Source organism: Salegentibacter sp. BLCTC, from assembly GCF_015143665.1.
Classification (GTDB): Bacteria; Bacteroidota; Bacteroidia; order Flavobacteriales; family Flavobacteriaceae; genus Salegentibacter; species Salegentibacter maritimus.
In genome coordinates this window covers 115,343-346,028 of record NZ_WYEW01000003.1, presented here as the reverse complement: position 1 = coordinate 346,028, position 230,686 = coordinate 115,343, and the positions used below count along the sequence as shown (strand labels likewise).

193 protein-coding genes and 4 tRNA genes (2 of these 197 cut by a window edge) are annotated in these 230,686 nt (G+C 37.0%); 96 read left to right on the top strand and 101 right to left on the bottom strand.

The window, feature by feature from the left end; genetic code table 11:
- Together GUB10_RS04785 and rlmB are read left to right on the top strand one after the other, a co-directional pair.
- On the top strand, window positions 1–585 hold the 3' portion of the coding sequence (locus GUB10_RS04785; RefSeq protein ID WP_193710305.1) for a hypothetical protein. It extends 564 nt beyond the left edge of the window; only the last 585 of its 1,149 coding nucleotides appear in the window; the start codon falls outside the window, past its left edge; its stop codon occupies window positions 583–585.
- A gap of 99 nt (window positions 586–684) precedes the next feature.
- Entirely contained in the window at window positions 685–1,425 is a 741-nt protein-coding gene (gene rlmB / locus GUB10_RS04780; RefSeq protein WP_193710304.1) for a 23S rRNA (guanosine(2251)-2'-O)-methyltransferase RlmB, read from the top strand.
- Window positions 1,426–1,427: 2 nt separating this feature from the next.
- Here the strand turns inward: rlmB and GUB10_RS04775 are convergent, their stop codons facing one another.
- Window positions 1,428–2,189, bottom strand: a complete 762-nt coding sequence (locus GUB10_RS04775; RefSeq protein WP_193710303.1) for a rhomboid family intramembrane serine protease — start codon at window positions 2,187–2,189, stop codon at window positions 1,428–1,430.
- 86 nt (window positions 2,190–2,275) lie between these two features.
- Here GUB10_RS04775 and GUB10_RS04770 point away from each other — a divergent pair, with 86 nt between their 5' ends.
- On the top strand, window positions 2,276–3,550 hold the full coding sequence (locus GUB10_RS04770) for a replication-associated recombination protein A (protein ID WP_193710302.1): 1,275 nt from the start codon (window positions 2,276–2,278) through the stop codon (window positions 3,548–3,550).
- Here the strand turns inward: GUB10_RS04770 and GUB10_RS04765 are convergent.
- The 8 genes from GUB10_RS04765 to GUB10_RS04730 all read right to left on the bottom strand — a co-directional run bounded on the left by GUB10_RS04765 (window position 3,547) and on the right by GUB10_RS04730 (window position 11,486).
- The gene (locus GUB10_RS04765; RefSeq protein WP_193710301.1) at window positions 3,547–4,407 is read right to left on the bottom strand and encodes a hypothetical protein; all 861 of its coding nucleotides are present in this window, start codon (window positions 4,405–4,407) and stop codon (window positions 3,547–3,549) included. The genes GUB10_RS04770 and GUB10_RS04765 overlap by 4 nt on opposite strands.
- Window positions 4,408–4,416: 9 nt before the next feature.
- Entirely contained in the window at window positions 4,417–5,775 is a 1,359-nt protein-coding gene (locus GUB10_RS04760; RefSeq protein WP_227740303.1) for a DUF5723 family protein, read from the bottom strand.
- 47 nt (window positions 5,776–5,822) lie between these two features.
- Window positions 5,823–6,377, bottom strand: a complete 555-nt coding sequence (locus GUB10_RS04755) for a hypothetical protein (protein WP_193710299.1) — start codon at window positions 6,375–6,377, stop codon at window positions 5,823–5,825.
- A gap of 46 nt (window positions 6,378–6,423) precedes the next feature.
- On the bottom strand, window positions 6,424–7,113 hold the full coding sequence (locus GUB10_RS04750) for a YjjG family noncanonical pyrimidine nucleotidase (RefSeq protein ID WP_193710298.1): 690 nt from the start codon (window positions 7,111–7,113) through the stop codon (window positions 6,424–6,426).
- Entirely contained in the window at window positions 7,100–8,389 is a 1,290-nt protein-coding gene (locus GUB10_RS04745) for a polysaccharide deacetylase family protein (protein ID WP_193710297.1), read from the bottom strand. Before GUB10_RS04745 ends, GUB10_RS04750 begins: the two co-directional genes overlap by 14 nt.
- A gap of 9 nt (window positions 8,390–8,398) precedes the next feature.
- On the bottom strand, window positions 8,399–9,100 hold the full coding sequence (radC, locus tag GUB10_RS04740; RefSeq protein ID WP_193710296.1) for a DNA repair protein RadC: 702 nt from the start codon (window positions 9,098–9,100) through the stop codon (window positions 8,399–8,401).
- A gap of 65 nt (window positions 9,101–9,165) precedes the next feature.
- Complete coding sequence (murC, locus tag GUB10_RS04735; RefSeq protein WP_193710295.1) at window positions 9,166–10,518, bottom strand: UDP-N-acetylmuramate--L-alanine ligase; 1,353 nt, start codon at window positions 10,516–10,518, stop codon at window positions 9,166–9,168.
- Between the two features lie 89 nt (window positions 10,519–10,607).
- Window positions 10,608–11,486 carry a lipopolysaccharide assembly protein LapB gene (locus tag GUB10_RS04730; RefSeq protein WP_193710294.1) on the bottom strand — a complete coding sequence of 293 codons (879 nt, stop codon included), beginning with the start codon at window positions 11,484–11,486 and terminating at the stop codon, window positions 10,608–10,610.
- A gap of 204 nt (window positions 11,487–11,690) precedes the next feature.
- On the opposite strand from GUB10_RS04730, the gene GUB10_RS04725 reads away from it, so the two are divergent.
- The 3 genes from GUB10_RS04725 to GUB10_RS04715 are packed head-to-tail and all read left to right on the top strand — an operon-like array spanning window position 11,691 to window position 18,841.
- On the top strand, window positions 11,691–16,241 hold the full coding sequence (locus GUB10_RS04725) for a gliding motility-associated C-terminal domain-containing protein (protein WP_193710293.1): 4,551 nt from the start codon (window positions 11,691–11,693) through the stop codon (window positions 16,239–16,241).
- 26 nt (window positions 16,242–16,267) lie between these two features.
- A complete protein-coding gene (locus GUB10_RS04720; RefSeq protein WP_193710292.1) occupies window positions 16,268–17,209 on the top strand; it encodes a type IX secretion system membrane protein PorP/SprF in 942 nt (313 codons plus the stop codon).
- Between the two features lie 12 nt (window positions 17,210–17,221).
- The gene (locus GUB10_RS04715; RefSeq protein WP_193710291.1) at window positions 17,222–18,841 is read left to right on the top strand and encodes an OmpA family protein; all 1,620 of its coding nucleotides are present in this window, start codon (window positions 17,222–17,224) and stop codon (window positions 18,839–18,841) included.
- A 146-nt stretch (window positions 18,842–18,987) separates the two neighbouring features.
- Here the strand turns inward: GUB10_RS04715 and GUB10_RS04710 are convergent, their stop codons facing one another.
- The 3 genes from GUB10_RS04710 to GUB10_RS04700 all read right to left on the bottom strand — a co-directional run bounded on the left by GUB10_RS04710 (window position 18,988) and on the right by GUB10_RS04700 (window position 21,822).
- Window positions 18,988–19,509 (bottom strand): DUF4136 domain-containing protein, encoded by a 522-nt coding sequence (locus tag GUB10_RS04710; RefSeq protein WP_193710290.1) that lies wholly within the window; start codon window positions 19,507–19,509, stop codon window positions 18,988–18,990.
- 88 nt (window positions 19,510–19,597) lie between these two features.
- The gene (gene obgE / locus GUB10_RS04705; protein WP_193710289.1) at window positions 19,598–20,605 is read right to left on the bottom strand and encodes a GTPase ObgE; all 1,008 of its coding nucleotides are present in this window, start codon (window positions 20,603–20,605) and stop codon (window positions 19,598–19,600) included.
- A 104-nt stretch (window positions 20,606–20,709) separates the two neighbouring features.
- Window positions 20,710–21,822, bottom strand: a complete 1,113-nt coding sequence (locus GUB10_RS04700) for an adenylate kinase (protein WP_193710288.1) — start codon at window positions 21,820–21,822, stop codon at window positions 20,710–20,712.
- Window positions 21,823–21,940: 118 nt separating this feature from the next.
- Here GUB10_RS04700 and GUB10_RS04695 point away from each other — a divergent pair, with 118 nt between their 5' ends.
- The 4 genes from GUB10_RS04695 (at window position 21,941) to GUB10_RS04680 (ending at window position 26,755) form a co-directional block, all read left to right on the top strand.
- Entirely contained in the window at window positions 21,941–23,101 is a 1,161-nt protein-coding gene (locus tag GUB10_RS04695; protein WP_193710287.1) for a 5-(carboxyamino)imidazole ribonucleotide synthase, read from the top strand.
- Window positions 23,102–23,153: 52 nt separating this feature from the next.
- Window positions 23,154–23,639 carry a 5-(carboxyamino)imidazole ribonucleotide mutase gene (gene purE / locus GUB10_RS04690; protein WP_193710286.1) on the top strand — a complete coding sequence of 162 codons (486 nt, stop codon included), beginning with the start codon at window positions 23,154–23,156 and terminating at the stop codon, window positions 23,637–23,639.
- Window positions 23,640–23,909: 270 nt separating this feature from the next.
- The gene (locus GUB10_RS04685) at window positions 23,910–25,943 is read left to right on the top strand and encodes a M3 family metallopeptidase (RefSeq protein WP_193710285.1); all 2,034 of its coding nucleotides are present in this window, start codon (window positions 23,910–23,912) and stop codon (window positions 25,941–25,943) included.
- 260 nt (window positions 25,944–26,203) lie between these two features.
- Complete coding sequence (locus GUB10_RS04680) at window positions 26,204–26,755, top strand: sigma-70 family RNA polymerase sigma factor (protein WP_193710284.1); 552 nt, start codon at window positions 26,204–26,206, stop codon at window positions 26,753–26,755.
- A gap of 250 nt (window positions 26,756–27,005) precedes the next feature.
- Here GUB10_RS04680 and GUB10_RS04675 read toward each other — a convergent pair whose 3' ends face one another.
- Complete coding sequence (locus GUB10_RS04675; protein WP_193710283.1) at window positions 27,006–27,824, bottom strand: hypothetical protein; 819 nt, start codon at window positions 27,822–27,824, stop codon at window positions 27,006–27,008.
- Window positions 27,825–27,955: 131 nt separating this feature from the next.
- Between GUB10_RS04675 and gcvP the strand changes: the two genes are divergently transcribed.
- From gcvP to GUB10_RS04655, 4 genes are all read left to right on the top strand, one after another.
- Window positions 27,956–30,802, top strand: a complete 2,847-nt coding sequence (gcvP, locus tag GUB10_RS04670) for an aminomethyl-transferring glycine dehydrogenase (protein ID WP_193710282.1) — start codon at window positions 27,956–27,958, stop codon at window positions 30,800–30,802.
- A 166-nt stretch (window positions 30,803–30,968) separates the two neighbouring features.
- Window positions 30,969–32,027: a 3-oxoacyl-ACP synthase III family protein gene (locus tag GUB10_RS04665; RefSeq protein WP_193710281.1), complete on the top strand. Its 1,059-nt coding sequence runs from the start codon at window positions 30,969–30,971 to the stop codon at window positions 32,025–32,027.
- On the top strand, window positions 32,028–32,549 hold the full coding sequence (locus tag GUB10_RS04660) for a methyltransferase (RefSeq protein ID WP_193710280.1): 522 nt from the start codon (window positions 32,028–32,030) through the stop codon (window positions 32,547–32,549).
- Between the two features lie 38 nt (window positions 32,550–32,587).
- Entirely contained in the window at window positions 32,588–33,436 is an 849-nt protein-coding gene (locus GUB10_RS04655; protein WP_193710279.1) for a glycosyltransferase family A protein, read from the top strand.
- Here the strand turns inward: GUB10_RS04655 and pafA are convergent.
- Window positions 33,428–35,086: an alkaline phosphatase PafA gene (pafA, locus tag GUB10_RS04650; protein ID WP_193710278.1), complete on the bottom strand. Its 1,659-nt coding sequence runs from the start codon at window positions 35,084–35,086 to the stop codon at window positions 33,428–33,430. The genes GUB10_RS04655 and pafA overlap by 9 nt on opposite strands.
- A 118-nt stretch (window positions 35,087–35,204) precedes the next feature.
- Between pafA and GUB10_RS04645 the strand changes: the two genes are divergently transcribed.
- Both GUB10_RS04645 and GUB10_RS04640 read left to right on the top strand, forming a co-directional pair.
- Window positions 35,205–35,942 (top strand): ABC transporter permease, encoded by a 738-nt coding sequence (locus tag GUB10_RS04645; protein WP_193710277.1) that lies wholly within the window; start codon window positions 35,205–35,207, stop codon window positions 35,940–35,942.
- Window positions 35,943–36,707 carry an ABC transporter ATP-binding protein gene (locus tag GUB10_RS04640; RefSeq protein WP_193710276.1) on the top strand — a complete coding sequence of 255 codons (765 nt, stop codon included), beginning with the start codon at window positions 35,943–35,945 and terminating at the stop codon, window positions 36,705–36,707.
- Here GUB10_RS04640 and GUB10_RS04635 read toward each other — a convergent pair.
- The 9 genes from GUB10_RS04635 to porV form a co-directional block, all read right to left on the bottom strand.
- Window positions 36,704–38,146 carry a DUF389 domain-containing protein gene (locus GUB10_RS04635; RefSeq protein ID WP_193710275.1) on the bottom strand — a complete coding sequence of 481 codons (1,443 nt, stop codon included), beginning with the start codon at window positions 38,144–38,146 and terminating at the stop codon, window positions 36,704–36,706. The two genes, GUB10_RS04640 and GUB10_RS04635, sit on opposite strands and share 4 nt — an antisense overlap.
- Window positions 38,147–38,243: 97 nt before the next feature.
- Window positions 38,244–39,326: a mannose-1-phosphate guanylyltransferase gene (locus tag GUB10_RS04630; protein ID WP_193710274.1), complete on the bottom strand. Its 1,083-nt coding sequence runs from the start codon at window positions 39,324–39,326 to the stop codon at window positions 38,244–38,246.
- Window positions 39,327–39,336: 10 nt separating this feature from the next.
- Window positions 39,337–39,936 (bottom strand): SprT-like domain-containing protein, encoded by a 600-nt coding sequence (locus tag GUB10_RS04625; RefSeq protein WP_193710273.1) that lies wholly within the window; start codon window positions 39,934–39,936, stop codon window positions 39,337–39,339.
- A gap of 3 nt (window positions 39,937–39,939) precedes the next feature.
- Window positions 39,940–40,620 carry an SDR family oxidoreductase gene (locus GUB10_RS04620; RefSeq protein WP_193710272.1) on the bottom strand — a complete coding sequence of 227 codons (681 nt, stop codon included), beginning with the start codon at window positions 40,618–40,620 and terminating at the stop codon, window positions 39,940–39,942.
- Window positions 40,621–40,690: 70 nt separating this feature from the next.
- Window positions 40,691–41,671 carry a M20/M25/M40 family metallo-hydrolase gene (locus tag GUB10_RS04615; RefSeq protein ID WP_193710271.1) on the bottom strand — a complete coding sequence of 327 codons (981 nt, stop codon included), beginning with the start codon at window positions 41,669–41,671 and terminating at the stop codon, window positions 40,691–40,693.
- A gap of 69 nt (window positions 41,672–41,740) precedes the next feature.
- A complete protein-coding gene (locus GUB10_RS04610) occupies window positions 41,741–43,381 on the bottom strand; it encodes a pyruvate dehydrogenase complex dihydrolipoamide acetyltransferase (protein WP_193710270.1) in 1,641 nt (546 codons plus the stop codon).
- A 3-nt stretch (window positions 43,382–43,384) separates the two neighbouring features.
- Complete coding sequence (gene pdhA / locus GUB10_RS04605; protein WP_193710269.1) at window positions 43,385–44,386, bottom strand: pyruvate dehydrogenase (acetyl-transferring) E1 component subunit alpha; 1,002 nt, start codon at window positions 44,384–44,386, stop codon at window positions 43,385–43,387.
- Window positions 44,387–44,494: 108 nt separating this feature from the next.
- The gene (gene cdd, locus GUB10_RS04600) at window positions 44,495–44,977 is read right to left on the bottom strand and encodes a cytidine deaminase (RefSeq protein ID WP_193710268.1); all 483 of its coding nucleotides are present in this window, start codon (window positions 44,975–44,977) and stop codon (window positions 44,495–44,497) included.
- 192 nt (window positions 44,978–45,169) lie between these two features.
- Entirely contained in the window at window positions 45,170–46,324 is a 1,155-nt protein-coding gene (porV, locus tag GUB10_RS04595; protein WP_193710614.1) for a type IX secretion system outer membrane channel protein PorV, read from the bottom strand.
- A 432-nt stretch (window positions 46,325–46,756) separates the two neighbouring features.
- On the opposite strand from porV, the gene gldJ reads away from it, so the two are divergent.
- Together gldJ and murF are read left to right on the top strand one after the other, a co-directional pair.
- A complete protein-coding gene (gene gldJ / locus GUB10_RS04590; RefSeq protein WP_193710267.1) occupies window positions 46,757–48,445 on the top strand; it encodes a gliding motility lipoprotein GldJ in 1,689 nt (562 codons plus the stop codon).
- Window positions 48,446–48,553: 108 nt separating this feature from the next.
- The gene (murF, locus tag GUB10_RS04585) at window positions 48,554–49,852 is read left to right on the top strand and encodes a UDP-N-acetylmuramoyl-tripeptide--D-alanyl-D-alanine ligase (RefSeq protein WP_193710266.1); all 1,299 of its coding nucleotides are present in this window, start codon (window positions 48,554–48,556) and stop codon (window positions 49,850–49,852) included.
- Here the strand turns inward: murF and GUB10_RS04580 are convergent.
- From GUB10_RS04580 to GUB10_RS04570, 3 genes are all read right to left on the bottom strand, one after another.
- Window positions 49,842–50,462: a DUF4403 family protein gene (locus GUB10_RS04580; RefSeq protein ID WP_193710265.1), complete on the bottom strand. Its 621-nt coding sequence runs from the start codon at window positions 50,460–50,462 to the stop codon at window positions 49,842–49,844. The genes murF and GUB10_RS04580 overlap by 11 nt on opposite strands.
- 243 nt (window positions 50,463–50,705) lie before the next feature.
- The gene (locus GUB10_RS04575; RefSeq protein ID WP_193710264.1) at window positions 50,706–51,233 is read right to left on the bottom strand and encodes a hypothetical protein; all 528 of its coding nucleotides are present in this window, start codon (window positions 51,231–51,233) and stop codon (window positions 50,706–50,708) included.
- A 439-nt stretch (window positions 51,234–51,672) separates the two neighbouring features.
- A complete protein-coding gene (locus GUB10_RS04570) occupies window positions 51,673–52,563 on the bottom strand; it encodes a bile acid:sodium symporter family protein (protein ID WP_193710263.1) in 891 nt (296 codons plus the stop codon).
- A gap of 255 nt (window positions 52,564–52,818) precedes the next feature.
- Here GUB10_RS04570 and galK point away from each other — a divergent pair, with 255 nt between their 5' ends.
- Window positions 52,819–53,979, top strand: coding sequence for a galactokinase (gene galK / locus GUB10_RS04565; protein WP_193710262.1), 1,161 nt, complete (start codon window positions 52,819–52,821; stop codon window positions 53,977–53,979).
- A 10-nt stretch (window positions 53,980–53,989) separates the two neighbouring features.
- Window positions 53,990–55,030 (top strand): UDP-glucose--hexose-1-phosphate uridylyltransferase, encoded by a 1,041-nt coding sequence (locus GUB10_RS04560; RefSeq protein ID WP_193710261.1) that lies wholly within the window; start codon window positions 53,990–53,992, stop codon window positions 55,028–55,030.
- Between the two features lie 395 nt (window positions 55,031–55,425).
- On the opposite strand, the gene GUB10_RS04555 is transcribed toward GUB10_RS04560, so the two are convergent.
- From GUB10_RS04555 to GUB10_RS04520, 8 genes are all read right to left on the bottom strand, one after another.
- On the bottom strand, window positions 55,426–56,004 hold the full coding sequence (locus tag GUB10_RS04555; RefSeq protein WP_193710260.1) for a hypothetical protein: 579 nt from the start codon (window positions 56,002–56,004) through the stop codon (window positions 55,426–55,428).
- 2 nt (window positions 56,005–56,006) lie between these two features.
- A complete protein-coding gene (locus GUB10_RS04550) occupies window positions 56,007–56,714 on the bottom strand; it encodes a hypothetical protein (protein WP_193710259.1) in 708 nt (235 codons plus the stop codon).
- Window positions 56,715–56,985: 271 nt separating this feature from the next.
- Window positions 56,986–57,058: transfer RNA gene (locus tag GUB10_RS04545), tRNA-Met, on the bottom strand.
- A 151-nt stretch (window positions 57,059–57,209) separates the two neighbouring features.
- Window positions 57,210–57,392, bottom strand: coding sequence for a CPXCG motif-containing cysteine-rich protein (locus GUB10_RS04540; protein WP_193710258.1), 183 nt, complete (start codon window positions 57,390–57,392; stop codon window positions 57,210–57,212).
- A 3-nt stretch (window positions 57,393–57,395) separates the two neighbouring features.
- The gene (locus tag GUB10_RS04535; RefSeq protein ID WP_193710257.1) at window positions 57,396–58,730 is read right to left on the bottom strand and encodes a TolC family protein; all 1,335 of its coding nucleotides are present in this window, start codon (window positions 58,728–58,730) and stop codon (window positions 57,396–57,398) included.
- Window positions 58,714–61,920, bottom strand: coding sequence for an efflux RND transporter permease subunit (locus GUB10_RS04530; RefSeq protein ID WP_193710256.1), 3,207 nt, complete (start codon window positions 61,918–61,920; stop codon window positions 58,714–58,716). Before GUB10_RS04530 ends, GUB10_RS04535 begins: the two co-directional genes overlap by 17 nt.
- Window positions 61,917–63,059: an efflux RND transporter periplasmic adaptor subunit gene (locus GUB10_RS04525; RefSeq protein WP_193710255.1), complete on the bottom strand. Its 1,143-nt coding sequence runs from the start codon at window positions 63,057–63,059 to the stop codon at window positions 61,917–61,919. Before GUB10_RS04525 ends, GUB10_RS04530 begins: the two co-directional genes overlap by 4 nt.
- Before the next feature lie 60 nt (window positions 63,060–63,119).
- Window positions 63,120–65,039, bottom strand: coding sequence for an ABC-F family ATP-binding cassette domain-containing protein (locus GUB10_RS04520; protein WP_193710254.1), 1,920 nt, complete (start codon window positions 65,037–65,039; stop codon window positions 63,120–63,122).
- A 107-nt stretch (window positions 65,040–65,146) separates the two neighbouring features.
- Here GUB10_RS04520 and GUB10_RS04515 point away from each other — a divergent pair, with 107 nt between their 5' ends.
- Window positions 65,147–65,533: a DUF983 domain-containing protein gene (locus tag GUB10_RS04515; protein WP_193710253.1), complete on the top strand. Its 387-nt coding sequence runs from the start codon at window positions 65,147–65,149 to the stop codon at window positions 65,531–65,533.
- On the opposite strand, the gene GUB10_RS04510 is transcribed toward GUB10_RS04515, so the two are convergent.
- The 8 genes from GUB10_RS04510 to GUB10_RS04475 all read right to left on the bottom strand — a co-directional run bounded on the left by GUB10_RS04510 (window position 65,530) and on the right by GUB10_RS04475 (window position 76,652).
- Window positions 65,530–66,585, bottom strand: a complete 1,056-nt coding sequence (locus tag GUB10_RS04510) for an FAD-binding oxidoreductase (RefSeq protein ID WP_193710252.1) — start codon at window positions 66,583–66,585, stop codon at window positions 65,530–65,532. The two genes, GUB10_RS04515 and GUB10_RS04510, sit on opposite strands and share 4 nt — an antisense overlap.
- A gap of 210 nt (window positions 66,586–66,795) precedes the next feature.
- The gene (gldN, locus tag GUB10_RS04505; RefSeq protein ID WP_193710251.1) at window positions 66,796–67,689 is read right to left on the bottom strand and encodes a gliding motility protein GldN; all 894 of its coding nucleotides are present in this window, start codon (window positions 67,687–67,689) and stop codon (window positions 66,796–66,798) included.
- Window positions 67,690–67,702: 13 nt separating this feature from the next.
- Entirely contained in the window at window positions 67,703–69,265 is a 1,563-nt protein-coding gene (gene gldM, locus GUB10_RS04500; protein ID WP_193710250.1) for a gliding motility protein GldM, read from the bottom strand.
- A 56-nt stretch (window positions 69,266–69,321) separates the two neighbouring features.
- Window positions 69,322–69,978 carry a gliding motility protein GldL gene (gldL, locus tag GUB10_RS04495; RefSeq protein ID WP_193710249.1) on the bottom strand — a complete coding sequence of 219 codons (657 nt, stop codon included), beginning with the start codon at window positions 69,976–69,978 and terminating at the stop codon, window positions 69,322–69,324.
- A 42-nt stretch (window positions 69,979–70,020) separates the two neighbouring features.
- The gene (gldK, locus tag GUB10_RS04490) at window positions 70,021–71,388 is read right to left on the bottom strand and encodes a gliding motility lipoprotein GldK (protein WP_193710248.1); all 1,368 of its coding nucleotides are present in this window, start codon (window positions 71,386–71,388) and stop codon (window positions 70,021–70,023) included.
- Window positions 71,389–71,503: 115 nt separating this feature from the next.
- Window positions 71,504–72,664, bottom strand: coding sequence for a formimidoylglutamase (locus tag GUB10_RS04485; protein WP_193710247.1), 1,161 nt, complete (start codon window positions 72,662–72,664; stop codon window positions 71,504–71,506).
- A gap of 3 nt (window positions 72,665–72,667) precedes the next feature.
- Window positions 72,668–75,208, bottom strand: a complete 2,541-nt coding sequence (gene topA / locus GUB10_RS04480) for a type I DNA topoisomerase (RefSeq protein ID WP_193710246.1) — start codon at window positions 75,206–75,208, stop codon at window positions 72,668–72,670.
- 190 nt (window positions 75,209–75,398) lie between these two features.
- Window positions 75,399–76,652, bottom strand: coding sequence for an LVIVD repeat-containing protein (locus GUB10_RS04475; RefSeq protein ID WP_193710245.1), 1,254 nt, complete (start codon window positions 76,650–76,652; stop codon window positions 75,399–75,401).
- Between the two features lie 142 nt (window positions 76,653–76,794).
- On the opposite strand from GUB10_RS04475, the gene miaB reads away from it, so the two are divergent.
- The 18 genes from miaB to GUB10_RS04385 all read left to right on the top strand — a co-directional run bounded on the left by miaB (window position 76,795) and on the right by GUB10_RS04385 (window position 98,829).
- Window positions 76,795–78,240 (top strand): tRNA (N6-isopentenyl adenosine(37)-C2)-methylthiotransferase MiaB, encoded by a 1,446-nt coding sequence (gene miaB, locus GUB10_RS04470; protein ID WP_193710244.1) that lies wholly within the window; start codon window positions 76,795–76,797, stop codon window positions 78,238–78,240.
- A 58-nt stretch (window positions 78,241–78,298) separates the two neighbouring features.
- Window positions 78,299–79,579: a sigma-54-dependent Fis family transcriptional regulator gene (locus tag GUB10_RS04465; RefSeq protein ID WP_193710243.1), complete on the top strand. Its 1,281-nt coding sequence runs from the start codon at window positions 78,299–78,301 to the stop codon at window positions 79,577–79,579.
- Window positions 79,580–79,595: 16 nt separating this feature from the next.
- Entirely contained in the window at window positions 79,596–80,099 is a 504-nt protein-coding gene (locus tag GUB10_RS04460) for an LptE family protein (RefSeq protein WP_193710242.1), read from the top strand.
- A gap of 2 nt (window positions 80,100–80,101) precedes the next feature.
- Entirely contained in the window at window positions 80,102–80,974 is an 873-nt protein-coding gene (locus GUB10_RS04455; protein ID WP_193710241.1) for a hypothetical protein, read from the top strand.
- Window positions 80,971–81,315, top strand: coding sequence for a preprotein translocase subunit SecG (gene secG / locus GUB10_RS04450; protein ID WP_193710240.1), 345 nt, complete (start codon window positions 80,971–80,973; stop codon window positions 81,313–81,315). The genes GUB10_RS04455 and secG overlap by 4 nt, the downstream gene beginning before the upstream one ends.
- Window positions 81,316–81,468: 153 nt before the next feature.
- Window positions 81,469–81,744, top strand: coding sequence for a co-chaperone GroES (gene groES, locus GUB10_RS04445; RefSeq protein ID WP_193710239.1), 276 nt, complete (start codon window positions 81,469–81,471; stop codon window positions 81,742–81,744).
- Between the two features lie 90 nt (window positions 81,745–81,834).
- Entirely contained in the window at window positions 81,835–83,475 is a 1,641-nt protein-coding gene (groL, locus tag GUB10_RS04440; protein ID WP_193710238.1) for a chaperonin GroEL, read from the top strand.
- 267 nt (window positions 83,476–83,742) lie between these two features.
- Window positions 83,743–83,880 (top strand): hypothetical protein, encoded by a 138-nt coding sequence (locus GUB10_RS04435; RefSeq protein ID WP_193710237.1) that lies wholly within the window; start codon window positions 83,743–83,745, stop codon window positions 83,878–83,880.
- A gap of 226 nt (window positions 83,881–84,106) precedes the next feature.
- Window positions 84,107–84,262, top strand: coding sequence for a hypothetical protein (locus GUB10_RS04430; protein ID WP_193710236.1), 156 nt, complete (start codon window positions 84,107–84,109; stop codon window positions 84,260–84,262).
- Window position 84,263: 1 nt separating this feature from the next.
- Window positions 84,264–84,752, top strand: coding sequence for a YqiA/YcfP family alpha/beta fold hydrolase (locus GUB10_RS04425; RefSeq protein WP_193710235.1), 489 nt, complete (start codon window positions 84,264–84,266; stop codon window positions 84,750–84,752).
- A 450-nt stretch (window positions 84,753–85,202) separates the two neighbouring features.
- A complete protein-coding gene (locus GUB10_RS04420; RefSeq protein WP_193710234.1) occupies window positions 85,203–86,099 on the top strand; it encodes a YafY family protein in 897 nt (298 codons plus the stop codon).
- Window positions 86,100–86,683: 584 nt separating this feature from the next.
- Window positions 86,684–87,118 carry a hypothetical protein gene (locus tag GUB10_RS04415; RefSeq protein ID WP_193710233.1) on the top strand — a complete coding sequence of 145 codons (435 nt, stop codon included), beginning with the start codon at window positions 86,684–86,686 and terminating at the stop codon, window positions 87,116–87,118.
- Window positions 87,119–87,199: 81 nt separating this feature from the next.
- Complete coding sequence (locus GUB10_RS04410) at window positions 87,200–87,613, top strand: hypothetical protein (protein ID WP_193710232.1); 414 nt, start codon at window positions 87,200–87,202, stop codon at window positions 87,611–87,613.
- A 191-nt stretch (window positions 87,614–87,804) separates the two neighbouring features.
- Entirely contained in the window at window positions 87,805–89,367 is a 1,563-nt protein-coding gene (locus GUB10_RS04405) for a type I restriction-modification system subunit M (protein ID WP_193710231.1), read from the top strand.
- Window positions 89,368–89,426: 59 nt separating this feature from the next.
- The gene (locus tag GUB10_RS04400) at window positions 89,427–90,671 is read left to right on the top strand and encodes a restriction endonuclease subunit S (RefSeq protein ID WP_193710230.1); all 1,245 of its coding nucleotides are present in this window, start codon (window positions 89,427–89,429) and stop codon (window positions 90,669–90,671) included.
- A gap of 61 nt (window positions 90,672–90,732) precedes the next feature.
- The gene (locus GUB10_RS04395; RefSeq protein WP_193710229.1) at window positions 90,733–91,935 is read left to right on the top strand and encodes a PD-(D/E)XK nuclease family protein; all 1,203 of its coding nucleotides are present in this window, start codon (window positions 90,733–90,735) and stop codon (window positions 91,933–91,935) included.
- A 10-nt stretch (window positions 91,936–91,945) separates the two neighbouring features.
- Window positions 91,946–94,822, top strand: a complete 2,877-nt coding sequence (locus GUB10_RS04390; protein ID WP_193710228.1) for a type I restriction endonuclease subunit R — start codon at window positions 91,946–91,948, stop codon at window positions 94,820–94,822.
- A gap of 305 nt (window positions 94,823–95,127) precedes the next feature.
- Window positions 95,128–98,829, top strand: a complete 3,702-nt coding sequence (locus GUB10_RS04385; RefSeq protein WP_193710227.1) for a T9SS type B sorting domain-containing protein — start codon at window positions 95,128–95,130, stop codon at window positions 98,827–98,829.
- Window positions 98,830–98,852: 23 nt separating this feature from the next.
- Here GUB10_RS04385 and GUB10_RS04380 read toward each other — a convergent pair whose 3' ends face one another.
- The 3 genes from GUB10_RS04380 to GUB10_RS04370 form a co-directional block, all read right to left on the bottom strand.
- Window positions 98,853–100,085: a serine hydrolase gene (locus GUB10_RS04380; RefSeq protein WP_193710226.1), complete on the bottom strand. Its 1,233-nt coding sequence runs from the start codon at window positions 100,083–100,085 to the stop codon at window positions 98,853–98,855.
- A gap of 90 nt (window positions 100,086–100,175) precedes the next feature.
- A complete protein-coding gene (locus GUB10_RS04375) occupies window positions 100,176–100,517 on the bottom strand; it encodes a cyclic-phosphate processing receiver domain-containing protein (protein WP_193710225.1) in 342 nt (113 codons plus the stop codon).
- Window positions 100,518–101,375: 858 nt separating this feature from the next.
- Window positions 101,376–103,667, bottom strand: coding sequence for a S41 family peptidase (locus tag GUB10_RS04370; RefSeq protein ID WP_193710224.1), 2,292 nt, complete (start codon window positions 103,665–103,667; stop codon window positions 101,376–101,378).
- A gap of 210 nt (window positions 103,668–103,877) precedes the next feature.
- On the opposite strand from GUB10_RS04370, the gene GUB10_RS16100 reads away from it, so the two are divergent.
- Complete coding sequence (locus GUB10_RS16100; protein ID WP_289022889.1) at window positions 103,878–104,018, top strand: transposase; 141 nt, start codon at window positions 103,878–103,880, stop codon at window positions 104,016–104,018.
- A 194-nt stretch (window positions 104,019–104,212) separates the two neighbouring features.
- Here GUB10_RS16100 and GUB10_RS04360 read toward each other — a convergent pair.
- From GUB10_RS04360 to dnaE, 4 genes are all read right to left on the bottom strand, one after another.
- A tRNA-Asp gene (locus GUB10_RS04360) sits at window positions 104,213–104,286 on the bottom strand.
- Between the two features lie 87 nt (window positions 104,287–104,373).
- Window positions 104,374–105,306: a DUF58 domain-containing protein gene (locus tag GUB10_RS04355; RefSeq protein ID WP_193710223.1), complete on the bottom strand. Its 933-nt coding sequence runs from the start codon at window positions 105,304–105,306 to the stop codon at window positions 104,374–104,376.
- 192 nt (window positions 105,307–105,498) lie between these two features.
- Complete coding sequence (gene trxA / locus GUB10_RS04350; protein WP_057482647.1) at window positions 105,499–105,816, bottom strand: thioredoxin; 318 nt, start codon at window positions 105,814–105,816, stop codon at window positions 105,499–105,501.
- A 356-nt stretch (window positions 105,817–106,172) separates the two neighbouring features.
- A complete protein-coding gene (gene dnaE, locus GUB10_RS04345) occupies window positions 106,173–110,564 on the bottom strand; it encodes a DNA polymerase III subunit alpha (RefSeq protein ID WP_193710222.1) in 4,392 nt (1,463 codons plus the stop codon).
- A gap of 226 nt (window positions 110,565–110,790) precedes the next feature.
- Here dnaE and GUB10_RS04340 point away from each other — a divergent pair, with 226 nt between their 5' ends.
- A complete protein-coding gene (locus tag GUB10_RS04340) occupies window positions 110,791–112,665 on the top strand; it encodes a sensor histidine kinase (protein ID WP_193710221.1) in 1,875 nt (624 codons plus the stop codon).
- Window positions 112,655–113,413: a LytTR family DNA-binding domain-containing protein gene (locus GUB10_RS04335; RefSeq protein ID WP_193710220.1), complete on the top strand. Its 759-nt coding sequence runs from the start codon at window positions 112,655–112,657 to the stop codon at window positions 113,411–113,413. The genes GUB10_RS04340 and GUB10_RS04335 overlap by 11 nt, the downstream gene beginning before the upstream one ends.
- A 104-nt stretch (window positions 113,414–113,517) precedes the next feature.
- On the opposite strand, the gene GUB10_RS04330 is transcribed toward GUB10_RS04335, so the two are convergent.
- Window positions 113,518–113,964, bottom strand: a complete 447-nt coding sequence (locus GUB10_RS04330; RefSeq protein ID WP_193710219.1) for a PA2169 family four-helix-bundle protein — start codon at window positions 113,962–113,964, stop codon at window positions 113,518–113,520.
- A 265-nt stretch (window positions 113,965–114,229) separates the two neighbouring features.
- Here GUB10_RS04330 and GUB10_RS04325 point away from each other — a divergent pair, with 265 nt between their 5' ends.
- From GUB10_RS04325 to GUB10_RS04300, 6 genes are all read left to right on the top strand, one after another.
- The gene (locus tag GUB10_RS04325; protein WP_193710218.1) at window positions 114,230–114,796 is read left to right on the top strand and encodes a 30S ribosomal protein S16; all 567 of its coding nucleotides are present in this window, start codon (window positions 114,230–114,232) and stop codon (window positions 114,794–114,796) included.
- A 14-nt stretch (window positions 114,797–114,810) separates the two neighbouring features.
- A complete protein-coding gene (gene rimM / locus GUB10_RS04320; RefSeq protein ID WP_193710217.1) occupies window positions 114,811–115,338 on the top strand; it encodes a ribosome maturation factor RimM in 528 nt (175 codons plus the stop codon).
- Window positions 115,339–115,945: 607 nt separating this feature from the next.
- Entirely contained in the window at window positions 115,946–117,178 is a 1,233-nt protein-coding gene (locus GUB10_RS04315; RefSeq protein ID WP_193710216.1) for a PAS domain-containing sensor histidine kinase, read from the top strand.
- A gap of 34 nt (window positions 117,179–117,212) precedes the next feature.
- Window positions 117,213–118,244, top strand: a complete 1,032-nt coding sequence (locus GUB10_RS04310; RefSeq protein WP_193710215.1) for a response regulator — start codon at window positions 117,213–117,215, stop codon at window positions 118,242–118,244.
- Between the two features lie 85 nt (window positions 118,245–118,329).
- Window positions 118,330–119,073: a universal stress protein gene (locus GUB10_RS04305; RefSeq protein ID WP_193710214.1), complete on the top strand. Its 744-nt coding sequence runs from the start codon at window positions 118,330–118,332 to the stop codon at window positions 119,071–119,073.
- A 164-nt stretch (window positions 119,074–119,237) separates the two neighbouring features.
- Window positions 119,238–119,804: a carbonic anhydrase gene (locus GUB10_RS04300; RefSeq protein ID WP_193710213.1), complete on the top strand. Its 567-nt coding sequence runs from the start codon at window positions 119,238–119,240 to the stop codon at window positions 119,802–119,804.
- Window positions 119,805–120,185: 381 nt separating this feature from the next.
- Here GUB10_RS04300 and GUB10_RS04295 read toward each other — a convergent pair whose 3' ends face one another.
- The 7 genes from GUB10_RS04295 to GUB10_RS04265 all read right to left on the bottom strand — a co-directional run bounded on the left by GUB10_RS04295 (window position 120,186) and on the right by GUB10_RS04265 (window position 125,996).
- Window positions 120,186–120,572 (bottom strand): group III truncated hemoglobin, encoded by a 387-nt coding sequence (locus GUB10_RS04295; RefSeq protein ID WP_193710212.1) that lies wholly within the window; start codon window positions 120,570–120,572, stop codon window positions 120,186–120,188.
- Between the two features lie 9 nt (window positions 120,573–120,581).
- On the bottom strand, window positions 120,582–120,863 hold the full coding sequence (locus GUB10_RS04290; RefSeq protein WP_193710211.1) for a hypothetical protein: 282 nt from the start codon (window positions 120,861–120,863) through the stop codon (window positions 120,582–120,584).
- A 127-nt stretch (window positions 120,864–120,990) separates the two neighbouring features.
- The gene (locus GUB10_RS04285) at window positions 120,991–122,265 is read right to left on the bottom strand and encodes an acetyl-CoA hydrolase/transferase family protein (protein WP_193710210.1); all 1,275 of its coding nucleotides are present in this window, start codon (window positions 122,263–122,265) and stop codon (window positions 120,991–120,993) included.
- A 4-nt stretch (window positions 122,266–122,269) separates the two neighbouring features.
- Window positions 122,270–122,848: a YceI family protein gene (locus tag GUB10_RS04280; RefSeq protein ID WP_193710209.1), complete on the bottom strand. Its 579-nt coding sequence runs from the start codon at window positions 122,846–122,848 to the stop codon at window positions 122,270–122,272.
- A gap of 126 nt (window positions 122,849–122,974) precedes the next feature.
- Window positions 122,975–124,261, bottom strand: coding sequence for a hypothetical protein (locus tag GUB10_RS04275; RefSeq protein ID WP_193710208.1), 1,287 nt, complete (start codon window positions 124,259–124,261; stop codon window positions 122,975–122,977).
- A 24-nt stretch (window positions 124,262–124,285) separates the two neighbouring features.
- Window positions 124,286–124,873, bottom strand: coding sequence for a YceI family protein (locus GUB10_RS04270; protein ID WP_193710207.1), 588 nt, complete (start codon window positions 124,871–124,873; stop codon window positions 124,286–124,288).
- 244 nt (window positions 124,874–125,117) lie between these two features.
- On the bottom strand, window positions 125,118–125,996 hold the full coding sequence (locus tag GUB10_RS04265; RefSeq protein WP_193710206.1) for an ABC transporter permease: 879 nt from the start codon (window positions 125,994–125,996) through the stop codon (window positions 125,118–125,120).
- 278 nt (window positions 125,997–126,274) lie between these two features.
- On the opposite strand from GUB10_RS04265, the gene GUB10_RS04260 reads away from it, so the two are divergent.
- The 3 genes from GUB10_RS04260 to GUB10_RS04250 all read left to right on the top strand — a co-directional run bounded on the left by GUB10_RS04260 (window position 126,275) and on the right by GUB10_RS04250 (window position 131,701).
- Window positions 126,275–127,201: a ketopantoate reductase family protein gene (locus GUB10_RS04260; RefSeq protein ID WP_193710205.1), complete on the top strand. Its 927-nt coding sequence runs from the start codon at window positions 126,275–126,277 to the stop codon at window positions 127,199–127,201.
- A 184-nt stretch (window positions 127,202–127,385) separates the two neighbouring features.
- A complete protein-coding gene (leuS, locus tag GUB10_RS04255; protein ID WP_193710204.1) occupies window positions 127,386–130,202 on the top strand; it encodes a leucine--tRNA ligase in 2,817 nt (938 codons plus the stop codon).
- A gap of 278 nt (window positions 130,203–130,480) precedes the next feature.
- Window positions 130,481–131,701 carry a Xaa-Pro peptidase family protein gene (locus GUB10_RS04250; protein ID WP_193710203.1) on the top strand — a complete coding sequence of 407 codons (1,221 nt, stop codon included), beginning with the start codon at window positions 130,481–130,483 and terminating at the stop codon, window positions 131,699–131,701.
- A gap of 188 nt (window positions 131,702–131,889) precedes the next feature.
- Here the strand turns inward: GUB10_RS04250 and GUB10_RS04245 are convergent, their stop codons facing one another.
- From GUB10_RS04245 to GUB10_RS04235, 3 genes are all read right to left on the bottom strand, one after another.
- On the bottom strand, window positions 131,890–133,896 hold the full coding sequence (locus tag GUB10_RS04245) for a TonB-dependent siderophore receptor (protein ID WP_193710202.1): 2,007 nt from the start codon (window positions 133,894–133,896) through the stop codon (window positions 131,890–131,892).
- 188 nt (window positions 133,897–134,084) lie between these two features.
- Complete coding sequence (locus tag GUB10_RS04240) at window positions 134,085–134,921, bottom strand: hypothetical protein (protein WP_193710201.1); 837 nt, start codon at window positions 134,919–134,921, stop codon at window positions 134,085–134,087.
- Between the two features lie 83 nt (window positions 134,922–135,004).
- Window positions 135,005–135,304, bottom strand: coding sequence for a hypothetical protein (locus GUB10_RS04235; protein WP_193710200.1), 300 nt, complete (start codon window positions 135,302–135,304; stop codon window positions 135,005–135,007).
- A gap of 605 nt (window positions 135,305–135,909) precedes the next feature.
- On the opposite strand from GUB10_RS04235, the gene GUB10_RS04230 reads away from it, so the two are divergent.
- Complete coding sequence (locus GUB10_RS04230; RefSeq protein WP_193710199.1) at window positions 135,910–136,086, top strand: histone H1; 177 nt, start codon at window positions 135,910–135,912, stop codon at window positions 136,084–136,086.
- A 197-nt stretch (window positions 136,087–136,283) separates the two neighbouring features.
- Here GUB10_RS04230 and GUB10_RS04225 read toward each other — a convergent pair whose 3' ends face one another.
- Window positions 136,284–136,661: a PH domain-containing protein gene (locus tag GUB10_RS04225; protein WP_193710198.1), complete on the bottom strand. Its 378-nt coding sequence runs from the start codon at window positions 136,659–136,661 to the stop codon at window positions 136,284–136,286.
- A gap of 178 nt (window positions 136,662–136,839) precedes the next feature.
- Here GUB10_RS04225 and GUB10_RS04220 point away from each other — a divergent pair, with 178 nt between their 5' ends.
- From GUB10_RS04220 to GUB10_RS04205, 4 genes are all read left to right on the top strand, one after another.
- Complete coding sequence (locus tag GUB10_RS04220) at window positions 136,840–137,418, top strand: Crp/Fnr family transcriptional regulator (protein ID WP_193710197.1); 579 nt, start codon at window positions 136,840–136,842, stop codon at window positions 137,416–137,418.
- Window positions 137,419–137,499: 81 nt separating this feature from the next.
- Complete coding sequence (locus GUB10_RS04215) at window positions 137,500–138,864, top strand: TolC family protein (protein ID WP_227740302.1); 1,365 nt, start codon at window positions 137,500–137,502, stop codon at window positions 138,862–138,864.
- A 19-nt stretch (window positions 138,865–138,883) separates the two neighbouring features.
- Window positions 138,884–139,846, top strand: a complete 963-nt coding sequence (locus GUB10_RS04210) for an HlyD family secretion protein (protein ID WP_193710195.1) — start codon at window positions 138,884–138,886, stop codon at window positions 139,844–139,846.
- A gap of 1 nt (window position 139,847) precedes the next feature.
- Window positions 139,848–141,011, top strand: a complete 1,164-nt coding sequence (locus GUB10_RS04205) for an ABC transporter permease (RefSeq protein ID WP_193710194.1) — start codon at window positions 139,848–139,850, stop codon at window positions 141,009–141,011.
- 999 nt (window positions 141,012–142,010) lie between these two features.
- On the opposite strand, the gene GUB10_RS04200 is transcribed toward GUB10_RS04205, so the two are convergent.
- The 6 genes from GUB10_RS04200 to GUB10_RS04175 all read right to left on the bottom strand — a co-directional run bounded on the left by GUB10_RS04200 (window position 142,011) and on the right by GUB10_RS04175 (window position 150,036).
- Entirely contained in the window at window positions 142,011–144,011 is a 2,001-nt protein-coding gene (locus GUB10_RS04200) for a DUF3857 domain-containing protein (RefSeq protein ID WP_193710193.1), read from the bottom strand.
- Complete coding sequence (locus tag GUB10_RS04195; protein ID WP_193710192.1) at window positions 144,008–145,855, bottom strand: DUF3857 domain-containing protein; 1,848 nt, start codon at window positions 145,853–145,855, stop codon at window positions 144,008–144,010. Before GUB10_RS04195 ends, GUB10_RS04200 begins: the two co-directional genes overlap by 4 nt.
- A gap of 352 nt (window positions 145,856–146,207) precedes the next feature.
- The gene (locus GUB10_RS04190) at window positions 146,208–147,719 is read right to left on the bottom strand and encodes a peptidase M19 (protein ID WP_193710191.1); all 1,512 of its coding nucleotides are present in this window, start codon (window positions 147,717–147,719) and stop codon (window positions 146,208–146,210) included.
- A 112-nt stretch (window positions 147,720–147,831) separates the two neighbouring features.
- Window positions 147,832–149,067 carry a patatin-like phospholipase family protein gene (locus tag GUB10_RS04185; RefSeq protein WP_193710190.1) on the bottom strand — a complete coding sequence of 412 codons (1,236 nt, stop codon included), beginning with the start codon at window positions 149,065–149,067 and terminating at the stop codon, window positions 147,832–147,834.
- A 1-nt stretch (window position 149,068) separates the two neighbouring features.
- Window positions 149,069–149,365, bottom strand: a complete 297-nt coding sequence (locus GUB10_RS04180) for a hypothetical protein (protein WP_193710189.1) — start codon at window positions 149,363–149,365, stop codon at window positions 149,069–149,071.
- Window positions 149,365–150,036 (bottom strand): hypothetical protein, encoded by a 672-nt coding sequence (locus GUB10_RS04175; protein WP_193710188.1) that lies wholly within the window; start codon window positions 150,034–150,036, stop codon window positions 149,365–149,367. Before GUB10_RS04175 ends, GUB10_RS04180 begins: the two co-directional genes overlap by 1 nt.
- 204 nt (window positions 150,037–150,240) lie before the next feature.
- Between GUB10_RS04175 and GUB10_RS04170 the strand changes: the two genes are divergently transcribed.
- The gene (locus tag GUB10_RS04170; protein ID WP_193710187.1) at window positions 150,241–150,993 is read left to right on the top strand and encodes a DUF5995 family protein; all 753 of its coding nucleotides are present in this window, start codon (window positions 150,241–150,243) and stop codon (window positions 150,991–150,993) included.
- Window positions 150,994–151,155: 162 nt separating this feature from the next.
- On the opposite strand, the gene GUB10_RS04165 is transcribed toward GUB10_RS04170, so the two are convergent.
- Window positions 151,156–151,228: transfer RNA gene (locus GUB10_RS04165), tRNA-Gln, on the bottom strand.
- A 321-nt stretch (window positions 151,229–151,549) separates the two neighbouring features.
- Between GUB10_RS04165 and GUB10_RS04160 the strand changes: the two genes are divergently transcribed.
- Both GUB10_RS04160 and GUB10_RS04155 read left to right on the top strand, forming a co-directional pair.
- Window positions 151,550–154,843, top strand: coding sequence for a DUF2723 domain-containing protein (locus tag GUB10_RS04160; RefSeq protein ID WP_193710186.1), 3,294 nt, complete (start codon window positions 151,550–151,552; stop codon window positions 154,841–154,843).
- 121 nt (window positions 154,844–154,964) lie between these two features.
- Window positions 154,965–155,756, top strand: coding sequence for a polysaccharide deacetylase family protein (locus GUB10_RS04155; RefSeq protein ID WP_227740301.1), 792 nt, complete (start codon window positions 154,965–154,967; stop codon window positions 155,754–155,756).
- On the opposite strand, the gene GUB10_RS04150 is transcribed toward GUB10_RS04155, so the two are convergent.
- Both GUB10_RS04150 and GUB10_RS04145 read right to left on the bottom strand, forming a co-directional pair.
- Complete coding sequence (locus tag GUB10_RS04150; protein WP_193710185.1) at window positions 155,753–156,049, bottom strand: co-chaperone YbbN; 297 nt, start codon at window positions 156,047–156,049, stop codon at window positions 155,753–155,755. The genes GUB10_RS04155 and GUB10_RS04150 overlap by 4 nt on opposite strands.
- Window positions 156,050–156,173: 124 nt before the next feature.
- Window positions 156,174–157,400 carry a metallophosphoesterase gene (locus GUB10_RS04145; protein WP_193710184.1) on the bottom strand — a complete coding sequence of 409 codons (1,227 nt, stop codon included), beginning with the start codon at window positions 157,398–157,400 and terminating at the stop codon, window positions 156,174–156,176.
- Between the two features lie 204 nt (window positions 157,401–157,604).
- Here GUB10_RS04145 and GUB10_RS04140 point away from each other — a divergent pair, with 204 nt between their 5' ends.
- The 3 genes from GUB10_RS04140 (at window position 157,605) to polA (ending at window position 162,825) form a co-directional block, all read left to right on the top strand.
- Window positions 157,605–158,576 carry a N(4)-(beta-N-acetylglucosaminyl)-L-asparaginase gene (locus tag GUB10_RS04140; RefSeq protein ID WP_193710183.1) on the top strand — a complete coding sequence of 324 codons (972 nt, stop codon included), beginning with the start codon at window positions 157,605–157,607 and terminating at the stop codon, window positions 158,574–158,576.
- Window positions 158,577–159,890 carry a sugar MFS transporter gene (locus GUB10_RS04135; protein ID WP_193710182.1) on the top strand — a complete coding sequence of 438 codons (1,314 nt, stop codon included), beginning with the start codon at window positions 158,577–158,579 and terminating at the stop codon, window positions 159,888–159,890.
- A gap of 103 nt (window positions 159,891–159,993) precedes the next feature.
- Window positions 159,994–162,825: a DNA polymerase I gene (polA, locus tag GUB10_RS04130; RefSeq protein ID WP_193710181.1), complete on the top strand. Its 2,832-nt coding sequence runs from the start codon at window positions 159,994–159,996 to the stop codon at window positions 162,823–162,825.
- Window positions 162,826–162,936: 111 nt separating this feature from the next.
- Here the strand turns inward: polA and GUB10_RS04125 are convergent, their stop codons facing one another.
- Complete coding sequence (locus GUB10_RS04125) at window positions 162,937–163,527, bottom strand: hypothetical protein (protein ID WP_193710180.1); 591 nt, start codon at window positions 163,525–163,527, stop codon at window positions 162,937–162,939.
- 343 nt (window positions 163,528–163,870) lie between these two features.
- Between GUB10_RS04125 and rplM the strand changes: the two genes are divergently transcribed.
- The 6 genes from rplM (at window position 163,871) to GUB10_RS04095 (ending at window position 168,723) form a co-directional block, all read left to right on the top strand.
- Window positions 163,871–164,326, top strand: coding sequence for a 50S ribosomal protein L13 (rplM, locus tag GUB10_RS04120; RefSeq protein WP_193710179.1), 456 nt, complete (start codon window positions 163,871–163,873; stop codon window positions 164,324–164,326).
- Complete coding sequence (gene rpsI / locus GUB10_RS04115) at window positions 164,326–164,712, top strand: 30S ribosomal protein S9 (RefSeq protein WP_193710178.1); 387 nt, start codon at window positions 164,326–164,328, stop codon at window positions 164,710–164,712. Before rplM ends, rpsI begins: the two co-directional genes overlap by 1 nt.
- A gap of 166 nt (window positions 164,713–164,878) precedes the next feature.
- Window positions 164,879–165,763 (top strand): 30S ribosomal protein S2, encoded by an 885-nt coding sequence (gene rpsB, locus GUB10_RS04110; protein ID WP_193710177.1) that lies wholly within the window; start codon window positions 164,879–164,881, stop codon window positions 165,761–165,763.
- 89 nt (window positions 165,764–165,852) lie between these two features.
- Window positions 165,853–166,680 carry a translation elongation factor Ts gene (tsf, locus tag GUB10_RS04105; protein WP_193710176.1) on the top strand — a complete coding sequence of 276 codons (828 nt, stop codon included), beginning with the start codon at window positions 165,853–165,855 and terminating at the stop codon, window positions 166,678–166,680.
- An 85-nt stretch (window positions 166,681–166,765) separates the two neighbouring features.
- Window positions 166,766–167,488, top strand: a complete 723-nt coding sequence (locus GUB10_RS04100; RefSeq protein ID WP_193710175.1) for a tRNA1(Val) (adenine(37)-N6)-methyltransferase — start codon at window positions 166,766–166,768, stop codon at window positions 167,486–167,488.
- A gap of 56 nt (window positions 167,489–167,544) precedes the next feature.
- The gene (locus GUB10_RS04095) at window positions 167,545–168,723 is read left to right on the top strand and encodes an acyl-CoA dehydrogenase family protein (RefSeq protein WP_193710174.1); all 1,179 of its coding nucleotides are present in this window, start codon (window positions 167,545–167,547) and stop codon (window positions 168,721–168,723) included.
- Window positions 168,724–168,777: 54 nt separating this feature from the next.
- On the opposite strand, the gene GUB10_RS04090 is transcribed toward GUB10_RS04095, so the two are convergent.
- Window positions 168,778–170,214 (bottom strand): hypothetical protein, encoded by a 1,437-nt coding sequence (locus GUB10_RS04090; RefSeq protein WP_193710173.1) that lies wholly within the window; start codon window positions 170,212–170,214, stop codon window positions 168,778–168,780.
- 348 nt (window positions 170,215–170,562) lie between these two features.
- Here GUB10_RS04090 and GUB10_RS04085 point away from each other — a divergent pair, with 348 nt between their 5' ends.
- Window positions 170,563–171,372 carry a DUF3050 domain-containing protein gene (locus GUB10_RS04085; RefSeq protein WP_193710172.1) on the top strand — a complete coding sequence of 270 codons (810 nt, stop codon included), beginning with the start codon at window positions 170,563–170,565 and terminating at the stop codon, window positions 171,370–171,372.
- A gap of 302 nt (window positions 171,373–171,674) precedes the next feature.
- On the opposite strand, the gene GUB10_RS04080 is transcribed toward GUB10_RS04085, so the two are convergent.
- The 7 genes from GUB10_RS04080 to trmB form a co-directional block, all read right to left on the bottom strand.
- Entirely contained in the window at window positions 171,675–172,010 is a 336-nt protein-coding gene (locus GUB10_RS04080; protein ID WP_193710171.1) for a 2Fe-2S iron-sulfur cluster-binding protein, read from the bottom strand.
- A gap of 50 nt (window positions 172,011–172,060) precedes the next feature.
- A complete protein-coding gene (locus tag GUB10_RS04075) occupies window positions 172,061–173,122 on the bottom strand; it encodes an NAD(P)/FAD-dependent oxidoreductase (RefSeq protein WP_193710170.1) in 1,062 nt (353 codons plus the stop codon).
- 30 nt (window positions 173,123–173,152) lie between these two features.
- Window positions 173,153–173,395 carry a NifU family protein gene (locus GUB10_RS04070; protein WP_193710169.1) on the bottom strand — a complete coding sequence of 81 codons (243 nt, stop codon included), beginning with the start codon at window positions 173,393–173,395 and terminating at the stop codon, window positions 173,153–173,155.
- Complete coding sequence (locus tag GUB10_RS04065; RefSeq protein WP_193710168.1) at window positions 173,396–174,529, bottom strand: Mrp/NBP35 family ATP-binding protein; 1,134 nt, start codon at window positions 174,527–174,529, stop codon at window positions 173,396–173,398. It lies immediately after the preceding gene.
- A 195-nt stretch (window positions 174,530–174,724) separates the two neighbouring features.
- Window positions 174,725–175,054: an MGMT family protein gene (locus GUB10_RS04060; RefSeq protein WP_193710167.1), complete on the bottom strand. Its 330-nt coding sequence runs from the start codon at window positions 175,052–175,054 to the stop codon at window positions 174,725–174,727.
- A gap of 2 nt (window positions 175,055–175,056) precedes the next feature.
- A complete protein-coding gene (locus GUB10_RS04055; RefSeq protein ID WP_193710166.1) occupies window positions 175,057–175,680 on the bottom strand; it encodes a LysE family translocator in 624 nt (207 codons plus the stop codon).
- 7 nt (window positions 175,681–175,687) lie between these two features.
- Window positions 175,688–176,362 carry a tRNA (guanosine(46)-N7)-methyltransferase TrmB gene (gene trmB / locus GUB10_RS04050; protein ID WP_193710165.1) on the bottom strand — a complete coding sequence of 225 codons (675 nt, stop codon included), beginning with the start codon at window positions 176,360–176,362 and terminating at the stop codon, window positions 175,688–175,690.
- Between the two features lie 68 nt (window positions 176,363–176,430).
- Here trmB and GUB10_RS04045 point away from each other — a divergent pair, with 68 nt between their 5' ends.
- A complete protein-coding gene (locus tag GUB10_RS04045; protein WP_193710164.1) occupies window positions 176,431–177,489 on the top strand; it encodes a glycosyltransferase in 1,059 nt (352 codons plus the stop codon).
- Here GUB10_RS04045 and GUB10_RS04040 read toward each other — a convergent pair.
- Window positions 177,421–178,506 carry a cell wall metabolism sensor histidine kinase WalK gene (locus GUB10_RS04040; RefSeq protein WP_193710163.1) on the bottom strand — a complete coding sequence of 362 codons (1,086 nt, stop codon included), beginning with the start codon at window positions 178,504–178,506 and terminating at the stop codon, window positions 177,421–177,423. The genes GUB10_RS04045 and GUB10_RS04040 overlap by 69 nt on opposite strands.
- Window positions 178,506–179,189 carry a response regulator transcription factor gene (locus GUB10_RS04035; protein WP_193710162.1) on the bottom strand — a complete coding sequence of 228 codons (684 nt, stop codon included), beginning with the start codon at window positions 179,187–179,189 and terminating at the stop codon, window positions 178,506–178,508. Before GUB10_RS04035 ends, GUB10_RS04040 begins: the two co-directional genes overlap by 1 nt.
- A gap of 175 nt (window positions 179,190–179,364) precedes the next feature.
- Here GUB10_RS04035 and GUB10_RS04030 point away from each other — a divergent pair, with 175 nt between their 5' ends.
- The 4 genes from GUB10_RS04030 (at window position 179,365) to GUB10_RS04015 (ending at window position 184,961) form a co-directional block, all read left to right on the top strand.
- Window positions 179,365–182,166 carry a TonB-dependent receptor gene (locus GUB10_RS04030; protein WP_193710161.1) on the top strand — a complete coding sequence of 934 codons (2,802 nt, stop codon included), beginning with the start codon at window positions 179,365–179,367 and terminating at the stop codon, window positions 182,164–182,166.
- A 58-nt stretch (window positions 182,167–182,224) separates the two neighbouring features.
- Window positions 182,225–183,265 (top strand): hypothetical protein, encoded by a 1,041-nt coding sequence (locus GUB10_RS04025; RefSeq protein ID WP_193710160.1) that lies wholly within the window; start codon window positions 182,225–182,227, stop codon window positions 183,263–183,265.
- Window positions 183,266–183,429: 164 nt separating this feature from the next.
- The gene (locus GUB10_RS04020; RefSeq protein WP_193710159.1) at window positions 183,430–183,774 is read left to right on the top strand and encodes a T9SS type A sorting domain-containing protein; all 345 of its coding nucleotides are present in this window, start codon (window positions 183,430–183,432) and stop codon (window positions 183,772–183,774) included.
- Between the two features lie 209 nt (window positions 183,775–183,983).
- A complete protein-coding gene (locus GUB10_RS04015) occupies window positions 183,984–184,961 on the top strand; it encodes an acyl transferase (protein ID WP_193710158.1) in 978 nt (325 codons plus the stop codon).
- A 226-nt stretch (window positions 184,962–185,187) separates the two neighbouring features.
- Here the strand turns inward: GUB10_RS04015 and tyrS are convergent, their stop codons facing one another.
- Window positions 185,188–186,483, bottom strand: coding sequence for a tyrosine--tRNA ligase (gene tyrS / locus GUB10_RS04010; RefSeq protein WP_193710157.1), 1,296 nt, complete (start codon window positions 186,481–186,483; stop codon window positions 185,188–185,190).
- A 175-nt stretch (window positions 186,484–186,658) separates the two neighbouring features.
- On the opposite strand from tyrS, the gene GUB10_RS04005 reads away from it, so the two are divergent.
- Window positions 186,659–187,678, top strand: a complete 1,020-nt coding sequence (locus GUB10_RS04005; RefSeq protein WP_193710156.1) for an NAD-dependent epimerase/dehydratase family protein — start codon at window positions 186,659–186,661, stop codon at window positions 187,676–187,678.
- On the opposite strand, the gene GUB10_RS04000 is transcribed toward GUB10_RS04005, so the two are convergent.
- The 3 genes from GUB10_RS04000 to GUB10_RS03990 are packed head-to-tail and all read right to left on the bottom strand — an operon-like array spanning window position 187,668 to window position 190,271.
- Entirely contained in the window at window positions 187,668–188,195 is a 528-nt protein-coding gene (locus GUB10_RS04000) for a DUF4296 domain-containing protein (RefSeq protein WP_193710155.1), read from the bottom strand. The genes GUB10_RS04005 and GUB10_RS04000 overlap by 11 nt on opposite strands.
- A 1-nt stretch (window position 188,196) precedes the next feature.
- Window positions 188,197–189,540 carry a dihydroorotase gene (locus tag GUB10_RS03995; RefSeq protein ID WP_193710154.1) on the bottom strand — a complete coding sequence of 448 codons (1,344 nt, stop codon included), beginning with the start codon at window positions 189,538–189,540 and terminating at the stop codon, window positions 188,197–188,199.
- Window positions 189,537–190,271 carry a polyprenol monophosphomannose synthase gene (locus GUB10_RS03990; RefSeq protein ID WP_193710153.1) on the bottom strand — a complete coding sequence of 245 codons (735 nt, stop codon included), beginning with the start codon at window positions 190,269–190,271 and terminating at the stop codon, window positions 189,537–189,539. The genes GUB10_RS03995 and GUB10_RS03990 overlap by 4 nt, the downstream gene beginning before the upstream one ends.
- Window positions 190,272–190,356: 85 nt before the next feature.
- Here GUB10_RS03990 and GUB10_RS03985 point away from each other — a divergent pair, with 85 nt between their 5' ends.
- Together GUB10_RS03985 and GUB10_RS03980 are read left to right on the top strand one after the other, a co-directional pair.
- Window positions 190,357–191,034 carry a DUF4271 domain-containing protein gene (locus GUB10_RS03985; protein ID WP_370591074.1) on the top strand — a complete coding sequence of 226 codons (678 nt, stop codon included), beginning with the start codon at window positions 190,357–190,359 and terminating at the stop codon, window positions 191,032–191,034.
- A gap of 28 nt (window positions 191,035–191,062) precedes the next feature.
- A complete protein-coding gene (locus tag GUB10_RS03980) occupies window positions 191,063–191,809 on the top strand; it encodes a uroporphyrinogen-III synthase (RefSeq protein WP_193710151.1) in 747 nt (248 codons plus the stop codon).
- Between the two features lie 132 nt (window positions 191,810–191,941).
- Here GUB10_RS03980 and pckA read toward each other — a convergent pair whose 3' ends face one another.
- Together pckA and GUB10_RS03970 are read right to left on the bottom strand one after the other, a co-directional pair.
- Window positions 191,942–193,543 carry a phosphoenolpyruvate carboxykinase (ATP) gene (pckA, locus tag GUB10_RS03975; protein WP_193710150.1) on the bottom strand — a complete coding sequence of 534 codons (1,602 nt, stop codon included), beginning with the start codon at window positions 193,541–193,543 and terminating at the stop codon, window positions 191,942–191,944.
- A 76-nt stretch (window positions 193,544–193,619) separates the two neighbouring features.
- Window positions 193,620–194,009 carry a DUF423 domain-containing protein gene (locus GUB10_RS03970; protein ID WP_193710149.1) on the bottom strand — a complete coding sequence of 130 codons (390 nt, stop codon included), beginning with the start codon at window positions 194,007–194,009 and terminating at the stop codon, window positions 193,620–193,622.
- Window positions 194,010–194,076: 67 nt separating this feature from the next.
- Here GUB10_RS03970 and GUB10_RS03965 point away from each other — a divergent pair, with 67 nt between their 5' ends.
- The 4 genes from GUB10_RS03965 to GUB10_RS03950 all read left to right on the top strand — a co-directional run bounded on the left by GUB10_RS03965 (window position 194,077) and on the right by GUB10_RS03950 (window position 196,945).
- Window positions 194,077–195,450 carry a saccharopine dehydrogenase family protein gene (locus GUB10_RS03965; protein WP_193710148.1) on the top strand — a complete coding sequence of 458 codons (1,374 nt, stop codon included), beginning with the start codon at window positions 194,077–194,079 and terminating at the stop codon, window positions 195,448–195,450.
- A 52-nt stretch (window positions 195,451–195,502) separates the two neighbouring features.
- A complete protein-coding gene (locus tag GUB10_RS03960; protein WP_193710147.1) occupies window positions 195,503–195,973 on the top strand; it encodes an Lrp/AsnC ligand binding domain-containing protein in 471 nt (156 codons plus the stop codon).
- Between the two features lie 43 nt (window positions 195,974–196,016).
- Window positions 196,017–196,331 carry a hypothetical protein gene (locus GUB10_RS03955; RefSeq protein WP_193710146.1) on the top strand — a complete coding sequence of 105 codons (315 nt, stop codon included), beginning with the start codon at window positions 196,017–196,019 and terminating at the stop codon, window positions 196,329–196,331.
- A gap of 83 nt (window positions 196,332–196,414) precedes the next feature.
- On the top strand, window positions 196,415–196,945 hold the full coding sequence (locus tag GUB10_RS03950) for a ferritin (RefSeq protein ID WP_193710145.1): 531 nt from the start codon (window positions 196,415–196,417) through the stop codon (window positions 196,943–196,945).
- Window positions 196,946–197,161: 216 nt separating this feature from the next.
- Here the strand turns inward: GUB10_RS03950 and GUB10_RS03945 are convergent, their stop codons facing one another.
- Complete coding sequence (locus tag GUB10_RS03945) at window positions 197,162–197,848, bottom strand: zinc metallopeptidase (RefSeq protein WP_193710144.1); 687 nt, start codon at window positions 197,846–197,848, stop codon at window positions 197,162–197,164.
- A gap of 217 nt (window positions 197,849–198,065) precedes the next feature.
- Here GUB10_RS03945 and pyrH point away from each other — a divergent pair, with 217 nt between their 5' ends.
- From pyrH to GUB10_RS03905, 8 genes are all read left to right on the top strand, one after another.
- On the top strand, window positions 198,066–198,773 hold the full coding sequence (gene pyrH / locus GUB10_RS03940; RefSeq protein ID WP_193710143.1) for a UMP kinase: 708 nt from the start codon (window positions 198,066–198,068) through the stop codon (window positions 198,771–198,773).
- A 28-nt stretch (window positions 198,774–198,801) separates the two neighbouring features.
- Window positions 198,802–199,356 (top strand): ribosome recycling factor, encoded by a 555-nt coding sequence (frr, locus tag GUB10_RS03935; RefSeq protein ID WP_193710142.1) that lies wholly within the window; start codon window positions 198,802–198,804, stop codon window positions 199,354–199,356.
- A 209-nt stretch (window positions 199,357–199,565) separates the two neighbouring features.
- Window positions 199,566–202,019, top strand: a complete 2,454-nt coding sequence (locus GUB10_RS03930; protein WP_193710141.1) for a DUF5686 family protein — start codon at window positions 199,566–199,568, stop codon at window positions 202,017–202,019.
- A gap of 78 nt (window positions 202,020–202,097) precedes the next feature.
- The gene (locus GUB10_RS03925) at window positions 202,098–204,521 is read left to right on the top strand and encodes an RND family transporter (RefSeq protein ID WP_193710140.1); all 2,424 of its coding nucleotides are present in this window, start codon (window positions 202,098–202,100) and stop codon (window positions 204,519–204,521) included.
- A 159-nt stretch (window positions 204,522–204,680) separates the two neighbouring features.
- On the top strand, window positions 204,681–206,123 hold the full coding sequence (gene asnS / locus GUB10_RS03920) for an asparagine--tRNA ligase (protein WP_193710139.1): 1,443 nt from the start codon (window positions 204,681–204,683) through the stop codon (window positions 206,121–206,123).
- A 121-nt stretch (window positions 206,124–206,244) separates the two neighbouring features.
- Window positions 206,245–207,165, top strand: coding sequence for an RluA family pseudouridine synthase (locus GUB10_RS03915; RefSeq protein WP_227740300.1), 921 nt, complete (start codon window positions 206,245–206,247; stop codon window positions 207,163–207,165).
- A gap of 308 nt (window positions 207,166–207,473) precedes the next feature.
- The gene (gene rpoN / locus GUB10_RS03910; RefSeq protein ID WP_193710138.1) at window positions 207,474–208,940 is read left to right on the top strand and encodes an RNA polymerase factor sigma-54; all 1,467 of its coding nucleotides are present in this window, start codon (window positions 207,474–207,476) and stop codon (window positions 208,938–208,940) included.
- On the top strand, window positions 208,940–209,545 hold the full coding sequence (locus GUB10_RS03905; RefSeq protein WP_193710137.1) for a hypothetical protein: 606 nt from the start codon (window positions 208,940–208,942) through the stop codon (window positions 209,543–209,545). Before rpoN ends, GUB10_RS03905 begins: the two co-directional genes overlap by 1 nt.
- Here GUB10_RS03905 and GUB10_RS03900 read toward each other — a convergent pair.
- The 9 genes from GUB10_RS03900 to GUB10_RS03860 form a co-directional block, all read right to left on the bottom strand.
- A complete protein-coding gene (locus GUB10_RS03900; protein ID WP_193710136.1) occupies window positions 209,540–210,268 on the bottom strand; it encodes a porin family protein in 729 nt (242 codons plus the stop codon). The genes GUB10_RS03905 and GUB10_RS03900 overlap by 6 nt on opposite strands.
- 109 nt (window positions 210,269–210,377) lie before the next feature.
- Window positions 210,378–210,860, bottom strand: coding sequence for a biopolymer transporter ExbD (locus GUB10_RS03895; protein ID WP_193710135.1), 483 nt, complete (start codon window positions 210,858–210,860; stop codon window positions 210,378–210,380).
- Window positions 210,861–210,894: 34 nt separating this feature from the next.
- Window positions 210,895–211,506, bottom strand: coding sequence for a biopolymer transporter ExbD (locus GUB10_RS03890; RefSeq protein ID WP_193710134.1), 612 nt, complete (start codon window positions 211,504–211,506; stop codon window positions 210,895–210,897).
- A gap of 4 nt (window positions 211,507–211,510) precedes the next feature.
- Window positions 211,511–211,948 carry a hypothetical protein gene (locus GUB10_RS03885; RefSeq protein ID WP_193710133.1) on the bottom strand — a complete coding sequence of 146 codons (438 nt, stop codon included), beginning with the start codon at window positions 211,946–211,948 and terminating at the stop codon, window positions 211,511–211,513.
- Window positions 211,949–211,962: 14 nt separating this feature from the next.
- Window positions 211,963–212,766, bottom strand: a complete 804-nt coding sequence (locus GUB10_RS03880; protein ID WP_193710132.1) for a MotA/TolQ/ExbB proton channel family protein — start codon at window positions 212,764–212,766, stop codon at window positions 211,963–211,965.
- A 78-nt stretch (window positions 212,767–212,844) separates the two neighbouring features.
- A tRNA-Ser gene (locus tag GUB10_RS03875) sits at window positions 212,845–212,932 on the bottom strand.
- Between the two features lie 74 nt (window positions 212,933–213,006).
- On the bottom strand, window positions 213,007–214,035 hold the full coding sequence (locus GUB10_RS03870) for an asparaginase (protein ID WP_193710131.1): 1,029 nt from the start codon (window positions 214,033–214,035) through the stop codon (window positions 213,007–213,009).
- Complete coding sequence (locus tag GUB10_RS03865) at window positions 214,028–215,161, bottom strand: 1-acyl-sn-glycerol-3-phosphate acyltransferase (protein WP_193710130.1); 1,134 nt, start codon at window positions 215,159–215,161, stop codon at window positions 214,028–214,030. The genes GUB10_RS03870 and GUB10_RS03865 overlap by 8 nt, the downstream gene beginning before the upstream one ends.
- Before the next feature lie 49 nt (window positions 215,162–215,210).
- Window positions 215,211–215,978 (bottom strand): TatD family hydrolase, encoded by a 768-nt coding sequence (locus tag GUB10_RS03860; RefSeq protein ID WP_193710129.1) that lies wholly within the window; start codon window positions 215,976–215,978, stop codon window positions 215,211–215,213.
- Between the two features lie 52 nt (window positions 215,979–216,030).
- Between GUB10_RS03860 and GUB10_RS03855 the strand changes: the two genes are divergently transcribed.
- Window positions 216,031–216,468: a retropepsin-like aspartic protease gene (locus tag GUB10_RS03855; protein ID WP_193710128.1), complete on the top strand. Its 438-nt coding sequence runs from the start codon at window positions 216,031–216,033 to the stop codon at window positions 216,466–216,468.
- Window positions 216,469–216,723: 255 nt separating this feature from the next.
- Here GUB10_RS03855 and odhB read toward each other — a convergent pair whose 3' ends face one another.
- The 3 genes from odhB to GUB10_RS03840 all read right to left on the bottom strand — a co-directional run bounded on the left by odhB (window position 216,724) and on the right by GUB10_RS03840 (window position 222,000).
- Window positions 216,724–217,977, bottom strand: coding sequence for a 2-oxoglutarate dehydrogenase complex dihydrolipoyllysine-residue succinyltransferase (gene odhB / locus GUB10_RS03850; RefSeq protein WP_193710127.1), 1,254 nt, complete (start codon window positions 217,975–217,977; stop codon window positions 216,724–216,726).
- 65 nt (window positions 217,978–218,042) lie between these two features.
- Window positions 218,043–220,811, bottom strand: coding sequence for a 2-oxoglutarate dehydrogenase E1 component (locus tag GUB10_RS03845; protein ID WP_193710126.1), 2,769 nt, complete (start codon window positions 220,809–220,811; stop codon window positions 218,043–218,045).
- A gap of 214 nt (window positions 220,812–221,025) precedes the next feature.
- The gene (locus GUB10_RS03840) at window positions 221,026–222,000 is read right to left on the bottom strand and encodes a polyprenyl synthetase family protein (protein WP_193710125.1); all 975 of its coding nucleotides are present in this window, start codon (window positions 221,998–222,000) and stop codon (window positions 221,026–221,028) included.
- A gap of 145 nt (window positions 222,001–222,145) precedes the next feature.
- Here GUB10_RS03840 and GUB10_RS03835 point away from each other — a divergent pair, with 145 nt between their 5' ends.
- From GUB10_RS03835 to GUB10_RS03815, 5 genes are all read left to right on the top strand, one after another.
- Window positions 222,146–222,763 carry a TetR/AcrR family transcriptional regulator gene (locus GUB10_RS03835; protein WP_193710124.1) on the top strand — a complete coding sequence of 206 codons (618 nt, stop codon included), beginning with the start codon at window positions 222,146–222,148 and terminating at the stop codon, window positions 222,761–222,763.
- Entirely contained in the window at window positions 222,753–224,108 is a 1,356-nt protein-coding gene (locus GUB10_RS03830; protein ID WP_193710123.1) for a TolC family protein, read from the top strand. Before GUB10_RS03835 ends, GUB10_RS03830 begins: the two co-directional genes overlap by 11 nt.
- Before the next feature lie 22 nt (window positions 224,109–224,130).
- Window positions 224,131–225,306, top strand: a complete 1,176-nt coding sequence (locus tag GUB10_RS03825; RefSeq protein WP_193710122.1) for an efflux RND transporter periplasmic adaptor subunit — start codon at window positions 224,131–224,133, stop codon at window positions 225,304–225,306.
- A gap of 6 nt (window positions 225,307–225,312) precedes the next feature.
- Window positions 225,313–228,786: an efflux RND transporter permease subunit gene (locus tag GUB10_RS03820; protein WP_193710121.1), complete on the top strand. Its 3,474-nt coding sequence runs from the start codon at window positions 225,313–225,315 to the stop codon at window positions 228,784–228,786.
- Between the two features lie 318 nt (window positions 228,787–229,104).
- Entirely contained in the window at window positions 229,105–229,524 is a 420-nt protein-coding gene (locus GUB10_RS03815; RefSeq protein WP_193710120.1) for a cupin domain-containing protein, read from the top strand.
- 97 nt (window positions 229,525–229,621) lie between these two features.
- Here GUB10_RS03815 and GUB10_RS03810 read toward each other — a convergent pair whose 3' ends face one another.
- On the bottom strand, window positions 229,622–229,981 hold the full coding sequence (locus GUB10_RS03810) for a toxin-antitoxin system YwqK family antitoxin (RefSeq protein WP_193710119.1): 360 nt from the start codon (window positions 229,979–229,981) through the stop codon (window positions 229,622–229,624).
- 280 nt (window positions 229,982–230,261) lie between these two features.
- Between GUB10_RS03810 and aspS the strand changes: the two genes are divergently transcribed.
- A protein-coding gene (gene aspS, locus GUB10_RS03805; protein ID WP_193710118.1) for an aspartate--tRNA ligase crosses the window boundary here: on the top strand, window positions 230,262–230,686 show its beginning. It continues 1,336 nt past the right edge of the window; the window shows 425 of its 1,761 coding nt (coding positions 1–425); it begins with the start codon at window positions 230,262–230,264; its stop codon lies off the right edge, out of view.

Genomic DNA, 230,686 nt, shown 5'->3' with positions numbered 1-230,686 from the left:
AGCGACATGGACCTTTCGACAGATGAAGGAACTGTAGAATTAAGCGAAACTAATTACGAAGATTTAGGTCTTGGTGTTAATGATACGCTTTACTACAGGTTTACAGCTACGAGTGGCGACCTCACAGATGTAGTTTCTTCTCACGTTGCTATTACTACAAAAGATTTCCAGAATTCAAATTCTGTAACGCTCTCTAAAGATCTTAATATGAATCAGCTAAACCTTCAAACGGGTGTTATCTCTGCCGATGGTACTGAAAATGCTGATATTAAATTTATGGAGCCAACCGGTTTTGAAGTAATTAGTGACTCTGAAGTTAGCTTTGTGAAAGCTGATAACGATTTCGACCTGGAAGAGGCTGATGTGCTTTCGGCTAGAGCCGCTTTTGAAAATGGCAATGAGATCACCTCTGCAACAAGTCTGGTAGACGGAGATCTATTTATATACAAGGATACCAGAGAGATTGAAGACGAAGATGGCAACATAGAAACCCAGGACTTCTATGGCGTGATGGAAATAGGAAATGTTAATTCGGTTAACGGCAACGTTGTAAGCTTTGACATTGAATATTCTGACGGATTCTAAACAGGAATTCTTATCATACTTAAAAAGCCACCCCTAAGCGGGTGGTTTTTTTATTTCCAGTAGTTCCATAATTCTAAAAACAAAACCTACCTTTGCTTTATGGAAGAAACTACACGTATTTTTGGAATTAGAGCCGTTATAGAAGCAATTCAGGGAGCAAAGAGTATTGATAAGATTTATATTCAAAAAGGCCTTTCCGGACCTTTATTTCAAGAACTCAACCGTCTAATTCAAAAAAACAACTATAATACCTCTTACGTTCCGGAAGAAAAACTATACAAACTTTCTAAAGGAAATCACCAGGGTGTGGTAGCAACTATCTCTCCAATAAAGTTTGGAAATCTTGAAGAAACCATCGAAAAAATTCTTGAAGAAAAAACCACTCCCCTTTTTCTATTGCTAGATCAAATTACCGATGTACGCAATTTTGGAGCTATTATTAGAACGGCAGAATGCACAGGAGTTGATGCCATTATTATTCCTGAGAAGGGAGGTGCACCTTTAAATGCCGATACCGTTAAAACTTCGGCCGGTGGAGTATTTAATCTTCCTATTGTAAAAGTAAGTCATATAAAAGATGCTGTTTTTTACCTTCAATCTTCAGGTGTGCAACTTGTAGCCGCTACCGAAAAGACAGAAGACAATATCTACGATGTAGATTTTAAACAGGCATCAGCTGTTATAATGGGCAACGAAGCCAAAGGTGTTTCTAATTCCATTTTAAAAGCCGTAGACAAAAAAGCAAAACTTCCTATGTTCGGTAAAATTGAATCTTTAAATGTTTCTGTGGCCTGTGGAGTATTTTTGTATGAAGCCATAAGGCAACGTCAAGTTTCTTAAGATTATTTAGCCTTATCTTTTCCCGAGTCCGCTTTCTTATAAAAATAGCGATAAGTTATTCCTGAGTCATCTTCAGGGTCTTCCTCTTCGTTCGTTTCAAAGCGTCTTTCAATAAAATTTCCATTTTCGTCAAAATGCTGCATAAATAAATCTTCTTTCTCGCTGTATTCTGGTTTTTCCCATTCATACTTAGGCTTCTTAATAGTATTTTTCCTATAAAAAACAGCCAATGCAAAACCTGAAATCAAACCAGAAAGATGCCCTTCCCATGAGATTTCCGGATCTATCGGAGTAACATACCAAAGCATACCACCATACAGAAAAACTACGATTAGAGAAAGTGCCACTAAGCGATAATATTTTGAAAAAATACCTTTAAAAAATAAAAAAGCAGCAAGCATATATATTATTCCACTAGCCCCAATATGATTCGCAGGCCGCCCAATGCTCCAGGTTAAAATACCGGTAAGTAACAGCCCCATAATTAGAACAGGCCAACTAATTTTTCTATAAAAATAGAAAAGGGACATAGAGAGCACAAAAAGGGGGATACTGTTATTAAATAAATGTTTTATATCGCTATGAATAAAAGGCGAAAATAAAATTCCGCGCAAACCTTTAAGTTCCCCGGGGCGCACCCCAAAATTATTAAAACTAACCCCAAAGCGAATCTCAAACCAAAAAACCAGCCAAATAAGCAGCACAAACAAGATGGGATAGCCCAGCACGCCAGTAGTAAAAACAAAAGGATTAGATTCTTTCACAAAAAATAGTTTCTATTTAATATTACAAAAAAGAATCCATTTGTTAATAGATGACAATGTGTTATTCAAATTACTAATTTTGTCAGATGAGTAAACCATTAGCAGAAAGATTACGTCCACAAACATTAGAAGATTATCTAAGTCAGCAGCACCTTATTGGCCCCAAAGGAGCCTTACGACAACAACTTACGCAGGGCATTATTCCTTCTATCATCTTCTGGGGACCACCCGGAGTGGGAAAAACAACCCTGGCAAACATTATTGCCAAAACTTCAGACAGACCTTTCTTTACACTTAGCGCAATTAATAGTGGAGTTAAAGATGTTCGGGAAGTTATAGAAAAAGCTAAAAAAGGCGATGGCTTATTCACTACCAAAAACCCCATACTATTTATAGATGAAATTCACCGTTTTAGCAAATCCCAACAGGATTCGCTTTTGGGAGCCGTAGAAAAAGGTTGGGTAACTTTAATTGGTGCTACCACCGAAAATCCAAGCTTTGAAGTGATTTCAGCTTTACTATCCAGATGCCAGGTTTATATATTAAAACCATTCAGTAAAGAAGACCTAATAGCACTTTTAGAAAGAGCGATGCGGGAAGATAAAATTATAGCTGAAAAAAAAATAAAGTTAAAAGAAACCGAAGCTTTGCTTAGGCTAAGTGGCGGGGATGCCAGAAAATTACTAAACATTTTTGAACTCCTGGTTACCTCTTCTGAAAAAAATCTTGAAATAACCAACGAACTGGTTTTAAACAGGGTTCAGCAAAATACGGTACTGTACGACAAAACCGGCGAGCAGCATTACGACATTATATCGGCATTTATTAAATCTATTCGTGGAAGTGATCCAAACGCGGCAGTTTACTGGTTAGCCAGAATGATTGAAGGTGGAGAGGATGTAAAATTTATTGCCCGAAGGTTGCTTATTTTGGCCAGTGAGGATATAGGGAATGCGAACCCTACAGCACTGGTTATTGCAAATAATACCTTTCAGGCGGTAACTACCATTGGGTTTCCCGAAGCCCGGATAGTACTAAGCCAATGTGTTACTTACCTGGCAACCTCGCCAAAAAGCAATGCTGCCTACATGGCGATTAACCACGCACAAAGTGCAGTTAAAAAAACGGGAAATTTATCGGTTCCGTTATCTATTAGAAATGCCCCAACCAAACTTATGAAAGATATTGGCTACGGAAAAGATTACAAATACGCACACAACCACGAAAACAATTTTGTGGAAGCTGAGTTTTTACCCGATGAATTAAAAAATACCAAATTTTATGAACCCGGAAATAATCCCCGGGAAAATGCACAAAGGGAATTCCTTAAAAAACGTTGGAAGAAAAAGTATAATTACTAGTTAGCTTTATATACAAGTTTAACCGATTTGTTTTCCTGGTCGAGATATTCTACTACCAAATTGCCCTCCGCATCAAAATAGGCTACACCCTGCCGGGTAAGGGATTTGTATATAAAACTATCTTCCCCTCCAGATTTGGCCAAAACAGCAAATGGTTCTTCTGAGTTTTCCTGGTAGAAAGCGTATCCGGAATCTGACTTTTTCAGGAAGTAAAACGCATCTCCCTTTACGAAATTCATTTTTCCAGCTGAAGAATTGTTTAGCATAGGGGTTTCAACCACCACCTCGGGAGGGGCTGTTGTTGTTTCTTTAACTTCTTCAGCGGTTTGAGTAGGCGCTACTTTTGGTTTGGCTTGTACCACTTCTGATTTTTCCACAACCTGTGATTGATTGTCATTTTCAGAAAGCCCGGCTTCTGAAATTACTGCATCATTATATTGATAGTTCATTTCTTCAATATCGCTAAAAGCGTCGCGTAAGGCTTCGTGATGTGCTTCTTTAAAATCTTTTATCCTACTAGTCCCCTCTTTGGTTTTATACACAATATCTCCTCTACAATCTTCCAACTGAACAACCAACCTGGTTACAAACAAGCCTGAATTCTCTTTTACATTGGCACTAAGCCCCAGGCAGTAATTTTCCTGAAGATCTTTTGGTTTTTCTTCACTTTTCATCAAAGTTTTAAAACCATATTTTTCAAATAAAAATTTGGTAAGCGCATTTAATTGATATTGATTTTCTTCCTTAGAAAACTCAAACTTTTCAGGGATAATAATATATTTATATTGATCGAGACTTTGTCCAATACCAGAGATAGTCCCTACAAAAAAAGCGAGTATAAAAATTATATGTTTCATTTTCTAGTGTTATTTGTTGAATATTAGCTGCATTCCCAATTGAATGGAAGCACTATGAGCTTTCGCCAAATTAGGAAAGGCCAGTAAATTATTGGCAGCCAGATAAACATTAAATTTATTAAAAGTTCTGGTATACATCAAGCCAATATTAGTTAAAGAATAATCGTCTAAAGAATAGGCAATTTTAAAACGCTGATTTTCATTGATTTTTCTATCCCAATAAGCGGTAAATGTATAAACAAAACCCTTTGGCCGCTTTACTCCACCAAGTTGCATACCCAGTAAATTCATATACCTTACTTTTTTAGCACTTAAATAATGACAGGGCAAAAATGCCGGTCCGAAACCATATTCCATAGCAAAATTAGCTTTTACCGGGCGCCAGGTAGTATACGACTCGTTGGTAGTTTGGTCTCTCAAATTTCTATCTACCTCATCTTCAAAAATATCCCAATAAGGAATGGCTTCATCATTTTCATTTAAATCGGGAAAAAGTGGTTCCAGCCCACTGGTTTCATAAGCTCCAAAATATCGGTAATTCTCCACATCCTGGCGTTGAAAAACAACTCCCAAATCTTGCACAGAACCCGACAGTATGAATTGCTCATCTAAAATATAAGAGAGCCCCAGGTCTAACCCAAAACCAACATTACCCCCAAAAAAAGATCTACTTAACAACTCGGCAGTGGCTTGTTCTACCGTCATTTCTTCCTCTTCCTTTAGTGGAGCAAAACCCGAGGTATTGATAAGTACATCCAAATCTACCACCTCGTGCCGGTAAACATTTCTTCCATTAGGCGTGGTATAAGTAGTAAATCTTCCCGTGTTTCCGGTACTTTCTGCATTAAATATCCCTGAATATAATTTTGCCCTGGCCCCCACTGTAAGCCGTTTATCAAATTTATGATTTACGCCCAGGTGATAAACCGTTAAGATCTCGCCTGCAAAAGAAACATCATCAAAATAAAAAGGCTCGTCGAGATAGTTATTATTTCCTTCGTTGGCCAATATGGCAGGATCTTTTGGAAAGTATGCAAAGGCATCAAGCTCCTGATATATCCCGGTAGAAAGGTAATTTCTACTATCCAGCTTCCACCCTAAAGAAAGAACTTCCCATTGCTGATTTACATTAAAATAATCCCGGGAATCCATATTTCGCATGGCCTCCCGAATTCGGGTATTAATATTAGTGCCGTCGTCGGCAAAAACATCATAAAGATCGGCTCCGGTAGAACCGGCTGAAACATGTATTTGAGAAAAAAATGGGATTCCTATATGGCCCGTAAAGTTTATTTGAGCCCCGGGATTGCTCATTAAAGTTTGCGGAAGATCGTCTACATTAAACAATAAGGGTTTGTTCTGGGCCAAGACCGCATTAGAAAAAATAAATAAAAAGGCAATAAGTCTCCACATCACTAAAATTCAAAAGAAAAGAAGCCTTTCGAAGCGAAGTTCAAGTCCCCCTCAAATGCCGCCGTACCCGGCTGCACTTCCAATTCTACCACCATTTTTATACTTCTGCGTACTAAATTTATTCGCGCCTCATCGATTAACTCACTTCTTTCTGTAGTTATCGGATTTCCGGAAGCCCCGGGCTTTATAACATAATTCACTGCAAACTGTTCGGTGTTAGCCTCCGATAAAAACCTAATTCTACTATCTATAGCACGTGGAAAGGTATTAATATGCCTAAAATAGAAATCTACCGAAGAAAGGTCTTTCTGAATATAATCATCATCTAAAAACTCCAGGCGCACCGTATCGCTTATACGTGTTTTTAAATTCCCGGTGGCGACATCTTCAAATTGAGATTGGTCAATATCATAGATCAGTAAATCTATCTGCAGGTCTGGACTAAGGGAAATATCTTCACGTTGGTCTAAATCCACATCCTTAACACAACCAAGCATAAGATAACTTATAACTATAAGTACCGTAAATTTGATATGATAAAATGAAACAAATTTCATTAAGCAATACATTAGGTTGCATAACGAAATTAACAAAACTTTATTATTACAAATAAGCCTTTAGTTCATTTAACGTTTTTATATGTATTATATCGATATTTTCTTTATTTCCATAGTAATCAAAGAAGATAGGTTTTATCCCACAGTTTTTAGCACCGGTACAGTCGGCTTCAAAATTATCGCCCACCATAATACTATTTTGGGGAGTTGCTGAAGACTTTTTAAGGGCAAATTCAAATATTTGTTTATTGGGTTTTTTAACCCCGGCTTCTTCAGAAGTAGTAACCGTAGTAAAGTATTCATGAATTCCGGAATTGATAAGTTTTTTATGCTGCACTTCTTCAAAACCATTAGTGATAATATGCAATTCGTAACTAGCTTGAAGGTAATCCAGCACTTCTTTTCCACCCTCCAAAAGATAATTGTTATCGGGTAGATATTCAATATAATCTATTGCAATACGATCTATCAACTCATTATCGGCCTCAAATTTTAAGCGGTCAAAGCTATCTTTCAACCTTCCGTACCGCAAAGCTTCTTTAGAAACATGATCGTTTCTATAAAGCTCCCAATACTTAAAATTTATAGGCATGTAGACTTCAAGAAAATTATTAATTTCTAAAGGAATATTCCTGTATTTGAAAACCCGCTCAAAGGCCAGAGCCGAATTTTTATCGAAATCCCATAGCGTATGATCAAGGTCAAAAAAAACGTGCTTAATATTATCTAACTTCATAAATTTGTTTTAATAAGATGTAATAATCCCTATGATTGGAATATTCTGAAAAGTCCTGATTTTTAAAAATCGCTTTAAAGCTTCCGTCTACCTTCTTAACCGCTAACAGGATTTTTCCAATTTCAGCAGTAAATTTTTCAAAATTGGCATGCTCTACAATATTCGAATTAAAGATATAAGGATGCACTTTAAGCGGAAGCGTAGTTTCGGTATTAATATCATAAAATAAAAAAGGGTTACAGGTCCCGGCCCTAAACCCTAAAGCCTCAGGATAACCCATAGAGTAATCTGATGGGATTTCCAACTCGGTTAGAAAAGTATAAAATTCAGGAATATTCAAATTATATTTTACATTAATAACCCGCTCCAAAGGAGTATGTAAAGTATTTTCCAAACGAAGCTTTTCTTTCCGAAGAATTTTGAAATTCTCGTAGGCAAAATATCCGGGAATTAAACCAACCTTTGCATAATCTCCTACATATTTTATGATAGAACGATACGGATTTCTATTATAATTAATATTGCGATCGTAAATTGAAAAGTCGCTTAGCTGAAACATAAAGTGTATAGGTACTTTATGCTCTTTTATAAAAGCAATAAGGTCTCCAAAGATATTTAATGGGTCTTTTTTTAGCCTTAATAACACCTGAATCCTATCTATAACTTTTTGAAACTGGAATTTTATAATATCCAGGTGCATTCCTGCCAAACTTCTTAAAAACCCTTTATTCTGAAAGCTAAAAACGTGTTCTACCGCAATAATGGCCCTGGTGTGGAATTTTCTTTTTTCAAAGCTAATTTCAGGAAACCTTTCCTGAAGCACTTCTTTAAATTTATACGCCCATATATCTACCACGGGCGATTGTAAGAATCCTTCCTGGTAGGCTACACTCTCTGACGCAGGAAACCTACCCATATCGTCTTTAACATGTGGCAGGTATTCTTCATATCTACTGAGCAAAAAAAACGAAGCAGCAAAAATATCAAATGGTAAAGCACTATTTTCTGAAACGGGAAAAAAGCAAAAGTCTTCTCCCCAGGGTTGTATTTTAATTTCAACCTCACTTAGGCCCTGCTCCATTAAAAGTGCAACTTTTTGCACAAAAAGTTCGTTTCCAAGGGCTTGTTTACCGTAAGAGAGTTTCATCCCCTCATGAGCAATAAACTCTTCTATTTTTACGGTGAATTTTATAGGAATGCCAAGAATATTTGTACAAATATGCTTAAACGTATAAACTATCCTGGGAGTAATTTTCTGGGTATAAATTAATAGCATCTAAACAATTTAAAGTACGCCTTCGTCTGCAAAGCTAAAGTATGATTTTTCGGTTACAATAAGATGATCCAACACTTTAATATCTAAACTTTGCGCAGCAGTTTTAAGCTTTTGGGTAAGTTGTTTATCGGCTTCACTGGGTTTTAAAGTCCCTGAAGGGTGGTTATGCGCCAAAATTATTGAGGTAGCCCCCACCTCAAGTGCCTTTTTTAAAGTAAGGCGCACATCTACCAGTGTACCTGTAATTCCGCCTTTACTAAGTTGTAACTGCTCTATAACTTTATTTGAATTATTAAGATAAATAATCCAAAATTCCTCATGATACAACTCTCCAATAACAGGCTGCATCAATTCAAAAACCGAGGCACTGGAAGTAATTTTTTTCTTTTCAAGGGCTTCTTCTGTTCTTCGGCGTCTACCAAGCTCCATGGCTGCCACAATGCTTACTGCTTTTGCGGGACCAATTCCTTTAAATGCGCAAAGCTTTTTTACCGAAAGTTTACCCAAATCACCCAGTTGATTTCCAGTGGAAGCTAAAATGCGTTTACTTAATTGTACCGCAGATTCGTTTTTACTTCCCGAACCGATTAATATAGCGATAAGTTCGGCATCACTGAGGCTCACCTTCCCTTTTTGCAAGAGCTTTTCTCGCGGCCTATCGTCTTCTGCCCAATATTTAATTCCAAAGCCGGTTCTATTTTCCTCACCCATAGTTAGATAAAGATAAAAAATGATTCTTTATCTTCATCAAAACCATTAAAAATGAAGCTCGTATCTTAAAATAGCTGCTTTACTTCCTCAAGATCTAAACCTCCAAAAGTACCGCTACTCATAAAAAGCAATACCGTATTTTTAAAGTCTTTTGCTCCCAAAACTTCCTGTAAAACCGATGTTGAAGCGATTACTTCCAAGCCAGGCTCATTAAAAGCATTTTTAATTCCTTTTACAGAAATAGATGACATCTGTTTTTGTGCCATTGCCTCGGGAGCATAAAATACAATCGTTTCATCGGCCTCTTTAAGTGTATTTTTATACTGCTCAATAAATTCAGCATTGAGACTACTAAACGTATGTAATTCTAAACAAGCAATTATTTTCTTATCGGGGTATTGTTCTTTTACTGCTTTGGTACTCGCTTTCACTTTGGATGGGCTATGTGCAAAATCTTTAAATATAACTGCGCTGTCACTTTCAAAAATCTTTTCTAATCTTCGGCTGGCACCTTCAAATTCCATTATAGCTTCATAGAAATCGTCTTCATCAATCCCCATATGCTGGCAAATCCATTTTGCTCCAGCCAAATTATTCATATTGTGTTTGCCGAAAATTTCAAGCGGCATATCCCCTTCTGTGGTCTCCAAAATGGTGCTCCCATCTTCTACGTGATATTCGGGGGTATGATAGGGGTGTTTCCGTATTTGATTTTCGGTATTTTCTACCAGGCTTTTTAAGGTTTCATCTTCTTCATTATACACCAGGATTCCACCCTTTACTATTTCACTTATAAATATTTGAAATTGCTCTACATAGTGTTCAAAAGTAGGAAAAACGTTAATATGATCCCATGCAATTCCACTAAGTAAAGCAATGTTTGGTTGATACAAATGAAATTTAGGTCGAAGATCTAAGGGGGAAGAAGGATATTCATCACCTTCAATAAGTATAAAATCGGCCTCATTACTTAGGCGAAGCGTTTTATCAATTCCTTTAACCGGTGCGCCAAGCATATAATCAATTTCTCTACCGTGGTAATGCATTACATGAAGAATCATGGCGGTAATAGTAGTCTTACCATGAGAACCACCAATTACTACCCGTGTTTTCTCTTTAGAAAGCTCAAAAAGGAATTCGGGGTATGAATAAATTTTAAGATTTAACTCCCTGGCCTTTTCCAATTCAGGATTGTCTTTTTTGGCATGCATTCCCAAAATAACTGCATCTAATTCTTCGGTTATTTTCTCTGGAAACCAACCATTACGATTGGGCAATAGGCCTTCATTTTCCAAAGCCGATTTGGAAGGCTCGTAAATAGCATCATCGCTTCCGGTAATACTGTGTTGCTTTTCATGAAGTGCCAGAGCCAGGCTATGCATAGCGCTACCTCCAATTGCTATAAAGTGAAGTTTCATTAAGATTTAATTTCGAGTGCCAGTAATTAGCAGTTACCAATTTTTAATTGCCTGCAAATATAGGCAAGAGATAGGAAAAGGCCTTGTGCTTACATCTCTAATATTTCCTGTTTCAGCTTTTCTGCCTCAGGAAAATTGAATTTTTCAGCCAGGGCCTTATTTACATGAATTAATGCTTTATCCTGGTTCTTTTGTAACGCTTGTAATTTGGCGATATGATAATGCGCCCAGGCAGGAGATTTTAAATCTTTATAATTATAATTTTCAGCATAATCTTTTAGAAAACCTATAGCAGCTTCCGGCATTATTTTTAAAGTAGCAGCTCGCTCCCCTAACTCGTAATTTAAATAATTTCGCTCTATTAATTTCGGGTTATTTTGAGCAAATTGCAAGGCCTTTTTTACTGCTTCCGTCATTTTTTCCCGATCATTTTCAATTTTATAGATATAGGCTTCACCCAAATAAGCATCTACCTTATTGATCGCTTTCAACTCTCGTACATATTGTTCCGCTACTTGCTTATCGCCTCCTACAATAGCCGGCAACTGCATATATAATTCTACCAGCGCCCGCCTAACTTCGCTATGATTTTTATCAAGCTCGGCAGCTTTATTCAAATAGGTTTTTATATCATTAATCATAAGGGCAGCCTTAAACTTAGAGGCTTCCAGGGCTTGCATACCCAGGGCTCCCCCAAGTTTAAAATTATATACGGCAGAATTAGGGTCTTTTTCAACTAAGTTTTTATAATACCTAATGGCCTCATCCCATTTTTTCTCAAAGCTGGCAATATCCCCAAGATATTCGGTAGCTTTTTCATTACCCGGATACTCCTTAAAAACATTTTTCGCCTTTTTAATTTGATGCTGATTGAGGAAATTTTCCCCAACTTCAAATTTGGTCTGTGCATCGGCCGGAGGTAAAAAACAAAGGACAAAAAGCAGAAAAGTAACGATATATCGGGTCATACTATTAATTTTTTCATAAATTTAAAGTGTTTTAGCGAGTAAAAACAAGCCGAAATTTTATCAATCAAACAAAAAGTTGGCCATGAATGGTTAAAATTGTTAAACTCCCTATTAAAATAACTGACAATGTTAAAAATTATTTTAATATTTGTGCTGCTAAATTTTTAAACCTAATACTAATAATTGAATTTTAACACCTAGCCTATGCAAAATTTTACTTTTGGGAGGAAGGGGACAAATTGGTTCCTTTTCGCCTTTGTATTGTTAATTGGAACCTTGCCTTCATTTGGGCAAAATGATTGTCCCGATCCGGTCAATTTTGGTTTCTCTCAGACCCAAACCTTTTGTTTTACACAAACTGTTGGCGATCTTGACACCGATGGTTATCCAGTTTATCAAACTGATGACAATGTTAACGACACTGAAGCTATTCCAGCAAGCGAGTTCCTCGCGGACGGAGAAACTTATTACGTCGGTGGAACATCAAGCGAATGTGATCGAATAGCAATTTCAGTAACTGTAGAGAGTGCTCAAATACCTGTTAACAGAATAAACGGAGAGAGATCAAATGGTTTTGTTTTCACCAATTGTACTCCTACCAATTTTGATGATCAGGATCTTGCAAATTTATTTATTGCTGATATTGACTACAGAATAGCCATTTATGATTCTGAAGAAGCTACTACAGAGTTTTCTGGAGAATTAGTAGCAGGTGACAGTTATTTTATTGCACAAGTTGCCACAAATGGAACTCAGCTTGGAAGTTGCCCATCACAAAGAGTAGCTTTTGGTTATGAGCCCAACCAAATAGAGGCTCCGAATGCTGCTACTACACAAATTTTATGTGAAGGCGCTACAGTTGCCGACCTTGAAGCCACAGGCACTTATAATAATACACAAGCTATTAGAGCATACCGATCACAAAATGCAACATCTCCTTTAACAGCCAGCACACAGTTAATAAGTGGCCAAACTTACTATTTGGGTCAGGTTGTTAATGATGCAAATCGTGTTACACCTCCTTGCGAGACTTCCTTTGGTGATAGAGCACCGGTAACAGTAACTATTCAGGAATTCGATGCTGGAGCAGACGTTTCAGAGATATTTTGTTTATCTGAGGTAGAACAAAGGTTAGCCGATGGTGAATCTCCAACCAATCTTTTTCTTAGTTTAGTTGAAGATCGCAACCTTCCTACTCAAGTTTCATTTAGCCCTTCAATTGGAAGTATTGCAAGTGATTTCAATAATAATCCTATTCAAACTTTTACCACTGATGCTACATTTACTACAGAAGAAGGATGTGAAGACACTGTAGAACTTAAAATCACGGTAGAAGAAAGTTTTGAAGCCGGTGATGATAATATTGACAACACCGTATGTAGAGCAGATATTGGAAGTACTGCAACTGCAGCTCTAGTTGAAGACTATTTAAAAAGTCTTCTTAGTAGTGATGCCGACCAAAATGGGCAATTCTACCCTACTCCTTCAGATATTGCCAACGATTTAAATAACACCACTGATGAAATAAATTTTGGGATTTTCTATGTAGTGGGAGAAGAAACTTTCTGTGAAGATTCTGCCTTATTAGAAGTAACTGTTTTAGAAGGAGCAGACTTCCAATTAGTTCCAACCCCAGCATTATGTAATGATGATATCCCTGCATTAGTAAACCAAATTCCAGAAGATGTTGAAGCTTTATTCCTTGAGAACTTCGGCAGCAATATTCCTAACGGTACATTTCAAAGTGGAGATATTCAGGCAGTAATCAACCAATATAATCAAAACAATATTGGAACTTTTACAGCCACTTATATTGCAGAAAACGGCAATGGCTGCTCTGAACCAATAGAGCTTGAGAGAACAGTTATTGATGGGCAAGTTGCCAACGCAGGAGGATTTGACAATATTCCAGCAGTTTGCTCTAACGCTGAATTGATTGATCTTACTTCACTAACTAATAACGACCCACAAGCTACATTAGGAGGAACTTTTTCAGGAGAAGGGGTAACCAACAATACTTTTGATCCTTCTGCGGTAACACCAGGTATTATTGACATAACATATACGGTAGATGAATCTATAAATTGTGTTGAGGGTAACGATGAAACTACTTTTACAATCGAAGTGACTCAGGGACCAAATGCTGGAAATGACGTTATAGACTCAATCTGTATCTCTGAACTTGAAGAAATTGTTGGCGATTACGACCCACAAAATCCAAACGCAACCTTAATACAACTTTTTGAGCGTTTTGATTGGAATGGTGATACTGACGGTGAGTTCACACCTAATATAAATATCTTAGGAGCCCAGTTACTGAATTACTACACAGATGAAAACAGAGGTCCTGAATTAACTCTCAGCGGAACTTATACCGTTGGCGATAGCCAAGACAATTGCGGCACCGACGAAGCTGCTTTTGCAATCACTATTGTAGATGGAATCCTGGTAGATGCAGGTGCAGACAATCTTGATAATGAATTATGTAATTCTCAAATCCCTGGTTTAGTAAATAGCACTCCAGGTGATGTAGAGGCATTGTATTTTGACCTATTGGAAGAAGGAGTTCCACAAAATGGAACATTTAATCCAACAATCCCTGAAATTATAGCTAGTTACAACTCAAATAACTTCCAAACATTTAGTACTACTTATACTGTAGGAACCGGTGCTTGTAGTGATTCAGTAGATCTTGCTATTACCGTTATTCCTGTTACTGATGCAAATGCAGGTAATATTGATGACCAGGTAGTTTGCTCTACCGATTCAATGGTTGATTTAATGGATTACCTAGAATCAGGAGCTCAAATAACTGGAACTTTTAGTGGAAACGGAGTTCAGGGCAACATGTTCGACCCTTCTGCCGGAACTAGTGAGATTACTTATACCGTAAATGGTGATGATGCATGTGTTACTGAAGGAACAGAAGATTCAACTTCATTTACAATTTCTGTTGTTGAACCTGGTGAAGCTATTGCAGAAGCAATAGACGACACTATTAGTGTTTGTACCAGCGAAACATCTTATGATCTATTCACAGCTTTATCAGACGATACTACACCAGGGGGTAGCTTTACGCTAAATGGAGCTGCTTTTGCAGGAAGCACTTTTGACGTAACAGCTGTTGACGCAGGAGAGTATTCTTTCAACTATACTGTTGGATCTGATGATGTTGATTGTATTGAAGGACAAGCTAGTGCTTCTTTTACAATAAACGTAACTCCTAACGCAGTGGATGCCGGGGCAGACCAAACAGCATCTATCTGTAACGAAAATATTACAAATGGAATGTTCCCTAACTCTACTAGTGTTAGAGACTATTATTTAAACTTGCTTGATGAAGGAGTTTCCAGAGATGGTACTTTTAGTCCAAGCATTCAGGAATTAGTTAATTGGTACAACAACGAAAGTGAGATAGGCGATTTCACTACAACTTATACAGTTAACCAGGGCGAGTGTTCTGATTCAGCTGTTTTAACAGTGACAGTATTTGACGCCATTGATGCCGAAGTTGGTGAAATAGTAGACCAAACTCTTTGTTCAAGCGACGACGATTTAAACCTTTATAGCCTAATTACCTCTGGAAATGAAGATGGTACTTTCGAAGGCTACGAAGACGGAGTATTTAGTCCTTCAATGATGGGAGCCGGAACTTACGAAATAACCTATACCGTAGGAGAAGATATTCCTTGTGTTGAAGGTGAAGCCAGCACTACTTTTAGCGTTGAAGTACTTCAAGGAGCAGACGCTGGTGAAAACCTGGCAGTTAACCTTTGTACTAACGATGAGACACAAGACCTTTATTCTCTACTTTCTGCAGGAGCAGATATGGATGGTGAGTTCACTTTAAATGGTGAAGTTATTACAAACGGAACTATGGATCCTTCAGCTTTTGATGCTGGAGTTTACGAAGTAATATATACTGTTGAGGCTCAGGGAGACGATTGTGGTGGAGACGATGTATCTACAATTACTATCACACTTGGCGATGCCCCAGAAGCACCAACTACTGGAGAAACACTGGCCTTCTGTGCAATTGATGCTCCAACTGCCGATTTATTAGTTGCAGATGGAACCAACTTAACCTGGTATTCTGACGCTGACCTAAGCATGATGGTAAGCGATGACGACTTATTGGTAAACGGAGATTATTACGTAACACAAACTGCCGATAATGGATGTGAATCTGAAGCTGCAGTACTTACTGTAAATATTGTAGACTCTCCAGCACCAACTATTAATTCAGATTACGAGTTGTGTACATTTGATGATCCTACACTTTCAGACCTTTCTGACGAGATCAATGAAGCTGGTACGATAACCTGGTACGATTCGGCCGATAGCATGACTGCATTAAGCAATAATGCCATGTTAACCGATGGTACTACTTATTATGCCACCTTAATATCAGACAACGGTTGCGAAAGTTCAGAAAGATTAGCTGTTACAGTTACTTTAGAAGACTGCGCATTACTATTCCCGGAAGCAATTACGCCAAATGGAGATGGTAAAAACGACAATCTGGTAATTGAAAATATTGCAAAAGAATATCCAAACTACAACATTACAATCTTTAACAGATGGGGTAATGCGGTGTACAAAGGCAACGCCTCTACCCCTGCCTGGGATGGAACTTCTAACCAATCGGGTAACCTGGGAGATGATGTACTACCTGTAGGTGTATATTTCTATGTGGTAGACTTTAACGACGGTAGCACAGAGCCACGTCAGGGTAAAGTATACTTGAACAGATAATATAAAAGGATAAACATTAGAAAGAAATGAAAAAAACAATCACAAAATATTTAATATTCGCTGGCATTATCCTTTTCTCGATTAAAGGTATGGCTCAGCAAGACCCATTATTCACTCAGTATATGTATAACATGAGTGTAATAAACCCGGCCTACGCTACCGATGATCCCGGTATGCTTAACCTGGGGGGGATATACAGATCTCAATGGCAAAATGTTGACGGTGCTCCAAGCACCGCCAACTTCTTTGCCCACACCCCAATTAGTGAAAGGGTAGAACTTGGTTTAACCGTTGTTCATGATGAAATAGGCGATATTGTAAAAGAGAACAATATTACTGCAGACTTCGCTTATGTAATTCCAACAAGCGGAGATAGTAAGATCTCTTTCGGTATAAAGGGTGGTCTTACCACTTTTGATGCAAACCTTGCCGGTTTACAGGTAAACGACCCTACAGATCCAGCTTTGGAAAATGTAAACGAAGTTTTCCCGGTATTTGGAGTAGGTGCTTTTTGGTTTGGAGACAATTACTATTTAGGTGCTTCTGCCCCTAACTTGTTTACTTCAAAATATATTGAGAACGAACAAGGTCTTGAAGCTTTAGGTGAAGAAGCCATCCACTATTATTTAACGGGTGGATATGTTTTTCAACTTAACCCAGATCTTAAATTGAAGCCTGCCTTTATGGCTAGAGGTGTTCAAGGTGCTCCATTAGCTGTTGATGTTACTGCTAATGTTTTGTTATATGATAGATTAGAAGCCGGTATTGGTTACAGGTTTAATGAAACCATTACAGGACTTGTAAACTTTAAAATTACCCCATCACTTCGTGTAGGGTATGCTTACGATCACTTTACTTCAGATTTCGCTACTTACGATTTAGGTGGAACTCACGAAGTAATGCTATTATTTGATCTTGATCTATTTGGCCTTACTAAAGGATATGACAAATCACCTCGATTCTTCTAAAACCTGAATAATATGAAAAATTTATATAGTACATTTTTTATTCTTTTTATAGGCGTAGCTGCTTTTGCACAAAATGCCGAAATAAAGAAAGCAGATAAAATGTTTGCTCAAAGAGCTTATATTGATGCTGCAGAAGCTTATGAACAAGTTGTAGATAAAAATCAGCAGGTTTTACAAAACCTTGGAGATGCTTATTTCTACACTAACCAAATGGAAAATGCTGCAGAATCTTACCGTACCCTTTTCCTAAGACACGAAGAGAATACTGCTCCCGAATATCAATTTCGCTTTGCACATTCTTTACGCGCTATAGGAAACCATGACGAGGCTAACGAGTATATGAGTGCCTATAAAGGTGAAGATGTAGACTTCGAGGAATTTGCACGTAATTTAGACACTGTTGCACCTCACGTTTATACTACTGAGCAAATTATGAATAACAGTGCTTCAGCCGATTTTGGTATTGCTTTTTATGGAGACCGAATTGCTTTTGCTTCTACCAGAAACCAGGCTCGCCCGGTTTACCCATGGAACAAAAAGCCAACCCTAGACCTTTACACCGCTGAAATGTCTGAAGACGGTGAACTAAGCGATATCGTATTATTTTCAGATAAAATTAATACCGATGAGCACGAAAGTTCTGCTACTTTTAGCCAGGATGGCCAGGTAATGTATTTTGATCGTAATAGCGAAAAAAGAGTAAAGAACGAAGAAGGAGTTAGAGTTGCCCATATTAAAATTTTCCGTGCAGAAATGGTAGATGGCGAGTGGAGCAATATTGAAGCACTTCCTTTTACCAGCGACGAGTATTCTACCGAGCACCCAAGTTTAAGTGCAGATGGAACTAAACTTTATTTTGCCAGCGATATGCCAGGCTCTGAAGGTTCTTTCGATATTTATGTGGTAGATGTAAATGAAGACGGAACTTATGGGGAACCAAAAAATCTAGGTACGGGAATTAACACCCCACATCGCGAGCAATTCCCTTACATTAGTGAAGAAGGCGTACTTTACTTTGCTTCCGATGGTCACCCTGGGTTTGGTAACTTAGATGTTTTTAGAGCTGAAGGAGACTTCTCTGAAGCACAAAACCTTGGTAGCACAGTAAACAGTGGTCACGACGACTTTGCCTTTGTTATAGATGAAGAAAACGAAAAGGGATATCTTGCTTCTAACCGAAGAGGTTCAGATAACCTTTATGTATTTACCAGAGAAGATTATGTTCCTCCGGTTGTTGATTTCGACGACAGAGAAACCAACCTTGAAACCGGTAGACAACAATTAAGAGACGTTGGAAACATTTACTTTGCCTTCGATAAAGCAATTATCAAAGAAGAGTCTAAACCAACACTTGATAAAGTTGTAAGCATTATGAACAAATACCCTGAACTTAAAATAGAAATTGGCTCTCACGCCGATGCTAGAGGTTCAGACAAATACAATATGGCTCTTTCTGAAAGACGTGCAGCTTCTACTCTAGAATATCTTGTTGAAAATGGTATAGACCGCGACAGGCTAACTTCTAAAGGTTACGGAGAAAGCATGCCTCTTAACGATTGTACTCAACCTACTGGTTGTACTTCAGAGCAATATGCAAAGAACAGACGTAGCGAATTCACTATTATAAATTAATGCTAAAAAAAATGAGAGATATCTTTTTATCTTTCATTAGGTTAGCTACTAACTAACCAACCAAAATGAGAAAAGCCCCGGAAATTTCCGGGGCTTTTTTTATTGAATACTTTAAAAACCTAAACCCAGCTGTACAGAATATCCCTTTATTTCTTTGGCGGATAGGCTTCAAGAGCCTTTTTAGCCATCTTATTGAATACTGCCCTACGTTCTTCCGGAGTAGCATTAGAATTAAATTTAGTCTCTACTATAGCCTGCCATATTAAAGAATCTTTATTTACAGCTATAAAATCGACAGTAAGCTCTAATATAACCGAATTATTCTCTAATGGAATTCCTCCCGAAACTCCTACTCCCAGGTTACCACCACCGCCACCAATACCTATACCAAGACTACTGCGATTTTGATCTATATATTCCCTGGAATAAACATTAACATAAATATCGGGGCTTTCAGATTTAGAAAAACCCTGTACGTTCATCTCGGCTTCCAAACTTGTAATAAGCCGGGTTTCGTCTAATTGCGATAAACCAGATTGAAAATCAGGAAAAAATTGATAGGTTTTAAATTGATTAAAATTAACGCTATCATCGTAATCGTAAATAGCCCTGGTAGAATTACAGGAACTAAATATAGCACAAACAAAAAGTAAATTTATTAGTTTCATGAGTTCTTGTTTTTAATTATCATAAAAAAAGCAGCGAAGAAAAGATCTACGCTGCTTAAATTTAAACAAAAACTGTACAGAAAACGATTTAAGAAGTTTCCTTATTTAGCATTTCCCATAACCTGTCTTTAAGCTCTGTTAAACCTTGCTGTGCCACCGATGAAATAAATAAATAAGGTGCTCCCAGGTTTTTATCCAACTCATGCTTCATTTCTAATTTTAATTCGGCATCTAACATATCACTTTTAGAAATAGCAACAAGCCTATCTTTATCCAACATTTCAGGATTATAACGTCTTAATTCATCCAGGAGAATTTCATATTGTTCAGAAATATTTGGCGCATCTGCCGGAATTAAAAATAAAAGCGTAGAGTTTCTTTCAATATGCCTAAGAAACCTATGGCCAATACCTCTTCCTTCTGCAGCACCCTCAATAATCCCAGGAATATCAGCAACCACAAAAGTTTTAAAATCACGATATTCTACAATTCCCAAATTAGGCTTAAGCGTAGTAAATTCATAATCGGCAATTTTAGGTTTTGCGGCAGTAATTACCGACAGCAAAGTAGACTTTCCCGCATTAGGAAAACCAACAAGTCCTACATCTGCCAAAACTTTTAGCTCTAATGTAATGTCTACCTGCTTCCCTTCAATTCCGGGTTGCGAATAGCGTGGGGTTTGATTGGTGGCGCTTTTAAAATGCCAGTTTCCACGGCCACCCATTCCTCCTTCGGCAACAAGATATTCTTTGCCATCCTCGGTGATTTCGTGAATAATTTTTTGGGTTTCGGTATCTCTAATAACCGTTCCAAGAGGCACCTCAATATACTCATCGGAGCCATCTGCGCCGCTACTTCGTTGTTTACTCCCGTTGCCCCCATGTTCAGCACGAATATGTCTTTTAAATTTTAGGTGAAAAAGTGTCCAAAGGTTTTTGTTTCCCTTCACAATAACATGACCACCACGGCCACCATCCCCTCCATCGGGGCCACCTTTCGCTATGTATTTTTCGCGGTGCAGGTGTGAAGAACCACTTCCTCCTTTCCCGGAGGCTACGTGTATCTTTACATAATCAACAAAATTCCCTTCAGTCATATTTTAAAAATTTAATAGAACTTATCGATAAACCTGAGCCGTTTAACCCTATGCTTTCCAATAATTCTGTAACAGGTCTTTTTGGTGTTCCCACCAATTAGTGTTTAGTCCTGTAGTTTATTAATTACGTCACTAAGCCGTTGGTTAATTTCTTCTATAGAACCTACGCCATTTACTCCGTAATATTTGTCTTGTTTTTTGTAATATTCTTTAAGAACTGCGGTTTCATCATAATACACCTTAATTCTATTTCTTATTACATTTTCATCGGCATCATCTTTTCTACCGGAAGTTTTTCCTCTTTCTAAAAGACGTTTTACCAAAACCTCATCTTCAACCTCTAAAGCAATCATTCCTGTAACTTCGGTATTCTTAGACTCCAACAATTCAGCTAATGCGTCTGCCTGTGCCTTGGTACGCGGAAATCCATCAAAAATAAATCCGTTAGCTCCTTCGTTTTTATCAACTTCGGCATTCAACATTTTTATGGTTACCTCATCGGGAACCAACTGGCCTTTATCCATATAAGACTTGGCGCTTAAGCCTAATTCAGTTTCATTTTTAATATTATACCTAAACACATCTCCTGTAGAGATATGAACAAGTTTATATTTTTCCTTTAAGATGTCTGCCTGAGTTCCTTTGCCGGCACCGGGAGGGCCAAACAAAACCAAATTTGTCATGATTTTTTCTTTACGTTTATAGATTTGTGTTAGGTTACGTCCCAGACCATCGTAGTCCAGACCATAACCTACAATAAATTTATTGGGTATCTCAAACCCTTTATATTTAATCTCAAAATTCTTTTTATAAGCTTCAGGCTTGTAAAAAAGGCTCGCCACCTCATAATTACGCACCTCCTCTTTTTCTAAAATTTCATTGATTTCTTCCAGGGTATTGCCGGTATCTACAATATCTTCAAGCAAAATTACCTCCTTACCTTTTAAAGACTGATTTAAACCAAGAAGCGTCTTTACATTACCGGTTGTTTGCGTTCCCTGGTAAGACCCAAGTTTTACAAAACTCACTTCACAATCTCCAGAAAATCTTTTTATCACCTCGCTGGCAAACATAAAAGAACCATTCAGCACTCCTAAAAAAACAGGGGTAACATCCCGATAATCCTTATTAAGTTCTTGTGCTAGTTTATCTATGGCCGCGTTGATTTCTTCCTCTGAAATGTATGGCTCAAATTCTAAATCATGTAGTTTAATCAAATCTGAAAAATTTTAAAAGGCAAAGATAAGGATTCTTAACAACCCAAACTGCCAGATTTCCATAAGAATAATAGCACACCTTAAGCTAAAAAATTATTTTTGCTGAAACTTATACGCTATGATCAACTATTTTTCTTCAAACTTTAAACTAGGAATACTTGGCGGCGGTCAGTTGGGTAAAATGATGCTCTACGAAACCCGCAAATACGACATTCAAACCTGTGTTTTGGAGCCAAACCCAGATGCACCCTGTAAAATTGCCTGCGATTATTTTGAAACCGGCGATCTTATGGATTTCGATACTGTAGTTAATTTTGGAAGAAAAGTAGACGTGCTCACCTTTGAAATTGAAAGTGTAAATATTGAAGCACTAAAACAATTAGCAAAGGAAGGGATTAAAACATACCCTTCGGCTGAAACTTTAGAGAAAATACAGAATAAAGGAGTTCAAAAAAACTTCTATAAAAAACATCAAATTCCAACGGCTGATTTTGAAATTTTCCCAACAAAGAAAGCATTACAAAGTGCCCTGAAAAGCAATAAAATTAGTTTCCCATTTGTTTGGAAAAGTACCACCGGCGGTTATGATGGTAAAGGAGTTTCAGTTATAAAAAACAGGGAGTCCCTAAACGAGCTCCCCGATGCCGAATGTATTGCTGAATCGCTTGTGCCTTTTAAAAATGAATTGGCAGTAATTGTTGCAAGGTCGGCTTCGGGAGAGGTTAAACCCTACCCTGTTGTAGAAATGGAGTTTCACCCTACGGCCAACCAGGTAGAATATGTAATTTGCCCGGCCAGAATTAAAGATGCTGTGGCCATAAAAGCCAGGAAACTTGCAGTTAAAGTCTCTGAAGCATTTGAACATGTTGGCCTACTGGCAGTAGAGATGTTTCAGACAGAAAATGATGAAATTCTCGTAAACGAAGTTGCTCCAAGACCTCATAACAGTGGCCACTATAGCATTGAAGCCAGCTATACAAACCAATTTGAGCAACATATTCGTGCTATTTTAGACCTTCCTCTGGGAATAACCGATAGTAAAGTAGGCGGAATTATGGTAAATTTAGTGGGCGACGCAGCTTACGAAGGGGAAGTGGTTTATAAAAATATTGAAGAAATAATGAAAATGCCCGGGGTTACACCACATATTTATGGCAAAAAAATAACCCGGCCTTTTAGAAAAATGGGCCATGTAAGCATTGTTAACAAAGACCTTACTGAAGCAAGAAAAATAGCCGAACAAGTTAAAAATTCAATTAAAGTTATTTCTAAAAAATAAATATACCCCACAGGTTTCGAAAATCTTTGAGGTATTCATAACCATAAAAATTATGAGTAAAGTAGCAGTAATTATGGGAAGCACCAGCGACCTACCGGTAATGCAGGATGCGATAGATATCCTGGAAGGTTTTGACCTGGAAGTAGAAGTAGACATCGTTTCTGCCCATCGCACCCCCGAAAAATTATTTGAATATGGCAAAACCGCCCATGAACGCGGAATTAAAGTAATTATTGCCGGTGCCGGTGGCGCAGCTCACCTACCGGGAATGATAGCTTCACTCTCCCCACTTCCGGTAATTGGGGTTCCGGTAAAATCCAGCAACTCCATAGATGGTTGGGATTCGGTTTTATCTATTTTACAAATGCCAGGTGGGGTTCCAGTTGCTACCGTAGCCCTGGATGGCGCAAAAAATGCAGGAATTCTTGCAGCTCAAATTATTGGCGCATCAGATAAATGTACTTTAGATAAAATTTTAGTCTATAAAGAAGGACTTAAAGAAAAGGTAATAGAAGGTGCAAAAACAGTAAAAAAATAACAAAAGCCACGTCTTACGACGTGGCTTTCTATGTAGTAGACTTACCTATATCTGTAAAAAATTATTTATTAACCATTCTAAATATTTAAACCAGAAAACTTAAAAACTACTACAATATTTTAAAGCCTGAATATACAGTTTTTCATAGAAAAACATCGTTTTGTGTTAAAAAAAATAATGAAAAACGTCAAATTTAGGTTAAGTACACCTTTCTACGCGCTTAGACCACTATTAATAAATAAATTAGCCCATTAAAATAAAGAAGATATAATGACTACTCATAATAATCCGCTTTTAGAGAAATTTGATCACGCTCCTTTTTCAAAAATATCCAACCAACATTTTAAACCTGCCATCTTAAAAGGTATAGAAATAGCACGGGAAGAAATTAATGCCATTAGCACAAATAATACCGAAGCCACATTTGCCAATACCATTGAAGTTTTAGAATATTCAGGAGAAAAATTAGATAGGGTAACCAGTATATTTTTCAATCTTAATTCTGCCGAAACAAACGAAGAAATTCAGCAAATTGCACAGGAGGTATCCCCTCTTTTGTCTGAATTTAGAAATGACATCATACTAAACAAAGCTCTTTTTGAGAGAGTAAAAGCTGTTTATAACAAAAAAGATCAACTTAAGTTAAATACTGAACAAAAAACGCTATTAGAAAGAAAATACAAAGCTTTTGCCAGAAACGGTGCCAACCTGCCTATTGAAAAGCAAAACAAACTTAGAGATATAGATAAAAAACTTTCAAAGTTAAGCCTGGATTTTGGACAAAATGTCCTTGCCGAGACCAATAAATTTGAATTACATATTACAAATGAAAACAAGCTAAAAGGTCTACCGGAAAGTTTTAAAGAAGAAGCTGCACAAGTAGCGGCCTCCAAAGAAAAAGAAGGTTGGGTATTTACTTTAGAATACCCAAGCTACCTTCCTTTTATGAAATATGCTGAAAACAGGGAGTTGCGTAAACAAATGGCGCTTGTCTTTGGTGCTAAAGGCTTCCATGGAGATGAGTTAGACAACCAGGAAAATATATTACAAATTGCTAAATTAAGATTTGAAAGGGCCCAACTTCTAGGCTATAAAACACATGCACATTTTGTCCTGGAGGAACGTATGGCCGAGACTCCTGAAAAAGTAAACAGCTTTTTAGAAGAGATTCTTGAAAAGGCAAAACCTGCCGCTAAACGTGAGTTTAACGAATTAGAAAATTTTGCAAAAGATCTTGACGGAATTGATCAATTACAAAAATGGGATGCCGCCTTTTACAGCGAGAAATTAAAGCAAAAACTGTTTAACCTGGACGATGAGAAACTAAAGCCTTACTTTAAACTTGAAAATGTAATTGATGGTGTTTTTACAATAGCTCATAAACTTTATGGCTTAAGCTTTCAGGAGGTTTTTGACGTAGACAAATATCATGAAGATGTAAAAATTTACCGGGTATTGGATGAAAACAATAAAGAAATGGCTTTATTTTATGCCGATTTCCACCCCCGCCCGGGAAAAAGAGATGGCGCCTGGATGACCGGTTACAAACCTCAATACAAAAAAGAAGGCAAAGAAGAACGGCCACATATTTCTATTGTATGCAACTTCACCAAACCTTCTAAAAAGCAGCCTTCTTTATTAACTTTTAATGAAGTTACCACACTTTTCCACGAATTTGGCCACGCGCTGCACGGTATTTTGGGAGACACCCAATATCCAAGCTTATCGGGTGCAAATGTTTATTGGGATTTTGTTGAACTTCCAAGTCAACTATTAGAAAATTGGTGTTATGAAAAAGAAGCGCTTCAGTTATTCGCCAAACACTATGAAACCGGCGAGGTAATCCCTATGGAGTTAATTCAGAAGATAAAAGAATCTGCTAATTTCCAGGAGGGAATGGCTACCTTAAGACAATTAAGCTTCGGCATGTTAGATTTAAGCTGGCATGGAATAGACCCTTCAGCTATTGAAGATGTAAAAACACATGAAGACAGTGCTTTTGAACGCACAAAATTATTCCCAAATGTTGCCGAAAACTGTATGAGCACTGCTTTCTCGCATATCTTTCAGGGTGGTTATTCTGCAGGATATTATTCCTATAAATGGGCCGAAGTATTAGATGCCGACACCTTTGAGTATTTTCAGCAAAATGGAATTTTCAGCAGGGAGATTGCCAATAAGTTTAAGACAAATATTCTTTCACAAGGAGGAACAGATCATCCTATGACGCTTTATAAAAAATTTAGGGGAAAAGAACCTAAACCCGACGCTTTGCTAAAACGCGCCGGATTAATTGAGAAATAATTAAACTAAAGAGGCTGTTTGAAGAGTTTTTAAAATCGTCATTCTAAATTTATTTCAGAATCTAAGACTTTGGTTAAGTAAAACGTGATAGAAGTAGTACGCCTTAACGGACGGGCAGGTTCAGCTTGACGAAATTAGACTTTTTTCAAACAACCTCTTTTCTTTATTGATCCAATTTCAACATTAAAGAACCTTATAGAATCTATAACTGATAAAATCAAATACTTTTGTTAATTTTAATTTGTTTTTGATATAAGCCTATGCCAACTCATAAACTAGACCCCACAAAATGGGTGGACAAGTATTCAGATTACCTCTTCAATTACGCTATTGTTAGAGTTAACGATCGCGAGGTGGCAAACGATTTAATTTCTGAAACATTTTTAGCCGGCCTTAATTCTAAAGAAAATTTTGAAGGAAGGGCCACAGAGCGAACCTGGCTTATATCTATACTAAAACGAAAAATAATAGATTATTATCGAAAAACGAATTCTATAAAAGGCCAGGCCGAAGTTCGTATAAATTATTCAGATTCTGAAAATGATGGAGATTGGCTAGAGGAACAGGTAGCCGATGCTTTTGATCGTACTGCCGAGGATGAGATGGAAAATACCGAATTAGGAATGGCTATCTTAGAATGTTTAGATCAAATAAACGAAAAGCACGCCGCCATCTTTAAAATGAAAACCATTGATGAGGCTGATACTGAAGCGGTCTGTAAAGAATTTAATATCAGTCCGTCTAACCTTTGGGTAATTATTCATAGGGCACGTACCGCATTGGCCGCTTGTCTTGAAAAAAACTGGTTCTAAAATATGCCGAAAACAAAATTTTTTATTTTCGATTGTTCGAAAGCAGAAAACTGCTGTGACAAAAGTCAATATAACGAGTCGAGTATTCGCGAAAAAATGTGTATGCTCATGCATCTAATTTTTTGTAAACCCTGTCGCAACTACACTTCTAAAAATTCTAAACTTACTCGTTTAATTAAAAAATCTAATCTTAGAACCTGTTCTGAGGAAGAAAAAAAAGCCTGGCAAAATAAGATTGAAAAAGAAATGGCTAAGAAAGAATCTTAGCTATCAACAACATCAGAAACCATAATACCGGAATTCCCTCTACCCAAAAAGACGAAAAATATACCCCCTGATTAACCTGGGCAGTTTTAATAAAATATACCGATGTTAGTAGCGTAAGACTTAGCGCAATTACATTTATTACTGAAAAATGGAACTTAAAAAACTCCAAAAAAAACACAATTACTACAAGAACATACCCCAATTTTTTGGTATTTCCTACCCCTATCTGCTGAGGAATGGTATGTAAGCTTCCAGAATCAAACTTTAAATCCCTTATCTCAAAAGGTAAAGTTATTGCTATCACAAAGCAAAATCGCTGAAAAAAAGTAATTCCCAATTCGCCGGGAGAAATTCGATTCATCAATGGTAAAATTGCAGTCACTCCAGCCCAAACTAAAGCGATTATAAAAATTTTCACCCCACCAATGTTTCTAAGATTTTGCTTGTTTTTCCACAGGGGAATGGCATACAATAGCGTAAAAACACCAAAAATAGCCGCTGCTATAAGTATTTCTATATTCTGCCTGAATGCAAAATATAGTAAGGCAAGAAAGCAAAAAAAGGAGAAAACCTGTATCAGTTTTAGGTTTTGGGCAAGACTGGCGTGATGTAGTTTTGCAATACGGGCATACTTCACAAAATTATAGCCGGTAATGCTTCCGAAGAAAACAAAAAAAAGCAGGTTTAAATCAATACCAAGATTGAACTCAAGAAGACCTATCAAACTTAGGGAAACTACCGCCAGAGCCACATGCAGACTACTGTTTATATAGAAATTCAATATGTTTTTAAAACGCTGCATGTTGCTAAATTAATCATTCTTCCTGCAACCAATAGTAGCCTCAAAAATCTTAACAAGTGTATACCGCTAATCATTAAAAAATTACGTAAAAAAATATGTACTTTTGCGGCACAAAACACAACTTTATTTTAATGAGAACAGATTCTTTTGCCCTACGCCATATTGGGCCCAGAGAAAGCAACCTCCAGGCAATGTTGGACACCATTGGTGTAGATTCGTTAGAACAGTTAATATACGAAACCATTCCCGATGATATTCGTTTAAAATCGGCCTTAAATTTACCTTCAGCACTTAGCGAAAACCAGTATGCCGAGCATATTGGAAAACTAGCTGCAAAAAATAAGGTTTTTAAGAGTTATATAGGTTTAGGTTACCATCAGGGTATCCTGCCTGCGGTAATTCAAAGAAATATCCTGGAAAACCCGGGTTGGTACACAGCTTATACGCCATACCAGGCAGAAATTGCCCAGGGTAGACTGGAAGCTTTATTAAATTTCCAAACTATGGTAAGCGATCTTACCGGAATGGAAATTGCCAACGCATCGTTATTAGACGAATCTACTGCAGCAGCAGAGGCCATGGGCTTATTATTCGCGGTGCGCGACCGTAAGCAAAAGAAAAATAATGCAAATAAATTCTTTGTTTCAGAACAAGCCTTGCCACAAACCATAGAACTTGTTCAAACACGTGCCAATTTTATGGGCATTGAGCTAGTGGTTGGCAATCATGAAGAATTTGACTTTAGCGATAAATTCTTTGGTGCATTAGTGCAGTATCCCGGCAAGCACGGGCAGGTATTCGACTATAGCGATTTCGTTTCAAAATGTAAAGATGCTGAAATAAAAGTAGCTGTTGCCGCTGATATTTTGAGCTTAGTTAAATTACAAGCTCCCGGAGAACTAGGTGTAGATGTAGTTGTTGGAACCACCCAGCGTTTTGGAATTCCATTAGGCTATGGTGGGCCGCACGCCGCTTACTTTGCTACTAAAGAAGCATATAAAAGAAACCTTCCCGGAAGAATTATTGGGGTAACCAAAGATCTTGATGGGAACCACGCTTTAAGAATGGCGCTTCAAACCCGCGAGCAACATATTAAACGTGATCGTGCTACCTCCAATATTTGTACTGCACAGGTACTACTGGCAGTTATGGCAGGAATGTATGCCGTTTATCACGGGCCTGAAGGTCTAAAGTATATTGCCGATACCGTTCATTTTTCTACAGTAACTTTAGCTGAAGAACTCGAAAAAATGGGTGTTAAGCAACTTAACTCAGCTTATTTTGACACACTTAAGGTAAAAGCTGATGCTCAAAAGATTAAAGCAGAAGCCGAAAAGAACGAAATCAATTTCTATTATCCTGATGCTGAAACGGTTTGTATTTCATTAAATGAAACTACAACCCAGGAAGATATCAATAATATTTTGAAGGTTTTCGCTACAGTTTTAGGTAAAGAATCTACTAAAATTGAAAACTTAAAAGAAGAATCGGCAATACCGGCAGCACTTCAAAGAAAAACAGAATTTCTAACGCATGAAGTTTTCAACCTTTATCATTCAGAAACTGAATTGATGCGTTATATCAAAAAACTGGAACGCAAAGACCTTTCATTAAACCAGTCTATGATTTCGCTTGGAAGCTGTACTATGAAATTAAACGCTGCTTCAGAAATGCTTCCGTTAAGCAATCCGCAATGGGGAAACATACACCCATTTGTACCGATAGAACAGGCGGAAGGCTACCAAATTGTTTTGAAAAGACTGGAAGATCAGCTAACTGAAATCACAGGATTTTCTGCCACCTCGCTTCAGCCCAATTCTGGTGCACAGGGAGAGTATGCAGGTTTAATGACCATTAGGGCTTACCACGAATCTAGAGGTGAAGGACATAGAAATATATGTTTAATTCCATCTTCGGCACACGGTACCAACCCGGCCTCTGCAGTAATGGCCGGAATGAAAGTGGTTGTAACCAAAGCATCAGAAAATGGAAATATAGATGTAGACGATCTTCGAGAGAAAGCCATAAAACATAAAGACAACCTAGCTGCTTTAATGGTAACCTATCCATCTACCCACGGGGTTTTTGAATCGGCTATTAAAGAAATTACGCAAATTATTCATAATAATGGCGGGCAGGTTTATATGGATGGTGCCAATATGAATGCCCAGGTTGGCTTAACCAATCCCGGGGTAATTGGTGCCGATGTTTGCCACTTAAACTTGCATAAAACTTTTGCAATCCCACACGGTGGAGGTGGCCCGGGAGTTGGCCCTATTTGCGTAGCCGAACAATTAAAACCCTTTTTACCAGGAAACCCGGTTATTAAAACCGGTGGAGAAAATGCTATTGGAGCCATTTCTTCAGCACCCTGGGGCTCTTCTTTGGTATGCCTTATTTCTTACGGCTATATTACCATGTTGGGCAGTAAAGGACTCCAAAAAGCTACAGAATATGCCATCCTGAATGCCAACTATGTAAAAGAGCGTTTAAAAGAGCATTACAAAACTCTATATTCTGGAGAGCGTGGTCGTGCCGCTCACGAAATGATTTTAGATTGCCGTCCTTTTAAATCAAAGGGCATAGAAGTGGTAGATATTGCCAAAAGGTTAATAGATTATGGGTTCCATGCCCCTACTGTTTCTTTCCCTGTGGCAGGAACTATGATGATAGAACCTACCGAAAGTGAAAGCAAAGCCGAACTCGACAGGTTTTGTGATGCTTTGATTTCTATTAGGCAGGAAATTGAGGAGTTGGATAGCGAAAAAGACAATGTACTTAAAAATGCCCCTCACACTATAAATATGTTAACTTCAGATGAGTGGAAATTCTCATATAGTAGAGAAAAAGCTGCTTATCCGTTAAGTTATGTGGCAGAAAATAAATTCTGGCCAAGTGTAAGACGTGTAGACGAGGCCTATGGAGATAGAAACTTAATGTGCACCTGCCCTCCTATAGAGGAATATATGGAAGCATAATTTTTTTAAATGCCTGAAAATTATGTCAGCACAGCTGATGAATAAATTTTCAGGCATTTTTTTATTAAGTGATTTTTATCACTAATAAGTTTATTTTTCCATTTTATTTAAAGCTCATTATATTTGTATTGAGTACATTCGGAGTCTAATCTTAACTAAAAGTCAGATGAACATTAAAATTACCGGCACAGGTAGTTATATTCCCAAAGTTATAACCGCAAATGCTGACTTTGAAAATCATGAATTTTTCAATCTTGACGGAACAGGTTTTCCGCAGGATAACAAAACAACCATTGCCAAGTTTAAAGCTATTACGGGCATTGAAGAACGCCGTTATTTGGAGGAAAATTTAAACACCTCAGATATGGCAGTTATTGCTGCCCAAAAAGCTTTGGAGGATTCTGGAATAGATCCTGAAACGCTAGATTATATTATTGTGGCTCACAATTATGGAGATGTTAAACACAAAAGTGTACAAAGTGACACCGTACCAAGCATAGCTACCAGGGTGAAATATCATTTACGTATTAAAAACCCAAAATGTGTAGCTTATGATATGCTTTTTGGCTGCCCGGGATGGATAGAGAGTCTTATCCAGGCACAGGCTTTTATTAAGGCCGGAATGGCAAAAAAATGCCTGGTTATTGGTGCTGAAGCTTTATCTAGAGTGGTAGACCAACACGACCGCGACTCTATGATTTTTTCAGATGGTGCCGGCGCCGTGATTTTAGAAGAAACCGAAGAAGAAGGAGGAATCCTTGCCTACGAATCGGCTACCTATGCTTTTAATGAAGCTAATTATATTTACTTTGGAAAATCTAACAGCAACCAAGCTCCAGACGACCTTCGTTATATAAAAATGAATGGCCGCAAAATCTATGAATTTGCTTTGATGAATGTACCGGCCGCCATGAAAACCTGTTTGGAAAATAGCGGTAAAAGTATAGACGACTTAAAAAAGATTTTTATTCATCAGGCCAATGAGAAAATGGATGAAGCTATTATTAAACGTTTTTATAAACTACACAAGTTAAAAGCTCCAGAAAGAGTAATGCCTATGACCATTCACGAGCTTGGTAATAGTAGCGTTGCTACAGTACCCACACTTTATGATCTTGTAATTAAAAATAAAATTGCCAATCAACAACTTAATAAAGGTGATGTGGTAATGTTTGCCAGTGTGGGCGCCGGAATGAACGTGAATGCGATTGTTTACCAATATTAGATGTACGAAAAAAGCTTTCCCAACAAACGATATAAAGAAACTTTAGAGTTTTTAGAAGCTAACGTTCCCGCTCCTGCCAAAATCCTTGATTTAGGGGTTAAAAATCCTTTTTCAGAAATTATGGAAAAGCATAATTATAAGGTTGAAAATACCAAGGGGGAAGATTTAGACCTAAATACCAGGGCGGTAGAAACTACAGCCTATCAGGTAGTAACTGCTTTTGAGATTTTTGAACACCTGGTTTCTCCTTACAATGTATTATCTAATATTAAGGCCGACAAATTAGTAGCCAGCGTTCCTCTTAAACTTTGGTTTTCCAATGCTTATCGCAGTAAAACCGATATGCGGGACAGGCATTTCCACGAGTTTGAAGATTGGCAATTTGATTGGCTTTTAGAAAAAGCCGGGTGGAAAATTATTAGTCGAAAAAAGTGGACCAACCCCGTTAATAAATTGGGGATAAGACCTATTTTAAGATATTTTACCCCAAGATATTACGCGGTGTACGCAGAGCGCATTTAGGCGAAAATATTTCTTGCTAAAACTTTAAATTTTGTCTTTTGAAGATTTATATCATTATCCCCGCGTATAACGAAGCTCAATTTATTGGCAAAACCCTTCAGTCTTTAATAAACCAAAGTACACCGGCCAGTAAAATTGTGGTAGTAGATGATGGCTCTACTGATGAGACTCCCAAAATAGTTTCAGAATTTGGTATAAAAAACCCGCAAATTTCGCTTGTAAAAAATAATGCAATGGGCAAACATATGCCCGGCAGCAAAGTAGTAAATGCCTTTAACAAAGGACTCCAAACTTTAGATAATGATTTTGACATTATTTGCAAGTTTGACGCCGATTTGATTTTTCCGGAAAACTATTTAGAAAGAATATGTTTTCATTTTAAGGAAAGCACCAAAATTGGTATGGCTGGAGGCTTTTGCGAAATTCAGAAAAATGGAAAATGGGCACGCGAAAATTTAACCGGAAGCGACCATATTCGTGGTGCTTTAAAAGCTTACAGAAAAGCTTGTTTTAATAATATTGGCGGCCTTAAACCTGCAATGGGATGGGATACAGCAGATGAATTACTTGCGCAATATCACGGTTGGCAGATAAAAACCGATGCAAAATTAAAGGTAAAACACCTTAAACCAACCGGCAAGGAATACACAAAAACTTCAAAATACAAACAGGGAGAAGCATTCTACAGTTTAAGATACGGCTTTGCTATTACCTTAATTGCTGCTGCCAAACTTGCCATTAAAAAGAAAAATTTTGGCTTTTTTCTAAACTGTATCAAAGGCTTCCTGTATGCGCAAAATAAAAAACGACCCTATCTTGTAAATAAAGATGAAGGTCGTTTTATAAGAAATTTACGCTGGAAAAAAATGCAGAAAAAACTATTCTAGACTACCTGATTTTTTGTCATCTAACATCATATACAATGGTTTCCCTGTATTTCCATTAGGAAAAGCTATACCTAACAAAGCAGAAACCGTTGGAGCAATATCTATTATTTCTGTACGCTCTGTTGTACTGCCCTGTTTTACTCCATTTCCATAGAAAATTAGCGGCGCGTGGGTGTCGTAATTTAAATCACTACCATGAGTAGATCCAGTTCTTGAATATACAATGGTAGCAGGATCTAATACGTACATTATATCTCCACTTCTCTTTTGATTAAATCCATTTTGAATAGCTCTACCGGTACCTACAACAAAGCTACCACCGTTTATTAGCTGATCTCTAGTATATACTTTATCTATTTGGTCTAATTGAAGGATATAATGAGCTAATTTAGCCTGTAAAACTGAAGAGCTAATCTCCAATTCTTCCATTAATTCATAATTGAAGAATATTTGACTATTTGATACATTTTCTATAAGCTCCTCTTCCCCAAATTCCATGGCAGCAAATTCTTTAAGCTCTTCTTCAAACTCATCAGACTCAAAGTATCCTGCCGGGATATTTACCGATTGCAAATAAGCAGGCACATCTACCCCACCGTGATCTGCAGTTAAGAAAATCGTATAATTTCCTTCACCTACTTTAGCATCCAATTCTTTTAAAAGTTGGGCAATATTTTTGTCTAATCTAAGGTAAGTATCCTGAATTTCTTTAGAGTTCACCCCGAAGTTATGCCCTATCTTATCGGTACTTGAAAAGCTTAATGTAAGAAAATCGGTGTCCTCATCCTGCCCTAATTCTTCGGCTTCAACTGCGGCCAGGGCAAATTCCAGAGTAATATCGTTTCCATAAGCTGAATTTTCGATAATATCAAATCCGCCATTCTCATCACTCAATTCTGCCAGATCATAAGGGAAGGTAGCATCCTTTTTTCCTCTAAAGCCTCCTTCAAAGTTATTTTTATCACTCCCGCTTTCTTTATAAGTATCAATATCATACAAGGTATTCCAGGGCTTTAAATAGGCTTCCACTTTATCGGAAGCGTTAAAATCTTTCACCCATTTTGGTAATTCATCCATATAAAATGAACTGGTAATCCACTTGCCCTCATCACCGCCATGAAACCAGTAAGCTGCGTTGGCAGTGTGCCCGGCAGGCAGAATAGAGCCGCGATCTTTAATAGAAACACCAATGGTTTTTCCTCGCATTTGGGTATGAAGCCTGTTCTCGTCGCTAACTGTGGTAGTTTTCATTCTATGTGGAGACATTTTACCGGCATTATCTTTAGTCCCAACCGGTTCTACAGTCTCATCTCCGGCACAATAAACAGACTCTTTTACAAATTTATCATACCATCCGTTCCCAATAATCCCGTGGTTCATTGGGCTGGTTCCTGTATAGACTGAAGCGTGACCGGGCCCGGTATAAGTAGGCACATAATTAAAATGGTTATTTTTAAAATTATAGCCTTCATTAATTAATTTCTTAAATCCATCTTCTCCAAACCGCTCCCAAAATCGGGTAAGGTAATCATAGCGCATTTGGTCTACCACAATCCCTACTACAAGCCTGGGCTTTTCCCCTTCTGTTTCCTGAGCAAAAGCCTGGAAACTAAACAATCCTATTAATACTAAAAATGCTAATCGCTTCATCTTATATATTTTTATTAGAAGTAGCCCAAAATTACTAAACTTATTGGGTCAAAGATTAATTCTACGTTAAATACTTTCGAGTAATTTTTTAGTATTTTAGCTTTACAAAAATTGCTTAATGAATTATCTACACTCCATTGGGGAATATTTTTTAATGCTGAAAGGAACTTTCCACCGAATGACTAAAACATCGGTTTTGAGAAGTTTGATCTTTAAAGAAATAGACGACCTCGTAATTGGATCAATGGGAATTGTTTCTTTTCTATCATTTTTTATTGGGGCTGTAGTGGCTTTGCAAACTGCCTTAAACTTAAACAATCCTTTAATTCCAAAATCCCTGGTAGCTTATGCTGCAAGGCAATCTATAATCCTGGAATTTGCACCTACCTTTATTTCTATTATTATGGCAGGTAAAGTAGGATCTTATATTACGTCAAGTATTGGGTCTATGAACGTAACCGAACAAATAGACGCCCTTGAGGTAATGGGTATAAACTCTTTAAATTACCTCATTTTCCCAAAGATTATAGCAATGCTATTTTATCCGTTCGTTATAGCAATCTCTATGTTTCTTGGCATTTTGGGCGCTTATACCGCAGCAGTTTTAGGAGGTTTCGTACCGCCTGATCTCTTTGTGCAGGGACTTCAGGAAGATTTTATTCCCTTTCATTTGGTGTATGCCTTTATTAAGACATTTTTATTTGCCTTTATTTTAGCAACTGTACCCGCTTACCATGGTTATTACATGAAAGGTGGGGCCTTAGAGGTTGGTGAAGCAAGTACCACTTCTTTTGTTTGGACGAGTGTGGTTATTATTATTACAAACTACGTTGTAACACAATTATTACTAAGTTAGATGATAAAAGTTGAAGATTTACATAAAGGCTTTGATGGTGAAGAAATTCTTAAAGGAATAGATTTTACCTTTGAAAGAAGTAAAACCAATCTTATTATTGGGCAATCGGGTTCTGGAAAAAGTGTACTTTTAAAATGCATGCTAGGCTTATTTACGCCTGAAAAAGGGGTGATAAAATATGATGGCAAACCCTACAATCAATTCACAGAAGACGAACGAAAAGACCTTAGTAAACAAATTGGAATGGTTTTCCAGGGAGGCGCTCTTTTTGACTCCATGACGGTTGAAGAAAATGTATTATTTCCATTAAGAATGTTTACCAAAAAGAAGAAAAAGGAAAACCTGGAACGGGTTAGGGAAGTTCTAGAACGGGTAAACCTTGATGGTAGTGAGAAAAAAATGCCTTCTGAAATTAGTGGTGGAATGCAAAAAAGGGTTTCCATTGCCCGGGCCATTGTAAACCGACCTAAATATTTATTTTGCGACGAACCCAACTCGGGGCTGGATCCTAAAACCGCTACTGTTATAGATAACCTTATTCAGGAAATTACGCACGAATATGATATTACTACAATTATCATTACCCACGATATGAATTCGGTACTCGAAATTGGAGAAAATATTGCTTTTCTAAAAGATGGCGTTTTAGCCTGGAAAGGAGACAAATCGCAAATCTTTAAAACCGATGATGAAACCGTAACAGATTTTGTTTATTCCTCTAACTTATTCCAAAAAGTAAGAAAAGCACAACAACAAGGGCTCTAATTAACAGATTTAACCTGTAGGGTATCGAGCTTCAACCTAACTTTTAGCCATTTTTCAAATCGGTCTTTCTGTTGAGACACCTCACTGGCTTTTATATTTTTCTTCCAACCTACTGTAAAAGTGGGAATAGTATCTGTCTTCGAGAAATTTGTGGTAATCAAATTAGAGTATCCCAACTCTTCTATTCCTTCATAATTTATTTTGGCTTCCTGGCTTAGATCGCTAAAAGAAAAAGAACTGCTACGGTATTTCGAAATTTCATTTTCTAAAATTGCTATTTTTTCATCTTTATCCTCTATTAGCTCCTGGTTTTTCATATACAAGTCTTCCAGGATCCCGCTTCTAACCTGTGTAGACAGCTCATCTATGGCCCCGGTAGGATCTGCGCCCTGATGTATAATTAGTTTCGTTTCCTTTAAAGCCTCAAAGTCTTTTAATTGTTTTTCCCAGGTGGTAATTGAAGTTTGCGGCACACGGTTCCCAATTAGATAAACTTCTATACTTTTTTCTTTATAATCGTAAGTGGCTTTAATGGTTTCTGTGCCTTCATACCTCATTACATTAGACACAAATTCTTTTGCTTTAGATTCAAAAAGCTGCTCCTGAAGCAGGAATACAAATAGAATCACACTGGGAATCATTACAATTACTGCAATGGTAGAAGCTATTTGGGCTGTTCTTTTTCTCCTTTTACTGTTTACATATTTTACCAAAGGAAAATCAAGCACCTTGGTTACCACAAAGGTAGAAAGCGCAATAAATACAGCGTTAATTGAAAATAGGTACAAAGCACCTCCGGCATAGGACCAGTTACCTATAGCCAAACCATAACCAACTGTACATAAAGGTGGCATAAGTGCAGTTGCAATTGCCACACCAAGAATCACACTGGCAATGGTACCTTTTTTTGTTTTTGCCACTATTAAAGCGAGACCACCAAAAATAGCTACCAATACATCTAAAATAGTGGGATAAGTTCTTGCAATAAGCTCAGGGGTTTCTTCTTTAACAGGCGAAATAAGAAAATAAACATAGGCGGTAAGCACACTTAAACCTACCATTAAACCCAGGTTAATAAAGGATTTTCTTAATGTAAGCACGTCATTAATGGCTACAGACATCCCTACACCAACAATAGGCCCCATTAAAGGAGAAATAAGCATCGCACCAATAACAACTGCTGTACTCCCCACATTAAGGCCAACAGAAGCCACGAAAATAGAGAATATAAGAATCCAGGCATTATGCCCTTTAAAAGATATATCTTTCTTTACAGCTTCTACCGTAGATTCTCTATCGGTATCGTGCCTAATTTCCAGCAGCTCTCTTATAAGTGCCTTTATATTTTCCCAAATCCCTTTTGTTTTTGCTTCCAAGTTCCCAGACTCATCTTGAGTTTGGTGGGATATATTATTTTCTGGTTTTTGATTCTTATCCATAGAATTTACTCGATAAACGAGATTTAAATGCTACGAGCCTTAACTCGAAATTTATAGATTTCGCATGTGCAACCACCCGGGATTATTGTAGAGTGATCTATCCTAATTCTTCTCCAAATTGGTCAACTACCTTATCACGAATGGCTTTAATTTCCTGTATTCTATCTTTTGGAGTAATTAATAACACATTATCATTTTCTACCACTACAAAATCATGTAACTGGTCTAAAACTACAACTTTATTGTTTTTGGTTTTAATAATATTCCCGGTAGATTTTAATGGCAACAACCTACCGTTTACAATTGTATTCTGTTGCTTGTCTTGTATCAACTCATCTTCAAGCGATCTCCAGGTTCCCAAATCATTCCATTTAAATTTCGCCGGAATCACATAAACGCTATCAGACTTTTCCATAATGGCGTAATCTATAGAGATACTCTGTGCCTTCTGATAGTTTTCAACTAAAAACTCCTGTTCTTTTTCCGTATTATACACCTCAACTCCTTTTTGGAAAAGTCTAAAAGTCTCGGGTTGATATTTCTGAAAGCTCTCAAGAATAAATTTAGCACTCCAGATAAAAATTCCTGCATTCCAAACGTAGTTCCCTTCCTCTAAAAAACTTTCTGCCTTTTTAAAAGAAGGCTTTTCTGTAAATCTTAGCACAGGCTTTAGCCCATCGCCATCATCTTTTTTATATTTAATATACCCATAACCGGTATTAGGGAAAGTAGGTTCAATTCCCAGGGTAATTAATTTATCTTCTGAAGCTACTATCTCAAAAGCCTCTTCAATATTTTCCTGAAACGCAAGGTCCCCCTGAATCCAGTGATCACTCGGTGCCACTAAGATTAAGGCGTCACTATTTTTCTTTTTAATTTTTAAAGCACCCAATAAAATACTTGGCGCCGTATTTCTCATACAGGGCTCTAATACAATTTGCTCATCCTTCACTTGAGGAAGCTGTTCTTTTATAATCTCTTTATAATCTTTATGCGTAAGGATTATAATATTTTCTGCCGGCATTAATTTTGCCAGTCTGTAAAAAGTAATTTGTATAAGCGTAGAACCTACACCCAAAATATCCTGAAATTGCTTGGGATATTGTGTAGTACTAACCGGCCAAAACCGGGAACCAATCCCGCCCGCCATTAAGATTGCGTAATGATTTGTGTTTTTCATAAAAGGGGAATTAATTTTTAAGCAGTTCTACTTCTGCATTTGGTTGAAACAAATAAACCTTTCCCGTATCAACCTCCAGACATTCGTAGCGTTTTATTTTCCGCTCTCCTTTTTTAAATGTTTTTCCGTTATAAATTCTAAAAATTCCCCCTACAGGAATTTCAAAAATATAGTTTTTATCGTTTTCAGGATCAAAAGTTTTAAGTGCCACCGATAATTTTGCATCGGTATCGCTGCTAGCTGTGGGATTTTTAAAATGCCGGGCAATTACCGGAAGTAATACCGAAGGAAAAATATCAGGCCTAATAAAAGGCAGCATTAATTCTTTAAAAGTATACTTCCATTCGCGACCGTGCGGCTTTATTTGCCTTCCAAATTTCTCAAAAGCCTGTAAATGTGCAATTTCATGAACCAAAGTGATTAAAAAGCGATATTCATTTAAATTGGCATTTACTGTAATTTGCTGTGTCCCATTAGGCATTCTTCGGTAATCTCCATGCCTGGTTTTACGTTCATTCACAATTTTTAGATGAACATTATTGTCCTTAATCATTTTAAAGATAGGAGAAACAGCTAGTTCCGGAATATATCTATTAAGGATTTCTCTCATTGGCTAAGGGGTACTATTTGAAACCTGAAGTATTTTACCATTATAGAATTTATGCCCGGTAAGACTAAAATTCGTAATATACTCGGCCATATCCTTTGCCGAAAGCGGAACTTCCAAACCGGGAAAGGCTTCCTCCAGCATCTCGGTTTGCACAGCCCCTAAAGCTAACACATTAAATGAAGGTCCTTTTTCTTTATACTCTTCAGCTAAGAGCTCAGTTAAGGTTATTACTGCAGCTTTACTGGAACTATAAGCTGAAAGGCCCGGGAATTTTACACTTCCCTGTATACCTCCCATAGTACTTATATTCACCACATGGGCATCTTTTTTCATAAAGGGCAATAGCTTTTGAGTTAAACCTATAACACCAAAGACATTAGTGCCATACACCTGCTGAAACTCTTCTGCTGAAATTTTTTCAAAATCCTTATTGACCAGGGCTCCGGCATTGTTTATTAATACATCAACCTGTTGCCATTCTGATTTTACAAAAGCTTCAACTTTAACTAGATCTTCGGGTTTTGAAATATCACAGGAAATAGCTGTCACCCCATCCAAATTTAATTCAGAAACCGGCTTGTCATTTCGTGAAAGCGCCAGTACTTTGTGCCCATTTTCGGCAAAAAGCTTCACCATCTCATAACCCATTCCGCGGCTGGTGCCTGTTATCACTATATGCTTCATTTGTATATAACTTTAATCACTATCCAGAATGAACTCTTAAAAATTATACGAGTAACATACTATTTATTTGTTATTCATTCAATTTTATTTCCTTCTCAGAAGTATTGGCCATTTTTAGAATGCCCGGAATCACACTTTCAACAACCCTGGCCATATGCTCCACATCAAGTCTTTGCGCCTCATCTGCAACATGGTGATAATAATTGTAATTTGTAAAATCAAATGTTGAAATAGTTTGTGCTGGCACATGAAATTCCTGGTAAAAAGGATAATTATCGCTTCGCTTAAAAAGATTATACTCCTTTGCCTGCGGCAAAAATCCAAGTACTTTTTCTCCAGAATATTCATTGAATTTTTCTGCGAAATTAGAGTTTTCATACCCCGTAAGGTAACCTATATAATCCTTCCCGGTCATAGGAACACCAATCATTTCAAAGTTAAATAAGGTGTATAGATCGAGCTTATCTTCTTTAAGCCTTTGTGCTATTTTCTTTGCCCCCACCAGGCCCATTTCCTCTGCCGAAAACAATACAAACATAAGGCTTCGTTTATGTTCGCCTATTTCGGCAAATTTCTTGGCCAATTCTACCACTGCCACAGTTCCTGCAGCATTATCGTTAGCTCCATTAGCAATAGAATCTCCTTCTACAGGTTTCTGAACACCTATATGATCATAATGAGCCCCAAGAATAATAAATTGATCCTTCAATTTAGGATCGCTGCCCTCCAACATACCCACCATATTAAAACCCTTAACACCATCTATGGTAAAATTATGCCGGTAAGAATCAAAATATTTCTGGACATTGTTTTCTTTGAAAATACTTTCAATTTTTTGCGCAGCTAATTCTATTCCTTCTGTTCCGGTTTGCCTTCCTCTTAATTCATCAGAAGACAAATAATTTAACAGCTCCTGAATTTCAGCTTTTTCAACCCCGGTATTTGAGCCTGCTTTTATTTCTACTGAAGCTAAATCTGCCTGTGCTTTTGCGTCTGCAAAATTTAATAGAAAAGTCGCTAATAATGCAAAGTGTAATGTAATTTTTCTCATATCGCTAAAGATAAAAAAATCCCGCAAGAGTGCGGGATTTTAATAATTAGTTATTTATATAAATCTAGTTTATGCCAACATAGTTACCGGGTTCTCCATATACGTTTTAAGCGTTTTCAAGAAAGCAGCACCGGTTGCACCATCTACAGTTCTATGATCACAGGCAAGTGTTAATTTCATAGTATTCCCAACTACAATCTCCCCGTTTTTAACTACTGGTTTTTCAACAATAGTTCCTACAGAAAGAATTGCAGAGTTTGGCTGATTAATAATACTTGTAAATTCAACAATACCAAACATTCCCAGGTTAGACACGGTAAAGGTACTTCCCTCCATATCTTTAGGTTGCAACTTCTTATTTCTTGCTTTACCGGCAACGTCTTTTACATTATTCCCAATTTGGGTCATAGACATTTGATCGGCAAATTTTAAAACAGGAACTACAAGACCTTCTTCTACGGCTACCGCAACACCCATATGAATATGCTTAGCGATTTTCATAGATTCACCCGTCCACTGGCTGTTTACCTGCGGATGTTTACGAAGTGCCATGGCACTAGCTTTAATCACCATATCATTAAAAGACACCTTAACATCTGGCATCTCATTTATTTGCTTACGTGAAGCCATTGCGTTTGCCATATCTACCTCTATAGTTAGATAATAATGTGGCGCATTAAACTTAGACTCACCAAGTCTCTTGGCAATGGTTTTACGCATCTGAGAATTCTTAATTTCCTCGAAACTCTCTTCTCCTGCAGGCACGTAAGGCTGTGGCTGTGCTGCAGCAGTATCTTCTTTGGCAGCGGCTTTAGTTTCAGCAGGTTTTTCTGAAGGTTTATAATCTTCAATATCCTTTTTAACGATACGGCCATTACCACCGCTACCTTGAACATTTGATAGATCTATACCTTTATCTTCTGCCATTTTCTTTGCTAATGGAGAAGCAAATATCCTACCTCCGTCTTTAGTTGCTCCAGAAGATTTCTTTTCTGAAGATTCACTACTACCAGTCTCCTGAGATTTTTCCTCTTTTTCCTCTGATTTCCCAGAAGTTTTCTTTTTAGACTTTCCATCTACCGAAACATTAGAAACATCGGTACCTTCTGGCCCAATAATAGCCAACAAGCTATCAACTTTTGCAGTCTCACCCTCTTCAAGCCCAATTTTAAGAAGCGTACCTTCATAAAAAGATTCAAACTCCATCGTAGCCTTATCGGTTTCAATTTCTGCAAGGATATCTCCTTCTTCAACTTTATCTCCTTCCTTTTTCAACCAGGATGCAACGGTACCTTCCTCCATAGTATCACTAAGACGAGGCATGGTTATAACCTCTACGCCTTCAGGGATATCTGAGTCATCACTTTCGTCATTGCTTTCTGTCTCATCTTGCCCTGCGGCTTCTGAGGACTCTTCTTTTTTGTCTTCCTTAGCGTCTCCTCCGCCATTTAGCAAGCCTGAAATATCTTCACCTTCTTCCCCAATAATAGCAAGCAAGGTATCTACAGGAGCGGTTTCACCCTCTTCGATTCCTATATGAAGCAAAGTCCCTTCATGAAAAGACTCAAACTCCATCGTAGCTTTATCGGTTTCAATTTCTGCAAGGATATCTCCTTCTTCAACTTTATCACCTTTTTGCTTTAACCATTTTGCCACAACACCTTCTTCCATGGTGTCGCTTAAACGCGGCATATTTATTACTTCTGCCATAATTTATTGAGGTTTATGTGCTAAAAACGGATAATCTTCCTGTTCGTAAACAACATCATACATTACGTTCTTTTCAGGGAAGTCTGATTCTTCTGCGAATTTCTCGCACTCAGCAACCTTATCTTTAACGCGCTTGTTGATCTTTTTTATCTCATCTTCTGAAGCATACTTTTTATCCTTAATTATACCCAAGACTTTAGTGATAGGATCTAATTTCTGATATTCTTCAACTTCTTCTTTTGTTCTATATTTTTGAGCATCACTCATAGAGTGCCCACGGTAACGGTAAGTTTTTAATTCTAAAAATGTAGGACCTTCACCTTTTCTTGCTCTTTTAATCGCTTCATCTAGAGCCTCTGCCACCTTAATAGGATCCATAGCATCTACAGGACCACAAGGCATTTCATAACCATTACCGAGTTTCCAGATATCTGTCCCTTTAGCAGTTCTAGCTACCGATGTTCCCATTGCATAACCGTTATTCTCTACACAAAATACTACCGGTAAATTCCATTTAACCGCCATGTTTAAAGTTTCGTGAAGGGAACCCTGTCTTGCAGCGCCATCTCCCAGGAAGGTAAGTGTTACGGCATCACGCTTAAAGTATTTATCTGCAAATGCCAGCCCGGCACCCAGTGGAATTTGACCCCCAACAATACCGTGACCACCGTAAAAATTATGCTCTTTAGAAAAAATATGCATGGAACCACCAAGACCTTGAGACGTACCGGTTCCTTTACCATAAAGCTCTGCCATTACACGTTTAGGATCTACTCCTAAACCAATTGGCTGCACGTGGTTACGATAAGCAGTAATCATTTTATCCTTTTCCAGGTCCATTACATGAAGGGCACCTGCCAGGATAGCTTCCTGCCCATTATACAAATGCAAAAAACCTCTTACTTTCTGCTGTATATAAACTTGCGCAAGTTTGTCCTCAAATTTACGCCAAAACAGCATATCCTCGTACCACTTTAAATACGTGGCTTTTGTTACTTTCTTCATTTAACATATTAATTTTAAGCCAGACAGATAGGGTTTGCCAAGCGGATAACAAAAATACTATTTTAAACAAGAATGGAAAACAGTTTTCAAGCAAAAATAACGAAAACGTTATAAGGCCGTCTTATCAAACATTAAAGGAAGTAAATCTTTTATGGAATTTGCCTTCATAACCTGCCCACTTTCCCCCATAAAAAATACCGGAATTTCAGATTTCTGCTTCACTTCATACTCAACCAGCGCCTGCCTACATGCCCCACAGGGCGGCACAGGAGCATCAACTTTATGCTTCATAGATTTAGCTGAAACAACCATATAATTAATTTGTGCCTCTGGGTATTTAGCACCCGCATAATAAATTGCCGTACGCTCTGCACAAAGCCCGGAAGGATAAGAGGCATTTTCCTGATTACTTCCAGTAACAACTTCATTATTATTTAAGACAAGAGCAGCTCCAACCTTAAACTGAGAATAAGGCGCATAGGCATTATCACGGGCTCGCATAGCTTGCTTCATCAAATCCCGAATAACTTCAGGAAGCTCTTCGATAGACTCATAAACTTCAAAAGTTGAGGTAACTTTAAATGGCTTCATATAAATATATTGAACACAAAAGGTAAAATAAAGCTTTTATGCGGCAAACATTAAATTGCAAAAAGTATCCTAAAATTAAATTAGGTCGCGGCAAGCTAACAGAAGATTAGACGGAAACACTTTTTTTTAGACCCCAGAACCAAGCCTGGAGTCTCGATAACTATTAGGCATAAGTCCCGACTACAAATTAAATTAGTAGGCTGTATATTGATCTCCAAAATTAAAGGTTAAGCCAAAACGCAAAGTTCCCTCTAAAGGACTGGGAACAGAAGAAGTAGAAAATAAATACGACACATCTATATTCACCTGCTCGTATTTAAAACCCGCCCCGAAAGAAGCAAATCTTCTTGAACCTTTAGTTAGGCTCTCACTAAAATATCCTGCTCGAAATGCAAAAGCTTCGCGATACACATATTCGGCACCAAGGGCCCAGGTTACCTCCCTAAGCTCTTCACTAAAACCATCTGGAGCATCACCCCAGGATTTAAAAATTCCTTCAATAGCACCTATATCATTGTAACGCGCGTCATCTTCAGCATCAATTTCACCATCGCCATTAAAATCTTTAGGCGTTGGCACTAAAAGTTTATTGAATTCAACATAAGCTCCCAATCTATTTTCAATATCGAAAATAAAATCAAAACCTCCACCTACTTTAAAATTAGTAGGAATAAAGTTCTCCTGGCCGGCATCGTCATATTTCATTTTGGGACCAATATTGGAAATATTAGCACCCGCTTTCCAAACACCATCGAAACCAGAAAAAGTTAACTGATCACTCCTATAAAAAGCAGCTATATCTACCCCAAAACTATTTGCGGCACCTAAATCTTCTTCATCCTGCAAACCCAAGTTTGAGTGCAAATAACGCCCGGCCACTGCCATAGCAATATTTTCGCTTAATTTTAAAGAATAAGAAAGATCAAAAGTAAGTTCATTTGGATTCACCACAAGAGGTGCCTGTTCAATAGTAGAACGCCTTTCTATACTACCAAGACTAAAATACCTTAAACTGGAACCAAAGGCACTTCTTTCACTAATACGCTGGTAATAGGTGATATTTCCAAGAAAGATATCATTAACAATATCACTTAAGTAAGGTGTGTAAGAGACTCCAACCCCATGTTCACTAGGCGAAAAAGCGTACTTGGCAGGATTCCACTGCTGGGAAAAAACATCAGCGGAAGTAGCAACACCCTGATCTCCCATTCCGGCAGCCCGGGCATCTGCAGCTACCTGCAGGAAAGGCACTGCAGTAGTAATAACCCTATCCCTTTCTTCCTGGGCCATCATTTTAAACTGAGAACCTAAAACCACCCCAAGGATTAATATTGTAATTTTTTTCATCATGCTAGTTAATGATTAACAAATATATACTAATAATCTTGTTAAGAAAAGACCTTAAGTTTAAAATATCTTAAAAACGAAAAAGGAAATCGCTTTTATTCCCAGTTAAAGTCTAAAAATAATTAGTGTAGGTTTATAAAAACTCAAAATAAGCCAAAATATTGTATAATCAGTATTTTAACTACTTTTTTAATCCCAACGACCTTCAATTAAATAAAAATCATTTAATTTTGCTGCTTTCATGTGTAGCCTTCCCTTTAATTTTGAAAGTTATGCAGATGTTTTTAAAAACCCAAACACACCCTAAGCCCTAAGGCCATCAGGGGTTTAAATAAAATTAAAGCCCTGGCACCAACATAAAATAAACTTGTACTTTTAGCGTTAATTACTATATTGCAAAGCCTAATATTTCTACCAAAAGAGAAAACAAATATGAGAATCAATATTGCTTTTAGAGCCTTTACAACCCTTGTTCTTGGCGTTGGTTTGCTAAGCTGTAACAATTCCCGAGACTACGATAACAGATCCAGAGCAACCGGATGGGACATTAATTCAGATGAAGGCGGATTTCAATACAACACAGATTACAAAGAGCAAGAAGCCGGCCCAGGGCTTGTTTTTGTAGAGGGTGGAACCTTTACAATGGGACAGGTACAGGACGATGTGATGCACGACTGGAACAACACTCCTACCCAACAGCATGTTCAGTCTTTTTATATGGACGAAACGGAAGTTACCAATATGATGTATATGGAGTATCTTGATTGGCTAAAGAAAGTTTTCCCTCCTACACAGGAAAATTTCCGAAATATATACAATGGCGCCGTTCCAGACACCCTTGTTTGGAGAAACAGACTTGGATACAATGAAACAATGGTAAACAACTACCTACGCCATCCCGCATATGGAAACTACCCTGTAGTTGGTGTTAGCTGGATACAAGCGGTAGAATTCAGCAAATGGAGAACCGATAGGGTAAATGAGCTCTTACTGGAAGAGGGTGGTTATACCAAAGAAGGTGCCCGTTTAACCGACGTACAGGCAGGTACCACTTTTAACACAGAAACCTACCTTAACGCCCCAAGTAAAGCATATGGAGGCAATACAGAAATTAGCCAGGGAGGCGATGAGTCTCAGGATATGATTGAAAACCAAAACACCGATGCAGAAGGCAATGCTCTTGGCGGCCAAACTTATGTGCAACGCAAGGATGGTGTTTTATTACCAGAATATCGCTTACCAACTGAAGCCGAATGGGAGTACGCTGCTGCTTCTCTGGTAGGAATTAGAGATTACAATGTATATAGAGGAAGAAAAAAATACCCATGGGACGGGCAATACACTCGGTCTGGCGATGTAAAAAGACAGGGAGACCAATTAGCTAACTTTAAGCAAAGCGATGGAGATTACGGCGGAATTGCCGGTTGGAGTGATGATGGTGCCGATATTACTGCTGAAGTAAAATCTTACGAACCCAACGATTTTGGTCTTTATGATATGGCTGGAAATGTTGCAGAATGGGTAGCCGATGTTTATCGCCCAATAGTTGATGATGAATTTAATGATTTCAATTATTATAGAGGAAATGTTTACACTAAGAACGCAATTAATGAAGATGGAAGTGTAAAAGTAGTTGGTGTAGATGAGATTGAATTTGACACCTTAGCTACCGGAAGATTGGTTGCAAGATCTTATCCCGGAGACATCGCACAAGTACCGGTTACAGAAGATGATACTTACATGCGTACCAATTATACCAATAGTGACCAACGTAACTTTAGAGACGGCGACAAAAGCTCTAGCCGTTATTATAGATCGTATCAGGAAACCGAAGACGATTCCCAGCGTATGTACAACTCACCAACCTACAATGTAGCTGGCACTCGTGACACTTCTGGAGTGGCAAAACGAGGCTATGATAGTGCAGATAGAACAACCCTTATTAGCGATGAGGTAAGAGTTTACAAGGGCGGGTCCTGGAGAGACCGTGCTTACTGGTTAGACCCGGCACAACGCCGATATTTCCCACAAGACATGGCTACAGATTATATTGGATTTAGAAATGCAATGTCCAGGGTTGGATCAAAATCTTTAGATAGTAATAAAAAAGCTAAGAATTAGAGATTCTAATCTTCTAAAAATTATAAAAAAGCCCTATTCGTTTAGGGCTTTTTTTATAGTTTTATTTTTAAAGCAGCCAGAACCAAAAAGGTTTACAAAAAACCCATTATGAAAACAGCTATAATCCATCAAAGATTTCTTGTAAGCACCGGTATTTCTACCGACACCCGCAATATAAAACCAGGAAGCATCTTTTTCGCTTTAAAGGGAGCTAATTTTAACGGAAATAAGTTTGCTGCACAAGCTATTGCAAAAGGAGCAGCTTGTGCTATTATAGACGACAAGGATGCAGCCTTAAATAACAAGGAATACATAGTAGTAAAAGATAGCCTTAAGGCACTGCAAAAATTAGCCACATTTCATAGAAAGTTCCTGGGAATTCCAGTAATTGGAATAACCGGTAGTAATGGCAAGACCACCACAAAAGAACTTATTTCCAATGTACTCTCAAAAAAGCACAAGGTTACAGCTACACGGGGAAACCTAAACAACCATATTGGGGTACCTCTTAGCTTATTAACTATGACGGAAGAAACCGAGATAGGCTTAATTGAAATGGGAGCTAATCATCCCGGAGAAATTGAATTTCTATCTAATATAGCTATGCCTGATTACGGTTTTATCACAAATTTCGGAAAAGCTCATCTGGAGGGTTTTGGAGACTTAAATGGAGTTATACAGGCTAAGACTGAACTATATAGACATTTAAAAGAAAACAAGAAATTAATATTCCTAAATCTAGACGACGACGTACAGATGCAGGAAATAAACTATAAGCATACATTTAGTTTTGGAACAAACAGAAAGGCCCAGGTAAACATTATTTACCCCGAAAATAGTGAGTCGGCAACATTAAGCTTTAACGATATACTTTTTCAAAGTCAGTTAAGCGGCAGCTACAATTCAAAAAACATGGCAGCAGCACTATGTATTGGCCTGTATTTTAAAGTTCCTCTTAATGAAATTAGGACAGCTATAGAGGACTACACCCCCTCTAACAACCGGTCTCAGGTTATAAACTGCCATTCCAATAAAATTTATATGGATGCCTATAATGCAAATCCAACAAGTATGATGGCCTCCTTGCAACATTTTAATAACATACAAACCAACACCACCAAAATTGTAATCTTAGGAGATATGGGAGAGCTTGGGAATGCTTCAGAAACTGAACATCAAGTTGTGGTCAACTTCCTGGAAAATGCCAATATTTCGGAAATTTATCTGGTAGGAAAACAATTTAAAAAGACCAACACCAACAAGCCTAACATCATCAAATTTGAGAACACCAAAAATATTAAAAAGCATTTACAGCTTGCAGAATTAAAAGACTGCAGCATTCTCATTAAAGGCTCCAGGTCTATGGCTTTAGAGGAACTATTAGAGGTATTTGATCCTAAAGCTTAATCTCCTTTACATCCAAAAACCCATACGCACTTATATTAAGAAGAATTAATAGCAAACTGTCTCCTGGAATAATTTGGACAACCTTAAGAGTATTTACATTACCTGAAAGAAAAATACCAGGTGCAGTTTCCATTTTATCTCCAAGTTTATCGTTTACCACCCCTAGCTGCTCTTTGATATGAGGTTTGAGATCTAACCTCATTTTATTTTTAATCTTTTGATAAATTAAGGTATTGGCAAATGCTTCTAGTGAGTTATCCATAAACCAATTTTCGCTATGCCCTTCCAGTTCATATTCCTCTACATCTATCACCTGATCTTCTTCATTAAAACCTAAAGAAATATGCACAACCAAATCCACCTCTTTATTTTTAAAAAATGTAGTTAGTGTTTTCAGTCTCAAATGAAGGCTAATATCAAAGTTTGGTTCTTTACTTTTAACTAGACTAACACCAAGCACTTCCACATAATTTTTTACGGTACCCCTGGAGTCTTCCATCCCAATTTGCTCACCCAGTAATTGTCTCTGGAGTACAGCTTCTAACACCCGGTAACTAATCTTTACCGGTAAATCCAACCTTATATTGTCTTCCTTTAAAAATTTATTCATAACTGATGCTTCAGTTTTTAAATTAGCTTCTATAAAAAGGAAACTTAAGTTATTTCTGACAAAATATTCTGAAAAAGCAGTTAAATAAAATCAAACTTTTTAGTTTAATCTTATTTAGCAGAACACCTTATAATAGCGGAAAAAGAAAATTTTAGACATCACTTCAAAAGCAGCTTAATTTTTAACCCAGAAACATCTGTTTACAACTCTATAAATATTAAAAATAAGTAAGAACCTCAGCTATTACAATTCAGAATCCAGTTTAAAATTAAAACTACCATTACTTACCAACTTCACAGAATTATCTATACTATTATAAGCTTTAAAACCAAAATTTCCCTTAACATAATTACCATCGTCTTGTTGAATTTGTATAAAGGGAAGCTTGTTTTCTGCCTGCCTTGTTTCAGCATAAGAAAACCAGTCTCCAGCCGGATTAACCAAAGCATACCTCATCCAACTTTCACCAAATTTATCATATCCAAAAGTATATTTCTTTGGACCAATATAATTGCTTAGAAAAATCTCCATAATTTCCCCATTGTTTGTTTCGGCCCTTATCACAAAGCTAATGCCACCATAATCATTTAATCTCTTCTTACAGGAAATAATTCCTTCTACACGATCTATCTTGAGGTCCTCACCATCAATCTGCGCACTTAAAAATTCTTGTTCCTGTCCATTATCTATAGTGTCATCACCACTACATCCTACTAAAAGACATATTATCAAAAAACATGGGACTACCGAATATCTAAGAAAACCTCTCATAACTATAATGTTTAGCATATAACAATCAACTACTTAAAATTACTAAACATAGGTCTATCAAAACAGGGGTGTTTCACACTATTTAATTGCAAATCAATATTTTACATGTATTAATTTTTCTTAAATGCTTATTATAACAGCAAGAACCCGTTAATATTAACTATATAACTCTAAATCCCCCCTCACAATAAAATCCCAAATTGTGCTGTTTTTCCCTCAAAAACCAAAATATTTTATATCTCAAAATAATGATTTTCAGCATTTTGCATCCCATTTACGGAAATCCGTAAAAACCTACGTAACAAAAGGCCTAAATTCGTGACACATAAGAGCAAATAGATCTGTATTTGCACTTGTTTAATTTGGCGATTAAATAATACCGGTTGCAACGGAGATTAAACTGAGTAGGGTCTGTTTAATTTTTACGTAGCCGGTATTTTTATTTAACCACCTCACTTTTCTTTTTTCCGAAATAGTTTTTTAAAAGCCATCCACCCAAGAAAGTTGTAATTAAAGAAAAGCTACTGTAAAGAATCGGTACCAGGCTAATATTACTATCCCTCAACACCTGGTTGGCAATAAATAGTGCAAGCACACTATTCTGTAGCCCCATTTCTATAGCTATTGTATAGGCCGAGCTATGTTTCAGTTTAAACCACACACTAACCAGATAACCGATAATTATCGTTGTAAAATTTAAAATTATGAGCGGAATAAGAAGATTTAGATGCTTTAAATATTCAACATTCTGTTGCGATTCATCAAAAAAGATCACTACCAGAAAAGCCAGCAACATAATACCAGGTAAGATATATTGTAGAGCCTTATGAAGTTTACCACCAAACTTATGCCCAAAGAATTCATTTAAAAGTATCCCTAAAATTACGGGCAAAATCACAGTGAATAAAATATCACTCATCGTATCTCCAAAGCTCAAGCTAAAGGAAAGCGCATCATTTTCAAAAATCAAAAAACTCAACTGAACCACCAAAGGAACCGTGAATAGAATAATAAAGCTATTAAACGCTGTTAAAGACACAGATAACGCCACCCTTCCCTTAAGTACTTTGGTCACTAAATTTGAAGCTGTTCCCCCGGGACAGGCGGCGAGCAACATTATTCCAATTTTATACACAGGCTCTATTGGCCAAAAATAAATTAAAAGAAATGCGATAACAGGCAACAAAAGAATTTGAATAGCCAGCCCGGTAATTATGGCTCGTGGATAAGCAAAAACCCTCCTAAAATTCTTAAAATTCAACTCCAGGCCTATCCCAAACATGATAAGGCCCATAGCCAGCGGCATAAAAATATTGGCGATTTGTTGCATATTTCTTTTAAAACGAATTCAAGATAATATTTTTTTAGCTCGAAAGGACTTTCCCACATATTTACTCTTACAAACCAAGAGAAAGAGTTAATACTACTTTAAAAATTTTAGTTGTAAACTCTTTGATTCTTTGATGTGCAAGAATCTTTATTTAAGCTTTCGAAAGAACAAAAAAATTGAAAGATTTTAAAACAAAACAATTAATGTAAAAAATACGTTTATTATCTTTGAAACTCTCTTAAAACCAACTGCAATTTGAAACCAACAGATCTAAACAAGAACATCCCGGAAGAATTTAAAGATTTTAAAGCTGAAGTAAAGGTGGCTTCCCCCGGAAGAATTAATTTAATTGGCGAGCATACCGATTACAATCAGGGGTTTGTAATGCCTGCGGCTATAGACAAAAAAATTTATTTCCAATTTAGAAAAAACAACTACAATCTAGCACGCATTTACAGTGAAACCTTTGATGCTTATACAGAATTTAAGCTTCAGGAAATCACAAAAAGCAGCAATTCCTGGGAGAACTATTTACTGGGCGTTATAGATGAAATCCAGAAATTAAACAAGCAGCTAGAGGGTTTCGATTGTATTATGAGAAGTGAATTACCCATAGGAGCCGGAATTAGCTCTTCGGCGGCGTTAGAATGCGGTTTTGCGGGAGGTTTAAATTCCTTATTCAATTTAGAACTAACCCCTATGGATATCGTTAAACTTTCACAACGAGCAGAAAATAACTTTGTGGGAAGTAATTGCGGAATTATGGACCAATTTGCCTCAGTAATGAGCAAAAAAGATCATTTTATAAAGCTTGATTGCGAGACATTAGAACCCAAATTTATACCGGCTAAAATTCAAAATTGTAAACTACTACTCGTAAACACCAATGTTTCTCATAACCTGGCCGACAGTGAATATAATACACGCAGAAAGGAATGTGAAGATGTCGTAGCCATGATTCAGCAAAAATATACAGAGGTACAATCACTAAGACAGGTTTCTTTTGAAATCTTAGAAGAATTTAGAGATCAAATTGACGCCACAAACTTTAAACGTTGCCAATATGTATTAGAGGAAAACGAACGTGTGCGCCAAACAGAAAAAGCATTACAAGACGCTAACCTAAAATCAGTTGGCCAATTAATGTATGCCTCCCACAGAGGTTTACAACATCAATACGAAGTAAGCTGCCCTGAACTGGATTTTCTGGTCGATTTTTCTGAAGATAAAGACTTTATTTACGGCTCCCGAATGATGGGTGGAGGTTTTGGCGGATGCACAATTAACTTGATTGAAGCAGATAAGATTAAGGCTTATATTGAAGAGGTAGAAAAAGTATATAAGGCAAAGTTTAATATTACGCCAACAGCAATAACAGTAGTTCCAGATGCCGGAACTCAAATTACTAAAGTTTAAAAGAAGCAAGATGAGTACCGAAATAAACAAACATCCACACAGACGTTATAATATTTTAACCGGAGAATGGATTTTAGTTTCACCACATCGCACCAAAAGACCCTGGCAGGGAAAAACTGAAAAAAACAATAATGAGAAACGGGAAACCTATGATCCCAAGTGTTATCTATGCCCCGGAAACTCAAGAGCAGGTGGAGAAACAAATCCTAACTACACGGGAACTTACGCCTTTGAAAATGATTTTCCTGCCCTATTAACCGAAGCTCCCATAAAAGACTTTGATAACGGACTTTTAAAAGCCGAGGCCGAAACAGGAATATGTAAAGTGGTTTGTTTTTCTCCAGATCACTCCCTTACCCTTCCTTTAATGGAAGTAGATGATATTACCGAAGTCGTAAAACTTTGGAAAAAGGAGTACCAGGAACTGGGCAGTAAAGACGCTATAAACTATGTTCAGATTTTTGAAAACAAGGGAGCCATGATGGGGTGTAGTAACCCACATCCACATGGGCAAATTTGGTCACAAAAATCTATTCCAACAGAAATCTTAAAAAAATCCAGGCATTTTAAAAATTATTGGAACGAAAATAAAAGCAGTTTACTAGGCGATTATTTAAAACAAGAGTTAGAATTAAATGAGCGTATTTTAACTAAAAACGAGCATTTTGTTGCCCTGATTCCTTATTGGGCAGTTTGGCCATACGAAGCCATGATTATTCCCAAAAAGCATTATCAGCATATTGGGCAGCTAAATAAAGAAGAAGAAAAAGCTTTTGCCGAAATTATTAAGATACTCACTACAAAATACGACAATCTTTTTGAGACCTCTTTTCCGTATTCTTCGGGAATTCATCAAATTCCTACCAACGGAGAAGATTATCCTGAATGGCATTTTCACATGAGTTTTTATCCACCGCTTCTAAGATCGGCTACAATTAAAAAATTTATGGTAGGCTACGAAATGTTTGCAGGCCCACAGCGCGATATTACCGCAGAACAGGCAGCACAGAATTTAAACGCTCTTTCTGAAACACATTACCTTAAAAAATAATCGAAACTAAAACTTTCCTTTAAAAAGCCCTTTCATTATTTGGAAGGGCTTTATTATTTATCGAAACTGGACCAACATTGAATCAGGTTTCAAAGCAAGCGGGGTTTCCTATCCTACGCCTCTTTGATCCCTTGATCCGTTATTCTGTACTTATTCTGTACTATATGAAATAAAAAAAAGCTTCACATTTCTGTGAAGCCTTGTCTTTGCTAGTAGCGGGAACTGGAGTCTATTTGGTCCAATTTAATTTTTTACAGCCCTGATTATTAATTAATTAAAAATACAAATTTGCTTGATATGTGACAATTCCGTGACGGCACATCAGCTGAAAACTCCTAATACGCCTATGATTCACGGATTTTATGTTACATCGAATAAGCTCTTTTTTTTAAAATTTATCTTTTTTGTTGGAGTTTTAAAAGTTCATATTTAAGCTCTTCTTGTTTATCTTCAACATCCTTTAACTCGCTTTTAATTTCATTAATATCGCTTTTAGAGTTTTTTGAATCACTTAAAATCATTTTGATACTACTAGAATTTTCTTTGGCTGCGTTTTGAATATCATTATATGAAAGCGCATAGATTACTCCTGTAATTACAACCAACCCTACAACTGTCCAAACAAACCATTGTATATCTAATTTTGATTCAATTTTTGGCTCAAGTTCCTTTCTCAGAGTATCACTGGAGTCAGAAATTTTATCGTTTACATTCCTGATATTTTCAGTCAAACTATCATATCTGAGATTAAAACTATCATTCAATTGTAATATTAGACTATTTGTTCCGCCAGTTTCATTTTGACTTAAATCAACATTATTTAGAGGTCGGTGCTGATCAGAATGAAATCCAGAGGAGGTTGCTGAACTTTGATATGATTTTCTTTGATTTAATTTACCTAAGCTTTTTTTCAAATCATATTCATCCCTACCCGGAGAAGAATTCTGCTTTTTATGTTTCTTCTTTTTAGCCATTCCTAAAAGTCTTTAAGTTTCTCAACAAGGGACTTCTCAACAGCTAAAGATGCTGTAATAACATCTTTAATTTTACTTTTACTATTTATTTCTTGATTATCAGTCCGTAATAAATAATTATCAGTATCAATAGCTATACCTGGATCATTATTCCGTTCTGGATGCCTAAATTCCTTATTTAAAAAATTATCATTTTCCTGAATAGGTCCTACATGGTAGGTCCCATTCTGATAAACAATTTGGAGTCTTAAATCGGTAGTTGGGAAGTCCTTTAAAAAAATCGTTGATGGGAATTCCTCCTCAAACTTCTTTAGAATTTGATTAAACTTTCTGGATTTAGTTTTATAGGTACCTTGAATTCTACAACCTATACGGTTAAGGGTAATATTTCCAAGGTGAGTTTTAATAATTTCATATGATTTAAAAACATCACTAATGAAACTTTCGACTGATTGAATGTTAGAAGATATCAAAGCAAACCTATTAACTTCCATAACCAATAGATTTCTTACTAAAGTCTCCTCGGTATGATCTGCAATTTTAAAACCAGAATCACCTATGGTCCACTGACCACCTTTAATAATATTTTGCTCAAATAATTCGTCTAAAATAGATCCCTTAACATCTAAAAATTTAGCCACAGGTTTAAACCTTAATTCTAGTACAATCTTTCGATTTAGAATTAAAGATTTTTCAATATTATTTCTCATCTATAATCGGTTAGTTTTCGGTATTTCTATAAATATCTTCACAAGATAAAAGGTTTCCTTAAGAAGTTGGCACAGATTATCCCCTCTGTACTCAGTCTCCATTAAATCCAGTTGACTAATACATTTAACTAAACTCAACAAGCAACCCACTACCCACTGAAATTCAGAACCCTAAGTTAAAACACTTGCTTGAGCTTGTGCCAAATTCGTGACACTTTTTTACTTAAAACGACGAAACCCCCAGTGTTTACTGAGGGTTTCGTGGATTTAGTAGCGGGAACTGGACTCGAACCAGTGACCTTCGGGTTATGAGCCCGACGAGCTACCTACTGCTCTATCCCGCGATATCGACTGCAAATATAAGACGTTTTTTAAGTTTCAGCAAAGCTTTTTCAATAAAAATTAAAGAAAAAATCAGGAAAAATAATGCATACCTGAATATCAAACAACTAGCCTAGTCTTTTAATATAAAAGAATTAAAAACTAAAGAAATAATTATTGCTCTATGCTATTGGCCTCAAAAGCCTGCAACTCATTTTCATGAAATGAAACCACAAACTCAATGGGATTACAGCAATTCTCACAGTCTTCAATATAAATTTGTTGTCTCACCGAAGGATCTAGCAAAACCGATATTTCTTCCCAGCAATATGGGCATTGAAAAAAGTGCTCAAACATATATTACAATTCAACATTCAACAATTGACCGGTAAGCTGTAACAAGCTTAACTCGGCAAGCTTGGCATCGTATTTTGCAAGGCTTAGACTTGTCCTGGCATCTAATAGGTTAACCTGGGCCTGCCTAAACTCAATAGAAGTAATTCTTCCAAGTTTAAATTGTTCCCGGGATCGTTCAAAATTATCTTCATTGGTCCTTACATTTTCTTTCTGGACCTTATAAATATATAATCGGTTTTCATAATTACCAAGGGCATTGGCAATGTCTCTTCTAATTCCCAGCGAGAGTTGCTTTTTTTGTAATTGCTGGTTTTCATGATTTATTTTAGCATTCTGTACGCGCAGGCTTGTAGCCCCCCCATCAAATAGATTCCAATTTAAACTAACTCCACCCGAAATCCCGTCGGTAGTTTGCCTACTACCCGGAAAAAATGCCGTTGCTGCACTTCGGTTGTAATTCCAGCCATAAGAACCGCTTAGGTCTATGGTAGGCAGGTATCCCGATTTACTTATTTTAATATCATAGGCTGTAATTTCCAAACTTTTATCTAACTGTAGTAAAGACACATTATTAACTTCGGCATCTGCAACATAGCTATCCAGCTGTAATTTTGGGATAAAGCTTACCGTAGTATCCACACTAAAATCTTTATGTGTCATTTGGCGGTCTAATAATACGTTTAAATCTCTTTTTGTATTACTAAGCTGTTGCTGTGTCTGTAGAAGGTTTACACTATCGTTATTAACATCTACCCTGGCATTAAGGACCGCAAGATTGTTACTTTGTCCAAAATCAAATTGATACTGCGCCCTGGTTACTCGATCTTTTGAAGTTTCCAAAACATCTTTTAAAACTGCTACATTTTCAGTAAGCCGTGCGATTTCATAATACACAGCTAATAATTGTAACATGGTATTTTCTATAGTTTCCCGGGCCTGTAATTTTGAAAGCTGATATTCCTCTTTTAAACTTTTATAATTATACAACCTGCCCAGGCCATCAAAAAGGGTATAATTTAAATTCACAGAGGCGTTATAAGAATTGTTTTCTATCCCATCTTGCTGTAACGGTTCTCCATCTTCGGGTTCGGTTAACCTATCGTTTAAATCGTATCCTGCTCCTGCCCTACCCGTAAGTGTGGGCAAATAACCTGAATTTAAAATCCCCTTATTATTTCCAGCAATTTCAACCTCATTTTCGGCAATTTTAATTCCATAATTAAATTCTAGCGCAAGTGAAATCGCCTTTTCTTTTGTAATAACTTCTTTCTCCTGAGCCAGGAGATTCCCTATAAAAAAAAATAGGATTGCAAAAGTTAGCTTAACTGACCTCTCCATGGGCTTTCTCTTCTTTTTGTTCTTTTATTGCTCTTTCTACTTCTTCATTGCTTACCTTATTTCCCGTGGCAAGCCATTTTCCGCCTACTTTAATATTATTGCTGATAGATAAAAGTAATGGCAGCAGGAGCAATGTTAAAACAGTAGCGATGGCAATTCCGTAAGAAATAGAGATTGCCATGGGTTTTAAAAACTGAGCCTGCCTGCTTTTCTCTAAAAGCAATGGCGCCATTCCTGCTATGGTGGTAAGTGAGGTAAGAAAAATAGCTCTAAACCTGGCACGACCGGCTTCATACAATGCATTCTCAAACTTCATCCCATTTCGCAAGTTCACGTTGAATTTACTAATAAGCACCAGGCCATCATTAACCATAATTCCAACTAAGGCAATAATTCCTAAAGCTGAAAGTACATTTACCGGAAAATTATGAATCCAATGTCCCCAGGCTACTCCAATAATGCTAAAAGGAATCATAATCATTAACAGTAATGGCTGACTGTAACTTCTAAAAGTAAAGGCGATTACTGCATAAATAAGAAATAACACTACCGGCAAAACTCCTTTTGCTGAACTGGTTAATTTATTCGCCTCCCTGTTTTGCCCTTCATAAGAAACAGAAAGGCTGGGGTATTTTGCCAAAAGTTCTGGCATCACATTGCTTCTAATATCTGCAAGTATTTCCGTTGAGCTTCCATTAGGATCTTCCATATCTGCACTCACCCTAATTTCCCTAAGTCCGTTTAAATGGCTTATAGATTCAGTACCACGAATAATCTTATAACTGGCTATTTCTTCAAATGGCACACGATCTCCTCCCGGGGTTGTTAAGCGCATATCGTCTAAATCGTTAATAGAGGAACGATTTTTAAGGTCGTAACGCACCCAAACCCTTATCTCGTCCTGACCTCTTTGAAAACGCTGTACCGGGGTTCCAAAAAAACCGTTTCGTATCTGGCGCATAACTTCATTAAGATCTAATCCTAACGCATAGGCGCTTTCCTTAAGCTCAACATTAATTTCCTTTATTCCCTGCGGATCATTATCTGTAACATCTTTTAAGAGCGGGTTGTTCTCAAAATTCTCCTTCAACTCTTCTTTTGCAGCTTCCAATTCCTGGAGGTTGTTCCCCAATAACGACACCGAAACTGGTGAACCTCCAAAATTACCACCCGAACCAAAAGTAAGGTTTTCTACCCCATATACAGGCCCAACTTCATCCCTTATAGCATTGGTTATCTCGGGAGATCCAAAATCCCTTTCTTCACCTGGAAGTAAATTTACTTGCAAAGAAGCTTTATTATTCCCGGGACCAACTCGTTTTATAATATTCTCTACTACGTCCTTATCCCCACTTTGACGCTTACTAAAATCTTCATTAACCCGCCAGGCTGCTGCTTCAACCATAGAGATAATAGAATCTGTTTTTTCAGGATTAACACCCTCGGCCATTAGAAGGCTTATACTCACACGGTCACTGGCAATACTGGGAAACAAAGTAACCCTAATCCAGTTTCCGCCAATAGCTCCAATAGTAAAAATTAGGATCGCCACTAAAATTCCTAAGGCTAATATTTGTTGCCTGAGCACAAATTTTAATATTGGGCTATAAAATTTATCCCTTAGATAGCTCATAGCATTATCTCCTACGCGATTTACAACGCGCATCTTAATAAAGAGTTTTGCAAGCCCCTTTTTCTTTTTATCTTCTTCTGGTTTTCTTGCCTGCAAAGCTTTGGAATGAGCAATATGTGCAGGCAAAATTATAAGCGCCTCTACAAGGGAAACTATCAAAGTTAATATAACCACCGTAGACACTTCTCCGAAAAACTCCCCTATTCTACTATCTAGAAATAAAAAAGTAGAAAACGCCAAAACCGTAGTTAGAATAGCGGAAATAATGGGCGGAATAACCTCCATAGTTCCATCTAAGGCCGCCTGAATGGGAGATTTCCCCATCTCGTAATGCTGATAGATGTTTTCACCAATAACAATACCGTCATCTACCAGGATACCAATTACAATAATCATCCCGAATAAGGAGAGCACATTAATGGTTACGCCAAATTGCCCGGCAAAAATAAACATTCCCAGAAAGGCTATAGGCAGGCCAAAGGCTACCCAAAATGCCAGTCTTATATTTAAAAAGATGGATAAAAATAATAGAACAAGTAATATTCCTACCGCGCCATTCTCAAGTAATAATTGAGTTCTTTGACTTAAGGTGATAGACGAGTCTGAAACAACATCCAGTTTAATCTTACTGGCTTTTGCGTTATAGTCTTTTATATAGGCTTTTACCTTTTTTGCCGCAGATAAAAGATCTTCGTTATTTGTATTGCTTATAGCTACATTTACGGCGATATTCCCATTAAAATAAGAAGAATTGGAGGTTTCGCCAAACTGATCCCGAACTTCAGCTACATCACTTAAGCGTGTAGTTTGCCCGGTGACTGAAGACCTAATTACCAGATCGTTTAAAGCATCTGCATAGTAACTTCTGCTATTTGCCCTTATTAGATAATCTTCGGCTTCGGTTTTAATAGTTCCCCCGGTACTTAAAATATTTGAAGCTCCAACGGTTCTTGCAACTTCTTCAAAAGTTAAATTATAAGCCAAAAGATCGTCCTGGCTAACGGCTATTTCAATTTCTTCTTCTGGGAAGCCCGAAATTTCTATTTGCGAAACACCGTCTAGTTGTCGTAAATCATTCTCAATTTGCTCACTAATACGTTTCAAAGTTACCAACGGCACATCTTCACCGCTTATGGCAAAACTAATAGAAGGCCTAACCCTTTCCTGTTTTGAAACCACAAGTGGCTCCATTCCCCCGGGAAAGCTAGGCACCCTATCTACCGCGTTCTTAACTTCGGTAAGCATAACATCTATATTCTCGTCTTGCTCAATCTCTACGGTAATAGAACCACCACTTTCGCGTGCTGTAGATGTTACCCTATCTATACCTACAAGGCCCTTTAGGTTATCTTCTATTTTTAGAATAATACCTTCCTCAATTTCCTCGGGTGCCGAACCGGGGTAGTTTACATTGATATTTATAATTCGGGAGTCCTCCAGCGGAAAGAAAGAAGAGTTTAAACTGGCCACTCCAACAATACCAAAAATTACAAATGCAAGGATGAGTATATTTACGGCTACCTCGTATTTTATAAAATAACTGATTAACTTTCTCAAAGTTCTGTAGCTTTAGCAGTGTCTATTTTCTCCTGAATTTGCACTTCCATTCCCGGGTATGCTCCAGGAACCGGAGCAGAAACCAAAGTCTCACCATCTTCCAGGCCTTTTACCACCACTTTATTACTCGAAAAATAAACCGGGTTAATTTCCTTTAAAACCAAAGCGCTATCCTGTACCAAATAAACTTTGGTACGATCTATTAACAATTCCCTGGGGATTTCTATGGCATTTTCTTCGTCCCGCGCGTCTAATTGTGCCTCCAGGTACATTCCTTCCCTAATCCCGGGCTCTTCAATTCTTATAAAAACCTGTATGGTTTGTGAGGCCCTATCTACCCTGGCGTTAATTCGACTTACCGTACCTTTAAAAGTTTGATTACCTTCAAGGTCCTGTAGTTTTACATCTTCCCCCGTTTTCAAAAGATCTGAAAACCTTTTTGCCACGGCTACTTCCAGTTCGTACACCGATGGGTCTATAAATTCCCCCAATTTTTGGCCAGGTCTTACCAAAGTACCGGGATTTACGGCAGCTTCGGTTAAGACACCATCAAATGGTGCTCTTATGGTAAACTTTCTAAGGCGTTCTTCCAGGTTTTTTATATTATAATAAGCTGATTCGATTCCCCGACCGGTAACGAAGTACCGCTCTTTATCTGAATCTGGCTCTGGCAATGGTTTTATAGAATTATTGATATCAAAATTAGTAAGATATTCCTGCCACTTTGGGAAAGATTCCGGGTAATCTAACCGAAGGTCTGGCATGATAGAAGTGATATTATTAAATAATTCACTTTTAGCTGAACGCACACTGGCAGCATATTCTTCTGAATTTATACTTAAAAGAACCTGCCCCCGGCTATAAAACTGCCCCGGCCTAAAATCTTTACTGCTACGCTGAAATATGCCCTGTACTTCCGAAAAAAGCTCCAGTTTTTTAAGTGCTGTTACATTTCCATTAGCAGGAACCACAATAGGTACCTTACGGTTTTCTACAGTTTCTACGAATACATTTTTTATAACTTTAGTGCTTTCCGGCACTTTTTTCACATTACTGTCAATAATTGCTTTTGCCCCAAAAACTGCTAAAACAATAAGTAATACTCCAATAAAAGAAAGAATGATTTTGCGTTTATCCATGTTTGTAAGACCGCATTCTTTCCATTTGGTTTAATTTTAGAATTGAAATTTTACAAAAAACTATTCCAAATCATCAAGAAGCTCCTGAATTTCTTCCCATTCCTGCATTAAAGAGTTTAATTCTTTTTTCTTGCTTTTATACTTATCTAAATACCCGGGACGGGCCATAACCTCTTCGTAACTTGTAGCCAATTCCATATCCCGTGCTTCAAGATCCTTCTCCAGCTTCGTTATTTTAGACTCGGTGTTACTTAGTTTATTTTTCAGGGATTTTATCTTCTTTTGATCCTTGTAGGCCTTTTTGTTGTTAGTGGCGGCTATTTCTTTTTGCACTTTTGCAACCTTCTCCTTCTTCTCAACACTTCGCATATCTTCCAGCTTACGTTGGTCTAAAAAGAAATTAATATCTCCTAAATACTCCTTGATCTTAGAGTCTTTAAACTCATAAACCTTATTGGTTAAGCCCTGAAGGAAATCCCTATCGTGCGAAACAATTATTAAGGTTCCTTCAAACCTGTTTAAAGCTTCTTTTAAAACGTTTTTAGATTTTATATCCAGGTGATTGGTAGGCTCATCCATAATAAGCACATTAAAAGGCTGTAGCATAAGTTTACAAAGGGCCAACCTGTTTCTTTCACCACCAGAAAGCACTTTTACCTTTTTATCTACTTCATCTCCCCTAAAAAGGAAAGACCCCAACATATCCCGAACTTTGCTTCGGTTCTTTTCGTTGGCGGCATCAATCATAATATCATGTACGGTTTTTTCACCCTCCAGGTAATCTGCCTGGTTTTGAGCAAAATAACCTAACTGTACATTATGTCCTAGTTTAAGATGTCCTTCATAAGAAATTTCATTAATTATAATCTTGGCAAGGGTAGTTTTACCCTGCCCGTTTTGCCCAACAAAAGCTATTTTACTTCCACGTTCTATTAAAAGGTCAATACCGTTTAACACCTGATTATTACCATAAGCTTTTGCTATATTTTCGGCTTCTATCACCACTTTTCCGGGTTGTATAGAAAGCGGGAAGCTTACATTCATCACCGCATTATCATCTTCATCTACTTCTATACGGTTTATCTTATCCAATTTTTTAATAAGCGATTGTGCCATGGAAGCTTTTGAAGCCTTAGCACGAAATTTCTCAATAAGTTTTTCGGTAGTTTCAATCTCCTTTTGTTGGTTCTTTTGTGCAGCCAATTGTTGTTCTCTTAACTCTTTTCTAAGAACCAGGTATTTTGAATAGGGTTTATTGAAATCGTAAATTTGGCCTAATGAAATTTCTATGGTCCTATTGGTTACATTATCCAGGAACATTTTATCGTGAGAGACAATAACCACACAACCAGAATAATTATTAAGAAAATTCTCTAACCAAATTATACTTTCAATATCCAGGTGGTTGGTAGGCTCATCCAGTAGCAAAATATCGTTATTTTGCAACAACAGCTTGGCCAGCTCAATACGCATTCGCCAACCTCCAGAAAAAGTCTCGGTTAATTTATCAAACTGTTCCCGCTGAAAACCGAGTCCCAGTAACACCTTTTCGGTATCACCTTCATAATTATAACCTCCAATAATTTCGTAGGTATGGGTTATCTCACTAAGATCCTGAATAAGTTGTGTATAAGAATCACTTTCATAATCGGTTCTTGTCGCTAATTGATGGTTAATATCATCTATTTGCTTTTCGAGTTTCTTTATTTCCTCAAAGGCTTGTTGAGTTTCCTGCAACACAGTTCGCCCTTGTTCAAAATCAATATCCTGCTTTAAGAAACCTATATTTAACTCTTTATCTCTTGCTATTTGGCCTTCGTCATATTCCTGCTCACCGGCAAGAATTTTAAGCATAGTAGATTTTCCGGCTCCGTTCTTTCCAATTAGTCCCACGCGATCTCCGGCACCAAGCCTAAAGGTTAACTCTTCAAAAAGGTATTCTCCGCCAAAAGAAACAGAGAGGTTATGAATATTAAGCATTTGTATATTTTATTTTTGCAAATATGCCTAAATTTACAATGTGAAAAAAATATGTTCACGCCCAATCTACACAGTCATAAATACATATAACTCCCTGAATACCAATTATGAAATTTTTAGAAGGAAGTAAACTTTACAGTATTTTTACCGGCACCTGTCCGGTTTGCCATGCAGAAAGCATGTACAAAGAAAGCAATCCCTATAAAATACACCGTGTTTTTGAAATGCACGAACATTGCTCTAACTGTGGTACTAAATATAAAATTGAGCCCTCTTTCTTTTTTGGAGCTATGTATGTAAGTTATGCGGTGGGAATTGCATTTGCAGTCGCGGCCTTTATAATCACTTATCTTTTTGTGGGTAGTGATTTAATGACCTCCTTTTGGGCAATTATAGGAACCCTGGTGGTTTTTATGCCTGTAATTATAAGATTATCCCGAAATATCTGGATTAATTTCTTTTTACACTACAAACCAAATGCTGGCAAAAATTAAGCAGGAAAATGCTTTTTATTAAATCGGTGTAAATCTATTTCGGCCGGAAGTGGAATTTGATCTTCAATCAATTCAATTAATTGGGCTGAGACCATAGGAGAAATCAGGATTCCCCTACTCCCAAAACCATTACAACAATAAAGGTTTTGATGCTTTGGATGCCGTCCTACAATTGGCTTTCTATCATTACTGGCAGGCCTAATCCCCGCAGACTGATCCAATACCTCATATTTACAGCTAATGAGTTTTAAAAGCTTCTCTTCCAACTCATTCCTTGCTTCTTTGCTTGGCCGCGGATCTTTATCTTTACTATTATAGGTTGCGCCCACTTTATATAAATTATTGCCCAGGGGAATAATAAAAACCGAAGATTTCACCGCTTCCTGTAGCTGCAATTCTTCTGAATAAATTGTGAGATATTCACCTTTATTTCCGCGAAGCGGAAGGTAGTTAAAGAATGGATTTTGCTGCATTCCAAAACCTTCACAAAAAATAATTTGTTTAGCTGAAATACCATTGTATTCCACTGAATCGGGTTTAATCTGAAGCTTATTGTATTCGAATCTTTCAAACTTAATTTTGCCTTTTTTATTTAAATAGTTCCGATATTCATTTAGTAAAACATCGGTATCCACAATTCCGGTTTGCCGTACCCTGCCAAATGAAAACTCAGAAGGAATACATGCATTAATTTTCTTAACTAAATTAGTGTCTAAAAATTCAGAAAGCAACGGTTTATCTGCTGCTGCAAACCAGTTATTTTGTTCTTCAGCCGAATAAAATTTCCTATAGATTTCTATGGGGTAAACAATTTTTGCCTGTAAATGCTCCTCCATTTCTTTATAAAAAGGAATTGCGGTTTTCATATGCTCATGGGCATTCCAGGCCAGTGTAAAGCGCTTTAGAATTACCGGATTAAACAATCCGCCGGCCACCAGGGAAGACCTTTGTGAACTGTCCTCAAAAACCACAAACTGCTTATTCCTTTTTTCCAGGTTACGACTTATAGCCAACCCACTTAAACCTAATCCAACTACTATATAATCTAACATATTTCAAAAATAAAAAATTAAAGCAAATTGTGTCCTTGCAGCATTCCCATTAAAAACCAGCCATAAAAATCAAAGGAGGCATTTATTAAAATATAAATGTTTACTATTAAAAAATCCGCTCATTAAACCAATTTAAAATTCACCTTTAGGTAGGCATAAAAAAAGCGCTCCCGGGGGAACGCTTTATATTTTATTATGGTTTTTACAGCATTAGTAATTCCACATATCTAACTCGAAGTTTCGTATTTGTTCTTTTATACGTTGGGCTTCCAGAAGTTCCATAAAGGCATTATCCACAATATATTCATCTACTTCGCGATCTCCATAAACATTTTCTTCTTTGTATATTACTGAAGAAAACCTCCTGGAATTAAGCAAATGATCGAAAGTGACAGACTGGCCTGAGTTATTGCCGGTAAAGGCTTTATTATCATGCAAAACTTCTCTGGCATCGGGGAACCAAATCCAGAACAGTTCAACAAGATCTGTTTGACCTGAGTCTATAAAATTAACATCTGGAGCAACCGGTGCAATACCAAGGAGACGGTATTTCATCTCTGCCTGGCGCTTATCAAAATACCACATACCGCGAATATGATATTCGGCTATATCAGCTGCACCAAGATCCCTACGATCTATAAATTGCGCATCTACCTGCTCTCCTGCATTATATTGCTCAATACCCAGATCTGTTGTATCTACTTTAGAAATCGTTGCCTGGATATCTTTTAAAGTACGCTTTTCATTAAAATAAGAATCGGCATAAATATTCTTAATCTTTCCGTCTTTAATAGCAGCAATCAGAACATCATAAAGAGCACGACGATTGTTTCCAATGTTATTAGTATCTATTGGATAATATAGTGGAAAGTTAACCCTTTCGTCCAGATCTATCTTCTCCCATACAATTTTAGACCACAACACATCTCGTTCTTCAACATACCCATACTCTAACGGCTTATCATTTAAGTCGCTTTGAATTTGAGCTTCAGTTCTTTTCCCTATATCTTCCGGACTATTGGCATTTAAGATATTAGCCTGTCCATAAGATGTTACGGTAAGAACCAACATCAAAGTATTTAATAAAAATCCTCTCCAACTCATCTTCTAAATTTTATTAGTTTGTCAACTCAACAATTACAGGAGCTACCTTTTTTAACTTGTAACTAGAGTTTCCGGCAATACTGGCCTGAATATCAAAAATTTGTACAGTCTCACCTCTTCCTGCTCTTCTCAAGGCCGCTTTTGCATTGTTATCTAACTTACTACCATTAACTCGGATGGTAGGCTGTCCAGGCACTTTAAAACTAAATCCTGAAACATTTAAGTTAAGATTAAAATCAAAGTCTGGCAAATCTGCACTAATAGTAGAGATCTCTAAGCTATTACGCTGCATTTTAACCGTACCATCTTCTCCCCTAACCGTTCCAACCGGAGTTGGAATATCTTTAATCCTAAAGGTTGAACTAGAAGGGTAACTCTGTCCATCTATAGTTCCAGTAACATTAATCTTTACTTCCCTAGCTTGCAAATTTGTTACATTCATAACATAACTACTACCGGATTTCCTAGAAAGTCCAGGAGCAGAAGCCTTAACATTATTATCTGGAACACCAGCCATAGATATAGTTAACGGGTTTTGAACTCCACGATATAGCACATTCATTTTATCTGCTGAAATAGTAGCAGCATTTGGTTTAGGAATTACTGAGAACTCCTGATCTACTGGAACATCAACAGGCTCCCCATCTTGCATAAAGACAAGTTTACCTTTGATTGAATGTTGACCAGCATTCCCAGCAGGAACATTTAATAGTACTTTACCTCCTTCTATAGAATATTCTGACTCGCTAAGCGGTCTTCCATCAAGACTTAATTCTACCTTATTTGGTTTCGTGGTAGCATCAGTCCTTCCCAAAACAATAGCACCATTAAATTTCTCCCCTTGATAGAAAGCTGATTTTGAAGCTTCTAACAATGTGCTATAATTTTTCATAGCAACTTCGTTTTGTAGTTGCCCTTCAAGCATAGCAGACAAAATATTATTCTCTGTTGTTCTAATATCAGACTGGATTTGCGTTAATTTTGTAAGCGAAGCAATTAACGGAAATCCCTGATAGTTGTACATCAACCAGGACTTGGTTACATTTTCATTATCGGTTACTTCTTCAGTAGAAAATTCTTTTGCTATTTTGCTCTTAATTTGTGGATAACCGTCTCCCAAAACAGCAAGCACTTCATTTCTATAGCTATCTATTGCCGCCACAAATTCTTCTCCTCTAGGAGTTACTCTTCCGCTTGCGAAAAATAGGTTATCTAACTTATCAGAGCGATCCATAGATTCGTAGTTGGTCTTTTCTTCAGCTTCAAAATCAGATAATAATTCCTCCTTAAGGCTACCTATTGTATTATATAAATTATCGGAAAGGCTACTAATTTGTTCTGCTTTTGCCTTTAACTCCTCATATTTTGCAGGTTGTTCTTCGGCTTTAGTGGCTAAACCTGCCATTGCCATCTCATTACGTTGTGATGTGGTAGTATTAGACTCCTCAAGGTCCTCGTTCATTTGACCAAAGGCTGTTAATACTTCCTTAGACATATTTAGTGCCATCATCGCGATGAATACCAAATACATCAGGTTAATCATCTTCTGTCTTGGTGATTGTTTTCCAGACGCCATGTGCTAATTAGTTTGGTTCATTAATAATTTAGATTTCAGGGAATGTAATGCAATCACTAATTAGACATACTACGGGTACCGTTCATTGCAGTAAGCATACCTCCATAAACTCCGTTTAACGAGGAAAGGTTAGCGGCAAGTGATCCCATTTCCTGGTTCAATTTACCGGCATTCTCAGCAACTTCCTGATTGATCTCTGCCTGACGGGAGGCCGATTCTACCTGAGCCTTATAAATATTGTTTAATGTTTCCATTTGAGTTGCAGCAGTGGTAAGCTCTTCACTATATTTCTTTTGTGAAGCCATAGCATCTACAGTTGGAGCAATCCCCTTTGCTGCTCCTTCAAAATTACGAATACTATCTCCAAGGCTATGCATTAAGTTTGCATCTATCTTAGCTTCCTTAAGCATTTCGTCTAATTTCTTAGAAAGTTGCCCTTGTGTTTCTTTGTCGTCTTCAATTACAGTGGCAGTTTTACGAGTTCCCTGACCACCGGCTAGTTCCGGGTATACAAGAGACCAATCAAGATCATCATCGGTTGGTTCAAAAGCAGAATAAGCAAATACAAAGGCTTCAACTACAAGACCTGCAATAAGCATAGGATTTGCAAAAGGCCAGTGCATAATTTTAAAAAGCGCTCCCAATATTACAACCGATGCACCTAAACCGTACACCATGTTGGTTATTCTTTTACTTGAATTTGATTTTGCCATAATAATAAAATAGATTTAGATTCTCTACTGGTTAATAGGTTGTTAATTGTTGTTTGGTTGATTTAAGGTTACATCAGTACCGAGGTAATCCTGTACTGTTCTAAAGCCAATATAGCTTCTTGCTGAATCTGCATATTCGTAATCTCTTGAACTTACCTGAAGGAAATAAGCTACATCCTTCCAGGAACCTCCACGAACCACTTTTCTCATATCATCAGGATTGTTAACAGTAGGGTTCATTGAAGACATATATTGGTAAGAAGCCGGATCGTAAGAAGAATCTACCCATTCTGCAACATTTCCTGCCATATTATAAAGCCCATAATCGTTGGGATCGTAAGATTTTGCTTCTACGGTATACAAAGCCTGATCTGCGGCATAATCTCCTCTTAGAGGTTTAAAATTCGCCATAAAACACCCACGATCGTTTTTAGCGTATGGACCTCCCCAGGGATAAGTTGCCCCTTCCAGGCCACCACGGGCAGCATACTCCCACTCTCCTTCTGTTGGCAAACGGTAAGAGGGTACATTATGCTCTCCTTTTTCCCTTCTATAATAATTGTGGTACAAAGTTCTCCATTGCGCAAAAGCCCTTGCCTGTTTCCAGGAAACCCCAACTACTGGATAATCATCAAAAGCACTATGCCAGAAATAATCGTTGTGCATAGGCTCATTATAAGAATAATTAAAATCTCTAATCCAAACAGTAGTATCTGGATATATAGAAATCTCTTCCCTTTTTATAAAATTACTTCTATTTCCCTTTTCCCTGGCAGCATTTTGCACATCCATCCAGGAGTAGGTAAACTTTAATTTTTCAACATCAATGGTACGCTGCCCATTATAAACTTCCTCCATAGGGATGTACATCATATCCATTACCTCGGCATAATACACATCTGGATAATCTTCGGTATCCCAAATAATATCTATATCCTTGTTTAACCGGCGATTCTCGTAAGTATCAGAAGGACCGCCCTGGCCGTAAGTGTTTAGCATATACTCCTCATAAGGTGTCATATCACCTTCATCTGTATCTAAAAAGGCATATTCACCAATTCCACCTGAACCTTCGGTTTCTCCCATATTTTCGGCCATAATAGCCAATTCGGTTCTAACGATAGAATCTTTTACATAATCAACAAACTGGCGGTATTCAGCATTGGTTATTTCGGTTTCATCCATATAAAAAGAACGTACTGTTACCGTTTTTGGGGGTGCATTTCGTTGGCCTGCGATATCATCATCAGACTTTCCCATAATAAAGGCACCTCCGGGAATTAATGTCATACCCAGCGGCTTCTCCGGATTCCACTTTTCCCCTTTCGCACCAACCAGCTGCCCACGATCTCCACGCCCACAACTTGCAAGTATGGCCAGAACAGCTATTAGCGAAATAAATTTCTTCATAGTATTTCTTCGGTTAAGACATCTCAATTTACGGCAGTAAACCTATCTAATTATTTTTTAAAAAACAATAATTTGGTTAAAAATACAGTAAATCAAATTAATGCGTAAATTTATTTTAAACTTCGTTTTTCCTTTTTGCTTTGTACCATCTTTCAGGAATTACCTGATTACAGGCCTCCAAATAATCTTCCTCACTGCAAGGTAATAACGTACTTCTTTTAAGTTTAGTATCTATGTGTGGCAAAAACGGAATCTCTATCCACCAACGCCCGCTTACCGGACTTTTATAAAAAACAAGTACTTCATCATCTATAGGAACCTGATACTTTATAAACTCTTTTCTTGCCGAAATAGTATTCTCATTGGTACGATAATTAACCCCTTCAGCAAAATACCACATTATTTGCGCCATTAACATGGCCCCCAGGTTTCCGTATTTAATATTATCGTATTCGTATATACCAAAGGAACTTACTTTATCACTAATGCCGGCATAGCGTGCAAGCGCACAAATTTCCTTTCCGTCAAATCCGTTAGGAGAAGCAATATCCCTGGCTCCCGAAGCAGCCGCACTAACAGCTGCCAAATCTACAGCTACCATATTGGCGTCTCGCATTACCGGCTCTACCAATTTAAAGTTATTACTTAACTCACCTAAACGATACGCATCAAAAAAGAGGCGGTCCATCAACTCTATTTCATCTTGAGAATTAAAATAAGTTTGATAACCCAAATTTGAATAATTAAACAAATTATAAGGCTGATTCACAACTATTTTACTGATATAAGACCTATTATTTATAGGGCTCTCTGCATCACCCAAATCAAAACGACTATCTATATTCACAAGATTAACCATTTGGTCTAAGGTATCGTATGCCCTGTATTGTGCGTAAACCAAATCCTGACTTCCGCCCAAAATCATAGGAATAACATCTTTTTTCACCAGTTGCGCTACCAGGGTCTGTAACGCAAAATACGTATCTTCTACAGTTTCGCCTTTTTCAATATCACCTAAATCTGCAATGGTAACATCCCAGTTTCCGGGATACAAACTATAAAAAGCTTTTCTGACTTCTATAAAGTCAAAAAAGTCTATTTCATCACCAAGGCGATTTTCCCTAACACCAACAACAGCAACTTGTACAGTTTCCAAATCTGGCAAACCTTCTTCTAAAGTATGCTTTTTTATACAATTCCCTAAAGAATGCTCACCAAACCCGGCAATTTCCTTTAGCAAATCTTCAGAAAGGGGACTCAGAAAGTCTAAATCCATATATTATTTCTTCTTTTTGGTAGTCGTTTTTTTCTTAGAAGCAGTTTTTTTAGCCGCCGTCTTTTTAGCAGGTGCTTTCTTTTTGGTGGTTTTCTTCTTAGACTTTTCTTCTAGAATTTCCTGCACCTCCTGTAAAGTCAAATTTTCTGCATCGGTAGTTTTTGGCAGTTCAATCTTGGTTTTACCTTTTATAATATTGAATCTTCCCCAACGTGCTTTTTCCACTCTAATTCCTTCTTCTTCCCAATTATGGATTAATTTCTCGCGTTCCTTGCGTTTTTTATCCTCAATTAAGGTTTCAATATCTTCAACAGAAAGATTATCAAAATCGTATTTTTTATTTACGTTAATAAAAATACCATTCCATTTTAAGAAAGGGCCAAAACGCCCCACGCCTTTCTGCACAGGCATATCTTCGTAATGGTGTATTGGCGCATCTGCTTTTTCTTTCTCTTTTATTAACTCCATTGCACGCTCAAAATCTACGTTTAACGGATCTTCTCCTTTTTCAAGAGAAACATATTTTTTCCCAAATTTCACATAAGGACCAAAGCGACCATTGTTCACTTCTACTTTTTCACCTTTATACTCCCCTAATTCTTTTGGAAGCTGAAAAAGGTCCATCGCTTCTTCATATGTAATTGAATCTAAGGTTTGGTCTGGCCCAAGACTGGCAAATTTTGGTTTTTCATCGTCTTCTACAGAACCAATTTGAACCATGGGTCCAAATTTACCCAATCTAACACTTACAGGTTTGCCGGTTTCAGGATCTTCACCTAAAATTCTTTCACCAACTTCCCTTTCAGCGTTTTTGGCAACATCCAGTACCTGCGGGTGGAATTCTTCATAGAATTCTTTCATCATATGGGTCCACTCTTCATTCCCTTCGGCTATATCATCAAAACCCTGCTCAACTTTGGCGGTAAAATTATAATCAAGAATGTTCGAAAAATGATTTACAAGAAAATCGTTCACCACCATCCCCACAGCAGTTGGCACTAATTTGCCTTTATCACTACCAACGGTTTCAGTTAACTTGTTTTCTTTAATATTTTCACCTTTAAGCACAAATTGCACATACTCTCGCTCTGTACCTTCTACCGATCCTTTTTCGATATAATTTCTATTTTGAATAGTAGAAATTGTTGGAGCATAAGTTGAAGGACGACCAATCCCCAATTCTTCCAGTTTCTTTACCAAAGAAGCCTCGGTATACCTATAAGGAGGCCTGGTGAATCGCTCTGTAGCGGTAATATACTTATTATTAAGTGGCTGATTTTCTTTTAAAGCAGGCAGCATTCCATTTTGCTCTTCTGCCTCCTCATCATCGGTGCTTTCTAGATAAACCTTTAGAAATCCGTCAAATTTCAACACCTCTCCATTAGCCGTAAAGAGTTTGTCGTGTTTAGAAGCTTCAATTTTAACATTGGTACGTTCTAATTGAGCTTCACTCATTTGTGAAGCAATAGCGCGCTTCCAAATTAACTCATACAAGCGCTGCTCATCCCTATCTGCCCTTACCGAATGATTGGCAAAATTTGTAGGCCTAATCGCTTCGTGAGCCTCCTGTGCGCCTTTAGTTTTTCCTTTAAATTGCCTTGATTTAGCGTATTTATCTCCGTAAGCTTTTAAAATTTCTTCTTTAGCTCCTTTTCTGGCATCTTCTGAAAGGTTTACCGAATCTGTTCTCATATAAGTAATATGACCTGCTTCGTATAAACGCTGTGCCATAGTCATGGTTTTGCTTACCGAGAAATACAACTTCCTTGCAGCTTCCTGTTGTAAAGTGGAAGTGGTAAATGGTGGCGCCGGAGATTTTTTAGCTGGTTTGGTAGTAAGCTCAGCCACCTTAAAATTTGACCCCAGGTTTTCCTGAAGAAATGCTTCAGCTTCTTTACGGGAATCAAAATTCTTTGGAATTTTAGCTTTAAAAGATTTTCCTTGCTCTGTAGCGAATTCAGCATCAATTCTAAAGGAAGCTTCCGCTTTAAAATTTTGAATCTCGCGCTCCCTTTCAACGATAAGTCTCACTGAAACCGACTGTACTCTCCCGGCAGAAAGACCTCCTTTAACCTTTCTCCATAAAACCGGTGAAAGCTCATAGCCCACCAATCTATCTAAAACCCTTCGAGCTTGCTGGGCATTTACCAGGTTATAATTAATCCCTCTTGGGTTATCTATAGCTTTAAGAATAGCCGATTTGGTGATTTCATGAAAAACAATTCTTTTTGTTTTCTCTTTTTTAAGCTTAAGCTCCTCTGCAAGATGCCAGGCAATAGCTTCTCCCTCCCGATCTTCATCACTTGCCAGCCAAACCATTTCAGCATCTTTAGCAAAGCCTTTTAGTTTTCTAACTACATCCTTCTTATCTTTAGAAACAATGTATTTTGCTTTAAAATCGCCCTCGGTATCCACACCTAATTCTTTGGTAGGCAGGTCGGCAATATGTCCAAAACTGGATGCCACCTTATAATCTTTTCCCAAAAATTTCTCGATGGTTTTTGCCTTGGCAGGGGACTCTACAATCACTAAATTCTTTGCCATAACTCTCTTTTTTCTAGCTGCAAAAGTATATCAATTTTTTATTAACAACCTAAAGCATTTCACAAAACAACTTCAAATAAGCCGCAAAATAGCCTCATTCAAGACTTCGCACAATAAAAAGTTTTTTCTGAACAACATAAAAAAACCCCACGGATTTGTGGGGTAACCTTAAAAAACCAAACAAATAAAATCAATTGAGCCTAAAAGAATTTAGCAAATTGATCTCATTACCTTTATAAGTATATTGGAAGAGTGTATTATCCCCAACCATTAAGAGCACTTCCTCTAAAGGGATAACGTCATAGGTGTTAATGTCTGGAAAGTGATCTATTAACTCCAGGTTGGGGGTATTTTTTGTATCAAATATTTTTAAGCCTGCATTGCCATCGCAAATAAATAACCAGTCATCTTTTACACCCAATCCATACGGATTTTCCATCGCGTAAGATTGCAGCAATTGCGGGTTGGACTTATCGGCTACATCTATCACATCAAGCTGGCTCCATTGCTGTCCGCACGCATTTCCACCTCGAATGGTTACATAAGCAATGTCATCTTTTACCACTACCGGATCACAACCTAGGATATGGCTAAACATAGACCTAAACTGAGGCGCAGCAGGAACTTCTATACTATAGATATACATCCCCCTGGAACTTCCAAGGTACAGATGCTCATCTTTTTGAAAGATAGTTTCAATATCGTCACCTACCCATTCTGTTTTTATCAGTTCAGGATTTTCTAAAGCTGAAATATTAAAAACTGATAATTGATATTGATCTACAGTATATAAATAATCATCGTATATATTAAATCTAGCCAAAGAACCTCCTGTCCCCGAGCCTCCAAAAGAATTGGACAGCTCAAAAGCATCACCCCTGTCGTTTGCCACCCATCCATTATCATTTGCCATCTCAATTTTCCTGATTTCCATAAGATATCCCACTATTACCTGGGTTTCAGGATTAAAATTATCGCTATCCATAAAAGCCGCATTGGCCGGTATACGGGTATTATGGTTTGGAAAAACATTTTCTATGCGCTCTCCCTGCTTAATATTGTTCATATCACTGATATCGAAAACCACCATATCCATAGCAGAGTTTGCAAATAGCATATCATCCTTTACCGCGATATCTGTGTTTTGCGGAATCTCAAGAAATTTAATTTTCACAGGATTTCGTGGATCGGTATTATCTATAATATGTACTCCTTTATAATCATCATTTATAAAAACATAATTACCATAAGCATAAATTTTACCCGCCTGGGTAATTGCCCTGGGCTCCGAAATTTCAACCATTGCCCTAAACTCAGCTATAGGCTTAACAATAGGGACCGCAACATTATAAAAATCTTCCCCAGCCTCTTCCTTTTCACAAGATGCGAACAAAGCCATTAAAACGAGTAAAGAAAACAGATAAAAGTTGCGTAAATTTCTCATAATAATCAGGTTAGTCCCTATAGAGATAACAAAAACACTAAATGGTTGCGTTAGAAAATTAAAAAAATTGCTGTCACTTTGTCAGAAGTCTGTTTTAGCCTTATCTTTGCCCTTCTTAATCCTGAAAAGGAAACTGTGAATTATGGAGAAGAAAATAGATGAGAAAAAGCAGGGAAATACCCTGGTAATGGAGCCCAGAAAAGAAAATAATCGCAAGCTTTTCATTGAAAGCTATGGCTGTGCAATGAATTTTAGCGATAGTGAAATTGTAGCCTCCATTCTTGCTAAAGAAGGTTTTAACACCACCCAAAAGCTTGAAGAAGCAGATCTTGTTTTAGTAAATACCTGCTCTATTAGAGAGAAAGCCGAACAAACAGTTCGAAAAAGGCTTGAGAAATATAATGCTGTTAAAAAAACAAACCCGGGGATGAAAGTTGGCGTTTTAGGCTGTATGGCCGAACGTCTTAAAGAGAAGTTCCTTGAAGAAGAAAAAATAGTAGACCTTGTAGTTGGCCCAGATGCCTATAAAGACCTACCCAATCTTATAAACGAAGTGGAAGCAGGTCGCGATGCTATTAATGTACTCCTTTCTAAAGAAGAAACTTATGGCGACATTTCGCCTGTTCGTTTACAAAGCAATGGAGTTTCAGCTTTTGTTTCCATAACAAGGGGTTGCGATAATATGTGTACCTTTTGTGTGGTGCCTTTTACCCGTGGAAGGGAACGAAGCCGCGATCCACAGAGTATCATAGAAGAGGTTAACGAACTTTGGGACAAAGGTTTTAAAGAAATTACGCTTTTAGGCCAAAACGTAGATAGTTATCTTTGGTACGGTGGGGGCTTAAAAAAAGATTTTAAAAATGCTTCTGAAATTCAAAAAGCCACAGCCATTAATTTCTCCCAACTTCTAAAATTAGTTGCTGAAGCACAGCCAAAAATGCGAATTAGGTTCTCTACTTCAAACCCACAAGACATGACTTTAGATGTAATTGAAGTAATGGCTGCTTATCCTAATATATGTAAACATATTCACTTACCGGTTCAAAGCGGAAGCAATAGGATGCTTAAAGAAATGAACAGACTTCACACCCGGGAAGAATACTTTAAACTTATAGATTATATTAGGGAACTTATGCCAGAATGTTCCATTTCCCAGGATTTAATAGTTGGTTTTCCAACTGAAACCGAACAAGACCACAAAGACACCCTATCTTTAATGGACTATGTAAAGTACGATTTTGGATATATGTATGCTTATTCTGAACGCCCGGGCACCATGGCTGCGCGTAAACTAAAAGACGATGTTCCTGCAGAAACAAAACAACGCAGACTGGCAGAAATAGTGAAATTACAACGTGAACATAACCACTATAGAACGCAACGCTTCCTTGGCGCTACCGTAGAGGTTTTAATAGAAAGGGAGTCTAAAAAATCCAGTGAACACTGGAGCGGTCGTATAACGCAAAACACGGTAGCCGTTTTTCCAAAAGAAGATTACAAAGTTGGCGAGTTTGTAAATGTAAAAATAAACGATTGCACCAGTGCAACGCTTATTGGCGAAGCAGTAGGATATAGTGAAAACAACTAAAATTTAAGCTTATTTCAAATAAGGAGAACATATCCTTATAGGAAAAATAGTATTGTATATGGAATCAATTCAGGCAGTAAAGCAACGCTTTGGGATTATTGGAGACGACCAGCGCCTTAATCGCGCTATAGAAAAAGCAATTCAGGTTGCTCCAACAGATATTTCGGTATTGGTAACCGGAGAAAGTGGGGTTGGTAAAGAAAGTATCCCAAAAATAATCCACTCACTTTCCCACAGAAAACACGGCAAATACATTGCGGTAAACTGTGGCGCAATTCCCGAGGGGACCATAGATTCTGAACTTTTTGGGCACGAAAAAGGCGCTTTTACAGGGGCCACTCAAACCCGTAGCGGTTATTTTGAGGTAGCCGATGGTGGTACCATTTTTTTAGACGAAGTTGGGGAATTACCGCTTCCTACCCAGGTTAGGTTACTTCGTGTTTTGGAAAACGGGGAATTTATAAAAGTTGGTTCTTCCAAAGTACAAAAATCTGATGTTCGCATTATCGCAGCCACCAACATTAATATGCAGGAATCTATTAAAAAAGAGCGTTTTAGGGAAGACCTTTATTATAGATTAAGCACGGTGGAAATAAAACTACCTCCTTTACGAGATCGCAAAGACGATATTCATTTACTGTTTAGAAAATTTGCCTCAGACTTCGCCCTAAAATATAAAATGCCTACCATTAAGCTTCAGGACGAGGCAGTTGATTTACTGCAAAAATACCGTTGGGGCGGTAATATTAGGCAACTAAGAAATATTGCCGAGCAAATTTCGGTTTTAGAACAGGATCGTATCATTGGGCCAGAGCGTTTAAAAGAATACCTCCCCAATATTGGCAGCAATTTACCCGCAGTGATTGCCGATAAAAAGAAAGAAAGCGATTTTAGCAACGAACGAGAGATTCTTTATAAGGTACTTTTTGATATGAAAAGCGACCTTACCGACCTCAAGAAGCTCACCTTAAAACTAATGGAGAGTGGAAATACACAAAAGGTGCAGGATGAAAACGAAAGTCTTATCCAAAAAATATATGGCAATAATGAAGAAGGAGAAGATATAGATGCCGAAGAACTGGATGCTTTAAGCAACGAAAACCTGGAAGTATTACAAATTCCGCAAAACAGTCCTAACTCTGAACTCAACAGGGAAAAAGATAAATATTATTTTGCTGAAGAAATTCAGGAAGAGGAAACGCTTTCTTTACAGGATAAAGAACTGGAGCTTATTAAAAAATCGTTGGAAAGACATAACGGAAAACGTAAAGCTGCTGCTGAAGAATTAGGCATTAGCGAACGTACCCTATATAGAAAAATAAAACAATACAACCTGTAATTTAGTCCCCTACTTTATGAAAAAACTTGCTCTTCTTCTATCTGCCTTATTCATTTTTTCCTTTCAATCTTGTGGAATTTATTCCTTTACAGGTGCAGATACCGGTGCTGCAGAATCCTTTCAGGTGAATTTCTTTCAAAACCAGGCAGATTTGGTAGAACCCGGAATAGACAGGACCTTCACCCTGCAATTACAGGATCTTATTCAAAACCAAACCAATTTAAGCCTGGCAAATAGTAATGCCGATCTTATTTTTGAAGGTGAAATAATAGATTTTTACGTAGCACCAATTACTGCTACAGCCGATAATACGGCTGCGCAAAACCGACTAACCATAGCAGTAAATGTTCGTTATTACAACACCCTGGAACCCGAAAAGGATTTTGAAAGAAGATTTTCTTTTTATTACGATTATCCTGCCAATGCTCAACTAGTTGGAGGTACTCTAGAAACTGCGGTAAACGAAATCTATACTCGTTTAACCCAGGATATTTTTAATGCTGCATTAACCGATTGGTAATTATGCAAACAACCGAATTTATACAATTGCTCCAGCAGCCGGCAACAATCACCGCCGATCAAACCACTGCGTTAGAAAACATAATTCAAGAAGCCCCGTATTTTCAGGCAGCCCGTGCCATTAGGTTAAAAGGTTTAAAAGAACATCAGGAATTTAGCTACAACAGCGCACTAAAAAAAACCGCTGCCTATACCACTAACCGTAGCGTGTTATTCGATTTTATTACTTCTAAAGAATTTAATCAGAATAAAATAGCCAGGCAAATTCAGGATCAGGAAGAACAATTACGAAACATCACGGTTTTTGAACCCGAAGAGGTTTTTGCCAAAAGAAGTATGGCTATAGATGAAGCCATTAAAATGCAACAATCGGAATCTGAACAGGTGATGGATCCGGAGCTGTTTTCTGAAAAGCCAAAAAATGCTAAAACTTCCCAAAAAACAAATTCAGGGAATAATAAATTAAAATTAGGCAAACCTTTGGAGTTTGATGCTTCAGAATCGCATTCTTTTTCTGAATGGCTTAGGCTTACTTCAGCACAACCCATACAAAGAGAGAAACAAAAAGAAGAATCACAAAAAAATGAACTTCAGCATAAAAAATTTGAACTTATTGATAGGTTTATTTCCAAAAGTCCCAAAATAAAACCCGGCCAGCCTACCAATAAATCAAATCTTGCAGAAACCAATGCCACCCCACCCGAGTCCTTGATGACAGAGACTTTAGCAAGGGTTTATTTAGAACAAAAAAATTATAAAAAAGCCATTCAGGCATATAAAATATTAATTTTGAAAAATCCCGAAAAAAGTGGTTTCTTTGCTGACCAAATTCGAGCGATCGAAAAATTACAAGAAAATAATACAAAGCAAGAATGAGCACATTCACGATTTTTTTAGCATTAATAGTTATTGTAGCCTTTTTACTGGTAGTGGTAATTATGGTACAGAATCCTAAAGGCGGAGGACTATCTTCCTCTTTTGGCGGTAGTGGACAACAAGTAGGTGGCGTTAAGAAGACCGGAGACTTTTTAGATAAAAGTACCTGGACCCTGGCTACCCTTTTATTAGTCCTTATTTTACTTTCTAACGTAACAATTATGGACGATGCCGGTTATGGTGAATCGAAAGTATTTGACGAAGCTTCTATGCCTCAAAACACTACAACTCCACCGGCACAAATGCCAGGACAGTCAACAGAATCTGACAGCGCTCAATAAAGGCTTTATTCTTTATACAATTTACAAATGCCAGCTTATGACAAGCTGGCATTTTTTATTGGTAAATGGCAGTAAAAACGAGGTGGCATAATTTTAGAAATAGGCCTTATCGCTTATTTAAATATTAATTAACCTAAATAAATTTATAAAAAAATGGGACTAAACATTAAACCGCTCTCAGATAGAGTTCTTATTGAGCCCGAGGCAGCCGAAACTAAAACGGCATCTGGAATTTATATTCCCGAAACAGCTAAAGAGAAACCACAACGTGGAAAAGTAGTAGCTGCAGGCAAGGGTACTAAAGATCACGAAATGACTGTAAAAGTTGGTGACACTGTTCTGTATGGAAAATATTCCGGCACAGAGTTAAAACTGGATGGAACAGATTATTTAATGATGAGAGAAGACGATATACTTGCAATAGTATAAACTTCTTTTCCCCGCTTTAAGGAAAGGTTTAAAAATAAATATTAACAATTAGATTTCCATTTTGACGGAAATGACAAAATATAACTAACAATGGCAAAAGATATAAAATTTGACATTCAAGCTCGCGACGGAATTAAGCGCGGTGTAGATGCATTGGCAAATGCCGTAAAAGTAACTTTAGGTCCAAAAGGACGAAATGTAGTAATAAGCAAATCTTTTGGGGCACCAAACGTAACCAAAGATGGTGTTACAGTAGCAAAAGAAATTGAACTTGAAGACCCATTAGAAAACATGGGGGCTCAAATGGTTAAGGAAGTTGCTTCTAAAACCAATGATCTTGCAGGAGATGGTACTACCACCGCTACCGTGTTGGCACAGGCTATCGTAAAAGAAGGTCTTAAAAACGTTGCTGCCGGTGCAAGCCCAATGGATCTAAAAAGAGGTATAGATAAAGCCGTAGAGGCCATTACCAAAGATTTAGAAAAGCAAACCAAGGAAGTTGGTGATTCTTCAGAAAAAATAAAGCAGGTAGCTTCTATTTCAGCAAATAACGACGAGCATATAGGTGATCTTATCGCCAAGGCTTTTGGCAAAGTTGGAAAAGAAGGTGTAATTACTGTAGAAGAAGCTAAAGGTACCGAAACACACGTAGAAGTAGTGGAAGGTATGCAGTTTGACCGTGGTTACCTTTCTCCTTATTTTGTGACAAATTCAGAGAAAATGACCGCAGATCTTGAAGATCCGTACATTTTATTGTTCGACAAAAAGATCTCTTCCATGAAAGATTTGCTTCCAGTACTTGAGCCGGTAGCACAATCTGGAAAGCCTCTTTTAATTATTGCTGAGGATGTTGACGGCGAAGCGCTTGCTACCCTGGTAGTAAACAAACTACGTGGTTCTCTTAAAATTGCTGCCGTTAAAGCTCCAGGATTTGGAGATCGTAGAAAAGCAATGTTAGAAGATATCGCTATCTTAACCGGTGGTACCGTAATTTCTGAAGAAAGAGGATTCTCTTTAGAAAACGCTACTATAGATATGTTAGGTACTGCTGAAAAAGTGGCTATCGATAAAGACAATACTACTATCGTAAACGGTGCTGGTGATAACAAACAAATTGAAGAACGTGTAAACCAGATCAAAGCTCAGATCGAAACCACTACTTCAGATTATGACAAAGAAAAGCTTCAGGAGCGTCTAGCTAAATTAGCTGGTGGTGTTGCCGTACTTTATGTTGGTGCAGCTTCAGAAGTTGAGATGAAAGAGAAGAAAGACCGTGTAGATGATGCCCTTCACGCAACCCGTGCGGCTGTAGAAGAAGGAATTGTTGCCGGTGGTGGTGTTGCTTTAGTTAGAGCTCAGGCTGTTCTTGCCAAAGTAAAAGCTGAAAATGATGATGAAGCGACAGGAGTTCAGATAGTGGTTAGAGCTATTGAAGCTCCACTTAGAACCATTGTAGAAAATGCCGGTGGCGAAGCTTCTGTTGTAATCAATAAAGTTCTTGAAGGTAAAAAAGAGTTTGGTTACGATGCAAAAACCGACACTTTTGTAGATATGATGAAAGCCGGAATTATAGATCCTAAGAAAGTAACAAGAGTTGCCCTTCAAAACGCTGCTTCTGTTGCCGGAATGATTTTAACTACCGAATGCGCGCTTATTGATCTTCCAGAAGAAGACAAAGGCGGTGGCGGAATGCCAGGTGGAATGGGCGGAGGTATGCCCGGAATGATGTAATGGCCCGGCCATAACAACCTATTAAAAAACCCGTTTCTTAATTGAAGCGGGTTTTTCTTTTTTTCAGGAACTTAAAAAGTTAGATTATAAGGATAAAGAACATCTTCTGGATTTTTTAAGCAAATAATTTCTCGAGTCGAAATAAGAAGACCTCGGTATTTCTTACTCCTCTTAATTGTGCTCTAAATGATGACAACATTAGAAATAACACATACCCAGGAGCAGCACCAATATATCCAGGAGGAGATCAAGTAAGGCGGCAGAAAAATGCTGGATGAAGAAACCTTAGAAGGTTTTGAGATCACGCTTCAAGTAGGGATTCCAAATATCTATACTTATCTGGAGATGAATTATATCAATAAGATAAACCTGGGCGAAGTGGAATGCAGTTTCAGTAAAAATTAAATTATTTACAAGCGACATATTTTGTCGTGCTTAATGTTTTAATTTGCTATATCAGTTCAAAAAAATGAGTAGATCTAAACGCAAAACGCCCATACTTCCCAATTGTAAAGCTGCTTCAGAAAAAGCTGAAAAGAAAAAGCCAATCGCAAACTGAGAAGGATAAAAACTATCTCGAGGCCAGCTCCTGGTATTATAAAAAAGTAATAATTTCATTTCCAGGCAGGCCATGGAAGATTTAAATCTCGATTATCGAGTGAAGGAAAAATTAGCAGGTTCAAAAGAAGAGCTTTCGCAGAAAAAAGAAATATCCGATCGCTGGAATTGGGAAAAAGACGGTAAATCTTACCGAACCGATTTAAGTAAAAAAGAAAAAATCAAGTAATATGAAGCTACTATACCTACACGGACTCAACAGCAAATTGAGTGATGAAAAAAGAGAAATTCTGAAAAACTACGGACAGGTCTTCGCACCTGATATAGATTATCCCACAAGACATTTTCAGCCGGAAACGATTTTAAAACAGTATTCAACCACAGAATTTAAAGTAGTGATGGGAAGTAGTATGGGCGCGCTAAATGCTTATGCGATTTCAGAAATTATAGGCAGGCCGGCACTATTGTTCAACCCTCCCCTATCTAAATACAGGGAGGTAGAATCCAAAAGTAAATTTACTCGCGGAATATCTTCAAAACAGATATTACTGGGAGGGAATGACGATGTGGTAAACGCAGCCGAAACCCTAAACTATCTAGGACAAAACCTGCAAAAATCTAAGCTAACTATCAAAGTGCTACCACAATTAGGTCATCGTATTCCTATAGATGTTTTTACTCATCAGGTAGAGAAATTCTTTAGGGATATTTGTGCTTAAATCTATTACACTAGTCCGTCAGTTCGAGACGAACTGCAAAAGAATAGAAAATCGGTGGTATAACGTTTCAAAGCAGCGCTTTGTAATCTTTTTCCGCAGTATCAGTTTTGTTTTACGTTAAAAAATCTTGAAGCCATGGAAGGATTTTAGTAAAACAAAACTGATTTTCAGCTTTGCTGAAAAATACCTTGGAAAAAGCGCCTTTTCTTTTGTTTCGTTTTCTCTTGTATCCGACGAACGAAGTGAGAGGAATACATAGCAAAGAAAAATGAAAATAGGTTTTTTAAGTCCCAGAGTTGAAATTTAGTCAATTAGTTTGATAAATTCCTCATCGATATTATGTGGGTTCAAAAACTTGTTCTCGATAAAATTTTTCAAAGAAAAATCACTCGAACTGAGGTTTTTGAACTCAAATTAATTTCCATCGCATTAACCAAAAAAGTAAAAACCATGTCTGTACGCCAAACCATAAAACGTCATTATAAAATCATCTCTCTACTAAGGTTGCGCCCTATGACTTACGAAGAAGTCCAAACTGAAATGGCCAATGATCCCGATTCGGTAGAAGAAAATTTGCTGACTTCCCAGCGTACATTTCAACGAGACATTAAGGATATTGAATCTATTCATAATATTGAAATAAGCTGTAATCGCAGTAATAACCAATATCATATTATTGATGATGTGGAGGAAACGCATTCGCAGAGATTACGGGAGAATTTTGAACTTCTAAATGCTATTAGGCTTTCAAAAAGTTTTGGTAATCAATTGATTTTCGAAGAAAGAAAACCTCTGGGCACACATCATTTAGCCGGATTATTACACGCCAGCCAGAATTTTTTAGAAGTAAGCTTTAAATACCACAAATTTTGGGATAGTTCAGTGAGTAATCGCAAAGTTAAACCCATCGCACTAAAAGAAGCCCAAAACCGTTGGTATCTTATTGCAGAAGATACCAAAGATGCTATTATTAAAAACTTTTCGCTGGACCGAATTAAAAACCTGGAAATTACCAAAGACAGGTTTAAGCCAATAACCTACCAGGCGTATGAAGAATTTAAAGACAGCTTCGGAATAATAAACGGCACAGATGAAGATCCGGTTAAAGTTGTGCTTTCGTTTACACCAAGGGAAGGCAGGTATGTAGAATCACTTCCCCTACACCATAGCCAGGAGTTAATTTTTAGAAACGATAACGAAATTAGGTTTAGTTATTTTATTCGCCCTACTTACGATTTTAGAATGGAAATCCTTTCTTATGGCGACCAGGTAAAAGTAGAAGAACCAAAAAGTTTAAGAAGTCAAATTAAAGAGGAATTAGAACGTAGTTTATCCAATTACAACTAAGTGGCTGTCTCAAAAGTAAGATTCAACGTCATTACGTCCCGATAGCCATCGAGAGAAGTGAAGTAATCTGCTTATTGATTACCAACAAGTTGAGATTGCTTCGTTCCTTCCTTTATAGAGTTTGTAATACTCTAATTATAAGTCACTTAAAATTATAATAATTTTAAATAAAAAATGAACAAAAAACGCAACCATCCCTTCTTCAGCAAAGCTGAATTCATCCCCTCCTTGCCAAGTAGGGGAGCGCTTATCGGTTAGTTAAGTGAATTGAAATTGCACCTTCCCTTTTGAAGGGAAGGTGGCTTCTTCTGCGATAGCGGAAGGAGTCGGAAGGGTTGATATGGGATAGCATTTAGGTAAATTTAATTAGTTAAAAATCAGTTTTCCAAGCTTAAAGATTATCAAACTTTAAATATTTGTGTATTCGTGGCAACTTTTTTAAACTTCCAATCTGAATCCATTATATCAATATCGCCGTTTTTCAAGTTTATTTGGAATGGGGTTTCGCAATGACAAATCAAATTATCTTTTACACGGTCACTTAAAACTCTCCAAAAATTAATCATTCCGAAAATCTATTAAATATGAAATTCAGGCATTTTTTTATATCGCTTCTACTCCTTTACTTTTTCAATAATACCATTTTCGCCCAGGCCATAAGGGAAAAAACTAAATATGGAGAACAAGTCTATTTTCTGGAAGGAAATGTTCTAAAACAAAAAAATAAATATGGAGAGGAACTATTCTACTGGAACGGCGAGGAAATTAAACTAAAGAATAAATACGGCAAAAGTCTTTACTATTTAGATGGCAACACGCTAAAACTCGACAATAAATATGGCGATCGGCTATACGAATTTGATGCTTATTATATCCGATACCGTAATAAATACGGTCCAAAAATCTGGTATTTAGATGGACGGGTTTTAAAACGAAAAGATACATACGGCGACCCGGTTTATTATTTTGAAGGCATCCCTGATAGATGGTTACTGGTGGCTTTGTTGGATCTTGCCTAGGAATGAAATTAAAATTTATAAGCTCACGACACCGCTTGTCTTTAACTTATTTCATATTAGTCCACATAAATAAAAATAACTATGGAAGCGATCCCTTTCTTCAACGGACTCTCAAAAACACAATCATTTGAAAAACTTTCAGAATTCACTATCAAAGAAGCGCTACTGACTTGTGTTCTATCAGATTTTGATCCCGATTCTTTTATAATAGAAAATCATGATAATCGCTGCCTTACTTTTAATAATGAAAAATACCTTTTTTTTATACTAATCGAAAAAGACCAGGCAATTCTTGAAGAAATTAAAGAAGCCATGGATACCATTCAACATTTACACACCGCTATAATTCAGATAGAACTCGACCTCGATCTTTCAAATTATAAAAGGTATTTTCGTTTAAGTGTAAATGATATTATTAAAGGTGGAGTCAAAAGAGGAATTCCTAAGAAAAACCTCTTTTTTACCTTACTAAAAGATTTATACGGTAAAAACTGAAAATGCGCTGTAATTTTCCAATGCAAACTGTCAGTGAATCTCTTAAAAATAGCTTTTAATTCTTTAAGATTTTATTTAGATTTACCATCATTTACATTTTCCATAGTCCCTACACTTTGGAAGCTGAAATTCTAAACCATCACTGAATTCATGGCAGAATCAGACTTCCTATTAATTACCCTAAATAAAAAATGACCCAATCTAAACAACAACTGGAACAACAACTCTGGAATATCGCTAACACGCTCCGTGGAAAAATGGGAGCAGACGAATTCCGGGATTATATTTTAGGCTTTATTTTCTATAAGTACCTGAGCAGGAAGATGGAACTTCACGCCGATAAAATCTTAAAACCAGACAAGCTTACTTTCAGGCAACTGGAAGGCCATCCGCAGGAAAAACTTTATCTTGAAGCTGTTAAGGAGGATGCTTTGGTGCATCTGGGATATTATCTAAATCCTTCTGAATTATTCAGCGAACTTGCCCGGCGTGGCAATGGAAATGGAAAAAGTAAATTCATTCTTGGAGATCTTGCCAAAGTGCTTACCAATATTGAGCAAAGCACGATGGGGAGCGAAAGCGAAGAAGATTTCGGGAATCTCTTTGAAGACCTGGACCTTACCAGTAGTAAACTTGGTAAAACCGAGGAAGCTAAAAACGAACTTATTGTAAAAGTACTCACCCATCTGGACCAGGTAGATTTTGACCTGGAAAATACCGAAAGTGATGTGTTGGGCGATGCTTATGAATACCTGATAGGAAAATTCGCTTCCGGTGCCGGAAAAAAAGCCGGAGAGTTTTATACCCCGCAGCAGGTAAGTAAAGTCCTGGCGAAACTGGTGACCATAGATAAGAAACAGATTAAAAGTGTTTACGACCCTACCTGTGGCTCGGGCTCGTTGCTTTTAAGGGTTTCCAAAGAAGCCGAAGTTGGTGCTTTTTACGGGCAGGAAAGTAATCCTACTACCTACAACCTGTGCCGAATGAATATGATTATGCACGATGTGCATTACAAACGTTTCGATATTTATAATGAAGACACGCTGGAAAATCCTTCGCCAGATCATATAGACGAACGCTTTGAAGCTATAGTGGCAAACCCGCCGTTTTCTGCTAAATGGAGTGCGAGCCCTTTGTTTATGAGTGACGACCGCTTTTCAGCTTACGGCAAACTAGCCCCTAAAACCAAGGCCGACTTTGCTTTTGTTCAACATATGGTACACCAGCTTTCCACTACCGGGACCATGGCTTGTGTGTTACCGCATGGCGTATTGTTTCGCGGTGCGGCCGAAGGCCATATTCGTAAATATTTAATTAAGGACAAGAATTACCTGGATGCGGTAATTGGTTTACCTGCCAATATTTTCTACGGAACAGGCATCCCAACCTGTATTTTGGTACTAAAGAAAAACCGGGAAAATCAGGAAGACATTTTATTTATTGATAGCAGTGAACACTTTGAAAAAATAAAGACCCAGAATTACCTGCGGAAAAAAGATGTTGAAAAGATTATTGATACCTATAAAAGCAGGACCACCCTCGATAAATTCAGCTATGTTGCCAAACTGAGTGAAGTAGAAGAAAACGATTACAACCTCAACATCCCCCGCTATGTAGATACTTTTGAAGAAGAAGAACCGATTGATATCAATGCCGTTGCTGCCGAATTAAAAAATTTGGAAAAAGACATGCGTACAACAGATACTGAAATAGCCGATTTCTGTAAGCAATTAGGAATTGAACAACCTTTTTAACTCAACTACGTCATGCTGTCCCGAAAACTTTCGGGATTGTTTCAGCATCTAATACACTTATGACAGAAGAAAAACAAATAGAAGATAGGAAGTTAATTGAACACAAAGCTGTTCCCAAACTTAGGTTTAGGGAGTTTGATGATGAATGGGAGTTTAAAAAATTTGGAGAAATAACTACAAAAGTTGGTAGTGGAAGTACTCCAAAAGGGGGTAGCAATGTTTATCAACAGAAAGGAATACCATTTATACGTAGTCAGAATGTAATTCAAAACCAGTTAATCCTTGATAATACATTTATTTCTGAAGAAATTAATAAAAAAATGAAAGGCAGCATAGTTCGCCCAAATGATGTGCTTTTAAATATCACTGGAGCTTCAATTGGTAGAAGTTGTCTCGTTCCTAACGATTTCAAATGCGGAAATGTAAATCAGCATGTTTGCATAATTAGGCTAAAAAATAATTACGCCCCTAAGTTTATTCAGGTTTTTCTTTCTTCTGAAAAGGGACAAAGACTGGTTGATCAGGGACAAACAGGAAGTGGAAGAGAAGGATTAAACTTCCAAAGCATCCGATTATTTAAAAGCAGATTTCCCTCCCTCCCCGAACAACAAAAAATCGCCTCTTTTCTATCTGCGGTAGATAAAAAAATCCAACAACTCACCCGTAAAAAAGAACTCTTGGAAACTTATAAAAAGGGAGTAATGCAAAAGTTGTTTTCGCAGGAGATTAGGTTTAAACCTGCCCAGAGCGGAGCCGAAGGGAATGACAATGGGAAGGATTTCCTGGCCTGGCAGACAAAAAGATTGGGAGAAATATTTACCATTACTGCTGGAGGCGATATAAAGAAAGGTAATGTAAGTAAGTTAAGAACTGCTCAATTTAGATATCCAGTTTATGCAAATTCTGATAAGAATAAAGGATTATACGGCTATTCTGATATTTACAAAATAGACTATGACTGTGTAACAGTAACTGGGCGAGGCGCTTTAGGAATTGCAAATGCAAGGGTTGAAAAGTTCTATCCGATTGTAAGATTACTCGTATTAAAACCTAAACAAAAAGGTAATGTTATTTTTTACGAAAATTTAATTAATAGCTTTAATTTTTTCATTGAAAGTACTGGAGTGCCACAACTAACTGCGCCACAAATTTCAATATATAAAATGAAAATTCCTTGTTTTGAAGAACAACAAAAAATAGCAGATTTTTTAGCTGCCATAGATAAAAAAATAGAAGCTGTTTCACAGCAAATTGAAAAAACACAATGCTTTAAAAAAGGGCTTTTACAACAAATGTTTGTGTAACCCAATATAACTTATGATCAACCAGCGAAATCTTCAGAACCTACTACATACCACTAAAAAATTGGTTAAGCATCACCAGGAATTAATTGAAATAAAAGGAGAACATTTTAATCTGTTTTCTATTTTAAAAATCGAATCGCGGGAAAACAAAACTCATTCAGCTTTTATCTCAGAATTATTAAACCCGAAAGGATGTCATTTACAGGGATCGAAATTTTTAGAATTATTTTTTCAGGTTGTCGATAAGGAAGTTTCTGAAGAAAATAGACTACAAGAATTATTCAGTAATTCGGCAAAAACTCAAGTCTTTACCGAATTCGGAATAGGCAGAAGGAATGACTTAGAAAAAAAAGGGGGAAGAGTTGATATATATTTAAAAAATCGAAACTATACCCTTTGTATTGAAAACAAAATTTATGCAGCAGATCAACATACCCAAATTGAACGGTATTGCAATCATAATTCAGGCAGGAATACAGTAATCTATTTGACCCTTAAGGGAGATGAACCATCAAAAGGAAGTTGCGGAAGTTTAGAGGCAGGGAAGGATTTTATTCTTTTAAGCTACAAAAAACATATAATTGAATGGCTAAATTTGTGCTTGAAAGAAGTGCCCAACATTCCAAGTATACGGGAATCTATAAATCAATATATTTTATTAGTTAAAAAGCTAACTCATAACCTAAATATGAAACAAGAACAGGAATTAAGAGATACAATGGCAAGATATTTAGAAGAGGCTTCCTTTATTGCCGGCAACTATGATTCAATGATTACCGATTTCAAAAATAAATTTAGAAATGATGTTAAAAAAGCATTGGAAAATCATTTAGATACTAATAATTATTCTCTTGAAAAAGGATCGGCTGTTACGGCGAACATTTCCCAATTATGGATTATTATTAATTCTGTCGATAAAGAAGAATTCAAATTTGGTATTGAATCATTTAGCGGTAGCGGGCATAATAATGGAGATATGTTCATTGGGCTTTTCGATAAGGTAGCATCACCTGTTCTTAAAGATATCCCTTCGGAAAATGAAAAAAATCAATGGTGGAGGTTTACTCGTCAATTAAGAACTGAGGATGGAAATCCAATTAATCTTCATCACATTTACACTCTTAAAATTTTAGCCAGACCAGAGAGTAACGAATATCAGGAATTACTAAATCGAGTAGTAAAAACAAGTTTAGAATTTATAGAAAGATATGAAGAATTACTCAATGCCTCAATTATTAAAAAAGTTGAAAAGGTTTCTTCTTAATCCATAAGTTATGAGCTACCAATCTGAAGCCGTATTAGAAGACAAGCTGGTAAAGCAACTGGAAAAACAGAAGCATAAAAGGGTTCAGGTAAATTCTGAGGCTTCGGTATTGGCAAATCTTAAAAATCAGCTGGAGGCTTTTAATAAAACCACATTTTCAAAAAAGGAGTTTGACACTATCTTAAACCACCTGGCAAAAGGCAATGTTTTTGAAAAAGCCAGGACCCTTCGTGGCCGGTTTCAACTCACCCGCGAAGAAACAGGAGAATCTTTTTACGCACGCTTTTTTGATTCAGAAGACTGGACAAAAAATTTGTTTCAGGTCACCAACCAAATTTCCCAGGAAGGAACTTATAAAAACAGATATGATGTAACAATTTTGATAAATGGCCTTCCCCTGGTGCAAATTGAACTTAAAAGACGTGGTCTTGAACTCAAAGAAGCTTTTAAGCAAATTAACCGGTATAAACGCCACTCCTACTGGAACAACTACGGTTTGTTTAATTTTGTGCAGCTCTTTGTGATAAGTAACGGAGTTGATACCAAATACTTTTCTAATAATCCGCTTCAAGCCCTCACGTTCAAACAAACCTTTTTCTGGGCCGACGAACAGAACAGAAATATTAAAGAGCTTTTTGATTTTTCGAAAGTATTTTTAGACCCTAATCATCTGGGAAAAATGCTGTCTAAGTACATCGTATTTAATGAAACGCATAAAATTTTAATGGTACTTCGCCCCTACCAGTTTTATGCTTCCGAAGCTATTATTCATCGGGTAAAAACAAGTACCAATAACGGCTATATCTGGCACACTACAGGTTCGGGTAAAACGCTCACTTCTTTTAAAGCAAGCCAAATCCTGATGGATCTGCCGGAAGTTCATAAAGTAGTTTTCGTGGTAGACAGGAAAGATCTGGATTACCAGACAATGAAAGAGTTTAACAGCTTTAAAAAAGATTCTGTTGATGTTACAGACAATACCAATTCTTTGGTAAGTCAGTTTACCGATGACAGTAAACTTATACTTACCACTATTCAAAAACTTAATAATGCGATCTCTCCCGGGAGATACCAGTCCAGGATGAAGAACCTCCAAAACAAACGAATGGTCTTTATCTTTGACGAATGCCACCGAAGTCAGTTTGGCGACACCCACCAAAAGATCACCAGCTTTTTTAACAACCTCCAACTTTTTGGTTTTACCGGCACTCCAATTTTTGCTGATAACGCCGCTAAAAATGACCTGGGAAAACGTACTACGAAAGATCTCTTTGGAGAATGTTTGCATAAATATGTGATTACGGATGCTATAAGAGACCAAAATGTGTTAAAATTTAGTATTGAATATATAGGTAGGTATAAGCAAAAGAGCAACACTTTTATAGATATTGAAGTTGAAGATATAGATAAACGGGAAGTTTTAGACAGCTCAAAAAGACTGGAAAAAATTACCGGTTACATCATTAAATACCACGATACTAAGACAAAGAACAGGGAGTATTCTTCAATTTTCGCTGTAAGTAGTATTTCTAATTTAATTACCTACTACGAGCATTTTCAAAAGAAAAAAGAAGCCGGGGAACACGATTTACGAATAGCCACTATTTTCACTTATGGTGCTAATGAGGAAGATGAAGAAGCCGGGGGACTTTTACCAGACGATCAATTACTGGCTGCAAATACGGCTCCGCTTTATAAAACAAGCCACACCCGGGAAAAGCTGGATGAGTTTATTGAAGATTATAATAAAATGTATAGCACCGCATTTTCAACACGAGACAGCAAACAGTTTGAAAACTATTTTAAAGACATAAGCAAGCGGCTCAAAGAGCGGGAGAAAGTCGGTTTTAAAGATAAAGATCGGCTGGATATTGTTTTGGTGGTAAATATGTTCCTTACCGGTTTTGATGCTAAGAAAGTAAACACCTTATATGTAGATAAAAACCTGCGACATCACGGACTTATCCAGGCATTTTCCAGAACCAATAGGATCCTGGACGAAAAGAAATCACAGGGAGAAATTTTATCCTTTAGAAATCTTAAAAAAGCTACTGATGAGGCCATAGCGCTTTTTTCTAACAAAGAAGCGAAAGAAGACATCCTCCTACCCGATTACGAAAAAATTACCGAGAAATTTTCTAAAGCTTTTATTGAGCTATTGAAGATCGCGCCCACGGTAAAAAGTGTAGATAATTTACCATCGGAAGAAGAGGAACTGCAATTTGTAGAGGCCTTCCGGGCATTAATCCGTGCAAAAAATGTACTGACCTCCTTCGCCGATTTCGATTGGGAAGACGTACCGATGGACGAGCAGACTTTTGAAGATTATAAAAGTAAGTACCTGGATTTATATGAAAAATCGAAAAGTGACCACCAAAAAAATAAAACTTCCATTCTTGATGATGTAGATTTTGAATTAGAATTAATTCATAGGGACGAAGTGAATGTGGCTTATATTTTAAAACTTCTCGCCAACTTAAAACAGGCCGAAGGAAAAAATGCAATACAACAGAAAAAACAAATTCTGGATATGCTTGCCGGAGATGTAGAATTGCGGAGCAAGCGCGAATTGATCGAGAAATTTATAGAAGAACACCTGCCAAAAATAAGCGATATTGATGCTATCCCAGACGAATTTGAGAAATATTGGAACGACCAACGGGTACTTGCGCTTGCAGAATTATGTGAGGAAGAAAACCTGGATAAGGAGCAATTTAAATCCTTAATAGATGCCTACATCTATAACGAACACGAACCTTTACGCGATGATATTTTTAAATGCCTGGACAACCGCCCGAGCGTGCTAAAAGCAAGAGAAGTTGGCGAAAGGATTATCAATAAGATGAAGGAATTTGTGGAGGTGTTTGTTAGAGGGGTTGGGGCTTAATGATAAATTCAATGATTATGTAAACTTAACCGTTACCATCAAACAAGGCGACATACGCGAATTTGAAAATACTGGGGTTTATCCAGAATACCTGCTTTTTCAACCTCCCCGGTACTAAACAAAGTTGGAGAGTGAAGGTCAAGAAAAAACCACAGACCGGTAATTTAAAAAGTAAAGGAGCAGTCGTCTATGAATACAGCTTTGACGACCACTTTTGTAAATTTAGAAAGGTTAAAAGTGATGGTTCTTTCTCTGTCTGGATAGAACCTGAAAGTATGACTATAGAAATGAGAGATTAAAATAGAATGATGCCCCTTTTTATAAAGTATAAAGAAATTATTATTGGTATGCTTTTGTTGATGCTTCCAATTTTAAATTATGCCCAATGCCCTTCGGGAGATATCCTTTTGGAAACTCAGCAAGAGGTAGATCAATTTGTCTTAGATTACCCCAACTGTACTCAAATAAAAGCTAATTTAACCATAAAAGAATGGGATGTAACAAACCTGTCTTTTCTTGAAAACATTACCCGTATTAACGATAACCTTAGCATACATTTAACCAATGCTCAGTTTTTAGCCTTAGATAATCTAGAATTTGTAGGAGGAGACCTCGTGATAACTAACAACGAATATGTTGAGCATCTTAATTTCCCTAATATAAATTCAATTGGAAGAAACCTTGTCATTAATGGCAACACCAACCTCCTTTCTATTTCAGGTTTTGAAAAAATCACATCGCTTAATCACCTTGCCATTAGTGATAATTGGTATTTAGAAACCATACCGGAATTTGGAAAGCTAGAGACACTCACAGAAGTTACTCAAATTATTGAAAATGAACACCTAAAAGAAATTCGCGGTTTCAATGCCCTTATTTGTGCCACCGGCATAATGATTCACGGGAATGATTTATTAAAAACTATAGATGGCTTTCATTCAATAAAAAAAGTAGCCGGAAGTTTTGGGGGTCTCTCCATTACCTATAATACTTCGATAGAAGAAATTAAAGGTTTTGAAAACTTAGAGCATGCTAGCTATATACATTTGGTTTCCAATAGTGGCGCAAGCACACCAATTAATACAGTTCCTGTTTTTTCTTCCCTTACCGGTGCCGGAAGTGTTCAATTGGCGGGTTCCAACTTCCCGAAAATTTACAAAGGTTTTGAAAATCTGGTACAGGTTGGGGGCGTGACTATAGATGGTTTACGAAAAGTTGAAGAGTTTACAGGTTTTAACAAAATTGAAACGGCAGTAAGGGTGGTTGTAGCTAATAACAACCAGATGATAAAACTCAATAGTTTTGCTAAACTTCAGGAAACCCAATATGAATTCGTAATTAAACGAAGTAAGAATCTAGAGGAAATAGGAGATATCAAAGAACTAAAAAAAGTAGGTCATAATTTTGCGCTGGGAAGCCTCGCCATAAAGGATTTTGATTTTATAAGTAATTTGACAGAAGTAGGAAATACGTACTCTGAATTTGACATAGGTGAACTGCCAAACCTGGAGGATTGTTCTGGTCTTTCAAATTTGCTAAAATACGGCTATGTCCTGGATCCTATGTGGGTTAAAATAGATTTGCCCGGTTGCTCCACAATCGATGAAATTATTGCTTCTGCAGATACCGATAAGGATGGCATATTGGATACAGTTGATAACGACGATGATAACGACGGATTAACAGATGTACAGGAAAATGGGGGAAATGAATTTTTAGATACAGATGGCGATTTTCTACCAGACCATGTGGACTTAGACAGTGATAATGATGGCTGTCTCGATAAAGATGAAGGGATAAATCATTTTCAGGAATTCTCTCTTTCGCCGGTAATAAATAATCATCCGGAATTTTCGGAAATTGAAGCGGGTAGTAATATATCTTTTACTGCAGATGTTGCAAATGCTAATATTTTTCAGTGGCAGTTAAGTAAAGATAACGGAACTAGCTGGATAGATATACAGGATAATGTTTACTACAATAATTCTAAGGAGAGCACTTTAAAAATTCAGAATACACCGGAGTATTTTCATAATTATCTTTACCGTCTTAAAGCGGGAAACACTTCAAGCTCCTGTTCGCAATGGGTAATATCCCGCTTTGCATCTTTGGTTGTAAAATCTACTAGTTTAGGAAACCCCGGAGAAGATACAGAAGTTACTATATGTCCTTCTGAAGGGAAAATAGATCTTTTTTCTCTTATTAACGGGACGCCCGATAGCGGGGGGCAATGGAGTCCGCCACTAAATAGTGGAAGTTCAATTTTTGACACTGCTAAAGATACAGAGGGAGTATATCAATATTCTTTTAAAAACAATAACTGCCAGAGCGCTACGGCGAATATTTCGGTTTATTTTGAATCAGTACCTACTGCGGGATTAGATGGAAATCTTAGTATTTGTAAAAATGGAAATCCTGTAGATCTTTTTGAAATGCTAAATGGAGAGCCTTCGCCCGGAGGAACCTGGTCTCCGGCACTTTCTGGAAATAACGGAAAATTTGATCCGCAGATTGATAAAGGAAACATGTATACATATACAGTTAACTCGGGTAATTGTGCCCCATCTACTGCAAAAGTGACAATAAATTTAATTGAAGAAGAACTTAATGCTGGTGAAGATATAAATCTTGAAATATGTGATAATCAAGAACCGGTTGATCTTTCAGCCTACTTAAGTAAGAACGTATATTCTGGGGGCACCTGGTCTTCTAAGCTTAATCAGGATGGTTATTTTGACCCGAAAGTAGATTCACCCGGGGATTATACTTATACGGTCTCTATTGATGGTTGCGGAACAGATGAAGCACTTTTTTCTATTAAAGTGATGGAGGGACCAAATGCAGGAATGGACTCGGAGGTTGCGCTATGTGAAGACGCTGAATCCTATAAGCTTCTTGATTTTATATCTGGAGATCCCGACGAAGACGGTATGTGGACTCCGTCTCTGGCAAGCGGCACCGGAGACTTCGATCCTAAAATTGATGCTGCGGGTACGTATACCTATACCGTAGAAAATAATTCCTGTGGTAAAAAAACTGCCAGACTAAAAGTTTCAATTATTCCAACTCCCAATACAGGTGAGGATACTGAATTGGAAATTTGCGAAAATGATAATTCTGTGAACTTATTTACTTTGTTAGGGACAAATACAGAATCAGGAGGTACATGGTACCCGGAATTAAAAGAAGGAGCTAATATGTTTAATCCGAAACTGGACGACTCTGGAGTATATGAATATCGAATTGAGACAGAAAACTGCGGCTCTTATGTATCTTTTGTAAACGTTTATGTAAACAAATCTGGAAACACGGGAAAATCTACTTCTGTTTCAGTTTGTGAAAACAGCCCTTCATTTGATCTTTTTAAACTACTTGGCCCCAATGCTGAAAAAGGAGGGGTCTGGACTCCCATGCCTCAAAGCAATAACAGTATTTACAATCCTGCTGTAGATAGCCCGGGAGTATATACATATACCATTAATCAGGGCAAATGCGGTTCATCAAGCTCTACAATAAGTATTAATCTCGATGGAAGTGAGCTTATTCAAAATTATAAAATAAAGACCTCAGAATTTCATGAAACTAATTTTATTGAAATTGATATTTTGGATAGCGGAGCGTATGAATACTCATTAGACGGTGTAAATTTTGGCCCGCAAAATCGCTTTTCTGAATTATCTGGTGGAGAACATTCCATATTTGTAAAAGAAATTAATGGTTGTGCTTATCTAACAACAAAGGTTACCATTCTTGATTATGATAAATTCTTCACTCCTAACGGAGATGGCTATAATGACTATTGGAAAATTACTGGTATTCAAGGTAATCTCCATCAGATATATATCTATGATCGTTATGGCAAACTACTAAAAGTTCTAAGCTCCAAAGATAAAGGTTGGGATGGTATTTTTAATGGCAAACCGATGCCATCAGGTGATTACTGGTTTAGTTTAGAAATGAAAAATGGTGTTATTTATAAAAATCACTTTTCATTAATAAGGTCTTAAAAAAAGGGAGTTAGTATATAAATTTAATCTTTATATATCCTGGTAGCTGCATAACATGCGTCCCTAATGCCATAGGCAAGTTCAAAAAAGCTTTGATCATTTTCATCGGAAGGATCAATTCTGATAAAGTTGGCAGATGCCAAAACAGTTATCCCGGTTTCTTGATTATGTCTTAAAGTTGAAACATAGCTCAAATGTGCGCCATCATGACCGTAACCAATTCCGTCATTAAAGACCAACCCCAAACCATATAGTCCATGAGCGTCATCAGCAATTTGCATTTCGGTCATTAATTCTACATTTTCAGAATTCACACCAGCCTGTCCTGTTAATAGTAGCTTTATCCATTTGGTTATATCCCCGGCTGTAGATACAATGTTTCCTTCTGAGACATGAGGCGACATATTATCTTCGGAAGTTTCTATTCCAGGATTTCCATCAATATATAAGTGTGAATTTATATATGGTGTTCTAATTGTTACATCGTTTCCTTCCCAAACACTATAGGTATGGGTCAAACCTAAGGGAGTGATAAATTTTTCTGTAATATAATCACTGTAAGTCATCCCCGATACTATTTCAATTATTTTTCCGAGTATGTTATACCCGGTGTTTGAATAGTGAAAAGCAGTATCGGGCAAGCTCGTACTCAATTGATGTTCTGCATTTATTCCCACCAATTCATCAAAAGTAAAAGTATGACTTTCATTTTGGCTGCGAATGTAGTCTACATATTTTTCTCCAGCATATGGCGCAGGTACGGTATCTGGTATTTCATTATTTATAACGTCAAATACCCCGGCGCGATGTTGTAATAATTGCTTAATAGTAATTTGGCTACGATAAGGAATATCATAGGCAGGATTGTTTATTATATAGGTTCCCAAAGTATCGTCAATACTTAATAATCCATCTTGTTGCAAACGCATAATCGCTGCAGCCGTAAACGTCTTACTAATACTCGCTATCCTAAAATGGGTGTCGGGATTTGGAGTGGGTGTGATATTACTCGAAGCCATAAAGGTGCCCGAAGGACCAGTGATATAAAGCATTACTCCAGATTTTTCAATATTCCATTTCTCGTCAAATTCTTTATAAACGCTATCTGCTACCCGCTGTAAGGATACCTGTACCTGGTTGTTTTTAACATTGTCTTTTTCGCAGGAAGATAAAATGGTATTGCAGCCAAGAAGAAAACAAAATAAAAGAATTTTAATGTTCGAAATTCCGGGGTTTTTAAATTTTATCGTTTTCATTTGGCTACTGCTATTTAGTTGGTCTATGTTGCTATACCTTGCTTTTGGGACAGAGAAAAACAAAGCAAGCTTCAAAAATAGAAATTAAATTTATAGAAAACTTCCTTTTTTAAACTGAATATAATTATTCAATAATCCCCTAATCTGCTCTGCCGCTACAGGATTAGCAGAATGCACCTTGAATTTTAAATTCCGCAGATCAAGACCAGATTCATACACCAACCATTTCGCCGCGGCATAACCATCGGGAGCCACTTCTCCATTTTCATCCAGCCCCAAATCATTATCGAAGCTAATAAATTCCGGAAGGCCGTTTTGTTTAATGTACTTTACGAAATCAGCATAATTCCTTACCACCACAAAATCTTTGGCTACAGTTTTATCAAACACCATTTCGGGGCTACGGATATCATCGAGAAATAATTTTTTCATATACTTCTTTTATAGCTGAATAAGATAAAAATCCGCTTCATTTTTTCTGAACTTCCTTTACCCCTACATATTGGAAGATTTACAGACTGAAGCGGATCTATTCTTAACATTAAACAACACGAAGCAATTAACTTCACTACTTATATTTTCAAAGATGCAGGGAGAATACGGCAGAGTATGACGTGATAGAAATAAAATTTAGTCAGATTTAAGATTCCCTGGTTTAGGCAAAATAGAAAATCCAAACTATTCACCACTTTCTCATCACAAAAGTTTCGTTTCATTTAAAAAGCTTCATTAAAATTGTCCTGGACACGAGCCAAAAAGCTTAGAAAATAACGATATATAAAATGATTAAAAAAAGCTTTTAGGCTCAAGTCAGTCTAATCACTAACTGTTTTCAAGAGTCTTAATAACAACAATTAAAGATTGAATAAATGACCCCATTACCATCGAAAAGAAAACGGCTGAACGCTTTCAGCAATTTTCTAAAAAGCATTCTGAAGCTTTGGCCTGAATGCTGGATTTTATCTTCTAAAATGAAATTTCTCCCGGGAAAAATTTCGGCTCCACAGGCAGGAGGATTGAAAATATTATAAAAAAAGAATTAACGCAGTGATCGCAATTACCAGGGATATGTAGAAAAATAAACTCCACTTTAGGAATTCTGGAAGCTTTGATAGGAAGCCGCAGATCCTAAAAATGATAACGATGATTAATTAAGGGAATATGAACAAGGCGCAAACAATCCTGACATTTATAAATAGATAACCCTTTTTATTTGCGGCAAAAACCTGCTCTGATTATTAAAATTACTGTCATAATTCAGGCTTAAAATCTCAAAAATATTATTACCAATTAATTTAGGATAACCTCAATGGCTTTTTCTAAAAACTCATCTTTTCCTGACTTGACACCTTCTATGGTCTTATTGACATAAATATCTGGTATTATACCTTTGGCATGAAGTTGAGAACCATCATGCTTAACCACCTTCATTCCCGTCCACCTAATTGTATAATTTCCTAAAAGTGTAAAAGGGTTAACATTGCCATTTGTTCCTGCAGTGGGTTGTCCTACTATGGTTGCTAATTCATAGCCTTCAATAAAGCTCATAAAACTTTCAGCATAACTGATAGCTCTCCCATCAATAATGAAAACAATATTTTTGTCTCTCAAATAAGGTTTTTTAGGTTTCATTCCCCAACCTAAATTCACATAACCAATATTTTTTTCCTGATCTGGATAGATTTTTTTTGGAACTCTCATCCAGGCTTTGGAGGTATCTTTCTCTTTTAATAGATGAGCGATAAAACCATGGTTACCGTTAGGGTAACCCCTTAAATCACAGATAACACCTTTTGCCTGTTGAAGTTTTGGTAAAAGTTTAGTAATAGTATCCATTTCAATTTTATCGAGATTAAGATAATAGATACTATTATTTAATAACTTGTAGTTATGCTTTTGTATGGCTATATCCAATTCATTATAATCATACTTTCTATCGTGATTCAAGACTTTAGTTTTAGAATTAATCTCTAAAACCAGTTCTTCGTTTTTTTCAGCTAGAAGACTAATGCTTTTCGCTCTATAATTTAGCCATCCTCTAGTAGCAGCCGAGATTCTAGAATTGATTTCTTCAAAATAATTTTCTGAGGATTGACCATTTACCTTAGTAACTACATCTCCTATTTTAATATCTAAAGTTTTATCTTTTACTTTAGTGATAACCAACTTCTCTTCAATCCACTCCCAATTAATAGGGGGAATATATTCACCGGTTCTAGGACCGCGCACAGAGATATGTCCATCTTTTAGAGGGGCTGTAAATTTTTGTAAAGTCTCCAGATGATCAAGTTCTGTCTGGTCGTTGAAGCTTCTTTGCAAAGCGGTTGCTAATTCTTTTTCCCAGTCTACATCTACCTCATTAAAATAAGGGTAAAAATGTTGAAAAACGTTGTAAGTATTTATAATGTTTCCTAAGAAAACTGATACATCGTTGGGGCTTTTGTTTACAGTGCTTAAACGCTGCTGTAATACATCTAAGGATGTACTTTGAGGATAGGTGTTTTCAGAATTAGTGTATAGATTTAATGGGATTTGGCAAAAAATATCTTCACCAATTTCTTTTTCGATAAGCTCACCAAAGACTGGAAAGGCATCAAAAAGAGCCCTTCCCTTTACTCGCTTAACCTTACCTTCATAGGCAATAACCGCAGCCTGTTTTCCCTCTTTGCTATCGGTAGTTGAAATCGTATATGAATACCCCTGGCTATTTCCTTTCCAATCTGATTGTTTATTTTTCTTACCAATCGTTTTGGCTTCAAAACCATTATTTTTAATTAGAATTTCTATCCATTCGTTGTTTTCTTTATAATAGAGATGGACATCATCTAAAAACAAAGTTCCTTTACCTTTAATAAAGCTTCCCATAACCATCCCCGAAGCTAAATCATCTACTTTACCAACAATTTCATATTTCTTCCACGCATTGCTTTTAATTGGGTTGGCATCCATATTCTCAAAAAACCCCATCGTTTTATCAGATTTATCCACTCTCAACCATAAATGCCCAGTACCCCTAGAAGCGTTCTTCAGCTTTACCCAAGCAGTATATTTTATCTCCTTTCCTCTATATTTTTCTGCATCTATAGAGAATAATAGGTTACCAAAATCACTTGATTCATCAATTTCGTTATATCTGTTTACTCTTACACTACGATATACACCAGTCTGGTGATTCATACCCTTAGAAACACCTTTGTGCTGCCAATAGGTCGGTTTATAATCATTAATATTATCAGGTGTAATTACGCTTATATCATAGTTTTTATTTGTATTAGAAAAAACAACACTAGGTGCTATGGGTTTAAAAATTTCGTTTAGTGTGGTTACCACCTCATTAGAATTATTACATTTTAAAATCTCGCTCACTCCATAAGCTGCAAAACTATTCCAATCAATTTTGGAGGCTTCATCACTTGGATGAAAGTATTTTATATACCCATAAGCTTTAGCAAAAGTCTTTAAATAGTTTAGGTTTTCTTGTTGCTGTGCCTGTACTTCTCGAGACTCTTTTTCATTTGATGCTTTTCCTTTACACCCTATTATTAGCATTGCTACAATAAGTAATCTCAATGTATTTTTCATAGTTATCCTATTATGTAATTAAGTCTCAAAGCGTTGTCTTATTTAAATGCTACGATCGTTAGAGATAATTGTAGTCTGATAAAGCCACATAGTCATCAAACCAGTAGTTTCATTCTAAGACTGGTTTACAAATAAGGTATTTAAAAATTAGTATCAGTTTATCATTTTTGTTACACAATAAAAGTATCTGATTTTTAATTCTTTCATTCCATATTAAACTACTTTACAAACCGAAGCACCAATGCTTCAGCTGAATCTTTTAATGCAAAAATAAAAGCCTTTAGAGCACAATTAAGAGGAGTAAGAAATACCGAGTTCTTCTTATTTAGACTCGAAAAATTATTTGCTTAAAAACTCAAAAACCCAGAAAATGGTCTTGATCCAAGAAATACCGAGTTCTTCTTATTTAGACTCGAAAAATTATTTGCTTAAAAACTCAAAAACCCAGAAAATGGTCTTGATCCTTGATCCTTCTTGATCCCTGATTGATCCCAATTTACCCCATAAAAAAAGCCTCTCATTTCTGAGAGGCTTTTGCAATTTTGCGGTCTGGACGAGACTCGAACTCGCGACCCCCTGCGTGACAGGCAGGTATTCTAACCAACTGAACTACCAGACCGTTGCGTTATTGCGAGTGCAAATATACACCTGTTTTATAATTACACAAACCTTTTTTAAAAGTTTTTTTAAGTTTTTTTTCGGCGAATTAGGCAAACTTTTGTCTTTCAACAAAATAAGCCATCAAAATTTTATCGAAGTTTTTATTGATGTCGGCTTCTACATAAGTAATTTTATATTTAGCACATTCCAATTTAAGGTCTTCAACATATTCTTTCACCGCTTTTTGATAACTTTTCTTAATATTATCCGAATAGAGATCTATTTCTGCTCCGGTTTCCACATCGGTAAATCGTTTCGGTATATTTTCAAAATCAAATTCCAATTCACGCTTTTTATCCATAACATGAAACAACACCACTTCGTGCCTATTATACTTTAGGTGTCTTAACGCTTCAAAAAGGGCCGCTTCTTCGGTATCGGCCTGGAACATATCGGTAAATAAAAAAACCAGGGAACGTCGTTTTAATTTTTCAGCAATCTGGTGAAGAAACGTATAAGTTTTGGTCTCTTTGTGCCCGGTTTTCACCTCCAGGCTTTTGTTTAAGGCATCTAGCAGCCTATATTGTTGCCGGTCACTGCCTTTTTCAGGGGAATAGAACTCAAATTCGTCGCTATAAATACTAAGGCCCATAGCGTCTCGCTGGCGCTTTAGCATTTGCATAATACTGGCAATAGACAGCACAGAAAACCCAATCTTATTAAGCGAATTTATAGAGAATTTATTCACCTGGGGATAGTGCATGGAAGCCGAATTGTCTAAAATAAAATGGCAACGTAAATTGGTTTCCTCTTCGTAGCGTTTTGTATAAAGCTTATCGGTTTTGGCAAAAAGCTTCCAGTCTATATGCTTGGTGCTTTCACCATTATTGTAAATCTTATGTTCAGCAAATTCAGCCGAAAACCCGTGAAACGGACTTTTATGAATTCCCGAGATATAACCTTCTACAATTTGTCTTGCCAAAAGCTCTAACTGCATAAAACCCCCAGCCGAACTATATATTTCTTCCTTTAAATTCATAAGCCTCTAATATAAGAAAAGCCCGGGTTAAAGCACTGCAGTTAAAACCAAATAAACTACCTCGAGGCAAGCCCTCAACACATTCGCTGAAAAAAATTTAATTTTTAGGCAAGCTTCGGGGTATTACACCCTTTGGCGGCACCAATAAAAAACCCGGCACAAGACCGGGTTTATCATTATAAATGCTAAAACTTATAGCAATTCATCTAAAGCTTCAGCATACGTGTTTTTTGGCGCAACGCCTACCTGGCGGCCTACTACTTCACCATTTTGAAAAATAAGTACGGTAGGAATATTTCTTACTCCATATTTCGCAGCAAATTCCTGGTTGGCATCAACATCTAGTTTTCCTACAACAGCTTTCCCGTCATATTCAGTACTAATCTCGTCAATGATTGGGCCTACCATTCTACAAGGTCCACACCAGGCAGCCCAAAAATCTACCATAACAGGTTTTTCGCTCTTTAGCACCTGTTCTTCAAAATTCGCATCAGTTATTTCAATAGCCATAATTGTTTATTTTTTTCTGTTATACTTAAATCACAAAATTAGTCAATTATTTTTGCTTTCCTTACACAAGTGATATTGTATTTGGTTATATACTTATTCAAGGGATTTATTTGGCGGTTACCCCAGGCTTGTAGCCCGGGGTCGGGCTTTCAGCGCTACATGGTAGCCGGCTTCAATCCCTAACCGGAAAAATCAGTGAGCAGTTGGCTGGTTGGCAGTAAGCAGTAGACAGTAAAAATAATTATTATTGAATCCGTTACCTATATAGACAACTGCAAGTTCCCAAAGAAATTAAAATAACAGAGAACAAAAGATTGCCACACCCACAACTCACAACTCACAACTGAGAACTGAAATCAATTCAACTTATACATAACCTGTTCTTCTTCCAGCGTATGTAATAGCTCTTGCGATATTTTCACCTTTTGCTTTTTACTGGGCATATGCAGTTTCACCTGTTCTTTCATCTCATACACCACAAAATTCAATTTATGATCTCCCCTATGGGTTCTAAAAACATCTTTAAACCAATCGATTTTTTCTTCCTGAAGATCGGCAATATCCAGCTGTATAGTAAGCTTTTTAGCAAACTGGTCCATCACATCATGCAACAAGTAAATATTGTTAAATTGAATACGTGGCTCTCCTTTTTTGCCTGTTTCCTTATTAGTCCAGCCTTCTTTCACAAAAATCTTGATATGCACAAAAGAATTTGGAACCAAGAAATGCCTAAATTTGAGATATTCTTCTCCAAACATCCTAAATTCATATGTATCGGTATAATCTTCTACCGTAAACATAGCCCAACCTTTCCCCATTTTTGAAACACGGTGCTGCACATCGCTTATCACGCCTCCAAAAGTAAGGTCTCGATTTACGCATTTTTCAAGATCCTGGAATTCTCCCAGCTTAGAATTGCAAAAATAATTCATCTCATACTTGAAATCGTCCAACGGATGGCCCGAAATATAAATCCCTACCACTTCGCGTTCTTTTCTAAGCTTCTCCATAGTACCCCATTCTTCACAAGGCGGCACTATTGGTTCTGGGATTTGCACCTCACTGGCTTCCCCAAACAAACTTACCTGGGAAGAATTTTCATTCTCCTGAAATTTGGCCGCATATTTTATCGCCTTTTCAAGAAAGGTGATTCCATCGCCATCGTCGTGAAAATATTGTGCACGATGGGTATCTCCAAATCCGTCAAAACCACCCGCGAGTGCAAGGTTTTCAAAAGCTTTCTTGTTGGCCGCCCGTAAATCTATACGTTTTGCCATATCAAAAATAGATTTGTACGGTCCGGCTGCGGTTTTTCTGTTTTCTACAATAGTTGCCACAGCGCCAGAGCCTACTCCTTTAATAGCTCCCATCCCAAACCTAACCGCGTTATCTTTATTCACCGAAAACTTATAAAAAGACTCGTTAACATCGGGGCCAAGTACCTCTAGTTTCATGCGTTTGCATTCTTCCATAAAAAAGGTCACCTGCTTAATGTCGTTCATGTTGTTTGAAAGCACCGCAGCCATATATTCTGCCGGATAATGTGCTTTTAAATAAGCTGTCTGATAGGCTATCCAGGCATAACAGGTAGAGTGCGATTTGTTAAATGCATAGGCAGCAAATGCTTCCCAGTCTTTCCAAATCTTTTCCAAGACTTCTCTTGGGTGGCCTTTAGATTCTCCACCGTCCAAAAATTTTGGTTTTAGTTGCTCCAGTAAGGCAAAGATTTTCTTACCCATGGCTTTACGTAAAACATCGGCTTCACCTTTACTAAATCCCGCCAGTTTTTGCGAGAGCAACATCACCTGCTCCTGGTAAACGGTAATCCCGTAAGTTTCTTGCAGGTATTCTTCCATTTCGGGTAAATCGTAGGAAATCTCTTCGTCTCCATGCTTACGTGCAATAAAACTCGGAATATATTCCATAGGTCCCGGACGGTAAAGAGCATTCATGGCAATAAGGTCATCAAAAACCGTAGGCTTAAGATCCTTCATGTGTTTCTGCATTCCCGGCGATTCATATTGAAAAATCCCTACCGTTTCCCCACGTTGGAAGAGCTTATAGGTTTCTTCATCATCTAACGGGAATTCATCGGGCACCAAATCAATATTATGTCTGCCTTTTACTATTTGAACCGTATCTTTAATTAGGGTTAATGTTTTCAAACCCAGGAAATCCATTTTTAGCAGTCCGGCATTTTCCACCACCGAGTTGTCAAACTGGGTTACATAAAGATCAGAGTCTTTAGCGACCGAAACAGGTACATAATTGGTGATATCACCCGGGGTAATAATCACCCCACAGGCGTGAATACCGGTGTTCCTAACCGAACCTTCCAGGATTCGGGCCTGATTTACCGTTTGCGCTTCCAGGTCGTCTCCTTCAGCAATATTTAAAAGTTCATTTACTTTTTCTAAATCCTCGCTCCTAAATTTCTTTTTAAGGTCTTTGTCGTCCAATCCAAAGATTTTTCCCAGCTTGGACATGGTAGGGATCAATTTAGAAATCCTGTCGGCATCACCTAACGGAAGGTCAAGTACCCTGGCAGTATCCCTAATGGAAGATTTTGCGGCCATGGTACCGTAGGTGATAATCTGTGCAACCTGGTTAGCACCGTATTTCTCAATTACATAGTCCATAACCCTGCTTCGACCTTCATCATCAAAGTCAATATCAATATCGGGCATACTCACACGATCTGGGTTCAGGAACCGCTCAAAAAGCAAATCGTACTTAATAGGATCTATATTAGTAATTCCCAAACAATAGGCCACTGCACTTCCCGCAGCCGACCCACGACCGGGACCTACCGAAACATCCAGGTTTCGGGCTTCCCTAATAAAATCTTCCACAATAAGGAAGTAACCGGGATACCCGGTATTTTCAATTACCGAAAGCTCAAAATTTAGTCGTTCTTCAATATCTGGTGTGATTTCCCCGTAACGCTCTTTGGCACCAACAAAGGTAATGTGCTTTAAATAAGCATTCTCTCCACGTTTACCACCGTCTATTTTATCTTCTTCTACTAAAAACTCCTCAGGAATGGTAAAAGCAGGTAAGAGAACATCTCGTGCCAACTCAAAAGGCTCAATTTTATCTACAACTTCCTGCACATTACTAATAGCCTGGGGCAGATCTTTAAAGAGATTTTTCATCTCTTCGTCACTCTTAAAATAGTATTCCTGGTTGGGTAAACCATACCTATAACCACGTCCGCGGCCAATTGGCGTTGCCTGTTTTTCACCGTCTTTTATACAGAGCAAAATATCGTGGGCATTGGCATCTTCTTTTGCGCAATAATAGGTGTTATTAGTAGCTACCAGTTTTACGTTATGCTTTTTGGCAAAATCTACCAGCACTGTATTTACGCGATTTTCATCTTCCTGGTCGTGGCGCATAATTTCAATATAGAGATCGTCGCCAAACTCTTCTTTCCACCATAACAAAGCTTCCTCTGCTTGTTTTTCACCTACATTCAATACCTTGCTGGGAACTTCCCCGTAAAGGTTTCCGGTAAGCACAATAACATCTTCTTTGTATTGCTTTACAATCTCTTTATCTATTCGGGGCACATAATAAAACCCGTCGGTATAGGCTTTAGAAGACATTTTGGCCAGGTTGTGGTAGCCTTTTTTATTTTTGGCCAGCATCACCACCTGGTAACCATTATCTTTTCTGGATTTATCGGCGTGATTCTCACAAATAAAGAATTCACAACCTATAATAGCTTTTAATTCCCGGGCGTCTGCAGGTTCGTTATTGGCCAGGGCAGCTTCGTTTTTTGCTTTTACGGCTTTGTTATAATCTCCTACTTCTTTTACAAAGTGAAAAGCCCCCATCATATTCCCATGGTCGGTAAGGGCTACAGCAGGCATGTTTTCTTTTCCTGCAACGCTTACCAAATCTTTTATACTTATGGTTGACTGTAATACGGAAAACTGGGAATGGTTATGTAAATGTGAAAAAAGGACCTCATCAAGTTTTTCGAGGTTTTCTTCAATTTCTTCGGTAGTAATTTCTTCGGAAGGCTCCTGTTTCTGAAGCTTTTTCCTTATTTTATCGGAAGCTTTTTTAAGATTGATATGCTTTAAGCCAATAAGCTTTATAGGCTGCGGATTGGCCTCTGAAAAATTCTCAAAATAATCATCAGCAACATCAAGCTGCTCGCTGGTATAGGCTCTTTGGCGCACCAACTCTAAAAAACATCGGGTAGTAGCCTCTACATCGGCAGTGGCGTTATGCGCTTCTCCAAAAGGCTCTCCAAACAAATATTCGTGTAATTCGGTTAGGGTGGGTAATTTAAACTTACCGCCACGTCCGCCGGGAATTTTACACATTTGAGCGGTCACCTCAGTACAGGTGTCTAAAACCGGTAATTCCTGCAGGTTATTTTCCATGGTTTCCCTATGGAATTCGGCACCCATTATATTAATATCAAACCCCACATTTTGACCTATAACAAACTTTGTTTTATTCAAAGCTTCCTGAAACTTCTCCAACATTTCGCTAAGCGGAATACCTTCTTCGGCGGCAAGCTCGGTAGAAATCCCGTGTACCTTTTCAGCATCATAAGGAATATTAAATCCCTCGGGCTTTACCAGGTAATCCTGACTTTCTATAAGCCTACCCATATCATCGTGCAATTGCCAGGCAATTTGAATACATCTTGGCCAGTTGTCAGAATCGGTTAAAGGGGCGTCCCAACGTTTGGGAAGACCGGTAGTTTCAGTATCAAATATGAGGTACATGCGTTATATTTTTAAGCTTCAGAAGAACAAATTGGAGTGTTTTGCCAAGCAAATTCCGATGCTAAATTAAGGAACTTTTGACCCGATTTAAAAGGAAGTTTTCATCTTTTATCAACCAAAAATGCAGTTGGTCAGCATAGCTTGCAGTTGGTCCGAAAATACTTCAATTTACTAAAATTAGAAGGTTTATTTGCGCTTCACCTATAACTTTCTAATCTTTAGCCTAATGAAAAAAATTTTATTCCTAATCATTTTTTTAAGCTGCTGGAGCAATTGTTTTAGCCAAACCCATTTTAATTTAACTGAAAAAGAGAAGGATACTGCCTGGGAGTTTATTCGGCAGCGCTTTTTCCCACAAGGTTTTGTAGATCTCTACAAGCCAGGGAAATTTTATAGTGATATCAAGTATCATGTTAAAAATGGATCTAGGCAAGACATCTTATTTTTAAAAGCCATTATTAAAAATATTGACTCTCTAATACCCAACAATGTAAGTTATACGATACAAAGCGAAAATGCCAACTTTATAATAGAAATTGTAAATCCTGCCGACCAGGAATACTGGCCCTTTCAGAATACAAATTCTGAATTTAGAAACACAAATCCCAATTCAATTACAAAACAAAAATACTGGTTACCATTGCCTGATAATACACCTGTTAGAAAACGTGAAGAGATCCTACGATATGTCTCCATTACAGGTTTAACAGACATTAGTGATAGATTGGACCATATATATATACATTCTAATTTTCTTCAACAGCAAAAGTCTATCTTTTATCCACGAAAATACAAAGTTGAACTTTCGGAGAATTATCCAGAATTTGAATCCATAGACAAATTTTATCTTTCTAAACTATACGATGCCGATCTAAATAAACAGCTCGGTACATATGTACAAAATAAATATGGTTTTTGGTTTTGGCTGAATTTCAACTTTTCCGGGGATGTCCTATTTATAATTAAAACTTCTAGTTTACTATTTCTGTTTTTCTTGATAATGAGTATTGCCTACCGACCAATACTTATTAGAAAATATAAATATAAAGTTGTTAGTTATCTTGCAAATGGTGCTTTTTTAACTAATTTAACGTTACTGCTGTTACTATTAGTCAGTTTTTTTTATATTTACCCTAAAGACCAATTATATAGGGGCACATTCGCTGAATCATTATTATCAATCGATTTATTCATTTTTGTATTAATTATAAATACTGCAGCCCTTCTATTCTCTTCACTTCTTTTTTTAATGGATTATTATTTTCTAAAACGAAATCAAAACCTGATTCATCAGTTTCTTATCAGGACAACTAACTTCCTTATATTAAACTTCATAGGAACTTTTATTTTATACAAAATTGCTAACTCTTCGGATATAATTACTGTTATATTACCTTTCATATTTTTAGCAATAGCCAGAAGTACTTTCCTTTATTTTAAAGACCGCAATGAGACCATAATACGCGAAAAAGACGTCCAATTAAGTCAATTAACCGCCTCTAAAGCCCAGGCCGAAGTCGCTTCGCTGCATGCGCGTATCAATCCGCATTTTTTATACAATTCGCTAAATTCTATTGCCGGGCTAGCCCATATCGATGCTGATAAAACCGAGAAAATGGCACTTTCACTTTCCGATTTATTTCGCCACAACTTAAACCGAAAAGATGAGGCTTATTCCAGTATCCTGGAAGAATTAGAAGCGATAGAAGCTTATCTTGAGATAGAGCAAATTCGTTTTGGCGAGCGGCTTCAGTTTAGCATTGAGGTGGACGAAACTTTAAACGAGCTACAGATTCCGCGTAATATCATCCAGCCGCTTATCGAAAATGCAGTTAAACACGGAATTTCTGCAGTGGAAGGACAGGGAGTTATTAAGCTTAAAATCATTCAAAATCAGGATACTGTCGAGATTTCCGTTTATGATAATGGCCCCGCTTTTCCCGAAGGCATTGTAAGCGGTTACGGCCTGCAGAGCATTTTTGATATTTTGGAGCTTTCTTATCAAAACAAAGCCGCCCTTTCCTGGGAAAGCACGCCAAAGAAAAGGATATGGATTAGTATTGCCAAAAATGAATTAAAAAAAGGACAGGATGCGATTTAAAACATTGATTATAGAAGATGAAGAACCGGCCAGGATTCGATTGGAAAAACTCTTATCACAATATTCAGAAAATATTGAACTCGTTGGTTCGGCGGTAAACGGAAGAGAAGGCCTTGAAAAAATTAATAGCTGCAACCCAGACCTTATCTTTTTGGACATCCAGATGCCGGGAATGACGGGTTTTGAAATGTTATCAAAACTGGATGAAGTTCCACTTATAATTTTCTGCACAGCCTATGACGATTATGCGCTTCAAGCCTTTGAAACCAACAGCATCGATTATTTGTTAAAACCGGTAAAAATAGATCGCCTGGAACAAACCATCGCAAAGCTGAAGAAAATTAGACCAGGCCTTAGCAGTCCCGATATTATGCGTTTCTTAAAATCTTTTGAACAAAATAAAACTAAAAAAGAACTCACTTCGTTAACGGTAAAAACAGGCAAAAAAATACTGTTTTTAAAACTTAAGGAAATTGCCTACTTTAAGGCTAAAGACAAGTATGTAAATGTTTGCATGAAAAATGGCAAAGAACACCTTTCCGAAGAAAGTTTGCATCACCTTAATGCGCAGTTACCCCACAATTTTAAACAGATTCACCGGTCATTAATTCTTAATACCGATTTCATTAAAGAAGTACATAGTTATTTTAATAGCAGGTTTGCCTTTATTTTAGGTGATAAGGATGCAAGCAAATTAATAAGCGGACGATCTTTTCAAAAAAGTATAAAAGAGTGGATAAATTTATAAAAAAACCTCACAGAAACCGTTTAACGATATACTGTGAGGCTCATACGAACACTAAAAACTACTACTTCAATCAAACATCTGTTCGCATAATTTTTATTTTTTTATCAGGCCAGTAATTTTATTCCTTTTAATTTATTAAGGGCTGCAACAATTCCGTTTTTTTGCTTCAGCAATAAATTTGCTGTAGTTGGTGGTATCTCCGGGTTTTTTAAAACTTCTTCATATTCATCGGCCGCCACCTGCTCGCCCCTAACCGCCTCTTCCAGGGCAGCTTCATCTTTATTAGAAGATAGGCTGCTCTTAAGGTTCATCCAGGTACGATGAGCGTCTCCAGCCAAACTACCGCTCTTTTCAGGGTTTTCACCAAAATCACGAATCTCAGTTTCAAGTTCGTGCCCAAAATCGTAACGTTCCTGAGCCCTTTCAGAGAAAAATGCTTTCAGTTGCGGATCTTGTGCGTTTTCAGCAGCATATTGATAGCCTTTTTCGGCGTCCTTGTTCTTTTTCAATAATGTATTTAGCTCGCCGGCAACTTTTTCAGAATAGTTCATAGGTAATCTTTTTAACCTAAAATTGAACCCTAAAGATAAAACGCAATTCTTACAGCAAAAAGCTGTTTAACAGGCTTTAGCACTAATTAACTGCTTTTAACAACTATGTTGCTATTATAGAAAAAGTATTTCTTGATTTTTCTGGTTCGATGCCAATTTCAAGACTATAAATTTATTTACGGCCAACCTCTTGTGTGTTAGAAAAATATAGTATCTTTGCGGCCTTATTAATAACCGGGGTCGGGAACCCCACAATTTAATTTTTATGCCAGTAAAATTAAGATTACAAAGACACGGTAAAAAAGGAAAACCTTTTTATTGGATCGTAGCCGCAGATGCGCGTGCTAAAAGAGATGGTAAATTTTTAGATAAAATAGGAATTTACAATCCAAATACCAATCCTGCAACTATTGAGTTAGATGTAGACAGTGCGGTAAAGTGGTTAGAAAATGGTGCACAACCAACCGATACGGCTCGTGCTATCCTTTCTTACAAAGGAGCTTTACTTAAAAAGCACCTTGCTGGTGGCGTTAAAAAAGGCGCTTTAACTGAAGAAGAAGCTGAGAAGAAATTCGAAGCTTGGTTGGAAGAAAAAGAAGCTAAAATCGCCGCTAAAAAAGATAACCTAACTAAAGAAGAGCAAGAAGCTAGAAAGAAAGCTCTTGCAGCTGAAAAAGAGGTTAGCGACAAGCGTGAAGCTGAGGCTAAAGAAGCGGCAGCTGAAGCTGAAGCAGCAGCAGTAACCGAAGAAGGTGAACCAGAGGCAAATGCTGATAAGGAAGTTGATCAAGAGACTGCCGAAGAAGCAAAAACCGAAGAGAAAAAAGGCTAAAACCTTAACTGGCGATGACTAAAGACGAGTGTTTCTTTTTAGGTAAAATCGTTGGTAAATTTAGCTTTAAGGGCGAGGTGCTTATTAAATTAGACACCGATGTTCCCGAAATGTATTTAGAAATGGAATCAGTACTCATTGAATATAATGAGAACCTGGTTCCATTTTTTATTGAACGTAGTAACCTGCAGAAAAGTAGCTTACTGCGTGTTAAATTTGAAGATATTGAAAATGAGGAGGATGCCGAAGACCTGGTAGGCACCCTCACGTATCTTCCGCTTACTATGCTTCCGGAACTGGAAGACGATCAATTTTACTTTCACGAAATTATAGGCTTTGACGTAATAGATGCCACTCACGGCAATATTGGAAAAGTCACTTCTGTAAACGACAGTACAGCACAAGCTCTCTTTGAAATAGAAAAGGATGGCAAGCAAATCCTTATTCCTATAAACGATGAGTTTATAGACAAAATAGACAAAGAAAATAAAGCTATTTATGTAAGTACCCCGGAAGGTCTGGTGGAATTGTATTTGAATTAATTTTTTGCTCACTACAAACTAATAATTATTTAGCTGGTTAGTAAGTATTCGAGGTACCCTGCTTTTACTATAATAGGTATGCATAATTCTAAAATGCATTATAAAGCCATTAATCATTTTAACTTTAATACTAAACCCTATTTTAATTGAGAACTCCTGAACCGCAGGATCTCCTTGTCCGGTTTTCTTATTGCCCCACCTGGAAAACAAGAGGCCTTTTTATTCGCACCACCACAGGGTATAATACCCCGGGGCCTGCCTCGAAATTAAAATTTGTTTCCAACGAATACCTCGAGAGGCTCACCCCGTGATAATTTGCTTTTAGAAAGTTTACTACACAAATCTGCTATATTAAAGCACTTATCCATCTGTTAAAGAATAAGCAAAAAGAACCACAAAACCAGCTTAAACTATAAACTTTAATTGTGTTTAAGGGTAAAAATCACCAGTTGTATAAAAAATCAGGTTATTTGAAGGAATAATTTATAGTTAGAACCCATTACCACTGATTTTTTTGCTTGCTTTTCTTTGAAATTAAAGCCCCGTTTTCTTAATAATTTGTTCAACACTTTGTAATTTAGTTTCCTTAAATCTAAAGTAATAAAATGTGCCTCTAGAATTTTTCAAAGAAAACGAGCAAGTATTTAATACCTTATTTGAAGCGGCCTCTGAAGGTGTTGTGGTTGTAAATGCAAAGCAAATAATAGTCACGGTAAATACAGCGGCCTTAGAAATGTTTGGCTACAGTAAAGATGAACTTTTAGGAGCGCACCTCAACATTCTTATTCCAGAAAAGTATAAGGCCAATCACTACGAACATTTTGATAGTTTCATGGAACATAGCGAAAAGCGAAGAATGGGCCATGGCAGGGAATTGTTCGGAGTGAAAAAAAGTGGAGAACAATTTCCGGTAGAAGCAGGATTAAATCCGTTTAAAGTTGATGGAGAATGTTTTGTAATGTCTTTAATAGTAGATATTACAATTAGAAAAGAGAATCAGCGTCAGATTAGAGAATTAAACACTGAACTGGAAGGCAAGATAAAAATTAGAACCCAGGAGCTTAGCAACACAGTTGATAACCTTGAAAAAGAAATCGCCAAAAGAAAAGAGGCAGAAAAGCGTATTAAACTAGCTTTAAAACAGGAAAAAGAACTCAACGAGTTGAAAACAAAGTTTCTCTCCCTGGTTTCGCATGAATTTAAGACTCCGCTTAGCGGAATACTTACGTCTGCTCTTTTAGCTGAAAAATATACCCAAACCGAGCAACAGGCAAAACGAACCAAGCACCTTACCACAATAAAAAACAAGGTGCATTATCTAAATAATATTCTTAATGATTTTCTTTCACTGGAACGCCTGGAATCAGGAAATGTAAATTATAAATACACAGCCTTTAGTCTCAACAAATTAGTAAATGAGGTAATTTACAATGCCAATGTTACGCTCAAGTATGGGCAGGAAATAGATTATAACATTGATATGGAGGATATAACCCTGTATCAGGATGAAAAAATATTAGAGCTTATCTTATCAAATTTAATTGGAAATTCTATAAAATACTCACCAGAGGATTCTACTATCTATTTTAGGATCTATTCAAAGGATAAGAAAATTATTTTTGAGGTAGAAGATGAAGGCATGGGAATTCCCCAAAAAGATCAAAAACATATTTTTGAGCGTTATTTTAGAGCCGAAAATGCCTTATTGAATCAGGGTACGGGTATTGGGCTTAATATCGTTAAAGTACATGTTGAAAATATGGGGGGAACCATATTTTTTGAAAGTGAAGAAAATAAAGGTTCTAAATTTACCGTAATACTACCCAACCAAAACAGATAAATATCGTCTGGGTGTTAATTGAAAATAGCTTAAAATGAAAAAAATACTTTTAATTGAAGATGATGTAACTGTAAGAGAGAACACTGCAGAATTATTGGAGTTGTCAAATTATGAAGTAGTAACTGCCCCCGATGGAAAAAAAGGGGTAGAAAAGGCTAAAAAAGAGATCCCCGATATTATTGTTTGCGATATTATGATGCCAGAACTTGATGGCTACGGAGTACTCAACAAACTGTCTGAAGATCCGGAGACGAAAGGCATTCCCTTTATTTTTCTTTCGGCAAAAACAGAGCATAAAGATGTAAGGAAAGGGATGGACCTTGGCGCAGACGATTACCTCACCAAACCTTTTGAAGAGGAAGACCTGGTAAGCGCTATTGAGAGCCGGTTGGCTAAAATAGCAATTATAAAAGCACAGAAGAATACTAATGAGAAGGAAGCTATCCAAAATTTATCGGCATTTAGAAGCATGATGAAAACCAGGGAGCAGGTACATTTCAAAGCCGGAGAAAATATTTATGAAGAAGGAAAATCTTCACTTCATTTTTATATGGTGGGCCGCGGAGTGGTAAAAGCTCATAAGTTTGATAGTCGTGGAAAAGAAATGATTACCGAATTATATAAAGAAGATGATTTCTTTGGAAACCTAAGCTTTAATAAGAATTCGGCTTATGGAGAATATGCTACAGCGATGGAAGATAGTTTGCTATATGTGGTTTCTAAAGATGATTTACGCGATATATTAAAAAACAACAGTACTATTAGCATAGAATTGCTACAGGAAATGGGAGATCATCTAATGGGGGTAAAAGAACAATTAATGGAAGTTGCTTATGCTTCGGTAAGAAGAAAAACAGCACGCACCATTTTATTATTTGCACATAAAATAAAGAAAAACCCGTTGCATAGTATTAGAATTTCCCGGGCCGATCTGGCGGGGGTAGCGGGTATTGCTTCAGAAACTTTAATAAGAACACTTTCCGATTTTAAAAAAGAAGGACTTATAGAAATTGAAGGAAGAAATGTAAAACTACTGGACGCTGAAAAACTGGAGCATATTAGTTAATTTCATAAAGACCTGACGGCAATCATATTTGGGATTGATCTTTCACGCTATTTTTGGCCAAAATTTAGTGCTGAATTTCAAGCTCATGAACGTTTTAATACTTACAGATTTTTCTACTCAGGCATTTCATGCTGCCAATTATGCCCTGAACTTAAGTTCTGGGAACTCCCATTTTTACGTGCTTCATGCATCTAATGGGGAGGGTACACAGGTAGAGGAATCACTTTTAGCATTAGTAGATAAACTTAAAGAGCAACCTGAATCTAAAAAGCATCGTTTTTCGACACTTCCTTTTTCAGACAACCTTATTTATGCAACCCGTAAGGCTGTTATAGAAAATCACATAGACCTTATTGTTATGGGGGCCTCAGGGAAAAATACGTCTAATTTTCAAGGGCTTGGCGGTAATACCTGTAGTGTGGCCAAAAAAGTGAAATGCCCGGTTTTGGTAGTCCCTAATTGCGATTTTAAAGAATGGGAAAAACTATACCTTCCATTAGACTTACGCTTCCCGGTGAATATCGAAGCTTTGCAATTACTTCAAAAACTGCCGGTGGTAAAAGATGCTGCACTAAACGTATGGGGCTTTGATTTAAAAGATTCTGGTATAGAGATAGATGATTTTAATTTGATTGACTACAAAATAAACCAGCAAATTTTAAAACATGAATCAGATTTTCTGGAAAGTTTTTGGCCCGAAGCCACTTCAAAAGCCAATTTAATCTTATTTTTTGCCCGTCAACTCCATATAACAGAGAAGCTTTTAAATAGGCTTTCTACGGTAGAAACAAGAAAACAAAACCTTCCCGTGCTTATACTTCATGAGTAGACTTTTAAAGCTTGGTTAAAGTTTCTCACTAGCTTATTAAAATATAGCTTTTAGATAATTGTGCTTTTGCTAATTTTAGAAGAAAACCCTATGTTTATACCGAAAATTTAGAGCTGTTTTAAACTTTTTATTTAAAAGGAAAACAGAAAATTAAAGAAAACTTTATGACTAAAGACGAAGTATTAGATAGATTAAAAGTAGGTAATAAACGTTTTACCGAAGATAAGAAAGAAGGAAAACTACAGGATAAAGCACGAAGAGAAGATTTGACTTCTGGACAATCGCCTTATGCCATAGTTTTAAGCTGTGCAGACAGCCGCGTAGTACCTGAGCTAACTTTCGATACTGGACTTGGAGAATTGTTTACTGTGCGTGTTGCCGGTAATATTGCCAATAGCTCCTCTATTGCCAGCATAGAATATGCAGTGGCCAACTTAGGGACCGAGATTATTGTGGTAATGGGGCACGAAAGCTGTGGCGCTGTTACTGCTGCTATGAATGGAGGCGATAATGGTTATAATTTAAACCATTTAGTGTCTCATATAGCTCCTGCCATTGCTGCATCGAGCAAAGATGCTACGGTTAATGAAGTAGTGAAAAAGAATGCAAAACTAACTGCTGAGGAACTAAAAACACGTTCTACTATTATTACAGATGCTGTTGAAAGCGGAAAAGTTAAAATAGTACCAGCTTATTATAATTTAGATTCAGGAGTTGTAGATTTTTTATAAAGGAAATTATAGCAAATTAACGCCTGACACCTGACCAACGCAGAATTAGATAAAAATTTAATTGTAAGTCTATTTTTAAATTATAAAATGTTGACTATAGAGTAAAGAAGCCCTAAAATTTAATATTATTAGGGCTTTTTTTTATTGTGATAAACTTAAGCCAACTACCTCGGGGGCGAACCCACTAATCATTTGTTGGAAACAAGTTTTTAAACTCGAGTCAAACCAAAAGGTATTACACTCTTTGGCGGTGCCAATAAATAGTATTTCGTGAACTTGTTCAGGTATTTTTAATAGCTTTAATCTGTTTAATTCTAAAGACTCCTTCAGTTGTAAATCATTTTAAATTCACCTCTAACAAGCTTTAATAGTTAGTTAATATTATTTTTCCCTTGCCTGAAATATCTTTAAATATAAATGTGAAGACATTTTTCGGGCATTATTTTTAGCCCGGTTTGCCAGTTCTCCACTAAATAATTGGTCTATAGTTTCAAACCACAGGTTTAACCATATTCCAAAGTGATAAGAAGCAATTTCCTGATTGTTTTCCTTATCTACCTTTACATGGACTTTTTGCGGATTTCCCTTGTACAGCGCCTTAAAAAAAAGGTTGCTTTCCCAGAAATCGGTTAATTTTTCAATATGTGCATCCCAATCTCGTATAACTTCATTAAAGAAGTGACCAATCTCAGGGTCTTTTCTTACTTTTTTATAGAAATTGTAAACAAGTAAATAAACATCTTCCCGGGTTTTGATATCGGCTGGCATAAAAAGCTTTTAAAAAATATTAATAATGATAAAGATAGCAGATGTTGCCAGACTTATTAATAAGGAATTGAATATGATTTTTGGTTTAAATTGAGCTAAAACCAAAGCGTTATAGCCCATACAAACACTTACAACAATAAATAGTTGAAACATATCAAAAAGCGTATGTCCCTTCATTAAAATTAACATAGCAGCTACAGATCCCAGGCAACTGGAGGCAATAATCCCCAAGGCATAATGGGCTAAGCTCAATTCTTTAAAATCCCTCAGTAAATTATTGTAAAGTTTCATAATTTTTTCATTTGAGATCAAATTTACGGCATGAGCAAAACCCGGCTTATGAGTGAAATCATAAGCCTAAAAAAAAGCCTGAAAGAATATATATTCTTTCAGGCTTTAAATTCATTAAAAAAATGCTTTAGTTAAATTGAGTAAACGACTCCCTTTCTAGTTGCTCCCTATGATCGGGATGCGCTATAGAGATTAGCTCTTTAGCCCTTTGCTTTAGGTTTTTTCCATAGAGGTTAACAACACCATATTCGGTTGCTATATAATGCACATGAGCTCTTGTAGTGGTTACACCGGCACCCTCTTTTAGCACAGGTACTATTTTAGAGATTCCATTTTTGGTAGTTGAGGGCATCGCAATAATAGGTTTTCCACCTTCAGAAAGAGCAGCACCTCTTATAAAATCCATTTGCCCACCAACTCCAGAATATTGATATTTACCAATGGTATCGGCACAAACCTGCCCGGTTAGATCTATCTCTATAGCCGAATTAATAGCGGTCATTTTTGGGTTTCGCCTAATAATAGCAGTATCGTTGGTATACGCTGCTTCTTTAAAATGAACTATGGGATTATCATCTATAAAATCATATAAATTAGGCGATCCCAACGCAAAGCAAGTCACCAGTTTTCCGGTTTTTATTTCTTTATTGGCACCTGTGATTACACCCGATTCAACAAGAGGTAAAATTCCGTCAGAAAACATTTCAGTATGTATACCCAGGTTTTTATGATTTTGGAGATTACTTAAAACCACATTGGGAATACCTCCTATTCCCATTTGTAGGGTAGCACCATCTTCAATTAATTCAGCTACGTGTTTACCTATTTGCCTTTCAATTTCGGTAGGCTCTGTAATGCTTTTGGCAAGAATAGGTTTATTAACTTCAATGGCAGCATCAATTTTGCTACAGTGAATAATGCCGTCGCCGTGCGTTCTTGGAACTTTTGGGTTAATTTGGGCAATAACTTTTTTTGCTGTTTGAATGGCCGGAAGCGTAATGTCTAGAGAAGCGCCAAGTGAGCAATAACCATGTTTATCGGGTGGGGAAACCTGTATAAATGCAACATCCAGCGGAAGTAGATTTCTTCTGAAGAGATTATGAATTTCACTTAAGAAAATAGGAATGTAGGCACCTTTATTAGAATTAACAGCATTTCTAACATTTCCGGCAACAAAACAGCTGTTAATATTAAAAGCCTGTGAATACGGAGCTTCAGTGTATTTCGCCTTTCCTTCAGTATGAATATGAAAAATTTCTACTTCTGTTAACTCCTTATAACGTTCGCACAAGGCATCAATTAGCGTTACAGGGGTCATTGCAGCACCCTGAAAAAATATACGATTGCCAGACTCTACCATGGCAACCGCTTGCTGAGCTGACAATATCTTAAGGTTCTTCACGAATTTAGATTTGAATATTCAGGTTAAAATTGATTTCAATTTCTTCGTGTATTACAATTAAGCCAAAAATTTTACTGGGGGCTTCCAAATTAAAATCTTCTATGTTTAACTGCAATTTTCCGTCAAAACAAAGTTGTTTATCCCGGGTAATCTCAACCGGAAATTCATAATCCCTATCTATTCCTGCTATATTGAAAGTTAATGTAACCATGGCATCTTTCCCACGGCTCATGTCTATTTCTTTCAGCTTTAATAAAATTTTCGGATGTTTTTCAGTCTTAAGCAGGTCATGAAAATCTTTGTTTATTTTTCTATTTCCACAATCAAAATTGATGTTCTCTAAAGGTAGAACGCTATTTTTAAAGTAGAGAATATTGTCGTTTTCTGAATAATGCACTTTAAAACTGTCATTTTTAAAGCAAAGTGTATTAAAAGCACATTCAAAATCGGTGATATTTGTAGTTCCGGTAATGCTTAAATTACTATTAGGAAGAATTGATATTTCTTTGGTTTCAAAATTGGCCTGTGCTATACCAGGGATAGCAAAAATTAGAGTGAAGAAAAGTATGAAGTAAGTTTTCATCCTGATTAAATTAAGGCATTTGTATAAAGATACGCAATAGATTCTGTATTGAAAACTTGCTAAAAACAGAAAATAAAAAGCCCCGGGGAATCTCTTAGAGATAACACCCGGGGCTCAACATTCAACTTAAAAACTAATCGCTGCTTCTAGCGTAATTCCGTTGAATTGACCTCCATTGTTTAAGTTACCTGCAGGGTAGTCGTTGTACTCCTGGTTAACATACTCCAATTTTGCAAGGATGTTTTTGGTTAAGAACCAACCAGCACCTAATTGGAAGCGGTTTACGCTAATATCAGTACTGTTGTCAAGTTCACCATCTACAGTGCTGTAACGACCTCCTAGGTAGAAATCTTCGTTTGCACCAAATCTGTAGATAAGCTCTCCTGCATAGTGATTGTATGTTCTTGTATCAGTATCACCTTTGTCCTGTCCGCTTATGGTTTCAATAACTCCAAAGAACTCAAGTCCGCCATACTTAATAAATGGGTTGATCATTACAGAAGTCATCTCGTTTTTGAAAGATGGGTTAATACGTCCGGCTCTAAATCCAGGGCCATTTCCGTCAACATCAGTCATTACGTTGTAGTAACGAGTACCTGCACGGTCTCCTGTGTATAGGTAGTTACCACGCCCGTAGTTATGCCCACTGTGTAAAAGAGATCCTGTTAATCTAAATCTAAAATCTTCATTAAATTGTTTGTCATATCCTAATTTAGCAAGGAAAGAAGGATCTGTTTCACCATCACCGGCAGTAGATTGGTTTAATTTACCGTTTGTAAATCCTACCATCCCTAACCATGGGCCACTAAAATAGTATACTTCGGCACCTACTTCGGTAGTAAAGCTATCCATTAAATAGTTTCCTACAAATGGGTTGTGAAGTGAGTGAGCGTTGTCTGTTCTTCTAAAGTGAGCATCACCATAGTTGTTTTCCATGTGACCTATTTTAATTCTTAGGTTATCCATAAGTCCCTGGGCAAAACCTTCGCTTATAAAGTCTAATTTATCAATCTGGATATAACCTCCTTTTACATAAGCTTCAGTATGGTGCTGTGAAGAAAGATAAGTTCTTAAGTGCATTCTCACACCATCATAAAGCAATACATCAAGATCCAGGTTGGCAGTAGCCAGGTTAAAGTTTGCTTCCAGGTTTTGAAGTTCAGCAGCATCAGATTCGTGATCTAAAGACTGGAACTGGATAGTAGATGCTCCACCTAATCTTACCTGTAACCCATCAAACTCAGTGTCGGTATCTTTTTTAGCTTCAAAATCATTGATGCCTCGTTGATCGTTCTCTCTAAAATTAGGAAGGTCTCTGTCCCATATAGTTTTTCCTTCTACTTCTTGTGCTTGTGCCTGAAAGCCTGCGGCCATCATTAAAGCAATTCCAAAATATTTGATTGAATTTCTCATTGTAGTAATTTTTAAATTGAATAGTTATTTAGTAAATGTTGATTTGAATTTAATAGTTAGTTCTTCTCCTGTTGTAATTGTTCCAAACATAGCCGTAGGGGGATCTACTTTGAAATGCGTCATATTAATTTGTTGTTTACCATTAATTTGTAATTTATTTCCACTTAATTTTACCGTAAATTCTACCGGAACCTGCTTGGTTACTCCTGAAATTTTTAAGGAAGCAAGCCCTTTTACCTGATAGGAGTCGGCAGCTTTAGCTTCAATATTTTTAACTTCGTCTAACTGGAACTCTATATTTTTATACTTGTTAGTATTAAGTGCCTTGTAAGCATTTTTGTCCATCCCACCTTTTCCGCTATCTAAACTTTCTGCAGGAACTGTAACTTTTAAGCTAGGCATGCCGGTAAGTTTGCCTTCCTCGATAGTAATTGTGGCACTACCATTTTTAGAATTGGCTTTCATTTCCCAGTCATGGATATTTGAAGTTCCTTCAACGATAATTTCTGATGAATTATCCATTTTAAAACTTTGGCCAACCATACTTCCTGCGGTTAACAACATAAAAAACACTCCTGTGAGCAGCAACTGATATGATTTTAAAACTTTCATGATATTAGGTTTTTAAGTTGATACAAATTTGGGGCAGAAATACAGCAATATTTATGACGAGAGTCAGGTTTTTGCAGTTTTGATTTAAGACTTGTCTAAACCATAAGAAATTTTAAAAGACTTATAATCAAATTTTTACACAAGCTAAAACGTTTGCGATTAGCCTATTTTAACATTTGTTCATGCACAAAGCTAATAAAAATGATGTAGGAATTCTGTGAATTTTAGAGCTGGTTAAAACCGCTTAATAATAAAGCTCGTCAGTTTTTAGGTTTAAAAACCGTGAAGTGGCAAAAAATGTACTTAGCCAGGTAATCAAGATCCCCATCGCAAACACCCCAATAAATAGGCCGGCAAGTATTTTAAGGTCTGAAGTTAATGCAAGCTGGGGAAAACTATTATTAAGATAGTATAAAGCACCTGCCATTCCTATCAAGGCAATTATAGCTCCAATAATGCCCAGTTTTATGCTCTGCCAAATAAACGGCCTGCGAATAAATCCTTTGGTGGCACCTACCATTTGCATTGTTTTTATAATAAACCGCTTAGAATATACCGAAAGCCTTATAGAGCTGTTAATAAGCAAAACTGCAATAAACGTAAAAACTCCACTGGCAATAAGTACCCAGAAACTAATTTTCTTAACGTTCTCATTTAAAAGTGCAATAAGTGGTTTGTCGTAAACCACCTCATCTACAAAATTTTTAGAAGTAAGGTCGGCTGCAATGGCATCTACCTGTTCGCCCGAGACAAAATCGGCATTCATATAAACATCTATAGAATTCTGTAAAGGATTATAACCTAAAAATCCCATAAAATCTTCCCCTATCTCTTTACTGTGGGCCTCGGCAGCTTCTTCCTTAGAAACATAAGTAGTAGATTTAGTGTAATCGGCCATAGCCAGGCTTTTTTTGAGTTGTTCTATCTCAACTTCCTTGGCATTATCTTTTAGGTATACGGTAAGTGCAATTTGTTCTTTAAAATGATCGGCTACTTTTTTAGTATTTAAAACCAGCAATCCCAGCATTCCCAATAAAAAAAGTACTAAAGCTATACTTATCACTACCGAAAAATAAGAAGATACCAGGCGACGTTTCTGGTATTTTTCAAAGGATGTGCTCATAGGTCGATTACAGTTTTTGTGTAAAAATAAAAAAGATAAACATTCAATGCCTTTAAAACGTTTAAAGTTTGAAAAAATTAGCAAAGACAAAAATTATTTTCATTCTAACCCTGGATAAACTGAACTTGAAAATTTCTAACTTCGTTAAGCTAAATTGGATTTTACAGCTAAAAAGTCTATCGACTTAATTGATTGTATATCCCATATTTTATAAGCAAAACAAGTTAAAACATTTTTTAGCGATGCTTTTTAATTTTCTTTAAAATAAAACAGAACTTATGAATATTTTAATCTTTGGAATTGGAGGTGTAGGTGGTTATTTTGGCGGGAAACTCGCCAAAGCAGGTTACAATGTTAGTATGATTGCGCGCGGAAAACACCTTGAAGCCATTAAGAAAAACGGTCTCGAGGTAACGAGTATTCACGGTAGCTTTAAGGTTAAACCCCGGCTAATCACTAATGATTTAGCTGAAGTTCCCACGCCCAATCTCGTGATTTTAGGTGTTAAATCCTGGCAAATTCCTGAGGTATCTAAACAACTGAAGCCTTTCATTACAGCGGAAACTATGATCTTGCCTTTGCAAAATGGTGCTAATAATGTTGAAAAATTACTGGAGAACTTTCCAAAGCATAATGTATTGGGCGGACTATGCCATATTGTAAGTTTTGTAGAAAGTCCGGGGAAAATAAAGCACGTTTCTTTTGAGCCAAGAATTACTTTTGGTGAAATAGATAATTCAAACTCTAAAAGAATTCAAAACTTAAAAGTAATTTTTGATAAAGCCAGAATCACTAATTTTAACCCTGAAAATATTCAACTGGAAATCTGGAAAAAGTTCTTGTTTATCGCTACAATTAGCGGGCTTGGTGGCCTAACCCGGGTTTCTATAGATAAAATTAGGGAAAGCGACTATTTGTTCGATTTGTTATTAAAAACCGCACAGGAAATAAAATTGTTGGCAAATGCCAAAGGTGTTCCATTAGCCAAGGAACATCTGGAAAAGGCTTTTAAAATTATTCAAAATCAACCAGCAGGCACTACCGCTTCTACACAGCGAGACCTTATGGCCGGACGGCCTTCAGAATTAGAAAATTTCAACGGGTTTATTGTAAAAGAAGCTGAAAAGTTAGGGATTGAAACTCCGGTAAATAAAATGATATATGAGTGTTTACGGCCTATGGATAGATTGGCCAGAACTTCATAATTAGCCCCGACCTCCTATCAATAAATTTTGTCGCAGCTATTCCTGGTACATTTAGATTTCGGTTAATAATAGGTCGCTTAATCCATTCCTTGTAAATTCCCATAAGTGGTTTAAAATTGTAAATTTGCAGGCAGTATATAGAAAGTCGCATAGCGCGTAATTAGCAGGTAAGAAAAATAAAACAATGAGTTACAACTTCAACGAAATTGAAGCCAAATGGCAAAAATACTGGGCAGAAAATCAAACTTTTCGCGCCAGCAATTCATCTAATAAACCTAAATATTATGTACTGGATATGTTTCCCTACCCATCGGGGGCAGGGCTTCACGTAGGGCATCCATTGGGTTATATTGCCAGTGATATTTATGCACGCTATAAACGCCATACCGGGTACAATGTATTGCACCCACAAGGTTACGATAGTTTTGGCCTGCCTGCCGAACAATATGCGATTCAAACAGGACAACATCCGGCACTTACCACGGCAAAAAATATTAAAAGATATCGCGAACAGTTAGATAAAATTGGCTTTTCTTTTGATTGGAGCAGAGAGGTGCGTACTAGCGACCCCGAATATTATAAATGGACCCAGTGGATTTTTATTCAACTTTTTGAAAGTTGGTATGATCTGGAAACTGAAAAGTCACGCGCTATTACTGAACTGGAAGATATTTTCGCTTCAGAGGGGAATTCTCGTATAAAAGCAGCTTGTGATGATGAGGTTTTGGAGTTTTCAGCAGATGCCTGGAATGCGTTTTCTTCAGAAGAAAAACAACAAATATTATTAAAATACCGACTAACCTATTTAGCGGAAACCGAAGTAAACTGGTGTCCGCAACTGGGAACCGTTTTAGCTAACGACGAGATTGTAAACGGCGTTTCCGAACGTGGCGGTTATCCCGTGGTTCGTAAAAAAATGACGCAATGGAGTATGCGAATTTCGGCATTTTCAGAACGTTTATTGCAAGGTTTAGATCAACTGGACTGGACCGAAAGTTTAAAGGAAAGTCAGCGCAACTGGATCGGAAAATCGGTTGGAGCGCACGTAGATTTCAATGTTCAGGATTCCGGTTATAAAATTGGTGTTTTCACCACGCGCCCCGATACTATTTTTGGTGTGAGTTTTATGACCCTGGCGCCTGAACATGATTTAGTACAGAAGATAACCACACCGCAGCAAAAAGAAGAAGTTGAGGCCTATATTGCCGCCAGTGCCAAACGCAGCGAACGCGAGCGTATGGCCGATGTGAAGAGTATAACAGGAGTTTTTACCGGAGCCTATGCCGAGCATCCTTTTACAAAAGAACCTATTCCAATTTGGATTGGGGATTATGTGCTTGCCGGGTATGGAACCGGTGCGGTAATGGCCGTGCCTTGTGGTGACCAGCGGGATTACGATTTTGCAAGACATTTTGAAATTCCCATTCCTAATATTTTTGATAATGTAGATATATCTGAACAGGCTTTTTCCGGAAAAGAGGGAACAGTAATCGCAAATTCTGATTTCCTTAGCGGACTCGAATATAAAGAGGCACTGCAAAAGGTGATCTTAGAATTGGAAAAAACAGGTCACGGCTACGGCAAAACCAATTATAGGCTAAGAGATGCGGTATTTAGCCGCCAGCGTTATTGGGGAGAACCGTTTCCGGTGTATTACGTAAACGGAATGCCGCAAATGATAGATGCACAACATTTGCCATTGCAGCTTCCAGAAGTTGAAAAATACCTTCCTACCGAAACCGGGGAGCCGCCTTTGGGAAATGCAAGTACCTGGGCCTGGGATACGCAAGCTAATAAGATAGTGAGCAATGAAAAAATTGATGACGAAACGGTATTTTCATTAGAATTGAACACCATGCCCGGTTGGGCAGGAAGTTCCTGGTATTTATTCCGCTATATGGATGCCGCAAATAAGGAAGAATTCGTTTCTAAAGAAGCCCAGGAATATTGGGAAAACGTAGATTTATATATTGGGGGTAGCGAACACGCCACCGGCCATTTATTGTATTCCCGTTTCTGGACCAAATTTTTACACGACCGCGGCTATCTTTCGGTTGAAGAACCTTTTAAAAAGCTGATTAACCAGGGAATGATTTTAGGGCAAAGTGCTTTTGTTTACAGGCTGGAAGGAGAAAATGTATTTGTTTCTAAAAACCTTGTAGGAGAAAATAATGTACAGCCTATCCATGCCGATGTTTCTTTGGTAAATCATTCGGATGAATTAGATATTGAAGGCTTTAAAAAATGGCGTCCCGAGTTTAAAGAGGCTAAGTTTTTGACTGAAAAAGATGGTGCCTATATTGTAGGTCGTGAAGTCGAAAAAATGTCGAAATCTAAATACAACGTGGTTAATCCCGATGATATTTGTGAAGACTACGGCGCCGATACTTTAAGGATGTACGAGATGTTCCTGGGGCCGTTAGAGCAAGCAAAACCCTGGAATACCGCGGGAATTACCGGTGTGCATAACTTCCTGAAAAAACTTTGGAAACTCTATCATAATGGCGAGCAGTTTGAAGTTTTAGAAGAAAAAGCTTCATCCGATTCTTTAAAGACTTTACATAAAACCATTAAAAAGGTAACAGAAGATATTGAGGAATTCAGTTTTAACACCTCGGTTTCTACCTTTATGATTTGTGTAAATGAGCTTTCGGCGCAAAAGTGTAAAAGCAGGGAAGTATTAGAACCCCTTGCAGTGCTTATTGCCCCTTATGCCCCGCATATTGCCGAAGAATTATGGAGTAAATTAGGGCATTCAACATCTATAGTAACTGCCGAATATCCTGTTTTTGAGGAAAAATTTTTAGTGGAAAGCACCAAAAATTATCCGGTTTCCTTTAACGGAAAAATGCGTTTTACGATAGAGTTACCATTGGATATGCCAAAAGATGAGATTGAAAAAACAGTTATGGCAGATGAGCGCACCCAAAAACAATTGGATGGAAGAACCCCTAAAAAGGTAATTATAGTGCCCGGGAAAATTGTAAATATTGTAGGTTAGAAAGCAATTGAGATTATATAAAATGAAAAAATCCGTTTCCTACCCGGGAACGGATTTTTTATTTATTCCTTTTAAGTAGATGTAAAAGTTATTTTTGGGAAAACCCTTATAATAACAAAAATTAAAGAAGACTCATTACAGTCATTCTGGTTAGGGCTATCTATTTGAACTAGGATTAAAAACTTCTTTAAATTTTGGAGAAATCTTAGTTTTATACAAAGAAGCTTTTTATATATGCTGAATTGTTATTAGTAGCAGTAATTCAAAAAACAAAACTTATGAATAGTAATCGAATATATGGTATTGGCGGAAGCTCGGCTGGTGAAGAACTTTTAAAGTTAAAAGAACCAGGCCACAAACCTGAATCAATTAAGGATGAAGAATTTCAAAATAGGATAAATAAAGCATGCGAAGCCTTGAAATTAAACGGCCTGGATGCGCTTTATATAAATGCCGGCACCAATTTATATTATTTTACCAATACAAAGTGGCATCCTTCAGAACGTTTGGTTGGGGCTTTGCTTTTTGCCGATGGAAGCCTTTATTATGTTCTTCCTGAATTTGAAATAGGCACTTTTAAAGATTTCATTGGAATCTCAGGAGAGCTTCTTCCGTGGCTAGAACACGAATCCCCAATTCAAAAAATAGCTGAAGTTGTAAAAAACAATACCCGTTTAGCTATTGATGATTCAACGCCTTTTAGCCTGGTTTCAAAATTTCAGGAGCATCCAAAACTTGAAATTTCCAGCGGCGAAAAAATAATAAGGGATATTAGAATGCTGAAAAGTGAAGGGGAAATAGCCCAGCTTCAATACGCGATGGATTTAACGATGCAGGTACATAAAGCCACTGCCAAGATTCTAAAACCCGGAATAAGTACCGCTGAGGTAGAAAACTTTATTGATGCGGCCCATAAAAAACTGGGGATTGAAAGCGGTTCCTATTTTTGCATTGTATTGTTTGGTAAAGATTCTAGTTTTCCTCACGGAGTAAAATCTCCAAAAACCCTAGAAGAAAACGATATGGTATTGGTGGACACCGGCTGCCAATACAATGGTTATATCTCAGATATTACAAGAACCTATTGCTATGGGGAAGCCACCGAGGTTGAAAAAGATATTTGGCAATCTGAGAAATTGGCACAAATAGCCGCTTTTAATGCTGCACAAACCGGTAAACCTTGCGGATATATAGATGACCAGGTTAGGGTGCAATTAGAAAAAGACGGACTGGGCCCCGATTATAAGTTGCCCGGCCTACCTCATAGAACGGGCCATGGTATAGGCCTGGAAATTCATGAGCACCCATTTATTCTTAAAGGCAATGAAATTAAGATACAAACGGGAATGACTTTTAGTATTGAACCCATGATTGTGGTGCCCGAAAAATTTGGGGTTCGTTTAGAAGACCATATTTATATGACAGAAAAAGGCCCAAAATGGTTTACAGAGCCTGCCCACAGTATTGAAAATCCGTTTGGCGTAGTGGCCAGACAGTAGATTACTTCCTGGTAAGCTAAAGAGGTATTAAACTTTAATTATCGAGTAAAGCTGAAATAGCTTTAAAAGAATTTTAATTAGAAAAAGACCTAAAAAATGCTGAAACCATCATTTTTTAGGTCTTTCTTGAATAAAAGGGGAACATTAAAGTTCTTTTTGCTCTTCGGGTTTTTAAAGAAAGGAACTTCCTAAAAACTATAGATTAGGTTGGCATATAAATTCCTGCCCGGCCTTGGTATATTATTCCAATCTGAATAGGTAGAATAATATTCATCAAATAGGTTTTCCCCGCCAACTTTTAAAACCATTTTTTGAGTGTTGACATACAATATTTTTGATAAGGCCAAATTCACCACCGAGTAAGCAGGCGTTTGATTTTCGCCAAATTCGGGGCTATAATCTAATTGTTTGGTAGCGCTTTCTATATTTGCTTCTGCATAAAAAGAATTCTTCCTGTAGCGCAGGCCGGCTTCAAAAGTGAAGGGTTGTACCAGGGGTAAATTGGTATTTGAATCATCCCTCCCAAAACGATAAACCGCTTTCACTTTTGCTGTAAAATCTTTTAAAAAGCTATATGTTACCTGCATATCGTTACTCCATAATTTTGCGTGTGCTAATTGCTCATACACTTTAACGCCGTTTATCCCTATATTCATTGGGGATAGGCTAGGATCGGGTTTTCCTATTATATAATCTGAAATATAATACAACGACGAATTAAAACTTAAAGAAAAAGACTTATGCTCATATTGGGTGGAAATATTTATTTCTGAAGATTTTTCATTGCGCATATTAGGGTTTCCTATATAATCAAAGCCATCAAAACTGTTGAATAAGTAAAATCCATAAGCCTCAGAAACCGAAGGTGCTCTTTCGCCATAGCCCAAACCAATACTAAGCGTCCAGGGGTGAGTAGAAAAATTTAGTTGTGCCCCGGTATTCAACAAAAAACGGGTGTTTGAATCTTCCATTTCAGGATAAAATATACGTAAGCTTTCCAGCCCAAACTCATTTTGTATGTTGTTGTTATGCACTCCCATGCCCAGGGAAATTTCTGCCGAAAATTCCTTATTTATTTGGTATAGATCTTTGCCAAAGAAACCTGTATAAATAGTATTTACGTCGGGCCAGGTTAACATAAACATATCTTTTTCATTTGGATCTTCGGGGAACATGGTCATTTCGGCCAAAGACTTATTAAAATGCCCATTTAAAGATAGATCCCAGGTATGCTTTTTAGTAGTTCCCTTTAACTTAGAATACATTCCTGCGGTTTTGCTCCAGCCGGGCATATCCATTCTTATAGGCACATCGGGACGCTGGGAGTCGTCCATTATATGAGTGACGTCGTTATAATAAATCTTGGTTCTCCATTCATTAAAAAACCCATATTTATAATTGGTTATATATTCTAAAGAACCTATATATGCCCTTGCCAGGGAAACATCCATAGGTAGTGCGGGATAACCAACATCTTGGGCTTCGTCAAAAATAAAGGAAGCTTCTATGCTTTTATTTTCTTTTAGCTTAAATCCGCTTGTTGCTGAAAAATTATATTTGGTAAATTGTGAGTAGTTGATTTCTTTATCCCCGCCGGCTTTGTAATTTTCGGCATCCCTATACATAAAATCAATATCGGTAAAAACTTGGTTCGAAGCATATTGCAGGGCAGCTCCTAAAATTTTTTGTTCGTTGATGCTCTCTATTCCAGATTGGGCATTTCCGCTCCAGCCGGTATTTTCAAACTCACCTTTTTGGCGCTCTAAGTCTATGGCCCCACCAATGGTAGCACCATTTTCGGCGCCGGCCTGTCCTTTTTTAATTTCCGCTTTTGCCAGGTTTGAAATCTCTACGTAAGAAGTTATGGGATCCATCTTATCTGTACAGGCTGCATAGATGCGCATACCGTCTATGGTTACCACGCTTCTTTCTGATGCCATGCCCTGAATCATTGGCTCCCAGGCATAAGCGCCTCTTTTTATAAAATCTACAGCGTTTGCTTCTTCTAAATAAGTTTCAATAGTGGCCAAAGACTTATTTTCAAGATGGTGTTTATTTGATTTCTTACCAATTAGAATAACTTCTGTTAATTCCTGCGGAATTATAAGGCTGTCTTGTTTTTTAGCATGTTTTTCCTGGGCTCTAATTCCAAAACTGAATGTAAACACGAGCCAAAATATAAGATACTTTTTCATGGCTTTTTTAAAAAAATTGGCTGTCTGAAAAGGCTTAATTTTTTTGTATTATTCTGATTCCCTGGTAACTTATAGAGTTCACCCCCATTTCTTGTACTAACTGAAATATGTTTTTCGATCAATAAACATATTTGAGACTGAAACGAATTTGGTTTCCAAAAAACAGACTTCCCAGACAGTCCGGTTAATTAAAATTCAATTTCAAAGTAAATACTACTCGATTCATTGGTCTCAGTGACTTCCTCGCCTTTTAATACTTCTCCGGCTTCATTGAGTAATTGCAAGTTGATTTTCCAATAACCAGACATGGTGAGGCTTAATTTTCCGTGGTAAAAATCATCTAAACCGGCCTGAAAAAGGTCTTCGTTATTTGGCGAACTATGGTTCCCCATACTGGGCATACGCGGATCAAGCTTTAAAGTATAACTGTTCACCATAGGAAAGCTCATCATATTTTCCATTCTAAAAATAGCAGCAGAGATATCGTTTACGGCTACTTTTGGAGCTTGTGGTTCAATTAAAGCCGCGATATAGCGAACACCATCACTTCCTGTAAATACACTTACCCGATTTCTTTCGGTTGGTATTACCTCAATAATATCTTTTGCGGAATGTTCCTGGCCGGCAACACTATAATTGAAATCAAGCTCCCAATATTCGGTATTGTTTTGGGCCATTTGAAAAATGATATAGCCTTCGTAAAGAGTTTCTGTACCAGCCTTTTTGTTAATTTCTGAATGAGGGCCACTATGAGACATGGCTTCCATATGCATTACCGGGGTCCAGCTAACTTCGGCATTAGAAATAAAATCCTCTTCATCTTTTATCTGAAAATAGATTTTATTGTAGCCTTGCTCGAGCTTACCGTCTTCGGTGAAGATTGTAATGCTGTGAGCTTCGTTTTGTATTTCCTGAACAAGAATTAAATCTTTGGTTTCATTAATTTGAATTGGGGTGTCGTCGTTAGACGAGCAAGAGAATAGTATTGTTGCAGCAAAAAAGCTGATATATTTTAAGAGTTTCATCGTATAAAAATTTGTTGTAATTAAATATGTATCCCTGCCAGAGAGAAAACTTTCCGGTTAACAGGTGGTTTTAGAAAGAAAACTTATACGATGGGAGGATCTATAAAATCTGGAACAAAAAGAAAGTAGTAATTATTTAAGTAAGCATCATTCACCAGAGAATTTTGCACAATATTTTTAGGTATCGTGTTGTAAGCACTGGCATAGAATAAAATAATTTCTTTTTGAAGAATATCCAAATAGCCTGGTTTTTCTTTGGAAGTATCCCCTTTAGCAAGTTTTGAAAGTTCACACTTTCCGTTACATTGCAATTCTGGCTTTTCTTTATTCACACAAAACAATTCCACAAAGTTTTTAGTATCTACCATATAAAAACTTATCATAATCCCACTCTTAATGCTATTGAAAGAGATCAATAACACAAAAAGTGAAACAATTATGGATTGCCGGTTCTTCATTCAATTTACAAAGATAAACCTCTGGCTAGCATAATTGATATGATTTCACTCATAAATATGCAATAACCGATCAAAGCTAAGAATTAGTCCATTTACTCCCTCCCTTTATATACGAAGTGTTTCTGCATGCCAGGGAAACAATAGGCTGTGAAAAAGAATAGTGTTGAATTTGGTACGGTTTTGCTCTAAGTTGGCGTTAAGGAAATGTCTAAGTGCCGATTTAATAGTATTTAAGAGCTTTAAAATAAAACATACCTCAGAAAAACAGCCTTTTTAGAGAGCGATTTTGTTAAATAACTGTTTAATATTTTTAAAAGCTTTTTATGAAAAGAGTTGTGAATATGATTTTAAGGAAAGGCGTAACTAATTAATTTTTACTGTTATAATTATGTGAAAGAAAACAGCCTATCTTTAAATCAATCCCAATTAAGATGCCTCCGTTCGGGTTGTTTATAAGAAATATTCAAAAAACCGGGCGCACGCTGCATTATTCTACTATTTTAGCGTTTTAAATTTTTAAAACTATTATAATGAAAGAACTTGTTGAAAACATCCAGAACACTTTTGAAAATTTCCAAACGGAAGCTAATGCACAATTAGAAAGTGGAAATAAAAGTGCCGGAACCAGAGCTAGAAAATCTTCTTTAGAGTTAGAGAAGCTTTTAAAAGAATTCCGTAAAGTTTCTATTGCTGAATCTAAAAAGTAAGCTTAAAAAGATACTGTCTGAAAAGTTCCAGAAAAAGTCAAGCTGGCGAAGATTAACCTTTCAGACAGTATTCTTTCATTAATTGTTTACACTCTCTATTTAGCACATCTATGCCCAGGGGAGTTCTATAAAAATTTCCGAGACCTTTAACCCGGAAATTAAGCTTTCCATTAATCTGAAGCTATAAAAAAGACCACCTAAATTACTTTTTCCGCTAAATAGCGTTGCACCGCATAAATATCAATGCTTTTATTAAACTTTTTACTTACGCTAGGAACATTTTCACTGGAGATCCAAATCTTAAGTTCGGCATCAAGGTCAAACGTACCGGCTGTTTCCAGGGAAAAACGGGATATATGGCGATAAGGAAGCGAGAGGTATTCTTGTTTCTTTCCTGTTAAACCCTGAACATCTATAAGGATAAGGCGTTTGTTGGTAAACATAAAGATATCACGTAGCAAGGAAAAACCCAATTCAATCTCTTCAGATGCAGTAAGTAATCGCCCATATCTTTCGTCTAATTGTTCTTTAGAAATACTGCCCGCATTTCCCATAATTTTATTTAGTAAACTCATATTATCTGATTTTTGGTTGTTAAAGATAAATCTATTTTAATTTATGCTTGTACTTATTTCTGGTCTTCAGTGAGATCTTATCACCAAAATCGATTTCAATTTGATGATGTACCAGGGATATCTGAAAAAAATAGCCTTCAATTGTTTACATTTAAATTCTAAAGCGGAAAAACTTTATATGAACCTCCATGATTTTCTTAGAAATATTGTTCCTTTTTCTTCTGAAGAGTTAACAGATATTACTGCTCATTTTGAGCGGGAAATTGTTTCAAAAAATCAAACCCTGGTAAAAGAAAACCAGGTATGTACCAAACTTTTTTTTGTTGAAAAGGGTGTGGGAAGAAGTTATTATTTAAAAGAAGATGGGAAAGAAGTGACGCAATGGTTTTTTATAGAAGGAAAATTTATGTCTAGTATAGAAAGTTTTTTCCAGCAAACGCCAAGTCTTTATTATTTGGAAATGCTGGAAGATTCTGTTCTTTATAGCATAACACGAGAAAACCTCGATTTGTTATTTGCACGTTATCACAATATGGAAAAATTAGGCCGATTATTATCTACCGAAATGCTAAGCCGGGTAGTAAATAAATTAAATGCCGTTCAGTTCCAGACCGCAAAGCAACGCTATGATTATATGCTTACTGAATTTCCATCTATCTCAAGCAGGGTCCCTTTAGGTTCAATTGCTTCTTACCTGGGTATGACACAGGAAACCCTTAGCCGAATTAGGCGAGGTGATACTTCAAAAAAAACCTGAGTTTCACTATTTGATATAGGTCAAAGGAAAGCTTTCTTTTAGTAATGAAATTTGCACTAATAATAAATTGGTGTAATGAAAATGAGATTACTAAAAACAAAGTTGCTATGCGTTTTACTCACCGGCCTTATTCCGGCCATTGGTTTCTCCCAGGAGATAGATCCGGTCCTGGATATGCTTATCCAAAAAGCGCTTGAAAAGAACCACGGTTTGAATATTAATCGATTGGAAGGCGAGCAGGCCAGGATAGACCAAAAACAAGCCAAAGCGGTGTTTCTGCCCGAGATTACTTTAAATGGAAGCTATACCAGGCTTAATGACGATATAACTTTTGATGAGGATACCCAAAAGCTATTGATGTCTACTCAGAAATTGCTAATCAAAGAAGCTGCCGGACTTCCTTTTAACGCTGCTTTTCCAGAGAATGTTCCACTGCAGCCGGCAAATAATCTTCAGAATAAAAATATTTTAAAGTCTTCGGTAGATTTAGACTGGGTACTTTTTAGCGGATTTGAAGCGACAAATGCCCGAAAAGCTGGAAAACATAAAGAAGCATCCTTAAATTATGCGGGTGAGGCCCAAAAGGATAAGCTAGTTCTAAATCTTATTGAAACCTATAACAAGCTAGCTCTGGTAAATGCCTCTCAAGAAGTACTGGCTGCTTCAGAAGATCAGCTTCGGGATCAGGAACGCTTTGTTAAGAAGGCAATAGAAAATGGTCTTGCTACTCCTATAAGTCGGAAAAAAATCGAATTGGCTCAACAGCAACTAGAAGGAAAACAGCTTGAATTTAAGCAGAACAAGCGTTTGCTTGTTGAGGTGCTACACCAGATTACCGGTGAAAACAGGGAAGTTTTGCGTTCGCTTTCTCCCCAACTAAGTGCTATTTCCTCTACCGGAACTGCAGCTGAAAAGAGGGCAGAAATACACGCATTGGAAGAGGCTGAAAAAGCTGCAAGCTTCAAATCTAAAATGGAGAAAAGCAATTTTATTCCGAAGCTGGCATTGAAGGGCCATTATGAATTTCTGGAAGATGACCTTTCGCTGCTTGACCCGCAATGGTATGTAGGAGTTGGCATTAAATGGAATGTTTTTGATGGTGGGAAAAGTGCCTTAAAAAGCAAGAAATCTCAGCTAGAAGTGCAAAAATATCAGGAACAAATTAAAGAAGCTGAAGAGATGATCTCTTTAAGTATTGTGAAGGCACAAATGTCTTATGAGGCTGCACTTCAAAATACAAGAATTGCAAATAAAGAGATTCAACTGGCAGAGGCCACTTTTGAAATGCTAAAGAAACAGCATAGAAATAATCTTGCTTCTATAAGCGAAGTGTTGGATGGGTTAAGAGACCTGGAAAGTGCAAACTTTAAGCTTCAGGAATCTTATTTCGATCAAAACAAAGCTGCCACTACACTTATGCACGCTAAAGGAATACTCAATTACTAAATACATCATAAAAAAAGATATGAAAAACATTAAAATTGGTTTTATACTGCTTGGTCTTTTTAGCCTGGCATCTTGCAATAATCAGGAAGAAATTTCTCCGGTAAGGGGAAAAGTGAAATTTGAAACTATTTCAGTAAGCAGTAAGCTTGCGGGGCGGGTTAAAAAGTTATTTGTTGCTGAAGGAGATGAAGTGCGCAAAGGAGATACCCTGGCATTTCTGGATATTCCGGAAATCAATGCAAAAATGTTACAGGCCGAAGGAGCTATGAAGGCTGCTAAAGGGCAGCTTAACATGGCTAATATGGGGGCGACAGAGGAACAATTAATTCAGATAGAAGGGAAATTGAACGCAGCAAAAGCAGAACAGGCATTTGCCCAGGAATCCTACAATAGGCTTTATAACATGTATAAAGATTCGCTGGTAAGTCTCCAGCAACTTGATGAGGTAAAAATGAAGTTACAGATGGCCAATGCCCAGGTAAGCGCTGTGGAAGCCAAACACCATGAGGCCGGGAAAAGAGCCAGGACAGAAAAGATAGATCAGGCGCAAGGGCAACTAGATAGGGCACGGGGCGCAAAAGAAGAGGTATTGACAGCCTCAGATGAAATGTACCTTATTGCTCCTGCCAATATGAGCATTGAAACCATTAGCCTTTTGGAAGGAGAATTGTTAAGTCCCGGCTATACCCTGATTAACGGGTATAAAAAAAGTAGCCTTTACTTTAGATTCACCATAAATGAATCCAGCATCTACGATTTTAAAAAAGGAGATGAACTAAACCTGGTAAACCCATACACCGAGGAGGAGTTTAAAGGAAGAATAGTAAGCATAAAACAGTTACCTCAATATGCAGAGATTACAAGTACCGCTCCTTTATATGATCTTTCGGAATCTGTCTATGAACTTAAGGTGATCCCAACTTCAGATGTTTCGGGAAGTAATTTTTATACCAATGCTACTATTCTATTAAAAGACTATTAGTATGAAAAAGTTTTTCGACTTATTAAAAATAGAATTCAAACGAATTTTCTCCAACTCTGTACTTTGTGCTATTTTTTTTGGTGCACCAATACTTTATGGGGTGTTGTTTGGGTATGTTTATCAGCAGGCAAAAGTGGTAAATTTACCCATTGTAATAGTAGACCAGGACAACAGCCCGCTATCCACTAGTATAATTGATGCTTTTGAAGATAATGAAGCACTTCTGGTAAAAGACCATAGGTATACTCCTGGCGATATCCTGGAAGAGATGCCGGTTGAGCAGTATGTAGCTGTAGTGACTTTGCCTTCAGGATTTGAGGGGGATATACTTCAAAAAAGATATCCTGAAATAAGGGTAGATCTTAATATGGCCAATATTCTTAATGCAAATATTGCCAGTAAGAACATTCAGCAAGTGTTAATGACCTTAAATGCGGGCATTGAGATAGAAAGCCTACAAAAGCAGGGTGCATCTCCAGATCAGGCGAGGGCAAGTTATGAGAGTTTTAAGGTGAATTTCAACAAACTCTATAATTCTACAGGTAATTACTTAAGCTTTATGCTTCCGGGATTATTAGCGGCCATTATGCAGCAGGTAATTTTTCTGGCAATGGCGTTAGTGTTCTCTCGTGATTTTGAAGATGGCTATTTTAAAAGCCTGGTCCAAAAGAATAAACCATCCTGGTATCTTATTGTTTTAAAAGCAACTCCTTTTCTGTTATTTCTTCCGGTAATGTGGTTTGTAGTAAGTAGACTTTTCATTTTCTTTAATGTAGAAGCAGCAATTTTTAATACACCTATGCTAATATTGATTATTCTATTGAGCTTAGCCTCTATGGGAATTGGTATGTTGTTCTCGGTGATAATTCCAAATCAATTAAAAGCTACCGAACTTTTAATGGTTATCTCTACCCCGGCATTTATTTTAAGCGGATTTACCTGGCCAAGTCTTGCAATTCCTGAATTTATAAATGGTATTGCCCAGTCTATTCCGGTTACCCATTTCTTAGCAGCTTTTAGAAAAGTAGCCTATTATGGAGGTGATATTAGCGATATATTTCCAGAAATTAAAATGTTGCTAATAATTATTATTATAAGCTTTGTGGCTATGTTACTGTTACTACAGCTTAAAATCAATAAAAACAAAAAGCAAATAAGCGAATAGGGGCTTATATATGCCCCTTACCAAAGCTATTTTGTCTCTATTCCCGGTTCCTAATGAAGGCCGGGATAGAGTTTCTGCCATTAGGAAGCAGGCTATGTTTTACAGAATTCTAAATTAATCTTAGGTCTTTCATGATGCCAATAAGATGCAGATTGGTGCTGGGATTAAACTCTTTGTGAAATCTTTAAAACATTGTTTCCTGGCACTTCTGCTACAAAACTTTTTCTATGTTTCATACCAGATCAAGCTCATTGAGAGATATTTTAAAATATTGATTTCAGAATGATGAAAATTAACAAGGTTTTGACTCTAGAGCGCTTTTTAGTCTTAAGCCGGCTTTATTGCAGTCTTGTAAATGGGCTATAGAAAAAATACATTTTTAGGCATCTTGCTGTTTTAAAATTTAATTGCTCTATCCCAATGAAATAAATATAACGGTTTTACAAAACTCGCTTGTTTTTGGATTAGCTAAAAGTATAAAGCAGCTGAAAATTATGTTATTGATAATTTTTTATAGTGTTTTTACTAAAATAAACAATCTAAGTTTTGATAAAACCTAATTTTTTATTTGTTTAATAGAAATAAGATGTTGTATATTTGCCAGCCTTGTTTTAAAACAAGGAGCGATTAAAATTTAAAATGAAATTAGCATTTAAGTGGTAAAAATCACCGAATGTTGATATAAGAGTAAAATTAAGTTGTGTTGTTTGTCCCGCATTTGTCGGGATGTGTAGTTAGCCGGTTAATATCTTGTGTTGTGAAGATTTAGGCTAACCAATGAGAAGCTTTTTTCCGTGTATTCGGGAAGAGGCTTTTTTCTTTTAAACTTTGATCGAAATAAGTAGAGACTCCAAAATCGAGCTTTTTGACTAATTTTTACTGTTGTTATTTGGAATACAGTTTTTAGACAACAGTAAATGTTTGTTTGCCACGGCAACGCTGTTTAATATTCATTTACTCAAGGGCTAAAGAAGTTATAACTGCATCCTGGCAATTATATTATTCTATAGCATCCTCATTTTTCTCCAGTACTACAGGTTGATTAAAATATTTTACAATCTCATCTAAAGAATTTTTTATTTGGGCGTACTCCTTAGCCAGGTAGATTGATTTTTTAAACTTATAACTTCCTTGTGCAAAAAGTGTATTATCGGTAAGGGAGTACTTAAGTTGAATTTCAACTAAACCGTTATCTACCTTATAATCTTTTGGCATATCTAAGACTGAATAGTTTTTAGGCACTTCCAATGAAGACCTGAACTGATTTTCCCAGGGATAAACAAAATCTACCGGATATGTCCTCTCTTTTTGAGTAAGGCTGTTTTTAGATAAGGGAAGGTTCAAAAACGGCATTATAACAATATTATTACCTAACTTCTCTGTCTCATATTTTGTTTCAAATAACATGGAATAAGGGAAATCATTCCTTTTATAACCATTAGTTCTTGACCTCTTGATATCTCCAATCTTGTCCTCATAGAACTTTCTAATTTCTACAGAATCGTCCTTAAATCTTTTTTTTGCCGCATATGACTCATATTCTGTGTTCTTTATGGAAACCTGAGCTTTAACATCTTGAGTTACCGTATCCAGAATCATTGTAATAGTATTCCTCTCTTTAGAAGGAAAATTGTTTTTAAGACTTATCCATTTTGGCGTAGCCTCTTTTTCCACTATCAACCCAATTTCGTTGTTACATCTGGTTGGGAGTTTATTATAAGATAGTAAATCTTCCGTCCCATCTGCAAGGAAAGAATAGTCGCTTTCTACAAGGGCAACAACATAATTGGTAAAGTGGTCAAATGGGTAACCGGTACTAATTTTTCCGTGATTTCTAGTACTTAGTATAATTGGTTTCGTCTTGATTTCAGCCTCATTAAGAAGGCCAATCATAAATAGGTTTATATCTGCTACATTTCCGCGTTTACTATTAAAAAAATCTTTCACATCTTGTGAAGCATATTTACCATATTCACCGTTCCACTCAAAGTTGTTTTTAACATATTCAATTATGTCTTTTGCTTTTTGTGAACTGGTATTGCCTGTAAAATTTATTTCTTCCAGTAAAATTTTCTTAGCAAGCCTTGAACTCTTTTTAATATACTTTCCAAATTTTTCATTCTTCAAGAGTGATTCATTTAGTTCCGGCCAGGTGGAAATTATATCGGTTGTTCCGCCTCTAGGACTGTGAAACTTAGCAAGCTGAAAGTCCATTTTAATTATATAGTCATTTATGGATGAAATGTATGATTCGTCAGTAAAAGCAGGTATATCAGTCAAAACGTAGGTATGAATATAATCTTGAAATTCTATTCCGCTACCAATATTTTTACCGTATGATTTATTTATAGAGCCCCAGGATCGTTTTGTTTTTCCTTTCACCGAATTCTGATAATCAAAATCGTTAACACCCTGAGCAATAAAAACATATTCATAGAATGGAATCATGCTAACCTGATATTCGCTGTAAAGAGTCGGAATTTTATCTTGAAATTGCCAGTCTGGTAAATTAAAGTGAAATGGTGTTTCTAAAATGTAACGATACTCTAATATGGCACCGTCCTGAACATCTGGAAAAACAAATTTCTTATGGCGCCATCTATCGTTAATACGCTCTTCGTAAATATTAGAAGGGGATAATGCTTTTCGGGTTAGCTTGCCATTGGTTGTATTATAGGTGAATGCCTCTATAGATTTTATGATTTCAGTTTTCCCAAATCCGTCAACATAAAAAGGTATAGCAATTTCAGCGTGCTGAGATTCCGACTTATCAAATATCTTGATCCTTTTATGCCTTTTAAATTGAATGTTGTAACCATTATCAATATCAAAAAAAATAGACTCTCCCTTGTCGTAAAGTACAACCGCCTTGGCTTCTTTGTCTTTTTCATAATACTTCATCTCAATTTCTGAATCAGAAATTACCCCAAACTCCAAATCTTTTTTCTGGGAAAAAACAAATTGACTTAGCAAAAGGCTGATAAATAAAAGATTTCTCATTTTATAAGTATTGCTGAATTCTTTTTATGATTAACTATGGATTGAAGGAAACGATAAAAATCGCCATATTCCTCAACAGGAATTTTAGAGGAAAGTAAAGTGAAATTCTCTTCAACTATTACCTTGTTCTTTTCTTTGCTGTAGTGGGTGTTATACAAACCGTACTTACTCTCTATGCTTATATCTTCGGGAATTTGTATTCTTTCTGCCTCTAATAATTCGAATGCATAAAGACTTTTGTCTGACCTATTAACTGGAAGATTAATGACCACATCCAGTTCTCTTTTTGATGGCTTTTCAAAGTCGGGTAACTTAATTCTCAAAGGGTTGATTACCTTGTACGAACCAATTTCACGAATAACCGAGGCAGACTTACCAAAAGTTTTAATATGTACAAACGAACTATCCCTTTCTAAATCTACCGTACTCCAGTCTCTAATCTGGATGTTTCTGGCTCCGGTAAGCTTAAGTATCTCCTTATCCAGTAGTTTTTCTTCTTTTTCAGAAATTAAATATCTTAAAGTTTCAAACTCCTCACCTCTTACTTTAAGGTCGAGTTCCATTTTTGTTTCACTATTTTTCGATAACTGAAAATTATAATTTCTCTCTCTCAGCACATCTGGAGGTAGAAGCTTAGGTGTTTTGATTAGTCGACTCTTTTCTCCGTCAACAGCTAATGCATACCTATTTTGAGTTAATGTGCCCAGGTAATTAAAGGGCAAAGCACTGGATGTGTTTTCGAGCCAGATAGTGTCCTTTTTTAATGGAACCATTAATATAACATGATTAAATTGTTGGCTGGGAAAATTTGTATTTATTTCTGCCTCACTGCTCCCTGCTTTTATTATTGTATTTAAAGATTTGATTCCCACACTTTTCAACATTGCTTTCATATAAGTTGTAAGTGCCTTACAGTCTCCATATTTATTTTCGCAAACATATGAAGCCGGGTAACTTTTAAGCCCTCCTACATCTATAGCAACATTGATATATTTTGTATGGTCCTGCATATGGTAGTAAAGCTTTTTAATAACTTCTTTTTTTGAACTTATACCATCAATTATTTTTGTTATTTTTCGCTCTTCAGAAAAGGTAAGTTCATCAAGGCCATCGTTTAATTTATCTAACCAATTTCCAAAACTGGACCAGGAGCTTGAAATACCTTCTACACCATATTTAAAGTGGTGAGGTATTACCCTAACTATAGGGATTATTTTCTCTCTTGCTGGTGAATAAATTTCTTCTTTAGGTATTTTCAAAGCAGAAGATTTCCAACTTAGGATTTTTCGATTGTCAAATTCAGACTCGTGGAATTCAGTATTTTTTGAAGATTCAACCTGGAACCCAAAGTTTGCCGGCAGGTTTATTTCTAATGAACTTTTTAATGTTGGCACATTACTATAAAGAAAGGGTGTCCACCAGGCTAGATATAAAAACTCTTCTTCTTCGATAGTATAACTGTATTCAACCCTATATGGATATTGGTTCCAATAAAGATCAAATTCAGTAATTAGATCATCTTGATAAAATGCCTGGTAAGAAAGCTCGTTTCTGGTAGTAAGCTCTTTCTTTTTTAATTTTTTTATTCTTTCGCCTTCTACGTCGGTGAGGTAGGCATAATTAAACGAAAACTCTTGTTGGGGATTATGCCTCATTTCAATATGAGATAGCCAGTTTTCTTCCTTATTGTTTACCTGGACCAGAATTGTTTTTTTTGTAGTTTTCTTACCGTTCTTACTGATATAGATTTTAGTTTGATTATTTATTACCTGACCGAATGATGTTTGAGGTAAGCCAGTAATAAACCAAAATATAATTAAGTAGCGTAAAACTTTTAAGCGCAATAGATGTTTTTTAATGATACAAATTTAGAACTGCAGCCTGGGTTAAAATAAGTTATGGAAGTAGGGATCCTTATATTTGGCCTGGACCGGTTTTGGTGAACAATTTAAAATTTTTTCTAATACTGGCTGCTATTTTAGAAGAATAAAATTCAATTAATCTGGTCTTTTTGGTGTTTTTTGGTAATTATTTAGCAGAATAACAATTAATTTACAGCTATAACTATTGTCTTTGATTTCACTTTATTCATCTGTTTTTTACAACAAAAATCATTATCTTAATCCTAATGGTCTCCTTTAATATTTACGCTTTTGACTATTAATTCAGCCTACTTAAATACATTTGGTTTTTTATTTACATTATTCGAGATAATACATTTAGGGCATTGCCGGTCATTACCCTTTCCACAATTTGTTCTGCCGAAATAGCTTTGTTTCTCGGCTGTATTAAAGGGCAGGGTTCTTTTACTTCTTTGAGGTAATTATAAGCGTGCATTAATAGATAATCATCAAGTTTGTTTAATTCCTGGGAAGTCCAATAACCGTTAATTGGATCTATTATTCCGTCAAAATCGGTTCCCAGGGCCTGTATCCCCCAGGCATACTGGTTGTTTAGATCTAAAATTTCGGCAATATGTCTTATTTGGTTCCACACCAGTTTTGACCACGAATAGAGAATATCCCGTCGTTTAATATTGCCACGGGCTTCTCTTAAAACTACTTTAGAAGCAATGCGGCGTTCGTCTAATTGAATTCCGAAAAGGCCGTTAGATTTCCCTATTTTAATTATTTCGTCATCATAAAAATTAATGTCATCGATCATAAAAAGACCTTGCTGGGCAGCCGGTGTTTGGTTGATGCCCCCGGGTTCTGAAAGTCCGGTAACACCACCGTGACTGGCAATAATTGGGATGTTTTGATCCTTGAACTCCTTTAGGAAATCAAAAAAATCAAGCCGTGCTTTACGGCTCATATGCTTTATGTCTATATAAATAGGCGGCACAATATGCCCGTTTTTATCGGTTTCTTTTTCTAACATAGCTCTTATGGCACTCCTGCCGGCTTCAGTTAGGCCTTCGTTTAAGCCATTGTCCTGGTCTACAATACACTTTACAAGTCCGCCTAAACTTTTGGAGTGGCCACATAGCCCATTCCAAAAGTGATGGGCAAGGCTTATAAAAACCGGTCTTATCATTCCGTTTTCTTCCCTCCTTAACTCTTTAACCCTTTTTACCAGGCTTTTTAATTCGTTTTTGTTTACCCCATCTGGGTAGGTATTCCAGGCTTCATTGGGATTCATAACCTGATCGAAAACATGGCCTCCCTCTATGGTAGGAATAAATATTATTTTTGATTCCCCCAGTTCATTATTACGTTCGGCAATTTCTATATCAGCATACGAATTGGAGATTAGATAACATACTTTTTGTCCGTCTATGCTTATTTTATTTCCCGATTCCTGCTTTACAAATCGCATTTCCAATTTTAAATCTTCCCAATAACTTTTTAAATCCTGAATATGGTCTATACGCTGTTTCCCAAATTCGGTTGCCAGCATAGTGAGAACATCCGAAATTAGCGCTTTCCCAAGTTTATTTTTAAAAAACTGTTTTTCCTGAGGGTAGAAAGACAGGCAAACCACAGCAACCCGGCCCCGCTTTAGACTGGTGCCATCACTTTGTACGAAATTGGTAAGCGTTGCGATATAATTTTTAATTTTATCAAAAAAGCTGGGAGCATCGTGAAACCAGATAGAATGCTTGTGCCGCGGATTTCTTGATTGTAAGCCGGGTGTTTTTGCAAAAGATCTTGCAAATGGTTTCATGGATGGATGGCAGTGAAGATCTACAATAAAATTCGATTCCATAATTCAAAGTTTTTAATTTAGTTTCGTTTATTTAATTTCTTACTAAAAGCCGGTATTCGTTTTATCACTAATGCGATCCTCCATTAAACTTTAGCTTTTTCTTTAACTCCTTTTAATCACAACCAATTTTTGCACGGATTTCTTTGTATTGTTTCCAGTCAAATTTTTGAAGAAATTCCAGGGCTTTTTTCGCTCCTAAAAGAAATAGTTGCTGTTGGCGCTCTTCTGTCATGCCAAAGTTTAGCCAATTGTAATCTTCATCTGCATCAATACGGCAAATAAGTTTTTCATAATCGGGATTTTTAAGGATAAAATCATAATCATGAATTTGCCTCATGGTACTTATCATAGCTCCGCAGTATCCAAATGTGCCGCTAGTTTTAGCATAAGACTCTCTATATGTACTTAACCTCACTCCAAAAGTGGGCCTTGAGGGTTGTTTCCCGCTTGGAATATGAAATGTGTTTATTGGGAAGTTAGATAACATTCCACCATCTACAAATTTTACCGATGCCGGCACAGGGCCGCTATAACTAACAAGGTCTACCCAGTTTTTGTCTTTAATTTTACCGGCATTGGGAATGTCCTTTACCGTAAACGGATAAAAGAAGAAAGGGATAGACATAGAAGCCCGAACAAATTTTGCGGGATGAATATTCTCAGCTTCCTGCCAATACAATTTTCGCATTTTTGGAAATTCTACCTTGCTATGCGTTGTAATTTCGGAGGTGATAATGGCTAATCCCGGTTTTTTAAATTGGTATGCGGTATTGGTTAAGTGCTTTAATTTTGGAAGAGTAGCTCTTCTTTTATCCAAATCTGCCAGGCTGTGAATACCATTTTCTTCCAGGGCTTCAGTGAGCCATTCTTCAAAATGATTGCCGGGGTTTATACCCAATTTATTTTTTAACAGCTTAAAAATTTTCCGGGCATTCCAAACAACATTCCAGAATATACTGCTGTTATTTTCTATCTTTTTTTGAACCAGTCTTTTAATTCCGGAAGGCCCATCTACAAAATCGAAAAAATTCTTATCTCCTATTATATTTATTATTTTTTCTGAAGTGGGTTCCCCTGGTTTGGCTACGCCGGCCATCAATATGGTATTTATAGAACCTGCCGATGTTCCAGCCAGGCTATAAAAGCGTATTCCTGCTTTTTCCATAATATAGGTGTAACCCACTAAGGCAATCCCCAAAACGCCACCTCCTTCCTGCACCAGGTCTACATATTGATTGCCTTCAGAATCTACGATATCAGAATAAGGCTTATGTTGTTCTTTAAGAGCAATTGCTTCCTTAACTATTTGCTGTACTTCTGGATTGTCTAAAAATCTATTGTTTCCCATACTAAAAAATTTTACCCAAAAGAGAGAGCATAACTTTACTGAACTTTTCAGAATTAGCTGCGATCTTATTTACCTTATTGTTGCGGGAGGTGCTGGATTTAACGATTTCCATTAATTCCGAGAAATCTTCCATCTCACTCTTTTCGGGAAAAATCTCCTGAATTTCTTTTTTGGTAAGATGCGTAATAGAAGACATTTCACCTGCTAGCTCCTGGTTAGTTTCAGCTGCAGCCGTTACAGCAGCATTCTTGGCTTTTTTTCGAAATTCTTCCCAATCTATTTTTGTGCTATTTCCCATTATATTTGATTTAGGATATTATTTAATTGTTCTGTATAGTTTTGAATGTTCTCCCGAATCGCATTATACCTGTTATCTACACTGTTTGCGGTATTGAGCATTTTTTCAGTGATTAGGGCTGTATCGTTAATCGTTTTGCTTATTTTATCATCGCTTATACCAATCATGTTGAGATACCGCTGCCGGTTTTCATCAATTTCAGAAGCCGAAAAAAGAAAAGAAGTGATGGTGTTATTGATGCTCCTGGCATTTGTATATTTTTCCTTGAGAGCCTGTTCTAATTTATATTCTAATTTATCAAGGGGGGCTATCATTGTTTCATATTGCAAATTAATTTCTTCTTGCAGGGCGGGAGCCGTGGCCAGGATAAACTGTAACCTGTCTTCGGGACTACCTTCATTAACAACCATATTCCACATATTGCTAATATCCTGTTGCCTAAAATATTTTTCAGCATATAAGGGTAGCCATACGGTGTTTATATAATCTTTGGCATTTTTTCTTTTTAGCTCAAAAAAGCTATGAACCAGGCCAAGGTGCGAATTTTCAAGCTCCTGGATTTCTGTGTTAAGTTGTTGAGAGAGTACCGGAGCTTCCCTGGGTATGCTAGCACAAGAAACTAAGGATATTGCAATAATTACAAGATAAAAATTGAATATTATTTTTTTCATAGCTATAAAAATTAGAAAACTATATAAAATTATCTTAAATTCTTATCTAAAGGAAGGGGAAAAACATCCTTTTTTATAAATAAATTTACACCAACATAGAACAGGCTTGTTTTTATATTTAATACTAAGTCTTGTAAAATGAAATGTTTATATGAATTTTAAAAAGTGGCTGTGCCTATTTTAACTATTAACCAAGCGTTTTTTATGAAAAATATATCCCAGGTATTAGAAAGCTTAGATGAAATTATAAACGAGACGGAAAAAGAGAATAATGTACTTGGTTATTTTGCCGTTTTGTATCGTAGGGTAACCTGGAAAGTAAAAGAAGCCATAGAAAATCGCCACTTTGACGATGCAGAAAGAATGGAGAAGCTGGATGTTGTTTTTGCTGAAAGATATATTGTTGCTTATTATAATTACAAAAGAAATTTACCGGTAGCAAGGTCCTGGCAAAAAGCCTTTGACCTGGCTACAAATTTTTGGCCAATTACTTTACAGCATTTGTTGATAGGGATGAATGCCCATATAAACCTGGACTTGGGAATTGCTGCGGCCAAGGTTTCGGAAGGAAAAAATATTGAAAATTTAAAAGCAGATTTTAATAGAATTAACCAGATTTTGGCCGATTTGGTAGAAGAGGTACAGCATAACCTGGCAACTATCTGGCCTCCGCTGGGCTATATTTTAAAACATACCGGGCAGGTAGATAATCTTATGACCAATTTTAGTATGCAATTGGCTCGTGATGGTGTCTGGCGGTTTGCTAAGACATTACACGCACCGCAGGGAAAAGCTTACAAAGATTGTGTTTTAGAAAGGGATATCGCGGTGGCTAAAGTTGCCGATATTATAACAAATCACCCACCCCGAATACGTTTTTTAATCGGTGTTGTTAGGCTTGGAGAATTAGGGTCGGTAGCAAGTAAGATGCGCAAGCTTAAAAAAATTACAAGCTAATAGGAGTTTGCTTTTAATTATGGAGTAAACTACAATTCTTGCTTAAAAACTCAAAAACCCAGAAAATGGTCTTGATCCAAAATGGTCTTGATCCACTTTATCCCCCGTCCAGTTTTCTCCAAAACAAAAAACCGAACTCTTTTCAGAATTCGGTTTAATTTGTTGGCCTACTAGGGCTCGAACCTAGACTCTTCTGGACCAAAACCAGACGTGTTGCCAGTTACACCATAGGCCATTGCTGTAATGCGGATGCAAATTTAAAACAAAGTTTCTATTGCACAAACTTTTTCCACAAAAAAATTATAGTTTTTTCTTAAGGCCTGAATTCACTTTAAAAAAATGGTACAGAGAGCTTGCAAAACAGCTTTATTTCCAGTCTTTTCAGAAAATATTTTGTTTTAAAGTCCGTTACTAAACTACTTCAGCAAATCTTAAGGCAGTAATGCTGTAAAATAAGCTGTAAGTTCACTTAACCTCAATTCAATTAATTCCCGATTATCGGGCATTCTTATTTTTATTATTAAATTCGCCACATAAGATTCAATTTTACTATAAAATGACAGATTTTAGCTTTAAGAAGTGGAACAAAATATTGGGATGGCTGGTATTTTTAATTGCACTCACCACATACACCCTCACCCTGGAACCAACAGCAAGTTTTTGGGATGCCGGTGAGTATATTGCTACTTCAGCAAACCTTGAAGTAGGGCATCCTCCGGGAGCACCATTATACCAAATGCTAGGTGCATTCTTTGCTACTTTCGCACCCGACAATTCTCAGGTTGCACTTATGGTGAATTTCATGTCTGGGGCGGCCAGTGCTTTTGCTGTGTTGTTTATGTTCTGGTCTATAAGTTTACTGGTTTTAAAAATAGCCGGACCCGCAGAAAAGCTTAAGCCCGCCAATAAAGTGGCGGTTTTAGGAAGTGCCCTTGTTGGATCTTTAGCCTTCACTTTTACAGATAGCTTTTGGTTTAGTGCCGTAGAAGCCGAAGTGTATGCTATGGCCGCCTGTATTATGGCGCTGCTTTTCTATTTAGGCCTGCTTTGGGAAAGGGATATGTTTAAACCAAGAGGAAATAAATGGCTTATTTTAATTTCACTGGTGGTAGGTTTATCTTTTGGAGTTCACTTTATGGGCCTACTTACCATTCCTGCAATTGGCTTCTTATACTTCTTTAAAAACTACAAAAAAGTTACTGTAAAGAACTTTATCATTGCAAATATTGTAGTGGTAGCTGTTTTGATGTTTATCTTTAAACTACTCCTACCCTACACCCTTACATTCTTTGCTGCTTCAGAATTGTTCTTTACCAACTCCCTGGGACTTCCCTTTAACACAGGTACCATCATAGCGCTTTTAGCCATTGTAGCCCTCTTTTACTTCGGAATTAATTATACCCGGAAGAAAAATTATTTTCAATTAAACACCCTATTTCTGTGCATTCTTTTTATCCTTATCGGGTTTTCCAGTTGGGTGATGCTTCCTATAAGGTCTAATGCCCCTACGGTTATTAATGAAAACAGCCCCGATAACGCCCGTGAACTATTGGCGTATTATAACAGGGAACAATACGGGGAAACTCATTTGTTTTATGGTCCGCAATTTTCTGAAATGTATGCTGGCCTGGATGCAAACAATCCGTATGCCGATGCAAAACCTAAATACGAGAAAGACGAAAAAGCCGGAAAATATATAATTGTAAACGATTATAAAAACGCAAGACAAAACCTGGACGATTCCCATAAGGCCATTTTGCCGAGAATGTGGAGCTCGCAACACGCGGCCAATTATATGGATTTTACCGGCCCCTTGGAATTTACTATAAAACCCGAATACCAGGGCGAAGAGAGACTGGTGAGCGCGGTAAACGAATTTCAAAACAGGTATGCACAGGGTGAGTTAGATAATAACGATTATCATAATTTCCTTCGCCAGTTTGGGGATTACCTCAACATAGAAAAACCATCTTTCGCCTCTAATATTGGGTATTTATTAGAATATCAAATTGGCTATATGTACTGGCGTTATTTTATGTGGAATTTTGTTGGGCGCCAGGACGATAACCAGGGAAAATATACCGATTTGCATGGAAACTGGCTTAGCGGTATAGATTTTATAGACGAGATGCACATAGGGCCTCAGGATAACCTTCCCAGCGATGTTAAAAACAATAAAGCAAGAAACACCTACTATTTCCTTCCTTTAATTTTGGGATTAATAGGACTCGTTTTTCAATTTAAACGTGATAAAAATAATTTTTGGGTATTACTGGTGTTTTTCCTCTTTACAGGAATAGCTTTAAAAATATACCTTAACGAAAGGCCTTTTGAGCCACGTGAGCGTGATTATGCCTTAGTAGGTTCATTTTATGTATTTGCTATCTGGATAGGTTTTGGCGCCTATGCACTATTTGATTGGGCTAAGAAATTCCTAAAACCAAAACTGGCAGCACCTATTGTAATTGCTGCATCTTTACTGGCAGTACCGGTACTTTTAGCTTCAGAAAACTGGGACGACCACGACCGTAGCGGTAGGGATACTACCCTTACTATGGCCAAAATGTACCTGGATTCTGTAGATGAAAATGGAATTATTTTCACCATTGGGGATAACGATACTTTTGCGCTTTGGTATGTGCAGCAAATTGAACGTTACCGTACCGATGTAAGAGTTGTAAATACCAGCCTGTTTGCTACCGATTGGTATATAGATCAAATGAAGCAAAAGGCTTTTGACAGCGACCCAATACCTTCGCAATTTGAAAATAAAGATTACAATGGGGTTAATGACGCCGTTTTTGCCAAAGAGGTTACAAACGATACTATCCCCATTAAAACCTGGCTGAATTATATTCAAAATGACGACCCAAGAACGCAAGCCGAATTGCAAAGCGGACAAATGATCAATACTTTCCCTACTAAAAATATTCGTATTCCGGTAGATAAAGAAACTGTGTTAAAAAATGGCATCGTAGACGAGCGATTTGCTGATGAGATTGTAGATGAAATTGTGATCAATATCGATTCAGATGTTATTTATAAGAATACATTGTTGATGCTGGATATTCTTGGAAATAATAACTGGGAAAGACCTATTTATTTCTCCGGTGGAAGCTTTAATGACGAAGATTATCTGTGGATGAAAGAATATCTTCAATTAGAAGGGGTTGCTTATAAATTAGTGCCTATAAAAACCCCGGTAGACCCAAGAAACCCTTATGATATGGGACGTATCAATACAGATAAAATGTACGATATAGTAACAAACTGGGATTGGGGCAATATGGGATCAGACGATATTTATCACGATCCGGAAACACGTAGAAACTCTATTACCTACAGAAGCAACCTGGCCAGGCTGGTAGAAAATCTACTAAATGAGCAAGATACCACAAGAGCCAAAAAAGTGCTTGATCTTGCTATGGAAAATATGCCGGTAGAACATTACAATTATTATGCACTATTAGAGCCCTACGTAACCGGTTATTATGAGGTAGGCGAACCCGAAAAAGCGAGGGAAATTTGGAATAAAATCGCTACGCATTATAAAGAAAACTTACAGTATTACGGTAGTTGGGATATAGATAGGCAATACCGTAGTTTTAATGAAATTATCTCTAATATTGAACGCTATAGGGCCCTGGTAGATATACTTGTAATGCATCAGGATGAAGAGATTATTGAAGAAAAAGCCGATGAGTTTAATAAGCACCTGGAGATGTTTAGACATTTTTACGGTGAAGAAGAAGAAATAACTCCAGAGGCTCCTGAAGAGGTATTACGTGAAGAAGGAATAAATTCTGAATTAAATACAGGCAATTCTCTTAGGATAGATTCATCGGAATAGAAGAAATGGAATATCCAAAAAGCCTATTTTCGTCAAGCTGAACTCGTTTCAGCTTCTAATAGGCTTTTTGATTATCAATATCTAAAGTCCTGAAATAATCCCGAAAAGCTTCCGGGACACAATGAGAATTTTAAAATTTATTTCGACAGCCGATATGAGCTCGTTTTTAGTAAAATATCCTTTCCTTTTAAGAAAGCTTTATCCCAATAGGCTTACAAGACTTGAAGCAGAAAAGACCATTTACCTAAGCTTTGATGATGGACCAATCCCCGAAATCACTCCCTGGGTTTTGCACACTTTAGAACAATATCATGCAAAAGCCACTTTCTTTTGCATAGGTGATAACATTAGAAAAAACCCGAAAATATTTCAGCAGATATTAAAAGGAGGACATCGTGTGGGAAATCACACTTTTAACCATCTAAACGGATGGAAAACGAAAACCGATGCCTATGTTAACAACGTATTGAAAGCTGAAGAAAGCCTTCTTGAAAATAGAGGCGAGAAAAGAGACAATAGAGAAAAGAGAAAGGGAACAGAAAGCAAGAACAAAAAAGGAAAAACCAGAAACCACGAAACCGGGGAACAAAACCCGCAACTCGCAACCCAGAACTTTCAATCCCAAAGCTTAAACCTAAAACTATTCCGCCCACCTTACGGAAAGATTAAAAATTCACAAGCTGCAGAACTTGTAAAACAGCATTATAAGATCGTTATGTGGGATGTGATAAGCGGTGATTTTGATCACAGAATTTCTAAAGAAAAATGCTTAAGCAATGTTCTTAAAAATACTTCGGAAGGAAGTATTATTGTTTTTCACGACAGTATCAAGGCTTCAGAACACCTTAAGTATGTACTACCAAAAGTACTAAAACATTATACCGAAAAAGGCTTTGCCTTTAAATCGCTCTAAAGATATTCCTTTAGAATTCCTACCAGGGTTGCTGCATCCTGTTCGCCGCTTTGGCGCCATTTCATCTCGCCAGACTTATAAATTATAAGTGTTGGCAATACTTTAACCCGAAGGGCTTCGGCAAGCTGTACATTTTTATCTACATCTATTTTTATCACTTTTACCTTATTGCCCATAGTGGCGGCAACTTCTCGCAAGACCGGGTTCATAAGTTTAGAATCCTCGTTCCATTCGGTATAGAAATCCAGCAACACCGGAATATTGAGGTCTATTAATTCACCAAATTTTGACATGCAGCTTTTGTTTTAATTAAATTCGCAGTCCCCTTTTCTACTTTAAAATAAGACTGGTAATACAATGGTTAAAATGATAATTCTTTGGAGAAAACACTAATTCAAATATAGTAAATTCTATAAATTATGCGGGTTTTGAACCTTTTTTGAGTTCAATTACACTAATTTCAGGCCAAATCCCCACTCTCCCCGGAAATGCCAAATAGCCAAATCCGCGATTTACATTAATATAACGTCCAAATTCCTCATATATTCCTGCCCAATTTTGATATCTATACTGCACAGGACTCCATCTAAACCAACCGGGAATTTCAATTCCAAACTGCATTCCGTGAGTATGGCCGCTAAGTGTTAAGTGGTAATTCTTTTTGTCGTTTTTTATTTTTTCCTGCCAATAAGAAGGATCGTGACTCAATAAAATTTTAAAATCTTTCTCGCTTAGTCCCGCTCCTGCTTTATCTAAATCGCCAACTTTTTTAAATCCGCCGGCACCCCAGTTTTCCACACCAACCAGGGCAATTTTTTCTCCATTTTTTTCAATAAACTTATGCTCGTTTAGCAAAAGTTTCCAACCCATATTGGCGTGGGTTTCTTTTAAAGTATCTAAATTTTCCTTTTTCTCCCGGGCCGAATTCCATTGCTTATAATCGCCGTAATCGTGATTTCCCAAGACAGAGAAAACTCCGTCCTTTGCTTTTATTTGACCAAATAAGTCTTTCCAGGGCTCCATTTCTGAAGCTTCATTATTCACTAAATCCCCGGTAAAAACAGCGATATCTGCACCTTGTTCGTTTAAAAGGTCTATCCCGTATTTAATCTTCTTTTCATTATCAAAACTGCCACTATGAACATCGCTAATTTGTGCAAGTCTATATCCATCAAAAGCCTCGGGAAGATCTTCAAAATATAACGTATAATTAAGCACCCTAAAATTATACCTTCCTTTATACATACCATATAAAACCGAAGCAAATGGAATGGCCGCTATTCCCAGGGCCAACTGACTTAAAAATTTTCTTCTGGACGGAAGGGAAAAATCTTCTTTAGAGGAAAAGAACTTCTCAAAAGTCCCAACACCCAATCTATAGATATCTTCCCCAAACATGATTAAGGTTAAAATAAGCTTAAATAGGAGCACCGAAAGCAAAAAACCAAAAGCATATCCCCTGGCACCGGTAAGCAAACTCCCTTCTACCGGTGTTAACCATTGGTAAAGAAAATTAGCAAATACAGCAAGGGTCACCACAAAATAATGCGACACCGCCCAGTAATTTCGGGTTATGGTTTTTAATGCCTGGTAGGCGTAAATCTCAATAAATAAGACGAAAATTATAAATAATATCCAACGCATCAGCAATCCCATTTTTTTGCGAATATACTTTTAATCATCATTTTTAAAATTTGGTTTAGCTTTAATTTAACGCCTGTTACAGGCCTTAAACCATATTTACACAAGCACTTAAATAGTGCCAGAAATGTTGTTTAGCTATAAAATTTGACTATACCAGCAATAAGAAGTATTTTTCAAGGCTTTTTAATTATAATAAAACAAGCGATGAAACGAAGAAATTTTATAAAAGCAGCCGGTATATCCGGTGCTGGTGTCACCCTTTTACCGGGCACCTATAATTTACACGCCTCCACTTTTAAAAAACAGGACAAACCTTCCCCTATCTGTATAGCCACCTGGAATTTTCACGAAGCCAGTAAAACTGCCGGCGAGTTACTTTACAAAGGAGCCTCGGCCCTGGATGCCGCAGAACAGGGCGTAAGGGTTGAAGAAGCAAATCTTAACAACACAACGGTTGGAAACGGCGGCGCGCCCGATAGAGATGGAAATGTTACCCTGGATGCCTGTATAATGTCTCCGGAAGGAGAATGTGGCAGCGTGGTTTATTTAAAAGAAATTGAACACCCCGTTTCTGTAGCCAGAAAAGTCATGGAAGAAACACCCCATGTAATGCTTGCCGGGGAGGGAGCTTTCCAATTTGCCATTCAACAAGGATTTAAACCAAAAAATTTACTAACGAAAGAGTCGGAAGAAAAATGGAGAAAATGGTTAGAAAAGAAAGAATACAAACCAATAATTAATATAGAAAACCACGATACCATTGGAATGCTTTGCCTTGATGAAAAAGGCGATATTGCCGGGGCCTGTACCACTTCTGGACTGGCCTACAAAATGAATGGACGGGTTGGAGATTCTCCTATTATAGGCTCAGGACTTTATATTGATAATGAAATTGGCGGCGCAGTAGCCACGGGAATGGGCGAAGCCATTATGAAAAGTGTAAGCAGTTTTCTTATTGTAGAGTTAATGCGCCAGGGCAAAAGCCCACAAGAAGCTTGTGAAATTGCCATACAGCGAATTGTTAAACAGAACAGCAATTACAAAGATTTTCAGGTAGCTTTATTAGCTTTGGGAAAAAATGGGGAAGTAGGTTCTTATTGCCTCCATAAAGGCTTTACCTTTGTAAAATATCAAGACAACAAAAACACCAATACACCCAGCCAATCTTATCTCTAAATGGAACAAAAAAGATCTTACCGTACTGCATTTATATTTGTAACTATACTTTTTTTCCTTTGGGGGTTTATAACTGTTCTCGTAGATTCTCTTATACCAAGACTTCGGGAAGTATTTACCCTCTCCTATTTTCAGGCCGGAATGGTACAATTCGCCTTTTTTGGGGCCTATTTTTTACTATCTATCCCAGCAGGTTATATTTTATCTAAAATTGGATATAAAAGAGGAATTATTCTAGGGCTTGCAACTATGGCGATGGGCTGCTTATTATTTTATCCGGCGGCCTCCTATCGTGTCTTCGGAATTTTTATGCTGGGATATTTTACACTTGCAGCGGGTATCACCATACTTCAAGTCGCCGCAAACCCCTATGTAACTATTCTTGGACCAGAAAAAACGGCTTCCAGTAGGCTTAACCTTTCACAGGCATTTAATTCACTGGGAACAGCAATTGCTCCGGCATTAGGAGCTCTTTTTATTCTTCAGGACAAGGTAAAAACCAGTGCTGAAATTGAAGCCCTGGATGCTACTGCCCAAAAAACCTATTTAGCTGCTGAAGCAGCTGCAGTACAAACGCCATTTTTAGGAATTGCTGCTTTTATAGGAGTGATTGCCCTTGTTTTCTTTTTTGTAAAACTTCCAAAAGTTGGCGACAAAGAAGCTTCTAACGATTACAGAAAAGTATTAAAAAACAAAAATCTTATTCTTGGCGCTATTGGATTGTTCTGTTATGTAGGTGCCGAAGTTGCCCTGGGAAGCTATATGGTAAACTATTTTCTAAGCCTTGATCTTGCCACTACAGTAAGGGAAACTTCTTTTATGCGTACTATTGCAGAATGGATTCTAAACACAGGTGTTTCAGCATCTAGCGATATGGCTGTAGTAGGAGTCTTTGTTACTTTTTACTGGACAGGAGCTATGATTGGTAGATTTATTGGTTCCTATCTTACCTCTATATTCAATCCGGCAAAAATTCTAAGCATTTTTGCTATTGGAGCCATTGGAATGATCCTTATCTCTAATCTAACAGTAGGGCTTACTGCCATGTGGACCATTATAGGTGTGGGATTATTTAATTCAATTATGTTCCCTACCATTTTTAGTCTTGCGCTAGATGGCCTGGGAGACGATAAAGCCCAGGGTTCGGGAATTTTATGCACCATGATTGTGGGAGGTGCTATTATCCCTCCTGCCTATGGCTACCTTACAGATTCTTTTAACTTTAATGTAGCCCTAATTTTGGTAATGCTTTGCTACGCTTATATTTTTTATTACGCTTATAGGAATAAGAAAAGAAAAGTTGCAGTAGCCTAATTTTATCTGGTATTAATCTATAAGTTTTTAGCAAGGCCTAAAGCCAGTATGATAATATCTTTGTAGTTTTGGGATATTCAGAAAAAATAATATTCCAAAAGATATGTCTGCTCAAAAACGCCTGTTTCTTGTTGATGCCTATGCCCTAATTTTTAGGGGCTATTACGCCTTTATTAAAAACCCAAGGATAAACTCTAAAGGTTTTGACACTTCGGCCATCATGGGGTTTATGAATTCCCTTTTTGATGTTATTAGACGCGAAAAGCCAGACCATTTGGCCGTTTGTTTTGATAAAGAAGGCAGTCAGGTAAGAACCGAAATGTTTGCCGAGTATAAAGCCAATCGCGATGCAACGCCAGAACCTATAAAAGATGCTATTCCTATTATACAGGATATCTTAAAAGCCATGCATATTCCTGTGGTAGAATTAGCCGGCTGCGAAGCCGATGATATAATAGGAACTCTCGCCAAACAAGCAGAAAAAGAGAACTACCAGGTTTTTATGGTAACCCCCGATAAGGATTTTGCCCAGTTGGTATCTGAAAATATTTTTATGTACCGCCCGGCAAGAATGGGAAATGGGATAGAAATTTGGGGAATTCCCGAGGTACAAAAGAAATTTGAAGTAGAGCGTCCCGAGCAGGTGATAGACTTCCTGGGAATGATGGGAGATGCTGTAGACAATATTCCCGGACTTCCTGGAGTGGGCGAAAAAACAGCTAAAAAATTCCTGAAGCAATTTGGAAGCATGGAAGAGCTGTTGGCCAATACCGACCAGTTAAAAGGAAAAATGAAAGAAAAGGTAGAAAGCCATGCCGAACAGGGTATTCTTTCTAAACAACTGGCCGCCATCCTAACCGATTGTGATGTAAAGTTTCACGCTGAAGATTATGAGCTTTCCCAACCTGACGCCAAAAAAGTTCAGGATATATTTGATGAACTTGAATTTAGAAGGCTTAAAGATCAATTTATAAAGTTATTTAGCGGCGAAGAAGACGCGCCTCAAACCCAGGTTAGCAACTCTCCTTCAGCTAAAAAAGTTTCAAAAAATGCCGGAGAAGGTCAATTTTCATTGTTTTCAGGAAATGATTCAGAAAAAATTGAAGCTACATCGGGCGGAAGAAAATCTTTAAAAGATACTGCACACGTCTATCAAAGCCTAAACAGCAAAATGGCCAGGCAAATCTTCCTTCAAAATTTAGCAAAACAAAAAAGCGTTTGTATAGATACTGAAACAACCAGCTTGAATGCTTTGGAAGCAACACTGGTAGGTATTGCTTTTTCATGGGAAACCGGCAAAGGTTTTTACCTTCCTTTTCCCGAAGAAAAAGAAAAAGCACAGGAACTTATTGAGGAGCTAAGACCGTTTTTTGAAGATGAAAACATTGAAAAAATTGGCCAAAACTTAAAATATGACATCAAGGTTTTAGCTAAATATAATATTGAAATAAAAGGGAAGTTATTTGATACTATGATAGCGCATTACCTGATAAATCCGGATATGCGCCATAATATGGATGTTCTTGCCGAAACTTACCTTAACTACACCCCGCAGCCTATTTCAGAATTAATAGGAAAAAAAGGAAAGAACCAAAAATCTATGCGGGAAGTTCCTTTAGACCAGCAAACCGAGTATGGTGTAGAAGATGCCGATGTAACCCTTCAACTTAAAAAATTCTTTGAACAGGAATTAAAAGAAGCAAACACCCGAAAGCTGTTTGATAATATTGAAATTCCATTGGTTCGAGTACTGGCCGCTATGGAATTGGAAGGAATAAAGTTAGACGAGAAATTCCTAAAATCACTTTCTGATGCCTTGGATAGCGACATTAAAGACCTGGAGAAAAGTATATATGAAGAAGCTGGCGAAGAATTTAAAATAAGCTCCCCAAAACAATTAGGACTTGTTCTTTTTGAAAAAATGAAATTGGTTAAAAAACCAAAAAAGACCAAAACCGGGCAATATTCAACCAGTGAAGATGTACTATCTAACCTGGTTAAAGAACATAAAATCGTAGAAGATGTGTTAATGTATAGAGCTTTGGTTAAATTACAGAATACGTATGTAGATTCACTGCCAAATCAGGTACAGAAAGCTACTGGCAGGATCCATACCGATTATGTTCAAACTATTGCAGCCACCGGAAGACTAAGCTCCAACAACCCTAACCTTCAAAATATCCCTATTAGAACCGAACGTGGGCGCCAGGTTAGAAAAGCTTTTGTTCCAAGAGACGAAAACCATATTCTGTTGGCCGCCGATTATTCTCAAATTGAATTACGAATTATCGCTGCGCTTAGCAAAGAAGAGAATATGATGAAAGCTTTTAAAGATGGCAAAGATATTCACGCCGCTACAGCCTCCCAGGTATTTAATGTACCCATAGACGAAGTAACCCGGGAACAAAGAAGTAACGCAAAAACAGTAAATTTTGGGATAATCTATGGTGTTTCGGCTTTTGGATTAAGCAACCAAACCAATTTATCACGGGCCGAAGCCAAGGAACTTATTGACACTTACTATAAAACCTATCCTAAACTAACCGGTTATATTGCCGATCAAATAGATTTTGCACGTGAAAATGGCTATGTACAAACTATTTTAGGCAGAAGACGTTATTTAAAAGATATTAATTCGCAAAATGCCGTGGTAAGGGGCGCTGCCGAAAGAAATGCTGTAAACGCACCCATACAGGGTAGTGCAGCAGATATTATTAAGTTGGCAATGATTAATATTTATATGAAATTAAATGAAGGGAAGTTTAAAACAAAAATGCTACTCCAGGTCCATGATGAATTGGTTTTTGACGCCCATAAAGACGAAGTTGAAGAAGTAAAAAAGATGATCCAGTTTGAAATGGAAAACGCTTACAAACTAGATGTTCCTTTAGATGTAGAATTAGGAGAAGGCCAGAACTGGCTGGAAGCACATTAAAAAGCAGTGGGCAGTGGTCCGGTTGGCAGTAGAAATTACGATCTTAATGCAAAAAACCTCACAGCTTAAACTGTGAGGTTTTTCTATCTAACACTAAAAATATTGGCTGGTTTAATTCACTCTTGTGTATTCTAAAGATAAAACCCTAACATCTTCGGCATCGGTTCCATCCGGATTTCCATAATATTGTTCAGATTCAAATTTACTAATGTCAAAAGCGAAAGTATTGGCTGTTCTTTGCAGAACCCTGCTATGGGTTCTTGTGGTGCCATCTATGGTCATGGTAATCACCAAACGCTCTTCATTATTAAGATTTTCAACATCCCAGTTTCCCGAATCTGTGCGGCCCGAAAGACATGCGAATTCATCATCATTGTTTCCGGCTTTAAAATCTAACTTTGAGTTGGTAGTTATCATATCGCCATTTTGTAAAAAATTAACCCCCATATCCTGGAAACAATTTGTTTCCAAAAGTATGTTTGAATTAAAAACACCATCATCATTAAGATCTACTACAGTATCGGTTTCCATAGCCGAAAGTATCCATTCACCTTCAAGATCGGCTGGAGTAATAGTAGCTGTAGCATTGGCAGGATTTAATTGGTTCGAATTCAAATGATCTTCATTAGGCTCGCAAGACACTATAGCAAGTGCTGCTAAAAATATGCCCATAACATTTTTAAAATTAAGTAGATATTTCATAGCTAATTCAATTTGAGACTACAAAAATACAAAGCATTCAAACAATTTTATGACTTTTTTAACATAAAATTTACCACTCAACACATTTACAGGCATTTCATCGATATTAAATCTTCTAGATCAGGGAACAAAATATCGCTATACTTGCCTTTTGAAAGTAAATTCCAAATAGTGTGATTCTATTTCCGAGAATAGAAATTAAAGCTATATCCCTCAAAATAAATTAATTAATTTCCAATTTGCTATATGAATTTATAATTGTACATTTGCACCCCAATTTCCCGACATGATTCGTGTTGGGAATTGGGAATGGAATGTTTAATAACAAGTAAATTTAATTAGTGTGGACACATTAAGCTACAAAACAGTATCAGCCAACAAGGCTACCGTGACCAAAGAATGGGTACACGTAGATGCTGAAGGACAGACGTTGGGCCGCCTATCTTCTGTAGTAGCCAAGCTACTAAGAGGTAAGCACAAACCTAACTTCACCCCGCACGTTGATTGTGGTGATAACGTAATTGTTACCAACGCAGAGAAGATCAACTTAACCGGTAAGAAATGGGATTCGAAAGAATACATTCGTCATACAGGTTACCCGGGTGGACAAAAAAGTCTAACAGCCGCTGAATTATTCGAAAAGAATCCAGAGCGAATTATCGAAAAATCAGTAAAAGGAATGCTACCAAAGAACAAACTTGGAGCAGATCTATTTAGAAATTTAAAGGTTTACGCAGGATCTGAACATGATCATACTGCGCAAAAGCCTAAAACTATTAACTTAAACGATCTTAAGTAATGGAGGTTATTCACAAAATTGGCCGTAGAAAAACGGCAGTTGCGCGTGTTTATGTTTCTGAAGGAAGCGGAAAATTTAGCGTGAACAAAAAAGACCTTAAAGACTACTTTACCACAGGTCCTTTACTTTACAAAGTAAACCAGGCCCTTAACCTTACCGGAAACGATGGTAACTTTGATATTACCGCAAATGTTTACGGAGGTGGTATTACCGGACAGGCAGAGGCCATTCGTCTTGCCCTTTCCAGAGCAATGGTAGAGTTAGATGCCGAGAACCGTTCTATATTAAAGCCTGAAGGTTTAATGACCAGGGATCCAAGAATGGTAGAGCGTAAGAAATTTGGACAGAAGAAAGCCCGTAAGAAATTTCAATTCTCTAAACGTTAATTTTTATTGGAATTTATATTCCAAAGTTCATTTAATATTAAAAAGAATTTTGTTGTTATCCCAGTTGCTATTGGGAGTTAGTTTAGCATCTAAACAGGTAAGGCCGTGTTTTTAAAACAGCCACTTACGTGTTGCTATCTTCAACAGAACGTAAACTATTACAAAAATGGCAAATAAAGTAGAAGTAAAAGAATTACTTGATGCAGGTGTACATTTTGGACACCTTACAAGAAGATGGAATCCAAATATGGCCCCATATATCTATATGGAACGTAATGGGATTCACATCATCAACTTATACAAAAGTGCTGCTAAAATGCAGGAGGCAGGTGATGCCCTTGCCAAGATTGCAGCCAGCGGTAGAAAAATACTTTTCGTAGCTACCAAAAAACAAGCTAAAGAAATAGTAGCCGAACAAGCTGAAAAAGCAAATATGCCATACATTACCGAGCGTTGGCCCGGTGGTATGCTTACCAACTTTGTAACTATTCGTAGAGCCGTTAAAAAAATGGCCTCTATAGATAGAATGAAAAAAGATGGTACCTTTAATACACTTTCTAAAAAAGAACGCCTTCAGGTAGATCGTTTAAGAGCTAAATTAGAAAAGAACCTTGGTTCGATTTCTGATATGAGCCGACTTCCAGGAGCGCTTTTTGTTGTTGATATTACTCGTGAACACATTGCTATTAAAGAAGCTCAAAAATTAAACATTCCAATTTTCGCAATGGTAGATACAAACTCAGATCCTCGTGAGGTTGAGTACGTAATCCCATCTAATGACGATGCTTCAAAGTCTATCAACAAAGTGGTTTCTTATGTTGCTGATGCTATTGTAGACGGCCTTTCTGAAAGAAAAGCTTCAAAAGAGTCTAAAAAAGAGAAAGCTGATAAGGAAGAGAAAGCCCCAAAGGCTGCTGCCAAGCAACCAGAAGGAGAAGTTCCTTCTAAAGATGCTGAAGACAAAAAGGCAATGAAAGAAGCTAAAAAAGATGTGAAACTTGAGTCTAAAAAAGAAACTTTAGACAAAGCTGCATCTAACGAAGAAGAATAAAAACAACATTTTATAACCTTCAAAAAGTCGTTTAGTTTCTTTCTTAACAGTTGGTCTCTAAACGACTTTTTTAAATAAAAAATAATACTATGGCTAAAATAACCGCCGCAGAAGTAAATAAATTAAGAAAAGCTACCGGTGCCGGAATGATGGATTGCAAAAAGGCACTTGTAGAGGCAGAAGGTGATTTTGATAAAGCTATTGAAGTTCTTCGTAAAAAAGGACAGAAAGTTGCTGCTAAGAGAGCCGATAGAGATTCAGCCGAAGGTGCTGCCATCGCTAAAGTAAACGACGATAACACCAAAGGTGTTATTATTTCTCTTAACTGTGAAACCGACTTTGTTGCCAAAAACGACGATTTCATCAAAATGGCCAACAATTTTGCCGATATCGCGCTTACAGTTTCTTCTAAAGAAGAGTTACTTAAAGCAGATTACAACGGGATTTCAGTTGAAGATAAATTAACTGAGCAAACAGGAGTGATTGGTGAGAAAATAGAAATTGGTGCTTTTAAAACTTTAGAAGCTCCTTTCGTAGGTTCTTACATCCACGCAGGGAATAAAATTGCTGTAGTTACAGGTCTTTCTAAAAATGTTGAAGGTGCCGATGAAGCAGCAAAAAATGTTTCTATGCAAGCTGCCGCTATGAATCCTATTGCCCTTAATGAAGAAGGTGTAGACCAGGAAACCATAGACAAAGAAATAGAAATCGCTAAAGACACCCTTCGTCAGGAAGGTAAACCTGAAGAAATGCTAGACAAAATAGCAAAAGGAAAAATTCAGCGTTACTTTAAAGACAACACTTTAGTTAACCAGGCTTTTATTAAAGACAGCAAACAAAGCGTTGCAGGTTATGTAAAAACCCTGGACGCAGACCTTACTGTTGTAGGTTTTGAAAGAGTTGCTTTAGGAGAGTAATAAAGTCATTTCCGCGAAGACGGGAAGTCTCAATAAACTCAAAAACCGCTTCATTATTCTGAAGCGGTTTTTTTAATTTCACAAAATGTCAGAAAAAGCTTTTCAATTTAAAGAATTCAAGATAGAACAAGATCGCTGCGCCATGAAAATTGGCACCGATGGTGTTCTCTTAGGCGCGTGGACAACACTAGACAGAAAACCCGAAAGTATTCTTGATATTGGCACAGGAACCGGCCTAATCGCTTTAATGTTAGCCCAACGTTCTAACGCAACACTAATAGATGCCCTGGAAATTGATGAAGATGCCTACGAACAAGCTGTAGACAATTTTGAAAACAGCCCCTGGGGAGATCGCCTGTTTTGCTACCATGCCGCTTTTGATGAATTTGTAGAGGAAATGCAGGATGAGGAAAAATATGAGCTCATAATCTCCAATCCACCTTTCTATGTTGAAGACTATATTTCTGAAAACGAAAGTAGAAAAAAGGCTCGTTTCACTGAAGCCCTACCCTTTTCACAACTAACCGAAGGTGTTTCAAAATTACTTCATCCAGAAGGGGAGTTTAATACTATTATTCCGTTTAAAGAAGAAACAAATTTTATTGGCCTGGCCGCGGAATTCGGTCTTTTTCCCAGGAGAATTACCAGAGTTAAAGGCAACGAAGCTTCCCCAATTAAAAGAAGTTTACTGAGTTTTGGGTTTAAAGAAAACAAAATCACCAAAGATGAACTTATTATAGAAATTTCACGCCATCATTATACAAATGATTATAAAAACCTGGTAAAAGACTTCTATCTTAAATTATAATCTTAAAATTGTTTGCTTTAAAAAGCTTGGTTACATTTGTGTAAAACACCACACAAATGAGAACAGATAACTTCCAGGCTCCTGATTATTACAATCTTGACGAGCTACTTACAGATGAACATAAAATAGTGCGTGATGCCGCCCGAAAATGGGTAAAACGCCAAGTGTCTCCAATAATAGAAGATGCTGCCCAAAAGGCAGAGTTACCAAAATCTATAATTAGCGGCTTAGCCGAGATTGGAGCTTTTGGCCCATATATTCCGGAGGAATACGGTGGCGCCGGACTGGATCAAATCTCATACGGACTTATCATGCAGGAAATTGAACGCGGCGACAGCGGGATACGTTCTACAGCATCTGTTCAAAGTTCGTTGGTAATGTATCCAATTTTTAAATATGGTACAAAAGAACAGCGCAAAAAATACCTTCCAAAATTAGCTTCAGGAGAATTTATAGGCTGTTTTGGTCTTACCGAACCAGATCACGGCTCTAATCCCGGTGGAATGACCACCAATTTTAAAGATAAGGGTGATCATTATCTACTTAATGGAGCTAAAATGTGGATCTCTAACGCTCCTTTTGCCGATCTTGCTATAGTTTGGGCCAAAGACGAAAACAACCGTATTCACGGACTCATAGTAGAAAGAGGTATGGAAGGTTTTTCTACTCCCGAAACCCATAATAAATGGTCGCTACGTGCCAGTGCAACCGGGGAGCTTATCTTTGATAACGTAAAAGTACCTAAAGAAAATTTATTGCCGAATAAAAGCGGACTGGGAGCCCCTTTAGGCTGCCTTGACTCTGCACGCTACGGTATTGCCTGGGGCGCCATAGGCGCAGCTATGGATTGTTATGACACTGCCTTGCGCTATGCAAAAGAACGTATACAGTTTGATAAACCAATTGCCGCCACACAACTTCAGCAGAAAAAATTGGCTGAAATGATTACTGAAATCACCAAGGCACAGCTTATGGCCTGGAGACTTGGAGTGTTACGAAATGAAAACAAAGCTACATCGGCTCAAATCTCTATGGCGAAAAGGAATAATGTGGAGATGGCTATAAATATTGCCCGTGAAGCACGCCAGGTTTTAGGTGGAATGGGAATTACCGGCGAATACAGCATCATGAGACATATGATGAACCTGGAAAGTGTAATTACTTACGAAGGTACTCACGATATACATTTACTAATAACTGGAATGGATATTACAGGGATTCCCGCTTTTCAATAAAAGTAAAAAGGCCCGGGGATATTTAATAACCGGGCCTTTTTATTAATTCTTTTATTATTCAGTGGAAAGGAGGTTCCCATCAGCATCATAATATTCTGTCTTATACTTTTGATTATTAGCATCTCTGTATTCAATATAGTAAGATCCGTCTTCTATATTGTAAACTGTATTTGTAGAAGAACCGTCTTCTAACCTTTCAAAAAGCTCAAATAAAACGTCAGCCGCATATTTTTCTATTCTATTAATCTGCCCGTTTTCATCTTTAAATTCAATTGTCTTGATATCTGACAATGAATCTCTGTAATCTATTCTTACTTCTTTCTCGGGAGTATAATCTTCCCGATAATATCTATTAGTTAATTGAGTTAGCCTGCCCCCATCATACATTTTCTTGATTGCTAAAGAGCCGAATTCGGTAAAAACAAGTTCTTCTATCGTTTTTGGTTCACTCGTCCCATTAACATATATGAGAATCTTATTAGAATTATTAAGATCATCAAGCTCATAAAGAGTGCTTCCAGTAGAAGTACCCTGCTCAAAAATCGAGACCTCGGTTACTCTTCTTTCTTCATCAATTGCATCTATTTTCCAAACATATAGATCTGAATCACTCATCGACGAAGGACTATATGAAAAAGACTCGATTTTAGAATTTTCTTCATAAGAAAAATAATAATTCAAGGTAAATCCGCTGGAACCATCTGCACGGAGATGGTCTCCGGTAAAAAATTCTGGAAATCCGTTAGCATTGTAATCACTATAACTATAAGAAAGGAGTGGCCGCCAGGGATATTTCTCAAACGCCTTAGACTTTGAAATTTTCCCTTCTGAATCAAATTCATGAATCCAATGCACATTCCGGGTTCTGGTTTCCCATGATTCTACAATATGAAAGAAAGCACCCCCTTCTAATCCAGACATTTCGTAATCTAATTCGAGACTTTGAGCAAGATGGTTCGTAGCTTCTTCAGGAAAAACAACTTCCAGATCTGCTAGTGTATTCATATTAATTTCCATCACTAATTCACCCAATAATTGGATAATAGGATTTCTAAAATCAATTTCAGTAACCGACATAGCTTCTACCGCTTCATTTGAAATTTGAATACCATTTTCAGGTTCTTTATCGGCATCAAAAGTCTGTAAGAAAGCAGTAATATTTTTCACTTCAGAAGTATTAATATTAGCATTTGGAGTAACAGCAATATCAATGGGCGTAATTGTATTTTCACCTTTAGCTTCTCCAATTTTAACTGACCCTACAAAAAAACTGACTGTTTCCCCTTCTTCAAACTGAAACTCTCCAGCGGAATTGGTTACTCCTTCTTGGGTATTTGTTTTATAAATTAGACCCTTCACAGGAGAATCTAAAAAAACACCTGTTAAAAGAGCAGGTTCAGATGGTGTTGGATTCACTTCTGGTTCTTCTTCTGTTGTACAACTTAATAAACTAAAACAGGCTAAAACCAAGGCAAGAGATAAACGTTTCATTTGACTGATGATTTTTGATTGTCAGCTAAAATAAACATTTATTAACATTTTTTAACAAAAATCAAGCTTTTAAAGTAGATCAAAGCAAGGGCATCGTTTACAACGTTTGCCCTTTTTGTATTTTTCACAGCATTCTTTTTTAAGGGGTTTTGGTTTTTTGGCAACTACCCCATCTAATTGCAAATAATCTTTAGACTTATTTGAATAAAAAACGATCACATTATAAAATTGCAAACCCTGAAATTTCATAGGTTTAATATACTTCAAAAAGCTGAAATTGAGCGTTAATTCAATTTTAAATCAATGTTTATATTTTACAAATCCTAAAGAGAAGCTTACTTTTGCAGCATGGGAAAGAAAAATAAAATAGACGAGGTAAACAGGGCGCTACAGCCTAAAGTAAACCAACTTTTAGATCATTCTTTATATCAACAAATAACCACCCCCGAGCATTTACGGATATTTATGGAACATCACGTTTTTGCCGTTTGGGATTTTATGTCGTTGCTTACTGCTTTACAGGAAAAATTTACCAGAACCACTAATCCGTGGGTTCCGGTTGGGAATCCGGAGATAAGATATCTAATCAATGAAATTGTACTGGCCGAAGAAACCGATATTAATTATTGCGGAGATCGTCAAAGCCATTTTGAAATGTACCTGGATGCTATGGAAAAAAGCGGTGCTGACACAAAAAAAATCACCGATTTTTTACTACAGGTTTCCCATGGTACAGATATTTTTCTACTAATTGCAGCCACAAAACTTCCCCATAATATAAAAATCTTTCTGAAAAACACTTTTGAAGTTATTGATGAAGGAGAAACCCATAAAATAGCCTCGGCCTTTACATTTGGCCGCGAAGGCTTAATTCCCAGCATGTTTAATTCTATTATAGAGAACGTACAGAAAAATTTCCCTAAAGAAGACCTTAGCCTTTTTAAATACTATTTTAACAGGCATATAGAACTAGATGGTGATGAGCACGGTCCCATGGCTTTTAAAATGATAGAAGAGCTTTGTGGTAATGATGAAGAAAAATGGAAAGAAGTCTATCTTACCGCAGAGGAAGCGCTTGATGCCCGTTTAGAACTATGGAAGGGCATTGAAAAGGAAATTTCAGAGAATATAGATTCCAGAAAATTACAAACGGTTTAAAGGATTCCTTTAACAACAAATAAACCTTACACCATCGTCCTTCTGTTGCAAAAGCTTTCGGGATTATTTCAGAGCCTGCCTCGATTTTTTATCGGGGATCTAAAATATTGATAATCAAAACATATTAGAAGCTGAAACAAGTTCAGGGTGACGAAACTAGACATTTCAGATAGCCTTTTATAAAAAACTTCATTCTGAACTTGTTTCAGACTTTATCCCAAATTTACTTCGGGAATCTAACACGAATAACACCTATCAACTTATACCCTAAAACCGTTTCAGGGTGACGTCTAAAAATAATTTTAAGGTGCTTCAGGAGCAAGCTTTACCTCCAAACCATCTAATTGTTCGGTAATAGGAATCTGGCAACTTAATCGGCTATTATCTTCCACAAAAAATGCCTGGTCTAGCATATCTTCCTCCTCCATACTTTGCTCGGGTAAAACATGTTCTAAATTAAGAATATAGCACTGGCACGAGGCACACATAGCCATACCTCCACAAATTCCAATGGTACCTTCCTGGGCAAGTTCATAAGAACGAACTACCTCCATAAGGTTCATATTCATATCTGTTGGAGCATCTACCACATGAGCTTCCCCTTCCCGGTCTATTATTGTTATTTTTATATCAGACATAATCTTGTGTAAGACCTCACAGATATTGAAAGCCTATGAGGTTTAATCTTTTAATTTATACTCTTTACAACTTCTTTTTTCGCCTCCTTCTTACTACCATCAAAACCACTAACTCCGCTTACAGTAGTATACTTCATCACATACTTTTTATCTGGAAATATACGTTGGTAAGCACTTTGGCACATAATGGCCGCCTCGTGAAAACCACATAAAATCAATTTTAGTTTTCCGGGATAAGTGTTCACATCTCCAATAGCATAAACCCCGGGGATATTGGTTTGGTAATCGTAAGCATTATCAACTTTAATCGCATTCTTTTCTATCTCCAATCCCCAGTCGGCAATAGGACCCAATTTTGGGGAAAGACCAAATAGAGGAATAAAGTAATCGGTCTCCTTAATTTCTTTTTCGGAAGCTGAAGCCTTATGGGTAATCACTACACTTTCCAACTCATTTTCCCCTTTAAGATCAGTTACCTCAGCATTGGTAATAAGGTTTATTTTTCCGATTTTTGAAAGTTCTTCTACTTTCTCTACAGAATCTAAAGCACCGCGGAAATCGTTTCTTCGGTGTACCAACGATACTTCTGAAGCAACATCTGCTAAATAAATAGCCCAATCTAACGCTGAATCGCCACCACCGGCAATTACCACTTTTTTATCCCGATAAATCTCAGGCTCTCTAATGATATAAGCTACCCCTTTGTCTTCGAAATTGGCTATATTGGCAATTGGGGGTTTTCTTGGCTCAAAACTTCCCAAACCACCCGCTATTACAACAACAGGAGCGTGATGTTTAGTTCCCTTATTAGTGGTAACTATAAAACTACCGTCCTCTTGTTTATCTATGGTCTGCGCCCGTTCCCCGAGCGTAAACCCCGGTTCAAAAGGCTTTATTTGTTCCATTAAATTCGTTACCAGATCTCCGGCCAAAACCTCGGGAAATCCCGGAATATCGTAGATTGGCTTTTTTGGATAAATCTCTGAACATTGCCCTCCCGGTTGGGGAAGCGCGTCTATCAAATGACATTTTAGTTTTAATAATCCGGCTTCAAAAACCGCAAAAAGGCCCGTTGGACCCGCACCAATTATAAGTATATCGGTTTTAATCATGTTGTCTGCAAATTTGTACCAGGCTAGAACCTATTTTTGAATATTTACCACACTTTCTATTTGCGGTACATACTTTTTAATTGTCATTTCTACTCCAGATTTAAGCGTCATTTGGTTTACGGTACAGTCTACACACGCACCTTCCAAACGAACTTTAACCAACCGATCGTTCTCGATAGAGATCAAAGAAATATTGCCACCATCACTTTCCAAAAAAGGACGGATCTCGTCTAGCGCTTTCTCTACATTTATTTTTACTTCTTCGCTCGTCATTTATTTTTGTTTAACTGCACTACATCCTGCCATTGTAGTAATCTTAATGGCTTCTGTTGGAGGTAGACTTTTGTTCCTATTTACTGTTTCCTGTACCATTTCCCGGGTAATATTTTGAAAAGCGGTTTCCAGGGGTGTTGACTCTTGCAAGGCTGCAGGGCGACCAATATCTCCAGATTCCCTTAAACTTTGAACAAGTGGAATTTCACCTAAAAACGGTGCATCAATATCTTTTGAAAGATTTTTAGCACCTTCTTTTCCGAAGATATAATATTTATTTTCCGGCAACTCTTCTGGCGTAAAATAAGCCATATTCTCTACGATACCCAAAACAGGAACATTAATGCTTTCCTGGCGGAACATAGCTACTCCTTTCTTAGCATCGGCCAAAGCAACATTTTGAGGGGTACTAACCACTACCGAACCGGTAATTGGAAGTGACTGCATAATTGATAGATGGATATCTCCGGTTCCCGGGGGAAGGTCTACCAGTAAAAAATCCAGCTCGCCCCAGGCTGCATCAAATATCATTTGATTTAAAGCTTTAGCGGCCATTGGCCCACGCCAAATTACTGCCTGATTTGGTTTGGTAAAAAAACCGATAGAAAGAACTTTTACGCCGTAATTTTCTACAGGCTTCATTTTAGACTTTCCGTCTACATTTACCGAAAGAGGTCTTTCAGCTTCTACATCGAACATCATAGGAATAGAAGGTCCATAAATATCGGCATCTAAAATTCCTACTCTAAAACCCATTTTAGACAAAGTTACTGCCAGGTTCGCCGTTACCGTAGATTTACCAACCCCTCCTTTTCCGGAAGCTACAGCAATAATATTGGAAATTCCGGGAATAGCTTTTCCTTTAATTTCCGGCTTTTTATCGGCAGCTTCTACTTTTATATTAACTTTTACCTTTGCTTTTTGGTTTACATGCTCATGGATAGCCTTCATTACATCTACCTCTGCCCGTTTTTTAATATGTAAAGCAGGAGTTTGCATCACCAAATCTACCACTACCTCGTCCCCAAAGCTCATTACATTTTGAACAATCCCGCTTTCCACCATGTTTTTACCTTCTCCGGCCACAGAGATAGTTTCAAGCGCTTTTAATATTTCTTTTCTGTCTAACTTCATTTAAAAAATATTTACTATCCCAAAAAGTCAGGATACTTTTAGCGGCCTGTTAAGTATTTTCTATAATTCAGGCAGCTTATATAGATTCATTCTAAACGCAAATATAAGTGTAAAAGCTAAGAAAACGAAGTATTTGACCATAATTGATTTATTCAGGAATAAAGCAAAGCTATAGTGTTATTATGAGCAAAATTTCTATTTTATTTCTTCCACGGGATCCCAAAAGTATTTTTCAAGATCCTGCACTTTATTATCCTTCACTTTAACACCTTCGGCAGCTAACATTTGTTGCATTGCACTATGATCGCCAAAATGACTTTTACCGGTAAGGAGTCCATTTCTATTCACCACCCGGTGTGCAGGCACATCGTCCAGGTCTTTTGCCGAATTCATAGCATAGCCCACCATTCTCGCACTTTTTGCCGCACCTATACTTTTTGCGATCGCACCATAAGATGTAACTTTTCCGCCTGGTATTTGTCTCACCACATCGTAAACCCTTTCAAAAAAACTTTTTTCTTCCAAAACTAGGCGTAATAAATTCTTATAAGCGTAACAATAACTAAGATGAGCATTAGTGCGGTCATAAAATAGTTGGAATATTTTGAAAAAGCTTCTGCCTGTTTTTCAATTCTAACAAAAGAAAGCACATAAGCATACAAGGTAGTAAAACTGCCCAGGGAAGCGGCCAAAATAAACGCGACAATCCGGGACCAATCGTAAGAGCTTCCCACCCCAATATTTAATGCCCCCGCTATGGCCACAAAGTAAGGAACCGGAAAAATATTTAGGCCGGCCACCAGCATTCCCTTAAAGATGCTATTGGAATTTGCCTTGCTTGATTTATGTTCTATCCCCCCTCGCTTTTTTGCCTGAATAAAAAAATAAATACTTAAGAGTATAAATACAACCAGGCCTGTACGCAATAAAACATTCTGGACAAATTCATTTTTAAATATATATTTTGCCAATAAAACAGCAACGGTAGCTTGAATAATAACTACAATAGTAGCCCCAAATGCAACATAAAGCCCGTTTTTCTTTCCTTTTTCAACACAGGTTTTAGCCACGGTCATATTTACCAAACCCGGCGGCACGACTCCAAGTAGTGCCGCAAAATAAGTAATTAGAAAAAGCTTTGTTTCTTCCAAAAGGTACTTATTTTATTCTAAATTGAATATAGGTTATTGGTTTTCCCCGCTCAAGATACTGTTTTTCGTAGAAAGTTTGAATCTCCCTTACTTCTTTTGGAGAATATTCATTTTTATAGATATCGTGATGCGCATAAAGAACTTCATGACCTTCGCCATGAAGCAAGCCAAGCGTGTAGCCATGCATAAATTCACTATCGGTTTTAAGGTTCACCAGTCCTTCGGCTTTTAAAATATGTTTATATTTTTGAAGAAACTCGCTGTTTGTTAAGCGGTGTTTGGTACGCTTATATTTAATTTGCGGATCGGGAAAAGTGATCCAAATTTCATCTACCTCGTCTTCTGCAAAAACCCGATCTATTAACTCTATTTGAGTTCTTAGAAAAGCAACGTTTGCCAGGTCTTCTTCCAGGGCAGTTTTTGCCCCTCTCCAAAAACGGGCACCTTTAATGTCTATTCCTATAAAGTTCTTTCCCGAATCCTGTTTAGAAAGACCTATGGTATATTCTCCTTTCCCACAACCCAATTCCAACACTATAGGATTATTGTTTTTAAAGAAATCTTTTTTCCAATTTCCTTTTAATTTAAACTGGTCCTTCTCCAATTCTTCCCGGGAGGGCTGTATTACATTTTCAAATGTTTCGTTCTCCCTAAATCGTCTTAGTTTATTTTTACTTCCCACGCCTTAATTTAATATTTTGGTAAAACTAAAGAAAATAGCGCACAGGCCCTTAATAATATATTTGATATATGCAGAAGAAACGAATTTTAGTAGCGGTTTTAAATTGGGGACTTGGCCATGCTACACGATGTATCCCAATTATTAAAGCCCTGCAAGAGCACGATTTCAAGGTTTTTATCGCTTCAGACGGGGCTGCGCTGGAATTACTAAAAAAAGAATTCCCCAATCTTAGAGCTTTCGAACTACCTTCCTATAATATTTCCTATAGCAAATCTGCCCACACTTTTAAATGGAAATTACTTAGGGAAACTCCAGGAATTCTAAAAGCAATAAATAGGGAAAAAAAGGAGGTTAAAAGGCTTGTTGAAACTTATAAATTTTCCGGAATAATCTCTGACAACCGATTTGGCTGCAGACATAGTAAAATTAACTCTGTTTTTATTACCCATCAGCTAAATGTTCTAAGTGGCAGCACCACCTATTTAAGCAGTAATATGCACCAAAAATATATTTCAAAGTTTAATGAATGTTGGGTTCCCGATCTACCTGGAAGCAACAATTTAAGCGGTATGATGGGACATTTAAAAAAAATACCTGCAAATGTGAAGTATATTGGGCCGCTTAGCCGATTTAAGAATACGCCTCTACCAAAAAAATATAATTATGCAGTAATCTTATCGGGGCCAGAACCCCAAAGAACAATGCTTGAAAAAAAGCTACTTTACTCGTTTAACGCATCTGACAAAAAAATTATCCTGGTAAGAGGACTGATAAACGAAAAGGAGATGTTATCTAGCAATAAGAATCTCTACATCAAAAATTACTTAACTTCAGAAGCCCTGCAAAAAGTGATTCTGGAAAGCGATTTAATTATTTGCCGTTCTGGATACTCCAGTATAATGGATTTGGCCAAACTAGAAAAAAAAGCATTTTTTATCCCTACCCCAGGACAATACGAACAACAGTATTTAGCCAAAAAATTTATGAAACAAGGTGTTGCAGCTTATTGTCAACAGGAAAATTTTACAATTTCAAAACTTGAGGATTCAAAATATTTTTCAGGCTTCGGGGGTTTCAATTTCAGTGTCGATTTCCGGGATATCTTTACTTTTTTCGAGCGTAAATGAAAATTCACTACCCACACCAAAAACACTTTCTACATATATTTTTTCATCGTGGGCTTCAATAATATGCTTCACTATAGAGAGCCCTAAACCCGAACCGCCTTCCTTTCTGGAGCCACTTTTATCTACACGGTAAAACCTTTCAAAAACACGAGGGAGGTTTTCTTCTTCAATTCCTTCACCATTATCGGTTACCCGAACTATCACCTTATTTTTTATAAGGTTTTCTATACTAATTTCGGTAGTCCCGTCCTCCTTTCCATATTTGATAGAGTTTACAATTAGATTCGTTAAAATCTGCTGAATTCGATCCCTGTCGCCATAAACCCAAATAGGTTTATCGTAATCAATATCAAAAGTAAGCGTGATATTCTTTTTTGCAGCCTTCATTTCCAGAAGGTCAAATGAGCCCTGAATTATTTCTACAATATTAAAATCTTCTTTTTCTAAATGGAGGTCGCCTGTCTCAAGTTTGGTAATCATATCTAAATCCCGAACTATATAAATAAGACGTTCTACACCTTTACTTGCACGCTGCAAATATTTTTTACGTACCGTTTTATCTTTCATGGCACCATCAAGTAAGGTAAGTATGTACCCCTGAACTGTAAATAAAGGAGTTTTAAGTTCGTGCGAGACATTACCCATAAATTCTTTTCTATAGGTTTCGCGAACCTTAAGGCTATCTATCTCCAGCTTCTTGTCTTTGGTAAATTTTTCAACTTCGCGGGTAAGTGTAGCCATATCGGTAGTAACCCGGCTAGGACTTAGGCTAGTAGATTCCAGAAGTGAAACATTATCGTATATCTTTTTTATTCGCTTATAAATAAAATGTTCTACCCTATATTGGATAATAAAAAAAGAAACAAAATAGGTAATAATTATAAAAGTAAAAAAAGGGCCAAGTAAAAGGCCACTGGTAAAATGTGCAAAGCCTGCCAACACTACACTCAAAAATACGGTAATATAGAGTGAAGTCTTTATCGCAAACTTATATGAACGTTTAAACTTTTTTGCCATTAAACAACAAACTTATAGCCCACACCTTTTACAGTTTTAAAACATTCGTCGCCAATTTTTTCCCTCAACTTTCTAATGTGCACGTCTATTGTACGTCCGCCAACTACAACTTCCGCACCCCATACGTTATCAAGGATATCTTCTCGTTTAAAGACTTTTCCCGGTTTTGAGGCCAGCAATGAGAGTAATTCAAATTCTTTTCTTGGTAAAATTATCTCTTCACCACTCTTAATTACTTTATACTCGTCTCGGTTAATAATAAGGTCTTTAATTTTTACAACATTAGAAGTGGTCGTATCATCTTTAAAGCGCCTAAGCAAAGCTTTTACCTTGCTCACTAAAACTTTTGGCTTAATAGGCTTGGTTATATAATCGTCTGCTCCGGCATCAAAACCGGCCATTTGAGAATAATCCTCTCCCCTTGCGGTAAGAAAGGTGATAATTGTATCTTCCAGCTCCGGCAATTTTCTAATTTGGGAGCAGGCTTCAATACCATCCATTTCGGGCATCATCACATCAAGGATAATAAGCTGTGGTTTTTTCTTTTTTGCAAGCTTTACCCCATCGGCACCATTATCTGCTGTTATTACCTGGTAACCTTCCGAAGAAAGATTGTAAGCAACAATTTCCAGAATATCCGGCTCATCGTCTACCAGTAAAATTTTGATGTCTTTTTTTTTCATTTTCGTTTAATTGAATTGATAAATATGAGGTAAAAGTAACCATAAATTTGAACTTTTGTAAGCCCACCCCACTTGGTAACCTTAAGCTAACATAATAATCATAAACACATAATTTCAACTTAACAAAGGCTTTACACTGCACCCTTTAATTTGCAGCACAGAATGAAACACAGTGATGAAGAATTATCTATCTATTTTTAGCTTGCTTTTGTTAAGTACAATAATGCTAGCACAAAACGAAACTACCGGTACCATTGCCGGAAGATTATCTGACAATGAAACAGAGAATCAACCTTTGCCTTTTGCCAATATAATTATTAAAGACATAAACAAAGGAACCACTTCAGATTTTGACGGTTTATATGCTTTAAAAAATATTGAACCCGGAACTTATAGCGTAGAATTTAGCTTTATAGGTTACGAAACACTGGAAATTCCAAATGTAGAAGTTGTTGCCGGAAAGGTTACCGAAGTTAACACAGGACTTGGAGCCAGTGCAGCATCATTAGATGAAGTTGTTATTTCTACGGTTTCAAGACAGGACTCTGAAGTAGCATTACTTTTAGAACAAAAAAGTGCCATACAAATAAAGGAGAGTATTGGCGCCCAGGAATTGGCCAAAATAGGGGTCTCTGATGCCGGTACTGCTACCACTAAAATCTCAGGGGTGACCAGTAGTGAGGCTTCCGGGGATATCTTTGTTAGAGGTTTAGGTGACCGCTACCTTTATACTACTTTAAACGGATTACCAATCCCATCAGACGATGTGGAACGTAAAAATATAGACTTAGGCCTTTTTCCAACACGAGTTATTAAAAGTGTAGGAATAAGCAAAACTTATTCTCCCTCTTACTCTGCAGATCAAGCTTCGGGAAATATAGATATTGAATCCCGTGAATTAGTAGGAAGCGAAGAGTTTGACCTGGGAATTAGAGCAGGCGTTAACACCAATGCGATAGGCCAGTTTGGCGATTTTAAGGTAAGTCCAAACCAAGACAACGCTTATTTTGGTTTTCATACACAAAATATCCCTGTTGAATATAGCCTTTACAATCAAACCTGGGACCCGCAAACCGCAGATGCACCTATTAACCGCAGATATGCTTTAACAGCCGGAAAGAAATTTGGCGAAAAACTAAAAGTACTCTTAACGGCTTCACAGTCGCGCAAATTTGAATATCGTGAAGGTGAATTTACCGAATACCGAAACAATAACCGCTACGATTATTTTACCGATGTAGAGAACTTCACTCAAACCGACAATACCACCGGAATGCTTGATGTGCTTTACGAAATTAACGAGAATAACGAGATTAAAGCGACAAGCCTTTTTATAAACAAACTTACCGATGAAGTTTATGAAAGTGGTAGAAATGGTGAAGGCGTTGTTTTTGAAGAAACCAATCCCGGCGAAGGCCTTAACCAGTTTGTACGCGACCAAAATATAAAGCAAACTCGCTTATGGATTAATCAGTTGCACGGTACACACAAGCTAGCAGACAACAACCAATTAAATTGGGGGCTAGGTTATAACCTTGTTAATGCTGATGAGCCAAACCGAATAAGAAATGAAGTGAATTACGATGGCGAAGATTTTATTCAATTGGGAAGAACGGGCGGTTACCAACAAAGAAAATCTTCTCAAAAAATTAAAGACAACGAGATAAATGCATATGTCGAGGATAGAATCACCTTTGTAAACCCGCAAGAAAATGAAGAAATCACCAAAAATATCTTTGTTGACTTTGGCGGAAGCTACAGAAACAAACAAAGAGATTTTGTTTCCCGTTTTTTCGGCGTTATTGAAGGAAAAACAAACACCTTTAATCCTACTTCTTTAGATAATTTATCAAGCATTTTTGTTATAGATAACTTTAGAAGTGGAGACCTAAAAATTAAAAAGCTAACCCCCGATTTTTATAATGCCGAATTACAATCTTATGGTGGCTTTGTAAATTTCAACTATGGAAAAGACAATTGGAATGTAAACTTAGGAGCTCGTTTTCAGGAGGACAAACTTAATGTAGACTTTGATGTTAACAACTATCCTACAAACCTCCCGGAGTTTTCCAATCAGTCATATAATAACATTTATCCGAGTTTAAATTTCAAGTTATCCCCAACCGAGAATTCAAATATCAGGTTCTCGGCAAGCAAAACAATTACACTACCTGAATTTAAAGAAATTGCCCCTTTTGAGTATGTTTCTCAAACAGGGCAGGTAACAAGGGGAAATCCAAATCTTGATGCTTCCAACAATTTAAATTTCGATTTAAAATACGAACTATTTCCGTCTTCAGGACAGTTAATCTCCTTAACCGGATTCTATAAAAACATCGCTAATCCTATCAATAAAGTTCAGGATAGAGGAGCTGCAGGTGTATTCTCTTACTTCAACGCAGGAGAGGAAGCTAATATTTACGGGCTGGAACTAGAGACAAGACTAGAGTTAATTGATAATGAAACCCCGGAAGGGCTGGATTTTGGTATTGCTTTTAATGCTTCAAGAATGTGGCACAAGCAGGATCTTAAAGATGTATTTGACGGAGAAACCTTTATTAGAACTTTTAAATACAATAACAAAAGTGAAATTGGCCTTCAGGGAGCCTCAGATTGGATTTTCAATGGTTCTTTAAATTTTTCCACCGAATCAGAGAACCCTTTTAGTGCCTCGTTAGTTGGTAATTACGCTTCAGATAAAATATATGCACTTGGTGCTCCTGAAGCTCAGAATGATGGCGATATATTCTATAACGACGAAATTATAGAAAAAGGTTTTGTAACCCTGGATCTTGTGGTAAGCAAAAGCTTTGGCGAGCATTGGGGATTTCAATTCCGCGGGCAAAATCTTTTAAATCCTGAAATAGAAAGAGTACAGGATATTAGACCTAGCTCAACGGGTATAGAAGCCACACAAACTGTAAGGTCTTATACCAGAGGCGCTATTTTAAGTCTTGGAGTAAACTATTCATTTTAATAATTAATAACCATTCAATTATAAATTTTAACCATTCAATTTTATTAAAACCTAAATTATGAAGATTTTTAAAAACAGATTTTTACCAACTTTAGCCCTTACACTTGGGCTTAGCATCACAAGCTGTAGCTCTGATGATTCATTTGAAAGACTGGATGACGACGATCCATCAACAACACCGGAAGGAACCGAACTTAAAGGTAGCCTGGAAGAAGATCGCACCTTAGATGCGAGTGAAACTTATAATCTTACCGGCATATTTTCTGTAGAAGCAGGAGTAACCTTAACCATCCCGGCCGGTACTGAAATTGTTGCAGATACCGATGAAGATGCAACAGGTGTTTATATTGTAGTACAAAAAGGAGCTATGATAGATATTCAGGGTACTGCTACGGCACCGGTAGTTATGAGATCATCCAGTGCCGAAAGAGGAAGCTGGGGCGGACTCGTTATTGCCGGTGATGCTGAAACTACCGCTGGTGTAAATGCCACTGCCGAAGTTGGTGGAATTATCTATGGAGGGAGTAATCCTGAAGACAACTCTGGTTCTATAGAGTACCTTATACTTACCGATGCCGGAGCTCAAATTAACTCAGAGTCTCAGTACAACGGACTTTCTCTTTATGGAGTTGGGTCTGAAACAACTGTTGAAAACATCGCCATCTTAAACGGTTCTGATGATGGAGTTGAATTCTTTGGTGGTTCGGTTTCAGCTACCAATCTATATTTAGAAAACAACGAAGATGATGCAGTAGACTGGACAGAAGGCTGGAACGGTACTGTTACAAACACCTATGTTTATCATGATATAGAAAATTTCTCTACTGCCATTGAAGCAGATGGAGTAAACGGAAATCCAACTATAGAAAACTTTACTGCTGTTTCTTCAACCGGAGGTGTAGCATTACAGTTTAAGGCACAGTCTGGAGCCACAATAAATGGACTTTCACTTTCTGGATACGACACCGCTATTGATATTACAGAAGAGGAAAGAACCGATCTTTCTGCAATTCAAATTGAAGGAGAAACTGCAAGCCTGGAAGCAACATATGAAATAGATGCTACAGTAGATATTGCCTTATTTAACTGGGTAAAATAATATAAAACAGGTTTAGTAAGAATAACTTAGCTTAAATGGGCTGTTTGAAAAGATTTTCAGACAGCCCATTTTTTTTAATAAAAAATTAATACTCAAAGAGCAATAAACTTGGCAGGATTTTTGAAAATTTTATTGTAAGTTTGTACAAACCCCTAGCACAAAGAATGAAGCAATACTACTTCTATACTTTCATAATAGCTGTTTTCCTAACGTTTGCTGCTCCAAATGCAGTTTATGCTCAGGATACTACCAGCCTGGGGAATAAAACCGAAATTCCTATAGAAGGCCTATCTATTTATCCTAATCCGGTTACCAACGGAAAAGTCTACATTAGCACTTCACAAAACAAGGACAAGGATATTGAGATTTATAATGTTTTAGGGAAGCCTGTACAACGTACAAAATTAAGAGGAAAAGAGCTTGATGTGTCCGATCTTAGCGCAGGGATCTATATTCTAAAAATTAAGGAAGAAAAAGCTACGGCAACCAGAAAATTGGTGGTGCGGTAATTCGCTTTGCAATAGGTTCCTAAAAAATCTACCAGTAAACTATCTAAAGCCAAGCCCACGAGGCATTCGTTGGAAATAAACTTTTAATTTCAAGGCAAGCTTTAAAGTCACAATAATTACCGTCATAAACCGCGATTATCAAGTAAAGTTATTTACGGCAAACTGCTACCCAATATTTCTTACCTTCGCTTTTCTAAATTCCTATAAGAATGCTAGCTGAAAGAATTTTTAATATTTCTAGCCAACAGGATTTTGACGAGATTAGCCTTGAAGTTTTTTCTTATCAGTTTCAACATAATCCTGTTTATAAAGAGTTTTGTTTATTACTACAACGTACTCCTCAAAACGTTTTTCTGGTAGAAGATATTCCATTTTTACCCATAGAATTTTTTAAAAAAAAGAAAATTGTTTCTTCGCGAGCCAAAACTGAAATTACTTTTACCAGTAGCGGAACTACCGGCAACACTACCAGCAAGCATTACGTTACCGATTTAAGGGTTTACGAAGAAAGCTTTTTTAAAGCTTTTAAAGAATTTTATGGAAATCCCGAAGAAATGGTAATTTTAGCACTTCTACCCTCTTATTTAGAACGCCAGGGTTCGTCATTAATCTATATGGCCGATAGCTTAATAAAACGCAGTAAGCACCCCGAAAGCGGCTTCTATCTTGACAATCTTAAAGCTCTACAAGAACAACTTAAAGTCTTAGATAAAAACGGTAAAAAAATCTTGTTGTTAGGAGTGTCATTTGCATTGCTGGATTTGGTAGAAACCTACGATTTTCAGCTAAAAAATACCATAATCATGGAAACCGGTGGAATGAAGGGAAGACGTAAAGAAATGATTCGCGAAGAATTGCACAAGGTTCTTGCCAACGGATTTGGAGTAAGCAAAATTCATAGTGAATATGGAATGACAGAATTACTTTCGCAAGCCTACTCTACTGGCGATGGTATTTTTGAGACTCCTGCCTGGATGAAACTTCTTATACGCGATCCCGAAGATGCCCTAAATTACCTCCCACATAACAAAACCGGCGGCATAAACGTAATAGATCTGGCAAATTTTAACTCTTGTTCATTTATAGCCACACAGGATTTAGGGAGAAAAAAAGATAAAAACCTCACAGAGATTCTTGGAAGGTTTGATAATAGCGATATTAGAGGGTGCAACCTCTTAATCCTATAAAATAATTAAGAAAAACATTAGCTAATAAAAACTTAAAAATCAAGCAGTTATAGTTAAAAAATATTAAACTCTGTAATTTTTCAGGGGTTTTATCGACTTACTATATGTAAGATGACAATTCAATAAACTGCGTTGATTCTTACAACTAAGTGAAATTTTTTCATATTAGATTGGTTAGTTAGTTGCAAGCCCCGCAAACATCCTGTTTACGGGGTTTTGTATTTATCTACACCACTCTAATTATATAGGTATTTTTCTTTCCTTTATTAAGAATTACATATTTATTATTAATAAGATCATTTGTGGTAATGGTGTAATCCTCTTTTACCTTTTCTTTATTTACAGAAACAGAATTTTCTTTAAGGGCTCTTCTGGCTTCACCATTAGACTGTAAAAAATTGGTTTTAGCAGCTAGAGCTCCAATCATATCCAAGCCGGCTTCTATTTCGCTTTTAGTAATTTCGGCCTGGGGAACCCCTTCAAAAACATCTAAAAAAGTAGCTTCATCTAAAGATTTTAAATCGGTAGCGGTACTTTTTCCAAAGAGCACTTCAGAAGCTTTTAAAGCATTCTCATAATCTTCTCTAGAATGCACCATAACAGTCACTTCTTCTGCTAAAGTTTTTTGCAGCAAACGCATATGAGGGGCTTCTTTATGCTCCTTTACAATTTTTTCAACCTCTTCCTTATTTAAAAGAGTAAATATTTTAATATACTTTTCGGCATCAACATCACTGGTATTTAGCCAGTATTGGTAGAATTTATAGGGAGAAGTACGCTTGGGATCAAGCCAAACATTCCCACCTTCAGTTTTCCCAAATTTAGTCCCATCGGCTTTGGTTATCAGCGGGCAGGTTAAAGCATAACCTTTCCCATTACCTATACGCCTAATCATCTCTGTACCGGTGGTAATATTACCCCATTGGTCGCTACCACCCATTTGCAGCGTGCAATCCTTTTCTTTGAATAAATGCAGAAAATCGTAGCCCTGCACCATTTGATACGTAAATTCGGTAAAAGACATTCCTTCGGCAGCGTCAGAAGTTAATCGTTTCTTAACCGAATCTTTGGCCATCATATAATTTACAGTAATATGCTTGCCTACATCACGAATAAACTCAAGAAAACTAAAGTTTTTCATCCAGTCGTAGTTATTCACCATCACCGCGGCATTTTCTTCATCCTTTCCAAATTCCAAAAATTTAGAAAGCTGGTTTTTTATTGCCTGTTGATTATGCTGCAAAGTCTTTTCATCCAGTAGATTTCGTTCTGCAGATTTTCCAGATGGATCGCCAATCATTCCTGTAGCACCACCAATTAAAGCATAAGGTTTATGCCCACACAACTGAAAATGCTTAAGCATCATAACACTCACTAAATGGCCTATATGAAGAGAATCTGCAGTGGGATCTATTCCAACATAGGCAGATCGCATTGCTTCTTTTAAATGCTCTTCGGTACCAGGCATTACATCATGCAACATACCTCTCCAGGTAAGCTCTTCTACAAAGTTCTTATTCATAATTCTAATAATTTTGCACAAAAATAATAGTATCTCCCTTAAAGCCAGCACCACAAAAGCACTATTAACGAAAATTTTAAACTTCAGTAAAAAGCCGGGAGAAATAAAATAGGATTAAGAAGTAAAGATACTATAAACTCTTATTTTTCCTAAGTGGTTTTGGTATATTTACCACATGATTTTAGTTACAGGCGGTACCGGACTTGTAGGTTCACATTTATTGTTGAATTTATTAAAAGCCGGTAAAAAAATTAGGGCTCTTCACAGAAAAAATAGCGATCTAGCAGCAGTTGAGCGTGTTTTTAAATATTATACTTCTATAGAAGAAGCAACAAGCCTATTCAAAAAGATTGAATGGTTTGAAGCCGATATCACAAATATACCTCAACTCAATAAAGCTTTCGAGAATGTAGCCTATGTTTATCATTGTGCAGCACTGGTTTCTTTTAATCCTAAAGATGACAAAAAGCTTAGAAAAATTAATATTGAAGGTACTGCGAACATAGTTAATCTTTGCATCGCATTTAATATTAAGAAGTTGTGTTACGTAAGTAGTGTGGCTGCCCTTGGAAAAAGTTTAAAAAACAAGGAAATTAACGAAGGAAGTATTTGGAACCCCGAAGAAGACCACAGCGACTACGCCATATCTAAGTATGGTGCCGAAATTGAGATTTGGCGAGGCACCCAGGAAGGTGTTCCTACCGTAATTGTAAAGCCCGGGATTATTATTGGACCGGGGTTTTGGAGAGAAGGTACCGGCCAAATTTTCTCAAAAATTAATAAGGGAATGAAATATCACTTCCCCAAAACAGCTGGTTTCGTTGGCGTAAAGGATGTAGTTTATGCAATGCAACAACTAATGGAGAGCGAGATTAAAACCGAAGATTACATATTGGTCTCAGAAAATCTTAGCTTTAAAACGGTTTTTGACCTAACCGCCACTGCATTAAACAAGCCTACGCCTAAAAAAGAACTCAAAAAATGGATGCTATGGATGGGATGGTTTTTCCAGAAAATTGGCGGCTTTTTTGGTGCAAAAAGAAGCATTACAAAAAATACGGTGAAGACTTTATTTCAGGATAGTTTTTATACCAACCAAAAGATTAGGCAACATATTGATTTTAAATTTACCCCAGTAAAAGAAGTAATTATTGAAACAGCTAAGTTTTATAAAAAGACAACACCTAATTTCTAGACACCGGCGTAGTAAGACTATCACCAACCGGTTTAGTTTCAATAAGGCTGTCTTTTTCTTTTGTAATTGTATCTGGCAACCCCTCAAAATCTGGCTCTATAGTATCTCCCGCTTTCTTTAAAGAATCTTTTCTCGCGGTAGCAATAGAGTCTTTAATCCTCTTTTCCTGTAGCTGCAGAGTATCTAATTTCACTTTCAGCCTTTCAAAACCCTGCTTTACACTATCATAAATACGCTGATAAATTTCATAATTATCAGCGTAATAATCGTTGCTACGTTTAAACTGAAGACTATCTATATTATACTTTTTGAATATATATTCCTGACCTTGAATCCCGGTACTTTCAAAAATACGTTTACTAAAGTTCCTTGCAGATTGCAACAGGGAAATTTCTGTAATAATATCCACCATTTTATCTTCAGGGATAAGGTTTTCCGGTTTTTCAGATTTTTCAATATTCTGGCAGGCGACAAATGTCGCAACAACACATAGCAGTAAAATAATTTTCTTCAACATATTATCTATCAAACTGCAAACGCTCTGCTACCGGAGCAAAAGCCTGATGCTTGAAATTTCTATATACTAAATTTCCATTTACAAAGGTATGAGTTACCCTAGATTTAAAAGTCACGCCCTCAAAAGGAGACCAGCCACACTTATACTGAATATTATCTGCCTGAACCGACCAGGGTGCATTAAGATCTACCAGGACTAAATCGGCTTTATAACCTTCCCTAATAAATCCGCGATCTTTTATTTGAAACAAGATTGCCGGATTATGGCACATTTTTTCAACAATTTTCTCTAAAGAAATTTTTTCCTGGTGATAGAATTGTAACATTGCTGCAAGTGAGTGCTGCACTAATGGGCCACCGCTTGGGGCTTTGGTATATACATTTTTCTTTTCTTCTTTGGTATGTGGTGCGTGATCTGTAGCCACCACATCCAACAAATCGTTATTTAAAGCTTTCATCAAAGCTTCCTGATCTTGTTTAGTCTTTACAGCAGGATTCCATTTTATTAAGGTTCCTTTTTTCTTATAATCTGAATCATTAAACCAAAGATGATGAATACAAACCTCTGCAGTTATTTTCTTGTCTTTTAGCTTTTGTTTATTGCTAAATAAACTTAATTCTTTTTCTGTAGAAACATGAAACACGTGTAATCTGGCTCCTGTTTTCTTGGCAAGCGCCACAGCTCGGGAAGAAGATTTATAACACGCCTCGGCACTTCTAATATTAGGATGTTCTTCAATTGGAATATCATCTCCATAACGTTCTATATATTCCTGAAGGTTATTTTGTATGGTTTCTTCATCTTCGCAATGAACAGCGATAAGCAAAGGGGATTTTGAAAAAATTTGCTCCAAGACTTTTTCATTATCTACCAACATATTACCTGTAGAAGAACCTAAAAACAATTTTAGAGCCGCTGTAGTTTTAGGATCTACCTTTAGAATCTCTTCCAGGTTATCGTTGGTTCCACCAAACATAAAAGAATAGTTAGCATAAGATTTAGCTTCAGCCAGTTTAAACTTTTCTTCAAGTTTTTCGATGGTAGTTGTTTGTGGAAGCGTATTGGGCATTTCTATAAAAGAGGTAATTCCCCCGGCCACTGCTGCCTTCGAACCCATTTCTATGTTTTCTTTATGGGTAAGTCCCGGTTCTCTAAAATGCACCTGATCGTCTATTACTCCGGGTAGTAAATGCGTACCTTCGGCATCAAAGATTTGTACATCTGGGGATTTAGCACTAATACTTTCTGAAATTTCTACAATAATTCCGCCTTCAATAAAAACATCGGCTTCAATTATTTTACCCTCATTTACAATCTTCGCATTTTTTATTAAGACCTTCTTCATTTCAATTTAATCTGCTTAAAAAGACTTTTTATCTTCATTATTATTACACCAAAAATAGCTTCGGAAATTATAGAGCCACTCATTTTCGAGGTTCCTTGTGTTCTATCGGTAAATATCACAGGAACTTCCTCTAATTTATATTTTAACAAATATGCTTTAAACTTCATTTCTATCTGAAACGCATAGCCCACAAACTGTATACTATCCAGGTCTATAGTTTCGAGCACTTTCCGTTTATAACAAATAAAACCGGCCGTGGTATCATGAATATCCATACCGGTAATAAATCTTACATATTTAGACGCCAACCAGGATAATAAAACCCTGCTCATAGGCCAGTTAATTACGTTTACACCGGTAACATAGCGGGAACCTATAGCCACATCGGCATCATTCCTTTTACAGGTATTAAACAATCTTACCAGGTCGTTTGGGTTATGGGAAAAATCGGCATCCATCTCAAAAACATATTCATAATCCCGTTGTAAGGCCCATTTAAAACCGTGAATGTAAGCAGTTCCCAAACCAAGTTTCCCTACTCTCTCTTCAAGAAAAAGACTATCGTGAAACTCGGCTTGCAATGTTCTAACCCTGGTTGCGGTGCCATCTGGAGAGTTATCGTCTACCACCAAAATATGAAATTCTTTCTGCTGCGAAAACACATTTCTAACCAGGCGCTCAATGTTTTCAATCTCATTATAGGTGGGTATAATAACTATCCCCTTTACCATCTTACCAGTTTTTGCACAAATGTAGGCATTTTAAATCTTCGTTTCCCTTCTTAATCTTCAAGTTTTAACCTCAAAATAATTATACATTTGCATAAAAATTTTAATACTGGAAGCTGTAGAAAGACATATAAGCTCTATAGATTGGATTACCCTAACCTTAATGGGGGCATTCCTAATATTAGCCATCGTGAGAACCGCATATCCGCAGCGGTTCGACGATTTTATGTCCCTACTTGCCTCTAACAAATTTATGGTGTTTAGAGGAAAAAAGAACAAGGCTTTTCATCCTTTTAACATATTGCTTTTCTTTATTCACCTTATCTCTTTCTCGCTTATTTTTTTCCTGTTTTTTAATTTCTTTTGGGCAGAATCGTCTTTAGAGCCGCTTTTTTTATTCATTAGAATTGCCACCGCTTATGCTAGTTTTGTATTGTTAAAGTTTGGGCTGGAGAAAATTATTGGGAACGTTTTTTATTTAGACGCCCAGATAGACGCCTACCTCTATCAAAAAATAAGCTATCGAAATTTCATAGGACTTGTATTATTAATTCCGGGTTCAATATTTATTTACACCTTTACTCCTACTGCCTTGATCTTATATAGCTTGTTAGGTATTTTAGTCCTATCCAATATATTTAGCCTGTTATTGATTTACAGAAAAAATCAAAGTCTTATTACAGCTAATTGGTTTTATTTTATTTTGTACCTTTGCGCTCTCGAAATTTCCCCTTATATTATTTTGTACAAGCTAATTACAATTTAAAAAAGGGATAAAATAAAAGTATTGACATATGAAAGTGAAAACAATTTTAGTTTCCCAACCCGAGCCTAAAGTAGAAAACTCTCCTTATTTTGAGCTTGAGGAAAAACAAAAAGTAAAAATTGATTTCATCCCTTTTATCCATGTAGAAGGCGTTTCTTCTAAAGAGGTTCGCCAGCAGAAAGTAGATCTTAGCCGCTATTCAGCTATTATTCTTACTAGCCGTAACGCTGTAGATCACTTCTTTAGGATCGCCGAGGATTTACGTTACAAAGTGCCAGATAGTCTTAAATACTTTTGTTTGAGTGAAGCCGTAGCCTATTATCTACAAAAATATGTGGTGTATAGAAAACGAAAAATTTATGTAGGAAAAAGAACCTTTGCCGATCTTTCTCCGCTTATAAAGAAATATAAGAACGAGAAATTCTTATTACCCTCTTCAGATATGCTTAAGCCAGATGTTCCTAAAACCTTAAACAAACTAGGTGTGGAGTGGAAACAGGCAACCTTTTACAAAACTGTGGTAAGCGATCTATCTGACCTGCGGGACGTAACTTATGATATTTTGGTTTTCTTTAGCCCAAGCGGTATAAAATCATTATTCGAAAATTTTCCCGATTTTAAACAAAATCAAACTAAAATAGCAGTATTTGGCAACACCACTATCAAAGCGGCCAAGGAGCACGGGCTAACCGTAAACATAAAGGCTCCAACACCAGATACCCCCTCTATGACTATGGCGCTGCAAAAATATATTGCAGAAACCAACAAGAAATAAACCTATAGAAGAATTTTAAACCTCAATTATTGAGTTAAGATTACCTTCCATTTATATATTTTTTTAATAAAAAATCCGGTACAATTTGCACCGGATTTTTTTTTGAATTCAATTAACTAATTAAAAACAATGCTAAGAGGAAGTTGGCCCGCCGGCCATAATTTCATCATTAGCATATTCTTCAAATTTTTTAAAGTTTGTTTTAAAGGAATTTGCCAATTCCAGGGCTTTTTTATCGTAAGCAGTTTTATCTTCCCAGGTAGCTTTCGGGTTTAGAACCTCATCTGGAACATTAGGGCAGTGTACAGGCATTTGCAAACCAAAAACCTGGTGAGCAGTAAAGTCTACATCTGCTAACTCCCCTTGAAGTGCAGCACTAATCATGGCACGGGTATATTTAAGTTTCATTCGGTTACCGGTTCCATAAGATCCACCTGTCCAACCGGTATTAATTAGCCATACATTCACACCTGCCTCCTTCATTTTAGCGCTTAGCATCTCGGCATATTTAGTGGGATGTAATGGCATAAAAGGCGCACCAAAACAAGCCGAAAAGCTTGGCAAGGGCTCTTCAATACCGGCTTCTGTACCTGCAACTTTAGCAGTGTAACCGCTTATAAAATGATAAGCAGCCTGCCCGGGGGTAAGTTTACTTATAGGAGGTAACACTCCAAAGGCATCTGCCGCCAGGAAAAAAATATTTCTGGGATTATCGCCTACCGAAGGCACCTGAATGTTATCTATATGATGAATAGGGTAACTTACCCTTGTATTTTGAGTAATGCTTGTATCAGTAAAATCTACATTGCCCTCATCATCTAGTATAACATTCTCTAAAATGGCGCCCGGTTTTATAGCCCGGTATATCTCCGGTTCATTTTCTTCAGTAAGATTAATCACTTTAGCATAACACCCACCTTCAAAATTAAATATCTTATTTTCTTTAGTCCAACCGTGCTCGTCATCACCAATAAGTCGGCGGTTCGGGTCTGCAGAAAGAGTGGTTTTTCCGGTTCCTGAAAGTCCAAAAAATATAGCGGTATCTCCATCCTCTCCTACATTGGCGGAGCAGTGCATTGGAAGTGTATCTTTATAAACCGGCAGAATAAAATTTAAAGCCGAAAAAATCCCTTTTTTTATCTCCCCGGTATAACCGGTTCCTCCAATTAAAGCAATTTTTTTACTAAAGTTAAGAATCGCAAAATTCTCCTGCCTTGTCCCATCTACTTCAGGGTTTGCTTTAAAGCCGGGAGCGTTTAAAACCAACCAATCTTCTTTAAAGTTGTTCAGTTCACTTTCCTTTGGGCGTAAAAACATATTATAAGCAAACATATTAGACCAGGGATATTCGTTAATAAGCCTAATATTTAAGCGATACTCATCTTCTGCACACGCATAAGCATCACGTGCATAAATTTCTTTATCAGAAAGATACGAAGCCACTTTAGCATAAAGTTTATCAAACTTATCTGCATCAAAAGGGATATTGATGTCTCCCCACCAAACTTTATCACGAGTCACTTCATCTCTTACAATAAATCGGTCTTTTGGAGATCTTCCTGTAAATTTACCGGTATTAATTGCTAAAGCACCAGAATTTGTTTCTGTTCCAAGGTCATGTTCAATGGTATCATAATGAAGTTCTTCAGGAGATAATTGGTAATGTACCCTATTGGTTTTAATTCCATATTTCTCTAACGAAATCGTTTTCGTAGTTTGGGTATGTACATCCATAAATAAAAATGTGTGGTTTGTTTATGGATACAAAATTATAAATCTTATAGAGATAAACTGCTAAACTTTCTTAAAATTATTTGCGCTTTATTTTAATAAATTCAATCAATAAAAATACCCAGCCCCCTATTAATAACGTGCCACCAAGCGGGGTAACTAATGCAATACCAGTGAAATCTATAGGTGTTAAATTATTGGTTGCAAGCAAATAAATTGATCCTGAAAAGCAAATCACACCAAATAAAAGCAAGAAAAAAACCTGTTTTCGAAAGTTGAATTGCTTGCGCTGCACACTTCCCAATAAAAGAAATAACAAAGCATGGTACATTTGGTATTTTACTCCAGTTTCAAATGAATTAATAGCCGCTTCGCTCAGTAAAGGTTTTAAGCCATGTGCAGCAAAAGCTCCAATTATTACCGATAAAAGCCCAAAAAAAGCTCCTGTTATTAAAAATCTTCTATCCATTTAGGTGATTTTTTATCAATTAAATATTTAATACATTCGTAACCACCACACAAAATTAGTTTATTTTATGAAAGAGATCTTAATAATAGGGGCGGGAAAATCTACTTCTGTCTTAATTGAACATCTTTTGTCTAAAACCGAGACCGAAGATTTATTTTTAAAAATTGGAGACATCGACCTTGAAAATGCTAAAAAAGCATGCAAAGACAAAAATCATTGCAAGGCATTTCATTTAGATGTTTTTAATGCGGAAGCCAGGGAAAATGCTGTGAAAAATGCCGATATCGTGATTTCTATGCTTCCGGCAAGATTTCATATTGAAGTTGCCAAAGCTTGTGTAAAGTTCAAAAAAAACATGGTGACCGCTTCCTATATCAGCAAAGAAATGAAAGCTTTAGATGCTGATGTAAAGAAAAACGGACTCATATTTATGAATGAAATTGGGGTAGATCCCGGCATAGATCATATGAGTGCTATGCAGGTAATAGACCGAATTAGGGCAAAAGGCGGGAAAATCCTCCTATTTGAATCCTTTACCGGAGGGCTTGTTGCCCCAGAAAGCGACACCAATCTTTGGAATTACAAATTCACCTGGAACCCAAGAAACGTGGTAGTTGCCGGACAAGGAGGCGTTGCAAAATTTATACAGGAAGGAAAGTATAAATATATCCCATATCACCGTTTGTTTAGAAGAACTGAACTTTTAGAAATAGAAAATTATGGGAAATTTGAAGGCTATGCTAATAGAAACTCTCTGGATTATATGAGTATTTACGGCCTTGATGATGTACTAACACTTTACAGGGGCACCATTAGAAGGGTTGGTTTTAGCCGCGCCTGGAATATGTTTGTACAGCTGGGAATGACAGATGATAGCTTTAGCATAAAAGATTCAGAAAATATGAGCTATCGTGATTTTGTGAATTCCTTTCTCCCCTATTCCCCTACAGATTCTGTAGAGCTTAAACTTAGACACAACCTTAAAATAGACCAGGACGACCTTATGTGGGAAAAGCTGTTAGAATTAGACATCTTCAATAGAGATAAAAAAATAGGTATTAAAGAAGCTACTCCCGCCCAGGCTCTTCAAAAAATTTTAATGGATAAATGGAGCCTTGCCCCAGATGATAAAGATATGATTGTGATGTATCATAAATTTGGCTACGAACTCAATGGAAAGAAAAAACAGATAGACGCCACTATGGTACATATTGGAAAAGACCAGGCAGAAACTGCAATGGCTAAAACGGTAGGCCTTCCAGTAGCAATAGCTACTTTAAAAATTTTAAAGGGAGAGATAACCAGCCCGGGGGTTCAACTTCCCATAAAAAAGGAAGTTTACGAACCTATATTGCAAGAATTGGAAAAGCACCATATTGTTTTTAAAGAAAAAGAAACCGAATATTTGGGATATAACCCTTTTGGTGAAGTAGGAAATTAAATTTTTGAATTCAATTTCCTACTTTAGCTTTTTAACCCAACAAACCCCACCAATGAAAGTAGTAAACGAAAATGTTGTTATAGATGGTATAGATAAAACCATTTTAAATTTCCTAATGGAAGATGCCAAGAAACCTATTCTTGAAATTGCAAGGATTATTGGCATTACAGGTGCAGCTGTACACCAACGTTTGCGAAAATTGGAGAAAGCCGGTTTAATTGAAGGCTCGAAACTTATGATAAACCCTCGCTTGCTTGGTTATAAAACTTTGGCTTTTGTGGGGGTTTATTTAGATAAAGCTGTTAGTAATCCGCAAGCTGTAAAGCAGCTTAGCGAAATCCCTGAAGTAATAGAATGCCACTATACAACCGGTAACTGGTCTATTTTCATAAAAATTCTATGTAAAGATAACGAGCATTTAATGCAAGTATTGAATAAAAACATTCAAGCTATTGAAGGTATATCACGCACAGAAACCTTTATTTCTTTAAATCAGCAAATAAAAAGGCAAATCAAAATTTAATTCTTTGGATTTATTCTAAATAAGAATTAATTTTGGCGTCAGTATGAAAGTATTATACCAGTCGCAATTCTTTACTTCTTATCAATGCGATAAGAAACGATGCTTTTTTATAGCGTTTCCCCATAAAACAATTCAGCTTGGTTTTTGCCAGTTGTTGGCATTTAGGCAGCAGGTAAATAAAATTGATTTGGAAACACATTTTAACGGAGAAAATCATCACGGAATGGAAATGTTAATGCTTTGTAACCGCCAGCATTTCTTTATATTTAATACTTTAGAAAGCATAGACCTTAAAGAATTTATTACCGGCACTTTTGCTATGCTGGAACTCAACTCCCTTTTAACCACATCAGCTTAAAAGCTGCACTTTAGACTATTTCTAAATTCAATTTGCAATTAGGTTCTTAGTTTCTGTTTGGCTAATTTTATAAAAAATGAACCATGAAAGATTTAGTAAGACAAAAATTAAGCATCCATGTAGATATCATGGACCTTTTAAACAAACAAATTGAAAAAGAGGCACATTCCTCTTCGGCTTATTTAGCAATGGCCTCCTGGTGCGACCATAATGCCCTAAGCTATAGTGCCGATTTCTTTTATGAACAGTCTCTGGAAGAAAGGGAACATATGATGAAAATCTTTAGGTACATTAATGATAATGGCGGCACTGCATTTTCTCCGGAAGTGAACAATATAAATCACGATTTTAAATCTTTGGAAGAAATTTTTGAAACGGCTTTAGACCAGGAGATTTCTATTACCAAATCTATTCACAACCTGGTGGGAAAATGCCGAAAACTAAACGATTATACGACAGAGCATTTTCTACAATGGTTTATCCAGGAGCAAATGGAGGAAGAACAAACCATGCGCCGTGCACTAGAGTTATTTGATCTTATGGGAACCGATGGTCTGGGGCTTAAATTACTGGATGAACGCATTCCACAAATTAGAGAAAAACGCCCTGAATAGGCTTTAGAGTTAAAGTATAAATTTTGAAATTTAGCTTCCTTTTACATCCTTATTCTGAATTTATTTCAAAATCTAAATCGCTCAATATCAAAACTTTTTTAGAAGTTGAAACTAGTTCAGCTTGATGAATAAAGGCTTTCTAATTATAATAAAAGAAAACCCGCTTCAGTTGAAGCGGGTTTTCTTTTGTTATTTTCCGAAGAAATAATTTCAATATTAGTCTCTTCCCATATAAATGCTAAGGAAATAAAGTAAGGTTGCTAAAGAACCAACTGCAGCAACCACATAGGTTCTGGCTGCCCATTTTAAAGAATCTTCGGCTGCCTTATGCTCTTCGCCCGAAACCATATTCTCGGTTTCTAACCAGGCCAGGGCACGTTTACTGGCATCATATTCTACCGGAAGGGTAATAAAGCTAAATAAGGTTCCCATTCCAAACATTATAATTCCTAAAAGCAATACAGTACTTCCAATAGCCGTTGTTGCCATTAGGATTAAACCTCCAAAAATAACCCATTGCGAAAATCTTGAGGCTACACTTACCACCGGCACCAACTGACTTCTCATGGTTAACCAGCTGTAGGCATTTGCATGCTGTATAGCGTGACCGGTTTCGTGAGTGGCCACTGCCGCTGCAGCAGCGTTTCGCTGGCTATAGACCCCTTCAGAAAGGTTGATGGTCTTTTTTTGCGGATTGTAATGATCGGTTAACATTCCCGGCGTAGAAATAACTTTTACATCGTGAATATTATTATCACGCAACATCTTTTCGGCCAGCTCCTTTCCGCTCATGCCATTCTGCAAATGAACCTTTGAGTATTTTTTAAATTTGCTTTTCAGCCTGTTACTCACATACATGCTCACTATAAAAATAAGCCCGGCAATTATATAATATCCTAACATAGTTTTATTAATTTTTAGTGTTTCAAAGATAGCAAAAACCTCGCCATTTAAAATCTTAAGTATGTATGTCACGATAAATTAAATTGGAATAATTTTAACTGAATTCAAGCTTCGGCTTCCACAAAAAAATTAGTAATTAGCGGAAGATTGATTGTGAATATGTTATTTCTCAATTTAAGATATTACCTATATTTGCATCAATCACTACAAAAAAACTATGCAGTATAAAAGAATACTTTTAAAACTATCGGGAGAGGCATTAATGGGAGAGCGCCAATATGGCATAGACCCCGATCGGTTGGCAGAATACGCCGCAGAAATTAAACAAGTAACCGACAAAGGAATAGAAGTAGCCATAGTTATTGGTGGCGGAAATATATTTAGAGGTGTTGCCGGAGCCAGCAAAGGTATGGACCGTGTGCAAGGCGACCATATGGGCATGTTGGCTACCGTAATTAATGGACTGGCCTTACAAAGTGCCCTGGAAGATGCCGAAGTACAAACCAGGTTGCAATCGGCTGTAAAAATAAATGAAGTTGCTGAGCCTTTTATTAGAAGAAAAGCTATACGACATTTAGAAAAAGGCCGGGTGGTAATTTTTGGAGGTGGTACCGGAAACCCCTATTTTACAACAGATTCTGCCGCCGTATTAAGAGCCATAGAAATTCAGGCCGATGTAATCTTAAAAGGAACCCGTGTTGATGGAATTTACAATGCCGATCCTGAAAAAGACAAAGAAGCGACAAAGTTCGATTTTATTTCTTTTGATGATGTGATTAGAAAAGGTTTAAAAGTAATGGATACCACTGCCTTTACTTTAAGCCAGGAAAACGAACTTCCTATTATTGTTTTTGATATGAATACCCCGGGAAATCTATTAAAAGTGGTTACAGGTGAAAGAATAGGCACCAAAGTTAATTTATAAAAATTTACGCGCAATAAATATTTTAAAAATGGAAGATGATATTGAATTTATTATAGACTCTGCCAAAGAAGGCATGGAAAACGCAATTGAACACCTAAAAAAGCAATTGCAAAATATACGTGCGGGGAAAGCAAACCCTGCAATGCTTGGCAGTGTAAAGGTAGAGTACTATGGAGCTTTAACTCCTTTACAACAGGTAGCTAACGTAAATACACCAGATGCCCGAACCATTTCTGTACAGCCCTTTGAGAAAAAACTAATTCCTGAAATTGAAAAAGGAATTATGCAGGCTAACCTTGGGTTTAACCCAATGAATAACGGTGAAAATGTTATTATAAACGTCCCACCACTTACTGAAGAGCGTCGTAAACAACTCACCAAACAGGCGAAAGCAGAAGCAGAGGATGCTAAAATTGGCGTAAGAAACGATAGAAAGTCTGCTAATAACGAATTAAAGAAATTAGATATTTCTGAAGATGCACAAAGAGATGCCGAAAATGAAGTTCAGGAATTAACCAATACCTACATTAGCCGTATTGACTCAATTCTTGAAAACAAGGAAAAAGAAATTATGACTATATAATAAAAAGTCGGTTTCTTATACTAATTTAGAGGCTGTTTGAAGAATTATAATTCGTCCTGAACAAGTTTCAGGGTCTAAGATGTTGAAAATTAAAGCATATTAGAAGCTAAATTACCTCAATAAATTGGGCAGCTTAACGAAATAAATTTTTCACACAGCTTCTTCTATTTTAGGGCTTCAGCAAAATTATTTAAAATTCAGAAAACACTATGCGCCATTTGTTATTGCTTATTTTTCTGCTTTTTACAGGTATTTGCTTTGCCCAGCAAGAGCTTAAAGGCAGAGTATTAGATAAACAAACCGGTAAGCCGTTAGCCTATGTAAAAATACAATATCAGGGCCGCGAAATCCTTAGCAAAATAGACGGCAGCTTTAGCCTTAGCCTTACCAAAGACCAAACAGAACTTAAATTTTCTTATATAGGTTTTGAACCTCAAAACTTTACAGTTTCACAAGCCGTTGAATATATTAGGGTAAAGCTAACCCCTAAACCACAATGGCTTACAACGGTTACCATTATTTCTGAAACCAATAAAGCAAATGGTATTATTAAAAAAGCTATTGACCGTAAATCACAAAATAATCCGCAAGAGCGATTAAAAAACTACAGTTTTAAGAATTATAACAAGTTCTTAATAGATAATGAAAACAATGGACTGGAGCTAAAAAGTGACAGTACCAATTTTGAATTAAGCACTGTTATAAATTCTGAAGCCAGTTATTTTTCAGAAAAAGTATCACAATTCTATTTTTCAAAAAAACAAGGATTAAAAGAAGAGGTGCTGGGCTTAAGAAACGCCGGCTTTAAAAAGCCTATTTATGAGATTCTTTTGCTATCTGTAAATCCGTTTTCTTTTTACCATAAAGATGTTCGCATTTTTGAAACCGATTACGCCGGGCCGTTACAGAAATCGGCTTTTAAAAATTATGACTTTAAAATTCTTGACACTACAGCTACTGCCAGACCAGCTTATGTAATTTATTTTAAACCAAAAAGACAGCATAGCGTTGCCGGTTTGGAAGGCGTACTTTATTTAGACAAACAAAGTCTTGCTATTCAAAAAACAAAAGCACAACTTTTGGGCGCCGTAAAACTCGAAATAGATCAGGAATATCAGTATTTCCCTAATGAGAATTTATGGTTTCCAAAAACACAAAAAACCACCATAAGACCTGGAAATGGCGGAAAATCTATTTCTGTTTTTGGAGGGATGATTTCTTCGGGGACTGTACAAAAAAAGCAATCTATCATTAATAATATCCTGACTCCGGGAAAGTCTGACCCCAATTTATATCTTACAACCACCAGCACCAACTTTGACATTGACTTAAATGCCGGGAAAAACTTCAATTCTTCCGCAGAAATCACCATAAACCCCAAAGCAAATTTCCGTCCGGAATCTTTTTGGAGAGAAAGTAGAACTGAAGATTTAAGCTCTCAAGATAAAATTACCCGGGAAAAAGCCGAATGGCTGATTAAAGAGAAGAAAATTGAGGAACAAATAAATTTAAAAAATGCAGTTTCTCAGGGTTATTATCCGGTGAAATTCTGGGATTTTGACCTTGGTAAATTTTTTAAGTTCAATAATTATGAAGGAATTAGATTGGGCTTTGGCGGAAAAACCAATAATCAAATTTCAAATAAATTCAATTTAAACGGCTATTTGGTTTATGGTACAAAAGATGAGCTTTTTAAATATAGTCTGGGCACTTCAATCTATCTTCATAAAGCCACCGAAACCAATTTTAATTTAAACTATACGCGCGATATTATTGAAACTGGAAGTTTTAATTATTTACAGGGAAAAAATGAATTTTCTATTATAGAACCACGTTTTGTAAACATTAATTTTTTCTATAAACATCATACAATAAGCAGTGGCTTTACCCATAGGTTTGGATCTGATTTTAAGACCGAACTTCAATTTACCAAAAGCGATATTTATCAAACCAAAAATTACAGTTTTCTTTTAAACGGTCGGGAATTTTCAAATTACAAGCTTTCTGAAGCTACATTTTCCTTTTTATGGCGCCCGTTTGCAACCTTCTTAAAAACCCCAAATTCGACTAAATTAATAGAAAAAGGCTACCCCAAGTTTACCGGGCAAATCACCAAAGGCTTTTCTGGTATTTTTGGAGGCGATTTTGACTACACTAAATTTGGGCTGTTGGTAGAACACGAAATTAAAAGACTCAACCAGTCTCGAACAGAAATTATCCTGGAAGGCAATTATGCCACGGGGCAGGTACCGCTCACGCATTTATTTCATGCCTTACCAAATAGCCCCAGGCGAAACGGTATCTTAAGAAGGTTTTCGGTGGCAGGTAGGCGCAGCTTTGAAACCATGTACTACAATGAATTTTTTAGCGACAAACAAGCCATGTTGCATCTTAAACATCAACTAAGGCCCATAACTATACATAGGTTAATTAAACCTGAGCTCGTTTTTATATCCCGTCACGCAATTGGGGAGATTAGTAATCCCGAAAAACACAGTATTCCAATAAAAAGTTTAAAGCATGGCTACCATGAATTTGGAATAGAATTACAAAAAGTATTATTAGGTTTTGGGCTAGGAGCCGCCTATAGATACGGCCCTTATAGCCTATCTACTTTTGACGAAAACTTCGCCTTTAAATTCACCTTCCATTTAGATATCTAAACAAGTTTTACTTTAGTTGCTTAAAGCCTGATTAATAGGCTTCCTTTTTATACCTTTGCGCTCGCTTAAAAATTTCCCATGGCCAAGATTTTTAGTTTCGGATTTTGGAATTCTATTGCGCGTTTAATATTGCGTAACAGAATTATTATACTTCTACTTATTATAGCTACCACTGTGTTTTTTGCCAGCCAGTGGAAGAATATGCGCTTTTCTTTTACAGAAGCCAATCTTTTGCCCGACGATCATCAAGACAATATTGCTTATAACGAATTTTTAGATAAGTTTGGCGAAGAGGGAAACGTAGTACTACTTGGAATTCAGGATTCGGCACTTTTTGAACCTGAAAATTTTCAGGCCTGGAAGAAGCTAACCCACACATTAGAGTCGTCTCCAGCCGTAGATTTTACCATATCCCTAAGCAATCTTCAACAATTAAAAAAGTTTGAAGATCCCAGCCGATTTGAGATGGTTCCTTTTATTAGTGAAGAAAAACCTACAAAAGAAGCACTTCAACAATATCAGGACAAACTTTATAACCAACTTCCTTTTTACGAAAACCTGGTGTATAGCTCGCACTCCAATACGGTACAGTCGGCGATCTATATGAACAAAGAAATTGTAAACTCTAAAGAGCGTAAAACCTTTATAATAGATGAGCTACAACCACTTATTCTAAATTTTGAAGAAAATACAGGCATAGATGTAAAAGTATCGGGGATGCCTTATATAAGAACCCTGAATTCACAGAATATTATAGATGAAATCGAGCTTTTTATCCTCGCAGCACTTGCGGTTACTTCGCTTATATTCTTCTTCTTTTTCAGGTCTATTAGGGCAACCATTATTTCAATGATCACCGTTTGCATTGGTGTAATGTGGGCTTTTGGAGTTATTGGTTTTTTACATTACGAAATAACAGTACTTACCGCACTTATTCCGCCACTAATAATTGTAATAGGAATTCCCAATTGCATTTTCCTGATAAATAAATACCAACAGGAAATAAAAAAACATGGAAATCAGGCTAAATCCTTACAACGTGTAATTACTAAAGTGGGAAATGCCACTTTAATGACCAATATTACCACGGCATCTGGTTTCGCAACTTTTATACTTACCGACAGCACTTTATTAAAAGAATTTGGTATCGTGGCTTCCATTAATATTGTGGCCATATTTATTCTAAGTCTATTGATAATTCCTATTATCTATAGTTATATGAATTTACCGAAATACAAACACCTAAAACATCTTAATAAACGATGGATTGGTGGTTTTGTAAACTGGATGGAGCAAATGGTACGGCACCACCGTATTAGTATTTATATTACATCAATAATACTCCTGGTAGCTAGTATTATTGGAATTTATACTATAAAAATCTCAGGAAGTTTATTAGAAGATATGCCTGAAGAAGCTGCGTTTTTTCAGGATATAAAATTCTTCGAAAAAGAATTTGACGGGGTAATGCCTTTAGAAATTCTTGTAGACACTAAAAGAAAGAATGGCGTTTTAAAATTGGCTACACTTAAACGCATGGAAGAATTACAAAACCATCTTGCCGAAATCCCCGAGTTTTCACAACCAATTTCGGTAACAAGACTTGTAAAATATTCCAAGCAGGCATTTTATAATGGTGAAGCTAAATATTATCAGCTGCCCAGTTCCCAGGAACAAAATTTTATTATGCCCTACGCAAAAGGTTTTTCGTCAGGAGAGAATTTACTGTCTTCCTATGTAGATAGCACCGGAAGATATGCCAGAATTACCACCTACATGAAAGACATTGGCACCGATAAAATGGAAGATTTAGAAGAAGACCTTTGGCCAAAAATAAACAAGATTTTCCCCGAAGAACGTTACGAGGTTTCCATGACGGGGAAAGCCCTTATTTTTCAAAAAGGAACCAACTATTTGGTTAAGAACCTTGTGCTATCCCTTTCCCTGGCCATTCTATTAATCGCCCTTCTTATGGCCTGGATGTTTAGGTCTTTTAGAATGATTATTGTATCCCTGGTCCCCAACCTATTACCATTGTTGGTAACCGCCGGAATGATGGGGTTCCTGGGCGTTCCCATAAAACCTTCTACCATCCTGGTTTTTAGTATTGCTTTTGGAATTTCGGTAGACGATACCATTCACTTCTTAGCCAAATACAGGCAGGAACTTAAAGCCAACAATTGGAAAATTAAACGTTCGGTTTATGGCGCTTTACGTGAAACCGGCGTGAGCATGTTTTATACCTCTATCGTGCTTTTCTTTGGATTTTCGGTATTTATGATAAGTAGTTTTGGAGGTACGGTGGCCCTTGGTGGCCTGGTTTCGGCAACTTTGCTTTTTGCCATGCTTGCCAATTTACTATTACTACCTTCTTTATTACTTTCTTTAGAGAAGAATATTGCCAATAAAAAGGTATTAAAGGAACCGGCCATGAAAATTATTGACACCGAAGAAGACGAAGATGAAATTGAAAAAGAAACATCAAAAAGTTCTAAAAGATAATTAAGCCTCGTGACTAGTCTCTTGAGGTTTAGTGAAAAATTATTTTAATTGTAGCAGGCCGCCGGAAAATTAATGTATTTATAAAGATTAATAAAAACCGGCTTGCTTTGCAGGCTGAGACGGATAAATTATATTTGTTTCTTCTAAAATCTTACATAAATGATACAAGCAAAAATTGCTGAAATATTAGACAGCAATCAATTCCTACAGGAATTTGAGGTGAACGGCTGGGTACGTTCTTTTAGGAGCAATCGCTTTATTGCCTTAAACGATGGTTCTACCATTAACAATCTACAATGTGTAATAGATTTTGAAAATTTTGACCAGGACGAACTCAAACGAATCACTGTTGGCTCGGCAATTTCGGTAAAAGGTACGCTGGTTGAAAGCCAGGGAAATCAACAAAGAGTTGAAATTGAAGTAAAGGAATTTAAAATTCTGGGAGATGCCAATCCTGAAGAAGTGAAGCTTACCATCCTTTCTCCAAAGCGTCACAGCCTCGAGAAATTGAGACAGCAGGCCCATTTAAGGGTTCGTACCAATACTTTTGGCGCTATTATGCGTGTACGTTCAAAACTGTCTTTTGCAGTACACAGTTATTTTCAGCAAAATAATTTCCACTATGTAAATACACCAATTATTACCGGAAGTGATGCCGAAGGAGCCGGGGAAATGTTTAGAGTGAGTGCTTTAGATATGGAAAACCCACCAAAGAAAGAAGATGGCAGCATCGATTTTAGTGAAGATTTCTTCGGAAAAGAAACCAATTTAACCGTTTCGGGACAACTAGAAGGAGAGGCTTATGCCATGGGGCTTGGTCAAATTTATACCTTTGGACCCACTTTTAGGGCCGAAAACTCAAACACTTCACGCCATTTAGCTGAATTCTGGATGATAGAGCCCGAAGTAGCTTTCTGCGATCTTGACGGCAATATGGATTTAGCTGAAGATTTTATAAAATATGTGTTGAAATATATCTTAGAAAATTGCCAGGACGACCTGGAATTCTTAGATAAACGCTTTAAGACCGAAGAAGAATCTAAACCAAAGGCAGAACGCACCGGGATGGGACTTCTGGAAAAACTTCACTTTGTTTTAGACAATAATTTTAAAAGGGTAAGCTATACTGAGGCCATAGAGATCCTTAAAAATTGTAAACCCAACAAAAAGAAGAAATTCAACTATATTATTGAAGAATGGGGCGCCGATCTACAAAGTGAACACGAACGTTATTTGGTAGAAAAACATTTTAAATGCCCTGTAATTTTATTTGATTACCCGGCAAATATCAAGGCCTTTTATATGCGCCTAAACGAAGATGGCAAAACCGTAAGGGCTATGGATATACTTTTCCCTGGAATTGGTGAAATTGTTGGTGGTTCGCAAAGAGAAGAGCGGCTGGATATACTTCGAGGTAAAATGAAAGAACTGGATATAGACGAAAAAGAACTCTGGTGGTATCTGGATACCCGTAAATTCGGGACCTGCGTGCATAGTGGTTTTGGACTTGGGTTTGAAAGACTGGTACAATTTGTAACCGGAATGGGAAATATACGCGATGTAATTCCTTTCCCCAGAACTCCGCAAAACGCCGAGTTTTAAGATATTCTCAAGCCTCACAGGTTTTAAAACCTGTGAGGTTTTTTATTGGTAATCGTCAAGCTGAACTTGTTTTAACTTCCAGGATGATTTTAGCTTCATCAGATCCCGAAATAAATTCAGGATGAAGATCTTAAAAATAGAATATGATTTCTTCCCAACAACCAACTACCCATTGAAAATAAAAGAAACGCATATTGTTCCCGCGATTACAGAAAAAATCAGGCTACAGGAATATGCTATTGCAATTTTCCCTTCCCTTCCCACTAAAAGCTCCCTTAAAAAAGCTCTAAAAAAGGAACTCATTCTATTAAACGGCCAGCCCGCAAAGACTTCAGATTGGATTAAAGAAGGTCAAAAAATAGAGTTGCTGGAATCAAGAGAAAAACCACAAAAGCTGTTTACCAAAAAATTGCAGGTTATTTTTGAAGACGATTATCTTGCCGTAATACATAAACCTGCCGGAATTCCTACCAGCGGAAATTATTTTAAAACCATCAGCAATGCCCTTCCATTTAATTTAAACACATCCAACCAAAAAGATGCTTTGCCAGCTCCTCTACCGGTACATAGATTAGATAATCCAACCTCGGGAATATTATTAATTGCAAAAACCAAAGCTGCGCAGGTGTCTTTAAATAGGCTTTTTGAAGAAAAAAAAATAGAAAAAACCTATCATGCCCTGGTATTAGGCAGTCTATCAAATTCTGTTGTTATAAATAAATCTATCGAAAACAAAAACGCCGAAACCAAAATAGAACTTATTGAAGAGTTTCTGTTTAAAAATGAATCATTTAGTTTGGTAAAAGCGTTTCCAAAAACAGGGAGAACGCATCAAATAAGAATTCATTTGGCTGAAAATGGAAATGCGATTGTTGGCGACAAAATATATGGAGAGGCTTCAGAAAATATAAAAAAAAGAGGTTTATTTTTAGCAGCTACTGCCATTGAGTTTAGACACCCCATAACAGAAAAATTGCTTTATTTTGAGCTCGATCTTCCAAAGAGATTTAGAGATTTTAAGGAATTAGTTAAGAATACTTAACAAAATTTTACCACAATCATTTACTGTGCCAAAGCCTAACTAGCGTTGTTTTGCCTATTTTTGTAGTAAGACACCCAGATAGTTTATAGGTCTTATAATTAGAGACAACAAACATATCAAAGCGGCGTTGAATAGGTTAACTGATTAAACAAAAAGAAAAGGAGGCTGCCTGAAAGTCTATTTAGATCAAGCTGAAATTCGTTTCAGTTTCTAACATGCTCACTGAGCACAAAACATGTTAGGTCTTGAAGTAAACTTAAGGTGACGGCTTTTAAAAGCAGCTCTTTTAAATCTCGATTATAAAATTTATGCTTAAACAGCAATTAAATCTCAAATTATCTCAAAAGCTTTCTCCGCAGCAGATACAGCTCATGAAGCTTATACAACTTCCTACGCAAGCATTTGAGCAGCGTATAAAACAGGAATTAGAGGAAAACCCGGCTTTGGAAGATGGCAAATTAGAAGCCAGAGATGAATTTGAGGAGTATGAAGATGATTACAAGGAAAGAGATCGTGAAGATGAAGGAACCGAATCTATTGAGGCTGAAATAGATGTTGACGAATATTTAAGTGATGATGAGGTACCTAACTATAGGCTTCAAGCCAATAATTATAGTCCCGATGATGACGAAAAAAGCGTACCCTATGCAGCCGGCACTTCGTTCACACAATACCTAACCACTCAATTAAGTACGCTTAGATTTGATGAAACCGAAGAACAAATAGCTGCCTTTCTGGTAGGTAGCGTAGATGAAAGTGGTTATTTAAGAAGAGAGCTGCAGGATATTGTAGATGACCTGGCCTTTACCCAAAATATTTATACAGATGAAGATGCGGTAGAGAAGGTACTTAAAAAGGTGCAGGAATTGGATCCAGCCGGTGTAGGAGCCAGATCTCTTCAAGAATGTCTTCTTATTCAACTTAAACGCAAAGAGCCTACAAAAGCCGTAGAATTAGCCGAAGACATCCTGGACCGCTCGTTTGACCAATTCAGCAAAAAACATTACACCAAAATAATTTCCAGGCACGATATTTCGGAAGATGAACTTCGGGAAGCTATAGATGTTATTGAACATTTAAACCCGAAACCGGGAGGTTCTTATTCTGGAAACACCAGAATGATAGAGCACGTAATCCCAGACTTTACCATTAAAATTGTAGATGGGGATTTAGAGTTAAGCCTTAATGGCCGCAATGCACCACAAATGCACGTCTCTCGCGATTATAGCGACATGCTAAAAGGCTATAAAGAATCTAAAGAAAAAACAAAGGCACAGAAAGATGCAGTTATGTTTATAAAACAAAAGCTGGATGCCGCAAAATGGTTTATTGAAGCCATACAGCAAAGACAACAAACGCTTATGGTTACCATGAGTGCTATTATGAACTACCAAAAAGAATATTTCTTGACCGGCGACGAGCGAAACCTTAGGCCCATGATCTTAAAGGATATTGCCGATGAGATAGAGATGGATGTTTCTACGGTTTCCAGGGTGGCCAACAGTAAATATGTAGACACACCTTACGGAACCAAACTCATTAAGGAATTCTTCTCTGAGTCTATGAAAAACGATCAGGGAGAAGATGTTTCCACCAGAGAAATTAAAAAAATACTGGAAATTTCTATCGAGGAAGAAGATAAACGTAAACCCCTTACCGATGAAAAACTCGCAAGGGTATTAAAAGATAAAGGCTATCCAATTGCACGAAGAACGGTTGCAAAATATAGAGAACAATTAGACATTCCTGTGGCCAGACTTCGAAAAGAAATTTAATGAGATTCCTTTTAAAAAGTGCATCTTTTATTTTCCATCCGCTATGGCTGCCATTAGCGGCAAGTTTTTTCTACTTTATTTTTACCCCCAGGTTTTTTCCTGAAGGTATAGCAAAAGCAAAGTTATTGGCAATAGCCATACTTACTATATTTATACCTATTGTATTTTATTTCCTATTAAAAAATTTGGGAAAAGCACAATCTATCTTTTTAATAAATACCAGAGAACGAAAGTGGCCACTATTATTCTACGCGATTCTAATTACTATGGTACTAAACCAGATTTTAAACGCTTATAATTATGCTGCGCTTTATTACTACTTTACTGGAATTCTATTCGCCACTATAGTCGCCTTTGTCCTGGTTTTATTAAAAGTAAAACTGAGTTTACATATGATGGGCATGGGCGCCCTTTTGGTTTTTCTAATTGGCATCAGTTTAAATTTTAAAATAAATTTAGTATATACCATTAGTTTTTTAATACTTGCACTGGGGCTAACAGCCTCTTCAAGGATTTATTACAAAGCACATACAATCAACGAATTAGTATTGGGCCTTGCTTGCGGAATCTTAACGCAAATTATAGTACTAAACTTATGGCTATAATATATAAAACATAAGCCCCACTCTAAATACCGAAATATCTATTGGCGCACCATTCACTGATGCACCAGGAAACAATGGGTTTAAACTATAATACAAATGAAAATTAAAGGTGTTGTAACCAAAAGTAAAAGTTGCCCCCATTCGAAAGCGATCTAATTCTGGAACATCGGTTTGGACAACCTCGTTCCCGGGCTGAATAAATTTACTTTTAAAGTGATAGATGTATCCAAATCGCAATCCGGTATAAATCCTCCAAAACTTATAAGTTTCAGCCGTAGAAGTGCGCCATCTAAATTCTAAAGGCACCTCTATTAGTTGTGTAGTAAATCTATTAACACTATAGTCGATATTATTTGTCAGTTCCCTAAAAATACTTTCTCCACTATTATCTTCCCCTATAAAGAGGTTTTGACTATAGCTATTTAAAGAAAAACCTACTCCGGCTGCGATAACGACATTTCGACGTTTATTAAGTGGAAAATCCCTGGTAAATCCGGCATGAATACCTCCTGAAAAACCAGATTGCGAAATAGCCTCAGGCTTATTACTAATAAAATTAAAGCTTAGCCCCAGGTAGAATTGATCTTCGCGATATAAACTATCTAAAATATATGGAACCGAATCAGGTATACGTTCCAATTCTTCCTCTATCTCGGTTTGAGCTGATAAAGGCAGACTAAAAACAACAAACAAGCCATAAAGAAATTTGAATAATTTATTCATTTTTAGTCTACAGGTATATTTAGACTCAAATATAAAAAAAACATCCTGCCTAATATTTAAAATTAGACAGGATGTTTAATACAGTTTTGAAAAAATGACCTATTGGTCTTTATTGCATATTTTGTAATGCATCACCTTCTTTGGTTGTATAGTTGATTTTAAGAGCTTCAGCTTTTCTTAATTCTTGTTTAATATCTGAAACCAGCCCCATATTTGTTTCTTCATCTACCTTAAGGGCAGTTGTAAGATATGGTATCAATTCTTCTCGTTTTGTTTCTCTTTCAGAAAAGATAAACTGTTGAACTTCACCAACACTGGCAAATTTATCGTTCAACTGAATCCTTGCCTCAGTACCAAATGTTTGCTGGTATCTGGAACTTGGCTTTCCTGCATAGATATACATTACAAGATCCTTCTTGTCAAGCTTTTCAACCTGATCGGCGAATGGTAGTTTATTTTGTACCATTAACGTATTCTGGCGCATAACGGTAACAACCATAAAGAAGAACAGTAACATAAATACAATATCTGGTAAAGATGCTGTACTAATGGCTGGTTGCCCTTCGCTCTTTTTCTTTTTGAATTTAGACATAATTGAGTCTTAAATTTAAGTTTTAATTAGGTTATTAACTCTGCGGTTCAGCTTCAGAAAGCTTTTGAGGAATCATATCTTTAATTAATTCAATCCTCTCTTTAAGCGTTTCTTTAGCGCCTTCACTTGTACGCGAATCGTTATATTTAGCTTCCATCTCAGTAAAGCTGGTACCGAATAAACGCTGCGCTTCTCTATCTCTAAGTTGGTTATAAGCCGCCACAAGTTCGTTTTGTACAGAGATATAAGTTCCATACTCGGTTCCACGGTTATTTACCAAAGAGATAATAGCTTTCTGTGGGTTTACAGAAGAAGTGGCTTCTCCCGCTCCCTGGCAGAAATCACAAGCTTCATCACCTGTTCCTCCACCATTATCGATAAATTCAACTGCAGCTTGTCGCAGCTCCTCTATCTCCATCTCCTCATCTTCTACAAGTAATTGGTTGTTACTGTTAACCAAAACCTGAAAGATATTTCGTTCTTTAATTACCGGTGGCTCTTGCTCTTCTGGCTGCCATGGGGGTAGTTTTCTACTAATCCCACTATCTGTCTCAATGGTTGTGGTTACCAAAAAGAAGATTAGTAGCAAGAAAGCAATATCGGCCATAGAGCCGGCATTAACTTCTGGTGCTTCTCTTCTTGCCATAATTTTACTTCATTAATTTTTTAACTCCGGAAATTACCATTGCTAAAATAGCGATTCCTGCAAGGATGTAAAAAGTTACTAAACCTGCACTTATCCAGTGGGCCGCGCTAGCCGAAAGTATGTCTCCGTCTTTAAGCGTCATTTGAGAACCATCTGTAACAAGATAAGCTATTACAATAACTGCCAAAAATGTTCCTACGGCAATTAATGTGTTTTTTATATTTCCTTTAAACAGGCCTTGTACCACAAAGATAAGGACCAAAGCAACTACTATTGCCAATACTAAATATGCAACATACATAAATGGATTGAGCAAACTGGTTTGCAAATCGGCCGAGGCCTCTATAGCATCACCGTCTTCGGCAAGGATCCTTCCAAGAAGGATAAGCCCTATAACGCCAATAACGATAGATACATATTTTAATATTTTATGTAAAGTCATAATTTAATCTGGTCTTAGATTCTTTTTTTGTTTTTGTAAGCTACCAACATATCGATAAGAGTGATAGATGCATCTTCCATATCATTTACAATACTATCTATCTTAGCAATAATATAGTTGTAAAATATTTGAAGAATAATAGCTACGATCAAACCAAATACGGTTGTAAGAAGTGCTACTTTAATACCTCCGGCAACAAGAGAAGGCTGCATATCACCAGCTGCTTCAATTCTATCGAAGGCGGTAATCATACCAATTACAGTACCCATGAAACCAAGCATAGGAGCAATAGCAATAAATAAAGACAACCAGGAAACGTTTTTCTCTAATTGCCCCATTTGAACACCACCGTAAGCTACAACAGCTTTTTCTGCAGCATCAATACTTTCGTCTGCACGATCCAGACCCTGGTAATAGATAGAAGCAACAGGCCCTTTTGTATTTCTACAAACCTCCTTAGCTGATTCTACTCCACCACTATTTAAAGCATCTTCTACATTTCTAGCTAATTTTCTAGTGTTCGTAGTAGAAAGATTTAAAAAGATAATTCTCTCAATGGCAACAGCCAAACCAAGAATTAAACATAAAAGAACAATCCCCATAAATGCAGGACCACCTTCTATAAAACGTTTTTTAAGTTCCTGATGAAAACCAAGAGTTTCTTCGCCTGCCTCATCTGCGGAAGCTGCAGCCTCTTCATCCTGAACAAAATTCACAATTGTTCCAGGTAATGTATTAACATCGTTGGCCGCATTCAGGTTTCCGGCTCCAAGCACCATCACCGCGGCGATTACCAAAATAGAAAATAATCTTTTCATTACTGTTTGTCTTAATTTAATTAGTTAAAGGGTTAAAGATATAAAAATAAATTTTTAATAAAAATATAATAATTATAGCAGAGAGGAAGGGATTCGAACCCTCGATACGCTTGTGACGTATACACACTTTCCAGGCGTGCGCCTTCGACCACTCGGCCACCTCTCTTTTTGTTAACGTTTCTAAAACGGTTCGCCAAATAACGAAAAAAAATATACTCCGTCAAGCATCTGCCGTTATTTTTATGACATTTCCCCTCTTAACGAAGTTTCGAAGATGGTTTTAAACACTTTTGGAGACAATTCTTTCCCTAAAAGATACATTAATTTGGCTACCGCAGCCTCGGTACTTATGTCTTTTCCCGAAATCACACCTATCTCTTTCAGCCCCACGCTTGTTTCATACTGCCCCATCACCACACTACCTCCTATGCATTGTGTAACATTTACTATAATTAAACCTTCTAAAATCTTTTTCTTTAAAATATCCAGAAACCAATCGTCGCTAGGAGCATTACCACTCCCATAAGTCTCCAACACCACTCCCTTTAATCCCGGCTTAGACAATATATGGGCTACAGTAGCTGCATTTATACCAGGAAACATTTTTAAAACCAATACCTCGTTATTAAAATTGGTATGTAATTTTGTTTTTTGCCTTCGGTTAGGTCGCCAAAGTGCGTTATAATTTACCGACAGGTAAACACCAGACTCGGCCAAAGGTTCATAATTTAGAGATGCAAAGGCCTGAAAATGTTCAGCATTAATTTTTGTAGTCCTGTTAGCCCTATACAATTTATATTCAAAATATAGACCTACTTCCGAAATTACCGGTTTCCCGTTCTTTTGCAAGCCTGCAATTTGAATACTGGTAATAAGATTTTCCTTCGCGTCAGTTCTTAAATCTCCAATAGGTAACTGAGACCCTGTAAAGATGATAGGCTTGGTTAAGTTTTCAAACATAAAACTTAAGGCCGAAGCGGTATAAGACATGGTATCACTTCCATGCAAAACCACAAAACCATCGTAAGCTTCAAAATTATCATGTATAGTATTGGCTATTTTCACCCAACATGCTACATTCATATTAGAAGAATCTATAGGATCTTCAAAGCTCAAGGTATCTATTTCGTGTTCAAGAATTTTAAGTTCAGGAATATTATGTAATAATTCATCAAAATTAAAAGCTTTTAGGACTCCTGTATCATAGTCCTTTATCATCCCAATAGTTCCGCCGGTATAAATTAAAAGGATTTTAGCTTTTTTATTCATAAAGCGCTTCTTTATTAATTACCGGATTTGCATACATTAATAAGTAACTATTAAGCTCAAGGGGATTTTTCACATCTATCCTACGAGTTAGGCGACGTTCAAATTGCCTTTTTTCTTTATCTGAATATTTTTCAGCATAGGTTTCTGAATTTTTAAGCAAATCGAATGCGATATAATTAGCCGGCCATAATTTATAATTTCTATAAATATGTTCGTCTATTTTTGAAGCAATAGCTTTTAACTGTGCGTTTATTGAAGCATGTTTCTCTTCAATTTCTTCAAAAACCTCTTTACCTAAAACTTCTCCTGCATTAATATGGATACGCCCTTTATTACCAAGCGCACCTTGCATAATACTATTAAAATCTTCATTCGCAGACTTCACGTATTCCTCCTTCATTCTTTTGGCTAGAATTTCAGGCATTTTCAAAATATCTGTAGGATCAAATTCATAGGAAATCGCCACCGGAACAATTTTAAGATCGGCAAAATACTGTGCCAGGCTTTGCTTGCCTTTGGCCATACCAAGCATTTTCAACACTCCCTGCTGGGTATAATCACTTCCATCCTTGGTTCTACCCTCTCTTTGCGCCATCCAAACCGACCTACCATCTTCTAAGAGCAACTTTTTAATATAAGCTGAAAGGACCATAGAACTTTTAAGCATTTCCCGGGGACCAAGCCCTCGTTTTACCAAAAAATTCCTATTTAAACGAGACAATGTCATTAAAAAAGGTTTCTGCACTAAATTATCGCCAATAGCCGAAGCTGTCATTATTAGATCTTGCTCATACAATGTTGTATTCAACAAGCAGGTATCAAGAATAATATCACGATGATTTGACATGTAGAAATACGCCTGCCGGCCATCTAACTTATCAAAACCACTATACGTAAGCCCCTCGGTACTTTTTTCAATAACTTTTAATACAGAATTATAAATCACTTTAGACTGAAAATCCCTGATAGAATGGCAAGTACCCAATATAGCAGCAATTTCTTCTGAACTTTTCTCGGGAAAAGTAAATTGTAGAAGCGCTTTTATCATAGGATGCCCCAAATATTCCATCAAGGCAGGCTGTACCTCGCTATCTTTATAAAACCTTATGTCTTCGAATTCTTTCACGCAAATTTTATTAACTAGGCAAATGAACAAATTTTAATCCTAACCTACTTTATATCCCGAAGATATCTTTTGAATTTTGGGTGGTTATTTGAGCGATTTCAGCTAAGGGTTTTTGGTAAATGTCTGCTATCTTTTCTGCTACCTTTAGAAGATACTCAGGCTCATTTCGTTTTCCACGGAAGGGCGAGGGTGCCAAATATGGCCCATCGGTCTCCAAAACAATATCTTTTAAAGGAACTTGATCCAAAAATTTATTGATGCCGCCATTTTTAAATGTAACCACCCCACCAATACCGAGCTTTAAATTATAAGAGAGCGCCCTTTTAGCTTGATCCAGGTTACCTGTAAAACAATGAAAAATCCCAAAAAGATCATCGCTTTTTTCCTCTTCTAACACCTCAAAAACCTCATTAAAAGCCTTTCTACAATGAATTACAACCGGCAATTTATGTTTTTTTGCCAATCTAATCTGCCTTCTAAAAGCTTCCTGCTGTATCGCCAAAGTGCTTTTATCCCAATGCAAGTCTATTCCTATCTCTCCCACCGCATAAAACCTTCTTTGCCCAAACTGCTCCTCCACATGCTTTAATTCGTCTTCAAAATTCTCCTGAACATGCGTTGGGTGCAAGCCCATCATTAAAAAAACATGCTCGGGGTAACGAGCTTCCAGATCGTACATGGCCTGCGTTGTTTCAGAATCTATTGCCGGAAGAAAAAATCTTTCAATATGCTGCTTAAATGCATTTTCTATAAGCTGGCCCCTGTCATCTTCATAAACTTCGCTATAAAGATGTATATGCGTATCGGTTAAAATCATAAAAGCAAAAATAATTTATTTTGAAGACCTATCTTTGTGAAAAATACAAAGAATGTCATCTTTAAAAAAATTACTTAAAGAAAAAGGCTTTAAGCGTGTAAAGCTAAAATATACAAAAACACAGCATCTGGAATTAGTAGCCAGGATTAATGGGATTGAAGGAAACTTTATTCTAGATACAGGCGCCTCCAGTACTTGTGTAGGCCTTGAAGCAGTAGAACACTTTAAACTGCTTGCAGAAGATAGCGATATAAAAGCTGCCGGGGCTGGGGCAACCAATATGCTTACCCAAATTGCACAAAAGAATCAAATTGAAATTAAAGGCTGGAAAAAGAAAAAAGTAGACCTTGTACTTTTTGATTTAAGACATGTAAACGAAGCTCTTACAAATCATGAAGCTGAAAAAGTACATGGAATTATTGGCGCAGACCTGTTAAAAAAAGGGAAAGCCATTATAGACTACAAAGCACCGGCTCTTTACTTAAAATAGTAAAAAAAGGGGGTTTATCCCCTTGTCGTGAAACCACATTCTACCTAAGTTTGAGCTAATTAATGTTAGTAGAATGTCCAGCGTTTCAAAAAATAAAAATCCACATATTTTCCTTTATATACTATTGGGAATCTTTGTGATTTGTGTTTTATCTTTAAACATCGCGAATTTGTTGTTATTATTATAATTTGTTTTTACCAAAAAAAAGAGGCAACGAATTCGTTGCCTCTTTTTTTTGATTATCACTCTTTCCAATTAAAGTTCAAGAGCTCTTTTTACATCGTTATCCATCAATAGCTCCTCCGGGTTTTCTATAGCTTCTTTAATAGCCACCAGGAAACCTACAGATTCTTTTCCATCAATAATTCTATGGTCATAAGAAAGTGCCAAATACATAATAGGTCGAATCTCTACATGACCATCTATAGCAACAGGACGCTCTACTATATTATGCATTCCTAAAATTGCGCTTTGCGGAGGGTTTATAATTGGAGTAGAAAGCATAGAACCAAATACCCCACCATTTGTAATAGTAAAAGTACCCCCGGTCATTTCATCTACAGTAATTTTCCCATCACGCGCTCTTAATGCAAGGCGTTTCACCTCATCTTCTACACCTCTAAAACTTAAGTTTTCAGCATTTCTTATTACAGGCACCATCAAGCCTTTTGGGCCAGAAACTGCAATACTAATATCCTGATAGTCAAACTTAACCTGATGATCTCCATCTATCATAGAGTTCACATCAGGAAATTGCTTTAAGGCTCTCACTACTGCAAGGGTAAAGAAAGACATAAAGCCTAAGCCAACCCCATGCTTATCTTTAAATTCTTCTTTATATTTCTTTCGTAAATTAAAAATAGGCTGCATATCTACCTCATTAAAAGTAGTAAGCATAGCGGTATCATTTTTAACTGAAACCAAACGAGAAGCTACTTTTCTACGAAGCATAGACATTTTCTTCTTAGACTCCCCTCGTTTTCCTTTACCCGGGCTACCCATAGAAGCTTTGGCCTGAACCGCATCTTCTTTTGTGATACGACCATCTTTTCCGCTACCTTCTACATCCTTCTTATCAATCCCTTTTTCGTCCAGGATTTTTTTAGCTGCAGGAGACGGGCTCCCTTTTGCGTGAGAATCTTGCTTTTGCGCAGGTGTTGTGGACTTAGAAGGCTCCTCAGTTTTAGGTGCTGCCTTATCTTTATTTTCTTCCTCTTTATTTGAAGCCCCATCTTTAGACTCCTTTTTATCGTCACTTCCACCCGGCTTTTCAGCTTCGGTATCTATAAGACAAACTACTTCACCTACAGCCACAGCATCACCTTCCTCTGCTTTTAGTGTAATAATTCCGCTAGCTTCAGCCGGAAGTTCCAGGGTAGCTTTATCGCTATCTACTTCGGCAATTGCCTGATCTTTTTCTACATAGTCGCCATCTTCAACTAACCATTCAGCTATTTCAACTTCGGTTATAGATTCTCCCGGAGAAGGAACTTTCATTTCTAAGGCCATGATCTTTGTTTTTATTTAAAGTTTCCGCCAGGCGAAAACATTGGATTCGTTATTTTAAATTCTTTTTAATTCTCTACTGTTTTATCAAAAACGCTTGCAATCACCTTTTCGTGACGCTTTTTAAATCTTACAGAACTTCCGGCAGCAGGAGAACCATAAAATTTTCTACTGCAAACCCTAAAGTTTTTAGCTTGGTCAAAATGCAATAACATATGTCCATAAGCACCCATATTTCTTGGTTCTTCCTGGGCCCAAACTATATCATCTGCATTCTTGTATTTTTCAATAGTTTTATTCATTTTATCTGTAGGCAACGGGAATAATTGTTCCACACGCACCAATGCCACATCATCACGCCCATTCTCCTCTTTATACTCCAATAAATCGTAGTAAAATTTACCGGTACAAAACACAAGGGTTTTTACCTCTTCTGCCTTTGCTTTTGGATCGTCAAGTAAAGGCTGAAAACCGCCTTTTGAAAAATCTTCTTTTGTTGAAATTACTTTAGAATGCCTTAACAAGCTCTTTGGCGTAAAAATCACCAAAGGTTTTCTAAATCCGGCTTTCATTTGCCTACGCAAAATATGGAACATATTTGCCGGTGTAGTCACATCGGCTACGTACATATTATCTTTGGCACAAAGTTGAAGAAAACGCTCCATTCTTCCTGAAGAGTGTTCTGCCCCCTGGCCTTCATACCCATGGGGCAAGAAAAGCACCAGGCCGTTTTGTAATTTCCACTTATCTTCTGCAGCAGAAAGATACTGGTCTATCATTATTTGCGCACCATTTACAAAGTCCCCAAATTGAGCTTCCCAAATAGTTAAGGTTTTAGGGCTTGCCATCGCATAACCATAATCAAACCCCATAACACCATATTCTGAAAGCGGAGAGTTATACACAAAGAAATCGCCATCCCGACCTTCTATATTATTGTGCAAAATGATTTCCTCTTCACTATCTTCTACTTTTACTACTGCGTGGCGGTGAGAAAAAGTACCTCTTTCACTATCCTGACCACTAATTCGAATATTGAATCCTTCTTTTAGAAGCGAACCGTAGGCCAAGTGCTCTCCCATAGCCCAATCCAGCTTATCTTCCTCAAAATATTGTTTATTACGAAGCTCTATAATCTTTTTCACCTTACGCATAAACTTTTTATCCTCAGGTAATTTAGAAATAGCATCGGCAACCAAATCAAGATCCTCTAATTTGTAGGTAGTATCTATATCCTTGATCATTTCATCTTCAAAGACATTTTCGAAGCCTTCCCATTCATCTTGCATAAATGGGGTAATTCTTGTGTTTTTCTCCTTTTTAGAATCCTCGAGGTTTTCTTCCAGGTCTGCCTTATATTCTTCTTCAAGCTTCGTAAGATAAGCTTCATCAATTACCCCGGCTGCTTTTAATTTTTCAGCATAAATATCTCGTGCATTCTTATGTTTTGAAATAGCCTTATACAACTTAGGTTGTGTAAACTTAGGCTCATCTCCTTCATTGTGGCCATATTTTCTATAGCCCAATAAATCTATAAAAACATCTCGCTTAAATTTCATTCTAAAATCCAGCGCAAATGAAACTGCATGCACAACAGCTTCTACATCATCGGCATTTACATGCAATACAGGAGAGTGTGTTACTTTCCCTACGTCGGTACAGTAGGTAGAAGACCGCGCATCTAAATAATTTGTTGTAAAACCTATTTGATTGTTCACTACAATATGTATTGTACCTCCGGTTTCATAGCCTTCTAATTGGGCCATTTGCACCACTTCGTACACTACACCCTGCCCTGCAATAGCAGCATCGCCATGCACCAGAATAGGCAACACCTTCATATTGTCGCCTCCATAGTGCCTATCTTGTTTGGCTCTGGATATTCCCTGAACCACAGGCCCTACTGTTTCTAAATGCGAAGGGTTTGGTGCAATATTTATATTTATTCCTTTTCCATTATCTGTAAGTCGGCAAGAAGTCCACCCAAGATGATATTTTACATCACCATCAAAAATATCCTGTTCGTAATCTTTCCCGTCAAACTCACTAAAAATATCTTTTGCACTTTTACCAAAAATATTGGTTAAAGTATTTAACCTACCTCTATGAGCCATACCCATCACAAAATCCCTCACCCCGTAATCTGAAGCTTTTTCGATAAGCACATCGAGGGCTGGAATAAGGCTTTCGCCACCTTCTAACGAAAAACGTTTTTGACCCACATATTTTCTATGCAAAAATGATTCAAAAGAAACCGCCTGATTTAATTTCTTTAGGATTTTCTTTTTCTCCTCATTATTAAAATTAGGATGATTTTCGTTTGTATTTAATTTATCCTGAATCCATTTAATTTCCTCTGGTTTACGAATAAACATATATTCGATTCCGATAGATTCGCAATAAATTTTCTCGAGATGGTTTATTATCTCACGAAGGCTGCTTGGGCCAAGACCCAACATGTCACCCGCATTAAATTTTGTATCAAGATCAGCTTTCTCAAGCCCAAAGTTTTCTATATCCAGGGTTGGACGATATTGACGACGCTCCCTAACCGGATTTGTTTTTGTAAACAAATGCCCGCGGGTTCGGTAACCGTCTATAAGGCGTATAACCTTAAATTCCTTCACAACATGATCTGGAATCTCCCCTTCTTGAAAATTAACTGGAGCTTCTTCCAGGTTTTCTGCGGAAACTCCGTTTTGTTGCATTCCAAAATCAAAGCCTTGAAAAAAAGCCCTCCAACTGGGCTCTACACTATCGGGGTACTGAAGGTATTGATCGTAAAGTTCGGCAAAATATGCTGTGTGCGCAGCATTTAGAAATGAAAATCTATCCATAGTTTGAAACTAATGTTTCTTTTAAGTGTAAAACTAAGCAAAAATACGATTTTAAAAAAAACAGCCTGTAGTAAACCATAGAATTATCTTATGAATTATAAGAAGTTTAACATCCTAAAAACTTCAGGAGGTTGTTAAAAATATCTATTGCTTATAAATATGCAGATATAAGAGCAAAAGTATTAAGAAATTCTTAATCCAGGTTTTTCAAAAATTAAACCGTACGATTCATAAGCATTTCCCCAAATTCTCGTAAAGGGCGCTTTTTTTCTTCAGAGATTTCAATTTCATCAAGCACCTTAAAAGCCATTTCAGTATATTTTTCTATTTCAAGCTTTGTTAAAGCTGCGGCACCACTACTTCTAAATAGGCTTTTTACCGCATCAATTTTACCCGCAGTCTCAACAGGGTTTATAGTATACAAATGTTCCAACTGGCGCGCCTCGCTTTCTCCGGAAGCCTCCAGAGATTTTAAATAAAGAAAAGTCTTTTTATTTTCTATAATATCTCCTCCAGGCTGCTTCCCAAAAGTCTCAGGGTCTCCAAAAGCATCTAAATAATCGTCCTGAAGCTGAAATGCAATACCCAATAAGCGTCCAAATTCATATACAGATTCTTTATTTACGGCCGAAGTATTGGCCACAATGGCGCCCATTTGCAATGAAGCCCCCACCAGCACGGCAGTTTTATACTCTATCATTTTAAGATAGTCCTCAATGGTAACATCATCTCTAGACTCAAAATCTATATCATATTGCTGACCTTCACAAACCTGCATAGCAGTTTTACTAAACAATTTTGCCAATTCCTGAAAAGTCTCACTCCCATAATTTTCAAATAGTTGATAGGCATTTATCAACATAGCATCACCCGATAAAATTCCGGTGTTAATATCCCATCGCTCGTGCACGGTCTGCTTCCCCCTGCGCAAAGGCGCATCATCCATAATATCGTCGTGAACCAAAGAGAAATTGTGAAATATCTCTATGGCCAGGGCAGCATCCAGGGCTTTTTCATAACTGGCTTCAAAAATTTCAGCAGACATCAATACTAACACCGGCCTTAAACGCTTTCCTCCCAAACCAAGAATATAACGCATAGGGTTATAAAGGTTCTCGGGCTCTTTCACCTCTATTTTATAATCCAGATATTCCTGAAAAGCTTCTCTATATTGAGAAATAGACTTCATACCAAAAAATTTTCCGGCTAAAATACATTAATTGAAACTATTTCAAATTCGTAGAATAAGTTAAATTATCTTAAACCTTAGAAACTTTTCTTGTATCATAAGTTTCCATAACCTAATTTTGCACAAAAATTTCAAGAGAAATAACGTGAAAGAAGCAATTCAAACTACAGCTACCAACCTCTTCTTAAAACTAGGTTTTAAGAGTGTAACTATGGACGACATTGCAGAAGAAATGGGCATTTCCAAAAAAACTATTTATGCGCATTACAGCAACAAGTCTATGCTTATTGAAGGCAGTGTTTGGCAACTAATGGAAGAAATAAACACTGGTATAAAGTCTTTACGCGCAAAAAAACTAAATCCCATCGTAGAGAATTTTGAGGTAAAAGTATATGTACAGCGTATGCTTAAAAATGAAAAGACATCACCCCAATTTCAACTTAAAAAGTATTACCCCAAGATATATAACACAATTCGCAACAAGAAATTTGAAATCGCACAACATTCTATAATAGAGAATTTGGAGCGAGGTATTAAAAGTGGTCATTACCGCCCTAACATTTCCATTTCTTTTGTGAGCAGGCTTTATTTTGCCAGCTTATTAGCCATTAAGGATAAAAACCTTTTTCCAGAGGAAGAGTACAGCAACAATAAACTCATGGATTATTTACTGGAATATCATTTAAGAGCTATATGTACTCCAAAAGGCCTAAAAGTTTTAGAAGATTTACTAATCAAGAATAAAGAAAAAAATGAAATATAGACACCTGTTACTTTTACTAATTTCTATAAGCAGTATGGCCCAGGAAACTTCCCAAAGTTACAGTTTCTCCATGGAGGAAGCCATTGAATTTGGTTTAGAAAATAATTACACATCGGTAAATGCACAAAAAGATATTGAGATAGCCCTTAAACAAAAATGGGAAATTATTGCCCAGGGATTACCGCAAATAAGTGCTACTGCCGATTATCAAAATTATCTCAAACAGCCCGTCACCTTACTTCCGGCTGAAATAACCGGCGGCGAACCCGGCACTTTTACCCCGGTAACTTTTGGTACCGAGCAAAATGTAAATGCTACGGCCACCTGGAACCAATTAATTTTTGACGGGTCTTATATAGTAGGAATTCAATCAGCCAGAACTTTGCTTCAAATTTCTGAAAATGCCAAAACGAAAACCAATCTTGAGATAAAGAAGGCGGTAATTAATGCCTACGGCAATGTGTTACTGGCCGAGGAAAATGTAGCTATTCTTCAAAAAAATGTAGAAAACGTACAGAAGAACTACGATGAGACCAACGAAATCTATAAAAACGGGCTTACAGAACAGGAGGATGTAGAACAACTGGAAATCACCTTACTTAACTTAAAAAACAATTTAAGCCGAAGCAAACGTATGCGGGATATTGCTTATGAAATGTTTAATTTAACACTTGGGATTCCCGTTGAAATTCCCGTTAACCTAACCGAAGAACTGGATAACCTGGCGATGGAATATTTCGACCTGTCTCTATTACAAAAAGAAGTTCCGGTAGAAGAAAATATAGATTACCGCATTGCTGCGAATACAGCAGAGTCTCGTGAAATAGAGGTAAAACTGGAAAAATCTAAAGCGCTTCCTTCACTTACCGGATTTCTAAATTACGGCGTACAGGGGTTTAGCCAGGAATTCACTTTTTTAAATGAAGACCAGGAATATTTTGGGCAATCTATTTTAGGCTTAAGCTTAAACATCCCAATTTTAAGTAGCGGTATGCGTAGTGCCAGAACACAGCAAAAACAAATTGCCTACGAACAGGCCATGATAGAACTGGAACAAACAGAAAACGAAGTAAAACGCAAGATCAATTCGGCCAAAAGCGATTATGAGTTTAGCCTGGAAAACTACCAAAACCAAAAGAAAAATCTTGAACTTGCAGAAAGGATAGAGAGTAAAAATCAAATAAAGTTTTTTGAAGGAATTGCCAGTAGTTTTGAGTTAAGCGAAGCACAACGCCAACTCTACCAGGCACAACAAGACTTTTTACAGTCTATGCTTGATGTAATAACTGCCAAAGTAGAATTAGAAAACCTCCTGGACACCAGAAAATATAACAATGAAGATTAAATACACCCGTCAAATAACAACAATGAAAAAGTTAGCTGTTTTAATAAGTATTCCGCTTTTTTTGCTCTCCTGTGGAAATAAAGAAGAAGGAAAATCTATAGATGAACTTATAGAAAGTGAGAACCTCACAGAGATTAGAGCCAAAAAAACAGAATTGAGCAAAGAGCAAAGCGACCTTACCCAAAAGCTTGATAAACTTGACCAGGCTATAAATAGATTGGACAAAAGTAGACGTCTTGATCTCATTATGACGCAAGAAATAACTGACACTCTATTTAAGCATTATGCAGAAGTACAGGGGGATGTTGCAACTGATGAAAATATTGTAATCTATGCCGAGTTTTCAGGAATTCTTCAGGACGTGCGCGTAAAAGAAGGAGCCCAGGTAAGCAAAGGCCAGGTACTTGCTAAAATAGATGATGGCGGACTCTCAAGCGAATTAGCTCAATTAGAAACCCAGGCTACTTTAGCCAAAACCACTTTTGAGCGCCAGCAGCGTTTGTGGGAGCAAAATATTGGATCTGAGATGCAGTATTTAGAAGCCAAAACCAATTACGAATCTATGCAGAATTCTGTAAACAGATTAAAATCCCAATTAGATAAAACCATTGTAAGAGCTCCCTTTAGCGGAATTATAGACGAGGTAATTACCGAAGAAGGGGAAGTAGTAAGCCCTGGGCAAAGTCGGTTATTTCGCCTGGTAAGCTTAAAGAATATGTATGTAGAGGCCGATGTTCCCGAGGGTTATTTAAACAAAATAAACAAGGGCACCGAGGTAATTGTAGAAATAAGCTCTTTAGGCCGTGAATTTGAAGGTGAAGTAAGAAGAGTTGGTAATACAATTAATCCTAACAACCGTTCTTTTAGCATACAGGTTACGGTTCCTAACGAAAACGGGATGCTTAAACCCAACCAAATTGCCACCCTTAAACTAAATGACTACACGGCAGAAAACGCTGTAATTATTCCTGAAAATGCATTGCTAAAAAATGCGCAGGGCCAAAGTGTAGTGTTTATTTACAACGAGAAAGAAGCAACCGAAGACAATATAGGTATTGCTAAAAGACAAATAGTAGAAACAGGATATACTTATAATAGTCAGGTAGAAATTACCAGTGGCTTAAAAGCCGGAGAAATACTGATCGTAGAAGGCGCAAAAAACCTTAGAGATGGTCAGGAAGTTAAAATAAGAAACTAAGCTACAATGAATTTAGATAAAGAATTTAAGCTTTCGTCCTGGGCCATCAATAATAAAATGACGGTATATGTAATTATCGCCATTATCATGATTGGTGGACTCATGTCTTACTACAATATGCCAAGGGAAACTTTTCCCGAGGTTGTAGAGACTAAAATTTATGTAAGCTCTATTAACCCCGGAAACTCGGCCGAAGATGTAGAAAAATTTATTACCGAACCGCTGGAGGAAGAGTTTAACGATGTTGCCGGAGTAAAAGAAATTTCCTCTTCTACATTTCAGGATTATTCCCTGGTAATTGTTGAGTTTGATGAAGATGTAGAAGTTGAAAGTGCCAAGACAAAAGTAAAGGACAAGGTAGATATGGTGAAAGCCGAAACTACCTGGCCTACCTTAGATAATGGCGCCAAGGTAGAACCAAACGTGTTTGACCTTAACATTTCAGAAGAAATGCCTATTCTAAACATCAATCTTACCGGAGATTATACCGTTCAGCAATTAAAAGAATATGCCGAATATCTTCAGGAACGTATTGAATTGCTTCCACAAATAAAAGAGGCCAGTATTCGTGGGGCTGAAGAAATGGAAGTTGAAATCGCAGTAGACATCTATAAAATGACAGCTTCCAAGGTTAGTTTTTCTGATGTAATAAACGCAGTAAGTGCAGAAAATAGAACAATTTCAGGCGGAAATGTTATTAACAGCGGCGTTCAAAAAAATATACGTATAGTTGGGGAAATCGAAGATCCAAAAGAACTTCAAAATGTTGTAGTTAAAACCGATGGGGGCAATATTTTCTTAAAAGATATCGCGAATATTAATTTTAAGGAAAAAGATGCCACCACCTTTGCACGTGAATACGGTAAGCCGGTAGTAATGCTTGATGTAAAAAAGCGCGCCGGTAAAAATATGATCGAGGCCGTAGACCAGATTAAGGAAATTGTAAAAATAGAGCAGGAAGAATACCTTCCTGAAAGCCTTGGGATAAGCATTACCAACGACCTTTCTACCAATACCAAGAGCCAGGTAGACGATTTGGTGAACAACATTATTTTTGGGGTAATTCTGGTTGTTTTAGTCTTAATGTTTTTCCTTGGCTTTAGAAATGCCCTGTTTGTAGGAATTGCAATCCCACTATCTATGTTCCTTTCTTACATTATTCTATCCAGTATGGGATACACCCTAAATACCATGGTGCTTTTCGCCCTGGTAATGGGACTTGGAATGCTTGTAGATAACGGTATTGTGGTAGTAGAAAACGTCTATACTTTAATGGACGAGGGGATGCCACGAAAACAGGCGGCCAAGCAAGGTTTAGGAGAAATTGCCTGGCCAATTATAGCTTCAACAGCAACTACTTTAGCAGCATTTTTCCCACTAGGACTCTGGCCGGGAATTATAGGAAGTTTTATGGTAATTTTTCCTATTACACTGTCTATAGTCTTAGGTTCATCGCTTTTTGTAGCCCTTATAATTAACTCGATGCTTACCTCTCAGTTTATGAAAACAGAAGAAGGTGAGTTCACTAAGAAAAAACTTATAAGAATAAGCTCTATTCTAGCCGGGTTTGGAGGTTTATTACTCCTAATTGGATTCCTGGTAGATGCCGGTGCTTTAAGGGCTTTTGGAAATATATTAATCCTGGCAGCTATCCTGCTTTGGGCTTATAAATATTTTATATCAAAAGGTGTAGATTACTTTCAATATACCGCCCTTAAATGGATGGAGAATATTTATGAAAAAACCCTTAAATTCTCCCTACGCGGAAAAAAAGCCTATTTAGTTTTCTTCGGAACCCTACTTTTGCTATTCCTTTCTTTTGTATTAATTGCATTGGTACAACCAAAAGTATTGTTCTTTCCTGAAAATGAACCCAACCAGGTAATCACTTATATTGAATACCCACAGGGAACCGATATTCATAAAACAAATACCCTTACCAAAAAAGTAGAGCAACGCATCTTTGAAGCCGTAAAACAATATGAAGATGAAGACGGCTATAACTTTATGGTAGAGTCGGCCATTTCCCAGGTTGGTGAAGGTGCAGGAAACCCACAAACCGATGGTGGGCAGCAAAATGAAATGCCACATAAAGCCAAGGTCACACTCTCTATGCGCGAATTTACTGAACGACGCGGCGTAAGCAGTAGTGAAGTTCTATCTGTAGTTCGGGAAGCAGTACAGGGATTCCCCGGTGCTTCTATTGTAGTTGAAAAAGATGCAGCCGGCCCACCTACAGGTTACCCAATTAACATGGAACTAAAAGGTGAAGACTATGAGCAAATGCTAATGGAAGCAGAGAACCTGCGAACCTATATTAATGACCTTAGCATTGCAGGGATTGAAGAGTTAAAAATAGATGTAAACAAATCTAAACCCGAGTTAAGTGTAGAAGTAGATCGTAAAAAGGCAGGACAACTTGGAGTTTCTACCTCACAGGTAGGCCAAACGCTGCGACGTGCTATCTACGGGGAAGAGGTTTCAACTTACAAAGACGGTGACGACGATTACGAAATAAACGTAAGATTTGGTGATGAATATCGCTACAATGAAAATATATTGTTCAACCAACCGGTTACTTTCAAAGACCAAAACACGGGTGAAATAATTCAGGTACCAATTTCATCTTTAGTGAATACCGAGTCTTCTTCTTCTTTTAGTTCTATTAAAAGAAAAGATCTAAAAAGAGTAATTACCCTCTACTCTAACGTGCTTCAGGGTTATAATGGCAATGAGATTGTTGGCCAGCTAAAAACGGCACTTAGAAGTTACGATCTTCCCAAAGATATTAGTTTAGAGTTTACCGGAGAGCAAGAAGAACAGGAAGAAAATATGGCTTTCCTGGTAAAAGCTTTATTGATTGCCATGGGGGGTATTCTACTTATTCTTGTGGCACAATTTAACTCAATATCCAAACCAATTATTATTGTTATGGCAGTAGTATTAAGTTTGGTGGGAGTATTCCTTGGTTTGATTATCTTCCAAATGGATTTCATTATTATTATGACGATGATGGGGATTATCTCGCTCGCAGGAATTGTAGTAAACAATGCCATTGTTCTTATTGATTATACCCAAATTCTAATAGATCGTAAAAAGCGGGAACTAAATATAGATGAAGATGAATTGCTTACCCGCGCACAGTACTTCGACTGTATTGTAAGAGGTGGAAAATCCAGGTTAAGACCGGTATTGCTTACCGCAATTACTACGGTTCTTGGTCTAATTCCCTTAGCAGTAGGACTAAATATTGATTTCTTTAGCCTTTTTACAGATTACGATCCAAAAGTATTTATTGGTGGTGATAACGTTGTCTTCTGGGGGCCACTGGCCTGGACGGTAATCTTTGGATTGGTGTTTGCCACCTTCCTTACACTGGTAGTAGTTCCGGTTATGTTTTACCTTGTAAATAGAGCCAAAGTTAAAACAGCCGATAAACGCAAAGCGCGAAAACAAAGAAAACTGGAAGCACAGGCTTAAAAATTAAAAATGAGATTGTCTGAAAGGTCTATTCTCGTCAAGCTGAACTTGTTTCAGCTTCTAACATACTCTTAATTACCAACACGTTAGATCTTGAAATAAATTCAAGATGACGGTTTTAAAACCTTTTAAGACAACCTCATTTTTTTAACTAAAAAAACTCTATAAATCTATCATCTACTAATTACTCCTAGCTTAGCAAAAAACTAATTTTATTCTACTTTTTACAGAAAGCCCTTATTTCATTTTCCGTTTCAATTAGCTAGCTTATACCAGCAAACTTATTCCAATAAGTATTAACCAAAACAAGCGGAAATCATGAAAACAAAACATCAGTTTACCCGTTTACAAAAAATTTCAATCCTGTTAATATTTTTCTTTTCCTGCGGAATTTTTGCACAGGAAACCTATGAAAATTCAATTTCTTTTTCAAAAAGTGACTCAAACCTGAAATGGAGCCCCTGTCCAGATTTTATGCCTGAAGTTTTTAATATCGCTGTACTACAAGGCAATCCTACCGAAAAGAATACAGACATCTTTTTTAAAGTTCCAGCAAATGCTTATATCCCTGCCCTCACTCACACCTCGGCAGAAAGAATGGTTCTTATTGCCGGCGAGTTAGAAGTAATTTATAAAGGGGAGCAACCCCAAACTTTAAAAGAGGGCATGTATGCCTATGGGCCGGCCGGCAAGCCACATTCTCATATACGGAGATTCTCCCCGTGTTCTTTTTATTGATTTTGAAGAGCCTATAGAAATAGATTAGAAATATTGACATAAAAAAAGCCGCCTTATTTAGACAGCTTTTATACTTATGCTATATAGATATCAAGCTCTAATTCTCAGCTAAAGCTGCATCACTTTTCCAGGTATTTACCCCGGCAATTTGATTATTATCGTAATCTATTTCAGTAAGTTTATCTGAACTCCAAAAAAACCATTTTCCGGTTTTTTTCCCTTCGGTATAATTGGCTAAACTTTGCTTTTTTCCTTCAGTATCATAAGCCACCCATTCTCCATGCAGTTTTCCATTCTTATAAGTTCCCTGCTGTCTTATAGTTCCATCTTCATAAAAAAAAGTTCCTTTAATAAGGTCTCCCTCCTTTTCAAACTTTGGTTCCGGGCCTTCCTGCGCCATAGCAGCTGCACCAATAGTAAAAATGGCAGCCATCAATATGTTTTTTATCTTCTTCATAGCTTTTTTATTTATAATTCTCTCTACGAATATAGCCAAAACTTTACCTTAAAACAACAATCACGTAACATTAATTTAACATTAAAAACAAATATCGTTGTTATTCAGCATTTTGCGTTTTGTCTTTAATCAAAAAGTAAACTAACCAAGGGTCAAGCCTCGGAGTATTATACCCTTTGGCAATGCCAATAAATTAATGCATAATATTTTCTGAGACTATTATATCGGGAAACCCAATTGAACTTCTTACTTTTGCGCTACTTAAAATTTTAGGAATATTATGTATAGAAGTCATACCTGCGGGGAATTGAACGCAACTTCAATTGGTAAGGAAGTAAAACTTTCTGGCTGGGTGCAGAAAATAAGGGATAAAGGCTTTATGGTTTGGGTAGATTTACGCGATCGTTATGGTATTACCCAACTTATTTTTGATGAAGAACGCTCTTCAAAAGAACTTATGGAAAAAGCTCAGGGCCTGGGACGCGAATTTGTAATCCAGGTTAGCGGAAAAGTGATTGAGCGGGAGTCTAAAAATACAAATATTCCAACCGGGGAGATTGAAGTTTTGGTTACTGAGCTTACCATTCTAAATACTTCCCTTACGCCTCCATTTACCATCGAAGAAGACACCGATGGTGGCGAAGACCTTAGAATGAAATACCGCTATCTTGATATAAGAAGAAACCCGGTAAAAAATAAGCTTAA

Excerpts from the sequence above, each read along its gene's own strand:
- GUB10_RS04290 (WP_193710211.1), bottom strand. The coding sequence starts at position 120,863 with ATGAAACTTTACAATAATTTACTGAGGGATTTTAAAGAATTGAGCTTA.
- GUB10_RS04280 (WP_193710209.1), bottom strand. The coding sequence starts at position 122,848 with ATGAAAACTTACTTCATACTTTTCTTCACTCTAATTTTTGCTATCCCT.
- pafA (WP_193710278.1), bottom strand. The coding sequence starts at position 35,086 with ATGAAGCGATTAGCATTTTTAGTATTAATAGGATTGTTTAGTTTCCAG.
- GUB10_RS04510 (WP_193710252.1), bottom strand. The coding sequence starts at position 66,585 with ATGTTAGATTATATAGTAGTTGGATTAGGTTTAAGTGGGTTGGCTATA.
- GUB10_RS03905 (WP_193710137.1), top strand. The coding sequence starts at position 208,940 with ATGAGATTCCTTTTAAAAAGTGCATCTTTTATTTTCCATCCGCTATGG.
- obgE (WP_193710289.1), bottom strand. The coding sequence starts at position 20,605 with ATGACTGAAGGGAATTTTGTTGATTATGTAAAGATACACGTAGCCTCC.
- pyrH (WP_193710143.1), top strand. The coding sequence starts at position 198,066 with ATGCAGTATAAAAGAATACTTTTAAAACTATCGGGAGAGGCATTAATG.
- GUB10_RS04645 (WP_193710277.1), top strand. The coding sequence starts at position 35,205 with ATGAATTATCTACACTCCATTGGGGAATATTTTTTAATGCTGAAAGGA.
- GUB10_RS04435 (WP_193710237.1), top strand. The coding sequence starts at position 83,743 with ATGCTGGATGAAGAAACCTTAGAAGGTTTTGAGATCACGCTTCAAGTA.
- GUB10_RS04405 (WP_193710231.1), top strand. The coding sequence starts at position 87,805 with ATGACCCAATCTAAACAACAACTGGAACAACAACTCTGGAATATCGCT.
- GUB10_RS04330 (WP_193710219.1), bottom strand. The coding sequence starts at position 113,964 with ATGAACTATTCTGAAAAAGTTGCCGGCGAGCTAAATACATTATTGAAA.
- polA (WP_193710181.1), top strand. The coding sequence starts at position 159,994 with ATGTCTGCTCAAAAACGCCTGTTTCTTGTTGATGCCTATGCCCTAATT.
- GUB10_RS04210 (WP_193710195.1), top strand. The coding sequence starts at position 138,884 with ATGAAAAACATTAAAATTGGTTTTATACTGCTTGGTCTTTTTAGCCTG.
- GUB10_RS04125 (WP_193710180.1), bottom strand. The coding sequence starts at position 163,527 with ATGAAATATCTACTTAATTTTAAAAATGTTATGGGCATATTTTTAGCA.
- trxA (WP_057482647.1), bottom strand. The coding sequence starts at position 105,816 with ATGGCTATTGAAATAACTGATGCGAATTTTGAAGAACAGGTGCTAAAG.
- GUB10_RS04000 (WP_193710155.1), bottom strand. The coding sequence starts at position 188,195 with ATGTTGAAGAAAATTATTTTACTGCTATGTGTTGTTGCGACATTTGTC.
- porV (WP_193710614.1), bottom strand. The coding sequence starts at position 46,324 with ATGAAAAAAATTACAATATTAATCCTTGGGGTGGTTTTAGGTTCTCAG.
- GUB10_RS04475 (WP_193710245.1), bottom strand. The coding sequence starts at position 76,652 with ATGAGAAATTTACGCAACTTTTATCTGTTTTCTTTACTCGTTTTAATG.
- GUB10_RS03965 (WP_193710148.1), top strand. The coding sequence starts at position 194,077 with ATGAAAGAGATCTTAATAATAGGGGCGGGAAAATCTACTTCTGTCTTA.
- GUB10_RS04550 (WP_193710259.1), bottom strand. The coding sequence starts at position 56,714 with ATGAGAAATAATATTGAAAAATCTTTAATTCTAAATCGAAAGATTGTA.
- GUB10_RS04420 (WP_193710234.1), top strand. The coding sequence starts at position 85,203 with ATGTCTGTACGCCAAACCATAAAACGTCATTATAAAATCATCTCTCTA.
- GUB10_RS04235 (WP_193710200.1), bottom strand. The coding sequence starts at position 135,304 with ATGATAAGTTTTTATATGGTAGATACTAAAAACTTTGTGGAATTGTTT.
- GUB10_RS03955 (WP_193710146.1), top strand. The coding sequence starts at position 196,017 with ATGAAAGTATTATACCAGTCGCAATTCTTTACTTCTTATCAATGCGAT.
- GUB10_RS04560 (WP_193710261.1), top strand. The coding sequence starts at position 53,990 with ATGAGTACCGAAATAAACAAACATCCACACAGACGTTATAATATTTTA.
- GUB10_RS04275 (WP_193710208.1), bottom strand. The coding sequence starts at position 124,261 with ATGAGAAATTCAATCAAATATTTTGGAATTGCTTTAATGATGGCCGCA.
- GUB10_RS04660 (WP_193710280.1), top strand. The coding sequence starts at position 32,028 with ATGTACGAAAAAAGCTTTCCCAACAAACGATATAAAGAAACTTTAGAG.
- leuS (WP_193710204.1), top strand. The coding sequence starts at position 127,386 with ATGAGTTACAACTTCAACGAAATTGAAGCCAAATGGCAAAAATACTGG.
- GUB10_RS04340 (WP_193710221.1), top strand. The coding sequence starts at position 110,791 with ATGAAAAAAATTTTATTCCTAATCATTTTTTTAAGCTGCTGGAGCAAT.
- gldJ (WP_193710267.1), top strand. The coding sequence starts at position 46,757 with ATGAGAATCAATATTGCTTTTAGAGCCTTTACAACCCTTGTTCTTGGC.
- GUB10_RS04155 (WP_227740301.1), top strand. The coding sequence starts at position 154,965 with ATGAGAATTTTAAAATTTATTTCGACAGCCGATATGAGCTCGTTTTTA.
- GUB10_RS04485 (WP_193710247.1), bottom strand. The coding sequence starts at position 72,664 with ATGGATTTAGACTTTCTGAGTCCCCTTTCTGAAGATTTGCTAAAGGAA.
- GUB10_RS03890 (WP_193710134.1), bottom strand. The coding sequence starts at position 211,506 with ATGGCAAGAAGAGAAGCACCAGAAGTTAATGCCGGCTCTATGGCCGAT.
- radC (WP_193710296.1), bottom strand. The coding sequence starts at position 9,100 with ATGGGTGAGGAAAATAGAACCGGCTTTGGAATTAAATATTGGGCAGAA.
- GUB10_RS03970 (WP_193710149.1), bottom strand. The coding sequence starts at position 194,009 with ATGGATAGAAGATTTTTAATAACAGGAGCTTTTTTTGGGCTTTTATCG.
- pdhA (WP_193710269.1), bottom strand. The coding sequence starts at position 44,386 with ATGAAGAAAGTAACAAAAGCCACGTATTTAAAGTGGTACGAGGATATG.
- pckA (WP_193710150.1), bottom strand. The coding sequence starts at position 193,543 with ATGGATGTACATACCCAAACTACGAAAACGATTTCGTTAGAGAAATAT.
- GUB10_RS04020 (WP_193710159.1), top strand. The coding sequence starts at position 183,430 with ATGAAGCAATACTACTTCTATACTTTCATAATAGCTGTTTTCCTAACG.
- GUB10_RS04725 (WP_193710293.1), top strand. The coding sequence starts at position 11,691 with ATGCAAAATTTTACTTTTGGGAGGAAGGGGACAAATTGGTTCCTTTTC.
- GUB10_RS04040 (WP_193710163.1), bottom strand. The coding sequence starts at position 178,506 with ATGGCAAAAAAGTTTAAACGTTCATATAAGTTTGCGATAAAGACTTCA.
- gldK (WP_193710248.1), bottom strand. The coding sequence starts at position 71,388 with ATGAAGAAATTTATTTCGCTAATAGCTGTTCTGGCCATACTTGCAAGT.
- GUB10_RS03960 (WP_193710147.1), top strand. The coding sequence starts at position 195,503 with ATGAAAGTAGTAAACGAAAATGTTGTTATAGATGGTATAGATAAAACC.
- asnS (WP_193710139.1), top strand. The coding sequence starts at position 204,681 with ATGATACAAGCAAAAATTGCTGAAATATTAGACAGCAATCAATTCCTA.
- GUB10_RS04335 (WP_193710220.1), top strand. The coding sequence starts at position 112,655 with ATGCGATTTAAAACATTGATTATAGAAGATGAAGAACCGGCCAGGATT.
- GUB10_RS04390 (WP_193710228.1), top strand. The coding sequence starts at position 91,946 with ATGAGCTACCAATCTGAAGCCGTATTAGAAGACAAGCTGGTAAAGCAA.
- GUB10_RS04640 (WP_193710276.1), top strand. The coding sequence starts at position 35,943 with ATGATAAAAGTTGAAGATTTACATAAAGGCTTTGATGGTGAAGAAATT.
- GUB10_RS04615 (WP_193710271.1), bottom strand. The coding sequence starts at position 41,671 with ATGAGAAAAATTACATTACACTTTGCATTATTAGCGACTTTTCTATTA.
- GUB10_RS04460 (WP_193710242.1), top strand. The coding sequence starts at position 79,596 with ATGAAAAAACTTGCTCTTCTTCTATCTGCCTTATTCATTTTTTCCTTT.
- GUB10_RS04355 (WP_193710223.1), bottom strand. The coding sequence starts at position 105,306 with ATGAATTTAAAGGAAGAAATATATAGTTCGGCTGGGGGTTTTATGCAG.
- GUB10_RS03845 (WP_193710126.1), bottom strand. The coding sequence starts at position 220,811 with ATGGATAGATTTTCATTTCTAAATGCTGCGCACACAGCATATTTTGCC.
- GUB10_RS03820 (WP_193710121.1), top strand. The coding sequence starts at position 225,313 with ATGAATTTAGATAAAGAATTTAAGCTTTCGTCCTGGGCCATCAATAAT.
- GUB10_RS04680 (WP_193710284.1), top strand. The coding sequence starts at position 26,204 with ATGCCAACTCATAAACTAGACCCCACAAAATGGGTGGACAAGTATTCA.
- topA (WP_193710246.1), bottom strand. The coding sequence starts at position 75,208 with ATGGCAAAGAATTTAGTGATTGTAGAGTCCCCTGCCAAGGCAAAAACC.
- GUB10_RS03980 (WP_193710151.1), top strand. The coding sequence starts at position 191,063 with ATGAAAGTGAAAACAATTTTAGTTTCCCAACCCGAGCCTAAAGTAGAA.
- GUB10_RS04300 (WP_193710213.1), top strand. The coding sequence starts at position 119,238 with ATGACTAAAGACGAAGTATTAGATAGATTAAAAGTAGGTAATAAACGT.
- GUB10_RS04135 (WP_193710182.1), top strand. The coding sequence starts at position 158,577 with ATGGAACAAAAAAGATCTTACCGTACTGCATTTATATTTGTAACTATA.
- GUB10_RS03995 (WP_193710154.1), bottom strand. The coding sequence starts at position 189,540 with ATGAAGAAGGTCTTAATAAAAAATGCGAAGATTGTAAATGAGGGTAAA.
- gldM (WP_193710250.1), bottom strand. The coding sequence starts at position 69,265 with ATGGCGTCTGGAAAACAATCACCAAGACAGAAGATGATTAACCTGATG.
- GUB10_RS04720 (WP_193710292.1), top strand. The coding sequence starts at position 16,268 with ATGAAAAAAACAATCACAAAATATTTAATATTCGCTGGCATTATCCTT.
- groL (WP_193710238.1), top strand. The coding sequence starts at position 81,835 with ATGGCAAAAGATATAAAATTTGACATTCAAGCTCGCGACGGAATTAAG.
- GUB10_RS04625 (WP_193710273.1), bottom strand. The coding sequence starts at position 39,936 with ATGAGAGAAATCCTTAATAGATATATTCCGGAACTAGCTGTTTCTCCT.
- GUB10_RS04695 (WP_193710287.1), top strand. The coding sequence starts at position 21,941 with ATGATCAACTATTTTTCTTCAAACTTTAAACTAGGAATACTTGGCGGC.
- GUB10_RS04295 (WP_193710212.1), bottom strand. The coding sequence starts at position 120,572 with ATGCCAGCCGATATCAAAACCCGGGAAGATGTTTATTTACTTGTTTAC.
- GUB10_RS04580 (WP_193710265.1), bottom strand. The coding sequence starts at position 50,462 with ATGAATAAATTTTTAAAGGAAGACAATATAAGGTTGGATTTACCGGTA.
- GUB10_RS04770 (WP_193710302.1), top strand. The coding sequence starts at position 2,276 with ATGAGTAAACCATTAGCAGAAAGATTACGTCCACAAACATTAGAAGAT.
- GUB10_RS03825 (WP_193710122.1), top strand. The coding sequence starts at position 224,131 with ATGAAAAAGTTAGCTGTTTTAATAAGTATTCCGCTTTTTTTGCTCTCC.
- GUB10_RS04675 (WP_193710283.1), bottom strand. The coding sequence starts at position 27,824 with ATGCAGCGTTTTAAAAACATATTGAATTTCTATATAAACAGTAGTCTG.
- GUB10_RS03810 (WP_193710119.1), bottom strand. The coding sequence starts at position 229,981 with ATGAAGAAGATAAAAAACATATTGATGGCTGCCATTTTTACTATTGGT.
- GUB10_RS04635 (WP_193710275.1), bottom strand. The coding sequence starts at position 38,146 with ATGGATAAGAATCAAAAACCAGAAAATAATATATCCCACCAAACTCAA.
- GUB10_RS03855 (WP_193710128.1), top strand. The coding sequence starts at position 216,031 with ATGTCATCTTTAAAAAAATTACTTAAAGAAAAAGGCTTTAAGCGTGTA.
- GUB10_RS04380 (WP_193710226.1), bottom strand. The coding sequence starts at position 100,085 with ATGAAAACGATAAAATTTAAAAACCCCGGAATTTCGAACATTAAAATT.
- GUB10_RS04150 (WP_193710185.1), bottom strand. The coding sequence starts at position 156,049 with ATGTCAAAATTTGGTGAATTAATAGACCTCAATATTCCGGTGTTGCTG.
- GUB10_RS04145 (WP_193710184.1), bottom strand. The coding sequence starts at position 157,400 with ATGCGTTGGATATTATTTATAATTTTCGTCTTATTTATTGAGATTTAC.
- GUB10_RS04630 (WP_193710274.1), bottom strand. The coding sequence starts at position 39,326 with ATGAAAAACACAAATCATTACGCAATCTTAATGGCGGGCGGGATTGGT.
- GUB10_RS04075 (WP_193710170.1), bottom strand. The coding sequence starts at position 173,122 with ATGATTAAAACCGATATACTTATAATTGGTGCGGGTCCAACGGGCCTT.
- odhB (WP_193710127.1), bottom strand. The coding sequence starts at position 217,977 with ATGGCCTTAGAAATGAAAGTTCCTTCTCCGGGAGAATCTATAACCGAA.
- GUB10_RS04375 (WP_193710225.1), bottom strand. The coding sequence starts at position 100,517 with ATGAAAAAATTATTTCTCGATGATATCCGTAGCCCCGAAATGGTGTTT.
- GUB10_RS04540 (WP_193710258.1), bottom strand. The coding sequence starts at position 57,392 with ATGTTTGAGCACTTTTTTCAATGCCCATATTGCTGGGAAGAAATATCG.
- GUB10_RS03945 (WP_193710144.1), bottom strand. The coding sequence starts at position 197,848 with ATGTTAGGATATTATATAATTGCCGGGCTTATTTTTATAGTGAGCATG.
- GUB10_RS04455 (WP_193710241.1), top strand. The coding sequence starts at position 80,102 with ATGCAAACAACCGAATTTATACAATTGCTCCAGCAGCCGGCAACAATC.
- GUB10_RS04665 (WP_193710281.1), top strand. The coding sequence starts at position 30,969 with ATGAACATTAAAATTACCGGCACAGGTAGTTATATTCCCAAAGTTATA.
- GUB10_RS04230 (WP_193710199.1), top strand. The coding sequence starts at position 135,910 with ATGAAAGAACTTGTTGAAAACATCCAGAACACTTTTGAAAATTTCCAA.
- GUB10_RS04250 (WP_193710203.1), top strand. The coding sequence starts at position 130,481 with ATGAATAGTAATCGAATATATGGTATTGGCGGAAGCTCGGCTGGTGAA.
- GUB10_RS03815 (WP_193710120.1), top strand. The coding sequence starts at position 229,105 with ATGAAAACAAAACATCAGTTTACCCGTTTACAAAAAATTTCAATCCTG.
- GUB10_RS03925 (WP_193710140.1), top strand. The coding sequence starts at position 202,098 with ATGGCCAAGATTTTTAGTTTCGGATTTTGGAATTCTATTGCGCGTTTA.
- groES (WP_193710239.1), top strand. The coding sequence starts at position 81,469 with ATGGGACTAAACATTAAACCGCTCTCAGATAGAGTTCTTATTGAGCCC.
- GUB10_RS04070 (WP_193710169.1), bottom strand. The coding sequence starts at position 173,395 with ATGACGAGCGAAGAAGTAAAAATAAATGTAGAGAAAGCGCTAGACGAG.
- rpsB (WP_193710177.1), top strand. The coding sequence starts at position 164,879 with ATGGCAAATAAAGTAGAAGTAAAAGAATTACTTGATGCAGGTGTACAT.
- GUB10_RS04065 (WP_193710168.1), bottom strand. The coding sequence starts at position 174,529 with ATGAAGTTAGACAGAAAAGAAATATTAAAAGCGCTTGAAACTATCTCT.
- GUB10_RS03860 (WP_193710129.1), bottom strand. The coding sequence starts at position 215,978 with ATGATTTTAACCGATACGCATATACATCTTTATAGCGAAGTTTATGAA.
- GUB10_RS04555 (WP_193710260.1), bottom strand. The coding sequence starts at position 56,004 with ATGGCTAAAAAGAAGAAACATAAAAAGCAGAATTCTTCTCCGGGTAGG.
- GUB10_RS04175 (WP_193710188.1), bottom strand. The coding sequence starts at position 150,036 with ATGAAAAAAATAATATTCAATTTTTATCTTGTAATTATTGCAATATCC.
- GUB10_RS04265 (WP_193710206.1), bottom strand. The coding sequence starts at position 125,996 with ATGAGCACATCCTTTGAAAAATACCAGAAACGTCGCCTGGTATCTTCT.
- GUB10_RS04755 (WP_193710299.1), bottom strand. The coding sequence starts at position 6,377 with ATGAAATTTGTTTCATTTTATCATATCAAATTTACGGTACTTATAGTT.
- GUB10_RS03990 (WP_193710153.1), bottom strand. The coding sequence starts at position 190,271 with ATGGTAAAGGGGATAGTTATTATACCCACCTATAATGAGATTGAAAAC.
- GUB10_RS04215 (WP_227740302.1), top strand. The coding sequence starts at position 137,500 with ATGAGATTACTAAAAACAAAGTTGCTATGCGTTTTACTCACCGGCCTT.
- gldL (WP_193710249.1), bottom strand. The coding sequence starts at position 69,978 with ATGGCAAAATCAAATTCAAGTAAAAGAATAACCAACATGGTGTACGGT.
- GUB10_RS04570 (WP_193710263.1), bottom strand. The coding sequence starts at position 52,563 with ATGCAACAAATCGCCAATATTTTTATGCCGCTGGCTATGGGCCTTATC.
- GUB10_RS04200 (WP_193710193.1), bottom strand. The coding sequence starts at position 144,011 with ATGAGAAATCTTTTATTTATCAGCCTTTTGCTAAGTCAATTTGTTTTT.
- GUB10_RS04745 (WP_193710297.1), bottom strand. The coding sequence starts at position 8,389 with ATGCTATTAATTTATACCCAGAAAATTACTCCCAGGATAGTTTATACG.
- GUB10_RS04185 (WP_193710190.1), bottom strand. The coding sequence starts at position 149,067 with ATGGGAAACAATAGATTTTTAGACAATCCAGAAGTACAGCAAATAGTT.
- GUB10_RS04190 (WP_193710191.1), bottom strand. The coding sequence starts at position 147,719 with ATGGAATCGAATTTTATTGTAGATCTTCACTGCCATCCATCCATGAAA.
- GUB10_RS04535 (WP_193710257.1), bottom strand. The coding sequence starts at position 58,730 with ATGGAGAGGTCAGTTAAGCTAACTTTTGCAATCCTATTTTTTTTTATA.
- gcvP (WP_193710282.1), top strand. The coding sequence starts at position 27,956 with ATGAGAACAGATTCTTTTGCCCTACGCCATATTGGGCCCAGAGAAAGC.
- miaB (WP_193710244.1), top strand. The coding sequence starts at position 76,795 with ATGGAGAAGAAAATAGATGAGAAAAAGCAGGGAAATACCCTGGTAATG.
- GUB10_RS03840 (WP_193710125.1), bottom strand. The coding sequence starts at position 222,000 with ATGAAGTCTATTTCTCAATATAGAGAAGCTTTTCAGGAATATCTGGAT.
- rimM (WP_193710217.1), top strand. The coding sequence starts at position 114,811 with ATGACTAAAGACGAGTGTTTCTTTTTAGGTAAAATCGTTGGTAAATTT.
- GUB10_RS03900 (WP_193710136.1), bottom strand. The coding sequence starts at position 210,268 with ATGAATAAATTATTCAAATTTCTTTATGGCTTGTTTGTTGTTTTTAGT.
- dnaE (WP_193710222.1), bottom strand. The coding sequence starts at position 110,564 with ATGTACCTCATATTTGATACTGAAACTACCGGTCTTCCCAAACGTTGG.
- GUB10_RS04730 (WP_193710294.1), bottom strand. The coding sequence starts at position 11,486 with ATGACCCGATATATCGTTACTTTTCTGCTTTTTGTCCTTTGTTTTTTA.
- GUB10_RS04525 (WP_193710255.1), bottom strand. The coding sequence starts at position 63,059 with ATGGATAAACGCAAAATCATTCTTTCTTTTATTGGAGTATTACTTATT.
- cdd (WP_193710268.1), bottom strand. The coding sequence starts at position 44,977 with ATGAAGCCATTTAAAGTTACCTCAACTTTTGAAGTTTATGAGTCTATC.
- GUB10_RS04045 (WP_193710164.1), top strand. The coding sequence starts at position 176,431 with ATGCAGAAGAAACGAATTTTAGTAGCGGTTTTAAATTGGGGACTTGGC.
- GUB10_RS03830 (WP_193710123.1), top strand. The coding sequence starts at position 222,753 with ATGAAATATAGACACCTGTTACTTTTACTAATTTCTATAAGCAGTATG.
- murC (WP_193710295.1), bottom strand. The coding sequence starts at position 10,518 with ATGAAACTTCACTTTATAGCAATTGGAGGTAGCGCTATGCATAGCCTG.
- GUB10_RS04715 (WP_193710291.1), top strand. The coding sequence starts at position 17,222 with ATGAAAAATTTATATAGTACATTTTTTATTCTTTTTATAGGCGTAGCT.
- GUB10_RS04205 (WP_193710194.1), top strand. The coding sequence starts at position 139,848 with ATGAAAAAGTTTTTCGACTTATTAAAAATAGAATTCAAACGAATTTTC.
- GUB10_RS04100 (WP_193710175.1), top strand. The coding sequence starts at position 166,766 with ATGTCAGAAAAAGCTTTTCAATTTAAAGAATTCAAGATAGAACAAGAT.
- GUB10_RS04140 (WP_193710183.1), top strand. The coding sequence starts at position 157,605 with ATGAAACGAAGAAATTTTATAAAAGCAGCCGGTATATCCGGTGCTGGT.
- GUB10_RS04025 (WP_193710160.1), top strand. The coding sequence starts at position 182,225 with ATGAAGATTTTTAAAAACAGATTTTTACCAACTTTAGCCCTTACACTT.
- GUB10_RS03915 (WP_227740300.1), top strand. The coding sequence starts at position 206,245 with ATGAAGATCTTAAAAATAGAATATGATTTCTTCCCAACAACCAACTAC.
- GUB10_RS03870 (WP_193710131.1), bottom strand. The coding sequence starts at position 214,035 with ATGAATAAAAAAGCTAAAATCCTTTTAATTTATACCGGCGGAACTATT.
- tsf (WP_193710176.1), top strand. The coding sequence starts at position 165,853 with ATGGCTAAAATAACCGCCGCAGAAGTAAATAAATTAAGAAAAGCTACC.
- GUB10_RS03885 (WP_193710133.1), bottom strand. The coding sequence starts at position 211,948 with ATGACTTTACATAAAATATTAAAATATGTATCTATCGTTATTGGCGTT.
- GUB10_RS04465 (WP_193710243.1), top strand. The coding sequence starts at position 78,299 with ATGGAATCAATTCAGGCAGTAAAGCAACGCTTTGGGATTATTGGAGAC.
- GUB10_RS04160 (WP_193710186.1), top strand. The coding sequence starts at position 151,550 with ATGACAGATTTTAGCTTTAAGAAGTGGAACAAAATATTGGGATGGCTG.
- GUB10_RS03895 (WP_193710135.1), bottom strand. The coding sequence starts at position 210,860 with ATGTCTAAATTCAAAAAGAAAAAGAGCGAAGGGCAACCAGCCATTAGT.
- GUB10_RS03880 (WP_193710132.1), bottom strand. The coding sequence starts at position 212,766 with ATGAAAAGATTATTTTCTATTTTGGTAATCGCCGCGGTGATGGTGCTT.
- GUB10_RS04095 (WP_193710174.1), top strand. The coding sequence starts at position 167,545 with ATGAGAACAGATAACTTCCAGGCTCCTGATTATTACAATCTTGACGAG.
- GUB10_RS04170 (WP_193710187.1), top strand. The coding sequence starts at position 150,241 with ATGAAAAATATATCCCAGGTATTAGAAAGCTTAGATGAAATTATAAAC.
- purE (WP_193710286.1), top strand. The coding sequence starts at position 23,154 with ATGAGTAAAGTAGCAGTAATTATGGGAAGCACCAGCGACCTACCGGTA.
- GUB10_RS04220 (WP_193710197.1), top strand. The coding sequence starts at position 136,840 with ATGAACCTCCATGATTTTCTTAGAAATATTGTTCCTTTTTCTTCTGAA.
- GUB10_RS04575 (WP_193710264.1), bottom strand. The coding sequence starts at position 51,233 with ATGAGAGGTTTTCTTAGATATTCGGTAGTCCCATGTTTTTTGATAATA.
- GUB10_RS04425 (WP_193710235.1), top strand. The coding sequence starts at position 84,264 with ATGAAGCTACTATACCTACACGGACTCAACAGCAAATTGAGTGATGAA.
- gldN (WP_193710251.1), bottom strand. The coding sequence starts at position 67,689 with ATGAGTTGGAGAGGATTTTTATTAAATACTTTGATGTTGGTTCTTACC.
- GUB10_RS04260 (WP_193710205.1), top strand. The coding sequence starts at position 126,275 with ATGAATATTTTAATCTTTGGAATTGGAGGTGTAGGTGGTTATTTTGGC.
- GUB10_RS04370 (WP_193710224.1), bottom strand. The coding sequence starts at position 103,667 with ATGAAAAATACATTGAGATTACTTATTGTAGCAATGCTAATAATAGGG.
- GUB10_RS04520 (WP_193710254.1), bottom strand. The coding sequence starts at position 65,039 with ATGCTTAATATTCATAACCTCTCTGTTTCTTTTGGCGGAGAATACCTT.
- GUB10_RS04430 (WP_193710236.1), top strand. The coding sequence starts at position 84,107 with ATGGAAGATTTAAATCTCGATTATCGAGTGAAGGAAAAATTAGCAGGT.
- frr (WP_193710142.1), top strand. The coding sequence starts at position 198,802 with ATGGAAGATGATATTGAATTTATTATAGACTCTGCCAAAGAAGGCATG.
- GUB10_RS04410 (WP_193710232.1), top strand. The coding sequence starts at position 87,200 with ATGGAAGCGATCCCTTTCTTCAACGGACTCTCAAAAACACAATCATTT.
- GUB10_RS04240 (WP_193710201.1), bottom strand. The coding sequence starts at position 134,921 with ATGAAACTCTTAAAATATATCAGCTTTTTTGCTGCAACAATACTATTC.
- GUB10_RS04080 (WP_193710171.1), bottom strand. The coding sequence starts at position 172,010 with ATGTCTGATATAAAAATAACAATAATAGACCGGGAAGGGGAAGCTCAT.
- GUB10_RS04225 (WP_193710198.1), bottom strand. The coding sequence starts at position 136,661 with ATGAGTTTACTAAATAAAATTATGGGAAATGCGGGCAGTATTTCTAAA.
- GUB10_RS04620 (WP_193710272.1), bottom strand. The coding sequence starts at position 40,620 with ATGAAGCATATAGTGATAACAGGCACCAGCCGCGGAATGGGTTATGAG.
- tyrS (WP_193710157.1), bottom strand. The coding sequence starts at position 186,483 with ATGAATAAGAACTTTGTAGAAGAGCTTACCTGGAGAGGTATGTTGCAT.
- GUB10_RS04180 (WP_193710189.1), bottom strand. The coding sequence starts at position 149,365 with ATGGGAAATAGCACAAAAATAGATTGGGAAGAATTTCGAAAAAAAGCC.
- GUB10_RS04310 (WP_193710215.1), top strand. The coding sequence starts at position 117,213 with ATGAAAAAAATACTTTTAATTGAAGATGATGTAACTGTAAGAGAGAAC.
- GUB10_RS04245 (WP_193710202.1), bottom strand. The coding sequence starts at position 133,896 with ATGAAAAAGTATCTTATATTTTGGCTCGTGTTTACATTCAGTTTTGGA.
- rpoN (WP_193710138.1), top strand. The coding sequence starts at position 207,474 with ATGCTTAAACAGCAATTAAATCTCAAATTATCTCAAAAGCTTTCTCCG.
- GUB10_RS04710 (WP_193710290.1), bottom strand. The coding sequence starts at position 19,509 with ATGAAACTAATAAATTTACTTTTTGTTTGTGCTATATTTAGTTCCTGT.
- secG (WP_193710240.1), top strand. The coding sequence starts at position 80,971 with ATGAGCACATTCACGATTTTTTTAGCATTAATAGTTATTGTAGCCTTT.
- GUB10_RS04270 (WP_193710207.1), bottom strand. The coding sequence starts at position 124,873 with ATGAAAGTTTTAAAATCATATCAGTTGCTGCTCACAGGAGTGTTTTTT.
- GUB10_RS04030 (WP_193710161.1), top strand. The coding sequence starts at position 179,365 with ATGAAGAATTATCTATCTATTTTTAGCTTGCTTTTGTTAAGTACAATA.
- rpsI (WP_193710178.1), top strand. The coding sequence starts at position 164,326 with ATGGAGGTTATTCACAAAATTGGCCGTAGAAAAACGGCAGTTGCGCGT.
- GUB10_RS04750 (WP_193710298.1), bottom strand. The coding sequence starts at position 7,113 with ATGAAGTTAGATAATATTAAGCACGTTTTTTTTGACCTTGATCATACG.
- GUB10_RS04515 (WP_193710253.1), top strand. The coding sequence starts at position 65,147 with ATGAAATTTTTAGAAGGAAGTAAACTTTACAGTATTTTTACCGGCACC.
- GUB10_RS04305 (WP_193710214.1), top strand. The coding sequence starts at position 118,330 with ATGAACGTTTTAATACTTACAGATTTTTCTACTCAGGCATTTCATGCT.
- rlmB (WP_193710304.1), top strand. The coding sequence starts at position 685 with ATGGAAGAAACTACACGTATTTTTGGAATTAGAGCCGTTATAGAAGCA.
- GUB10_RS04415 (WP_193710233.1), top strand. The coding sequence starts at position 86,684 with ATGAAATTCAGGCATTTTTTTATATCGCTTCTACTCCTTTACTTTTTC.
- murF (WP_193710266.1), top strand. The coding sequence starts at position 48,554 with ATGAAAACAGCTATAATCCATCAAAGATTTCTTGTAAGCACCGGTATT.
- GUB10_RS03950 (WP_193710145.1), top strand. The coding sequence starts at position 196,415 with ATGAAAGATTTAGTAAGACAAAAATTAAGCATCCATGTAGATATCATG.
- GUB10_RS04400 (WP_193710230.1), top strand. The coding sequence starts at position 89,427 with ATGACAGAAGAAAAACAAATAGAAGATAGGAAGTTAATTGAACACAAA.
- GUB10_RS04035 (WP_193710162.1), bottom strand. The coding sequence starts at position 179,189 with ATGAAAAAAAAAGACATCAAAATTTTACTGGTAGACGATGAGCCGGAT.
- GUB10_RS04005 (WP_193710156.1), top strand. The coding sequence starts at position 186,659 with ATGATTTTAGTTACAGGCGGTACCGGACTTGTAGGTTCACATTTATTG.
- GUB10_RS04685 (WP_193710285.1), top strand. The coding sequence starts at position 23,910 with ATGACTACTCATAATAATCCGCTTTTAGAGAAATTTGATCACGCTCCT.
- GUB10_RS04385 (WP_193710227.1), top strand. The coding sequence starts at position 95,128 with ATGATGCCCCTTTTTATAAAGTATAAAGAAATTATTATTGGTATGCTT.
- GUB10_RS03930 (WP_193710141.1), top strand. The coding sequence starts at position 199,566 with ATGCGCCATTTGTTATTGCTTATTTTTCTGCTTTTTACAGGTATTTGC.
- GUB10_RS04085 (WP_193710172.1), top strand. The coding sequence starts at position 170,563 with ATGGGAAAGAAAAATAAAATAGACGAGGTAAACAGGGCGCTACAGCCT.
- GUB10_RS04765 (WP_193710301.1), bottom strand. The coding sequence starts at position 4,407 with ATGAAACATATAATTTTTATACTCGCTTTTTTTGTAGGGACTATCTCT.
- GUB10_RS04090 (WP_193710173.1), bottom strand. The coding sequence starts at position 170,214 with ATGAAACGTTTATCTCTTGCCTTGGTTTTAGCCTGTTTTAGTTTATTA.
- GUB10_RS04610 (WP_193710270.1), bottom strand. The coding sequence starts at position 43,381 with ATGGCAGAAGTAATAAATATGCCGCGTTTAAGCGACACCATGGAAGAA.
- GUB10_RS04325 (WP_193710218.1), top strand. The coding sequence starts at position 114,230 with ATGCCAGTAAAATTAAGATTACAAAGACACGGTAAAAAAGGAAAACCT.
- GUB10_RS04015 (WP_193710158.1), top strand. The coding sequence starts at position 183,984 with ATGCTAGCTGAAAGAATTTTTAATATTTCTAGCCAACAGGATTTTGAC.